General features: G+C 38.4%; 165 protein-coding genes, 2 tRNA genes and 1 other RNA gene. 73 read left to right on the plus strand and 95 right to left on the minus strand.

Features of this window, described 5'->3' with window-relative positions; all coding sequences use genetic code 11:
* Window positions 1–165: 165 nt before the first annotated feature.
* Window positions 166–1,407: an aspartate kinase gene (locus ACE01N_RS14420; protein WP_380590364.1), complete on the minus strand. Its 1,242-nt coding sequence runs from the start codon at window positions 1,405–1,407 to the stop codon at window positions 166–168.
* A 109-nt stretch (window positions 1,408–1,516) separates the two neighbouring features.
* On the opposite strand from ACE01N_RS14420, the gene ACE01N_RS14425 reads away from it, so the two are divergent.
* Together ACE01N_RS14425 and ACE01N_RS14430 are read left to right on the plus strand one after the other, a co-directional pair.
* Window positions 1,517–2,422: a DMT family transporter gene (locus ACE01N_RS14425; RefSeq protein WP_375730149.1), complete on the plus strand. Its 906-nt coding sequence runs from the start codon at window positions 1,517–1,519 to the stop codon at window positions 2,420–2,422.
* Window positions 2,397–2,885: a YkgJ family cysteine cluster protein gene (locus tag ACE01N_RS14430; protein WP_380590368.1), complete on the plus strand. Its 489-nt coding sequence runs from the start codon at window positions 2,397–2,399 to the stop codon at window positions 2,883–2,885. Before ACE01N_RS14425 ends, ACE01N_RS14430 begins: the two co-directional genes overlap by 26 nt.
* Window positions 2,886–2,894: 9 nt before the next feature.
* On the opposite strand, the gene pdxB is transcribed toward ACE01N_RS14430, so the two are convergent.
* Both pdxB and ACE01N_RS14440 read right to left on the minus strand, forming a co-directional pair.
* The gene (gene pdxB, locus ACE01N_RS14435) at window positions 2,895–3,995 is read right to left on the minus strand and encodes a 4-phosphoerythronate dehydrogenase PdxB (RefSeq protein ID WP_380590371.1); all 1,101 of its coding nucleotides are present in this window, start codon (window positions 3,993–3,995) and stop codon (window positions 2,895–2,897) included.
* 14 nt (window positions 3,996–4,009) lie between these two features.
* Window positions 4,010–4,546 (minus strand): GNAT family N-acetyltransferase, encoded by a 537-nt coding sequence (locus ACE01N_RS14440; RefSeq protein WP_375730152.1) that lies wholly within the window; start codon window positions 4,544–4,546, stop codon window positions 4,010–4,012.
* A 69-nt stretch (window positions 4,547–4,615) separates the two neighbouring features.
* Here ACE01N_RS14440 and ACE01N_RS14445 point away from each other — a divergent pair, with 69 nt between their 5' ends.
* Window positions 4,616–5,152 (plus strand): LOG family protein, encoded by a 537-nt coding sequence (locus tag ACE01N_RS14445; RefSeq protein WP_375730153.1) that lies wholly within the window; start codon window positions 4,616–4,618, stop codon window positions 5,150–5,152.
* Here ACE01N_RS14445 and ACE01N_RS14450 read toward each other — a convergent pair.
* The 3 genes from ACE01N_RS14450 to ACE01N_RS14460 are packed head-to-tail and all read right to left on the minus strand — an operon-like array spanning window position 5,132 to window position 10,136.
* Window positions 5,132–5,641, minus strand: coding sequence for a shikimate kinase (locus ACE01N_RS14450; protein WP_380590376.1), 510 nt, complete (start codon window positions 5,639–5,641; stop codon window positions 5,132–5,134). The two genes, ACE01N_RS14445 and ACE01N_RS14450, sit on opposite strands and share 21 nt — an antisense overlap.
* A 2-nt stretch (window positions 5,642–5,643) precedes the next feature.
* Window positions 5,644–8,280, minus strand: coding sequence for a DNA gyrase/topoisomerase IV subunit A (locus tag ACE01N_RS14455; RefSeq protein WP_380590379.1), 2,637 nt, complete (start codon window positions 8,278–8,280; stop codon window positions 5,644–5,646).
* Window positions 8,281–8,285: 5 nt separating this feature from the next.
* On the minus strand, window positions 8,286–10,136 hold the full coding sequence (locus ACE01N_RS14460) for a DNA topoisomerase IV subunit B (protein WP_380590382.1): 1,851 nt from the start codon (window positions 10,134–10,136) through the stop codon (window positions 8,286–8,288).
* 334 nt (window positions 10,137–10,470) lie between these two features.
* Here ACE01N_RS14460 and ACE01N_RS14465 point away from each other — a divergent pair, with 334 nt between their 5' ends.
* Window positions 10,471–10,647: a hypothetical protein gene (locus tag ACE01N_RS14465; RefSeq protein WP_380590385.1), complete on the plus strand. Its 177-nt coding sequence runs from the start codon at window positions 10,471–10,473 to the stop codon at window positions 10,645–10,647.
* A gap of 180 nt (window positions 10,648–10,827) precedes the next feature.
* On the opposite strand, the gene nqrF is transcribed toward ACE01N_RS14465, so the two are convergent.
* The 6 genes from nqrF to ACE01N_RS14495 are packed head-to-tail and all read right to left on the minus strand — an operon-like array spanning window position 10,828 to window position 16,652.
* Window positions 10,828–12,087, minus strand: a complete 1,260-nt coding sequence (gene nqrF / locus ACE01N_RS14470; RefSeq protein WP_375730158.1) for an NADH:ubiquinone reductase (Na(+)-transporting) subunit F — start codon at window positions 12,085–12,087, stop codon at window positions 10,828–10,830.
* A gap of 23 nt (window positions 12,088–12,110) precedes the next feature.
* Window positions 12,111–12,728 (minus strand): NADH:ubiquinone reductase (Na(+)-transporting) subunit E, encoded by a 618-nt coding sequence (gene nqrE, locus ACE01N_RS14475; RefSeq protein ID WP_375730159.1) that lies wholly within the window; start codon window positions 12,726–12,728, stop codon window positions 12,111–12,113.
* Between the two features lie 17 nt (window positions 12,729–12,745).
* Window positions 12,746–13,378 (minus strand): NADH:ubiquinone reductase (Na(+)-transporting) subunit D, encoded by a 633-nt coding sequence (locus ACE01N_RS14480; protein ID WP_380590389.1) that lies wholly within the window; start codon window positions 13,376–13,378, stop codon window positions 12,746–12,748.
* An 11-nt stretch (window positions 13,379–13,389) separates the two neighbouring features.
* Window positions 13,390–14,076 (minus strand): NADH:ubiquinone reductase (Na(+)-transporting) subunit C, encoded by a 687-nt coding sequence (nqrC, locus tag ACE01N_RS14485; RefSeq protein WP_380590392.1) that lies wholly within the window; start codon window positions 14,074–14,076, stop codon window positions 13,390–13,392.
* A gap of 12 nt (window positions 14,077–14,088) precedes the next feature.
* Complete coding sequence (locus ACE01N_RS14490) at window positions 14,089–15,282, minus strand: NADH:ubiquinone reductase (Na(+)-transporting) subunit B (protein ID WP_375730162.1); 1,194 nt, start codon at window positions 15,280–15,282, stop codon at window positions 14,089–14,091.
* Between the two features lie 29 nt (window positions 15,283–15,311).
* On the minus strand, window positions 15,312–16,652 hold the full coding sequence (locus ACE01N_RS14495; RefSeq protein ID WP_380590396.1) for a Na(+)-translocating NADH-quinone reductase subunit A: 1,341 nt from the start codon (window positions 16,650–16,652) through the stop codon (window positions 15,312–15,314).
* Window positions 16,653–16,807: 155 nt separating this feature from the next.
* Here ACE01N_RS14495 and ACE01N_RS14500 point away from each other — a divergent pair, with 155 nt between their 5' ends.
* Window positions 16,808–18,076 (plus strand): type IX secretion system plug protein, encoded by a 1,269-nt coding sequence (locus ACE01N_RS14500; RefSeq protein WP_380590399.1) that lies wholly within the window; start codon window positions 16,808–16,810, stop codon window positions 18,074–18,076.
* 591 nt (window positions 18,077–18,667) lie between these two features.
* On the opposite strand, the gene ACE01N_RS14505 is transcribed toward ACE01N_RS14500, so the two are convergent.
* A tRNA-Leu gene (locus ACE01N_RS14505) sits at window positions 18,668–18,751 on the minus strand.
* Between the two features lie 155 nt (window positions 18,752–18,906).
* Here ACE01N_RS14505 and meaB point away from each other — a divergent pair.
* Window positions 18,907–20,034 (plus strand): methylmalonyl Co-A mutase-associated GTPase MeaB, encoded by a 1,128-nt coding sequence (gene meaB, locus ACE01N_RS14510; protein WP_380590402.1) that lies wholly within the window; start codon window positions 18,907–18,909, stop codon window positions 20,032–20,034.
* 1 nt (window position 20,035) lies between these two features.
* Here the strand turns inward: meaB and ACE01N_RS14515 are convergent, their stop codons facing one another.
* Window positions 20,036–20,746: a class I SAM-dependent methyltransferase gene (locus ACE01N_RS14515; RefSeq protein ID WP_380590404.1), complete on the minus strand. Its 711-nt coding sequence runs from the start codon at window positions 20,744–20,746 to the stop codon at window positions 20,036–20,038.
* 97 nt (window positions 20,747–20,843) lie between these two features.
* Between ACE01N_RS14515 and ACE01N_RS14520 the strand changes: the two genes are divergently transcribed.
* Complete coding sequence (locus ACE01N_RS14520; RefSeq protein WP_375730167.1) at window positions 20,844–21,323, plus strand: cytidine deaminase; 480 nt, start codon at window positions 20,844–20,846, stop codon at window positions 21,321–21,323.
* Between the two features lie 116 nt (window positions 21,324–21,439).
* Here the strand turns inward: ACE01N_RS14520 and ACE01N_RS14525 are convergent, their stop codons facing one another.
* Together ACE01N_RS14525 and ACE01N_RS14530 are read right to left on the minus strand one after the other, a co-directional pair.
* Entirely contained in the window at window positions 21,440–22,600 is a 1,161-nt protein-coding gene (locus tag ACE01N_RS14525) for a 1-deoxy-D-xylulose-5-phosphate reductoisomerase (RefSeq protein ID WP_380590407.1), read from the minus strand.
* 3 nt (window positions 22,601–22,603) lie between these two features.
* On the minus strand, window positions 22,604–23,470 hold the full coding sequence (locus ACE01N_RS14530; protein ID WP_380590410.1) for a M23 family metallopeptidase: 867 nt from the start codon (window positions 23,468–23,470) through the stop codon (window positions 22,604–22,606).
* Between the two features lie 307 nt (window positions 23,471–23,777).
* On the opposite strand from ACE01N_RS14530, the gene metK reads away from it, so the two are divergent.
* Window positions 23,778–25,061 (plus strand): methionine adenosyltransferase, encoded by a 1,284-nt coding sequence (gene metK / locus ACE01N_RS14535; protein ID WP_380590413.1) that lies wholly within the window; start codon window positions 23,778–23,780, stop codon window positions 25,059–25,061.
* A gap of 64 nt (window positions 25,062–25,125) precedes the next feature.
* Here metK and ACE01N_RS14540 read toward each other — a convergent pair whose 3' ends face one another.
* Genes ACE01N_RS14540 through ACE01N_RS14550 form a run of 3 tightly spaced genes read right to left on the minus strand, consistent with a single transcriptional unit; the run spans window position 25,126 to window position 29,055 of the window.
* Window positions 25,126–25,695 (minus strand): hypothetical protein, encoded by a 570-nt coding sequence (locus ACE01N_RS14540; protein WP_380590416.1) that lies wholly within the window; start codon window positions 25,693–25,695, stop codon window positions 25,126–25,128.
* Window positions 25,685–28,093, minus strand: coding sequence for a TonB-dependent receptor (locus ACE01N_RS14545; RefSeq protein WP_380590419.1), 2,409 nt, complete (start codon window positions 28,091–28,093; stop codon window positions 25,685–25,687). Before ACE01N_RS14545 ends, ACE01N_RS14540 begins: the two co-directional genes overlap by 11 nt.
* Before the next feature lie 5 nt (window positions 28,094–28,098).
* Entirely contained in the window at window positions 28,099–29,055 is a 957-nt protein-coding gene (locus ACE01N_RS14550) for a DUF4249 family protein (protein ID WP_380590422.1), read from the minus strand.
* Window positions 29,056–29,230: 175 nt separating this feature from the next.
* Here ACE01N_RS14550 and ACE01N_RS14555 point away from each other — a divergent pair, with 175 nt between their 5' ends.
* On the plus strand, window positions 29,231–29,518 hold the full coding sequence (locus tag ACE01N_RS14555) for a nucleotidyltransferase family protein (RefSeq protein ID WP_380590425.1): 288 nt from the start codon (window positions 29,231–29,233) through the stop codon (window positions 29,516–29,518).
* A gap of 43 nt (window positions 29,519–29,561) precedes the next feature.
* Here the strand turns inward: ACE01N_RS14555 and ACE01N_RS14560 are convergent, their stop codons facing one another.
* From ACE01N_RS14560 to ACE01N_RS14580, 5 genes are all read right to left on the minus strand, one after another.
* On the minus strand, window positions 29,562–30,203 hold the full coding sequence (locus ACE01N_RS14560; protein ID WP_380590428.1) for an MBL fold metallo-hydrolase: 642 nt from the start codon (window positions 30,201–30,203) through the stop codon (window positions 29,562–29,564).
* A gap of 200 nt (window positions 30,204–30,403) precedes the next feature.
* Window positions 30,404–31,051: a protein-L-isoaspartate(D-aspartate) O-methyltransferase gene (locus ACE01N_RS14565; RefSeq protein ID WP_380590431.1), complete on the minus strand. Its 648-nt coding sequence runs from the start codon at window positions 31,049–31,051 to the stop codon at window positions 30,404–30,406.
* A gap of 28 nt (window positions 31,052–31,079) precedes the next feature.
* Window positions 31,080–32,090 carry an ABC transporter ATP-binding protein gene (locus tag ACE01N_RS14570; protein WP_380590434.1) on the minus strand — a complete coding sequence of 337 codons (1,011 nt, stop codon included), beginning with the start codon at window positions 32,088–32,090 and terminating at the stop codon, window positions 31,080–31,082.
* Window positions 32,090–33,124 carry an iron chelate uptake ABC transporter family permease subunit gene (locus ACE01N_RS14575; protein ID WP_380590437.1) on the minus strand — a complete coding sequence of 345 codons (1,035 nt, stop codon included), beginning with the start codon at window positions 33,122–33,124 and terminating at the stop codon, window positions 32,090–32,092. The genes ACE01N_RS14570 and ACE01N_RS14575 overlap by 1 nt, the downstream gene beginning before the upstream one ends.
* Window positions 33,121–34,248 carry an ABC transporter substrate-binding protein gene (locus tag ACE01N_RS14580; protein ID WP_380590440.1) on the minus strand — a complete coding sequence of 376 codons (1,128 nt, stop codon included), beginning with the start codon at window positions 34,246–34,248 and terminating at the stop codon, window positions 33,121–33,123. Before ACE01N_RS14580 ends, ACE01N_RS14575 begins: the two co-directional genes overlap by 4 nt.
* 233 nt (window positions 34,249–34,481) lie before the next feature.
* On the opposite strand from ACE01N_RS14580, the gene ACE01N_RS14585 reads away from it, so the two are divergent.
* From ACE01N_RS14585 to ACE01N_RS14595, 3 genes are all read left to right on the plus strand, one after another.
* Entirely contained in the window at window positions 34,482–37,241 is a 2,760-nt protein-coding gene (locus ACE01N_RS14585) for a glycosyl hydrolase (protein WP_380590443.1), read from the plus strand.
* 138 nt (window positions 37,242–37,379) lie between these two features.
* Window positions 37,380–41,402 carry a hypothetical protein gene (locus tag ACE01N_RS14590; protein ID WP_380590446.1) on the plus strand — a complete coding sequence of 1,341 codons (4,023 nt, stop codon included), beginning with the start codon at window positions 37,380–37,382 and terminating at the stop codon, window positions 41,400–41,402.
* A 4-nt stretch (window positions 41,403–41,406) separates the two neighbouring features.
* A complete protein-coding gene (locus tag ACE01N_RS14595; protein ID WP_380590449.1) occupies window positions 41,407–41,946 on the plus strand; it encodes a dihydrofolate reductase family protein in 540 nt (179 codons plus the stop codon).
* On the opposite strand, the gene ACE01N_RS14600 is transcribed toward ACE01N_RS14595, so the two are convergent.
* Both ACE01N_RS14600 and ACE01N_RS14605 read right to left on the minus strand, forming a co-directional pair.
* Complete coding sequence (locus tag ACE01N_RS14600; protein ID WP_380590452.1) at window positions 41,937–42,713, minus strand: LytR/AlgR family response regulator transcription factor; 777 nt, start codon at window positions 42,711–42,713, stop codon at window positions 41,937–41,939. The genes ACE01N_RS14595 and ACE01N_RS14600 overlap by 10 nt on opposite strands.
* Window positions 42,714–42,743: 30 nt before the next feature.
* The gene (locus ACE01N_RS14605; RefSeq protein WP_380590455.1) at window positions 42,744–43,205 is read right to left on the minus strand and encodes a hypothetical protein; all 462 of its coding nucleotides are present in this window, start codon (window positions 43,203–43,205) and stop codon (window positions 42,744–42,746) included.
* A 200-nt stretch (window positions 43,206–43,405) separates the two neighbouring features.
* On the opposite strand from ACE01N_RS14605, the gene ACE01N_RS14610 reads away from it, so the two are divergent.
* The 3 genes from ACE01N_RS14610 (at window position 43,406) to ACE01N_RS14620 (ending at window position 47,557) form a co-directional block, all read left to right on the plus strand.
* Window positions 43,406–43,789 (plus strand): MotA/TolQ/ExbB proton channel family protein, encoded by a 384-nt coding sequence (locus ACE01N_RS14610; protein WP_380590457.1) that lies wholly within the window; start codon window positions 43,406–43,408, stop codon window positions 43,787–43,789.
* Between the two features lie 126 nt (window positions 43,790–43,915).
* Window positions 43,916–44,320, plus strand: coding sequence for a hypothetical protein (locus ACE01N_RS14615; protein WP_380590460.1), 405 nt, complete (start codon window positions 43,916–43,918; stop codon window positions 44,318–44,320).
* 6 nt (window positions 44,321–44,326) lie between these two features.
* Window positions 44,327–47,557: a M4 family metallopeptidase gene (locus ACE01N_RS14620; RefSeq protein ID WP_380590467.1), complete on the plus strand. Its 3,231-nt coding sequence runs from the start codon at window positions 44,327–44,329 to the stop codon at window positions 47,555–47,557.
* A 227-nt stretch (window positions 47,558–47,784) separates the two neighbouring features.
* On the opposite strand, the gene ACE01N_RS14625 is transcribed toward ACE01N_RS14620, so the two are convergent.
* Together ACE01N_RS14625 and ACE01N_RS14630 are read right to left on the minus strand one after the other, a co-directional pair.
* Window positions 47,785–49,440: an AMP-binding protein gene (locus ACE01N_RS14625; protein WP_380590470.1), complete on the minus strand. Its 1,656-nt coding sequence runs from the start codon at window positions 49,438–49,440 to the stop codon at window positions 47,785–47,787.
* Between the two features lie 26 nt (window positions 49,441–49,466).
* On the minus strand, window positions 49,467–50,021 hold the full coding sequence (locus tag ACE01N_RS14630) for a helix-turn-helix domain-containing protein (RefSeq protein ID WP_380590473.1): 555 nt from the start codon (window positions 50,019–50,021) through the stop codon (window positions 49,467–49,469).
* A 378-nt stretch (window positions 50,022–50,399) separates the two neighbouring features.
* Between ACE01N_RS14630 and ACE01N_RS14635 the strand changes: the two genes are divergently transcribed.
* From ACE01N_RS14635 to ACE01N_RS14655, 5 genes are all read left to right on the plus strand, one after another.
* Window positions 50,400–51,932, plus strand: coding sequence for an alpha-N-arabinofuranosidase (locus ACE01N_RS14635; protein ID WP_380590476.1), 1,533 nt, complete (start codon window positions 50,400–50,402; stop codon window positions 51,930–51,932).
* Between the two features lie 84 nt (window positions 51,933–52,016).
* On the plus strand, window positions 52,017–52,979 hold the full coding sequence (locus tag ACE01N_RS14640) for a family 43 glycosylhydrolase (RefSeq protein WP_380590479.1): 963 nt from the start codon (window positions 52,017–52,019) through the stop codon (window positions 52,977–52,979).
* Between the two features lie 148 nt (window positions 52,980–53,127).
* Window positions 53,128–53,973 carry a hypothetical protein gene (locus ACE01N_RS14645; protein ID WP_380590482.1) on the plus strand — a complete coding sequence of 282 codons (846 nt, stop codon included), beginning with the start codon at window positions 53,128–53,130 and terminating at the stop codon, window positions 53,971–53,973.
* A gap of 104 nt (window positions 53,974–54,077) precedes the next feature.
* Entirely contained in the window at window positions 54,078–54,842 is a 765-nt protein-coding gene (locus ACE01N_RS14650; RefSeq protein WP_380590485.1) for a DUF5995 family protein, read from the plus strand.
* Window positions 54,843–55,036: 194 nt separating this feature from the next.
* Window positions 55,037–56,263 (plus strand): MFS transporter, encoded by a 1,227-nt coding sequence (locus ACE01N_RS14655; RefSeq protein ID WP_380590766.1) that lies wholly within the window; start codon window positions 55,037–55,039, stop codon window positions 56,261–56,263.
* On the opposite strand, the gene ACE01N_RS14660 is transcribed toward ACE01N_RS14655, so the two are convergent.
* Window positions 56,260–57,216 carry a family 43 glycosylhydrolase gene (locus tag ACE01N_RS14660; protein WP_380590488.1) on the minus strand — a complete coding sequence of 319 codons (957 nt, stop codon included), beginning with the start codon at window positions 57,214–57,216 and terminating at the stop codon, window positions 56,260–56,262. The genes ACE01N_RS14655 and ACE01N_RS14660 overlap by 4 nt on opposite strands.
* A gap of 280 nt (window positions 57,217–57,496) precedes the next feature.
* Between ACE01N_RS14660 and ACE01N_RS14665 the strand changes: the two genes are divergently transcribed.
* From ACE01N_RS14665 to ACE01N_RS14820, 32 genes are all read left to right on the plus strand, one after another.
* Window positions 57,497–61,585 (plus strand): hybrid sensor histidine kinase/response regulator transcription factor, encoded by a 4,089-nt coding sequence (locus tag ACE01N_RS14665; protein WP_380590491.1) that lies wholly within the window; start codon window positions 57,497–57,499, stop codon window positions 61,583–61,585.
* Between the two features lie 354 nt (window positions 61,586–61,939).
* Entirely contained in the window at window positions 61,940–63,565 is a 1,626-nt protein-coding gene (locus ACE01N_RS14670; protein WP_380590494.1) for a glycoside hydrolase family 43 protein, read from the plus strand.
* 7 nt (window positions 63,566–63,572) lie between these two features.
* The gene (locus tag ACE01N_RS14675) at window positions 63,573–64,538 is read left to right on the plus strand and encodes a pectinesterase family protein (protein WP_380590497.1); all 966 of its coding nucleotides are present in this window, start codon (window positions 63,573–63,575) and stop codon (window positions 64,536–64,538) included.
* Window positions 64,539–64,556: 18 nt separating this feature from the next.
* Window positions 64,557–66,242 (plus strand): glycoside hydrolase family 28 protein, encoded by a 1,686-nt coding sequence (locus tag ACE01N_RS14680; protein WP_380590500.1) that lies wholly within the window; start codon window positions 64,557–64,559, stop codon window positions 66,240–66,242.
* Between the two features lie 26 nt (window positions 66,243–66,268).
* Entirely contained in the window at window positions 66,269–67,015 is a 747-nt protein-coding gene (locus tag ACE01N_RS14685) for a rhamnogalacturonan acetylesterase (protein WP_380590503.1), read from the plus strand.
* A 60-nt stretch (window positions 67,016–67,075) separates the two neighbouring features.
* On the plus strand, window positions 67,076–68,011 hold the full coding sequence (locus ACE01N_RS14690; protein WP_380590505.1) for an alpha/beta hydrolase: 936 nt from the start codon (window positions 67,076–67,078) through the stop codon (window positions 68,009–68,011).
* Between the two features lie 17 nt (window positions 68,012–68,028).
* Window positions 68,029–70,536, plus strand: a complete 2,508-nt coding sequence (locus tag ACE01N_RS14695) for a glycoside hydrolase family 95 protein (RefSeq protein WP_380590508.1) — start codon at window positions 68,029–68,031, stop codon at window positions 70,534–70,536.
* 63 nt (window positions 70,537–70,599) lie between these two features.
* A complete protein-coding gene (locus tag ACE01N_RS14700; protein ID WP_380590511.1) occupies window positions 70,600–73,314 on the plus strand; it encodes a pectinesterase family protein in 2,715 nt (904 codons plus the stop codon).
* A gap of 362 nt (window positions 73,315–73,676) precedes the next feature.
* Entirely contained in the window at window positions 73,677–74,774 is a 1,098-nt protein-coding gene (locus ACE01N_RS14705; RefSeq protein WP_380590514.1) for a TlpA family protein disulfide reductase, read from the plus strand.
* A 205-nt stretch (window positions 74,775–74,979) separates the two neighbouring features.
* Window positions 74,980–75,363: a DUF6864 domain-containing function gene (locus ACE01N_RS14710; RefSeq protein WP_380590517.1), complete on the plus strand. Its 384-nt coding sequence runs from the start codon at window positions 74,980–74,982 to the stop codon at window positions 75,361–75,363.
* Entirely contained in the window at window positions 75,356–75,640 is a 285-nt protein-coding gene (locus tag ACE01N_RS14715; protein ID WP_380590519.1) for a hypothetical protein, read from the plus strand. Before ACE01N_RS14710 ends, ACE01N_RS14715 begins: the two co-directional genes overlap by 8 nt.
* Window positions 75,641–75,755: 115 nt before the next feature.
* A complete protein-coding gene (locus ACE01N_RS14720) occupies window positions 75,756–76,430 on the plus strand; it encodes a fibrobacter succinogenes major paralogous domain-containing protein (RefSeq protein ID WP_380590522.1) in 675 nt (224 codons plus the stop codon).
* 131 nt (window positions 76,431–76,561) lie between these two features.
* Window positions 76,562–77,476: an alpha/beta fold hydrolase gene (locus tag ACE01N_RS14725; RefSeq protein WP_380590525.1), complete on the plus strand. Its 915-nt coding sequence runs from the start codon at window positions 76,562–76,564 to the stop codon at window positions 77,474–77,476.
* Between the two features lie 191 nt (window positions 77,477–77,667).
* Window positions 77,668–78,540 carry an SMP-30/gluconolactonase/LRE family protein gene (locus ACE01N_RS14730; RefSeq protein ID WP_380590528.1) on the plus strand — a complete coding sequence of 291 codons (873 nt, stop codon included), beginning with the start codon at window positions 77,668–77,670 and terminating at the stop codon, window positions 78,538–78,540.
* Window positions 78,541–78,771: 231 nt separating this feature from the next.
* On the plus strand, window positions 78,772–79,920 hold the full coding sequence (locus ACE01N_RS14735; RefSeq protein ID WP_380590531.1) for an alpha/beta hydrolase: 1,149 nt from the start codon (window positions 78,772–78,774) through the stop codon (window positions 79,918–79,920).
* Between the two features lie 15 nt (window positions 79,921–79,935).
* Window positions 79,936–80,355, plus strand: coding sequence for a WD40 repeat domain-containing protein (locus ACE01N_RS14740; RefSeq protein WP_380590534.1), 420 nt, complete (start codon window positions 79,936–79,938; stop codon window positions 80,353–80,355).
* Between the two features lie 45 nt (window positions 80,356–80,400).
* Window positions 80,401–81,408, plus strand: a complete 1,008-nt coding sequence (locus ACE01N_RS14745; protein ID WP_380590536.1) for a DUF5700 domain-containing putative Zn-dependent protease — start codon at window positions 80,401–80,403, stop codon at window positions 81,406–81,408.
* A gap of 35 nt (window positions 81,409–81,443) precedes the next feature.
* A complete protein-coding gene (locus ACE01N_RS14750; protein WP_380590539.1) occupies window positions 81,444–81,911 on the plus strand; it encodes a GNAT family N-acetyltransferase in 468 nt (155 codons plus the stop codon).
* Window positions 81,912–82,094: 183 nt separating this feature from the next.
* Entirely contained in the window at window positions 82,095–82,454 is a 360-nt protein-coding gene (locus ACE01N_RS14755; protein ID WP_380590541.1) for a VOC family protein, read from the plus strand.
* Between the two features lie 246 nt (window positions 82,455–82,700).
* Window positions 82,701–83,510 carry an AraC family transcriptional regulator gene (locus ACE01N_RS14760; RefSeq protein ID WP_380590544.1) on the plus strand — a complete coding sequence of 270 codons (810 nt, stop codon included), beginning with the start codon at window positions 82,701–82,703 and terminating at the stop codon, window positions 83,508–83,510.
* A 294-nt stretch (window positions 83,511–83,804) separates the two neighbouring features.
* On the plus strand, window positions 83,805–84,362 hold the full coding sequence (locus tag ACE01N_RS14765) for a hypothetical protein (protein ID WP_380590547.1): 558 nt from the start codon (window positions 83,805–83,807) through the stop codon (window positions 84,360–84,362).
* Window positions 84,363–84,466: 104 nt separating this feature from the next.
* Entirely contained in the window at window positions 84,467–84,982 is a 516-nt protein-coding gene (locus ACE01N_RS14770) for a Crp/Fnr family transcriptional regulator (RefSeq protein ID WP_380590550.1), read from the plus strand.
* A 63-nt stretch (window positions 84,983–85,045) separates the two neighbouring features.
* Entirely contained in the window at window positions 85,046–85,531 is a 486-nt protein-coding gene (locus ACE01N_RS14775) for a hypothetical protein (protein WP_380590553.1), read from the plus strand.
* Between the two features lie 51 nt (window positions 85,532–85,582).
* Entirely contained in the window at window positions 85,583–86,149 is a 567-nt protein-coding gene (locus ACE01N_RS14780; RefSeq protein ID WP_380590556.1) for a Crp/Fnr family transcriptional regulator, read from the plus strand.
* Between the two features lie 75 nt (window positions 86,150–86,224).
* The gene (locus ACE01N_RS14785) at window positions 86,225–87,061 is read left to right on the plus strand and encodes a DUF6544 family protein (protein WP_380590559.1); all 837 of its coding nucleotides are present in this window, start codon (window positions 86,225–86,227) and stop codon (window positions 87,059–87,061) included.
* A 74-nt stretch (window positions 87,062–87,135) separates the two neighbouring features.
* Window positions 87,136–87,768 (plus strand): LysE family translocator, encoded by a 633-nt coding sequence (locus ACE01N_RS14790; protein ID WP_380590562.1) that lies wholly within the window; start codon window positions 87,136–87,138, stop codon window positions 87,766–87,768.
* Between the two features lie 262 nt (window positions 87,769–88,030).
* Window positions 88,031–88,876 carry a class I SAM-dependent methyltransferase gene (locus ACE01N_RS14795; protein WP_380590565.1) on the plus strand — a complete coding sequence of 282 codons (846 nt, stop codon included), beginning with the start codon at window positions 88,031–88,033 and terminating at the stop codon, window positions 88,874–88,876.
* A 10-nt stretch (window positions 88,877–88,886) separates the two neighbouring features.
* The gene (locus tag ACE01N_RS14800) at window positions 88,887–89,636 is read left to right on the plus strand and encodes an alpha/beta fold hydrolase (RefSeq protein ID WP_380590568.1); all 750 of its coding nucleotides are present in this window, start codon (window positions 88,887–88,889) and stop codon (window positions 89,634–89,636) included.
* 184 nt (window positions 89,637–89,820) lie between these two features.
* The gene (locus tag ACE01N_RS14805) at window positions 89,821–90,564 is read left to right on the plus strand and encodes a hypothetical protein (RefSeq protein ID WP_380590571.1); all 744 of its coding nucleotides are present in this window, start codon (window positions 89,821–89,823) and stop codon (window positions 90,562–90,564) included.
* 269 nt (window positions 90,565–90,833) lie between these two features.
* On the plus strand, window positions 90,834–91,328 hold the full coding sequence (locus ACE01N_RS14810; RefSeq protein ID WP_380590574.1) for an energy transducer TonB: 495 nt from the start codon (window positions 90,834–90,836) through the stop codon (window positions 91,326–91,328).
* A 54-nt stretch (window positions 91,329–91,382) separates the two neighbouring features.
* Window positions 91,383–91,736 carry a hypothetical protein gene (locus ACE01N_RS14815; protein WP_380590577.1) on the plus strand — a complete coding sequence of 118 codons (354 nt, stop codon included), beginning with the start codon at window positions 91,383–91,385 and terminating at the stop codon, window positions 91,734–91,736.
* Between the two features lie 164 nt (window positions 91,737–91,900).
* Window positions 91,901–92,467, plus strand: coding sequence for a methyltransferase family protein (locus ACE01N_RS14820; RefSeq protein ID WP_380590580.1), 567 nt, complete (start codon window positions 91,901–91,903; stop codon window positions 92,465–92,467).
* A gap of 424 nt (window positions 92,468–92,891) precedes the next feature.
* On the opposite strand, the gene ACE01N_RS14825 is transcribed toward ACE01N_RS14820, so the two are convergent.
* The 5 genes from ACE01N_RS14825 to ACE01N_RS14845 all read right to left on the minus strand — a co-directional run bounded on the left by ACE01N_RS14825 (window position 92,892) and on the right by ACE01N_RS14845 (window position 99,480).
* Window positions 92,892–93,884: an alpha/beta hydrolase fold domain-containing protein gene (locus ACE01N_RS14825; RefSeq protein WP_380590583.1), complete on the minus strand. Its 993-nt coding sequence runs from the start codon at window positions 93,882–93,884 to the stop codon at window positions 92,892–92,894.
* Window positions 93,871–95,064 (minus strand): glycoside hydrolase family 88/105 protein, encoded by a 1,194-nt coding sequence (locus ACE01N_RS14830; protein WP_380590586.1) that lies wholly within the window; start codon window positions 95,062–95,064, stop codon window positions 93,871–93,873. The genes ACE01N_RS14825 and ACE01N_RS14830 overlap by 14 nt, the downstream gene beginning before the upstream one ends.
* 176 nt (window positions 95,065–95,240) lie before the next feature.
* Complete coding sequence (locus ACE01N_RS14835; protein WP_380590589.1) at window positions 95,241–97,178, minus strand: OmpA family protein; 1,938 nt, start codon at window positions 97,176–97,178, stop codon at window positions 95,241–95,243.
* Window positions 97,171–97,902 carry a lysophospholipid acyltransferase family protein gene (locus tag ACE01N_RS14840; protein ID WP_380590592.1) on the minus strand — a complete coding sequence of 244 codons (732 nt, stop codon included), beginning with the start codon at window positions 97,900–97,902 and terminating at the stop codon, window positions 97,171–97,173. Before ACE01N_RS14840 ends, ACE01N_RS14835 begins: the two co-directional genes overlap by 8 nt.
* Before the next feature lie 135 nt (window positions 97,903–98,037).
* Complete coding sequence (locus ACE01N_RS14845; protein WP_380590595.1) at window positions 98,038–99,480, minus strand: ATP-dependent DNA helicase; 1,443 nt, start codon at window positions 99,478–99,480, stop codon at window positions 98,038–98,040.
* A gap of 105 nt (window positions 99,481–99,585) precedes the next feature.
* Here ACE01N_RS14845 and ACE01N_RS14850 point away from each other — a divergent pair, with 105 nt between their 5' ends.
* The 3 genes from ACE01N_RS14850 to ACE01N_RS14860 are packed head-to-tail and all read left to right on the plus strand — an operon-like array spanning window position 99,586 to window position 101,587.
* Window positions 99,586–100,215, plus strand: a complete 630-nt coding sequence (locus tag ACE01N_RS14850) for a hypothetical protein (protein ID WP_380590598.1) — start codon at window positions 99,586–99,588, stop codon at window positions 100,213–100,215.
* A 14-nt stretch (window positions 100,216–100,229) separates the two neighbouring features.
* On the plus strand, window positions 100,230–101,060 hold the full coding sequence (locus ACE01N_RS14855; protein WP_380590601.1) for a DUF3822 family protein: 831 nt from the start codon (window positions 100,230–100,232) through the stop codon (window positions 101,058–101,060).
* Window positions 101,051–101,587 carry an RsmD family RNA methyltransferase gene (locus ACE01N_RS14860; RefSeq protein ID WP_380590604.1) on the plus strand — a complete coding sequence of 179 codons (537 nt, stop codon included), beginning with the start codon at window positions 101,051–101,053 and terminating at the stop codon, window positions 101,585–101,587. Before ACE01N_RS14855 ends, ACE01N_RS14860 begins: the two co-directional genes overlap by 10 nt.
* On the opposite strand, the gene ACE01N_RS14865 is transcribed toward ACE01N_RS14860, so the two are convergent.
* Entirely contained in the window at window positions 101,559–102,479 is a 921-nt protein-coding gene (locus tag ACE01N_RS14865; RefSeq protein WP_380590607.1) for a DMT family transporter, read from the minus strand. The genes ACE01N_RS14860 and ACE01N_RS14865 overlap by 29 nt on opposite strands.
* A 133-nt stretch (window positions 102,480–102,612) precedes the next feature.
* Between ACE01N_RS14865 and ACE01N_RS14870 the strand changes: the two genes are divergently transcribed.
* Window positions 102,613–103,824, plus strand: coding sequence for an outer membrane protein assembly factor BamB family protein (locus ACE01N_RS14870; RefSeq protein ID WP_380590610.1), 1,212 nt, complete (start codon window positions 102,613–102,615; stop codon window positions 103,822–103,824).
* Window positions 103,825–104,091: 267 nt separating this feature from the next.
* A complete protein-coding gene (locus ACE01N_RS14875; protein ID WP_375729767.1) occupies window positions 104,092–104,694 on the plus strand; it encodes a superoxide dismutase in 603 nt (200 codons plus the stop codon).
* Between the two features lie 63 nt (window positions 104,695–104,757).
* On the opposite strand, the gene tamL is transcribed toward ACE01N_RS14875, so the two are convergent.
* The 5 genes from tamL to ACE01N_RS14900 form a co-directional block, all read right to left on the minus strand.
* On the minus strand, window positions 104,758–107,007 hold the full coding sequence (gene tamL, locus ACE01N_RS14880; protein WP_380590614.1) for a translocation and assembly module lipoprotein TamL: 2,250 nt from the start codon (window positions 107,005–107,007) through the stop codon (window positions 104,758–104,760).
* A 22-nt stretch (window positions 107,008–107,029) separates the two neighbouring features.
* Window positions 107,030–112,000 (minus strand): translocation/assembly module TamB domain-containing protein, encoded by a 4,971-nt coding sequence (locus tag ACE01N_RS14885; protein WP_380590617.1) that lies wholly within the window; start codon window positions 111,998–112,000, stop codon window positions 107,030–107,032.
* 89 nt (window positions 112,001–112,089) lie between these two features.
* Complete coding sequence (locus ACE01N_RS14890) at window positions 112,090–112,350, minus strand: hypothetical protein (protein WP_375729770.1); 261 nt, start codon at window positions 112,348–112,350, stop codon at window positions 112,090–112,092.
* Window positions 112,347–112,715, minus strand: a complete 369-nt coding sequence (locus ACE01N_RS14895; protein ID WP_380590621.1) for a phage holin family protein — start codon at window positions 112,713–112,715, stop codon at window positions 112,347–112,349. The genes ACE01N_RS14890 and ACE01N_RS14895 overlap by 4 nt, the downstream gene beginning before the upstream one ends.
* A 2-nt stretch (window positions 112,716–112,717) precedes the next feature.
* Window positions 112,718–113,026, minus strand: a complete 309-nt coding sequence (locus ACE01N_RS14900) for a YtxH domain-containing protein (RefSeq protein WP_380590624.1) — start codon at window positions 113,024–113,026, stop codon at window positions 112,718–112,720.
* 237 nt (window positions 113,027–113,263) lie between these two features.
* Here ACE01N_RS14900 and ACE01N_RS14905 point away from each other — a divergent pair, with 237 nt between their 5' ends.
* The gene (locus ACE01N_RS14905; protein ID WP_380590627.1) at window positions 113,264–114,319 is read left to right on the plus strand and encodes an AI-2E family transporter; all 1,056 of its coding nucleotides are present in this window, start codon (window positions 113,264–113,266) and stop codon (window positions 114,317–114,319) included.
* Window positions 114,320–114,325: 6 nt separating this feature from the next.
* On the opposite strand, the gene ACE01N_RS14910 is transcribed toward ACE01N_RS14905, so the two are convergent.
* The 4 genes from ACE01N_RS14910 to ACE01N_RS14925 form a co-directional block, all read right to left on the minus strand.
* Entirely contained in the window at window positions 114,326–115,756 is a 1,431-nt protein-coding gene (locus tag ACE01N_RS14910; RefSeq protein ID WP_380590630.1) for a B12-binding domain-containing radical SAM protein, read from the minus strand.
* Between the two features lie 212 nt (window positions 115,757–115,968).
* A complete protein-coding gene (locus tag ACE01N_RS14915; protein ID WP_380590633.1) occupies window positions 115,969–116,907 on the minus strand; it encodes a DUF6807 family protein in 939 nt (312 codons plus the stop codon).
* A 169-nt stretch (window positions 116,908–117,076) separates the two neighbouring features.
* On the minus strand, window positions 117,077–117,535 hold the full coding sequence (locus ACE01N_RS14920; protein WP_380590636.1) for a DUF6674 family protein: 459 nt from the start codon (window positions 117,533–117,535) through the stop codon (window positions 117,077–117,079).
* A 54-nt stretch (window positions 117,536–117,589) separates the two neighbouring features.
* The gene (locus ACE01N_RS14925; RefSeq protein ID WP_375729777.1) at window positions 117,590–117,775 is read right to left on the minus strand and encodes a CsbD family protein; all 186 of its coding nucleotides are present in this window, start codon (window positions 117,773–117,775) and stop codon (window positions 117,590–117,592) included.
* 407 nt (window positions 117,776–118,182) lie between these two features.
* On the opposite strand from ACE01N_RS14925, the gene ACE01N_RS14930 reads away from it, so the two are divergent.
* Window positions 118,183–120,177 carry an ATP-binding protein gene (locus ACE01N_RS14930; RefSeq protein ID WP_380590640.1) on the plus strand — a complete coding sequence of 665 codons (1,995 nt, stop codon included), beginning with the start codon at window positions 118,183–118,185 and terminating at the stop codon, window positions 120,175–120,177.
* Window positions 120,178–120,228: 51 nt separating this feature from the next.
* Here ACE01N_RS14930 and ACE01N_RS14935 read toward each other — a convergent pair whose 3' ends face one another.
* Entirely contained in the window at window positions 120,229–120,879 is a 651-nt protein-coding gene (locus tag ACE01N_RS14935; protein ID WP_380590643.1) for a porin family protein, read from the minus strand.
* 262 nt (window positions 120,880–121,141) lie between these two features.
* On the opposite strand from ACE01N_RS14935, the gene ACE01N_RS14940 reads away from it, so the two are divergent.
* Window positions 121,142–122,506, plus strand: a complete 1,365-nt coding sequence (locus ACE01N_RS14940; protein ID WP_380590646.1) for a sigma-54-dependent transcriptional regulator — start codon at window positions 121,142–121,144, stop codon at window positions 122,504–122,506.
* 2 nt (window positions 122,507–122,508) lie between these two features.
* Here the strand turns inward: ACE01N_RS14940 and ACE01N_RS14945 are convergent, their stop codons facing one another.
* From ACE01N_RS14945 to ACE01N_RS14965, 5 genes are all read right to left on the minus strand, one after another.
* Window positions 122,509–123,927, minus strand: a complete 1,419-nt coding sequence (locus tag ACE01N_RS14945; protein ID WP_380590649.1) for a YhjD/YihY/BrkB family envelope integrity protein — start codon at window positions 123,925–123,927, stop codon at window positions 122,509–122,511.
* A gap of 13 nt (window positions 123,928–123,940) precedes the next feature.
* An RNA gene (gene rnpB, locus ACE01N_RS14950) (RNase P RNA component class A) lies at window positions 123,941–124,286 on the minus strand.
* Between the two features lie 326 nt (window positions 124,287–124,612).
* Window positions 124,613–125,065 (minus strand): DUF302 domain-containing protein, encoded by a 453-nt coding sequence (locus ACE01N_RS14955; protein ID WP_380590652.1) that lies wholly within the window; start codon window positions 125,063–125,065, stop codon window positions 124,613–124,615.
* 361 nt (window positions 125,066–125,426) lie between these two features.
* Window positions 125,427–125,837, minus strand: coding sequence for a hypothetical protein (locus ACE01N_RS14960; protein ID WP_380590655.1), 411 nt, complete (start codon window positions 125,835–125,837; stop codon window positions 125,427–125,429).
* Between the two features lie 44 nt (window positions 125,838–125,881).
* Entirely contained in the window at window positions 125,882–126,880 is a 999-nt protein-coding gene (locus ACE01N_RS14965; protein WP_380590658.1) for a type I phosphomannose isomerase catalytic subunit, read from the minus strand.
* Window positions 126,881–127,010: 130 nt separating this feature from the next.
* Here ACE01N_RS14965 and ACE01N_RS14970 point away from each other — a divergent pair, with 130 nt between their 5' ends.
* From ACE01N_RS14970 to trpS, 3 genes are read left to right on the plus strand one after another with little or no spacing between them, the layout of a single operon-like run.
* Complete coding sequence (locus ACE01N_RS14970; protein WP_380590661.1) at window positions 127,011–128,630, plus strand: alkaline phosphatase family protein; 1,620 nt, start codon at window positions 127,011–127,013, stop codon at window positions 128,628–128,630.
* A 34-nt stretch (window positions 128,631–128,664) separates the two neighbouring features.
* On the plus strand, window positions 128,665–129,432 hold the full coding sequence (locus tag ACE01N_RS14975) for a TIGR00266 family protein (RefSeq protein ID WP_380590664.1): 768 nt from the start codon (window positions 128,665–128,667) through the stop codon (window positions 129,430–129,432).
* A 40-nt stretch (window positions 129,433–129,472) separates the two neighbouring features.
* Window positions 129,473–130,453 carry a tryptophan--tRNA ligase gene (trpS, locus tag ACE01N_RS14980; protein ID WP_380590666.1) on the plus strand — a complete coding sequence of 327 codons (981 nt, stop codon included), beginning with the start codon at window positions 129,473–129,475 and terminating at the stop codon, window positions 130,451–130,453.
* An 84-nt stretch (window positions 130,454–130,537) separates the two neighbouring features.
* Here trpS and ACE01N_RS14985 read toward each other — a convergent pair whose 3' ends face one another.
* Window positions 130,538–131,014, minus strand: coding sequence for a threonine/serine exporter family protein (locus tag ACE01N_RS14985; protein ID WP_380590669.1), 477 nt, complete (start codon window positions 131,012–131,014; stop codon window positions 130,538–130,540).
* Window positions 131,015–131,017: 3 nt separating this feature from the next.
* The gene (locus tag ACE01N_RS14990; protein WP_380590672.1) at window positions 131,018–131,806 is read right to left on the minus strand and encodes a threonine/serine exporter family protein; all 789 of its coding nucleotides are present in this window, start codon (window positions 131,804–131,806) and stop codon (window positions 131,018–131,020) included.
* Window positions 131,807–131,999: 193 nt separating this feature from the next.
* Between ACE01N_RS14990 and ACE01N_RS14995 the strand changes: the two genes are divergently transcribed.
* On the plus strand, window positions 132,000–132,527 hold the full coding sequence (locus ACE01N_RS14995; protein ID WP_375729791.1) for a gamma carbonic anhydrase family protein: 528 nt from the start codon (window positions 132,000–132,002) through the stop codon (window positions 132,525–132,527).
* 36 nt (window positions 132,528–132,563) lie between these two features.
* On the opposite strand, the gene murI is transcribed toward ACE01N_RS14995, so the two are convergent.
* The 8 genes from murI to ACE01N_RS15035 all read right to left on the minus strand — a co-directional run bounded on the left by murI (window position 132,564) and on the right by ACE01N_RS15035 (window position 140,516).
* On the minus strand, window positions 132,564–133,415 hold the full coding sequence (murI, locus tag ACE01N_RS15000) for a glutamate racemase (RefSeq protein WP_380590676.1): 852 nt from the start codon (window positions 133,413–133,415) through the stop codon (window positions 132,564–132,566).
* A complete protein-coding gene (locus tag ACE01N_RS15005; protein ID WP_380590679.1) occupies window positions 133,399–133,938 on the minus strand; it encodes an OmpH/Skp family outer membrane protein in 540 nt (179 codons plus the stop codon). Before ACE01N_RS15005 ends, murI begins: the two co-directional genes overlap by 17 nt.
* 91 nt (window positions 133,939–134,029) lie before the next feature.
* Complete coding sequence (gene serB, locus ACE01N_RS15010; RefSeq protein WP_380590682.1) at window positions 134,030–135,265, minus strand: phosphoserine phosphatase SerB; 1,236 nt, start codon at window positions 135,263–135,265, stop codon at window positions 134,030–134,032.
* Window positions 135,266–135,271: 6 nt separating this feature from the next.
* Window positions 135,272–136,972, minus strand: a complete 1,701-nt coding sequence (locus ACE01N_RS15015) for a glutamine--tRNA ligase/YqeY domain fusion protein (protein WP_380590685.1) — start codon at window positions 136,970–136,972, stop codon at window positions 135,272–135,274.
* 209 nt (window positions 136,973–137,181) lie between these two features.
* The gene (gene era, locus ACE01N_RS15020) at window positions 137,182–138,060 is read right to left on the minus strand and encodes a GTPase Era (protein ID WP_380590688.1); all 879 of its coding nucleotides are present in this window, start codon (window positions 138,058–138,060) and stop codon (window positions 137,182–137,184) included.
* Between the two features lie 103 nt (window positions 138,061–138,163).
* Entirely contained in the window at window positions 138,164–139,219 is a 1,056-nt protein-coding gene (locus ACE01N_RS15025; protein ID WP_380590691.1) for a glycosyltransferase, read from the minus strand.
* Window positions 139,219–139,995, minus strand: a complete 777-nt coding sequence (locus ACE01N_RS15030) for a radical SAM protein (protein WP_380590694.1) — start codon at window positions 139,993–139,995, stop codon at window positions 139,219–139,221. The genes ACE01N_RS15025 and ACE01N_RS15030 overlap by 1 nt, the downstream gene beginning before the upstream one ends.
* 62 nt (window positions 139,996–140,057) lie before the next feature.
* Window positions 140,058–140,516: an Lrp/AsnC family transcriptional regulator gene (locus tag ACE01N_RS15035; protein WP_375722100.1), complete on the minus strand. Its 459-nt coding sequence runs from the start codon at window positions 140,514–140,516 to the stop codon at window positions 140,058–140,060.
* Window positions 140,517–140,793: 277 nt separating this feature from the next.
* On the opposite strand from ACE01N_RS15035, the gene ACE01N_RS15040 reads away from it, so the two are divergent.
* The 9 genes from ACE01N_RS15040 (at window position 140,794) to porN (ending at window position 150,116) form a co-directional block, all read left to right on the plus strand.
* Window positions 140,794–142,131, plus strand: coding sequence for an ammonium transporter (locus tag ACE01N_RS15040; RefSeq protein WP_380590697.1), 1,338 nt, complete (start codon window positions 140,794–140,796; stop codon window positions 142,129–142,131).
* A gap of 61 nt (window positions 142,132–142,192) precedes the next feature.
* Window positions 142,193–142,543 carry an MmcQ/YjbR family DNA-binding protein gene (locus tag ACE01N_RS15045; protein ID WP_380590700.1) on the plus strand — a complete coding sequence of 117 codons (351 nt, stop codon included), beginning with the start codon at window positions 142,193–142,195 and terminating at the stop codon, window positions 142,541–142,543.
* Window positions 142,543–143,253 carry a DNA repair protein RecO gene (gene recO / locus ACE01N_RS15050; RefSeq protein ID WP_380590703.1) on the plus strand — a complete coding sequence of 237 codons (711 nt, stop codon included), beginning with the start codon at window positions 142,543–142,545 and terminating at the stop codon, window positions 143,251–143,253. The genes ACE01N_RS15045 and recO overlap by 1 nt, the downstream gene beginning before the upstream one ends.
* 138 nt (window positions 143,254–143,391) lie before the next feature.
* Window positions 143,392–143,463: transfer RNA gene (locus tag ACE01N_RS15055), tRNA-Arg, on the plus strand.
* 317 nt (window positions 143,464–143,780) lie between these two features.
* Window positions 143,781–144,818, plus strand: a complete 1,038-nt coding sequence (locus ACE01N_RS15060) for a PorP/SprF family type IX secretion system membrane protein (protein ID WP_380590706.1) — start codon at window positions 143,781–143,783, stop codon at window positions 144,816–144,818.
* Between the two features lie 26 nt (window positions 144,819–144,844).
* On the plus strand, window positions 144,845–146,542 hold the full coding sequence (gene porK / locus ACE01N_RS15065) for a T9SS ring complex lipoprotein PorK/GldK (RefSeq protein ID WP_380590710.1): 1,698 nt from the start codon (window positions 144,845–144,847) through the stop codon (window positions 146,540–146,542).
* A 36-nt stretch (window positions 146,543–146,578) separates the two neighbouring features.
* Window positions 146,579–147,496 carry a type IX secretion system motor protein PorL/GldL gene (gene porL, locus ACE01N_RS15070; protein WP_380590713.1) on the plus strand — a complete coding sequence of 306 codons (918 nt, stop codon included), beginning with the start codon at window positions 146,579–146,581 and terminating at the stop codon, window positions 147,494–147,496.
* A 37-nt stretch (window positions 147,497–147,533) separates the two neighbouring features.
* Window positions 147,534–149,159: a type IX secretion system motor protein PorM/GldM gene (porM, locus tag ACE01N_RS15075; RefSeq protein ID WP_380590716.1), complete on the plus strand. Its 1,626-nt coding sequence runs from the start codon at window positions 147,534–147,536 to the stop codon at window positions 149,157–149,159.
* Window positions 149,160–149,186: 27 nt separating this feature from the next.
* Window positions 149,187–150,116, plus strand: a complete 930-nt coding sequence (gene porN / locus ACE01N_RS15080; RefSeq protein WP_380590719.1) for a type IX secretion system ring subunit PorN/GldN — start codon at window positions 149,187–149,189, stop codon at window positions 150,114–150,116.
* A 73-nt stretch (window positions 150,117–150,189) separates the two neighbouring features.
* On the opposite strand, the gene ACE01N_RS15085 is transcribed toward porN, so the two are convergent.
* The 35 genes from ACE01N_RS15085 to rpsL all read right to left on the minus strand — a co-directional run bounded on the left by ACE01N_RS15085 (window position 150,190) and on the right by rpsL (window position 170,896).
* Complete coding sequence (locus ACE01N_RS15085) at window positions 150,190–151,293, minus strand: mannose-1-phosphate guanylyltransferase (RefSeq protein WP_380590722.1); 1,104 nt, start codon at window positions 151,291–151,293, stop codon at window positions 150,190–150,192.
* A 105-nt stretch (window positions 151,294–151,398) separates the two neighbouring features.
* Entirely contained in the window at window positions 151,399–152,685 is a 1,287-nt protein-coding gene (gene eno / locus ACE01N_RS15090) for a phosphopyruvate hydratase (protein WP_380590725.1), read from the minus strand.
* 173 nt (window positions 152,686–152,858) lie between these two features.
* Window positions 152,859–153,485 (minus strand): 50S ribosomal protein L17, encoded by a 627-nt coding sequence (rplQ, locus tag ACE01N_RS20705; protein WP_438826948.1) that lies wholly within the window; start codon window positions 153,483–153,485, stop codon window positions 152,859–152,861.
* A 5-nt stretch (window positions 153,486–153,490) separates the two neighbouring features.
* Window positions 153,491–154,483 carry a DNA-directed RNA polymerase subunit alpha gene (locus tag ACE01N_RS15100; protein ID WP_375729809.1) on the minus strand — a complete coding sequence of 331 codons (993 nt, stop codon included), beginning with the start codon at window positions 154,481–154,483 and terminating at the stop codon, window positions 153,491–153,493.
* Between the two features lie 11 nt (window positions 154,484–154,494).
* On the minus strand, window positions 154,495–155,100 hold the full coding sequence (gene rpsD / locus ACE01N_RS15105; protein ID WP_375729810.1) for a 30S ribosomal protein S4: 606 nt from the start codon (window positions 155,098–155,100) through the stop codon (window positions 154,495–154,497).
* A 133-nt stretch (window positions 155,101–155,233) separates the two neighbouring features.
* Window positions 155,234–155,623, minus strand: coding sequence for a 30S ribosomal protein S11 (gene rpsK, locus ACE01N_RS15110; protein ID WP_375722113.1), 390 nt, complete (start codon window positions 155,621–155,623; stop codon window positions 155,234–155,236).
* 22 nt (window positions 155,624–155,645) lie between these two features.
* Window positions 155,646–156,017, minus strand: a complete 372-nt coding sequence (gene rpsM / locus ACE01N_RS15115; RefSeq protein ID WP_375729811.1) for a 30S ribosomal protein S13 — start codon at window positions 156,015–156,017, stop codon at window positions 155,646–155,648.
* A gap of 28 nt (window positions 156,018–156,045) precedes the next feature.
* Window positions 156,046–156,162: a type B 50S ribosomal protein L36 gene (ykgO, locus tag ACE01N_RS15120; RefSeq protein WP_375722115.1), complete on the minus strand. Its 117-nt coding sequence runs from the start codon at window positions 156,160–156,162 to the stop codon at window positions 156,046–156,048.
* Between the two features lie 20 nt (window positions 156,163–156,182).
* Window positions 156,183–156,401: a translation initiation factor IF-1 gene (gene infA / locus ACE01N_RS15125; RefSeq protein WP_375722116.1), complete on the minus strand. Its 219-nt coding sequence runs from the start codon at window positions 156,399–156,401 to the stop codon at window positions 156,183–156,185.
* 4 nt (window positions 156,402–156,405) lie between these two features.
* Window positions 156,406–157,194, minus strand: a complete 789-nt coding sequence (map, locus tag ACE01N_RS15130; RefSeq protein WP_380590733.1) for a type I methionyl aminopeptidase — start codon at window positions 157,192–157,194, stop codon at window positions 156,406–156,408.
* 12 nt (window positions 157,195–157,206) lie between these two features.
* Window positions 157,207–158,550, minus strand: coding sequence for a preprotein translocase subunit SecY (secY, locus tag ACE01N_RS15135; protein ID WP_380590736.1), 1,344 nt, complete (start codon window positions 158,548–158,550; stop codon window positions 157,207–157,209).
* A 4-nt stretch (window positions 158,551–158,554) separates the two neighbouring features.
* Entirely contained in the window at window positions 158,555–159,001 is a 447-nt protein-coding gene (gene rplO, locus ACE01N_RS15140; protein ID WP_375729814.1) for a 50S ribosomal protein L15, read from the minus strand.
* 27 nt (window positions 159,002–159,028) lie between these two features.
* A complete protein-coding gene (gene rpmD, locus ACE01N_RS15145; protein WP_375729815.1) occupies window positions 159,029–159,214 on the minus strand; it encodes a 50S ribosomal protein L30 in 186 nt (61 codons plus the stop codon).
* 12 nt (window positions 159,215–159,226) lie between these two features.
* A complete protein-coding gene (gene rpsE / locus ACE01N_RS15150; RefSeq protein ID WP_375722121.1) occupies window positions 159,227–159,745 on the minus strand; it encodes a 30S ribosomal protein S5 in 519 nt (172 codons plus the stop codon).
* Between the two features lie 5 nt (window positions 159,746–159,750).
* On the minus strand, window positions 159,751–160,110 hold the full coding sequence (gene rplR / locus ACE01N_RS15155) for a 50S ribosomal protein L18 (RefSeq protein WP_375729816.1): 360 nt from the start codon (window positions 160,108–160,110) through the stop codon (window positions 159,751–159,753).
* 18 nt (window positions 160,111–160,128) lie between these two features.
* Window positions 160,129–160,680: a 50S ribosomal protein L6 gene (gene rplF / locus ACE01N_RS15160; protein ID WP_375729817.1), complete on the minus strand. Its 552-nt coding sequence runs from the start codon at window positions 160,678–160,680 to the stop codon at window positions 160,129–160,131.
* Between the two features lie 16 nt (window positions 160,681–160,696).
* On the minus strand, window positions 160,697–161,092 hold the full coding sequence (rpsH, locus tag ACE01N_RS15165) for a 30S ribosomal protein S8 (protein ID WP_375729818.1): 396 nt from the start codon (window positions 161,090–161,092) through the stop codon (window positions 160,697–160,699).
* Between the two features lie 63 nt (window positions 161,093–161,155).
* Window positions 161,156–161,425 carry a 30S ribosomal protein S14 gene (gene rpsN / locus ACE01N_RS15170; RefSeq protein ID WP_375729819.1) on the minus strand — a complete coding sequence of 90 codons (270 nt, stop codon included), beginning with the start codon at window positions 161,423–161,425 and terminating at the stop codon, window positions 161,156–161,158.
* A gap of 15 nt (window positions 161,426–161,440) precedes the next feature.
* Complete coding sequence (rplE, locus tag ACE01N_RS15175; RefSeq protein WP_380590745.1) at window positions 161,441–161,989, minus strand: 50S ribosomal protein L5; 549 nt, start codon at window positions 161,987–161,989, stop codon at window positions 161,441–161,443.
* Entirely contained in the window at window positions 161,989–162,309 is a 321-nt protein-coding gene (gene rplX, locus ACE01N_RS15180; protein WP_375722127.1) for a 50S ribosomal protein L24, read from the minus strand. The genes rplE and rplX overlap by 1 nt, the downstream gene beginning before the upstream one ends.
* 17 nt (window positions 162,310–162,326) lie before the next feature.
* Complete coding sequence (rplN, locus tag ACE01N_RS15185) at window positions 162,327–162,692, minus strand: 50S ribosomal protein L14 (RefSeq protein ID WP_375729821.1); 366 nt, start codon at window positions 162,690–162,692, stop codon at window positions 162,327–162,329.
* A 2-nt stretch (window positions 162,693–162,694) separates the two neighbouring features.
* Window positions 162,695–162,958, minus strand: coding sequence for a 30S ribosomal protein S17 (gene rpsQ, locus ACE01N_RS15190; protein WP_375729822.1), 264 nt, complete (start codon window positions 162,956–162,958; stop codon window positions 162,695–162,697).
* Window positions 162,959–162,966: 8 nt separating this feature from the next.
* Entirely contained in the window at window positions 162,967–163,167 is a 201-nt protein-coding gene (gene rpmC, locus ACE01N_RS15195) for a 50S ribosomal protein L29 (protein ID WP_375729823.1), read from the minus strand.
* A gap of 14 nt (window positions 163,168–163,181) precedes the next feature.
* The gene (rplP, locus tag ACE01N_RS15200) at window positions 163,182–163,604 is read right to left on the minus strand and encodes a 50S ribosomal protein L16 (RefSeq protein ID WP_375722131.1); all 423 of its coding nucleotides are present in this window, start codon (window positions 163,602–163,604) and stop codon (window positions 163,182–163,184) included.
* A 26-nt stretch (window positions 163,605–163,630) separates the two neighbouring features.
* Complete coding sequence (rpsC, locus tag ACE01N_RS15205) at window positions 163,631–164,332, minus strand: 30S ribosomal protein S3 (protein ID WP_375729824.1); 702 nt, start codon at window positions 164,330–164,332, stop codon at window positions 163,631–163,633.
* Window positions 164,333–164,339: 7 nt separating this feature from the next.
* On the minus strand, window positions 164,340–164,747 hold the full coding sequence (gene rplV / locus ACE01N_RS15210) for a 50S ribosomal protein L22 (protein ID WP_375729825.1): 408 nt from the start codon (window positions 164,745–164,747) through the stop codon (window positions 164,340–164,342).
* Window positions 164,748–164,775: 28 nt separating this feature from the next.
* A complete protein-coding gene (gene rpsS / locus ACE01N_RS15215; protein ID WP_375729826.1) occupies window positions 164,776–165,048 on the minus strand; it encodes a 30S ribosomal protein S19 in 273 nt (90 codons plus the stop codon).
* A gap of 18 nt (window positions 165,049–165,066) precedes the next feature.
* Entirely contained in the window at window positions 165,067–165,891 is an 825-nt protein-coding gene (gene rplB, locus ACE01N_RS15220; protein ID WP_375729827.1) for a 50S ribosomal protein L2, read from the minus strand.
* A 5-nt stretch (window positions 165,892–165,896) separates the two neighbouring features.
* Entirely contained in the window at window positions 165,897–166,187 is a 291-nt protein-coding gene (rplW, locus tag ACE01N_RS15225; protein ID WP_375729828.1) for a 50S ribosomal protein L23, read from the minus strand.
* Between the two features lie 11 nt (window positions 166,188–166,198).
* A complete protein-coding gene (gene rplD / locus ACE01N_RS15230) occupies window positions 166,199–166,828 on the minus strand; it encodes a 50S ribosomal protein L4 (protein WP_380590757.1) in 630 nt (209 codons plus the stop codon).
* Window positions 166,828–167,445 carry a 50S ribosomal protein L3 gene (gene rplC, locus ACE01N_RS15235; RefSeq protein WP_380590759.1) on the minus strand — a complete coding sequence of 206 codons (618 nt, stop codon included), beginning with the start codon at window positions 167,443–167,445 and terminating at the stop codon, window positions 166,828–166,830. Before rplC ends, rplD begins: the two co-directional genes overlap by 1 nt.
* 20 nt (window positions 167,446–167,465) lie before the next feature.
* Window positions 167,466–167,771: a 30S ribosomal protein S10 gene (rpsJ, locus tag ACE01N_RS15240; RefSeq protein ID WP_027472457.1), complete on the minus strand. Its 306-nt coding sequence runs from the start codon at window positions 167,769–167,771 to the stop codon at window positions 167,466–167,468.
* A gap of 12 nt (window positions 167,772–167,783) precedes the next feature.
* Window positions 167,784–169,904, minus strand: coding sequence for an elongation factor G (gene fusA, locus ACE01N_RS15245; protein WP_375729831.1), 2,121 nt, complete (start codon window positions 169,902–169,904; stop codon window positions 167,784–167,786).
* A gap of 38 nt (window positions 169,905–169,942) precedes the next feature.
* Window positions 169,943–170,419, minus strand: coding sequence for a 30S ribosomal protein S7 (rpsG, locus tag ACE01N_RS15250; protein WP_375729832.1), 477 nt, complete (start codon window positions 170,417–170,419; stop codon window positions 169,943–169,945).
* Window positions 170,420–170,521: 102 nt separating this feature from the next.
* Window positions 170,522–170,896 (minus strand): 30S ribosomal protein S12, encoded by a 375-nt coding sequence (rpsL, locus tag ACE01N_RS15255; RefSeq protein WP_375722142.1) that lies wholly within the window; start codon window positions 170,894–170,896, stop codon window positions 170,522–170,524.
* Window positions 170,897–171,311 lie beyond the last annotated feature (415 nt).

Here is a 171,311-nt window from a genome sequence, read left to right on the forward strand (position 1 = left end):
CAAAACTCAAGACTAACTCTCCAGGGCCTCTACCCCTTCCAAAAGCGGCTGCAAAGAAAATCATTATTATCCCATTTCTCCAAACTTTTTGTAAGAAATTTTCAAAATATTTTTAGATGAAAATATTAATCTGCTGAAAATCTATGAGATAATAAATAATTAAAATCAGGCCAAAACATAGCTTGCTGTATTTCTTGTTTTCTGTTCCACGTAAATTTTACGATTAACAGTAAAATCAATTGCTTTTGAAGAACTAAAATTTCTTACTGTTAAAAGTTCTACATTCATATTATAAACTACTTTAAACTCTTCTTTTAGTTCTTTAATCATGTCATCAAACCGTCTTTTATCGTAATTTATACAAACAGAAAAACTCAGGGCGGAATTTTGCATCAGGTTCACTTTAACCCTGAACCTAGTAAAAATATCAAACACGTCACGAATATTATCTTCAACAATGAATGAAAAGTCGGATGGATATATTGTTACCAATGCCTGATTTTCTTTACGAATATATATTGGCAGATCGAAAAACGCAGCATCATCAAAAACCTTTGTCCCTGGCAATTTGGGTTCATAAAATGACTTGACAAACATTGGAATCTGTTTATTCTGCAAGGGCTTCAGTGTTTTCGGATGAATAATCTGCGCCCCAAAGAACGTTAATTCTGTTGCTTCTTTATACGAAATCTCAGGAATTAATTCAGCTTCTGTAAACCATCTTGGATCAGCATTCAATACACCCGGTACATCTTTCCATATCGTTACAGATTTCGCATCTAAAAGATAAGCAAGTGTTGCTGCAGTAAAATCGGAACCCTCCCGTCCCAGTGTGGTGGTTTGATTATTGAGGGTTGAACCAATAAACCCCTGCGTGACATAACATTTTGTATCTGAGAAATTAAAGTGCTTAAGCGCTATATCCATGGAAGTATCCCACAATATTTTGGCTTCCCTGAAATTGTTCGATGTTCTTAAAATCTGACGGGCATCTATCCAGTAATTTTGCGTTCCGTTTGCATTCAGATATTCCGAAACAATTGCGGTGGAAAATAATTCACCAAACGATACAAGTCTGTCATAATCAAAATCATAATCGAGAGAAGGAACTTTTGCCAACTCATTCTCAAAATGACTCCATAACATCATAAACTGTTCGGGAAAATAATCTTCCTTAAACAATTGATTGATGATACTTTTATGAAAATCAAAAATTTGCTCTTTCATTTCTGCTGTGGATTCGCCGGAAAAAAAGGCATCTACTACGTGTTCGAATGCATTGGTCATTTTTCCCATTGCAGAAACAACAACAATCAGATTCTCACTGCAGGCATCAACAATAGATTTCAGGTTCTTAACGCCAGCTGCATCCTTTACCGATGCACCACCAAATTTATATACAATCATGCTTCATTTTTTTTCAAATGTAAATTTACCCAATTCACGGAAAAATGATAAATGTTAATGAAAAATTTCCATTTCAAAGTTGTTTAAATTCAGCTACATTTGCAGCCACATGAACGCACTAAAAAAATATTACCCGATTGTGCTGGCCGTTATTGGTTGGGCATTATCTTTTATTTGGGTAAAAATAGCATATGAAGAATTTCATCCCATTAATCTTATAACACTAAGGGTTGCCGGTGCTGCTATTGTTTTTTTTGTTATTGGATTTATTCTTAAAAAATTACAGCCTATTAAAGCAGCCGATCTGAAGTATTTTTTGCTTATGGCATTTTTTGAACCATTTCTGTATTTTATGGGCGAGAGTCATGGCATGCAAATTGTCTCATCAACTTACGGTTCGGTCATCATTTCAACCATACCACTTTTTACTCCATTTGCCAGCTATTATCTGCTTAAGGAAAAGTTTAAACTCTCCATATTTTTCGGAATAATTATATCACTTACCGGTATTTTTATCATGGAATACAGTAGCATTGCTGAAAGTTCGTTTTCGTTTAAAGGAACACTACTTATGATGGTAGCCGTTATTTCGGCAACCTTTTTCCCTATTTTCCTGCAAAAGCTTACTGCCAATTATACCAATACCACCATACTGGCATACCAGAACCTATTTGGCTTTTTCATGTTCCTTCCATTTTTTATGGTGATTGATTTTAAAGACACAATCCATACGACTTTTCACATCAGACCAATTCTAGCGCTTGCCGGCCTTATTGTTTTTTCATCTGTTCTTGCATTTATATTCTTCACAAATTCAGTAAAGAAAATAGGCGTAACCAAATCAAATACATTTATAAACCTAATTCCGGTTATCACCGCCTTCCTCGCATTTTTCATCTTAAATGAAGCCCTGTCATTTCAAAAAATTGCGGGTATACTCATCGTAATATCAGGATTGTTTTTGTCTCAAATTAAATTTCGCAAGAAGCATGGAAGAGAAACTGAAACAACTTAAAATTCTGGCTCAAAACGCAGAAAAAGAAAACAGGTCTCTTTTAAAAAGCTTTTCGAAAAAGCAGAAACGATTAGTAGACGACCTGTTTCACACGGCTCACGATGAGGTTTTTGCCTACACTGATTGTCTGAAATGTGCCAACTGTTGTAAAATACTTGGACCAAGAATTACTGACCGCGATGTGGATAAGATGGCTAAAGCTTTAAAATTAAAACCTGCCGAAGTGGTTGAGCAATACCTGAAGACGGACGAAGACGGCGACCTTGTGTTTAAAAGTATGCCCTGTCCCTTTCTAATGTCTGACAATTTCTGTATGATCTATGAATCGAGACCAAAAGCATGCAGGGAATACCCCCATACGGACAGAACGAATATTCTTCAGATAAAAAATATTACGCTTCAAAACAGCTATACCTGTCCTGCTGTTTTTGATATTCTTGAACTGGTAAAGACACGAATCTGACTTTTGTGATCAAACGTTAAACCCAAAATTCTTAATCCATGTCAACAGCTCTTCTGAATTATTTTTTGTTTTAACATTAAAAAATCCAAATTCTCTTCTTACCGGATAACTTCCCCTGAAAAATTCAAATTTCTCCGGTGCATACTTTAGTTTATCTGAATCAATTTCAACGTCGTACGTTTGAAGAAACACCTCAAAAATATTATTCCCCTTTAATTCGAGTTCATTGATCTCAACACCAGGCACCATATCGGGATACCAGCTTTTTAAGGGCAGGTTAAAAAAGTTACTTATGGCATGAACACTCATTGTTGTGCCATTCACTTTACCATCCACCGAATAGCCGGCAATATGAGGTGTGCCTATCAAAACTTCGTTCAAAAGATCATTGTCAATTTCGGGCTCATTTTCCCATACATCCAAAACAGCTTTTGAAATTAACTCATCCCTCAAAGCTTTTTTTATGGATTCTGTTTTAACAACCTCGCCCCGGCTTGAATTAATCACAACCGGTGCTTTTTTCAACTTTTTAAAGCTGACATCATTCAACATATGAAAAGTAGGGTAATCTGAATCGTAATCCAATGGGACGTGAAAGGTTATGATATCTGCATTTTCAAGAATTGTTTCGAAATCCACAAAATCGCCCACTTCCCTTTCCTGTCGTGGCGGATCACACAACAGCACATTCATTCCAATGTTGCGACATAGTTTTTCAACTTTGGATCCCACATTACCAACCCCTACAATGCCTATGGTTTGTTTCTTTACATCGATTCCATTTCTCAACTGCAAAACCGACAATACCGACGCAATATATTGCATAACCGAACCGGAATTACATCCCGGTGCATTTGTCCACTTAATTCCCTTTTCTGCACAGTAACTTTTATCAATATGGTCGTGCCCAATTGTGGCGGTTGCGATAAATCTCACTGAAGAACCATCGAGCAATGCAGCATTACATTTGGTTCTGGTTCTTATCACCAGCGCATCGGCATCACGCACCATTTCTGCATTAAATGCTGCACCGCCGACATAAACAACTTCTGCATAAGGTTCAAAAACGCCTTTAATAAAAGGGATTTTATCATCAATTACAATCTTCATATATGTATAATGGATTAAACATCGGGATTAATGCACTGGAGCACATAACTATCTACATATCCGTTAACGCCTTTCAACCATTCTTTTAGCTGACCACAAACTTCAAATCCGGCATTTTTAAAGAATGATACGCTTACAGGATTATCGGCTCCAACATGACAATACAACATTTTTAAGTGAAGATATGAAAAAGCATATTTTTTTATGACCTCCATTGCTTCTGAACCATAACCGTTGCGCTGATATGCTTTATCAACAAAAATTCCGATTGCAGCCCTGTTATGATATGGATCGTATTCAAATAAATCTATAGCACCAACCGACTCATTTTTCCCATCAGGTTCGGCCTCAATTACCAGACGTAACTGACGGTTCTCATAAATATCCTTAGGAGCAGATTCGATATATTCCTTCAATAAATATTTTGAATATGGCGTAACTGTATCGCTGACATGCCACAACTCGCTGTCATTTTCCCATTTATACAGATCATCAATATCTGTTGGTTCCAGCGCACGTAGTTTGATCCGATTCCCTTTGAGCCAATCCATATTTTACTTATAATTGTGTTGTAAAGGCTGGCATAAAGTTAGCCTTTTTGAATAAGACAAAAAAACATCATGAAAATTTGTGTTTACTGCTCATCCAGCAATCATATTCCGGAAAAATATTTCCAAGTGGCACGAGATCTTGGAAAATGGCTGGCAGAAAATGGTCATTCCGTTATTTACGGCGGTGCCAGTGTTGGCCTAATGGAAGAAGTAGCAAAATCATTTAAAGCAAATAATCCCTCCGGCGAGCTAATTGGCGTAATACCGCAAAAGATTATTGATATGGGATTAACCACTTCACTTGCCGATGAAATTATTAAAGTAGAGGACATGAAGGAGCGCAAGGAAGTAATGCGAAATACCGGGAATGGCTATATCGCACTACCCGGAAGTTTTGGAACACTTGATGAAATTATCGAAGAAATCGTATTACGGCAGCTTGGCTATCATAACAAACCTATCGTATTTTTTGATCCACACCAATTTTACTCAGATCTATACAGACAATTCGATCGTTTCTTTTCAGAAGATTTTATTCGTACTGATTTCAGTAATTTGTATGCAGTAACTGAAAATACGTCCGGTTTAAGACAATATTTTAATTAACTCAATAATCTCTTCAAGGGATTGGTCCAAAGGATTTATGATAGCTTTTGCCTGTGAATAATACGGCTCGCGTTCAGCAATTTTATGGCTGACAAAATCAATCAGTTCACCGCGCGATTTCCCGTCAGCTAAAGGCCGTTTATGTTTTGAATTGATCAACCGCTCTACAATAACTTCCTCAGGAACTTTAATATACAATGTTGCTCCGGTCTCATTCATCACATCCATATTGTTGAAAAAGCAAGGTGCTCCACCTCCAGTAGCAATTATTACATCTTCAATATTCGATAATTCCTCTAGTGCTTTTTGCTCCCTTTTTCTAAACTCATCTTCTCCATAAGTACTGAAAATCTCGGGAACAGACATAAAATTCTTTTCCTCAATGTACTTATCCATATCAATCAATGGCAACTTCATTTCAGCAGACAACACCCTGCTGAGATAAGATTTACCACTTGCCATAAATCCTATTAAATATACTCTTATCATTATTAAAACAGTGACATCTGCCCTTCGCCATCTTCACGAGAAAAATCATCGGGCTCAGGGTCATCTTTATCGTTATCTTCTTCTTCAGGATCCTTCTGCAATGACTCACCCTGTTTTATTTTGGAGACATTATTTGTGGTTGCTCGTTTACCTTTAGCCCTGAAACTTTTTACACCAATAAATTCATCCACGTCAATTATCAGATCTTCCTTGTCAGCATCCTTACCTCCAAAAGTGACTATAAACTGCGGATACTTATCATCGGTCAATAAGACCAGTCTCGAATCTACATGCTCACCAATGAACGATTGTTTTTTCATCGACTGCTCAAAGGTGAAGCGTTTAATGTAGTAAAATCCCTGTTCGGCATCCCAAAGAGCTACAGACCAAATCTTATCCTCGTTGAATTTTTCTACCAGAAGAATTTCATCATCGTAATGGTTCGACAAATCAAAATTGGTATTGTAATACTCTCCGTCTTTGGTCACAACCAAAATCAGATCCTCACCCTGAAATTCACCAAGATACTGTCCTCTTTTATCTGAGTTCAGGCGGCTTACATCGTGATCAAAATAAATATTACGGCCACCCAGTGTTGATACGCCTTTTTCCTTCAGTGATATTTTATGCACGTCGTTCTTAGTGAGAATATTTCCGGACGCATTACGACCTTTAATATCCAGCTCACTGAAATCCATCTCAAACACAAGACTCCGTAACCTGGGTTTTGGTTTCAGCATGACCTTAACTACTTCAGCCTCACCATTGGGGTTCGCGCTAAAATATAAAATCCTTGATCCTTTTGTACCACGCGTCAGATCATACTCCTTATCACGGGTAATGCTGGTTACGTTGAACCGCTTTTTCATGTAATTTCCGGATCTGCCATCCCGATAGATCACATTATAGGTTGTGCGTTTATCGTTACGCTTAAATACCGCAATGTGCAATATATCCTTTCCTACAAATTGTTTATCCTGAACCTTAGTCACAAAATAACGTCCATCTTTAAAGAAGACAATAATATCATCAATATCAGAACAATTACAAACAAATTCGTCCCTTTTGAGCGCCATACCAACAAAACCCTCTGCATAATTTACATAAAGTTTTTCGTTGGCGACCACAACTTTTGTAGCCTCAATATTCTCAAAACTTCTTATTTCTGTTTTACGAGGAAAGTTCTTTCCGTACTTATCTTTTATCTTCTTAAACCACCCAATGGTATAAGGTACAATATTCTTAATATCGTGTTCAACGGCTTTTATTTCTTCTTCAATAGCCAGCAAACGATCGGCAGCTTTATCCGCGTTAAATTTAAGGATACGCCCCATTTTAATTTCAAACAGCCTCTCGATATCCTCTGAAGTTATTTCTCTGATAAATTTTCCCTTAAACGGATCCAGCCGTTTATCAATATGTGCTATAGCAGCCTCTTTATCTTTTGCATTTTCATAGCCCTTATCTTTATAAATCCTCTCCTCTATAAAGATCTTCTCAAGCGATAACATATGCCAGGATTCTTCGAGCTCATGCTTTTTAACTTCCAGCTCCTGCAACAAAACTGCTTTGGTATGATCCACGTTGGATTTAAGTACCTCACTCACTCCCAGAAAGCGTGGTTTGTTATCTTCAATCACACAACAGTTGGGTGAAATACTTAATTCGCAATCGGAAAATGCATATAATGCGTCAATGGTTTTATCGGAAGATGTTCCTGAAGCCAGGTGCACCAGAATTTCGACATTCTCTGCAGTATTATCATCAACCTTCTTGATCTTGATCTTACCCTTTTCGTTGGCTTTAAGAATCGATTCAATCAGCGTAGATGTGTTCTTACCATAAGGAATATCCTGAATAAGAAGTGTACGGTTATCGAGTTTTGATATCTTAGCCCTGACTTTTACAGCACCACCTCTTAAACCATCGTTATATCGCGATACATCAATATAACCTCCGGTTTGAAAATCAGGATACAGTTCAAATTCTTCATCTTTAAGATAGGCAATTGCGCCATCAATCAACTCATTAAAATTGTGGGGCAAAATTTTTGATGCCAGACCAACAGCAATTCCTTCTACTCCCTGAGCCAGCAATAACGGGAATTTTACAGGTAGCGTAACCGGTTCCTTATTTCTGCCATCATAAGATGGTTTCCATTCGGTTACTTTCGGGCTAAAAGCAACATCCAGGGCAAACTTTGACAACCGAGCCTCAATATAACGTGGCGCCGCAGCATTATCACCGGTATATACATTTCCCCAGTTTCCCTGGGTGTCAATCAGCAATTCCTTTTGTCCCAATTGAACCAAAGCATCACCAATAGAAGCATCCCCATGCGGATGGAACTGCATGGTATGACCAATAATGTTTGCAACCTTATTATAACGACCATCATCCATGCGTTTCATGGAATGCAGAATGCGTCGCTGAACCGGTTTTAGTCCATCGTTAATATGAGGAACAGCACGTTCAAGAATTACATAACTGGCATAATCCAAAAACCATTCCTGGTACATGCCGGAGAGATGTGCAGGACCGTCTGTTGCAAGATGGATATGAGCTTCACCATTTCCATCCTGATTTTCATTTGGTTTTATGTCATCCTGATCCTCTATGTTATCAATATCGTCTGCCATAAATGCTATTCTATCTCGTCAAGATTTGTAATGAGGTTATCGATAATAAAATTCTGCCTTTCTGATGTATTTTTCCCCATGTAAAATGTGAGAAGATCGCCTACCTGATCCTCCTTTTTCATTCTGACCCGATCGAGACGCATGTTATCAATATTGATGAAATGCTTGAATTCATCGGGAGAGATTTCTCCAAGACCTTTAAACCTTGTTATTTCAGGATCAGGTCCCAGCTTTTTTATGGCTGCAACTTTCTCTTCATCCGAGTAACAATAAATGGTTTCCTTTTTATTCCTAACCCTGAAGAGCGGTGTCTGTAAAATATAAACATGGCCTTTCCTCACCAATTCAGGGAAGAACTGCAGAAAAAACGTAATTAGTAATAATCTGATGTGCATACCGTCCACATCGGCATCTGTTGCAATCACAACTTTATTGTAACGTAATCCTTCCAACCCGTCTTCAATATTAAGTGCCGACTGCAATAGATTAAACTCCTCGTTTTCGTATACGACCTTTTTGGTCAGCCCATATGAGTTTAAAGGTTTTCCCCTCAAACTAAACACCGCCTGCGTTTGTACATCCCTTGCTTTTGTTATTGAACCACTGGCTGAGTCACCCTCGGTTATAAAAATCATCGAGTTCAGATAGTTATCACCACTTTTTTCATCGTTCAAATGCAACCGGCAATCTCTGAGTTTCTTGTTGTGTAAATTTGCTTTTTTGGCCCTTTCTCGCGCAATCTTAGTCACTCCGGCTATCGCCTTACGCTCTTTTTCCGATTCCAGAATTTTTTTCAAAAGTCCGTCTGCTGTCGCTGAATTTTTGTGCAAAAAGTTATCCAGTTCCTTTTTAAGAAAATCATTTACAAACTGCCGTACAGTCGGGCCATCGGGTCCCATATCTTTAGAACCCAGTTTTGTTTTTGTCTGACTTTCAAAAACCGGCTCTTCTACCTTAATACTTATAGCTGCAATCAGTCCATTGCGCATATCAGCCAGATCAAAACTTTTATTATAGAATTCCCGTATTGTGCGTCCCACGGCTTCCCTGAAAGCAATCTGATGTGTACCACCCTGGGTAGTATGCTGTCCGTTTACAAACGTATAGTACTCTTCGCCATACTGATTACCATGCGTCATGGCAACTTCTATATCATCGCCTCTAAGATGAATAATTGGATAAAGTCCCGGCGATGTCATATTATCGTTCAGCAGATCTAACAGTCCGTTTTTAGAACTGTATTTCTGTCCATTAAAAACAACGGTAAGTCCGGTATTGAGGTAAACATAATTCTTAATCAGCGCTTCAATGTGCTCATACTGGTACCTGTACCCATTGAAGATTTTCTCATCCGGTTCAAAAATTACCAGTGTACCATTTTTTTCATCCGTTGGTTGAACCGGTATATCACTGTCCAGCTCACCTCTTAAAAATTCCGCAGGTTTTGACTGTCCGTCCCTGAATGACTGTATAAAGAAGTAACCCGAAAGCGCATTTACAGCTTTTATACCAACACCATTCAACCCTACCGATTTTTTAAACACTTTGGAATCGTACTTGGCACCGGTATTCATTTTAGAAGCTACATCAATTACCTTTCCCAGAGGTACACCACGGCCAAAGTCGCGAACAGATACTCTCCCTTCATCGGAGATATCAATTTCTATTACATTACCATTCCCCATCATAAATTCATCGATGGAGTTATCCATTACTTCCTTGAGCAGGACATATATTCCATCATCTGCATAATTCCCGTCGCCCAGCTTACCGATATACATACCGGGACGCAACCTGATATGCTCCTTCCAGTCCAGCGTCCGAATAGTATCTTCAGAATAATGTGCAGCACTCATAAAAACAATGTTTTAGCGAAAAATGAATAGAAATAGCCTATCTAAGCAAATAGAGTAAATTTATGCTGAAATTGCAAACAGTGGCATTTTTTGATATAAACAATATTTTAACAGGAACAAAGCTATTTTCGCATCAGACGACTCCACTTAAAAGATTACACATGGAATTAAATTGCCCAAGGCCAGAAAACTGGAAGTAAATATTAAAATCTATGGCCTTGCTGTCTTAAATCAAAGAGTTTAAAAAGTGTGTCAGAATATGTAAATACATGTTTAAATTTCAATATTTTGATAGTTTTAATCCCAAATAATTATATTATATACAAATTATTATATGCATATTTGCATCCTGAACGGAGATAATTCTAAAATGCTACGAAAAATTAAAGAATCTTTTTCTGCACTCGACAAAAAGAAGCAGTTAATGTGGCTTACTGTTTTTGAGTACGTATTAATTGTGATTCTTGCCGGCGCATCACTGGGGTTCTTTTATCTTCTTACCATGGCGTGAATACACTTTACTTTCCTTTTATTTAAGCAGCTTAAATTTAATTAATCGGTCCAGTTTGACCACAAACTTTTTTCAAGGTTTGTAGCTGCACCACAGGAATAAATCCAACTTAATACGAGATTGTATAAATAAAAAAAGGGAAACTTTCGTTTCCCCTATTTTTATCAATCAGACCAAGATTTATGATCCGAAATCGTCGAACGCTACCATTTCATCCGGTACTCCCAGATCGTATAACATTTTAGTTACAGCGCTATTCATTAGCGGAGGACCACACAGATAATATTCTATATCTTCAGGCTCCTCGTGCTTTTCAAGGTAATTATTTAAAATTACCTGGTGAATAAAACCAACCGGTCCCTTCCAGTCATCTTCAGGCTTCGGCTCAGAAAGTGCAAGATGCCATTCAAAATTCGGAAAGTCTTTCTGTATCTCATCAAACTCTTCTCTGTAGAAAACTTCTTTCAGAGAACGGGCACCATACCAGAATGTTACTTTTCTTCCTGTTTTTGCTGTTTTGAACAGATGGAACAAATGCGAACGCATCGGCGCCATACCGGCACCACCACCTATAAACATCATCTCCCTTTCTGTTTCTTTAATAAAGAATTCACCATAAGGTCCGGAAATCATTACTTTATCCCCTGGTTTACGAGAGAAAATAAATGAAGAGCACACACCCGGATTCACATCCATAAATGTTCCTTTTTCCCTGTCCCATGGCGGTGTAGCAATACGAATATTCAACATAACGATATTCCCTTCGGCAGGATGATTTGCCATGGAATAAGCCCTGTATGTTGGTTCCGGATTACGCATTTTCAGATTGAAAATCCCCAGATCTTCCCACTCACTTTTCCACTTATCCCCAATCTGAATATCTTTAAAGTCCACATCCATTTTAGGCACGTCAATCTGTATGTAGCCACCTGATTTGAATTCAAGTATTTCTCCTTCCGGTAATTTAACCACAAATTCTTTAATAAATGTTGCCACGTTATTATTGGAAACAACAGTACATTCCCATTTTTTAATACCCATAATTTCCTGCGGAATGCGCATTTCAATATTATCCTTAACCTTTATCTGACACGATAAACGCCAGTTTTCATTTTGTTCCTTACGGGTAAAGAAATCTACTTCAGTGGGCAAAATAGTACCGGCTCCCGAATCAACCTGAGCTCTGCACATACCGCATGTTCCTCCACCACCACAGGCAGAAGGAAGGAAAATATTACTATTGGTCATTGCAGATAATAAGGTCTGCCCCTGATCCACTTCCAATACAGTATCCCCATTGTTAATACTAATATTCACACTGCCCGAAGGAATCAACTTCTTTTTGGCATAAAGCAGGATCGATACCAGAATAAGAATGACCAGCAAAAACACTATCACACTTATTGTTATTGTAACTACCTGACCAGCTAAAAACACCATATCTTTAATTTTTATCGCTATTATTAAAGTTTAATACCCATGAATCCCATGAATGCCATACCCATCAAACCGGTAACGATAAACGTTATACCTAGTCCCTTGAGAGGAGCAGGAATATCAGAATACCTGATTTTCTCCCTAATTGCCGCAATACCTACTATAGCCAGCCACCATCCAACACCGCTACCTACACCAAATGTAGTCGCTTCGGCTATATTACTGTAATTTCTCTCCTGCATAAAAAGAGACCCACCAAGTATGGCACAGTTTACAGCAATTAATGGTAAAAAGATACCAAGCGATGAATACAGTGACGGAGCAAATTTCTCAACCACCATTTCCACCAGCTGAACCATTGAAGCAATTACAGCTATGAACATGATAAAGCTAAGGAAGCTCAGATCCAAACCTGCAAATGAATCACCCAGCCATGACAAAGCACCTTCTTTTAATACATAGTTTTCAAGCAAATAGTTTACAGGGACAGTAATAGCCATTACAAATATTACAGCGAGCCCTAAACCGTTTGCAGTTTTAACACTTTTTGAAACAGCCAGATATGAACACATACCAAGAAAGTATGCGAATATCATGTTGTTTATGAAAACCGATTCGACAAATATGTTTAATAACTTTTCCATAACTATTCTCCTTCAGATTAATGTGTTTCCTGCAAATCTTTTTTCCTACTTCTGTGAACCCAGATTATTAATCCCACCAGGAACAATGCCATAGGAGGTAAGATAAACAGTCCATTATTACTATAACCGTGTTCATACAGTGATTGTGGAATTACCTGAAAACCAAACAACTGTCCTGACCCGAATAATTCCCTGAAAAATGCAACAAGAATCAGAATCAAACCATATCCCATTCCGTTTCCTATACCATCAAGAAGCGACAACCACGGCTTGTTGCCAAGCGCAAAAGCTTCAAGACGTCCCATGATGATACAGTTGGTAATTATCAATCCAACAAATACCGAAAGCTGTTTACTCACGTCATATGCAAATGCCTTCAATAGCTGGTCTACCAGAATAACCAGAGCAGCTACAACTACCAGCTGAACAATAATACGAATCCTGGTCGGAATAGTATTTCGCATTAGTGAAATAATCACATTGGAAAAAGCTGTTACAACAGTAACAGATACTGCCATTACAATAGCAGGCTCCAGCTTCACTGTGATAGCCAGTGCCGAACAAATACCCAATACCTGTACAACGATAGGGTTATCGCTGCTTAAGGGATTAAATAATATCTTTTTTTCTTTTGCTGAAAATAAGCCCATAATGTCAAATTTTATTCATTTAAAAACTTATCGTAGGCTGACAAACAGTCGTTCATCATCGCCTGAACTCCTTTACTTGTAATAGTACCTCCCGAGATTCCATCAACAGCATGGATATTACCTTTGGATGCGCCACCCTTTAATACATAAAATGTAACCTTACCGTTTTCAAGGATGCTCTTTCCTGCAAACTCCGCCTGAAAATGCGGTTTTGCAATTTCTGCTCCTAGCCCCGGTGTCTCTCCCTTATGGTCAAATGTTGCACCGTAAATGGTCTTTTTATCACTGTTCAGTGAAACATATCCCCAAATCGGTCCCCAAAGTCCTTTCCCCCTTAAAGGAAGAATATATTTTGTTTCGCCATTATCAAGTGTACATTGATAGACCGGTAGTTTTCTTTCTGATGCTTTCAATGCAACCTGTTTGGTCATATCTACAGAGAACGCATCTCCCTGTACTTTTTCTCCCGCCAAATTAAGAATATAAGTACTTGTAATATATTTACTATACTTTGCTTCGGCATCATCTGCTGTACTAATAATGTTTACCGACTTTAAGATGTCTGATTTTTTTGCAATCTCTACATTCTTATTCTGCCTTGGTTTTAAACTCAATGAGGCAAAAGCAAGAATTGCAGCCACAACAACAACCATTATTGTAGCATAAATAAATGTATAAGCATTTCCTTCTCTGTTCATGACATCTGTCTTTTAAGCGTTTGCTTTAGCACGTTTCAAACGTCGTTTAATATTCTGATGGACCACAACATGATCGATGAGTGGCGCAAATATATTCATGAGCAGGATCGCCAGCATCACCCCTTCGGGATATGCCGGGTTAACAATTCTGATCAGAATGGCCAAAGCGCCAATCAAGAATCCATATATCCATTTTCCTGTTTCTGTTCTTGAGCCTGTTACCGGGTCTGTTGCCATGAAAACTGCACCGAATGCAAATCCACCCAATACCAACTGATAATGTGGCGGCATCAGCATAAATGCATTATCACTGGTTGCCAAATTAAGTAACAGTGCCATAAGATAACCTCCGGCAAACGTACTTACCATAATTTTCCAGCTGCCAACACCCGTAAAAATTAATATTGCTGCTCCAATCAGGATCGCAATAGTTGAAGTTTCTCCGATTGATCCGGGAATAAAACCTGCAAACATATCCCAAAGAGATACCGGATGTCCGAATCCATCCACAATCTTTGCAGCTTCACCTGAATGTGCCAGGGCAGCCTGGCTCAAAGCAGTAGCACCACTGAAACCATCCGGCAACGGTGCACCTTTGGTAATTCCTCTGATCCAAACATTATCACCAGACATAAAAGCAGGATATGCAAAGAACAGGAACGCACGCGTGATCAGTGCCACATTAAAAACGTTCATGCCGGTTCCACCAAAAGCTTCTTTTGCAAAGATTACAGCAAATGCAGTTGCCACTGCAACCATCCAAAGCGGTACATCAATTGGTACAATAAGTGGAATAAGCATCCCTGTTACAAGGAATCCTTCCTGTATTTCGTGTCCCTTTATCTGGGCAAAAGTAAATTCAATCCCTAAACCTACGCCATAAGATACAATGACAAGCGGGAGTACTCTGATCAAACCATAGAAAAATGTATCCCAAAATGCAGCCGTTTCTCCTAACGCGTGAAAATGCTGATAACCCACATTATACATTCCAAAAAGCAGAGCAGGTATCAATGCCACGACTACTGTAATCATGGTACGCTTCATATCATTATAATCATGAATATGAACCCCGCTTTTAGAAGTCTTGTCCGGTACAAAGAGAAAAGTTTCAAAACCATCGAATACGGAGTGGAACTTCTCAAGTTTTCCACCTTTTTCGAATTGAGGTTTAATGTTATCTAAAATTTTTCTTAATGCTTTCAAGGCTCTAAAATTTTATATTTTATTTCTTCTTATCCTAATTCCTGTATCATCAGATCCAAACCTTCACGAATTATCTTTTGTACTTCAGTTTTTGATGTACAAACAACTTCACAAAGTGCCATATCCTCAGGTGCAATTTCGTAAATCCCAAGCTGTTCCATTTTATCTATATCCTTAACAATAACAGCTTTTAATAAAAACTCAGGTAAAACATCCATTGGGAGTACCTTGTCATACTCACCTGACATTACCAGAGCACGGTGTCCTCCGTTAAGATTAGCATCTAAACGCCAAAGTTTTTTACCCAAAAATGATGAGAACACGTTGCCATGAATACTGAATTTATTAAATCCGGGATTAGCCCATCCCATGAATTCAAAATGATCGCCTTCCGGAATTACAGTTATCTGATGATGATAAGATCCGAGATAGCCGTCCTTACTTATCTTGGTTCCCGTTAAAACATTTCCACTGATTACACGGGGATTAGTTGACTTAAGATTGTCTGCCACAAAAGGAGTTACAGACATACCGATCACCATATTGTAATACCCTGTTTTCTTAAGTTCAGAACCCGTTACAGCAATTGTCCGTAAAGGATCATATTTCCCGTTCAGGAATAAGCTTCCTAATGCAGCAACATCCTGAGGGTTAATTACCCAGACAACTTCATCCTTATTAATCGCATCTATATGATGAATTTGAATACCCACGTTTCCTGCCGGATGTGGGCCAGACACTTCATGCAAATCAACACCCTTCAATGCTTTAAAAACCTTAGCTGAAGAATTTCCATCAACAGATAAATGTATTTTGCCTTTTGTGAGTTTTTTCAGGATGTTAATGCCTTCCTGCAATTCTTTTCCTTTATCCTGAAGGATGAAATTATAATTTGGAGCTAAAGGAGCTGTGTCAAGGCCTGAAATAAAAACAGCTTTGGGTTCCTTATCGGCTTTGGCAATAACATCATATGGTCTTTGTTTGATAAAAGGCCACATGCCTGCTTGTTGAATCTTCTCAACAACTTCTTCCCTTTTCATTTTTGACACATCAGATTTTCCAAAATCCTCTGCAGTCATTTTGCCATCGCTTTTAACAACAACTTCAAGGATGCGTCTGCGTTCTCCCCTGACAACATCAACCACTTCACCACTTACAGGTGAAACAAATAAAATATTGGGGTTGTACTTATCATAAAACACCGGGGTTCCAACTTTGACCTTCTCACCGGGTTTTAAAAGAAGTTTTGGCGTTAATCCATGGAAGTCTGTCGGTTTTAAAGCAAATAACTCTGCTTTCGGGGTTGATAAAATCTGCTCTTCGGCTTTACCTTCAAGCTTAATATCCAATCCCTTCCTGATTTTAATCATTTCCGCCATAATAAGAAGAAATATAATTTTTCCTAAAAATTTTGTGCAAAAGTATTAAATTTTATCGCTCAATCGTTATTGTTTAACATCTTTATAAAGATTTTTTTCTTCAATTTAAACATCTATATTTGTAAATTGTTTAAAATTAGCCTATTATGCTAAAGATCAATACATTATTATTTTTATTTATAATAACTCTATTTAATTCATACGGAATTGAGCCCTATTTTACTCATATTATGGCCTCTGATTTTAAGACTTTACAGGTATACAATTCCGACGATATAATGTCCTATCCGGCTATTGGTCTGAATAGCGATGATCAGATAGTCATAAGTTTTGATGAACTGGCCGATAGTGAACAAAGTCTGAAATACAATATCATACATTGCAACAGCGACTGGCTGCCTTCCGATTTAACGGATACCGAATTTCTGAGAGGGTTTAAAACATCTTTTATTGATAGTTATGAATACTCTATAAACACAAATGTTCCTTATGTACATTATTCTCTCTCACTTCCAAATGATTATACATCGTTTAAAGTTTCCGGAAATTATGTGGTTACAATAACAAATGATAACAGTAAAGAACCACTGCTAACAGCATGTTTTTATGTATATGAAAATGTTGTCACCATTGCACCTGAAGTAGCTTTTGTAACAGAAACTGATATCAGAAAAGAAAATCAACAGGTTAACTTTGTTATTAATCATCCTGATCTTCCCATTCAGGATCCGGCAACAGATTTAAAAGTTTTTATTCAACAAAATGACAGAAGAGATAATATTAAGTCCGGTATTCAGCCAACATTTATAAGATCTGGCCAACTGGTTTATGAACACAACACAGATCTTATCTTTAAAGGAGGGAATGAATTCAGATATTTTGAAGCTACATCAACAAGATACAACACACACGGAATTGAAAGCATTCAGTATTTTGCACCCTACTATCACATGGTTCTGGTTCCTGATGAACCTCAGAGCAAGATCAGCTACAGTTACAGGCACGATGTAGATGGAAAATTCTTTATCCGCAAGCAGGAAGCTGATCAGGATAATCTCGCACTGGAATCTGATTATGTTATTGTACATTTTACCATTCGCCGTGATGAACCTTATTTTAATGGGAAGATCTTTTTAAATGGTGATTTTACTTACGGAGAATTTAACGATCCGTATCAGATGAAATACGATTTTGATGAAAAAGCATATTATACAAATATCCTTCTGAAACAGGGAAGGTACGATTACCAGTACCTGTTTTTACCAACCGGAGAAAAAGTTGCAAGTTATTCCCCGTATGAAAATAATTTCTTTGAAACCGAAAACAATTACCGCATTTATGCTTACTACAGGTCGTTTAGCGACCGATATGACAGACTGGTCGGTTATACTTTGGTTACTGCAAATGCAAAATAAAATAATACAAGATGTAAACCACAAATCACTACCATTTTATTATCAAACTTGTTTGGATAAACTCAGCAACCTTACTTCGACTATACAAAGCAACCTGTACCCATGTAAAGCTATTACAAACTATGTTAAGGGGTTTAACACCCTCTCCTTCGGCAAGCTCAGGATTCACCCAGTTGATAGTTTTTGACGCATCAAAAACTATCGAAAAAATGCTTGCTGTAAAGAACCGCAATAATTTACCCGAAATTATCAATCTGTTGTCTTCCAACGCGCTAGTCCTCACCCTTTACAGCGGCCAGCGCACAATTTTTTTATATATTAATAATGCCTCTGGAAGGGTCAAACAATTATAGCCCCAGATCAGCAAACATGGTGAATGTAATTCTGATGCTTCTATCAGGATTTATAACCTGAGGTAATGAAGATTATGTAAATCAGGCCGGAGTTTATATCTTCAAATAAAGTTAAAAACGAATCAAGACCGCACGTTTTGACAGGTTATAGTTAGTTATTTTTCATTTAAAGGCAATCGGTTCGCTACACCACAACATAAAAAAAGCGAAAAACAATTTTCTGTTTTTCGCTTTTCTGTACCCGGAACCGGAATCGAACCGGTACGGTATTGCTACCACTGGTTTTTGAGACCAGCGCGTCTACCTATTCCGCCATCCGGGCGTTTGGGCAACGGTTAACCGTTTTGCGGATGCAAATGTAATAAAAAAATGAATTATGCAAAACCAACATCTTGTGGAAAACCAACTAACAATATTTTTCTCTATTCATGGGCATCCGCCATTGATTTCAGTAACTTTGCCTGAAATTTGAATTTTATGTCAGAAAAGGATACACATCACCATATTGAGCACCCCGAAAACGACGAATCATATAAAGGATTAACCGTTAATTCAGGCATAGACCAACCTCCTGCCGTTAATCCTAACCTGAAGAAATTCAGAAAAAAGAAGAAAGCTGTTTTGTCGGTAGATGAATTTGTAGACGGTATTCTTAAAAGTAATATCACCATTCTTAGTCAGGCTGTTACCATGGTGGAAAGCAATAAGCAGGAACATTATCAACTGGCTCAGGAAGTAATTGAAAAATGTCTGCCGCATACAGGACACTCTATCCGCCTTGGCATTACCGGTGTTCCGGGAGCTGGGAAAAGCACATTCATTGAGTCCCTGGGCATGCATATTATAAAAAATGGAGGCAAACTGGCCGTGCTGGCAATCGATCCATCGAGCGAAAAAACAAAAGGCAGCATTTTAGGTGATAAAACCCGGATGGAACAGCTGTCATCTGAACCCAAAGCATATATCCGACCAAGCCCGTCTGCGGGAACTTTAGGCGGTGTGGCACGAAAAACGCGCGAAAGTATTATTTTATGCGAGGCCGCGGGTTTTGATACCATATTTGTGGAAACAGTTGGTGTAGGGCAATCAGAAACGGCAGTACATTCCATGGTTGATTTTTTTCTCTTACTGATGATTGCCGGTGCCGGTGACGAGTTACAAGGCATTAAAAGAGGGATCATGGAAATGGCTGATGCGATCACTATCAACAAAGCTGACGGAGACAATATAAAAAAAGCGGAGATGGCAAAACGGGAGTACAGCAATGCACTACACCTCTTTCCGCCATCAGAATCAGGTTGGTCACCCCGGGTCATGACCTGTTCTGCATTACATCATACCGGCATCCGCGACATCTGGAATATGTTGCTGGAATACCTGAGTCATAGTAAAACCAACAATTACTTTTATGACCGCCGGAAACGTCAGTCCAAATACTGGATGTATGAGAGTATCAATGAACAACTCAAACAAAATTTCTATAATGAACCGGATATAAAAGCCGGTATCCCAACTCTGGAACAACAGGTCCTGAACGAGGAAAAAAGTTCATTCATCGCAGCAAGAGAGCTGCTTGACCTCTATTTTAAGAATCTTAAAAAATAGATTATTTTTTAATAAGCTGCGCCAGATAATCGTAATGGCTGCCTTCTTTAAGGACCCTAAAGCTGAAACCTGCCTGTTCTGCAATGAGAGCAAATGTATCCGGATCAACATACAACCAGGGGAACGCGTCCCCTTTAATTCCGTTGTACTCCATCTGAAAATCCATTTCCCCATAATAATCTCCATTCAGGTCTATGAGGAACGATCCGTCTTCTTCCTCGTACAAATATTTTAAATCGCTGCTGTCGGTAAGAATCTGACCTCCGCTGTTTATAAATGAACCCAACCTCTTTAGAAATGATCCCAGATTACGGATAGTTCCTGCCAGTCCGGTTCCGTTCATAAGTACCAGTACAGTATCATACTTCTCTGTTTCAATCCGTAAAAAATCACCCTGAATCACATTCTTTACACCGCGCTTCTTCATAACGTCGCAACACAGATCAGATATTTCAAGTGCTGTCACATCCATACCTTTTTCCTGAAGTATTAAGGCATGGGCACCCACACACGCCCCTATATCCAGCACTTTCCCTTTACAGTTGTCAATAGCGGATTTCTCAATTTCCGGAAGGTTACTATACTTTCTGAAAAGATAGTTTACCGGGATTTCATCGTCATCAAATTGTGATGAATGCACAATGAGCTTTTTTGCTTTACCGGTTTTATAATAGTCAGAAACGGCCAGACCAATAGGATCACTTTGTAACATAAAATAGGATTAATTGCACAAAAATAGCACAAACACCTTATATAATGTTGATGCAACAGAACATTATCGCTAATTTTGAAACGTTTAGAAAACTGCGATGAAAACAAAACAGATCACACTAACCACACTGGAATTCGAAAACAGTGATGAATTCTCAGCATTGGAGAAAGAAACCATCGAAGCCTGTAAAAAAGCTGCCGACACTGCATGGGCTCCATATTCAGGATTTCATGTTGGAGCAGCTGTTTTGCTTGATAATGGCGAAATAGTGACCGGAAGCAACCAGGAAAATGCCGCTTATCCATCCGGCCTGTGTGCAGAACGTGTGGCACTGTTTGCGGCACATTCCAAATATCCAAAAAGCAAAGCGTTATGTCTGGCAGTTTGCGCTCAAAAAGATGGCACTTTCCTGGATCAGCCTGTTTCTCCATGCGGCAGTTGCCGCCAGGTTATTACAGAATCCAACACCAGGTTTGGTTCACCTATGAAAGTAATACTTTACGGCAGTGAAAAGATTGTTGCCATAGAAAATTCCAATGATTTACTGCCTTTGAGGTTCGACAGCTCGAGTTTTTGAGACGTGAAATCGTTAATCGTAAAACCGTGAGTCGTGAGTCGTGAATCGTAGTCTTGTATCTTGATTCTTATGTCTCGCGTCTTGGTTCTTGTGTCTTTATTCTTTATTCTTATATCTTACTTAATCATCGACGCGGCAATTTTCCGGGCTTCAGCATCGGTAGCAACGTAATCTTCGTACGTTGGTTTTTTAACGTGGGCTGTTTTCTCCATGGTCTTTTCTATGATTTCTGCAATTTCAAGAAATCCGATTTTGTCCTGTAAAAATGCTTTCACAACCACCTCATTTGCTGCGTTCATAATACAGGGAATGTTGCCACCGCAATACATGGCCTGATATGCCAGTTCAAGACAGCGGAATTTTTCAGGATCGGGCTGTTCAAATGTCAGTTCAGGATAAGCTAAAAAGTTAAAACGAGGAAAAGTTGACCTTAATCTTTTCGGATATGATAATGCATACTGAATGGGCAGTTTCATATCGGGCAGCCCCATTTGTGCTTTCAGGGATCCATCAGTAAACTCCACCAATGAATGTATAATGGACTGCGGATGCACGATGACTTCAATCTGGTTATGTTTAAGACCGAAAAGCCACTTGGCCTCAATTACCTCAAACCCTTTATTCATCATTGTTGCAGAATCAATGGTTATCTTGACACCCATATCCCAGTTAGGATGCTTTAAAGCTTCTTTGCTGGTTACATTCTGCAGGTAGTCATAATTGCGGGTTCGGAATGGCCCACCGGAAGCCGTCAATATTATTTTTTCAACCTGATTTTGCCATTCACCTGCCATACACTGATATAAAGCCGAATGTTCGGAATCGACCGGCAAAATGGCAATCTTGTTTTCTGCAGCCATTCCCATGATGAGCTCACCAGCCACCACCAGTGTTTCTTTGTTGGCCAGGGCTATATTTTTACCAGCTTTAATGGCATTAATGGTTGGTTTTAAACCTGCATATCCCACCATAGCCGTCACCACCATGTCAACAACACCAAATTCAACCACCTGGGCAATAGCCTCCTCTCCAGCAAAAACTTTTATGGGTAAACCTGACAGTGCTTCCGAAACAGTCGGGTATTTATCCTTATTTCCGATAACGACCACTTCAGGTTTAAATTCCAGTGCCTGTTTTATCAACAAATCAGCATTGTTACCTGCCGTAAGAACATAAGCCTCGAATTTATCGCTGTGTCCACGAATCACATCCAGAGTTTGTGTTCCGATTGAACCCGTTGAACCTAATATCGCTAGTTTTTTTCTGGTCTTTTCCATGGATTAAAATACAATGTGTTTCTCCGGATCAATGGCTTTACCATCTTTCCATAGTTCCAGGTGCAGATGCGGTCCTGTGGTCAGTTCTCCCGAATTACCGATGATCGCTATGGCCTCTCCTGCTTTTACCTTATTCCCTTCATCCTTCAGCAAAGTACTGTTATGTTTGTACACACTAATAAGGTTATTGGCATGTTGAACCTGAATAACATAACCTGTTACCAGCGACCATTCTGCAAAAATTACTGTTCCGTCTGCCACCGCCATTACCTTTTCGTTCGGTGCTGCAGCAAGATCAACGCCCCAATGTTCCTCTTCCGGATCAAACGTGTTGGTTACCACACCATCCACCGGCTTATACAGCATTAACTCATCATCGTTATTTTCTTCTTCTTCGGTATTAAAAACCTGAAGGTTATATTTCTCACGTTGTTCAATATCTGATCTGAAAAGCGAATCTGCCAGACTTGGTTCAAGATCCATACGTTCCATGAATGTTGGATGAGTCTCCGACGAACCTGTGTCGGCAAACATTTCTTCCGGCAAATCACCTTCAAGAATAACACCAATACTGTTCAAATATCTTCCATACTGGTTCAGTTTGTTTTCAAGTGAATCAGCCAGAATTGTACTTCTTGCTATGTTTTCCTGCATTTCGGCAGTTGGAAAACCCGGGATATACTGTTTTAAAGGCGTGAACACAATCATAGCAGCGGTACCGCCTCCAACAATTGTAAACACAATAAACATAAAAATGAGAATATTGAACGGAGATAACCTCCACCACTGCACCTCATCATATGTTTCCTCGTTGATGATGGAAATACGGTACTTTTGACGTAAACTTTTTCTTTTCCTTTTTTTAGCCATAAAACCGGATAATCTTCACAAAAATAACGGAATTTCATGTTCTGATACTATCGGCTAACATAAATTATGAATCCTCCCAATATTAATTATTCCTTCAACGTATAGATTCCAGCCTGATATTGTGTATTAAAACTATTTAAAATGGTTAAAAATTACAGATGAGTCTGAAAAATATATATATTTGCAGCCGTAATCGTGGAAAGATTTGGCTGCTTGCAACCACATAAAAAAATGCTAAAAAGAATCTGCATTTATAAGCCTTGCCTGACAAATCATCCACAAATGTTTAAAGTTTAAATCTTAAATCATGGGATATTTATTTACATCAGAGTCCGTATCTGAAGGCCATCCTGATAAGGTTGCCGATCAGATTTCAGATGCTCTGCTCGACGAATTTCTGGCTTTCGACAAGAGGTCGAAAGTTGCTTGCGAAACATTGGTAACTACCGGACAGGTTGTTCTTGCCGGTGAGGTAAAATCTCAAACCTACGTGGATGTTCAGGAGATTGCACGAAAGGTGATTAATAAAATTGGCTACACAAAAGGGGAATACCGTTTTGAAGGAGACTCCTGTGGTGTTCTGAATGCCATCCATGAACAATCTGCTGATATAAACAGAGGTGTTGACCGCGAGGACCCCAAAACACAGGGTGCAGGTGACCAGGGAATGATGTTTGGATACGCCAGCAGAGAGACAGATAATTACATGCCAATATCGTTGGAATTATCACATTTGTTGCTCAAAGAACTGGCTGATATCCGCCGCGAAGGAAAAGAGATGACTTATCTTCGTCCGGATTCCAAATCACAGGTAACCATCCAGTATGATGACAATGGCGCTCCTGAACGTATTCATACTATTGTGGTATCAACACAGCATGATGAGTTTATTACGCCCTCATCGCCGGATGCTCAGCTGAAGGCTGACGAAGACATGGTGGCTAAAATAAAAAACGACGTGATCAATATTTTGATCCCAAGAGTGAAATCACACCTTCCTGAACGTGTTAAGGCATTGTTCGATGAAGCAATTATTTACCATGTGAACCCAACCGGGAAATTCGTTATTGGCGGACCTCACGGCGATACAGGTTTAACGGGACGTAAAATTATTGTGGATACTTACGGCGGTAAAGGTGCTCACGGTGGTGGTGCTTTTTCCGGTAAAGATCCTTCAAAAGTAGACCGTTCTGCAGCTTATGCAGCGCGCCATATTGCTAAAAATATTGTAGCAGCAGGAGTAGCAGATGAGGTTCTGGTTCAGTTGTCGTATGCCATCGGTGTGGCAGAGCCAATCAGTGTTTTTGTGGACACTTATGGTTCGTCCAACATTGATTTAGGTGATGCTGCCATTGCCAATAAAGTGTCTGAGATTTTCGACCTGACGCCAAACGGAATTGAAACAAGGCTTAAACTGCGTAACCCTATTTATCTGGAAACAGCAGCTTATGGTCACATGGGACGTAAACCGGAGATGGTTCGCAAAAAATTCAGCTCACCTTATTCAGGAGAACTGGAAACAGAAGTGGAACTGTTTACCTGGGAAAAACTTGACTATGTGGATGCCATAAAAGAGGCATTTAAGTTATAAAAACTATTGATCCGATGACGTTGAGTCATCGGATCAATCTCTTAGATCTCACTCCCACTAACTTTTAAAACATGATCTCAATACCGTATTCCCATCGGTGGTTATACGTAATGAATTTCCCATAATCATACTCAGCAAAAATTCCGAAGTGCTTTGACAGGTTGACTGAAAAACCAGCCCCGATGCTATATTCAGGATTGATTGCTTTAGAATATGATACATTTTGCTCTGCAACGTGAAATCCTCCTATTTTACCGGTTAAATACAGATCATACCGAAAGTTCCTCGTATTCATAAATAAAGGCAGAACATGAAAATTCCCATTAAGACCAAAGAATAATACCGGCGATAAAGTCCCAATTCCGTAACCCGTACCTGTTTCTTCGTCGAAGGTATATTCTGTCAAAACATTAATTCTGGTGTAATTAGCGTAGCATCCAACTTCCCACAATTCTGTCATCCTAAAATTCGGATTAATACCCCATAAATTATAATAAAAGTTTCTTCTTGGGTTTTTACCGTAAAGTATTGGGGAATAATACATTTTTAAATTCAATTTCTGAAAGTCTGTTTCCTGTGCTATTATATTTAAGCTTATACAGGACAGTATGATTAAAATGATTTTAGTCTTCATAATACAGCCACCGGTTAAGTTTTTTTCGATTTTCTTTTTTCTGTTCTCTGTTTTTCCTGAATCTAATTCTTATATCATTATCCCTGTCACCAAAATACACTTTATACGAAACGGAAGGGATAAACGGGAAATAACTTATTTTATACATTTTCAGGTTCTCATAATTATCCCAATATTCCGGATGATAAATCTCTCCCGAAGCATCATCGTTGTAATAGTAATAATATGCATTTTGACGTGCATAAGCATTATAAACAGAAAATGTCCAGACTGCTTTATTTCCCCTTTTAGTTACTGTTTTGTAGTTCAAACTTAAATCCAAACGATGGTAATCCTGCATTCGTGCAGAATTCCGTTCGCCGTAAATCAGCGCTTCATAATATGTTTTACCTTCATCCTGAGGATTTTGTACAAGCTGCCTGCCAATTACGGGTGTGTAGGGCAATCCGGTGTGATACACCCAAAGTGCATTCAAATCCAGCTTATCGGTCAGTTTATAATTCAATAAAACAGATACATTATGAGGCCGGTCATAGTCAAATACATACTCGTTCCCTTTGTTTATACCTGAAAATTTTCGGGTTGTTTTAGAATAGTCATATGAAACTGATCCGGTTAATCTACCCTGCTGCTTTTTCAAACTCACTTCTATTCCGTCAGATTTCCCCTCACCACCCGTTTCAACCTTTTTTCGCCAGTTTATATCACCGGGCATAAACGAATACCCTTCCCGGAACTCAACAAGGTCGCTCATTTTTTTATGATATACATCCATTTTGAATTCATAGGTGTTTTCTTGAAATAAATATTTCCAACCGGCAGAATACTGATCAGAAACAGATAATGGAATATCATTGTCTGCTGCCACCCATACTTCATTGTGCATAATATCACCTTGTGTACTTAGCAGGTGCGATCCCTGATGAACAGCCATGTACCCAAAATTAAACAAAAGTTTTGAGGCTGGTTTATAGTTCAGTTGTAAACGCGGCTCTATAAAAGTTTTCATGAATCCATTGGTTGTGTAATTCATTAACCTTCCGCCCAAATTAAATTCCAGACGTTTATGAACCGAAACTTTATTGTCAACATACACTGCCAAATCGTTTGACACCAAAGTTCTTTCATCAATTGTAGTTCCTTCGGTTGTAATATATTCATTGGGAATTTGAAACCATAAATCAGACTGTAACCCATAATTAATAGCCCAACCTTTAAATAAGGCTACGTTCCAGTCGGATACGAACATCATATTATTTATCTTACTCCGGTATTTTGTAAGCTGATCTTCTGCATCAAGTAAGGTTTGTTTTACTATGTTTCTGGTTCTGTAGTTATTGTACGACAGAATATTTGACACAGTCATCCCTGAATTAAAATTGTGTTTCCACCGCGACGATATTAACCAGTTGCCCCATGTATTGTTGTACTTGCTTCTTTCTGAACCATACGAAACAAACGACAGGTAGTCATCACCGTAATACAGGTTCAGATAAAATGAATTATTCGGGTCCTTTTTAAAAGTCACCTTTCCATTTAAATCATGAAAACCGTAAAACGTCAAATAATCTCCTCCACCGGACAAATAAGAAGCGAGCATCATAAGAGGTTCCGTCATAGTTTTTCGTCCTGTTAAGATGTAGCTTATATTCTTATTCCTGTTTAACGGCCCCTCTACCGCAAACGAGAGATCTGTTAACCCGATGCTTACATTTCCGCGCTGTTTATCCATATTCCCTTCTTTCTGCGAAATATTGATAATGGAAGATAATTTCCCGCCATACTTAGCCGGAAACCCGGATTTATACAATTCCAGTCCATTTATAATATCCGGATTAAACACCGACATAAAGCCCCCCAGATGATACACATAAATCAGAGGAACATTATCGAGCAAATAAAGGTTTTGTCCCGGGCTTCCTCCACGAACGAGTATAGATCCGGAACCTTCGTTCTGCGTGCTGATACCAGGCAAATTCTGAATGGATTTTAACACGTCAGGTTTGCTACCCAAAGAAGGCATCTGTTCTAACTGCCGCGATGAAAACCTTTCGGAGTTAAAATTTTGCCACCGTGTTGAAAATACATTAAAGGCATCCAGGCTGTAGCCTTTCTTTAATTTAATGGTTAGCACACCTGATAAGTTTTCTGATAAAATAACCGTTGTGTCCTGATAACCGATATAAGATATTTTTAAAGTATCACCCGAATTTGCAAAAAATGAAAAGTAACCTTCCAGATTTGTAATTGTACCGTTATTAGCAGAAATATCATACACATTGGCCCCAATCAACAGCTCTTTGGAAATGTTATCTCTTACATATCCTGAAACCCTTATCTGCGATAAACTTAAGATCGGAATAAGAACAATACTTATCGCAAACACTTTTCTAAGCATAGGAATTAATTATTAACAGATTCGGGTATAATTGTATCTGAAATGCAGGTGCTGTAAGCCGCAAAAATGCCATATCCGTTTTCAACATTGGAGTACAACCGAAAACTTCTTAGCACATCTCCAAAAACATTTGGGTAACGGCCTTGCTCGTATAAATATAACTGCTTTACAAACCGGTAATATTCATAACTAATGCTTCTAAGTTCTACTACTACGGGATAAAGATGGGTATGTTTGCCGGTATTATCCTCTGAATATGAACCTGTCGTGTAATTTAATGTCATGGTATAGGAACTGCCTTCAATTAATTCGTTGCTAAATACCGGCAAAGGTAAACCTTCGTTCAATATCAGCGGATCAGTAATATTAATCAGTGCAGGAATGTCAATTAACGTATCAGTTGATTTATCCAAATTTCCATTTTCTTCATTCCATACGTAATTATTGTACTCCCTGATAAGCTTAACAACAACCTCGAAATACAATAATTCCGAAGGATCGTTTGTAAACTCCAAATGTATGGCCGGATAACTGATCCCTTCCTTGTCAATCCCGGCATTATCAACCTGAGTGATACTAATAATCTCCTGTTTTACCGGCATACGGCATTCTGCAACTGCAACAGCCATATCCTTATAATTTGCCAAACACCGGTACCTGTTATTTGCTACAGGGATAAAATCAGATGTATAAATTCCATCTCCGAAACATGTAAGCGTATCTTTTATAGTTCCGTTTTCTTCAAGGTAAACAAGGGCACTATCAATCAATTTCAGTTCTTCATAGTTGAAACCGGAAGTTAAGGACAGTTGAATTTTTATCGGTTCGTCACTTCTAAAAAAAGAATTGATCACCGGCCGGGCTTCCATATCAGGGAGTTCATCGGTAACAAGTTTGCGGCAACTTGCTGATAAAAGTCCAAGTAGCATTAAAGCTATCAGATAATATTTTTTTAGGTTCATATAGTCAATAATTCTTTTCAGTATCAATTCAGGTATCTAAGTACAAATAGAACTAAATTTATATTCAAATTATTGTATTGCGAATTATATTTAATTTTCATTATTAATGCCCACGCTTTTCCCATATATTACTTCGTGCTTTAACATTTTTCAATAAAGTTATTATCTTTGTTTTATGCGGTTAAAACCTGAAATATTAACGTATATCCGGGAAACTTCACAGTCCCTCTTTCCCGGGTCTGACATCTATCTATTCGGTTCACGGGTTAATGATGAAGCAAAAGGTGGTGATATTGATTTGCTCATATTATCAGAACAGAAAATTGAAAAAAAACACTTGCGTCAGTTCAGAGTTGAGTTTTATAAACGCTTCGGCTGGCAAAAGATAGATCTTGTAAATTTTCTCAAAACAGAAGACTCAACTTTTAAAAATATTATTTTGCCCAAAGCAATACCTCTGTAAAATAGTAGGTCAGAAGTGGCTGCGACTTAAAGTTGCACTTCCACTAATTTATAAACGGATTATCTTGTTTCTCCTCTCCTATCGTGGTCTTCGGGCCGTGACCGGAATATACAACGGTTTCATCGGGTAAAGTCAGTAGCTCGGACTTAATTCTGCTAATCAACTGGTCGTGATCACCTCCCCAGAGATCTGTTCGTCCAATGCTGCCACTAAACAGGCAATCGCCGGCAAATACCACCTTATCATTTTCTGAATAAAAACAAAGCCCTCCGGGCGAATGTCCCGGCACCAGCAAGACTTTAAACGTCGTGTTTCCAAACCTTATCAAATCACCTTCATTCAGATAGTTTCCGATGGATGGAGGTTCTGCATTCATTACCAAACCAAACATCTGCGCCTGCCCCTGAACCATGTTGTAAAGGTCCTGTTCATTAAAATGAGCTTCAGGCTTTAAACCATATTTTTCGTAAAAAAAGGCATTCCCAAGTACGTGATCCACATGCAAATGTGTACACCATACCTTTTCAGGCTTAAGTTTGTTTTCTTCAATGTATGCACTAATGTCACTGTTTTCACGATCCGACGAACATCCCGGATCAATTATAACGCAGGCTCCGCTTTCATCCGACACCACATACGTGTTTTCCTGAAAGGGATTAAATATAAATGTTTTAATTGTTAGCATATTAGTTTTATTTAGAATTTAGAATCAAGAACCAAGAATCAAGACTTTGTAAGTTTTATACAATTTCTATCAGTCCCGATAGCTATCGGGACCGCAGATTGAAAAGCAGATTATCGCTGTACAATATAAAAACCATTCTTCATTTATCTATTCTTTAGTTATTTAATCTGTCTTATATCTTGATTCTTGGTTCTTGTGTCTTATTCAACCCCTTTCAGCATCGGCACGAATGTAAATACACCAAATTTTTCCATCTCAAAATCCGTATCACTGATCCGTGTAATCCGCATCATTATCTGCGGTTCACCTCCAACCGGCACAACCATCAGCCCACCCACATTCAGTTGTTTCAGCAATTTCTGAGGAACCTCAGGTGCTGCTGCCGTTATCAATATCCGGTCAAACGGTGCCTCTTCCGGAATCCCTTCAAACCCATCACCATAAACCAGCTTGGGATAGTATCCCAGTCTTTTCAGCAGAACAGGTGTAACCGAGTAGAGACTTTTCTGACGTTCAATGCTATATACGGTAGCGCCCATTTCACATAACACTGCCGCCTGATATCCGGAACCGGTTCCTATTTCCAGCACCTTTAAACCTTTGTCCACTTTGAGTAAGGCAGTCTGATAAGCTACAGTATAAGGCTGAGATATGGTTTGTCCCGCTCCAATCGGATAGGCATTATCGTAATAAGCAAATGAGAGTAAATCAGGTCTGAAAAATTTATGCCGGGGAACTTTATTTATGGCATTTAAAACAGAAACATCCGTTATTCCTTTCCGCTCCAGTTCACGCACCAACCGTTCCCGTTGTCCGGTAAACCTTATTTCATCGTTTGGATTCTGCATATACAACAAAGATAGCACAAATGTAAGATCAGGCAATCAGCGAATTCAAAACCTCCCAAATCGTATTGCATACTACTTTTTCCGTTCCGCGTTCTACCAGCCAGTCTTTCTCGTTGACAATGACTTCAAACGGTGCCTCATCAGAAATCCGGTATCCATGTCGCTCCAAAGCCCTGCGCGTCCAGAATACACGCACATTATCACCCTTTAGTTTTACAAATTTATTCTGTTCATAGACCACCTTAAATGTTCCTGATTTGATCTCAAAATCAAAGGACTGGTTATGGAATGCATGTTCGAACTCACCACTTAACACAAGGTCTTCCGGTGTTCCGGTAATTACACCGCGCTCTTCTGTCATGAGCCATACGCGGTCTGCTGTCTGTAGCGCCAGATCCAGTTCGTGCGTAGATATCAGAATGGATTTATTGGTCCTTCTGGCTAAAGAACGCAACAGTTTCATAATTTCCACCCTGTTGGGTAAATCAAGGTGTGCGGTTGGTTCATCCAGTAAAATCAACGGACAGTCCTGCGAAAGAGCCCTGGCGATCATAACCCGTTGCCGCTCGCCGTCACTCAGGTTTTCGAAGGGTTGACCCGAAAAGCTCAACATACCAACCTGCTTCAGAGAGGTTTCTATCGCTTCCATATCTTCAGGCCCCAGACTACCAAACCAGTTGGTGTGCGGGTGTCGTCCCATGGCAACCATATCAAACACGGTAAAATGTCCGGGATTGATCCGGTCCGTCAGCACTACGCTGATCATACGCGACAACTGTTTCAGATTTTCATCATTAAGCGGAATATTTTCGATGTATGTTTCACCTTCAATGGCAGGCTGCATGCCCGAAATAGTCCGGATCAGTGTCGATTTTCCAACACCATTCGGTCCGATCAGGCAAATCATTTCTCCTCTGAAAATACTCAGGTTCAGATCCGACATTACGATCTTATGAACTTTCCTCCGGCTTTTGTACCCGATGCTCAGATTCGTCGTCTGAAGAATGGTATCGAACGGTATGTTTTTAAATTCCACCATCAGAATGCGCTCTTTTTTGATTTACTTCTGAAGATGACCCAGATAACTACCGGCGCCCCAAACAAGGCGGTTACCGCATTAATAGGCAGAGTATTATGTAATCCCGGCAGCTGTGATATAATATCAAACAACAGCATTAAAGATGCTCCATACAAAGCAGTTAATGGCATCAGTTTTTTGTGATCCGAACTGTTGAGTCCGAAACGTGCCATATGCGGAACGGCGACTCCAATAAAACCAATGGGTCCCACAAAAGCCGTTAAAGTGCCGGCAATCAAACTTGTGATCAATATAATTATAATGCGTAATTGTTTATTATTTACACCTATGCTACGGGCATAATTTTCACCCAACAACATGGCATTCAAATTCTTGACCAGAGCAAATGCAAGTACAATTCCAATGGCAAAGCAGACCGTTATTATCCGCACTTCACTCCATGTGATTCCCGACAAGCTTCCGAATGTCCACACCAAAAAATTGTGTACTGTATTCGGATCACTGAAATATTGTAAAACTGTGACTATAGCCCCTGTGATGCTGCCAAACATAATACCCACAATAAGCAAAGAAACCGTATCGTTTACGCGTAACGAAACCAGGAGTGTCAGTGCCATAACAAGCGCAGCTCCAATTATAGCCGAAAAAACAATTCCCAGTGCTCCGGTCGTTAAAACAGTCGCCGTTCCAAACGCCAAACCAGCTGCCATGGTATACAAAGCAACTCCAAGGCTCGCGCCGGAACTGATACCTAATACAAATGGTCCTGCCAGTGGATTTCGAAACAACGTTTGCATCATTAATCCCGACACTGAGAGTCCTGCTCCTACATAAATGGCCACCAAAGCCTTAGGCAATCTGAAATCCAGAATAATGTATGTATGAGTTGAATCCATACCCGATCCGAACAGGATCTTAAGGGCATCCGTAAGAGGAATAGATACACTTCCCATTAATAAATCGGCAATAAAGAACACCACGGTCAGTAGCACTACAATTACCAATCGGAATGTAAACCGGGAAGTTTGTTTCATTTATCCAGCCGTTTGTAAAAGATTAAGGAATCCTGTCCTGTTTCGGGATGTAAAATATGAATTAAATCGCTTAAAACTAAATCCGGTCGCCAGGTTCCTGTTTCAAAATAATCGTTTCCCCGATTTAAAACGCCACGTCCCTGCCGATTATACACATTACCAATTTCAACCGGTCTAAATGAACCGTAGCGCTTATCATGAGACAACATCTCTGACATGGTTTTTTCCTGTACATTCAGCCAGTAATCTGCATTTTTTGCTTCGGAATAAACCACCTCAAAACTTACGGCCATGCTTCCGGATGTGGTATCTGTGTTAAAAATATAATTTCCACCAGCATCCTTAATCAGTCCCGACACATAGCTTTTACCACCTGGCAGATACCAGACTCCTTTGAAACTGTTTCCGCAAAATACCTCAGGCTTTGTATCAAGAGAATCCGCATAATTCACCAATGTTTTATAATGTTGTACCACAGCAGAAAAAACAGAATCTGCATATGCTTCTTTATCATACAATAATCCAAAAAACTTAATCCATTCGGCTCGAGCCAATGGTGTTTTTTCAGTCCAGGCCACAGTGTAAATAACCGGTACTCTGGCTTCTTTCAATATCCGGTTATTTTCTTTTGCGTTGGGAAACCCGGACATAAACACAGCATCGGGATGCATTGCGAGAATCTTTTCAGTATCCGGCACCATGCTTTCACCCAAATTCTGCACCTCTCCTTTTTCAATGCCATATTTAACGTCAGTATTATATACTCTAAAAGGATCTGTAACACCTTTTACACTTTTAATAGCATTTACAGCATTTATAAAACCGATATGTGTAACTGAAAGTGCCGCCACTTTTTGCAAAGGAATCTTTATCTGAAAATCCAGATCCTTAATGTCTTTAAGAGGTTCGTTCCGGAAAAATGCAAATTTCTGAAATACAACCGAATGATCATTGGGGTGTTTAATTGTTACAATATAACCATCTCCATTTTTTTCGATGCTAAAACCAGAAGCGTACAAATTAGGTAATTCATCAGCTCCTCCAGTTCTTTCAGACGCAGGTTTACGATTACATGTACAAGCAACCAACAAAATAATAAGACCGAACAGATATAAATATTTCATTAAAAAAGTATGATTGTATTACCTGTGCAAAAGTAAAACTTAAAATGCAACAAATGCAATTCCTGTCATTTTGTATAGCGTAATTTATGTGCCAAAGATGGCTGTCGAAAAATTTACACTCTATTTTGATTTTATAACCCCTGGTATGAAATTTGTTGCAGTATCTTGCACATCGGTTTGGGGGCCATACAGAATTAATAAATATTTTTGCATGAGAATTTTAAATCCGCAACATGAATAATTTAAACACTTTTAAAACTACTTTTTATTTTAAGTCGCTCAGAAAAAATCAGTTCTTTAGAAGAGCTTCTTTGATATCGGCAATCCTGATGATTTTCGTAATAACAAGTGCGCATGCTGTTGATGTACAGACCGTTGATTCTCTTCTGGAACAGGATATTGTATTGAGCGTGGCTGTAGAATATCATATAACAAATTCTAAGAATGCCTTAACCAATAGTACTGTTGATCTTACCAATGTAGACGCCTGGTTATTTTTTGACAATATGCGTCCTGCCGATGTGGTAGCCAAATACAGAACTTCCATAAAAATTAACGGAAGTACTCTAACTGATGGCACAAACGGACGTGTGGCTATTTATAAACTGGGCACCGTAATCATGCCTCACGGATCTGGATTTAAACCTTTAACCGTTTTTACAGAATCTGATTTTGGAGGAGAAGAAAATTCTTATGCTGTTCAAACGTATTATACAAATCTTGGAACTTTCGATAATGCCATTAGGTCTTTTAAACTTAAGAGGGGCTATATGGCCACCTTTGCCAACACCAACGATGGTTCAGGATACAGCCGTGTTTTCATTGCTGATAACCGCGATCTTGAAATTAACATGCCTGCACTGTTATCGGGCAAAGTTTCCTTTATCCGTGTGTTCAAACACCAGTGGGTAACCAAAAAGGGCAAAGCGGGCTGGAGTCCTGAAGACATTAATTCAACGGCATATTACGATTGGAATATCGGCGGTAATTCTTCGTATAACTATGAATATGCTGCGATACGCCAAAACGGAGGATGGCCATCATGGGATGCAATTAACAACAAACCAAACATAAGTCATCTGCTCGGATTCAATGAACCTGACAGACCGGATCAGGCCAATATTTCATTTGATGCCATGATTGATCAGTGGCCAAATTTTATGAAATCGGGATTAAGATTGGGGTCACCTGCATGGTCTTCCGAATGGAACGGAGCGCCGGATGGAGGCGGTAACCTGTTCGATTTTATTGCAAAATGTGATGAACTGAATTACAGGGTCGATTTTGTTGCACTGCATTGTTACTGGGCTAAATCCGCACAGCAGTGGTATAACGATCTTAAGTATATACATGACAGAACTGGTCGGCCTATATGGATCACAGAATGGAATAATGGTGCCAACTGGACCAATGAAAGCTGGCCGGCAGGAAACAGGGAATATAATCCTGCAAATGCTGCCAAACAGCTAAATGATATGAAAGCTATACTGCAGGTTCTGGATACTGCAAGTTTTGTGGAACGCTACTTTATTTACGACTGGGTTCAGGATTGCCGTGCAATGGTTTTAAACGGCGGACTGACACTGGCTGGACAATATTACTACGATAATCCTTCAGAAATTGCGTTCACTCATAAAAATGAAGTTATCCCACACTGGAATGCTCAGACTCCTTACATTAAATTAGTCACTTCTGTTCCCTCGGTTAAAAAACATTTAATTCAATGGGTTGATCCTAACAAGGAACTGACTAACAGAATTGTAGTGGAAAGAAGGGTGAATGATGGTGATTTCGAAGAAGTTTTCAGTACAACCAACACGACAATCACAGTGTATCAGGATCCCTACCAGGAAGGCGTTCAGGGAACAGTCCAGTACCGGATTAAAAGTACGCTTGCCGGCGGTACAACTGTATATTCACAAATTGGATCGGTTTCCGTAACATCCGGCGCTGATTCTATTCAGGTTGCTAAATTTATGGTTTCAAATTTTGATGATCAGGCCTGTGTATTTCCGCATTCGTTTACAAATGATCCGTCTATTATTCTGGGACCAATTTCATATAGAAACAGCAAACCACAGCTCACAAAAAGAATCAGCAAACTGGATGACAGTAAAGTAGATATGCGTGTCGAGACCTGGGCATTTCAGGCTGGAGATAATCTGGATATTCAAAACAAGCCGGAATCCATATCTTTCCTCGCTTTACCGGACGGAAACTACGATATGGACGGTATTACAGCCGAAGTAAAAAAGGTTTCATCTGTAAATGGATCATGGAAGCAAGTGAATTTTACCGTTCCGTTTGATACCAAACCGATTGTATTTGTCACACAGCTTACCGATGTTACATCTTTCCCTACAAAGGTCAGAATTAAAGATGTAACCACAACAGGATTCCAGGTATGTATTCAGAAAGAAGCATCGCAGACCGCTTCTGTTTCATCAGAAACAGTCGCATATTTTGCAGCAACAGAAGGTACCGGTGTTCTGGACCGGAAAAAGATAGCTGTTGGTAAAACTGCTTCAATGGTTGGTGATCTTTTGAAACAGGCACAGATCAATGTAGACGATTCCTATACCGATCCGGCTTTGTTTGCCGAATTGCAGACAGCCAATGATAACGTGACAACATCACTCCGCTACTTTGATGTTAACCTGAATAAACGTGTATTTAAACAGGCTGAAACGTCAACCGGTGCAAAATCAGTGGCACAGGATGAATTGGGCTACATGATTATTGATATGGCAGCAGGGCAGTTTCAACCGGTACAAAAGGTATCATCACAACCCGTCGCATTCTATCCGAATCCGGCCAGAGATGTCCTTTACTTTAAGATGAACTCCCCTGCAAAGGTTGAAATCTTTGACCTTACCGGATCAAAGGTTATCGAAGAAAATGTACATAATCAACTGAATATTGAAGCTTTAAATTCCGGTATTTACCTTGTTTTTGTTAATGGTAAGGCAACAGGGAAATTTATGAAGATGTAACCATAATTCATCGGTTTAAGAATTAAAAACAGGGCATCGCAATACCAGCGGTGCCTTTTTTTTGATTTTATTTGACCGACAGGGCATTTTTTAAAAAACTTTAGTAATTTAAGGCCTTTAATATAACCTTTTGGAAAAATGCTAAAGATTAAAAACCCTCTCGTTCCGGCAATCCTGCTAATTGCAGTTTTCTGCATATCCGCCACTACAGAAATTGCAGATTCAAACACTGCTTTTGTCAGAAAAATAATGGGCTACCAAACAGTTTACAGGCAGGAGAAAGCCTATCTGCACACAGATAAACCGGTATACTATACGGGCGAAACAATTTGGTTCAGTGGTTTTATTATGAATGTAAAAAATCAAAAGCTGAATGAAACGGAAGTTGTTATGTATGTTGATCTGCTCAAACCAACCGGAGGCGTCGTTCAAAAAAAAATACTGAAACTGGATAAAGGACGGGCCTTGGGGCAAATTGATATTCCTTCAGGATATAAAAGTGGCGAATATATACTTGTTGCCTATACTAACTGGATGCGAAATACCGGTGCTGATTTTTACTACCGGAAACCGGTGTATATTCTGAATGCTCAGCCTTCGAAAGAGAAAAATGAATATGCAATTGAAGATACTGTTTCAGATATTTTAAAGGATCTGGATATCCGGGATAATAAAAACGAGGCAATTGAAACACCTGATTATGATGAAGAACAGAACGAAGAGCCCGGACTACAACTTACTTTTTATCCTGAAGGTGGTGAAATATTATCCGGCATCAATTGCAAAGTGGCGTTTGAAGCCAAAGACAATACAGGGCTGAATATTGCAGTAACAGGTTATGTTAAAGACAATACAGGGAATATTGTTTCCACCATACAAACACTTTGGAAGGGACGTGGATTCTTTATGTTTACACCAGAAGCCGGTAAAACATATTTTGCAGAAATAAATGTAGACAATGAACCGGATCCCCTTAAATTTCCACTTCCTGAAATTCTGCCATCAGGATACAATCTGAAAGTTGAATCATCCCCGCAGGCTCCAAATATTCTGGTAACCATCACTAACAGCTCAGGCAGGTTTGAAAACTTATTTTTACTCGCCATGCAGAATACCTCGCCTGTATACGCACTTTCAGACAGCCTGAATCAGGAAACAAAAACGTATGCTATTCCAAAACAAGACCTGAATACCGGTATTATTCAGTTTACGGTTTTTGATCATATCAAACGTCCGGTGTGTGAACGTCTGTTTTTTCTCAGCAAGAATGACCAGCTCCAGTTCAGCATTGATAATCCACATTTTCAAGTAGATAAAAGAGGAAAAGTTTCCGTTGAACTAATAGCTAAAGACAAAGAAGGATATCCTGTAAAAGGAACTTTTTCACTTGCTGTTACCGATGCGGATCGATTAAGCGAGGAACTATATCGCGATCCCGATTTTGTATCCAATTTCTATTTGAGTTCCATGCTCCCCGGTTTACCTGAAGACCTGAAGGACATATTAAAACCAGGTTCCAAAAACTATCTTATGTCAGAACTACTGATGTTGACAAATGGATGGAGACGTTATACATGGGAAGAAGTACTAAAGGATACCATTCCAATGCCCGAATATCTTGAAGAACCCGGACTTTACTTTAAAGGTCAGTTATTTCGCAACAATAATAAAAAGAAAGAAGTTCCCTCAGGCATGGATGTTACATTGTTTTTTGCCAAGAGTTTTAACGTATACACACAATTTACAGATGACAATGGTGAATTTTCGTTTATATTGAAAGATTTTAATGACACAATGAGTGCTGTTTTACAGACAAAAAACAAAATGAACCTGAAGAAAGATTTTCTCCTGGAACTTGAGACCAATAATAAATCACAACCAGCTGACTTCTCTGTCTCAAATCCATTTGAACTGAGAGGCGAAAATCTTTCCGGAGTTTACAATACCGGCCTGTTAAAAAGAAATACCCTGGAAGAAGAACTGGCCGCTGCCGCCGATAATCAATTGTACATGGATACCACAGATGTAATTATTGACGAGGTAACTGTTACCGGAACTAAAGGCAAGGATTTTAAAAATGCCATGGTAAAGAAATATGGTGCTCCGGATCAAACCGTTGGGAAAAGACAACTTGAAGATCTCAACGAACAAAAACCCTGGAACTGGGGATTGATGAGTATCATAGAAGATGCAATACCCGGACTCGAAGTACTCATGACATCAGACACGTCTATCAGATTCACACCAAAGGACAGACGACGTCATCAGTTTTTTATTTTTGTTGACGGAGAACTTGTTGGATCTACAAATGCAAATGGTGTGCTTAACAAAATGCACAGACTCTATCAGGTTCAGGATTTAATTATTCTTGATCCTATAATTGTAAGTTCTATCGATCTTATTTACCCTCAGGAAGACCAACCCGGAAATGTTTTGAAAGGTCTTGCAGAGTTTTACAATACTCAGATCGGAGATGATCAATCTGCTATTTCAGACGTTAATTCGATGATCGAGCAATCTGAAAACCTGACTGCACCGGTAGGTATACTGTCTATCTATACCGTAAATGGTGGTGGACTTTACAGTCAGGTTCATTACAAGGGAATATTAAAACTAAAAGTAACAGGGTACAGTAAAACAAAAGAATTTTATTCACCGGATTATTCTGATCCTGATACAAAAATTAAATCTGATGAACGCACAACACTGTACTGGAATCCTAAAATAGAAACAGATGAATTCGGTAAGGCAGTCGTGGAATTTTACAATTCAGACAGCGGACACAGGTTTAGGGCTGATGTAGCCGGCCTGTCTGCAGATGGCATACCTGGTAACGGGCGACTGGAATTCGGATCAGACAAGCCGTTGGCTCCTCCAGTATTGGCAGAAAAAAAGCCTGCAGAAGAAAATGATATTATTTTTTACGAAAATCCTGATGACGTACCCGTAATAGAAGAAGAACCGGAACCCGTTTGGGTCAACCCTACAAAAATAAAGGTTCATGTGAGCCAACCGGACAACCAACCTGCCGTGTTTGCCGATGTAACAGTTTTGTCCAGAAAATGGGGAAACGTGACGGATGAAGATGGCAACTTCTATCTGGATATGGCGCTGGTGAGGGATTATGATACCGTAATTATTTCCTACAAGGGCGAAGCAGATAAAATGTTAATTGCTTCTGATATAAGCGAAAATGATACGCATGTTACGCTGGCCCCATTAAAACTGTCTCAAACAAATGAAGATGGGAATGATATTGCAAAACAGGCCATCAGGAATTTGTTAAAAACGCGATCGAAAAAAACTGAATACGGACTGGTTGCCTACCGTCAGCAAACTGGTTGGGGTAAAGAGATGCAGTCGTTGCTTGACATGAATGTTGTAATACGCGTTCCGGGTATTCTGGACAACTCTATTATTTACAGTTCAAGGATTTTAAAGGGGCAATGGTTCAAAACTGATAACTACGATAATCATATAGATTTTACACCCAAGGTTAACAGTATCTACGATATTCAGGACATGGATCCTGCATATAACGGAGCTACATTCCTGAAACAGCAGTATCTAAAAAGTTATGACTATGTACTTGAAGGTAAAACCCGGTACATGAATAAACCTGTATACAAAATCTCGTTCGATCAGACTGAATCTGCACCGTGGGCTCTGCAGAAAGGCTTTATGCTGGTTGAACCGGAAACCTACGCCATTTTGTACGTGGAATGGAAAGCCAGCCCGAAAGGTGCAAGATATATTGTTCCGGATCAGTATCTTATGGCTGGGACAAAATTCGATGATTTTGAGCTGCAGTCTGAATTGAATATGGCAACTTTTAACAATGATGCCAATGGATTTGTGCTGAAAAGTGCCCGTCAGGACGTAGCATTCAATTTAAATCATAAAAGTTGTTTCTATTCCCGTGAATTGGTGATCAATGAATATTTTGAAACCCTTCCGTTTAAATTCTTTCCCAATTCATTCAGCGATCTGGATAAGCGCTTTGTTCTAATCAAAAACCCGGTTTATAATCCACGAAAATGGAGAGTACCATGGTTCCTGCCTGTTAATGGCGACATTTCAGACAGGGTGCCATATATGCACGAAGTATTGATACTGACTGACCCGGATACAAAACTGGATCTTTTAAATATTGATTTTTAAACCGATGCGTAAGGTCGTTCTGTATATAGCCTGCAGTGTGAACGGCAAAATTGCACGTAAGGACGGAAGTGTGGATTGGCTGGAAAATCTTCCAAATCCCGATAAGGATGATTACGGGTATGCCGGTTTTTTGGAGACCATTGATACAACAATAATGGGTAACAAAACGTATCGGCAGATCATAGGCTGGGATATTGAATTTCCGTATAAAAATAAAACCAACTACGTTTTGACCCGAAACCGGGATAAGGCGGATGATCAGTATGCGAAATTTATTTCTGACGTTCCTGTTTCCTTTATAAAAATCCTGAAATCAGGCGAAGGTAAAAACATATGGTTAATAGGAGGTGGACAGGTCAATACGCTTTTCTGGAACAACAGATTAATAGATGAGATCAGAGTCTTCATAATGCCATATGTGCTTTCGGAAGGCATTGAACTGTTCGAAGGTCTGCCGCATGAAATGCAACTCAGACTTATCCGGCAGAATAAATTTACATCCGGAGTTGTTGAACTGGTGTACACACCGGATTATCAGGACTGATTTGCAGGCTTTAAGCTTTCAACTACATCCTTTTTGTAGCTGCGCCCAATGTTGAGGGTAAATTTATCAATCTCAATTTCATTATTGCTCAAACGGCTAATTTTATCCGTATTGATTAAAAACGAACGATGGATCCTGAGAAAATAATCCGGTAACCGTTCTTCCAGAGAACTGATTTTCTCTTTACTCGCTACCTCCTCTCCCTGCGTGTGTATTTTAACAAAATCTGATAAACTTTCAATAAACAGAATATCGTTCAACGGAATCCGGGTAAGTTTTCTGTTGGACATAACTTCAAGAACACCAGCTTCTCTTTTTGCCACCTCCTCTCTTAAAATGAGCAGCTCCTTGTGATTATCTGCCAGCTGTTTTACCATTAATGTAAATGAACCAATAAACACTATAACATATAAAATCACGCCAAGCGTAATACCATCAGAAGCATTAGGGCCTATCTCACTGTAATTAAATTTAGCCAGGTAAATAAAAGCCCACATCAGAACCATCAGCTCCAGATATAATGAAACAACCAGCGTATAAAAAAAGTAAAGTCCGAATTTGAAATATTTTTTTTGAAGCAGAAACTTAGGAACCAGTACATAGTTAAAAAAATACGACGTTCCCATGATAACAGGCAACAACGAAATGGTAAAGAAAAACGCATGCAGTTTATTCCCCCACGAAACCCCAAACACCAACGTTAAAAACAATACGACAATTATCCAGAAAATAATATGCCACACCGGTTTAGTAAATTTAACTGCCATTTGCTGACTTCTGAAATAAAACTTCTGTTACTATAAATTGTTGTTGAATTGCCGTAAGTCCTGAAAGTGATACTTCACATATAAGTCAAGCAACAAAAAACCTTCTGATGAGAGATTATAAACGGCACTAAAGTGTTCAACAATATGGTATTTAACAAAATAAAGCAACTTTGCATCAAATTCCGGGTTCATGCTTTCCCTTTCTCTCTTTTCAATCAGACTTCTCATTCTATGCAGTTCTTCATTTATCCGGTATTCAGCATATGTGTTATCTTTATCAATCACACTTTGGGTAGAAAAAAATACTTCCGTTATCTTATCTTCAATGGCCGATCGGAGTTCTTCTGTCAGTCTGATATCCGAAAAACTTTTTTTAATCAGCGCAAAAACATCACGACACAAATCATCATGAAATGATTTCAGGTTTTGATCGATCACATCAAATTCCTGATAAAGTTCCTTTATAAACTTTTCCCCGTCAAATAAATTCATTCTCACTAATTTTATATTTCTTTTGTTGTAACACTTAACTTATAACAAAGATTAAATATAGAAATTTTTTTACGGAATTTGACGTCACTTTTTAATGAAACAGCGCTAAGAATGCTGAACAACAGGTTTAGGACCGGATACGACATTGCCGTTTTTGGGGGTTCAACCTAATTTTGAAGTGAACTAAAAAAATTCAAATTATGAAGAAACTATTTTATGAAGGCGGCGCTTTTTTTATGGGAATTCTTACCCTTGTTTTAATTATCATTATAGCCTGGGCAATCTATCACTTTATTATTGGGACAAAATCCAAAGAAAGTAAAACTGATCTGATTACACACAGACTGTCTTACATTAAGTCATTTGGCTTTTTTGCCATGATAACAGGAATATTAGGGCAATTAATCGGAATGTATGTTGCGTTCAGTTATATTGCAAAAGTGGGTGACATATCAAAATCACTGTTTTTTGGTGGTTTAAAGGTATCTATGATCGCACCTATTTACGGCATAATCATATTTCTGTTTTCCTTATTGCTATGGTTTGTAATGGATTATATTTTACACCGTAATAAGGTTTCCTGAGCGAACCGAAAATTGTTATTTATTGCTTTTATTTCCTTAATTTTATAACTGGAAATTTTAAACCGGTACAGGATCAGTATGTGATCCTGTATACGGTTTTTCTGTTAATCTTTATAACTAAATATTATGAAAGCCCATCTTTTACTTGTATTGGTTCTGATAATGGCAAGCTGTTCATCGCTGAAAAAAACGGGATCCGTAAATAATTTTGAAGAGATTACATTTGGCAGCGGTGGCGGATTTACAGGCTTAACGAATACTTACATGCTGAATGCTGAAGGTTTCGTATATAAAATGAACGGCGAACAGCAGGAACAACTCAAACGTATTGATTATAAATCACTCAAAGGAATTTCAAAACACCTGAAAAAAATTGATTTTGAGCATATTCAAAATGATACCAAAGGTAACATGACATACTTTATTGAAGTGGTTACCAAAGACTACCAAAACAAGGCAACCTGGTCCGATGCTTCATCCGATCCTGTATTGAAAGAGTTTTATTCTGAACTTGTAAAAACGTTAAACTAGCTTATTATGAAGATTAAATTATACACTTTCCTGTTTCTGTTTTTCCCTTCTGTACTTATATCTGCCCAACAGACACATAGCTTTAAAACCGTCAACCGCAATACTTCAGGCACCACAGCAACAAACCTGAAATATACGACCATCAATGGCGGCACGCAAACTAAATCCACTCCACTGTCTTCAACATCAGCTTTCCCTGTTTCAAAAAATATGAAGCAACCCGGATTGTCACAGAATTCCAAGATTAAAAACCTGGTAAAGTCAAAGGGATTGCCAGTGTATTTTGAAGTAGATAAAAAGGAGCTTCAGACAAAAAGTGCAAGAACTCTGAAGCAGCAATTTTATGACTTTCACACGTCTGTTTCTTCAACAACACGGCTCCATGACCCTGAAAAGGATCTTGAAATAACATCCGTAATAACCGATGAACTTGGGATCACTCATATTAAGGCACAACAACTTTATAAAGGGATAGAAGTAGAGGGAGGTGAAAGCTTCCTTCATATAAAGTCGGACAAGGATTTATTTACCGGAAAGATATACCTGGTTGATCCGGATATCCAAACCACTTCTACCCTCACAGAAGAACAGGCTGTTCAAAAAGTGAAATCAGATATTTCTACCAAAACTATTTGCCGGGCCATAAGTGAACCCCAAAGGAAATTCCTGGGGTATGATCCGGTTCAGCCAAAGCTTGTTATTTACGATAACAAGTTGGTTTACAAAGTTGAGTACAGGCCAAATATTATTGAAGAATGGATATATTATATTGATGCCGGTAATGGTTCTGTGGTCAAAGCATATAATAATACCAAATCTGACGGTCCTGCAACCGCCACAGCTACTGATTTAAACAATGTGCAACGCACCGTAAATACCTATCTTGAAAACGGAACATATTACCTAATGGATATTGCCGAACCCATGTTTAATACTGAAACAGGCGAAGGTCAGATTGTGACTCTGAATGCACAAAATACATCGACACAAAACCTCGATTATACCCAGGTTACATCATCGAATAACACATGGAATAACCCAACAGCAATTTCGGCTCACTACAACGCAACCACGGCATACCGCCATTATAAAGATGCGTATGGAAGAAATTCTATCAATGGTCAGGGAGGAAATATTATTTCGCTTATTAACGTTACAAACGATGATGGCACATCCATGGAAAACGCATTCTGGAATGGTAAAGCAGCATTCTATGGCAATGGAGGAATCAATTTTAAACCATTGGCAGGCGCACTCGATGTTACAGCACATGAACTGGGGCATGGCATTGTTTCAAGTACAGCCAACCTGGAATACCAGGGACAGTCCGGAGCTATAAACGAAAGTTACGCGGATATTTTCGGCGCCATGGTTGACCGTGAAGACTGGCTGATTGGAGAAGATATTACCAAAACAACCTTTTCTCCATCCGGGGCGCTACGTAACATGGCTAATCCCCACAACATGGGAACAGGTCTTAACGACCCTTACTGGCAACCTGATCATTTAAAAGAAATGTATCTTGGCGATCAGGATAATGGTGGTGTACATATAAACAGCGGTATCGGAAATTATGCCTATTATCTTTTTGCCACAGCCGTTACAAAGGATAAAGCCGAACAGGTATATTACCGGGCACTAACGACTTACCTTACCAGCAAATCACAGTATATTGATTTAAGAATAGCAGTGATACAGTCTGCAAAAGATTTATATGGTGATGCTTCGAATGAAGTAACAAAGGCCGGTGAAGCTTTCGATGCTGTTGGTATTTACGAAGAAGAAGTAATTGATTATGAACAGGATTACAACACCAACCAGGGAGATGAATATCTTTTAACCTATAATACCGACACACAGTTTCCATATTTTTTATATAGAACCACAACAGCAGGAGAAGACTTTATTGGCCTCACAACAACTGATATGAAAGGGAAGCCCAGTGTAACAGACAACGGTGTGGATGCAGTTTTTGTAGATAAATTCGATTATATAAAATACTTAAGTATTGACCCGAACAGTCCGGCAGAGAACTATCTCTCACAGGAAGCTTTCTGGGATAACGTTGCCGTGTCAAAAGACGGCAATCGCGTTGCAGCTATTTCTACTGAAATAGACACAGCTATTTATATTTACGACTTTAATGCGGCACGGTGGGCAAAGTACCATCTGTATAATCCAACAACCAGTCACAGTGGCGAAGATGCCGGTGGGGTACTCTACGCCGATGCCATTGAATTTGATTTTACCGGAGAATATCTGATGTATGATTCCTACAACCAACTGAATTCATCAACAGGTGATGATATAAGTTACTGGGATATAGGATTTATAAAGGTCTGGGATAATGAAACCAACAATTTTGGAGACGGGACTATTACCAAACTGTATGGAGACCTGCCTGAAAACGTCAGCGTTGGCAATCCTGTATTTTCCAAAAACTCGCCATATATTATTGCATTTGATTATTTCGATAATGTAAACGAAGACTATGCCGTTCTGGGAGCAAATCTTTTGACCGGCGATCTGGATATGATTGTATCAAATGCAACACTTGGATACCCGTCATTTTCAACAAATGATGATAAGATTGCTTACTCTGCACTCACCACAGATGATATTGAAGTTGTAGCAGAAATAAATCTTGCCTCAAATAAAATTTCAGCATCCGGAAACGCCGGAATATTAGTATCCGATGCCAAATGGCCGGTGTATTACACTGTTGGAACCCGAAGCCTGCAACTGGCTCCTGTGGCTAATTTTACAGCTGATTTCATCTCAGGAGCAGCACCTCTACAGGTTCAGTTTATTGACCAGTCCATCAACAACCCGGAAACATGGCAGTGGTCATTCCAGGGAGGAACGCCGTCAACTTCTGCAGTACAAAACCCGGTAATTAATTACAATAATCCGGGTATTTACCAGGTTTCTTTGACGTGTATAAACGATGCGGGACAAAACACCATGACCAAATCAGGTTACATCAATGTGGTTGCCACCGGACTGGAGCAGGTAGCACAAGAGATTATCTCATTTTATCCAAATCCGGCTAAAGACAAGCTCTTCATTAATACCGACAAAAGCTATCAGATGAAAATTTTTGATACATCAGGGAAGTTGGTTTTAGAAGCATCCAACAGGAAAGATATTGACATAAATACTCTGAATTCAGGTATCTATATCCTTAAAATAAATATTGAGGAGACGGTATTAACCGAGAAACTGGTAAAAGAATAAGGATATAAAGAACAGAATTGAAGAGGCTGTCCAAAAAGTAAAATCTGTATAAGTTTTACTTACGGATTGTTAGTAGCTTTTTAAAAACTACCCCTAAATCCCCTAAAGGAGACTTAAAGCCTTCCGTCAGCTGACGGAGAGGTTTGGAGGGGTAATAGAAGGATCACTATCAATTTATAAGTTCCTTATATTCTTATTTGCCTTTTTGGACAGCCTCTTCTTTATTTTTACCTGTGATCCCTCTCCCTAATCTCTACACGGCGTATCTTGCCACTGATTGTTTTGGGCAGTTCATCGACAAATTCAATGATTCGGGGATATTTGTATGGTGCGGTCACCTGTTTTACATGATCCTGAAGTTCCTTAACAAGGTCCTCGCCTGCCTTATCTTTATACTCTTTTCCCAACACCACGGTTGCTTTTACCACCTGCCCACGAATATCATCCGGCACGCCGGTAATGGCACATTCCACCACAGCCGGATGCAGCATCAGTGCACTTTCCACTTCAAAAGGCCCGATACGATACCCCGAACTTTTGATGACATCATCTGCCCGGCCAACAAACCAAAAATATCCATCTTCATCCTTCCATGCCAGGTCACCGGTATAATAAATACCTTCCGACATGGCCTCATCCGTAAGTCTGGTATTTCTGTAATATCCCTTAAACAATCCTGCCGGATAATTTTTATCATACCTGATCACTATCTGACCCTGTTCACCAGCTTCAGCAGATCTTCCGTCAGGTGTAAGCAGATCCATATCGTAATGCGGATTTGGCAGCCCCATGGATCCCGGTTTGGGTTCTATCCATGGCGATGTAAACACTGTGAGCGTTGTCTCGCTTTGTCCGTAACCCTCACGCAATTTAATGCCCGTTAGCTCCTGAAACCTGTTATAAACTTCCGGATTAAGAGCTTCACCGGCAATGGTGCACCACTCCAGTGCTGACAGGTCATACCGGCTCATATCTTCGCGAATTAAAAAGCGGAAAATGGTAGGTGGGGCACAAAGCGATGTTACCTTGTATTTTGACAGGACGTCCAGAATATCGGACGGTGTAAATTTTTCGTGGTCATACACAAAAACAGTTGCCCCAACCAGCCACTGTCCGTACAGTTTACCCCACACCGCCTTTAACCAGCCTGTATCCGCTATGGTAAGGTGCAGGCTTTTTTCATGAAGGTTCTGCCAGTATTTAGCCGTAACTATATGTGCCAGCGGATATACACTGTCGAGCACCACCATTTTAGGATCGCCGGTAGTTCCGGATGTAAAACTTACAATTAACGGATCCTCATTTTTTGTGGGCTCAGCAGGACGCTGAAAAGGTTGTGCATTCTCAATGCCTTTGTGAAAATCTTCCCAGCCATCAGGAATTACCGGCCCGATTGAAATCCGTTTTTCTACAGATGGTGATTCCGGCAGGGCCTCATTCACATGATCTGTAATAAGTTCATCACCATCGCATATAACAGCCTTTATGGTTGCCGCATTAGCACGGTAAATAATATCTTTCTTAGTCAGCAAATGCGTGGCAGGAATAATGACAGCACCTATTTTGTGCAGTGCAATAATAGTAAACCAGAATTCTGCACGGCGCTTTAATATAGCCATCACCATATCGCCTTTACCAATACCCAGTGACGAAAGATAACCTGCTGTCCGATCTGTAATATCCTTTAATTCACCAAAGGTAAATGTTCGGCTTTCACCCTTATCATTGGTCCACAGCAGTGCCCTTTTATCGGGATCTGACTTTGCCCATCCGTCAACTACATCGTATGCAAAATTGAAATCTCCGGGAATAATCAGTTCATAGTTTGTTGTAAAATCTTCTAAGTCTTTAAAGCTTGTCTGTTTTAAATATTTATCAATCATGGAGCTTATATTTCGTTCAGAATTTGTTATATTATCACTGCAAGAAAGCGTACAGTCCTGCCTTCAAGAGCCTTCATACCATGAGGAAGCGTAGCGTCAAAATATAGACTGTCCCCGGTGTTCAGTGTGAGCTCATGTCCTCCAACACTTAACAGCATTTTACCTTCCAGTACATAGTTGAATTCCTGGCCGTTATGGCTGTTAAGATTCATTGCCTTCTCCTCTGCTTCCGGCTCAACCGTAACAACAAAAGGATCAGCCTTCCTTCCCGTAAAACGAGATGCAAGCGACTGGTAATTATAAGCCCGTGTGCGTTCAACAGTGTCCCCCTTCCCGGCACGGGTCAGAAAAAAAGATTTCATATTCGGCTCATTTCCGAATAACAAAGCTGAGAGTTCAAAATTGTACTTTTTTGAAATACTTTGAAGCGCTCCGATCGGGATATCGCATTCCCCACTTTCATAACCCAGATAATCCTGTTCTGAGACATGACAGGTTGCTGCCATATCTGAAACAGAAATATCAAACAAATCCCTTAATCCGCGTAATCTTTCAGCTATATCACGAATTTGCTGATTCATATTTATATTTTTTAGTAAGAATTAATTTATGAACAAAGGTAGCGCTTTTCAGATACCAACAATGGCTGCAGATCGATACATCAAAAAATACAGACAACGGAATGAAGATGCATGTTTTCTTGTCTAATCTGTAAAATAAATAAAATCATCTCTACTTGTGTAGATTTATATTAGCCAGCAGAAATGTACTATCAGAAAAACGATGGCATAATCTGTTTAATAATGAAAGGGTTAAAAGGAAGGAAGTAAAACGATATAATAGTATTATTCCATAATGGTTGATCCTGCTTCGTTGGGAAAATTTAACAGAGTAACGTATATTTACAGTACCAAATTGATGGCAATAAATAATTTCAAAACTTAATTAACATAATCAGAATGAAAAAAGCTTTTTTATTATTGGGAGTAGTATGTATGGCATTATTTGCCGGACAGGCGCAGAACAGCCTAGTCCTGCATCCTGACAATGCCGGAACAAAGATTAACAAAGAGATTTATGGTCACTTTGCCGAGCATCTGGGGCGCTGTATTTATGGTGGCATTTACGTGGGTGACACATCCGGGATTCCGAATATTAATGGATACCGAATGGATGTAGTGGATGCACTAAAGGATATGCAGATACCTGTTTTACGCTGGCCGGGCGGCTGTTTTGCGGATACCTACCACTGGAAGGACGGCATTGGTCCTAAAGAGGACAGACCATCCATTGTAAATGTGTTCTGGGGTGGTGTAACCGAAGACAACAGCTTTGGTACGCATGAGTTCCTGAACCTGTGTGAATTGCTGGGCACAGAACCTTACATCAGTTTAAATGTAGGATCCGGAACGGTTCAGGAAGCTGCCGAGTGGGTGGAATATGTCACTTCTGACAATATCAGTCCAATGACAGACCTGCGTAAAAAGAACGGTCGTGACAAACCCTGGCATGTGAAATACTGGGGTATCGGCAACGAAAGCTGGGGCTGCGGCGGTGACATGCGCCCTGAGTATTATGCGGATCTGTTCAGGCGCTATGCATCCTATTCCAAAGGGGCACCATTTAAAATTGCCTGCGGCGCCAACTCTTTCGACTACAACTGGACCGAAACTGTAATGGAAAGAACCCGCAATAAGCAAAACTTAATGCAGGGCATTTCGTTGCATTATTACACCCTTCCGTACAATTGGAGACATAAGGGAAGTGCCACTGATTTTAATGAAAAGGAATGGTTCACCACCCTGAATAAAACACTTAAAATGCAGGAACTGATCGATAAGCATGGTGCTATAATGGACAAGTATGATCCCAGAGGACGTGTTGGACTAATGGTGGATGAATGGGGTTCATGGTATGATGTGGAACCTGGAACTAATCCGGGATTCCTTTATCAGCAGAATACATTACGCGATGCGCTTATAGCCGGTATCAACCTGAATATATTCAATAACAATGCTCAGCGTGTTAAGATGGCCAACATTGCTCAGGTAGTTAATGTTTTACAGGCAGTGATCCTGACACAGGGCGATGAAATGGTTCTGACCCCAACCTATTATGTATTTAAAATGTATAAGGTGCACCAGGATGCGATGCTTATTCCGACAGATCTGACCTGCGAAAACTATGAACTGGAAGGTGAATCCATGCCTGCTGTAAATTCATCAGCTTCAGTTAAAGATGGCGTAATGTCTATTACTCTGTGTAACCTGAACCCCAATAAGGAAGAGCCCATTGAGTTGAATCTGGGAACCGAAGAATATAAAAAAGTAAGTGCGCAGATTGTGACCGGTAAAAAAATGGCTGCTTATAACGACTTTGGTAAAGCAGAAGAAGTTACGCTTACAGAATGGGACATTAAAAAACCAAAGAATGGTAAAATGAATGTCACTTTACCTTCTAAATCTGTTGTGCTTATTCAGCTAAGCAAATAAACTATTCCTTTAGTCACCGGGTGAAACTTAAGTAACCGTTTATATTCACCCGGTGACTATTATTATTTTTCAAGAAATATACCCATGAAGTTATCCTCATTTTTAACGGTTTTTATCGCCCTGTTAACAATTAGTATGAGTTATGCCCAGAATCCACTTGATTTTGGCAGCAACATTAAAACAGCTGATCCTTCAGCCCACGTATGGAAGGACGGCAGAATATATATCTATGCATCGCATGACGAAGAGTGCCAGCCCGATTTTTTCATGAAGGACTGGCACGTATTTTCATCCGATGACCTTATAAACTGGGTGGATCATGGCGCTTGTTTGTCTGTGGATGATCTGACCTGGGCTGATAATTATGCCTGGGCACCGGACTGTGCCTACAAAAACGGAAAGTATTATTTCTGTTACCCCGCCGGAACCGGAATAAAAGACCGGATCAATCCCAAAAACAGCACCAAATGGATGGGGGTTGGAATAGCGGAAAGTGATTCTCCAACCGGCCCTTTTAAAGATGTTATTGGTGCACCTTTATGGCGTAAACCGTATGCCAATGACCCCTGCCTTTTCGTTGATGACAACGACAGCGCTTACATTTATTTTCGCGGAAGCGGCATGAATTATCATGTGGTAAGAATGGCCGATGACATGCGAAGCATCAAAGGAGATTTTATTAAAATGGATATGGGTGGCTATGAACCCCCTATGGAAGGTCCCTGGGTGTTTAAACGCAAGGATAAATACTATTTTACCATGCCCGAAGGAAACCGTGTACTAACCTACTATATGGCTGATTCACCACTTGGACCATGGACGTATAAAGGCGTTATCATGGAACAGGAACACCAAAGTAACAACCACCACTCTATTGTTGAATATAAGGGACAATGGATCCTGTTCTATCACCGCTGGCTGGATACAGATTCATCCTGTGGCCGGCAGCGCCATATATGTGCGGAATACCTGTATTTTAACGACGACGGTACCATACAAAAAGTAAAACGGACGGATAAAGGACTGGCAGCTAAACCAGAACACTAGTCAGTTTTTTAATTCGTTGCCAGTTAAATATCACCATAAGGGAACATAATTCTTACTTAATGTATTTATTATGTATATTTGACATACTATTTACCAGAAAACCAAAATATTACCGAATACCATATACTCATTTATAAACTCTGCAACGATGAAAAAAATTTTAATTATCCTGTTCATTCCTTTTATCCTGGTTTTACTTGGCTCCTATTTTTTAAAAACAAGGGCTGTAAATAAATATGATATAGAACTTGCATTGAATATTAACCCTGATTCATCCCGGGTTGAAGAATTTATCCTCAAACATAAAATTGAATTTACGGGATCTGGCAATTCAGTATCTCATTCAGAAAAAATTAATACAGAAGATGGCAACTATGTTCGTGCTTCTAAAATAAGTTTTGAGGAATCAAAGAAATCTGTTCTTGACTTATATAAACTTGGAATATTTGAACGGATTACCTACCCTGAAGAACTGAACCATATTGCAAAACATTCCTTTTATAACTACTATATAAATTTTTCAGGACTGGATATAAACGGGGATATTTATAACACATATACGGATTATCTGAATGCTGCATTTGGATTCTCAACAGTACCGGTCAAAAAGATGACAAATGTGTATATCATCAAAATTATAAATATCAGTGATACCTCTGTTAACGAAAATTTTATTAAAGTGTCCGGCAACAGATCTAAAGACCAGTATATGAACTATTATTCCGGTCCCGATAAAATAACACTTTCAGGACGTGGTTTAAACTGCAGCGAACTTTCCGAATCAATTGAAAATCTTTTGGAAATGCCGGTTTTATTTGAAGGAAGTGATTCGGTATTCTTCGATATTAACCTTACCTTTAATACCAAAGATGTTGATGATGATTTCATTATTAAATTCATTAATCAGTTTGGCATTTCTCTGGAAAAACAAAAGCGCCTGGTTGATTATATTGAAATCCGTAAAAATCCGGAACAATCAGAATCCCTAATTTGATGCATTTTGAATGAATTCGCATCATTTCTGCATTATCAAATTAGTAATTCAAAACATATCTCCCCTTCCATCTGTTTGTTTGTATAATCTGTTAACTCGCAAATATGGTGGCAAATACACTTGATGAAGTCATAGAGCAACTGGAGCATATTATTGAAGATTGTATCTCTACCGGTAATAGTCTGGGCTACTTTGCTGTGCTTTACCAAAAAGTCACCATAAGAGTAAAGGAAAAACTGGGGACCGGCTATTTTGATGATGATTCACAGATGGAGCAACTGGATATAGCATTTGCCAACCGCTACCTTGAGGCATATAACCAATATAAAAATAAGCAGTTGTGTAGCAAATCCTGGCAATCGACTTTTGTCTCTTCTGAACAGGATAAACTGATTGTGTTGCAACACTTGTTGCTGGGAATGAATGCACATATAAATTTTGACCTCGGAATTGCGGCTCAGATTACCGGTAAAAATAATTTACTGGCACTAAAAAACGATTTTATTAAGATAAATGAACTGCTTGGCGAACTTCTAGATGAAGTTCAACAGGACCTTACAAAGGTTTGGCGCTGGCTGAGATATCCTTTGAAGTTAGCAGGTAACCTGGATAATCTTTTTGTTAACTTCAGCATGAAGATTGCCCGAAACGGTGCCTGGGCTTTTGCACTTGAACTGGCACTTTCAAGTACAAACAAAAGTGACATCATAGCTATTAGAGACCAGAAAATAGCAGATATTACACCCATGATCACAAAAAGCAGAGGAATGATCAACCTCCTGCTGCGTGTAATCCGGTTCAGTGAAAAGGGAGACGTAGCGACTAAAATCAAACGGATCAGAAACAAGAAATTTAATCCGGCCAATTAAGAGATATAGGCTTACCTTAAGCTAAAAATGTTTGGGGTTTCAGCACATGCATACAATGGTCTGATCCGAACCAATCCACAAACGACGTGTTCTTTTTATATGCTATTTCCAACAAACAGCTTTCTTACTTAATGAAACACTCAGAAACATTCCGGCACTGGATAATCATTTTCTGCCTTATATTTGGCGGAGAAATGATATTTGGCCTCCCCTTTCATCTCCCACGGTTTTTTCGCCCGACTTTACTGCACGCATTAAATATGAACAACACGGAGTTAGGAGATGCCATGAGTGTTTACGGCATCATGGCCATGTTATCCTATTTCCCGGGCGGCATCCTGGCCGACCGGTTCTCTGCACGAAAGCTGATGTCGCTTTCACAGTTTGCCACCGGACTTGGAGGTGTTTATATGATGACCCTGCCGGGAAAAACCGGACTCACAATTCTCTATGGTTACTGGGGTATCACAACTATTTTCCTTTTCTGGGCAGGAATGCTGAAGGTAACCCGGATATGGGGTGGTAAATTCAGACAGGGACAGGCTTTTGGTATTCTGGAAGCCGGACGTGGCATGATGGCTGCAGGTGCTGCCAGCCTGGGTGTTGTTGTACTTGGTTTTATACTCCCTGCAACAGTTACCAATGCAACATTTTCTGACCGCCAGTCCGCTATGCGTTGGGTTACAGGCCTGTATACATTGCTGGCTATGCTGGCAGCAGTATTTACGTGGTTCACCGTTCCCGACACAAAAGCAAAGCAGTCAGAAAAAAAGAAATATAACTTTAGTGAACTTATTCAGGTGCTTAAAAGCCGTGTGGTGTGGTTACAGGCACTGATTGTTATTTTTGCCTACTGTGGCTTTAAGGCTATCGACTTTTATACCCTGTATTGTGCAGGGCCTCTTGGCATGAATGAGGTTGCTGCAGCAGCCTTTGTTTCACGGATGGCTTACATCAGGATTGGAGCGGCTGTTCTTGCAGGACTGCTTGCTGACCGGTTCAGTGGCTCCCGGGTTATTGTATGGTTATTCAGTTTACTATTGATAGTGTTTACCATTCTTCAGCTGGCTAGTCCGGAAGTGAACACCGGAATTTTAATTTTCAGCAGCCTCATCATATCTATGATTGCCGTATATGCACTTCGGGGTGTTTACTTTGCCATGATGGAAGAAACAGGCATAAGGCGTCATCTTACCGGTACTGCTATTGGCATTATTTCTGTCATTGGATTCACACCTGATGTATTTTTCTATCCCCTTGCGGGCCGGATTATTGATAAAGACCCCGGCCTGCCGGGTTTTCAGAATATGTTTTTACTGCTGTCTCTAATCACCCTTGCCGGCATGGCCACAGCAATACTCCTTACCTGGTTGAAGAAACGGACAAATAAATCTGATGTAGAAAAAACAACAGAGCACTAAAGTTTTTCTTCCACAACAGGCCATTTCTTTTTATCCCACGTCAATTCCGTTACGATCAGTTTTGATTTTCCCTTATCATTGGCATCATATCCGTGGCAAATGAGATAATCTTTTCCATCGGCCGAATAAACTGCATTGTGACCTATCCCGTACCAGTTATCATCACCTTTTAACACAATTGATCCGCCACCATACTTCAATTCATTTCCATCCTTGTCTTTATAGGGGCCCGCCAGGTCTTTGGATCGGCCCACAATAATTTTATATGTACTGCGGGGACCTTTACAGCAATAATCTATAGATGCAAACAGATAGTAATATTTCCCTTTCTTGAAAACAAACGGCGCCTCAATGGCATTCCCGCCTGCATCTTTTGGATTATCATCTATGGCCGGTGGATTCGGTTCACCGGGTTTTTGTTTACGTGAAGCAATGGTAGGTATCTGATCCAAATCATCATCCACACTCTTTCCATCCCAGGCGAGTTTTACCAGTTTTAAACCATCCCAGAAAGAGCCAAAAGTAAGATAAGGCGTTCCATCCTTATCCACGATAAAATTCGGATCAATAGCATTCCAGTTTGTCTTCCCCGGATAGGACTGAATAATCTTACCCTGATCCACCCACTCAAATTCCGGATCATCCGGGTCAAGCGTTTTATTTGTGGCTAAACCAATGCACGATGTGTTTTTACCGAAAGCCGATACAGAATAAAACAGGTAATACTGACCGTTAAAATATGCAATATCTGGAGCCCACATATGTCCTCTGAAACCCTCTACAGCTTCTTTGGTCCATTCCGGTGCCTGTTCGAAAACCCTTTTCTCCCTTTCCCATGTTTTTAAGTCTTTTGATGACTGAACCGATATTCCCCATCCCGTACTGAATACATAATAGGTATCTCCCTGTTTCATCATTACAGGATCATGAACCGGCGGTCTTTCTTGTGCCATTAAGGCTACACCTGACAGCAGAAAGAAAAAAATTAACACAGTTACTGAAGCATTGGATCTTTTATACATAATATACATCTTGGTTGTGAAACGTAACAAAATAAGGGTAAATTTAATCTAATAATTTGATTTATCATATACTGATTATCAAGAATCAGGTACTCAGTTTTTAATCTGCGGACAGAAAAAAAGGATTCCTGCATGCCTTATATTATTAGGATGAACATAGGGTTTTATGAAAATTTAGTTTTATTTTGGGGATAATTATGTATTGCCAATCATGAGAGCTAAGACTATAAAATCCTATCATATCTATCTTGTTTTCCTGCTTTCTGCTCTGAATATATTTATATCCGGAGGAACAACCGGATCAACAGAACTGAGCTTCGATATTTATTCGCAGGAAAACGGACTCCCAAACAATCAGATTCAGTGCATTTACCAGGACAAACAGGGCTGGATATGGATTGGAACGAGCCAGGGATTAAGTCGCTTTGATGGCTATACATTTAAAAATTTTCTGCCAAATTCTTCGGTAAATAACAGTTTGTCAGGAAACCTTGTCCGCGTTATCAGGGAAGATCGCAAAGGAAATCTTTACATAGGTACCGAGGCAGGTGGTTTGAATATTTTCAACCACGACAAGGAAACATTTTCTCATCCATTTAAAAGTCATCCGGATTTAAAATATAAAGAGATCTCTGTAAACGATATAGAAGTTGACCAGGCAGGCGGCTTATGGATAGGTACCAATTATAACCTTATACACCTTGATACGTCCGGCCAGTTGAAAATAATAAACCCAAAGATGTTTGATAACGATATCACATTTACCGGAAATTATATCAGGAATCTGGAACTGGATCAAAACGGATCATTGTGGATCGGGACCTCGAATGGTGTATTTATTTATAATCCTGTCTCTAACGAAATGGAAGCGTTTGATCTTCCATACAGAGATGGACAGAACCATGAAATATGGGAATTATACGGTGACGACACCGGGTTATTATGGATTGGGACGTACTCATCAGGATTATTTATTGTCGATCCAGCTACCCGCTCCATCAAACCTGTCATCCTGCCTCCGGGAATTAATCGGTCAGAAACTGTAAAAACTGTATCAAAAGGAACATTTGGAGAATACTGGATCGGTACCAGAGGTGGCCTTTTCACGTATTCCACTGAAAAAGGAATTACCGGTTATTATAAGCATAACACCTACAATGTCAGGAGTTTGTCCAATACTTCAGTTTTATGTGTCTATCACGACCGGAATGGAGAGACCTGGATAGGAACACGTGGTGGATTAAATTTACTTGCCCGGAGTAAGCAGGTATTCATGAATTTCGGGTCTTTACCAGGAGATAACAGATTTCTGAACAGCAGCATAGTTTATGCATTCTGGATAGATGATAACGGTAAAATATGGATAGGGACAGAAGATGGTGGTATAAATATTTATAATCCTCAAACAGGGAGATACAGCTATCTGATGGCAGATTCCCGTTCAGGGAACAATATAAGTCAGAATTGTATTAAGGCATTTATGGATGATAAGAAAGGGAATCTTTGGGTCGCAACTTTTCTGGGAGGCGTTGATGTCATTAATCTAAAAACAGGACGTATTGTAAACTACAAATCCGTTCCTGAACAAAAAGGGTCCTTGTCTGATAACCGGGTCTGGGATTTATGCATGGATAAAAAAGGAAATATCTGGATTGTCACAACCAAGGGATTAGACAGATATATGCCAAAAACCAACTCTTTTCAACATTATCCTCAGGTTAACGGATTTGAGCAAATATCGTGGATAGATATGGATTCAAACGGGAATCTCTGGATGGGAAGCATCGATGAAATTATCATTTTAAATCCTCAAAGCAAAAAAATAACCCGATATTTTGAGCATGCCCGCAGCATGTTTGAGGATTCAGAACATAGAATCTGGATAGCTACCAATGACAAAGGTATTGCTGTCTATTCCTCCCAAAACGGTCCGATTAAATACTATACCGAAACCGACGGACTTACCAACAATCAGGCGCTTTGTATTTTAGAAGACAATCACAAAAACCTTTGGATCAGTACAACAAATGGTTTATCCAAGTTTAATCCGGAAACAGAGATTTTCCGGAATTTTTCAAACAAGGATGGCCTTAGCAACAATCAGTTTTGTTACGGTGCCGCCTGTAAAAACAAAGATGGAGAACTGCTGTTTGGTTCTATATCAGGTTTTAACATGTTTAATCCGGAAAAAATAATTCTGGAAAAAGATGACTACCCAATCGTTCTGACAGATTTAAAAATCTTCAATAAATCCATTCCTGTCTCGGACAATAAAAATGCAATTTTATCAAAAAGTATTTCTGAAACCAATCACATCACACTGAATTACGATCAAAATTTTTTCACCATTGAATTTGCCGCACTGAATTACATAAACAGTGAAAAAAACCTGTATACTTACAAACTTGAGAATTTCAACAAGGAATGGGTAGAGCCAAGCACCACACGTTCTGCCACCTATACCAACCTTAATCCAGGTGATTATGTGTTACACATCAAAAAATTTATCCGAGGTTCGCAATCAAATATGAATGAACGGCTTCTTAACATAACTGTTTTACCTCCTTTTTGGAAAACAAGGTGGTTTCTGGGGCTCATTTTTCTCTTCATTGCGGGGATGATGTATTTGCTGTTCCGGTTTTTTATAAACCGTGAAAAAATTAAAAATCAGCTCGTAATGGAACGCGTTAATGCCAGAAAACTGCATGAGCTGGACATGATGAAACTGAAGTTCTTTACCAACATTTCCCATGAAATACGAACACCGCTTACACTCATTTTAGGTCCGGTTGAAAAAATAATGCATAACAAACTGTCAGAAACCGAGGTAAGTGATAATATAAAGCTTGTACACAGGAATGCAAAAAATCTTGACCGCCTGATAAACCAGCTTCTGGATTTCAGAAAATTGCAAACCGGAAACCTGAAATTAAATTTAACAGAAGGTGATATCGTACGTTTTGTAGAAAACATAGTAGAATCGTTTAATTCTCTGGCAGAAGAAAAGCAGATCAGGCTAAAGTTCACAACATTAAAGAAAAGTCTGTTCACTGCTTTTGATCCTGACAAAATTGAAAAGATCCTTAACAATCTTTTATCCAATGCATTTAAATTTACGGATCAGGGAGGAACAATTTCGGTAAACCTTTCTTTAATATTTGATTCCGAAGATGATTTTAATTCAGATGAAAAAGAAAAAAAATTCATAGAAATTTCTGTAAAAGATACCGGTAAGGGCATCTCCAATAAAAACATCAATAAAATCTTTATGCGCTTTTTCCAGTCAGTTGATGGTGAAGACAGCAATTCTGGAACTGGAATAGGTTTGGCGCTGGTTAAAGAGCTTGTAAGTCTGCACAAAGGAAAAGTCTTTGTCTCCAGTAAAACCGGCAGAGGAACAAAATTCACAGTCAGAATACCTTACAAACAGAATCTTAACTATAAACCGACTGAGGTCGTTGAGGTGAATGATGAAGCTGAAGAAGAAAACATTAAAATGTCAACCGAAAACGATGATTTATCAGATAACATCTTATCAAAAATCATGTTGGTTGTGGAAGACAATGCAGATGTCAGAAAATTCATATCAGGTCATTTTAATTCACAATATAAGATTATAGAAGCCCGGAATGGCAAAGAAGGTTATGAAAAAGCTCTGGATAATATACCAAACATCATAATCAGCGATATCATTATGCCTTTAATGGATGGGTATGAACTTTGTAAAAAAATAAAAACCGACGAACGTACGTCCCACATTCCCATGTTACTGCTTACAGCCATGCATTCAAAAGAACATGAGTTAAAAGGATTGACTATAGGAGCTGATGATTATATCACGAAGCCTTTCGACATAAATGTGCTGCAGGCTAAAGTAGAAAATATATTATCCATAAGGGATTCACTGAAAGAAAAATATACCGAAACCATAGTGCTTGAACCAACAAATGTTGAGCTGTCATCTCCCGACGAAAGATTCCTTCAGAAAGCTATCAAGATTATTGAGGAAAATATTTCCGATAGTGAACTTGACATTGAAAAGTTTTCCGAAGAAGTTGGAGTTAGCAGAATGCAGTTATACCGAAAACTGAATGCGCTTACCAATATGACTGTTAAAGAATTCATAAGGCACATCCGGTTAAAAAGGGCATCCCAATTACTCGTTCAGCAAAAATTAAATGTATCGGAAATTGCTTATGAAGTTGGTTTCAAAGATTTATCCCACTTCAGAAAATGCTTTAAACGGGAATTTGGAATGAGTGCCACAGAGTTTATCTCAAAAAACAAGCCACAAATTTAAAAGTCTGATAATAAACAGCATACAAACCAGCTTCATTTTTCATTTAACATCAGCGATATATATAACCCGCATTTTGGGAAATATAGCAACGGATTTTAATGGAGTTAATTCCTTTATATTCTCATGAAATTATAATTTCGTAAATGCTGATAATAGTGCTTTATGAAAAACATCTCACCTTTCCAAACGTCCAGAAGTTCAAGGCTTCAAAAATCAGATATTTATTCTTAATGGGGATCAGGAATTGTGCCATCCATGCTTAAAGCATCGAATCAGTTTTAACCAATTTTTCATGCATAATGTATTGATTTTGGTAATCAATGTATCATAATAATATAACAAAACATATATCAAATGAACGTTAGAAAATTCATCACGAAAACAGTTTTTACAGTTATGTTGTGCATGCCGGCCTTGCTGATGGCGCAACAAAGTGTTTCCAAAGTTTGGGTGGCCGATAACGGCGATGGAACCTATAGTAATCCGATATTACATGCCGATTATTCTGATCCTGACGTGGTAAGAGTTGGTGATGATTTCTACATGACCTCCTCCTCATTTAATTGCGTTCCGGGATTGCCGATTCTGCACTCAAATGACCTGGTTAACTGGGAACTGATTGGTTACGGATTGAACCGGCTGGAATATGCTGACGGATTCGAAAAGCCACAGCATGGAAATGGCATTTGGGCCCCATGCATACGGTACCATAACGATGAATTCTACATTTATTTCCCTGATCCGGATCACGGAATTTACATGATAAAAGCGAAAAATGCCAAAGGGCCATGGTCTGATCCTGTCTGTGTTAAGTCAGGTAAAGGATTAATTGATCCGACACCTCTTTGGGACGATGACGGAAAAGTCTATCTCGCTTATGCCTTTGCCGGCAGCCGCGCTACCATCAAAAGTGTGATTATGGTAACGGAACTAAACAGTGAAGGAACTGCTGCAACAGGTCAGGATGTGATGGTTTTTGACGGACATAAAGACAACCCGACGGTGGAAGGCCCTAAATTTTACAAACGGAACGGGTATTACTATATTTTTGCTCCTGCAGGTGGTGTGTCAACCGGATGGCAACTCGCTATGCGTTCAAAAAATATTTATGGCCCTTACGACTACAAGGTTGTAATGGATCAGGGCAAAACAAACATTAACGGGCCACATCAGGGTGCATGGATTGATACACCAGGCGGTGAAAACTGGTTCATCCATTTTCAGGATAAAGAAGCATCCGGACGAATTGTATTTTTAGAACCGATGGTATGGAAAAACGACTGGCCGGTAATTGGTTATGATCCGGACGGAAATGGCATTGGTGAACCGGTATCGACATATAAAAAACCTGATGTTGGTAAATCCTATCCCATTACTACACCTCCCGAAAGTGATGAATTTAACACCAGTACCTTCGGTCTCCAATGGCAATGGCACGCTAATCCGTCAGTTTATTGGGGATTTCCTTCAGGTAATCTGGGATATTTCAGACTAAATTGTATGACTCGCCCTGAAAATTCTCACGGTTTATGGGAAGTACCGGATCTGCTTTTACAAAAATTTCCTGCTGAGGAATTTACAGCAACAACTAAAATAACTTTTAATTCTTACAAAGGTATTGAAGAGACCGGTTTTGTAATAATGGGGGAAGACTATCAATATATATCCCTAAAATCAGAAGATGGTAAAATGCTGGTTAGGGTTGTACAGTGTAAACGTGCCAGAACCGGAGGGAAAGAAACAGAACTGTATTCTGAAGAATTTGACGGCAATGAAATTTATTTCCGTATCAAGGTTAAGGAAGGCGCTAAATGCACATTTGCCTATAGCAAAAACGGAAAGAAATATACCGAAGCCGGTTCTGAGTTTGAAGCAAAACCCGGACGATGGATTGGAGCTAAAGTAGGATACTTTGCATTGAGAAATGATATAACCAATGACTCCGGAACAGTCGATATCGATTGGTTCAGAATCAATTAAACTGAATATGAAATATATATTTTCCATACTGTCACTTTTTTTTCTGATCCGGATAGTATCGGCTGTGGATTATGATTTTACGGTGGATAAAAACGGCAGCGGGGACTTTGTGTCTGTACAGGAGGCGATTAATGCGGTTCCGGATTTCAGAAAAAACAGAACACTAATTTTAATTAAAAAAGGAATCTATAAAGAGAAGCTTGTGCTTCCAGCAAGTAAGGCAAACATTACATTTATTGGCGAAGACAGAGATAATACCATTTTGACTTACGATGATTTTGCACAAAAGAAAAACCGTTTTGGTGAAGAAGTCGGCACAACAGGATCCACATCCTTTTACATTTTTGGAGATGGATTCAGAGCAGAGAATATTACGTTTCAGAATTCTGCCGGTCAGGTTGGTCAGGCGGTGGCTGTAAGAATTGATGGTGATAAAGTGGCATTTAAAAACTGTCGTTTTCTGGGTAATCAGGATACGCTTTATCCACACGGTGATCGCAGTCATCAGTACTACAAAGATTGCTACATTGAGGGAACTGTAGATTTTATATTCGGATGGTCAACGGCACTTTTCGAAAACTGCACCATTTATTGCAAGAAGAAGGGATACATTACTGCACCATCTACGAATGAAGCTACCGAATTTGGATTTGTGTTCAAACACTGTACAATAACAGGAAACGCTGAAAAAGGATCGTTTTATCTGGGACGTCCGTGGAGGCCTTACGGAAAATCGGTTTTTATAGAATGTGAACTAAGCGATATCATCAAACCGGAAGGTTGGAATAACTGGGGAAGCAAGGAAAAAGAAAAGACTGCATATTTTGCAGAATATAATAACACAGGGAAGGGTGCTAATCCTAAAGAAAGGGTTGGATGGTCCCACCAGTTGAGTAACGATGAAGCTTTAAATTATACAAATGAAAACATACTTGGAGACTGGATCAAAGACGAGCTATTTTATACAGAATAATAAATAAAAACACATAAAATGAATAAAAAACCGATTCTTTACTTAGGAGCAGCTATGATGCTGCTTTCTACCGGGTGCAAAGCTTCTCCTGAATCCGGAACCGAAAATTCTGAGGGAATTAAAACTGAGGTGGAGTTCAAAATGCCGGAAGTTAAAACACCTGTAATACCGGATTATGAAGTTAATATCACAGATTTTGGTGCAGTAAGTGGCGGACAGGTTATGAATACCAAAGCATTTGCCGATGCCATAAATTCCGTGACTGAAAAAGGTGGGGGAAAAGTAATTATCCCTTCGGGAATATGGCTTACCGGACCAGTAATTCTGAAAAGTAACCTGGAACTGTATACTGAACCGGGAGCTTTAATCATTTTTTCAAAGAATAAGGACGATTATCCGTTGGTTAAAACAAGCTTCGAGGGATTGGATACGTGGCGTTGCATCTCTCCTATTTACGGAAAAGATCTGGAAAATGTGGCACTTACGGGTTCAGGTGTTTGGGACGGATCCGGTGATGTATGGCGATTTGTTAAACGGAGTAAACTTACAGCCGGTCAATGGAGAGATCTGGTAGCTTCAGGCGGAGTCGTGAATAAAGAAGGAGATGGCTGGTATCCTTCAGAACAATTTATGAGAGCGGCAGAAAATGCAGACATGAATGTTCCTGCCAACCTGAAAACAAAAGAAGATTACATGGCAATAAGGGACTTTCTCAGACCGGTTATGGTTGGGATCCAAAACAGTAAGAGAGTCATGCTAAACGGCCCCACATTTCAGAATTCACCTGCCTGGTGTATTCATCCGCTTATTATAGAAGATTTGATTGTAAAAAATGTTACGGTTCGGAATCCATGGTATTCGCAAAATGGCGACGGCCTTGATGTTGAATCGTGTAAAAATGTGATCGTAGACAACTGTAATTTTGATGTGGGTGATGATGCCATCTGTATCAAATCAGGGAAAGATGAAGATGGACGTAAACGTGGCATTCCAAGTGAGAATCTGGTCATCACCAATAACATAGTATATCACGGACATGGTGGTGTTACCGTGGGAAGTGAAATGTCAGGAGGTGTAAAAAATATGCATGTTTCAAATTGTACGTTTATCGGTACAGATGTGGGCCTGCGTTTTAAAAGTAACCGTGGTCGCGGCGGTGTGGTAGAAAATATCTACATATCTGACATAAAAATGGCAGACATACCAACCAATGCGATCTCATTCAACCTGTATTATGGAGGAAAATCAGTATCTGAGATGCTGGAAGATGGCGGCCCGCAAACAGCTGCAGAAACTTACCCTGTTACAGAAGAAACACCACAGTTTAAAAACATTTTTATGAAAGATATAACTGTAAAAGGTGCACAGCAGGCAGTATATGTACAGGGACTTCCTGAGATGAACGTGGAAAATGTTTCATTTACAGATATGATCCTTGAAGCTGAAAAAGGAATCTTACTTATTGATTCCAAAGACATCAGTTTTGACAATGTAGACCTGTATACACCGGCAAAAAATGCGGTGGAAATATACAACTGTAAAAATGTTAATGCCGACGGACTGAAGTATGATTTCGGGCCAAAAAATAATATTACAATCATGGGTGAAGGTTGCGAAAACATTCAATTATTATCGTCAGCAAAAAAATTCACTTCCATTGGAAAGAAAGTACCTGAAAATGCGGTAATCTTTAACAACAACTAATTTTAAAACAGACAATTTTTTAACCAATGAACAAATTATTTATTTTCATATTTTCTATTGCAGTATTATTCGGATGCCAAAAATCCGATAAAAATTATGTCATTCATACCATCGGCGATTCGACCATGGCAAATAAAGCTGAAAAAGTATATCCTGAAACAGGCTGGGGACAGGTGCTTGGCAACTATTTTGACGATAATGTAACAGTGGCAAACTATGCAGTAAACGGCAGAAGTTCCAAAAGCTTTAAGGACGAAGGGCGTTGGCAAACCGTACTTGACAGTATTAAACCTGGTGACTGGGTATTGATCCAGTTTGGACACAACGATGAAAAGTATAAAGACTCTACACGCTATACAACACCGTATGGCACTTATACTGCAAACCTGGAAATGTATGTGAACGAAGCACGGGAAAAAGGTGCAACACCGGTGTTGCTGACCCCAATCGTAAGACGTAAATTCGGGGAAGATGGTAAACTGGAACCCACACACGGTGACTATCCTGATGCCGTTAGAAAAGTGGCAGAGAAAATGAATGTGCCTCTTATCGACATGCAGGTATTAACAAGAGAATGGGTAAACAACCTTGGTGATTCTGCATCAAAAAAGATGTATTTATGGGTAGGTCCAACCGAAAAATATCCAAAGGAACGCAAAGATGATACACATCTTCAGGTTGAAGGAGCAAATAATGTAGCAAAGATTGCATTGCGTGAAGCCGAAAAACAGAACCTGGGATTTGTAAAAGATATAAAAAAGGACGAGTTGTAATTATGGTAAGCGTTGATAAACAATCAATGAATATAATGCCTTAACTGATAAAAATGCTGCATGTTTAAACCGCAATTTTTACTTAGTCTGTTTTTTTTATTTGCCCTGCATATATCAACGAATCTTAACGCGCAGGAGTATATTCCCCTGTGGCCTGAAGGCAAGATGCCAAACTCTCAGGGCTTGACACTGGAGAGAGTTGAGGCACGCGAACGGGTCACACAGGTTGATGTTCCCGGCATGTATGTCTTTCTCACTGCCAGGGATGCCAACACCCGTGGAGCTGTACTGATATGCCCATCGGGAGGTTACCAGAAGTTAACGTATAAAACGTCGGGCATACAGATTGCTAAATGGCTGAATACACTTGGCTTTAATGCTTTTGTTCTGATGTACCGTCTCCCAAATTCTCCTGATTTGAGAGTGAGTTATGAGGGTCCGGTTCAGGATGCACAACGTGCCATGAAACTCATCAGGGCCAATGCTCCGGAATGGGGAATTGATGCTAATAATGTTGGCGTGTACGGCAGTTCTGCAGGCGGACACCTGGCTACAACTATCAGCACCATTCAGGATGATTTTTCAAACATCGGTGACAGCCTGGATCAGAGGAATTTCAGACCAGATTTCCAGATACTGGTATCTCCCGTAGTCAGTTTGGTTTCGGATTACCACAAAGGAAGCCGGAACACTTTTTTAGGCAGGAATGACTCCGAAGTTCTGGCTGAAAGATTTTCAAATGAGCTGAATGTAACCGATGAAACACCACCCTGTTTTATGGTTCATGCCGATAATGACCATGGGGTGAGTTCGATGAATAGTGTCAGGTATTATACGGCATTAAAAGCACATGGTGTACCGGCCAGTCTCCATATCTTTCCTTTTGGTGGACATAGCATTGGCATCCGTAATAATCCGGGATCTACCCGGCAGTGGCCACAGCTTTGTGAGGCATGGTTGAAAGAAATGGGATTTTTGAAACCCATTGATAAATAAAATATTTAACGTCATAAATGATACAGGTTAACAAAATATTCAAACTATCGTTTCTGGTTGCTATTGGTTTTGGCCTTTGGAGTTGCTCGGTAAGGGACAGGAATGAAGAGAATGAGATGAATCCAATGAAACTGTGGTATGAAAACCCAGCTCAGGTTTGGGAAGAAGCGCTACCTCTTGGAAATGGTAGACTGGGGGCCATGGTATTCGGATCAACCGGGACAGAACAGATACAACTGAATGAAGAAACGGTTTGGGCTGGTGAACCGGGGAATAATCTGCCAAAAGGGTTTAAAGAAATCCTTCCTGAAGTCAGAAAACTTATCTTTCAGGGTAAGTATAAAGAAGCTGAAGCGCTTACAATGACAAGAATACCCCGGCATGCGCCTGAATGGAATAACTACGGGATGCCATACCAGACGGTTGGTGATTTACTCATTCATTTTCCGGGCCATGAACATTACACTAGTTATTACCGGGAGCTCAATATTGAGAATGCCACAAGTTCAACTACCTATGAAGTTGACGGGGTGACGTACAAACGGGAATATTTTATTTCAGCTCCTGATCAGATCATGCTGATCCGCTTATCTGCAAGTGAACCGGGAAAAATCAGCTGCGATATTGACGCAACAACACCTCATACAGTTTTTTCTAAAAAGGTTGAAGGGAAAAAACTTATTCTGTCCGGGAAAAGCGAGGATGCAGATGATAAAACAGGTAAAGTTGATTTCGCCACAGAGGTTCAACCAGTTCTCGTGGGCGGAACTCTTACTGATGACGGTGAAAAACTGACGATACAAGATGCCGATACCTTAACACTATTTGTATCCATAGGCACAAATTTTATAAATTATAAAGATATCAGTGGTGATGCATTTGCAAAGGCCGAATCATATCTTAAACCAGCCATTAAGAAGGACTATTCTTCTGTGAAATCAGATCATATTAAAGATTTTCGCTCTTACTTTGATCGCGTAACTCTTGATCTTGGGGCAACAGATTCGATTAAGAATCCTACGGATCAAAGAATAAAAGATTTCAACAGCGGCAACGATCCGCAGCTGGTTGCACTTTATTTCCAGTTTGGACGTTACCTGCTCATTTCTTCATCCCGTCCGGGAACGCAACCGGCAAACCTTCAGGGCATCTGGAATGACAAACTTAGTCCGCCCTGGGACAGCAAATACACCATCAACATTAATACTGAGATGAACTACTGGCCGTCTGAAATTACAAATCTGCCGGAAATGAGCGAACCCTTGTTTGCAATGGTTGAAGATCTATCGGTTACCGGGCATGAAGCGGCTGAAAAAATGTATGGAGCCCGTGGTTGGGTTACACATCATAACACAGATATCTGGCGAATCACAGGTCCTGTTGATGGTGCCTTTTACGGCATGTGGCCGATGGGCGGTGCCTGGCTGAGTCAGCATTTATGGCAGCATTTTCTGTTTAATGGAGATACGGCTTTCCTGAAAAAGGTATATCCGGTACTCAAGGGTTCTGCCATGTATTACGTGGATGTCCTTCAAAAGGAACCGACTCATGGATGGATGGTAGTAGCACCATGTATGTCTCCTGAAAACAGGCATCCCGGGGGCGCATCAATGGCAGCAGGAAATACAATGGACAACCAGCTCGTATTTGATGTATTTTCGAACCTGATGCATGCTGCTAAAATACTGAACGTTGATAAAAGTTTTGCAGATACAGTTAATACCCTTTTCAAACAATTACCACCAATGCAAATCGGACAATTCGACCAGCTACAGGAATGGTTGCAGGACTGGGACAGGAAAGATGACCATCACAGGCATGTTTCTCACCTTTATGGATTATTCCCGGGCAGTCAGATTTCTCCGTTCAGGACACCGGAACTGTTCCGTGCAGCAGAAAATTCATTGATTTACAGAGGGGACAAATCCACAGGCTGGTCTATGGGTTGGAAGGTAAATCTGTGGGCAAGATTACTGGATGGAAACAGGGCATATAAACTCATTCAGGATCAACTCACTCCTGCCCCCGAGGAAAAAAGCGGGCAAAACGGAGGAACCTATCCTAATCTGTTTGATGCACATCCTCCGTTCCAGATTGACGGAAACTTTGGGTGTACTTCGGGTATAGCCGAAATGCTGGTTCAATCGTATGACGGTGATATTTTCGTGTTACCGGCTTTGCCCGATGCATGGCCCGAAGGCTCTGTAAAAGGATTAAGAACCAGAGGCGGTTATACAATTGATTTGGTATGGAAAAATAAAAAAATCAGTAAACTGACCATCTATTCTGCCCTCGGTGGAAACTGCAGGATAAGAGTTGCAAATGCGCTTAAAGGTAATGTTGAATTGAAACCGGTGGAACCGGGAACTCCGAATCCAAACCCTTTATTTTATACGGAGAATGTTAAACAGCCTTTGATCAGTGAAAAAGCAGATTTGCAGGGCTTACAAATTCCACAAACATCTCTGTTTGATTTTGAAACGGCGAAAAACGGGGTATATAATTTTACGTCAATCATAAATTAGAGCAGGAAAAACAGGATGAAGCATTCTCCACATAAGAATTATAAATAACAAAAATAGAATATTATGAAACTTAAATTTACACTTTTATGGGCATTTCTGATCTTATGTTCTGCCCAGTCTTTGTTTGCCATTGATGCAGATATGGTAGTCGCTCAGGACGGTAGTGGCGACTTCACAACAATTCAGGCTGCAATTGATGCCGTTCCATCCAACCAGACTGATCGCAGAACGGTGATATTCATAAAAAATGGGCTGTATAACACCGAAAAACTAATCATCCCTTCAAATAAGTTAAACGTAACGTTTATCGGGGAAAGCCGTGATCAGACCATTATTTCCTATCACATTTACGATTGCACCAGCCCAACATCGGGTAATAAATGCCCGGCAGAAGATGCACTGTTATGGACCGGTGAGGTGATAAGGACCTCTGCAACACTAACCATCATGGGAGAAGGATTCAGGGCAGAGAATCTGACTATTCAAAATACAGCGGGCCCTGTAGGTCAGGCTCAGGCAATTACAGTTCGGGCAGACAAATGTGTTTTTATAAACTGTGATTTAACCGGATACCAGGATACCATATATTTCTGGAATGACGGGATCAGATGTTATTTCAAAGAATGTCTTGTACTTGGACGTACAGATTATATTTATGGTGATGGTATCGCATTTTTTGATGCATGCGAAATAAGAAGTTATGGCGGTGGATATATTACAGCACCTTCAACACCTCAAAGTCAGGCTTACGGATTTGTGTTCAGCCATTGTGATATAACGTATACGGACGGAAGTCCACAGCCAACCAATGATGGTCAAAGTTTCAGACTGGGCCGTCCCTGGCACGAATATCCGAAAGTGGCCTGGCTCTACTGTGATATGACTGGAATGATCAACCCTCAGGGATGGGGTGACACCTGGAATATGGATTATGCCGCTACCAGCCCTGATCTGCATTTATACGAATATATGAATACCGGTGCCGGCGCCGATATGAGCGGACGTGCCAGCTGGGTAGGCTTAAGAGCTCTTACAGAAACTGAAGCTGCCGACTATACCGCGGCAAAGGTATTAAACGGCAACGATGGCTGGGCACCTTACGAAGATGCTCCTCTCGTTACATCTTACCAGTGGGACAACGGAGGTTCTGATAACGGATGGCTGACTGCAGAAAACTGGGATCCTGACGGATCACCGGCTTCAGCCGAAGTGGCTAATGTATCCGGCCAGGTTACTGTGGATGCCAACGGAGGAACTTTTGCTGCTGATATGAACCTTACAGGCGGAGCAGAGCTGAATATTACCGCCAACAGTACAGCCGCATATATTGCCGGTGAGGATGCCACAATTTCATCGTCTTCAGATGTAACACTGAGTGGTAAAATTGCGACAAAGGATACCATCATCATTGCCACCACTGCAAACCTGACAATTGATGCCAAACTAAGTGGCATACATAAAATAATAAAGCGGGGAAGCGGAACAGTTATTCTGACCGCAGATAATACAGACTTCTCAGGTCTTTTTATTGTAGAAGAAGGAACACTGGATGCACAAACAGAAAATTCCCTGGGCAAAGCAGGCGTGGAAGTTAAAAACGGGGCATCCCTGAAAGTTGAGAATGATGCGGCTTTCTTCCCTGAGTCATCTTTAAGTGTTGTAACAGGTGGGACACTTGATCTTTCAGCAACTGTTACCCTCAGCGAGTTTTACATTGACGGAACATTGCAGACCGTTGGCAGTTATAGCGCCACAACCAATCCCTCCATTATTACAGGAACAGGATCCGTTGTTGTGGGAAGACCAAGCACTTTTTTGTTTTCAAGCGGAACGTGGGACAATGTCAGCAGTTACACTCCGGCTATTTTACCGGAACAGGGTGAAACAGTTTTATGTGAAGGTGAAATGGAAACCGCATCAACCACGAATGTTGCCAACGTAATATTTGTAAAAAACAAAGGGAAATTAAGATTGAGGGGACAGCACAAGTCTACCGGTACGTTGACCTTTGAAGGCAACCAGAGAATATCGTATGCCACCAGCGGAACAGGCTTTTCTCTGGAGGCCCCTATTATCATTCAGGATGACATCAGTTTTGAAATGAGCAGCGCTAATTTAGGCGGGAGTACAATGGAATTAACCGGAACTATTGTAGGATCAGCAACCGTTAGTGTAAAGAACACGCGCTCTGATGTAAGCAACAATTCCAAAGTCTGGCTGGGCGGAGATAATTCAGGATTCAGTGGAACCTGGGATGTAACAGCTCATGCGAGCAATGCGTCGGGTCTTGTTGGTATTATTGGTGCAAGTGCGAATGCCATGGGAACAGGAAGTATCCTGATCGGACAGGATAATTATGTACAGTTCGATCACGCTGAATGTACCTCATCCGCCAATAACCTTGTGTTAAACCCTGGGGCTAAAGCCACCGTTACTGCCGATATCGTTGTAGGATCACTGACACTTGGCACCACAACCTATTCTACAGGTGTTTTTACAGCGGCATCCAATCCCGAATATATTGAAGGAAACGGCAGTATAACACTGGAGCCTAATGCATTGCATCAGCCATCGATATCAGAGTTCAGCGCATATTACAAAAACGGACAGATAATACTAAACGGAAATGCCGAAGAGCTTAGGATCATTACCATGGACGGTAAAGTGGTTCATGAACAACATGTAACAAATAACCAGGTAAATATTAATCTGAACACCGGTGTTTACCTCTTAATAAACGAAAACAACAGTTTGTACAAACTGGCTGTGACTAACTAGCATATTTATTCTTTATTAAAAAACCCAATTAAGAGAGGCATCCCGATTACGGGTGCCTCTTATTTTTTAATTAAATTTTGTTTGGTATCACCACTAAAAGTGCCATTAAACAGGAATTACAGTCCATTAAAATTAAACCCGAAAACTCTGTCTGAATTAACCATAACAGCCTCTTGTATATATCTGTTTTATTAGCTATTTTTAATGACCTGAATTTTAAAAAGTTATCTCTATGCAACTCACACAAAACAGACCAAAGTTCAGCATTATCGACTTTCTGGGTAGGATAAACGTAATAAAGTTCAGTATATATACTAGTTGTACCACATTTTGAGATGAAAATATTACAAAAATTAAACGAAGTGAAAACTAAATTGCCTATCATTTTACTTCAATATCTTTTGATTTCAATGTCCAGCAATGCAAAAGTTCATACAATCTACATGAATATTGAAGGGATAAAGTTTGATTCGATTCATTTGAATATGAATGTACCTGGGAATTTGGTATTGTATAACGGGGAAACCTCCAATCAAATAAACTGGACTTTTGAAATACCGGATTCAACATTCATCGAATATTATGTAAACACTTTTACATGCTTTGAAACAAATCAGAGTGGAAAACCTTATAAATCAGTATTAATTTTCAACTCAGATACATTAAAAAGCAATGCGATATTTATGAATAATAGCGATAGCATACCTGTAAATCTAATGTTTTCAAATAAAATTCCCGAAGGAGATTTTATAGTTTCCAATTTCTCCGTTGAAAGTGGTACTGATCCTGAAGTCCCTTTATCTCTGTTGTTTTACAGAAAGTATTTTGATTGGGCAGAAGGTTCTCTCTCATACGACGAAATAATTAATAACTACTTGAATCTGGTAAAAAAGTACCCAGATTCTTATGCTCTGGCTAAAACAGTAAAAATGATGATTGATTGGCCACAAGCAGAAGATGCAAAAAGAATTTATGATCTTTTCTCTGAAAGGATAAAAGCTACAGATCAGGGACAATATTTAAAAAATTATATCGAACGTAAATTACATTTTAAAGTATTTGAAAATATTAAGTTGCCGAACTGGGAAACTGAAAAACCTGAATACATTATACAAGATACTTCAAAATACTGTTTGGTAGTGTTTTCTGCGTCATGGTGTGGGCCTTGCCATGAACAAATACCAGTACTGAAAGAAATATATAACGAACTTGGTTCAAAATTAGACATCGTATATGTTTCAACTGACAGAAAAAAAACAATGGCTGCATGGAAAGACTTGATGATTAAAGAGAAAATACCTTGGAGAAGCGTACTAAGCGGATATGAAAACGGACAAGTAAGCATTAAATATTTTGTCACTACTATTCCATGTACATATCTTGTACATCCCGATAGTTCTTTTGAAGAATTGGATGTCCGTGACAAAAAAATTAGGGAGAAATTAAGAAATGAATTATGAATTAATAAAAACGTGGTACAACACGCAGTCATACTGCATGGCAGTACTTTTAAATAAAATATTTCAACATTCGCAGTCGGGCTATTTCGTCCTGACAGTTCCTTTCCCGTCGGAAAGAAACTGCCACGACAGCATACTGCGGGAACGTTGGGCGTAATGAAAAGCCCTGAATCGTACCATAAACATTAAAAAACACTATATTATTATGAAATTAGGTATTGAAATCAAAAGTGGAAATTTAGAACTTAGTCTAAGTGGGTCTTTAGTTACAACCTCCTTAGAAAGAGTTCAATTAACATTGCTTGATAATGGAGCTCCTCTTGATCTCTTTCTAGATTTCAAGAATGATAGTTCAAATCCAGAAAAATTTCAAAAAACAGCTAAAAAGATTGAGGGTAAAAATGCTATTAACATAGTATTTACTAACTATAATAATCCTCTTGGAACTTATACTGCTCAACCATGGCAAATTGGTCACGCTTTTAATAGAGAATTATTTTTTTGTTTTGTTATTTATGGATTTGATAATTCTAATGTAAAAAAAATTGACTACTCTTTTTATTTAGGAAAGGAGGTAAAAAATGGCTAGTGTAGATATTAAAACAGATATTCAAGTACCAGATGAGATTAAAATTAATCTTATTCGTGAGGATTACCTTGATACTAGCAATATTTTTAGAATTGTTTTTGAAATTTGCTTAGCCATTGCTGGAACAATTTTAGGTAGTATAATTTCAATTTTAAATAGTAAAGGAAGTGTGCCCTTTATGGATTGGTTTTTTTTAATTGTAATGATAATCGGTTGTATTTCATTTTTGACACTTTCGATTAAACATTATAATAATTCAAAATGTAAACCAAAATAATTTTCACTACGCCCAACAGCCGGTCATAGTGCATCCCGATGTACATCGGGACGACAGCATACCGTGGGACCGTTGGGACACATTAACGAACTCAAACATTAATAACTGACTATCTATGAAGAAAATTTTGATGATAATATTGATAGGGTTTTTTATTGTTTCGTGTGAAAAGGATAATGATAATAACATAGTAACAGATCCTGATGGGAATGTGTACAAAACTGTAACAATAGGAGCCCAAATATGGATGACTGAAAACCTTCGCACTACAACATATAATGATGGCACAAGCATTCCATTAGTAACTTATGCTAATGAATGGTCATTATTATCAACACCCGCCTATTGCTGGTACGACAACGATCGGTCCTCTGCTGCTAGTGGTTATGGTGCTTTATATAATTGGTATACCGTTGAAACCGGGAAACTGTGCCCTTCCGGTTGGCATGTTCCGAGTGATGAAGAGTGGAGAGTTTTAGAAGACTATATTACAGAGCAGGGATACGATGGTACTGAAGGAGCTGTTCTTAAAGCCACCTCAGGTTGGAAAAGAGACGAAAATGGAACCGATAATTATGGTTTTTCTGCCCTTCCTGCTGGAGGCCGCAGCTACGACGGTGGAGCATTCCACCCGTTGGGCTACTTCAGCTTTTGGTGGAGTAGTACGGAGGACGATAATAACGCTAACTACTATCGTCTCGGCTACGACTACATCTACAACTACGACGGCATGAAACAGGAAAGTGGAAATAAGGCCTACGGTTTCTCTGTACGTTGCCTCAGAGATTAAATGATGAGAATAAAAGCCCTGTTACAACACGCTTTCATAGTTGCATCCCAATGTATATCGGGACGACACCATACCGCGGAAACGTTAGCAGTTATTGACTGAAGATAAACACTTAATATATTAAAGAAAAAATGAAAAAAATTCTAATGTTGATTTTACCAAGCTTGATGATATCATTGACAGTATTTTGTCAAGAGGATGGATTTATAGAAACTGACAATGGAGTTATCCATTATAAAAAGTTTGGAACTGGAGAACCTTTACTGATAATTAATGGGGGGCCTGGTTTGGATTGTGAAGGTTTTACTCCACTTGCCGAGTTATTGTCCGATAAATATATGACCATTCTCTATGACCAACGAGGAACAGGAAAATCAGAATTAAAACAAATTGACAGTACTACAGTTACAATGTCCCTTATGGCAAAGGATATGGAAACAATCCGCAATTATTTTAAGATTGATAAATGGATTGTGTTGGGACATTCTTTTGGAGGATTTATGGCTGAATATTACGCCACTTATTATCCTGAATCTATAAAAGCAATGATTCTGTCAAGTACGGGAGGGATTGATTTGAAGATATTGGACTATTTTAAAGCTAATATTCAAATTCGATTAAGCCAGACTGAAAGAGATTCCTTAAAATATTGGAGTAATGAAATAAAACAAGGTGACACCAGTTACATTGCGAAATATAACAAGGCACGGTATTTAGCATCTGCATATTTATATAATAAAGAGTACATACCAAAACTTGCACAGAGATTAGCTTTTGGTGGTTATCCACAAATAACTTCATTGGTTTATAAAGACCTATTTAAAATAAACTTCGATTGTAAAGAATCATTAAAAGATTTTGCAAAACCTGTTTTAATTATTCAAGGAAGACAGGATTTAACTGGTGACGGTGTTGCTTATGAAGCTCATTTGATTCTAAAAAATTCATCGCTTGTTTTTATCAATAAAAGCGGACATTATAGTTGGTGGGAACAGGAAGAACAATATAAATCTGAAGTTAGAAAATTTATAGCGTCACTTGATTGATAGAATGAATAACCAACAACTGCTAATACGGTATATACAAAATGGGCGGAATTGTTCTAAAATCAAGGGCAGTAGCCCGCTTTAAATTTTTACGGTTTGATAAGTTTGAAGCCCGCAATCGCCCACATTTGCATACACTTGTCCGTTGTGTTTCATGCAAAGAAAATAACTACTAATACATTAGGACAATAATGAAAAAACTAAGATTCAATAAAAAGATTGTGTTAGGATTTGCATCTTTTCTTATTATCATGCAGTCATATTTAAATGCTTACTGTCAAGTAACCAAAGTTTGGGAAACAACCCCACTATTTATGGCATCCGAATCGGCTGTTTTTGATGCAAAGCACAATTGCATATACGTAAGCAATTTCAACGATCAGGGAGGTTTTATTAAACAACAAGACACGTTACACAATGAATTTATTTCAAAACTCGATTTAGATGGTAATATTCTCGATTTCAAATGGATTGAAAATCTGCATAACCCAACCGGATTATATATTTTCAAAAACAGACTCTACATTGTTGAGCGTGAAGGTTTAGTGATTGCAAACCTCAAAAAAGCTAAAATTGAAAACCGTATTTCTGTTCCTGAAGCGAAATTTCTCAATGACATTGCAGTTGACAAAGATGGTACAGTTTATATTGCCGATACCTTTAAACCATGTATTTTCAGGATTAAAGATGGACGCAGCGAAATTTGGTATTCTGACTCTTTGATGAATTCATCCAACGGATTATTGATTGACAACGGTTGTTTGTTGGTAGGGAATAGAGGTGCTGAGAATTTATTATCCATTTCATTAAAAGATAAAAAAGCGAGGGTAATATCAACAGGTTTATCAGATAATATTGATGGCATTAAAAAATTCAAAAATGGTTACTTGCTATCGTGGAAATCGGAACTATATTCTTACGTCAATGGAAACAAAACCATATTACTTAAACTTGAAGACAAAAATGATTTCGTCGCTGATTTTGATTTTATTGAAGAAAAGAATTTGATTATCGTTCCATTGTTAATGTCGAATAAAGTTATTGCTTTGAAACTTGATGATTGATAAAAAGCACGAAAACACAACAAAGATGTGTATAGTGCATGATGGTTTAAGAGGTTTGCGAGCATTTGTTCTCGCATCAACTTTTTCCACAGTGGATATGAACGCACTCCGAAAACCCGACCGTTTCATACCGCAAAACCGTTAGCAACATACAAAAACGGCATTCCAGATAATTTTTTGTTAACTAAAGAATTAGTTGTATTTTTGAACTAAATACTTAGTTGAATGGTTATGAAAAAGCAAATAATTCTTTCATTCATTTTTTTTACTCTATTAAACTATGCACAAGCTCAAGAGACCGGAGTTGTCAAAGAAATCTATTTGAAATCACCAAGCGTTGATTTAAATATTTTGGGAGATACAACATCAAAGAAGGTTCTTATTTATTTACCACCTTCATATAAAGATTCAAATAAAAAATATCCGGTAGTTTACTTTTTAACCGGATATGGGACAGAAGTGGATATAATATTTGACCAAGGATTAAAACTGAATAAATTTCTGGATAAAAAAGCAAAATCAGGAGAAATTAATGAAATGATTATGGTGGTTGCAACATCTAAAATCAGATTAAATTATAGCAAGTTAGAACATTCTCCATATACATGGGGAGCATTTTATGTTAATTCTGAGGTGACAGGAAACTGGGATACATTCCTGGCAGATGAGTTGGTAAACTATATCGATTCAAATTACAGAACCATACCAAATAGAGAATCCAGAGCAATTACAGGTCATTCAATGGGGGGATTGGGCGCCATAACCATTGGATTCAATCATCCTGATATATATGGAACAATCTATTCGATAAGTGCAGGGATAATTGGTGTTGATGACTTGGAAACAAGCTGGATGTTTGCTACTGACGATGAAAAAAACAAATCTATTGATTTAATAAATAAACTTTCGTTACCAAATGCTGACTTAAATGATTACAAAAAATCACTAACTGAATTCATCGAAGACGATACTATTTTTAATGGTAATGTTATTCTTTCGTTTGCCTATGGTTCTGCTTTTATGGATAATACTAAATTGAATCCCCCTTATTTTAATTATCCATTTGAACGTAAAAATGGTAAGATTGTTAAAAACAACAAGGTTTGGAACGAATGGAACAATAGACTTACCAATTATAAGACTTTGATAGATAATTACAAATCAAAGAATATTCAGATTGATAATATTGTTTTGGAATTTGGAACAAATGACAATAATAAACTTACTCAAGGAAATCCGGCATTTTCAATCTTGTTAAATAACAACAAGATACCTTATGAATTCAAATACTTTGCAGGTGGGCATGGAGATTTGCTTCCAAGGTTACAAGATAATATGTTTCCATATTTGTCGAAAAAAATATGTGTTTTTGGTAACTAAAGCATTACACCCAATATGAAAAATCCAAAGTTATCTTTGGTTTTAATATCTATATTTCTGGTATTAAACAGCTTCAAATATTCTGATGAAATTGTCCGGGTACCAGAAGGACATGAATGGAGCATTACCGATGTTGATATCAACGAAAAAGGTAATTTGCTTTTATCGGGTTCCTGGGATAAAACAATGAAATTATGGGACGTATCAGTAGATAGTGCAATATATACATTTTCAAATCATGAAGAAATGATTTGGGATGTAGCATTCATCCACGATGAAAAATATGTTGCCAGTTGTTCATGGGATGGAAGCATCAATATTTGGGATTTAGATTCAAAAAAGCTACTTCGGGTATTTTGGCATTCACCGAAAATAGAAAAAATACAATACGAACCTTTTTATCAAAAACGAACAGTTCCCAATATGTGTAATTGAATTGATTTTAATCACGAGACATCCAATACTAAATAAAAACAAAAAATGAGAAGCATACTAATAATTTCGATTTTTCTGAGTTGTTTAGATTATCTCCCTTTGAAATCTCAGCAAGTCAATGATGATAAGAAAAGTACTTGTTCTTGCCTCCAGTCAAAAATTCACTTTGATATTTCTTCTATTGAGAAGATAGTAATTCATCCTGATGAAATAATTTCTAATCCTGATTCTTTTTGGGCCAAGGATTCAGCCTATCGAATGGTGAAGCAATGGCATAAAAATATTTCATTTCCTGTACCCATGGATCAATGGAATAAATGGATGCTGGACTTAAAAGCTGTTCCTGTAAATGAAAGAGTGATGAATCCTCAGCTTATTGCTGCTCAAACAACAATGGGGAAAGAAAAGGAATTTAATGAAAAGGCAATTCCATATATTTGTTCGTTTTTACCTGAAGATTGTCCGAAAATCACCACAACATTCTATTTTACTACAGCTATTATGGCTTCTGGTTTTCAAATGGATAACAATATAGTCATTTATGGAGCAAATGCTGATAAGGATAATTTGTTTATTCACGAATTGTTTCATCGTGGGTTCAACCAATATGACCATTTGAGATTTTGTTCCAACCATAAGGATTCATTAATTTCTAAGATTTATGTTGACATCCAGAATGAAGGGATGGCTACATATGTCGGATACAAAGCACTTAAGGATTTTCCACATTGCCGTACCGATATGTTAAAAGATGATTATAAAATGTTTGAGAACATCGAAGATGTAAAATTGTTGCTTAATACCATGAACGACGTTTTAAAAAAGGTTTTTACGTTACCTGAAAAAGAAATAAATGATTCTCTTTGGCAGGTAGGTTCTACGGATAGAGCATACTACGTTGTAGGGTGTTTCATGGCTAAAACAATAGATGATAACCTGGGAAGACAAGTTTTGATAGAAACTATTTCTTTAGCACCTCAGTCATTTCTTGAAAGATATAATTCATTGGTTGATGAAAATTTTAAAGTTTTTGATATTTACACTCAAAAATGATTAGTAATTATTAGACTGGAATATAAATAATAATTATGATGGATTCAGTTTCAATTATTGAATATTCTGATAAATATAAAATAGATTTCAAGTTGTTGAACCTTGAATGGATTGAGAAAGATTATATTGTAGAGCCTACAGACGAAGAGGTATTATTACACCCTGATGAAAGTATAATTGATAAAGGAGGATTTATTTATTTTGCGAAGATGGGTGATAAGATTATTGGAACCTGTGCACTTTTAAAGATTAACGAAAAAACTTTTGAAATAGCAAAAATGGCTGTAACTGAAAATTATCAAAGACACGGGATAGGGAAAATACTAATGAATAAAATATTAGATAAATCAAAAGAACTCAAATTAGACAAACTAATACTTTACACTCATACAAAACTAGAAAAAGCCTTAAAAATGTATAATAAATATGGCTTTCATGAGATACCTAAAGAAGATTTCCATAATAATCGTGCTAATATTAAAATGGAATTAGAATTAACTTAATTAAAAATGCACATCCCACCAACACAAGGTCACTGTCCATCATAATGTATATCGGGACGACGCCATACTGCAGGAATCTTGTGGGTAATACTCGTCAAGATATGTCGCAATTTTACAATTTTAGCAAGTCGATAGAAAATATTTTTGCATTGTAACTTGATTTTAAACTAAAAGGAAAAAACAATGACAAAACTAATTTCATGGGTAGAAATCCCAACGACTAATTTTGAAAGAGCTGTGAACTTTTATAGTTCAGTATTGAAAATTGACTTGCAAGCGATTGATTACGGTCAGGAAAAGATGGCTTGTTTCCCGAATGGAGAGGGCGCAATTTCCTATGCGCCTAACTTTAAACCTGGCAAAGATGGAATATTAGTAAGTTTCAATGTTGAAAAGGATATGGATGGAGCAATCGATAGGATTAAAGAAAACAAAGGGACGATTATTCATCCCAAAACGAAGATTGAGGCGGAAGGCAGAGGTTACTTTGCATTATTTATTGATTGTGAAGGGAACAAAGTAGGGTTATACGGAGATGAATAATTAAAGGACTAAGAAGAGGCTGTCCCAAAAGACAAACGAAAATATTTTGAACTTATAAATTGTAAGCAATCTTTATTTTACCCCTCCAAACCTCCCCTAAAGTGGGAGGCTTTAAGTCCCCTTCAGGGGATTTAGGGGTAATTTTGTTAACACTACTTACAATCCGTAAGGAAAGAAAATTCTGTTATCACTTTTTGGACAGCCTCTTCTTGATTTCATTAAATTTGTATTACTGATCGATATTAAATGGAATATATTATTACCAAACCATCATTACCGTTATCAAAATTCATAAAATATTATTGGACGATTGAGAATTGTATTCCTACCAATCAACTACATACTCAAAGGATTGTACCAAACGGATTGTTAGAGCTGATGTTTTATCTGGGTGACAGACCAGTTTCTATTGATAATACTAAATCAATTAACGAAAATGCCATAATAACGGGACACTTAAAAGAATTTTATGATATTAACGTTTCCGGAAGATTATCATTATTTTCAATATCTTTTAAACCTCATGGTTTGAGTATGTTTTTCGATATCCCTCTAACTGAAATTTACAATCAAAATGTTCCTTTCAAGTACCTATTCAAACACGATACTTTTGAACTTGAGATAAAACTTTTTGAAGCAAATTCATTCATCGAGAGAATAAAGATTATTGAAAACTATCTTCTTAAAATCTTAAATAAAACAGCCAACAAATATGATTATAAGAGAATTGAGCATAGCATTAATTTAATTAATCAAAAAAGAGGAATAGTCAATGTAGATTTTCTTGCTTCAGAAACTTGTCTCAGCCGTAAACAATTTGAAAGAATTTTTTCGTATTACGTTGGAACTTCTCCAAAACAATTTTTGAAAACTATTCGATTTCAGAATTCACTTGACAATAAATCTAAAAATAAGTCCGCAAATTTAACAGACCTAACATATAGTTGTGGATACTATGACCAAGCACATATGATAAATGATTTTCAAAAACTGACTGGATTGACACCCAGGCAATATTTTAATGAATGTGAACCATATTCAGACTATTTTCAGTGATTATTAATAAAACATATGCACACAACATGTGACCATTGTGTATGTGGTTTTGTTTTAACCTCTAAATCCATATCTCTTATAACTACGCTGTAGGTTATTTATATATTATAAATACCTGTTAGTTCTATATTTTGGAGAATAACCAAAGGAGCTACAGGAGCGAAAAAAAGATTATCTTTAAAAACCAATAAAATTTGATAGCAATCAATATTAAAACTTGAACTATAACTAATGTTTTGTCATAATTGCGGATTTAAAACTGAGAATACCTTTTGCCCGGAATGTGGCACAAAAATGGTTGAACCTGATTCTAAAATCATTAAATCGTGGAGAAAAGAAAATGATTTTGAGAAAGTTGCGAAACACCCGGATGTTCTGGAATTAATCTCCAATCACGCAGGATTTTCAAATAGTAAAATAAATTCCGGGTATTTAATAGATAAGTTTGATTTGGTTTTTGGAACTTTTACCGGAATATCTCCAAATTTTATTATGGAGATTGCTTTGCCAATATACCGTAAGCTAGGGCTAAGAACAGGGAAAAAAGATAAAATCATCTTTGATGAGTCTGTTAATGACGTCTTTGTAAAAGTGCTCTGTGCAGTTTCAGCGAATAAAAAATTAGAATTTAAAGAATTTCATCAGGCACAAGACGGTTTATTAATTATTAGCAAGATAAAATCAGACTTTTTATCCAGTGAGGGAAATTTAACTATTGAACTACAACAAACTGATAATGGTGTTATTGTGAATATTAATGCGATGGTTAAAGGACAACTTTATGATTATGGCAAATGCAAAAGAATAGTTTCAAAAGTATTAACTGATTTGAAAACTATTGAACTGAAATAAAAACTGGTGGTAACAAACCGTCGTAGTGCATCCTGATGCACATATGGACGACAGCATACAGAGAGGACGTTAGCAGATATTGTACAACGATACAGAAACAAAGCATGTTAAATGAATCTTTACATATAAAAATTGAATTAAAGAAAGGTGAATTCTTTGTAAGAAATGGTCAGCAAAATTATAAAATTGGACAGTGTTTAAAAGGAGTATTAAGAGGATTTACTCAAAATAATGAAGGAGAAGAGGTGACGACGCACTTCTTCATTGAGAACGATCTGATTTCAGGAAATTATATTCCAAATATTCCAGCAACAATAAATATTCAGGCTTTAGAAGATTGCCTGATTTCTGTAGCGAGTTATAAAGAGATTTTTTCTTATGTGAATACTGACAAGGAACTAACAAATATTATCCTTGATAATTTTCAGAAACTTAGCAAACAGAATAATTCAAGAATAGAAGCTTTAATCACTGGTGATGCTATGACTAAATATAAATGGTTTCTTTGTGAGTATCCAAATCTCTTGAATAGAGTTCCGCATTATTACATTGCAAGTTTTCTTGGAATAACACCAACTCAATTAAGTAGAACAAGAAAAACCTTTTCTCAACAAATGTAAATGAAATGCACAAAGAACACTTTTAATTTTGCGTCAGAATTTATTAATGCAAAATAAAGTATCATGAGAATTGAAAAGCCAAACAGAGTAACTCATTCCTATGAACAAACGATAAATGGGAAAATAGAAGAAATTATGCCATTATATTGTCCTGTTCGGGAATTGGATTGGTGTGAGAACTGGAATCCCAAACTAATCTACAGCACCTCTGGATTAGTAGAGAAAGACTGTATTTTTATTACACCACAAGGAGAAACTGACATCGTTTGGATAGTGACTGATTACGACACAAGAAACGGACATGTAGAAATGTTTTACCATATACCGGATGTCCTTGTCACTAAGTTAGAATTTCAGGTGACAGCCATAACAGAAAATAAGTCAAAAGCTGTTCTGAATTATAGTAAAACCTCTTTAAGTAATTTGGGCGATAAGATTTTAGATGAGTTTACCAGGAAAGAGTATGATATAATGATGGATTCCTGGGAGAAAGCAATGAATCATTATCTAAAAACGGGGAAATTATTAACCGGATTACCTAATTTCTAATATCTTTAAAATAGTGTAAAATAAAATACAACAAACCACTAACAAAATAGAATGATACAAGAAATCATTAATTCTGTATGCCCAATTTCAACAAGTTCCATCACGAAACTTGAAGAATTGGCTCATTTTGAAGACATTAAAAAAGGGGAAACCTTTATCAAAAGAAACAAAAAGGATAAAAAAGAATACTTTGTGCTTGAAGGTGTGTGTCGTAGCTACCTGGTAAACCCTGAAGGAGATGAAATAACCCTATCCTTTTTTATCTCAAATTCAATATTATCACCTAATACTATCAGAACTAAAAATGAACTTTCTGTATTTAACTTTCAAGCATTAACAGAAGTAAAAATAGTTTCTATTGACACCTGCGAATTTGAAGAATTGATGATTAGCAATCTTGAAATAAGACAATTCGGCAATTTTGTATTGCGTAATGAGTTAGCTGTTAAAATAGAAAAAGAAATAGGATTAGCTACTCTAACAGCAAAAGAACGGCTCATCAATTTTCGCAAACAGTTCCCTAATCTTGAAAACCTTATTCCACATTCAGATATTGCATCTTACCTTGGTATAACAAATATTTCACTAAGTAGACTACGAAAAGATTTGGTTAAATAAATACTTCTTATCATTTGTTAATGGAAATAGCATTTTTATTCAAGAGTTTTGTAATCGAACTGAATACAAAACATTATGAAGCAGATTGCTTTAGGTATAATTTTAATAACTACAAATTTATATTCACAGAATATGGAAAAAGTATTTAATCAAGCCGTAGCAGCAGAAATAAATAAAATTGAAAAGATTGAGACCAGTATACTTACCGAACAGGATATGACACATCTGCCTGATATTGTTAAGAAATACCTTAAATATGTTGGTGCAGTTGGGAAAGAAAAGGTGTTAACTTTAAGGGCAGAATGCTCCGGGGGGATTCGTAATGATCCCAGGGCCCCATTTATGAAAATTAAAGCGGTTCAATACAATTTTTATAATGATAATCCTGCAAGGTTATTTTACATTGTAGCAAAAAAGATCGGTCTTTCTGCAAAAGTTGCTCATATATATAGAAATGAAACAGCTTCAATGAAAGGGAAGCTATTAGGTATTTTTACTATCGTTGATGCAAAAGGTGAAGAAGCAAATAAAGCTGAAACTGTCACAGTTTTTAACGATATATGTCTTTTAGCTCCGGCATTATTAATCAGTAAAAACATCGAATGGAGTGTTATAGACAGTTTAACTGTTAAAGCAAAATACACGAACAGAAAAATATCAATTGAAGCAAAATTATTTTTTGATAATAATGGAAGATTAATAAACTTTACGAGCAAGGACAGATACGAAACAAAAGATGGAAAGGTTTTTTATAATTATCCATGGCAAACTCCGGTAATCGAATATAAGATTATTAACGAACTCTACTTACCGTCCAAAATAAAAACCATTTTTATACACCCCGATATCGAGTTTTGTTATGGCGAATTCGAAGTTGATAAAATTGAATACAATTGTCTTGAGCTTAAATAAGTAAAAGCACATTGTTATATCACGCGGTGTAGACATAAGAAAAACCTGAAATACAAGCTAAGGAAATTTATAATATGGCAGACATACAAAATTTATTACTGTTTATTGGATTATCCTGGGTATTAATTGCTACACCAGGTCCCGATTTGATATATGTGCTTACCAAAGGTATCGCAATAGGAAAAAAAGCGGGACTAATTTCTGCTACAGGAGTTACTCTTGGGATTATTGTTCATACAATTTTTGCAGCACTTGGTCTTTCTGTGATTCTTAAGACATCAGCACTTGCTTTTATGATTGTTAAAATAATTGGCGCTGGATATTTAATTTATTTAGGTATAAAAACTTTGATCAATAAAGAAAACCTAAATCTGAATAATAAAGAGCATAAGCCCTCAGATAGAGAAATTTTTACACAAGGACTCCTTTCAAATACTTTGAATCCCAAAGTTGCCCTTTTTTTTATGGCTTTTTTACCCCAGTTTATAAAAACAAACGGAACAGAAATAACCCCGATTCCCTTTCTTATTCTTGGAACCATATTTGCACTATTCACATTGATTTTTTTAGCAACATTGGGATATTTCTCCGGTGCTGTTGGACACTACTTAAAGGCAAAAGATTCGGTTTCAAAATGGATAAAAAGATTTTCAGGCAGTGTGATGATATTACTAGGAATAAGACTTGCTTTTATAAATCAGAAATAAATGATAATAATAAATGCGAAAGAAAATACCATTTGTGGCTGTTAAGCATGATACTAATAATTGGTAGATATTCATACTATTCAACAGAAAAATATTCTTACTTTTGTAGTGCTTTGAAAACTTTATAATATATATCCGAATCCCTGTTCAGGGATAATACGCAAAGACATTGATAGTATATCATCGTCAATTTAAAAGTGCGTATACTTTTAGCATTTTTTTATTTAATTACATCTCAAAGAGATACTTAACATTTATTAAAATGAGAATATCAGATATTATTTCAAAGTCTGAAAAGCCCGCTATTTATGAAAAGGGGAACTCCTTTATGTGGACAGACCAACATATTTCAAAGCAATTATTAGAAATTCATCTTAATCCGGAAATAGACCTTGCCAGTCGTAAAATGTCAACCATACAAGAAACAGCAAACTGGATTTTAAATACACAAAAAGAAAAAGGGAAGCTGAACATTCTTGATTTGGGTTGTGGACCTGGCCTTTATTCAGAAATTTTTGCCCGAAAAGGGCATTGTGTTACAGGAGTCGATATTTCGAAGAATTCTATTGTTTATGCCCAAAAATCTGCAAAAGATAAAAACCTTGATATTGAATATATCAATGACAGTTATCTTGAAATTGAACCCGAAAGCGATAAATTCGATTTGGTATTATTAATTTATACTGATTTAGGAGTATTACTGCCTGAGGATAGAGACATGCTGTTAAAAATGATCTATAGGATCCTAAAAAATGAAGGTGCATTTATTTTTGATGTTATTAGCGATAATTTACTTGAGCAAAAAGCTACACCTAAAAGCTGGGAGGTGAATAAAATTGGCTTTTGGAAAAACAGTCCTTATGTAGCACTATCTGAATCATTTTTATACAAGGAACAAAAAGTGATTCTATACCAACACCTTATTATTGATTCTGAAGATAGAATAAAAACCTATCGTTTCTGGACTCACTTTTTTAATACGGAAGAATTAAAACTTATGCTTAAGAAGCATGGGTTTGTAAATATTTACCACAGAAATGACATTCTACCGCAGGAAGATATTTTTAGTGGAGAAAATGTGATTTTTACTATAACAACAAAACAGTAAGGAGGTTAAAATGGCATATTTCAATTTCGAAAATTTAAAGGTCTATTACAAAATTAAGGGGCATGGCATGCCCCTTTTATTGCTTCATGGCAATACGGCATCATCAAAAATGTTTAGTTCTTTGGTTAAGCAATACGCCCGGGAATTTCAGGTTATACTTTTAGACTTCCCTGGTCATGGAAAATCTGACAGGCTTAATGAATTTGAAACTGATTTTTGGTTTTACAATTCAAAAGTTGCTTATGCCCTGATAAATGAATTGAAGTTAGAAACTATTTCCGTAATTGGGACAAGTGGAGGTGCTTTGGTTGCAATTAACTTAGCATTGGAACATCCGGAGAAAATAAAATACCTGGTAGCAGATAGTTTTGAAGGAGAGCATCCCTTATCTTCATTCATCAGCTCAATTGAGTCGGATAGAAAACGAGATAAGAAAAAGATTTTAGCAAAATTATTTTGGTTTTATTGTCATGGTGTTGGCTGGAAAAAAATAGTTGATTTAGATACAAAAATGAATATTGAATTTTCAAAAACAGGAAAATCATTTTTTCACAAATCAATCCGTGATTTAAATGTTCCGACATTAATAACAGGAAGTATGGAGGATGAATATTGTGATCATCTTGATAAAATTTACGGTGAGTTAAAAGAAAAAAACAAGGATCTGGAGATTCATTTATTTGATAAAGGGAACCATCCTGCGATAATTTCAAGTAGAGACAAATTTCTATATTTAATAAAAGAAAGATTATTTACCTAACAGTAAAAATAATTTTTCTTTTATCATAGCGAAGAATATTTGTTTTGCTATATGCCAAGTTTTCATTTTAGAATCAGGCAAAAACAATAATTATTGGTGTTTTTTTTATTCAAAATTTTCTTTCAATGAACTTAAATATTAAATTTGAAGTATTACACTATTAAACAATTTAAAATCAACGTTTATGAAAAAAACTTTACTACTTAGTACTTTATTGATTTTTTCTGCAGTTATAACAACAAACGCGCAAAAAATCTGGAATTTCACCCAATGGAGCCAGGCAACAATTGACAATTGTAATGCTGATGCAGCAACCTGGGAATGGGTAAGTGAAACCCGTTTTCAAAATGCTATTGTTATCGATGCTGAGACACCATTAACTGCAAATGGTGTTGAAATTGAAGAACTGCAAGGATTAACTTTTGGTAACCTGAATGCCGGTAAGTTTAGAATTGATCATCCGGTTGATGGTGTAAGTATAGGTCGTTTTATCTTAAATGGATCCAGTCTTTCTATTAATGTCCCTGATTGTAAAGCTGGTGATGTAATCAGGTTGCTTGCGATCTCGGCCAATTCATCTGATGAGCGTGGTTTTACAGCAACCAATGCAACACGAACCGGCGGATTGGAGCTTACAACTGAATTAAATGAAAATGTTTTTTCAGTTGATGCTGATGGAACTGTTGTTTTTACAACTACCGGAGGTATGCAGGTTAGGTATTTAACTATTAATGCAGAAATTCCTACTTCTGTTAAAACAATTACTCCTGCAAATTTAGAAGTTGTTCGAAACGTTTTTTATAATTTGAACGGACAGTACGTTGCAGATGATTTTGAATCACTTCCCGGAGGGATTTTTATCAAGAAAACTTTCTTTGATAACGGAACATCTAAAGTAACAAAAATTGCAAAAGTTCAGGCCCAATAGTGGGTTTGATTTCCCGTATTCTAGTGCAGTAAAGATAATTATGCACTATACCCGGGTGAAAAAGATAAACATAATGTGATCTGAGAACATTGCTGAAACATAATAATATTTAGCGCTATGTTGTAAGTAATGGCTCATTCTAGCATAATGTTTGAGGTGTCGGCTCTCGGCAGATTCCCTCGTTCTTCAGGAACGGAATCTATCGAAACCCGGCACTTCTCATTCACAAACTGTTAGTATCCGTTTTACTGAAATGAACACCTGCTAATATGAAAAAAATTAGAATTATCCTCTTTTCATATTTACTGATAGCATGTACAAATCTATTAGGTCAGATTAATTCTATTGATTCATGCAACTGTGAATATGATAAAGATATTGTTTTCGGAGGGTTTGAAAGGATGGCTTCTTTCCCTTGTGGCCAGGATTCAATGTTTAAATTCATAGAAAGAAATATAACATATCCGGAAATAGCAAAAACGAAGTTAATTCAAGGCACGGTCTATATTCAATTTTGTATAAATAGAGACGGAGAACTAAAGAAAATTAAAGTAGTAAAAGGCACATATGATATCTTGAATAATGAAGCTTTGAGAATAGTAAAGAAGATGCCAAATTGGAATCCAGCTATAAAACGAGGAAAACCTGTTTGCTCAAACTTTATGCTTCCTATCAACTTTAAGCTTGACAGTCCTTCAAAACGACAAATCAGAAAAGAAAAAAGACGAAGAAAAGATAAACTAAGTGCTAACTGTCAGTCATAGTGCATGAACATCTATTATCTATACAACCATACTTTTTATAAGTAGTCAACTGAAATGAGTAAATTCAGGCCTGAAGGCAGAAAATATTATAAAACAGGTGTTTCCGGATATATCGGAGCGGGCAATAACCCCCTGGTATATAGCAGAAGTTCTGTTCCTTCCTTTGCAAAACTAAAACAACTGTATGGCGATCATCTTGAAAATTATCATCATGAGCAACTAACCTCAAACGATAAAGAGGAAATCTCAGTAGAACTTAAAGAAAAGATTAGAAACCAGATAAAAAAAGAAATCAGAGCAACTTATCGAAGGCGAATTGCAGCTTTGACCATAAGTTTAACTTTTGTGTTATTAGTCATTTTTGTTCTCTATAAAGTTGTAGTACATTTCTTTCCATCCCTGGTATAATATGCAGATATCCTGGTGATTATTAAAATCTACTTTCAATATAATTTTACTTTTATCCCATTACCAGGCTAAAGGACCAGAACATAATACCCTTAAATTAATTTTGTCCGTTAATCAGAAAAAAATGTACTGGCGAATTTAATCGAAATACCTACATTTGTTAAATGAATTACATATTTCTTGTTATATGGAGCCTTTGGTTCTTATCCGAAATTTTGCTGAACCGCATGATGGGTTCGAAGCAAAGCCAATCAGTGTCAAAAAGTCATGATCAAAACTCTTTGCGTTTCATCTGGATAACTATTTTTATTTCCATTACCGCTGGAATAATGTGTAATATATATTTCTATTTCCCTCTTATAGAGTCACCATGGGTTAACTATGCCGGATTATTTCTAATTATCGCAGGTATGATTTTCAGGTTCATAGCCATTTATACACTTGGAAAGTTTTTTACTGTTGATGTTGCTTTTAAAGAATCTCAAAAGTTGATTGATACAGGATTATACAAATACATCCGGCATCCATCCTATACAGGGTCTTTACTATCCTTTTTTGGATTTGGCATATCCTTAAACAATTGGCTGAGTGTAATTCTAATATTCATACCTGTTTTGGTTGTCTTTATGTATAGAATAAAAATAGAGGAAAAACTGTTATCAGAGAAACTTGGTTCAAGTTATACCGAATATATTAAACATACTAAACGACTCATCCCCTTTGTCTATTGATAACTGTTCCACACATTTGGGGATCAGCCTGAATACCGAAAACATTTAAACCTCACATCAGATTCTGTCAATTTTCGAAAGGATGATAAAAAAAGCTGACCCTTACCTGGCCAGCCTTTCAATTTTAAGTAGAAAACTAATATTACCTAACATTCAGTTTTGTAACAAAGGAGTTGTTACGAAGTGATTTCAGGATGTAGATACCCTTATTTAAATCACTTACATCTATATGGTCGTTCAGATTATTCACAAATTGTTCTTAATATTATTAAATCTCTAAAAAAACAAAACTTACTTCAACAGAAATATCTGGTATTGTTTACACCTCTAAAATTAAGAATAAATCATTATATCAGAGCACTTCAGATAATTGGCGCATGTACCAAAATGCGGGATTTATTTCCCATTTCTTTGCTAATCCGTCTTAGTTGCCTTTGTATTGAAATGTGTCGTTCAAAAAACTAATTACTTTGGGGTATACCTCTTCAAACCATGGATGGAATAACCAAAAGGTATGTGGCGTATCCGGAATAGTAAATATCCGGTATTCAATCCCGTTTTCTTTCAATATTTCAACATACTGATCCCTGCCGGCATGAAACCGGGGCTGTGTACTATTAATAAAAATTGTTGGTGGTGTTTCCGGACCTGCATAGTATAAAGCTGAAGCCTGTTTCCATAAATCCGGACGTTGCTTATAGGTGGCACCGAACCAACGTGTTCCTGCAGAAGGTTTTGCCGGATTTTCATCTTTGGCACTTTCACCTGGAGCTGTAAAATCTACCACACCGTCAATATTAACAATAGCCTGAACTTTGTCCGACACCTTTTTCCCAAAATCATAAGATTTAAAAACCGGACTCTGACCAGTTGCACCCAATAAAGAGGCAAGCGTAGCACCGGCAGAGGCTCCGAGCGTTGCTATTTTTGTAGTGTCAATTCCAAATTCATCACTGTGAACTTTTACCCATTTAACAAAAGTCTTCAGATCAGATACACCTGCCGGGTAAATGGCTTCAGGTGATAGTCTGTATTCAACCGAGGCAGCAAAATAGCCATTCTCGGCAAGTTTCTGAGCCAGGGGTACCATGTGAGCTTTTGTTCCTGAAGCCCATCCTCCACCGTGTATCAGAATAACTGCCGGAATCTTTTTGTGCGACTTTTTCTTAGGATAAAAAAGGTCTGCATGCAGATCCCGTGTTCCTGTATTGTAATACACAACATTTCTTTCCTCCTGAACCGACGGATAAGACGTTTCCTTTACCAGCGTTACATCGGGATAGTATTTTTTTATTTTTATATACGCACTATTAAGGTTGTAAGACGTATCTCTTGGAAAATCAACCTGTTGTCCGCTTGCCGACAATATGATGGCAAACCACATTATTATTCCCAAACCCAGTTTACTTTTGATCATAACTGCTGCTTAATTCAATGGCACTTAATATAACAGGGGCTATTCCTTTCTGATCGTTATCCACCTGTCTTTCAGAGATGTAATACTCATAGTCAGCCATACGGTAAGGATTTCCTCCCAATCCGCAACCGCCAACTGTTTGTATCAGAACAGGAAGTCCCTGTTCATCTGTTTTAACCAGGTTTTTACGAATACTTTCCAATGATGCTTTAGCTATATCAAAATATTCCTTATCCAAATATCCATTTTTAGCACCTTTTGCATATGCATAAGTAATCATTGCACTTCCCGATGCTTCAATGTAATTTCCTTCACGGCCCCCCATGTCCATAACCTGGTACCACAAACCGGTCTGTTCATCACGCACTTTTAATAATGCATCGCTTAATTCACGAATAATTGCAATCAGTTTCTCCCGTCCCGGATGATCCTGAGGCAAATAATCCAGTACGTCTACAATGGCCATAACATACCATCCTGTTCCCCGACTCCAGAAATGCTTCGACTGACCAGTTTCAGGATTACACCATTTTTGCTGTTTACTTTCATCCCAGGCATGGTAAACCAGTCCTGTTTTTTCATCCTTCACATGCCTGTATATTTCTGTGATCTGGAAAACAACCTCATCGTACCATTCCGGTTTATCAAAATCGTGCGCATAGCGTGCTAAAAATGGTGATGCCATATATATTCCATCAAGCCACATCTGATATGGATATCTTTTTTTATGCCAAAAACCTCCGGAATTTGTCCGTGGCTGTCCCTTCATCTGTTCTACCAGGGTTTTTATGGCAATCTGATATTTTTTATCGCCGGTTTTACTATAGAGTTCCAGCATATTTAATCCAGGTCTTACCCTGTCTATATTATAATCCGACATTTTATATCCGTCAATATGACCATCGTCGTGAACAAAATAGTCGATATAATCCTTCATGTACTTCGAATACTTCTTATCATACTTACCAAGTTTATTCATGGCTGATCCTAAAAAAGCATAATCGTACTCATACTTTGGTCTGTTTCCGTTGTAATGAATCAGACTATCGTTACGGGCCATAACTGCATCTGCAAATTCAAGTGCAAAATTTATGGTATCGTCACTTTTAGCAGTCGCTTTGGGGTTGCTCTTGCAACTCACAGCAAATAATAAGATTGTAAAAAGATAGAAGATTTTCATGTTAGCATTTTTTATAATGCAACAAAAATACAATGTAAAGCCCATTTTTATCGGGTTATATTTACCAGTTTGCGGGTAAGTTTTTCTTTTTGTGGATATCCGGGTACACTTTTGTAACAATAACTACGATTAAATAAACTATTCTTTTAAAGGTTAAATCCGGACAGCAATAGTTTTTACATGGAGATAATCTTCAATTCTGTCCTTCTGTTTACGCCATTGTACGGATCATCGGCGTCCAGAGGTTGGGTGAATCCATACCCTTTGGTTTCCATTCTATCCGGGGCAATTCCATTTTCAACAAGATAGTTTTTAACGGATTCAGCCCTGTTTTGCGAAAGTTCCTTATTATATTCGTTGGTTCCTTTACCATCAGTGTGGCCACCAATCTCAACCCGGATCGTCGGATTGTTTTTCAAAAGGGTCACAAGCTTATTCAATTCTATAAAAGATTCCTTCTTTAGCGCATAGGAATCAAACTCAAAATAAATATTTTTCAGTTCAATTGTTGTTCCAGCCTTCATAGGTTGTAAAGGAATATTCTTATTAACAGGCTGGGTTATATCATCCTGCTCGCGTAAGGTGAACCGGTCAGAATAAAACATGTAACCATCCTTACTGACATTCAGCGCATAGTCACGTCCGGCAGGCAAACACAAAAGAAATGTACCGTTTTCTGCTGAATGTGATTTTGAAACCTGTTTCGCTTCTTCAAGATCTGTCAATTCAAAATCAGCAACCAAAGGATTTTGATTCTCAGCATTAAAAATGTTTCCCTTTAGATATGTTACCGGTATGGGTTGAATTTCATGCGGTAAGGGAATGGCAAAAATATCCTTGTCCTTGCGATCTCCGGCAAATGCTTCTGAGGCATAATATGCCTTTGTACCAAGGGCATTCACAGTAAACCCAATCTCATCACGATGTGTATTTATCGGATAACCGATATTTTCCGGCTCCTGCCACTCTCCTGCACTATCTTTCCGGCTCATAAATATATCATGTCTTCCAAGTCCCATATGACCATCGGAAGAAAAATACAATGTCTGATCATCAAAATGAATATAGGGTGAAACTTCATCCTCTTCCGTATTTATAACCGGCCCTGCATTTTTCACCTCCAGAATCTTTACCTGCCCGTTTGGTGTAATTTCGAGTTCTGCAATCCATATATCCCTTTTACCATAACCTCCGGGACGGTTGCTGCAAAAATAAAGCGTATGGCCATTGGACGACATCGACGGGTGTGCTTCCCAATATGCCGTATTCAGAGGACTTCCAGGATTTATTGGATCACTCCAACCTTTTGATGTATGGAATGAGATAAAAATATCACATTTGCCGGAACCTTCAGCCCGGTTGCAGGCAGAGAAAAACAATATTTCCCCGTCAGGAGAAAGCGATTGTGCACCTTCATTATTTGGCGAATTTAAAGGCGGTGCCAATGGTTCGGATTTGCTCCAACCGGAATCAGTTCTGTAACTTTCGTAAAAATCTTCCTGGTAATCTGTCGTGCCACCTTTCTTTGTTTCTACCAGTACCGTGGTAATCAAGCGGTTTTCATCAGCGCTGATAACCGGCCAGTAATCATCATAAAGAGTATTCAGGTTTTTCCCAAGATTTTCAGGCTGAAATGGCACCGGATGCGCCACGAGGTTCAAAGCAAAATCACACTGCTTTTGTTTATACCTTGCAAAATGAACAAGATTAGCATTCCGCTTGCCGAATTTTTCCAACTTAGCATAAACACCCTTCGCTTCACTGTATTTCCCTTCGTTAAACAACGCTTCACCCAGTTTTATCAGGGTCTGATCATAAAAATAATAACCCGGATTATCTGCAGCCTTAAGCGCATTTATTTGTTGATCGTACTGCCTGTTTATCTCGTAGATTGTTGCCTTGAACCAATAGGCCTCACTAAAAGCTTTATCCTTCTGTATTGCTTTATCGAGTAAAGCGATGGCTTCGTCATACTGATGCGTAAAATATTTATCACGGGCATCGGCATAAGCTTTCCGTGCCGATTTTTTCGATGTCGACAATAACTGAGCAGAACTGTCAAAACCTGACAAAACACATATTACAATAATAATATAAACTCCCAGCCTATTCATTTAGTGGCGCAGCAATTATTTCTTTTGTATGATCAATAAGTTTTTTCATTTCATTCCTGTCGTGGCTGTCAATTTTTACCGGATCATGAATGAATATTTCTATTTTTCCTTTTGAACCCAGTAATTTTCCCGGTGTTTTCACCTTATAAGCACCTTTTATCGTAATGGGTACTAAATCCAAACACATATCAAAGGCAAAATGGTATGCCCCTTTCTTAAAAACTTTTAACTTACCGTCGCGGCTCCTTGTACCTTCAGGGAAGAACATGATGCTGACACCCGGTTTCATTGTTTCCCGGGCTTCATTAATGGAATCAATGGCTGCCTGCGAATTGGAACGATCCACCGCAATCTGTCCGGACGCCCGGGTTGCCCATCCAAACAACGGAATTTTCGTCAACTCCTTTTTCATCACCCAGCGAATATTACGTCCAATCCATCCAAAAATGGCATAAATATCAAACGAACTGGCATGATTGGCAATCAGGATGTATGATTTATCGGGATCCAGTTTCTCCCTTCCATAGACCTTTACAGGTGTAAGAGAAGAATATACGATACTTCTGCCCCAGAATAAACCGATATGATGACTGACTTTATCCGGCCCTATGAGTGGAAATAAAACAATGCATAATAATGCGCTGATAACGGTAAATACAATCTGCAGCGGAACAAAAATTATAATGAAATATATTTTATATAAAAAATCACCTATTGCCTTCATAATCATTATCTGTAGTTTATGTCATACAGCTTCGTCACCTGTAATTATCCTGCAAACATACTTTATATTCAGAACAGAATAAAAAAACACGTTTAAAAACACTGAACAGTTTAATCATTTTCTAAAACCAAATTACTAACTATCTGCATTTTCCAGAATGGATTCAGGAAAGTTTATAAGATATAATTTTTCTGTTGCCCGCGTTACGGCTGTATATAACCACCGTAAAAACTCAAGATCCACCATTTCGTCAGTCACATAGCCCAAATCCAGATACACATGTTTCCACTGTCCACCCTGCGATTTATGGCAGGTAACCGCATACCCGTATTTAACCTGTAGTGCATTATAATAAGGATCGTTGCGCATGGTTTTAACGGTGTCCTTTTTGTTTTTGACATCCGGATAATCCTCCAGAATTTTAAAATATAAATCCTGCATTTCAGAAGACGATAATGAAGGTCCGTCATGCATTATGCTTGCTGTATTTATCGTGACATCCAGTTCAAAATCGTTATAATCCGGAAACCGCAATGTGACATCGGCAAACTTATGACCATACAAATCATTAAAGCTGCGTATACTGACAATTTCAGCCATATCACCATTAGCAATAAAATCAAGTTCCTTAATTTTCTCCGTCCAGTGATAGCTATTTTTTACAATCATCAGATAATCTCCCGTCACAATTTCTTCATCGCGGTACAATACCGTGCTCCGTATACCCTGATTAAACTGGTTAGCACGTTTATTCGAACGTGTAATCACAATTACATTCTCTACTCCCACCGCATCATACGAAGCACTGATCTGATCACTCAGATATTCACCTTGCAGTGCAATAACATCTTTACTGTTGACCCGAAATTTTGGAATAGAAGTAAAATTTCTGTCCGCCAGTTGTTTTCTTATCCGGGTTGCCATGCTCAGAATACCGGAATCTGAGGTTTGTCTCAGAACTTCACGTAATGTGAACTCAACAACATCCAGACCATAACCTTTTAATACATTCGGATCCAGTGCGGGACTTACTACAGTACCCACAGGAGGCAACTGTGCCAGATCGCCGATAAAAATTATACGGCATCTTGCACCTTCGTACACATACTTAATTAATTCATCCAGTACATCCCCGGATCCAAACAGATTTAATTCATCACTTCGGTTCGTGATCATCGAAGCCTCATCGACAATAAATACGGTATCTTTATTTTTATTAAAATCCAGACTGAAAGAACCCGCACCCAATGACTCCGGATCAACACCGGGATTTTTCTGCCTGTATATCTGTTTATGAATTGTATATGCAGGGAAACCGCTCATCTGCGATAATACTTTAGCAGCCCTGCCAGTAGGAGCCAACAATACAAACGACTGCTGCATCAGTGAAAGCGTCTTTATAAAAGCACTGATTACGGTTGTTTTACCGGTTCCTGCATAACCTTTCAATAAAAACAAAGAAAATACGTTATCAGATAAGTAAAAGTCGGTTAACATACTTATAAGCTCATGCTGCTCTCCGGTTGCCTCAAAGCGTAATGTACTTGTAAATATGTCTTTAAAGTGGTTCTCTAACATTTTTTAGTTTAAATTTCCAAAAACCAAAGTAAGAAACATTTTTTTTTTAAATTTGCACGGTAAGATGAAAATCTCTTCTAATTAACATAAAACGAAATAAAAAAGATGAAACAAGCATTACAGGTTATCCTTCTCATTCTCATCGTTGTTATGGCATATCTTGTTATTGACAGCCCGATGAAAAAAATCAATTTCGACAAGGAAAAAGCAAAAAGAGAAGAAGCTGTTAAACTACGTTTGATGGATATCAGAACCGCACAGATTGCTTATAAGGAAAAGTATAAACACCACACTGCAAGTTTTGATACCTTGATTAATTTCATTGAAAAAGACTCACTCCCAATTGTACTTAAAGAGGGAATTCTTACTGACTCAATGGTTAATGCAGGTATGACTGAAGCTAAAGCCATTAAACTGGGTCTCATCGTTCGTGATACATCTTACATTCCTGTTGCACAGGACTTGTATGGCAAAGGATATGCCGCAGATTCCCTGCGCTTCGTACCTTATGGTGACACTACTCAGTTTATTATGGGTGCAGGCAGTGTGACTACCGCTTCCAACGTGACTATTCAGGTATTTGAAGCCAAAACTCCTTATGAAGTTTATCTGCATGGATTAGATCCACAGGAAATTATCAACCTGAAACTTGAAGCCGAGAAGTACGAACGTTATCCGGGGATGAAAGTGGGTGACCTGGAAGAGGCTAATAACTATGCAGGTAACTGGGAATAATTTATGTTATTTCCATGCATGATATTTTAGTTCTATCACCGGTTTTTAATCAGGAAAATTCCAAACAATATATACTATCCATCCAGCTCTGTCTGGATGGATTTTCTTTTTTAATATGTGACTCCATAAGTAATAAGTTCATTTATCTAAAACACAAACCTTATGGATCAGATTCAGAAATAACAGATCAGACGCTTAAATACCTAAAAACAGAAAAACTTCTTAGTTTAAATTATAAAAAGGTCATTGTTCTTTATGACCTTACACCTGCTACCTGTATACCTCAGGTACTTTTTGAGGATGAAGAGAAAGAAGTGTTTTACACCAAAAACTATCGAAAAGGGAAAAACAGCATCGTCCGTTCAGACAAACAGGATCCTCTGGATTATGTTTCGGTATATGCCATTAACGAAATGATTCTGAATGCTATGCATCAGCAGTTTGGCACTCCGGTGATAGTACATAACAATACAGTAAAGAACTGCCATCTGCTTAGCACATCTGAAAGTTTTATTAAGCTCACAATCAGGCAGAACAGGTTTTCAATCAGTGCATATAAAAACAACACATTGATTCTTGCAAACAGTTATTCATACCAGAACGATGATGAATTCCTGTATTTCTTTCTGTACTGCTTCAATCAGTTGAAACTGGATCAGATGAAAACAGTGGTTGAAATTGACGGGATAATACCAAAACATGCCAGTCTGGTTAAACAACTGGAGCGCTTTATCAAAAACGTAACTTTTGCCGGATGGCCTGAGGCATATAATTTTGCCAACGACTTTTACGATCTGCCGGCACATTATTTTACAAATCTTTATTCCAGCCTGTTGTGCGAATAATATCCGGAAAATATAAAATCAGAACCTTACCGGGACCAAAAGGTTTTACAGCACGGCCAACAACAGATTTTGCCAAGGAAAACCTTTTTAACGTACTTAAAAACAATTATGTGCTGGATGGAACTGATGCGTTGGATTTATTTTCAGGAACTGGCAGCATAAGCCTTGAACTGGCGTCCAATGGTTGCCGGAATGTTTTATCCCTGGAAAAGAATCCAAAACATCTGACATACATAAAGTCAATAATTGATCGTCTTAAGATTACGGAAATTGAAATAATGCGGGGTGACGCTTTTAAATATATTGAGCGTACAATTCAAAAATTTGATTTAATTTTTGCAGATCCACCTTATCAGCTGAAAGATATTGCTAAAATTCCGGATATTATTTTTGAGCGAAATTTATTGAATCCGGATGGATTGTTCATCCTGGAACATTCAAGGGATTATAACTTTTCGGATCACCCGAATTATAAGCAAAAAAAGGTTTACGGCAGCGTCAACTTTTCGTTTTTCCAACCAGCTTAGTTCTTTTCCTGTCTACTCTTGAAATAAGCACAAGCGCAACAGCTGTCAGCAACATACCTGAAAGTGTAATTACATCCGGCTTTTCCGATGATATTATGATCCAGCTTAAGATGACACCTGAAACCGGCACAAGAAATTTCCACATGTTCAAACTTGAAACTTTAATTCCCGGTCTCCTCAACAAACTGAACCAAATGCTTATGGCCACTGCACTCAACATACTCAGCCACGACAGGGACAGCCAATATTCCAGGGGAAACGGACCGGTCTGAAGACCTTCAATGGGCAAAGAAAGTACAAACAAACCAATCCCACCAATCACAAGCGTAGTGGAACTAAGCACCAGTGCCGGAACCTTACCTTTTGATTTTGCGATCACAATATTTGCAAATCCGCCCAGCGTATTGCTGACTAATAAAAACAATACACCAATCAGTTGAAAATCTGCTGACCCGGTGGCTTTCTTGCCAAGACTTACCAGCACAATTCCTGAAAAGCCCAGCAACATAACCAGCGCCTTTTTGAGCCCCATCTTATCGTTGTCCATCATAAAATGCGACATGAATGCGATGAAAAGCGGACCACTTCCTACAATGATCGCTCCTATAGCTCCCGGAACACGGCTCATGCCATTATAGAAAAAGGCATATAGCCCAAATACATGCAAAAAGCTTACTAATAAAATAAAAGGCAGATTCTTAAAAATAATGTTCCAGTAACCTTTATTTCGCATAGCCAGTGGAACCAGCATAAGTCCGGAAAGTGTAAATCTTATTCCTGCAAATTGTAGCGGTTGCGTGTATTGCAAGCCTACTTTAATAACAGCAAATGCGGATGACCAAAGCAGACAGGCAATAATGGCCAGTACTATTGTATTTGTTTCGCGTTTCATTCAGGCCACAAAAGTAGATCATTTTAGGCTTTCAAACTATATTCGAATAAGAAATATCATTAGCATTAACATATCTGCTTGCAATTCAGGAAAATATAACTTAATTTGGTGCCTTTATCAAAACTAACCTCACATGAAACCACTAATCTTTCTTAGCTTAATAATGCTTTTTGCATGTACGCCAAAAGCAGACTGGACCAAATGGCGGGGGCCGGAAGCCAACGGCAAAATCGCAAGTCAAAAACCCTGGACCACACAACTGGATTCGTCCCTGATTATCTGGCAGAAAAACATTGGAAAAGGACATTCCTCCATCACAGTACAGGATAATCGCGCTTATGTCAATGGCTGGTCGCAAAACATCGAAGGTACCGATACTGTAAACATGTCCTCTGTGCTTTGTCTTGATACCGAATCTGGAAATGAAATCTGGAAATTCCCTTATCCCTCGGATGAGCGCAGTTATCCCGGCCCACGTGCAACTCCGGTTCTGGATGGAAAAAATTTGTATGTACTAAGCTGGGAAGGCTCCTTATTTTGTTTAAATGCTGAAGATGGAAGCGAATTGTGGAAGCGGGATATATACAGCGATTCACTTATTGTTAGAGATAGCTGGGGTGTTTGTTCCTCTCCGGTTATTTACCAAAATCTGTTACTCCTGAACCTGAATCATCATGGTATTGCATTTGACAAAACCAACGGACAACTTATATGGAATAGTCCGAAAGGAAGCGGAGCCTTTTCATCCACTACTCTGTTCGATTACAATGGTACTCCGGCAGGAACGTTCATGAGCGATTCGTCACTTTATATCGTTGATATTTCAAACGGGACTATACTAAACAGCTATATGCCGGACGATAATTTCAGAAAAGAGAATGATATCATTCTTACCAATGATCCGAACAGGCTGTTTTTGTCCAATGAACTGATAGAATTAAAAGACTCCATTTACAAGTCAGTATGGAGAAATGATACTATCGCATCATTCTTCAGGACAGGAGTTATTGTTGATGGTTACGTTTACCAGTTCAATAATTTCAGAAACAAAATGCATTTGTACTGCATTGAACTGGCTTCCGGTAAAGAAATGTGGAAGCATAAATATGATATCTTCGGTGCGTTATCCGCAGTAGATAATAAGTTGGTAGTATTAACCGGATTAGGCAAAGTTGTTATCGTTGAGGCTAATCCCGATGCTTACACTGAACTTTCAGAATTGCAGGTTCTTCCGTCGGTTAACAAAAATACGCATTGGTGCTGGACTGCTCCCACTTTCGCCAACGGAAATATTTATGTCAGAAATTCCAACGGAGATATGGCTTGCATCAGGGTCGAAATATAGTCTTTGAATGCCCCTACAGAATGTCGAAAGCATTATATTATTTCAGTAAAATATAACATCTAACTGTTAAAAAGTATTAAGCTATAATCAGCTGTAATACTGGAACTTACCGCCCAATACCATTAGTAGTGCCCACCCTCTCTATTTTTATTCAATCTAAAATTAAACAACAACCGGTTTAGTATTGTTAATTGAGTACATTCCCGGAAGGGAGTGATAAAACAGGGAATAAAACAAAGAAATATTAATAATTAAAACTGAAATATTATGGCTTACAAATTACCGGAACTTGGGTATGATTATGCAGCCCTTGAACCACACATCGACGCACGGACAATGGAAATCCATCACACAAAACACCATGCTGGTTATACAAATAATTTAAATGCGGCAGTTGAAAATACAGATCTTGCAAATAAATCAATTGAAGAAATTTTTGCCGGTGTTTCTAAATTATCTCCTGCGGTAAGAAATAATGGTGGCGGATTTTACAATCACAAATTATTCTGGGAATGGATTGCTCCCGGATCAGGAAAAGAGATGGATGCCAATCTTAAAGCAGCTATCGAAAAGGCTTTTGGATCATTGGATAAATTTAAGGATGAATTCTCAAAAGCTGCAGCTACGCGCTTCGGATCAGGTTGGGCATGGCTTGTAAAGCTTGACAATGGTGACCTGGTTGTTACATCAACACCTAATCAGGATAACCCGTTAATGGATGTTGCTGACGTTAAAGGTAAACCAATTCTGGGAATTGATGTATGGGAACATGCATATTACCTGAATTATCAGAACAGACGTCCTGACTACATCAGTGCATTCTGGAATGTGGTTAACTGGGATAAGGTTGCTGAGCTTTATAACGAATAAAGAAACGAAATATACCTAAATTAAAACTGTGTTACACAAGTTGTAATGCAGTTTTTTTATGCCCTAAAACGGGTATCCTAAAGCAAGATTGAAAACCAGGTTATTTTTATACCAGTTCCAGGATGAAAGATTTGCAGAACGTGTCAACCAACGTTCACCTGAAGACAAAGACGGATTTCTGAGCGGCATACCAATATCAAGCCGGAGAATTATAATTGATGCATCCAGACGGAGACCGAGACCTGCATCTACGGCGAGTTGAGATGGCACATTCCCTGCTTTAAACAGTCCACCGGGTTTATTGGTATTTTCGTGCAACAGCCACACATTACCTGCATCCATAAATACAGCACCTTTAAAAAAGCCTGCAATCGGGAAACGGTATTCCAGGCTGGTTTCTAGCTTCAAATCTCCGGATTGATCCGACAAAATATTGTTTACGGTAGTATCCCTGTATGATCCCGGACCAATGGAATGGTAGCGAAATCCTCTGAGGCTATTGGCGCCTCCTGCGAAAAACTGTCTGCTGTAAGGCAAAACACCGGAATTATTATAGGCATATCCCATACCACCATAAAGTCTGTAAACCAGTGATCCGTAACGCTTAAAATCGTAATAAAACCGTGTATCCAGTGTGGTTCTTGCAAACTGGGCATAATAAACACCAAAAAATGTGTTGCCGGTTGTCCTTTTTCCATCCAGAAGATTTAAAAGATTACCTGCAGTTTCCACATGTCCGCTAAAATATGTTGCAATTCGGCGTTTCGTAAACTGCTGATTATTATAAGTGAACGTATACTGCCAGCTCAGGATAAATTGCTCTGCATAACTTTGCGTTACCAGCGGATCTGTTTCATATAACTTAATAAACGCATCTGATCGTTGGTAAATATTGGCATAATCCAGTGACAAAATTTTCAGACTGTGATGTTTTTCTGCGGTCTCCTGCCAGTTGTATGCCCAACCGGCATCAAGTGAATACATGGTAAAAAACTGTTCACGCCTCAAAAAGGAATTATCGAGACTAAATGTTGTAGACGAAGTATATTTATCAGCCAGGAACCTGTTGATATCTACAAAAGGGAAAACAAGTTTAGGGATCTCCAGCGATGACTTAAGTGAAAGATTAAGTGAGTTAACTCCTTTCTGCTTACTAAACAACTGTGTTTCAAATCCCGCATTCAAACCAATACCAAGCTTTTGTGCCCGGTGTATAAAATTCCTATCCTTATAATCCAGACTTAATCCGGGGCCGCTCAGATCATTGGATTTTGTAGCAGCTTCCAGCGTAAGATCAAATGTTCTCGGCACATCCGTTGTCAATCTGATTTCAGGAATCAGAACCGGTGTTTTTGATGAAGAATCTTCCCTGTAATTAATATTTATGTAACGGTAAACGTCTAATCCAACAAGTTTTCCGATTGTAGCATTATGCCTGTCTAAGCGAAACTGTTCTCCGGGACGTAATAATATACTTCTTTTAAGTACAGCAGGTTTTAACGCCGGCTCCTTTGCAATATAATGAATCCCTTCAAAATTCAGTGTATCTGAATCAGCTTGAGCGTTTTCATCTTCAACCGCATAAATATCACCAAGCGTAAAAATCCGGGTGGCTTTATCCGGCATAGAAGGCTTAAGATACATTATCAGATCGATGGTATGGTTCACTCTGCTGCTGTCCAGCTTATATCCAATATAATCCGGAATAAAGGCGTAATATCCTCTATTATTCAGATATGAACCAATCCGTGCCCGCTCCTCCTTTAGTAGATCCAGATCGTAATATTCTCCCTTCTTCAGCACCGTGTTAACACGTGAATTCCGGATCTGGTGCGTGATCATATTGGTAGTATCCGGAAAGGTGACCGTATTGATCCGGTATCTAAACCCAGGATGTACTTCATATTCGACAGTGGTTTGCTGCTTAACCGTGACTGGATCGAATGAAGTCCTTGCATCAAAATATCCCTGTCGCTTAAGTTCGTACTGCAGATTGTTTCTGGAACGTTCAGCCATATATGTTTTATAGACCACAGGTTCCTCTCCAATTTTATATTTGAGCCAATGTCTTATCCCCTTCGCCGGGACCGAATCACCTGCCACATGATAAAACCACATCCTTAAAGGAAATAATCCAAGTAATTTTCTGTTGGGCTCAGGAATGATCACTTCATCAAGATCATTCTTCAGGGAAAGATCCTCATAAAATTTGTCGTCCATCTTAAGTTTGGCACCGGTATACAGTGTTTCATCTTTACTGATATAGCGTGTCGGTTTACATCCCACCAATAAAAGAAGTGTGAGTGAAATCATAAATAGTCTGTTCACTATGTCTCTATTCCTGTTCATCACTTTTTTTCTGCACCATTTTCTTATTATCCCGTTTAAATAATTCGCTGAAATGGGTAAATGCCTTGCTTAACTTCAGGGCAACTCCGGTTTTGGTAACATCGCCAACCAGAACGTCTTCGTATTCTGATGATCGAAATGCCTGAACACTTACACTTCCATCTTTGGATATTTTATAATCTATTTTAAAATCACCAGCCAAACCACCCGATCCCGGAGGCCTGTTATTTTCATTTTCAACATTGATGCTGCTTCCTACTTCGATGGTCAGTCTGTCGCTGAACAGGGACTTTGATGCACCGAATATCAGATCTGTATTTCCTGAACCGGAACCGTTTAGGCCCGCACGGGATTCCACATCCAAAGTAAGATTTATACCTTTAATATAGTTCTGTGCAAACTGGTTGAAACTGTTGCTCAGAATATTACTCAAACCGTTTCTGGCAGTATTGTTTAACTGATACGCCACATCCGGACCGCCTACATTCTGATTCATGAACGATTTAAAGATCAGTAAAGATAACACCTGCTTGTTCACAGCAGATTCGTCATTATTGAGCCTGCTGAGTTTTTCTGAAACCAGCGCATCGGCTTTCCCCGGTGGAGTTTCAATATCGAAATTTATATCAGGAGATAATAAATCGCCCTTAAGGTTCATGACAACACTAAAAGGTATGGGGTTTCTGTACTGCGACAAACTCTGACTTCCGGCATTCAGTTCTGTTGCAACCAGACCGATCGGACTTGTATTCACATCGTAGGATGCAACCATGTTTACCGTTGGTTTATATACATTTCCAGTCCATAATAAATAACTCCCCTGCCGAATATTAAATGTTCTTTTGAAAACGCTGTACAGCAAAAGTGTATATTTCCCACTATTAATAGTGTATCTGCCACTTAACGATGGTTCCAGGTTGTCTCTGAGCCGCAATGAAAAATCTCCTTTCCCGCTTACCTGCAACTGCTCCTTTGATACCGGATCAATAACAATGGTCAACGGAATATTATCCTGAAACGAAATATTGGCTGTTACATCAGGCATGATACCGGAATAATTCAGGCTCTGATCCGATACTTTTGTTACCATAGACGTATCTCTGTTGATAAACTCTGCAATATCCTGGTCTTCCTCCGGGTTAACCGACGATTCAGGGACTGTAAAATGAAGGTCCGAGCCGTTTTTTATGATTGTATTCAATTTCAATACCGGATGATCCAGATTACCGGTAAGGTCAGCATCCATATCCGTGATAAGTGTACCGTGATACAAATCCTGTTCATTTTCTGCCACATTTACAAACATAAAATCAGATGCCTTAAACTTAAGATTAAAGGTTGTTTGATTATCAGGACGATATGCAACCGTTCCATTCAGCACAGCCTTGTGATTATTTTTGTCCAGCAGAGTTGTTTCTTTAAACTGTAATGTATTGTTCTGAACCGAAACCGCAGCATTATTCATGGTTAACGGAGAATTTAACATCACAGGATTAACCAGCAGGCTGTCAAATGTAAGCTTGCCGTTCAGCAAGGGTTCATCTGTTGATCCGGATAATTTCAGCTGACCTGACAGTTCTCCTTTTAACGTGTGAAACTGATTTTTGAGTAAAGGAGCAAAAGGAGACAATGTAAACCTGTTCAGATCTATGTCCATATCAAGATTAGTCTGTTCGCCAACATTATACTGCCCTTTTAAGGTTGAGGTTAATCCGTTATTCTGTAAATCAATTTTAAAACTATACAGGTTCTCAGATTTCTGCTCAGCCTTTAAATCGAGTAAGCTGAAAACGGTATTCCCGAATAATGTAAGATCAGAAATGAGCAAATCTGAAGTAAAGGTGTTTTTATCGTCTTTCCTGCCGAATGTTGCATCTCCGTTTATCAATGCTGAAGGAGCCGTTCCATCGTATTTAGCCAGAGACGCCAGTGTTTTGAGATTAAAGTTGGCAAAATGGATATTGGTGCTTTCTCTGCTTTCATCGGCATAACTGGCTATTTCGAGCGTATCGGAGCCGTGTGTGAGATTAAAATTCCGAAAATCTATCCTGTTATTACTGAAAAGAATTGCATTATCCGGCCTAATTCCCCATGCATTCCGGTTCAAAATAAGGCTGTCACTTAAAATACTAAGGCGCATACCATCATCCTTTTCCGGTTTTGATATAACAGCCTGAATATAATAGTTAGAACCTTTCTTATCCCAAGGCAGGTCAAATGTGTTAAATAGCTGCATCCCTTTTCTAGAACCGGATAGTCTGGTTGTAGGTAAAGTAACAGCTTCAGAATGTATTTCCCTGAATCCGGTTCTGTAGTCAAAATTATCGTCATCAGCGCTTAAAGACAGATAAAATGAATCAACCGCAACTGATCCGTATTCCATATATGGCATCAAAAGTTTCGCATCCAAACCATCTTCCTGATTGTAAGACGCAATAAAGGATGAGGGGTTCAACTGTTTTAAATCTGGGACCAGAAGCTGAGTATAAACAGGATCTTCTTTCAGTGTCAGTTTAAAGTTAAATGTTTTTGCGTATGTTTTCTGAATCGTAGAAGTATCACCTGAAGCGGATAAAAATGTAACAACATTTTTAAATAATCCCGGTAAATCCAGAGGATTTAATGTTCCGTTATATTCAGCTGCGGCGAATGGAGAAATCAACACGATATGGTTCGTATCCCCAACCTGGGCATTCAACAAAAGTGAATCGGGATAATAAACTGTATTATTGCGGTTTACAATTAACTTATTCACGGACAAAGAACCAGTGAAATCATCCGGCAATTTTCCTGACATATCAGCACTGAGTTGACCGCCCAACCTCATATCTTCATCATATAGTTTTAAAGCCTGAAGATCAACGTAATCTACATTCAGTACAACTTTAATGCTGTTCATACTATCTTTTGCAAAGTACGACGCATTTGAACTGAGTCGTAATTCAGGATCATCCGAATTCAGGACTGCCAAAATGGTATCATTTTTTTGTTCAGCATTAATGGTAATATCTCTGTACGAATGTCCCGAATAAGCCAATGAGTTGATCCTGACCTGCCCGTTAAGTTGTTTAACCTCGTCCTGCGAAAATACGGTATGCAAATCCGCGTTAGCTGATAAGGCTCCAATTGTATCAGGATTATTTAAAAGTTCTCCCAGCCGATAGCCTGGAATATCAAGAATTACATCAACAGTGGCGGTATTTTGCAATGTGTCGCCTTTATACGACGCTTTCGCTAAAAACTCTCCCTGAACAGACTTAACTGATAAATCAGCCTTTAAATCTAGCAATGTCCCTTTTGCCTTTCCTGAAATCAAAATTGTATCCGGTAAAACAAGGTTTTCAGGCAACTCCATGCCTGCCAGATAGGATTTAAGGGCAGGATAATTCATCCACAGTTTTTTTATATCTATATCTGTTTCTATTTTATCCGCATCGGGTAATCCTTTAACCAATCCTTTCAGTTTTAAGTCCGCCTTGTCTTTTACAAACAAATCGAACTGACTAATATCCAATGCTCCTGGGTTTCCCTTAACTACAGTATGCAAATTCAGCACGGTGTTACCTTCTGTTAGTTTTGGGAAGGAATCTGAAAGTTCGGGTATGAAATAAGCTACATCATTAAGATTAATTCCGGCATTCTGATTAAAGCTTTCAATTTTTATGCTTTGCGGTTGATCCAATAATTCCTGAAGCGAATTATAGCTAAGCGCCAGTTTCCCTGAATATGAACTTGCAGGAGTACTTATTTCCAGCGGATCAATCTTCAGTGACGTCTCCTGAACCGAAAGTCCTGCAGTTAGGTTCTTTATTTGAAACCGCTTGTCTGAATGTAACGAAAGTTTGTTTAGATTTCCCTTAATACCTTTTTTATCCAGCTTAAAATTTTCAAGCGAGCCGGTGAAATCTGAAATGTGAATATGCTTCGGATCAAAGCCTGACGTAGTTATATCCTGGTTCGGATCCAGTGAAAAGACGTTATTTTCAAAATTCAGTTCATCAACCGTAATATTCCAGTCAGGAAAACTGAATATATATTGCGAATCAGGTTCTGATCCCTCAACAATTACACTATCTCCCGGTGAGCCTGAATAAATCAACAATATACTGTTGGCTAATTCCAATGATTTTAATGCAATGATCTGACGACCTAAATCGAAGGTATTGTCCTTTGTTTCCAAATTTATCTTTTGCGCATCAATAACGGAACCTGAAGCATCTTCGTATTTAAAGGCGCAGTTTTTCAGCACACCTTTCCTCCGTAAATTCACGATCAGGCTCATTGGCCCGCTACTTTCGTCAGTCTCTGAACCTGAAATCCCGGCGTGAAGAAAAGCAGTGGTATTAGTCAACTCAAAATCTTTAATGGTGAAGGCATTCTGTTGCAGATCAATTTCGTCCATATCTACCTTAAAGTGTCCAAGATTTACCTGCATTTTATTCTTCGAGACGGCGTCATCCATTAAAAAATGAATGTGATCCAATACAACCGTTCCCACCGAAATCTTCATAGGTTTTGTTGTTGAACTATCCGTTTCAGAACCAGTAGCGGTATTAAATGCAAAATTAAACAGCGAATCTTTTTCGTCCCGGATCAACCGTAAGCCTGAATTTTGAAGTTTTGCATTTTCAATAACGAGATGTTTTTTCAATAGCGGCAACAACTTTACCGACACTGAAAGATAGTCCCCATAAGCCAGTGTGTCCTTATCGGTTCCCTGTATATAAAAATTCCTGACGGCTATTTGGGCGGGCGGCGTATAACGTATGGACCCAATGGAAATATCGGTATCCAACTCTTTTTCTGCCTTGGCAACAACTTTTTGCTTAATGTAATTTCCGGTTGGAGGAATAATAAGAAGAGTGGTTATCAATAACAATAAAAACACCACCGTACTGATCAAAACAAGCAAGGTTTTGAACGCAATTTTTAAAATACGGTGTCTCTTTTTAGCCATAGCATAAACTTAAACTACCAATTAACACACAAAAACGGTGCTGATTGGCAGTTTATCAAAGGTAGATAAATTAAAGAAAATCGGAGTGTCTATTCTTCGGTTTCTGATTCTTCCTTTCTGCTGTTCCTTACTTTATTAAATATCGTTATCAAAGCCATTTGTATAAGCTTCTTTCCATATTCCATCACGCTCTGTCGTGCAGATTCCACCAGGGTATATCTGATTCCTTTCAGAGAAGTTACAAACGCTTTCTCCTTCATTGTCACATCGTATTCCAGCATATACTTTACATACGACAGTTCCTGAAGTGAACGTATTCTGTGCAGCTTATGTTTCTCTAAGGTTTTCATTTCTCATCGTGGTCTTTAGAATTAAAAATTATGGAAGATAAATGCTTTACCAATGGATTGGAAAAAATCTGTCTGCGGAATACATAACCCAGAATTATAATCAGCAAATAAACACCACCGGAAATAAGGAAACCCACAGAGATGCTTCCGTGTACTTCGCCGTACCAGAACGAGAAGGCAAACGAAATCAACATAAAAAACATTAACAGGGAGACCAGAACCAGGATAGTGGTAATGAAGTAAGTTCCGATACGGGTAAACTTTTCAAGCATTTCCACCTTCCACAAATTAATGCGGGCCTGAAGGTATCCCTGAATAATATCATTTAACTCCGAAATATTCTCTTTAAATGATTCCTTTTGCATGACTATTTCTTTTGAGCCGATGTTGCCTTTGCCTCAACTTCTTCTACTTTCTCCTCCGCTTTCTTTTTTACGTTTTTCTCAAGGTCGTTAAACCTGGTTTTTACCTCATCCACAAATTCAGAGACGTATGACTTTAAATCATCCATACTGTCACTCATGGTATCTTTCAGATCATCGGAAGCTTTTTTTGCTTTTTTAGAAATTTTCTTCCGGGTTTTTTTCCCTTTGTCCGGAGCGAATAATATTCCGGCCAATGCACCGGATGCAGCTCCGGCTAAGAATCCTAATACTGCATTTGATGTTTTTGACATAACTTTATTTTTTTAATGGTTAAACATATTTTTACTGATTAATACTACCAAAAGCCTGCCATAATGATGTTTCCCGCATTTTCAGCCATTTTCACATATTGCTTTGGGGTTTTATTACCCAAACTTCCATAAAATCTGTGGAATTATGTCACATCAGTTCCAACCTCTTGTCGTTACAGCAAAGGGTTAAGGCATTAAGGCTCAGTTTTTGATTCTGAATTTTATAAACTAGATTTTATGAATATAAGTTCCGTTCAGGTATCAAATACCGCAAACATACTGATTGTATTTCTGGCGTCTGTTGCCATAATGTATTTAGGAAGAACCATACTTATTCCCCTTTTTCTGGGATTAATACTTGCTTTGCTGCTCTTACCAATCAATGATTTCTTCGAAAAAAAGCTACCACGATTAATATCCATCATTCTCACATTTCTTTCAATAGCTTTAGTTCTGACCGGGATAATGTATTTTTTCGGATCCCAGTTTGTAAAACTTTATGATAATGTAAAGGATTTCGGTGCCAGCATAGACAAACTGCTGACCAGTTTCTTTCATCTGATTAACGACAATCTGTTCAGTGGTGAAATTAAGATAGAAGATTTGCTAAGTCAGGAAAATGGCAGCGTATTGCCAACATCCACCATAATACAAAAGACCATTAGTGTATCAAGTGGTTTTTTATCTGCAATTGCGTTAACGGTCGTCTTTTCCTTTCTTTATCTTTTGTATCGTTCTTCATTCAGGATTTTTCTGGTCGAAAAAACCAGGTTCAGTGATAAAAAAGAAATTGCGAACATTATTATAAGGATCAAAAAAGTGATCCAGAAATACTTTTACGGAGTCTTCTTTGTTATGCTTATACTGGGCATTCTTAATGGATTCGGTTTATGGATCATTGGACTGGATTACCCGTTCCTGTTCGGATTCTTCGCAGCTTTTCTGGCAATCATTCCTTATATAGGATCATTTATTGGTGGAGCACTGCCTTTCTTGTATGCTGTCCTCAATTTTGATTCTATCTGGCCTGCGGTGTGGGTCGTTGCATGGTACACCCTGGTTCAGGCATTCGAAGGAAACTTCCTTACGCCTAAGGTTGTTGGATCACAGGTAAGCCTGAATCCTCTTTTTGCCTTAATAGCTCTTATTCTGGGCGGAATTATATGGGGAATTGCCGGAATGATCTTATTCATCCCCTTATTTGCCATTCTTAAAATAGTATTGGAGAACATTGAAGAATTAAAACCCTATAGTTTTATGCTGGGTAAAAAGTTTGGACATAACCAAAGTTAATATCTGTCACAAATTCTCATTTAACAAAATATCCTTCTCCTTTTCTACTACAGATGAAACACCCATTGCATTATTGGAGCTTACTTTTGTCAACAGCAATTCTAAAATTGGCAACATCCGTTTTAAACCACCGGTGTTGATGATAAATGTCCACAATCCTTCGAACTTCTTCCAACCGCCTGTATAAAAAAGATGCTTTAATTGATGTACTAATTCATCATGCGAAAAAGAGGCTTTGAAAATACTGTTCCATTTATAGAACTCTTTATATGCCCATCTGTAGCCCTGTTCCAATTCTTCGGCAGATAATGACTTTGATTGATATACTACATGGCGTGTATCATAAAGATCCCAGTCTTTGGTTATTATTCTGCCGGAATTCAGCATCGATTCATATAGTCTGGTCCCGGGATAAGGCGTAAGAATATGATATGTTGATGTGGTTATAGCATGTTCAACACCCCAATCCACCGTTCGCCTGAATACATCTTTATCATCACCGTCCAGACCAAAAACAAAACTCCCATTGATCATAATCCCCAGTTCATGTAATCTTGCCACAGCTCTTTCATAATCCATTTTCAGGTTATGACTTTTATTGCTTTGTTTTAAGTTCTCGGGTGAAAAAGTCTCAAATCCAACAAACAAACTTCGGAGCCCTGCTTCTGCAGCTTTTTCAATCAGATTGCCTTCCAGAATTGATTTGACGGTGGCTGCTCCCTGGAACACCCTGTTCATACCGCGCATTCCCTCAAAGAGCTCAGAGGCCAGCCTGGGGTTTCCAAATAAATGATCGTCGAGAAAGTATAAATGACGCCCTTTTAGACGAGATATTTCTGTAAGTATTTCATCTACCCTTTGGGTATAAAATGATTTACCGCCTTTAAAAAATGCATCTTTATAACAAAAATCACAATGGTGTGGACAACCTCTCGAAATAACCAACGAGTTGGGCACCAGGTATTTTCCCCGTTTTATCAGGTCTCTTCTTACCGGCGGCTGATTTTGAATGGTTCTTCCCTCTGTGGATGTATATCTTTTCCGGGCTCTTTTCAGTCTGAAATCGCGCAAAAATTCAGGAAAGGTTTGTTCTGCAGGGCCAAGAAAAATAGTGTCGGCAAATTGTGAGGCTTCATCCGGCAAAGATGTTACATGTAAACCACCTAAAGCAACATATACACCTTTTGTTCTGTAATGTTGTGCAATCGCATATGCACGTTTTGCATTCGTAATATAAACCTGTATCAAAACCAAATCCGGTAAATCATCCTGATACAGTTCTTCCACATGCTGATCCTGAAGCTCAACATCATCACTTTCATCAAAATACGCGGCTAAAGTTGCTAATCCTAAAGGGGGAAATAACGAATACTTAATGGGTCTCCAAAACGCACTTCCGGCTTCTGTAAGAGAAGGTAAAATAAGTTTAACTTTCATACTAAAAGAAAATTCAGGCCAGAATGCTTACGCGTGTTTAAGTAACCTGCAAATTATCAATTTAGTATAAACAGGGTCAAACTATTAACATTTATTACTTTTTTTACATATGTATTTGTATGTGCTTAGAGTGTAAAATATTTCACACACTAACAGGCGAATGTCCTTAAGTGTGCATTCAAGAAAATAGGCGAAATGTTTTTCAAATTTTGTTAATCTTTTCGATCCGTTTTTTCCATTTCGTTCAGGATCTCATCCACATCTGCTTCACCTGTATAAAGCACAAGGGAATATTTCAACACCAAAGGTTTTCTTTTTTGCAATAACACAGGTTTTCTTCCCGGAAATACTGCATTCTGCATGCTCCTTTTATCACGCAGGATCCATGTTTGAGGTCCGGGTTGATTTTCAGGGTTAGCATAAATCAAAATACCGCCCGGTGCTGTTCCGTCTTTTGCAAATGAACCTGTTATATTCATATAATATCCGGCTTCTATGGCTTCATTTTCCGGTTCAACTTTACTATTTGAAGAATAAAACTGCACATCGTCAGGCAATACAATCCGTGTTGAAAATCCACCATAACCTTTTACATCGTCGGAACCTCCAAGTTGTAAACTATCGACCAGTGGTGTCAGATGAATGATAAAATCAATTATCCTGTAATTCTCTTTTTGTGGATGAAATACGTAGCTTACCTTTTCTCTCAGGTATGGCCTTTTAGAATTTTTATAGTTAGGAGAGAGCCAGAATGCTTTCGTTCTCAACAGTCCGTCACCATCCTTTAACGACCTGAACTTCACACGTTTTATATCCGTCTTAAAATACTTAAGATCCCACGAATCGCTTACAGATTCTGAACCAATTAATATCTGATGCCATGCCCAGAATATTCCCCGATGGTGCAAATGATCTTCCGGTGCATTTTCAGTCATAACTGTTTCATCGGGCAAATAAACCGGATGAAGAAAGTCATTCCGCATCAGTTCAGGTGTTGGTCCGGTAAGATCGTACTGAAAAAAGGCCACATTCTTTTCTCCTTCCTTTACCAGGTATCCGCCATCCACCTTCTGCATTGCCATTTGCGAGTAACCTGGCTTCAACACAAGAAACAGGAGTACTGTTACCGTAACGATATATTTTTGAACCATGATTATCAGTATCTAATGTTATCCTAAAATAAAAATATCTCTTCAAATAATGTATTTATTACAGATGCTATCCGGCAGGTTTCCTTCCATTTCATTAAAAAAGAAACAGGGCTGACAAAACGAGCGTTTTATCAACCCTGCAAGCATCATCAAATGTTTATATGAAGGATTAGATGTTATCCAATTTATCTCCGAACTCTTTCAGTTTGGTTTTCACATCAGCCATGAAATCCTTGAGTTCATCACCGGTCTTATCACCAAAATCTGAAATTTTTGATCGGATATCTTTACTTTGTTTCTGAAGATCTTCCAGTGCTTCTTCAGTTTTTTCATTTATTTTCTCACCGGACTCTTCAGCCTTATCCCTGAATTTATCGACTTTATCATCGAAGTTATCCAGCGCCTCATTAACAGTCCGCTTCATATCATCCGGTTTATCTTTTATCGCTTCTGCAATTTCTTCCTTTACGTCTTTTAATTCATCACGTAAATTAGCTATTGCATCCTGAGCTTCATCCTGCATCTGAGTCTGCTCTTTCTCCGAATCCTTTTTCTTGTTTTGCATATTACACCCGGCTATAAAAAACAGTGCCAGGGTTGAAAATAATATTACTCGTAAATTTTTCATAATTATAATTTTGTGATTAATACTTGTTATAAATCTCACTCTCAACTTTAATTTTTATAAATTATTGATTTCTTCAATCAGTTCTTCTTTCGATTTACCAATACGTTTTTGTAAACGACCAAGAAGCTGATCTTCCTTACCTTCAACATAGGCAAGATCGTCATTGGTTAAATCTCCATACTTTTCTTTCAAATAACCTTTTACCTGGTTCCAGTTTCCTTTTATTTCAAACTTATTCATAACTATCTTTTTATGTGTTTTATATTTTATAATGAAAATCCTGTGCCACAAAATTCATTACAGACCTCAAGCCTTTATTTATACGTACACGCACACGTTCGGACTAAATATAAATCTTTATCATCACGTATTATTCGGGCATAAATTCCACAAAAAAGTGTGGAACATAGTTACAAAATCAGATACTCAAAACAGGATCTGTGAAACTGACTTTGTTTAATTGAACCAAAACATTTAGTTAATTCACTCATTCAAAACTTCCGTATTCAAAAATATATCAGCTTGTTACCATCAAAACCTTCCCTTTAATAATTGTAATGCCCTGAAACATATACAGGAAATTAAACAATGGTATGCACCTTGTTGTATAAGTATTAAATCAATTTTCATGGTGAAAAATAGTTAAGATGAAAATTCCGCTTGATGATGTAATACTGGAGAAGTTATTGACGACAGAGTCGCACAACGAGGAATATAATAATATCGCAAATTTGCTGAATTTAATTCCTTCTGTCATTCTTATTGTTGATCCTGAAGGTAAAATCGTTTTTGTCAATGATGCTGCATGTAAGGTTCTTGGATCAGACTGCAAAGTCCTTGCCGGTAAGAGTTTTGAAAAATTTATTGTACCAGGTGACAAGAACACTTATAACCAGCTACTTAAAACCATAGAGAATTCGGGTACCATTCCTGAAACATTTATCCTGAAAATTTATTCTTCCGAAGAGGACATCGTTACTCTTAGCTGTAATAACACCTTAATAAAATCAGAAAATGACGATTATGGATTGCTGATTTCAGCCACCGATATTTCCCAGCTGATGCATCATTATCAGGTGCTTGAACTCAAGCTTCGAAAAACAATTGATGAAGCTGAAAATGCCAATAAAATAAAAAGTGAATTTCTGGCCAATATCAGCCATGAGATAAGAACACCATTAAATGCAATAATTGGCTTCTCTGAACAATTGAGCCAGACCGAATTACAGGATCAACAGGAAGAATTTGTCAAGGTCATATCCAAATCATCAGAACATTTGCTCTACCTGGTAAACGACATACTTATCTTATCAAAGATTGAGGCTAATGCTATAAAATTCGACGTATCTCCATTTAAAGTTGAATCGGTAATAACATACATTTACAACACTCTTAAAATAAAAGCAGAACAAAAGGATCTGATCTTCACTTACGACATTGACCCCCGACTGAATATGGTTATAAAAGGCGATCCCTTCCGCTTGCGGCAAATCATTATTAACCTGGTAAATAATGCTATAAAATTTACGCACAATGGTTATGTGGAAATGAAATGCTTTATGATTTCGGATCAGGATGATGAAGTAAAAATCAGGTTCGATGTTATGGATACAGGTATTGGTATCAGCACCGATAAAATGGCTACAATTTTTGATCAGTTTAGTCAGGCTGACTCACGGATCACCAAACGTTACGGAGGGACAGGACTTGGGCTTACTATTTGCAAAAACCTGATCGAAAAACAAAACGGCAGCCTGACCGTAAAAAGTGAAGAAGGAATGGGAACCCGGTTCAGCTTTGTATTACCTTTCAAAAAGGGTAAGGAACATGAATTATCGGACGACACCATAGAGAATTTTGATTTTATGGAATTGTCTGACAAACATATTTTATTGGTGGATGATGACAGTGTCAACAGGTTACTGGGGAAAACGATTCTTGAAAAATTAAAATGTAGCTACGAACTGGCGGGCAATGGACAAGAAGCCATAAAAATACTAAACGAAAATAGCTTTGATGTGGTGTTGCTCGACATCCATATGCCGGATATCAGTGGCCTGGATGTGGCAAAATATGTACGTAAAGAACTTAATAATAAGAACATTAAACTCATTGCGGTTACTGCTGATGTATTTAATGAGGACATTAAAAATTATTATTCTGCCGGTATTGACGGTTACTTAATAAAACCTTACCGTGAACTTGAGTTGTACAATGTGCTACGTAAAGTATTAAAACTTAAACCGGTTAAGAATTCTAAAAGTGCTGAAAAAGTAATCGTTACATCTGCAAAGACCCAATTGTATAACCTAAGGCAACTGAAAGATATTGCCGAAGGTAATAACGAATTTATTGTAAATATGATCCTAACCTTTATCACGAATTCAGAGACTGCCATTAAGGAGTTCCGAGAATATCTGGAACGTGATAAATGGAATTCCATCAAAGAAACGGCCCATCGGCTGCTTCCTTCCTACCGCCATCTTGAAGCATATGCTATAATTGACATGCTGACTGACATTAAAAACCTCACATCCAGTCAGTTTGGAAAAGACAAATCCTCTGAACTTGTGGAAAGTGTGACTTCAAAAATGAGAGAAGTTATCGAGAAATTAAGAAAAGAAGCAGACTCAATAAAATAAAAGCATATTATGGTATTTGCTTCTGTTGATACGATATCAGAAATATCTCTTTTAAAACTGTATACCAACATATACCTGAATTACACGGTTTTTTGAATCTTTTAATAACGTTTCAGCCAAATCGTCGTCCTGCTTTGCCACAGGATTAATACCGATTTTGTAATCTACACCGGCAAATACCGGAGCAAAGTTCAATTCCAGTCCGGCAACCACACCGTAGTCTACTTTGTTAAAATACTTCTCATCCAGATCGTCACTACTGGTTATATTAATAGAATTAAGAATTTCGGCTGTTGTTTCCGATTTGGCATTCAGTAAAATTGCAGCATAGGGGCCCAAATTAAAATGCAGGTTATCGGTAACAGAATAAGACAGTAATACCGGAATATCAATATAATCAAGTCTGAAGTCGGTCTGTCCATTCGAAAGTTCCAAACCCGCAAACGTATTTTTGAATTCAGCCTTAGAACCAAAGGTTGAAAACAAGACTTCCGGCTGAACCGAAAAGTTACTGACAAGAGGAATTAAGTAAGAAAAACCTGCCATATATCCGGCTTTATAGCTGTTATCTGAATTATCAGTATTTAATGTGGATAAATTCAGACCTCCCTTTATTCTGAATGATTCATTTTGTGCGCTAACAATAGAGCAGGTTAATGGTAACAACACTACAAGTGTTAAAAGTTTGAAATATTTTCGCATAATTTTATCGTTTAAAATTTACTTTTAACTTACATGCCAATTGTGTACCATAACACAATATCTTCTGCAAATGTCTTCCAACGTGCTTATATATAGCACTTCAGAAATTTTCAATATTATTTCACCTGTTTATTAAATCCACAATAAGTGGGAAATATCTACAGTATTAACCCCCATTAACACATTGAACCAATGTATTTCGTGCATGTTTTATAAGTAAGTTAAGAACATCATCGTTCCCTCAATACATCAAATATTTTATATGAAAAACCCGATATTAATCATAGACGACGACACATATATCAGTGATCTTCTGGTAAGGTATTTAAATCAGAAAGGTTATGCCGCCACAGGAACATATTCAGGTGAACAGGGGAAAAAACTGATTCTTCAAAACACGTATGATGTTATTTTATGCGATTATCGTCTTCCTGATACGAACGGAGAGGAAATGCTTGCTTTCGTCAAACAGAACAAAGCAAGCACTCCTATTATTATAATGACCGCCTATCAGGAAATTAAAACCGCTGTAAAACTTATTAAGAACGGTGCATATGATTATGTGACCAAGCCGGTTCTTCCTGATCAGATACTCCATTTGGTTTCAGGTGCCTGTGCAACTGTTAAACATGATCCTTCTGTGGAATTTTCATCAGGATTTATAACAGGACAAAGCAATAAAATTAAAAAAGTTTTATCCTATTGCGAGATCGTTGCTCCAACAGATGTGATGGTTATACTGCAGGGCGAAACCGGTTCAGGAAAGGAGTACATTGCAAGAGCCATACATAATTTAAGTGAACGAAAGGATAAACCGTTTGTAGCAGTAGACTGTGGAGCGCTGCCTAAAGAGCTTGCAAACAGTGAACTTTTTGGCCATTTAAAAGGATCATTTACCGGAGCAATTAATGACAAAAAGGGGTACTTTGAACAGGCTAAAGGTGGAACCTTATTTCTGGACGAGGTAGGAAACCTGACCTATGAAAATCAGGTGAAATTATTAAGAGCCCTTCAGGAAAAAGTTATATACCGCGTAGGAGGAAATAAACCCATAAAAACAGATGTTCGTATAATTACAGCCACAAATGAGGACCTGGCTGAAATGGTAAAACGCAATGAATTCCGCGAAGATCTTTATCATCGGTTAAATGGCTTTAAAATCAAGATTCCACCATTGCGCAAACGCATCGAAGACATTCCCGAATTTGTTAATTATTTTATCCATAAAGCCAATAAATCTTTCAATAAATCTGTAAAGAAGCTAAGTGATGAAGTAAATGACATTTTTATGAATTACAGGTGGGACGGAAATATCAGGGAGTTACGCAATGTGATTAACCGGTCCGTTTTACTAACCAGTGGCGACGAGATTACAACGGATGTATTACCTGAAGAGTTTACTGTAAAAGAAGAAAATAAAGGCCTTGATATTCAATCCGCAATACTAACTCAGGATGGCATACCAGACCTTCGCGAAGTAACTTCTCTAACCGAAAAAGAATTAATATTAAATGCTCTGGATGAGGCTAAATACAATAAATCAAAGGCCGCTAAAATGCTGAATATTGACCGTAAAACGCTGTACAATAAATTAAAAACCTACAACATTGATGTAGCACGGCAATAAACTTATTTCAGCGTAAGATCTTTGATACAGATATTTTCATCCGAAAGAATAAATTTTTCCTCTGCATTCAGGATGGTTTGTCTGAGTTTTTTATAAGCTGACTGTCTTAGCGGTAGAAAATTACTGCTCCCCAGATTATCCATCTTAAACCGGACATATTGAATAGTTATAATATCGATATCAACCGCCGGTTGGTATGCAGTATCATCAATCGTATTAACTTCAGAAATGATCCCTGCCCTTTGCAGGTCACTCATAATTTTACGCACCAGCCTTACCGGAATATTTTCGGCATCAGCAATTTCACTGGCTTTCAGAGGTTGCTCTCCCTCTTTAAACCGCTCTATGATAAGATAGAGAATATAAAACAATATCGTATTTCTGTATGCTATACTAATATCCTTAATATCACTGTCGTATAAGAAGTTTTTATTATTCTGGATCGCAAAAGAAAATTCCGCACCGTATAATACCAGAACCCAACCCAACTGCAGAAACATCAGGAATAGCGGTAGTGCGGCAAACGTTCCGTAAACCGCATTGATCCGCGAAAGATAAACCTGCCCGTTAATATAACCATACTGCAGAAACTGGAATAAAATACCAACCAGAATTCCTGCGATCAAAGCCGGAACTACTTTAACCTTGGTATTTGGGATCACGATATAAAAAAGGAAAAATACCAGACTGTAAAGCACATAAGGTGCAACGGTTGCAAAGACTAAAGTTACTGGTCCAATTGCAAAATCAAGTCCCAAAATACTGAACAGCTCCTCTATTCTGGTTGTAACAAACACATTGGCTCCCGCCGAAAATATAATGATTACCGGCGCCAGGATCATAAAGCCAAAATAGTCTGTGTATTTTCGCAAAATCGATCGCGGCTTTCGGATCTGCCAGATATCATTAAAGGTATTTTCAATATGGCTCAGCATATTTATAACTGACCAAAACAGTATAATCAGCCCAATTCCAAGAATAAAGCCCTCCTGTGTTTTATCTAGATATTTATACGCAAATCCAAGTATTTTTTCGGCCACATTGGTCTTCCGGGTTTGCTGAACAGAATCCGGGTACATAGCTGTATCAGCTGCATTCTGAACAACCGACAGAGAATCGGATGTGATAACAATGGTCTGATCACTAAAATTTTTAATGATTTGTTCCTCAATATAATTCTGAAAGCCAAACCCCCTGGCAATTCCAAGCAATAACGCCAGAATCGGCACTACAGCCCACAACGAATAATAGGTAAGTGCAGATGCTCGAAGTTGCACCTTGTCTTCAAGAAACCCTCGTATGGACAAGGCCAAAACTCTGAACGGCTTCATCAGATAACGTTTCCATGTGGAAAGTTCCTTTTCAGGTATCCTCCAGATGTCCTGAGTGACAAACCTTATCAGGTCATTTAATTTGCTCATAACAGATAGATTAAAAAGCAGCAGGCCTGTAAGCCGGGTTCTGTATCACGAAATACATCGGGATGCCTGTCATTTATCTGAGCGACCTACCCCTCCCGTCTTCCGAAGAATAAAGCGGGCAGCTTTACGCGGGATATACATGGTCTTGCAACCCGTAAGATGTACAGCTATCTGTGTCGCCACAAATACTGGTGGGCTCTTACCCCACCTTTTCACCCTTATCCCGATGTACATCGGGACGGTTATTTTCTGTTACATTACTATGCCTTCACAAACATCTTCGCTTTCCGAAGTACGGCGCCCTGTGTTGCCCGGACTTTCCTCCCCGCCAAAGGTGGAGCGACAGACCGGCCTGCTGGTGCTGCAAAGGTACAAAAATATATATTCGAAGAGTTTACCGGCTAAAATGAATTAAATTAAACACTTATATGCTATTTTATGCTGATCCAAAACAAAAAACCGCCCATGGTTTGGCGTTGCCTCCAGGCTATGTCATAATTAATCAAAGCTTTAATTTTTTGACGTGGAGAAAAACGCTATACCGAACACTTTCATGATAAATTATGACCCTGTAAGGGGCAAATTAAATGAACCAAGGTTCAATGAGCCAAGCGAATACCACCCTGGGACAAAAAAAACCGTCCAGTGTAACTGAACGGTTTTCCGAATAAATAAAAAACGGGTATTAAAGATTGCTTAACGCCTCCTTAAATCGTTTGGTGACTTCTGCCGCTACTTTGTCCAGTTCAGGATTATTAATATTTTTCATTACTTCTGAAGGATTGATCATAACCACCTCGACTTTTGAATCATCAACCTGTTTTACCACGACTTTACAGGGAAGAAACAAACCAATATTCGGTTCTGCCCGTAAGGTCTTATACGCAAAACCCGGATTGCAGACACCCAGAATCAGGTAGGGCTTCATATCTACATTATCAAGTTTTTCTTTTAAAACTTTATCCATTTGCGTTTCTGTGGTTACTCCAAATCCCTGTTCTTTCAGTACATCTTTGGTTTTCTGTACCACTTCTTTATAATTTCCATTTATGGTTTTACTCAGGTAATAATCCTGAGCATTTGCCGCAAATACTGCCATAAAACTCAGTAAAACCATAGCATACAAACTCTTTCTCATAATATTTCAATTAATGTTTCATATTAAACATATAGAATATTATATATGTTTTCAGCAAAAAACATTTGTTAGGAATTTTTAGGAAATATGAGCGTTGATTTACGTGCAATCACAAGATTTTAAGATCATCTGATGATAGCTAATACCAGGCCAGGAATAATATTATCCTATAAATCTTTATGAAAGTATGTTATTTTAAACGACATTTCTTATATTTGTCTCCACGATACTCAACCTGAATCAAAATTTCCAATCATTTTACCAGAAATTTCAGGTTGTGTTTAATCGAATCAAAATCACCTCAACAGGCTGAGGGTTTTAAAATAGTTAAGGATCGATGAGAGCTTTCGCCCGAAAGCTCTCATTTTTTATGCTGTATGATTAAATCAAAAATACGCGAAAAATTAGTGATGGTCTTTTCGGCATAGTAAACCAGTCCATCGTACAACGCCAGTTTTTCCGGCATATGATTACCACGGCGGATATCTTCCTCATCGTGCGACAGCAACAAAATGATCAGGGTATCATTTTTTTCTGTTATGGTATCGTCAACATCAAGCCACTTTATTTTCAGGTTTTCTTCATCCAGTATCTCAATATTAATCTCAAAAAAATCACGCTGAAAAACTTCCACCAATAACTTTGAGTTTGAAAATTTATTTTCAAACAGGAACCTGAAATATAAGTCGATGCTTTCGCTTTTTACCCACTTGTGCCCTTTTGATTTTATATGCTCTTTGATGTCAGCAATCGTTTCTTCTATATTTTCCATAATGCTTATTTGTACATATGAAACCAAAACACAGACAAAATGTTTTAAGCCTGTTCAAAATCCGCTTCGTAGTAAATCTCCAACAGCTTTGCCTCTCCTTTGGGTATAAAGCTAATTTCTCTCAATTCGGCAGGGATAAGTACCGTTTCGCCGGCTTTAACCGTAACAGGTTCATTCTCTGATTCAATGACAGCCTCACCTTCCACACACATAATAATCTCGAATGAATCCAACAGGTAATAGTCGCGTTTTATGGTTTGATCCAAATGTAACATATTAACTGTAAAATATTTATTGCGTTGCAAATTAACCGCTTTATTAAGCTCAGGTTCATATTTTGTAACAAACGCTTCCGGTTTACTGTAATCAATTACATTCAGCGAATCTTCAATATGCAGATCCCTTAAATTTCCATTATCATCTTTGCGGTTATAATCGTACAAGCGGTAGGTCACATCAGAGGTTTGCTGAATTTCGGCCACTACAACACCGGCACACAATGCGTGAACCCGTCCGACGGGAATCATAAACACATCACCTTTTTTCACCGGAAATTTGGTAAGGATATCTTCAAAGTTACCATCATCGATGCATTTTTGCACTTCTTCACTGGTCACCTCTTTCGAAAATCCCGGAATAATATAAGCACCCGGCTTGGCATCCATTACATACCACATCTCGTTCTTCCCCAGTTTGCCGTGGTGTTCTGCCGCATATTCATCATTAGGATGAACCTGAATACTTAAATCCGCGTTGGCATCAATAAATTTTATCAGCAAGGGAATAACGGTTCCGAATTTTTCGAATACCGCATCACCCACCAGGTCACCCATGTAAACCTCAATCAATTCATCCAAAGGATTGCCAGCCAGAAAACCGTTGGATACAACCGAAACGCTTCCTTCCACCGAACTTATTTCCAGCGATTCACCAACCTTTGAATTTTCCTTTGCGTTTTTATTCAGTTTCTCTTTCAGATAACTTCCTCCCCAGATTTTTTCATGAAGTACCGGCTCAAATTTTATGGGATATAATAGACTCATATTTTCTGTTTTTTTGCAAATGTAGGTTTTATCGTCATTTAAAGCTAAAGGAATTATAAAAAGTGGAAAATTTCTGAATCCTGAATGCGTTAGGTTAAAATGGAGTACTATTTTTGTTTAAAATACGATTATGAAGTCAAAACTAATATATTCACTTATTGCATGCTTGCTGATTTTTAGCACTGGAGCCAACAGTCAGATTCCGGTTCCACCTGAAAAGCCCAAATTAATCATCGGTATTGTCATCGACCAGATGCACCCGGATTATCTTAACCGTTACTACAACAATTTTACCGAAAAAGGGTTTCGGATCTTTATCGATAACGGATATACCTTCAGCAATGCTTCATACAGCTATGCATTCTCACATAAGGGACCGGATCAGGCCACGCTGGTTACCGGAACAACACCACGTTATCATGGCATTACCGGCATAGAATGGTATAACCGTAAATCACTTAAAACGGAACCTATCACAGCCGATGAACGTGCCATAACCATTGGGTTAACACCTTCTCAAAGCGCCTATAATGCAGCTAACATGAATGCCTCCACCATTGGCGATGAACTGAAACTCAGCACGTACGGAAATTCAAAAGTTGTTTCGGTGGCACTGGAACCGACACAGGCTGTTTTGCTGGCCGGGCATGCTGCAGATGGCGCATACTGGCTGGATGAGAAAACCGGTAAAATTATTTCCAGTGATGCATATATGGCCTGGCTTCCTGACTGGGTGGATGCCTTTAATCTGAAAAATTTTCCGGCCTTTTACATGAAAGCGAAGTGGGATCTTTTACTTCCGGAAAATAAATATCTGTACGATGCAAAAAAGCGGATTTACAAAGATTATTCGCTACCGCAGTCGTTTGAATCCAATGCATCAAAGCCAAACCCGTATGCCTTTCTTAAGGCAACACCTTTCGGCAATATGATTCTGAAGGATTTTGTCATTGACGCTATAGAAGGAGAAAAACTGGGAGAAGACGATTTTACAGACCTGCTGTTTGTCAACTTTTCATCGTTGGGACAGAAAGCACTGGAATACGGCCCCTACTCCATTGAAATGGAAGATAATTACATCCGGCTCGACCGCGAAATTGAAGACCTGATTAAAACCGTTGAAAAAGAAGTTGGTCGCAATAATGTATTGTTCTTTTTAACCGGATCGCAAAGGGCTCCGATCAACCCTGAATATCTTGAGGAATATAATATTCCGTCCGGTTATTTTAAAACGGATCGGGCCATGGCACTGCTCAACACTTATCTGATGGCCTTTTACGGGCAAGGCCGATGGGTTGAACATTATTATGGCCAGCAGATCTATCTGAACAAAGAGCTGATAGAATCTTCTAAAATTTCGTTTAAAGAAGTTCAGGATAAAACGGCAGCCTTTATGAAGGAATTTACCGGCGTTGCGTTTGCAGCGCCAACACATCTGTTCAGTGAAAATGAGTACCAGTCGGGAGTTCTGAAAAAAATGCAGGAATCCTATAACAAGGAACATTGCGGTGACGTATTCCTGATGCTGGAACCGGGTTGGATTGAAGAACCCGGGGACGATTACAACAATGAAGTTTACGGATTATCAGACACCCGTGTTCCTCTGAGTTTTTATGGTTGGAAAGTGGGACGCGGCGAAAGTCCCCAACCTGTAAAGATCAGTGATATCATACCAACAATATGCAGTATGACAGGGATTCCTATGCCAAACAGTGCCACAGGAACACCGATAAAGTCACTTAATCCCTGAAATAATTAACATAAACTCTATAAACAAATACGCTATGCAATCACACGAAATTGACTATCAGATTAAAGGTCACGATGTACAACTTGTTGAAATTGAACTCGATCCGATGGAAACAGTTATAGCCGAAGCCGGCGCCATGTTGTACATGGACGAAGGAATTAATTATACCGCCCGCATGGGAGACGGATCAACGCCCAACGAGGGACTGTTTGGTAAACTTCTGAAAGGTGCCGGCAGGCTTATCACCGGTGAAAGCCTTTTTGTAACCCATTTTACCAATCAGGGATACGGAAAAAAGCGTGTGGCTTTTTCGGCACCATATCCGGGAACTATTATTCCGCTTCATCTGCAAAATCTGGGCTACAGGGTTACGGTTCAACGCGATGCCTTTTTATGTGCTGCCTTAGGAACCAAAATTTCGGTTACGTTCAGTAAACGACTTGGATCAGGATTATTTGGCGGCGAAGGTTTTATTCTTCAGAAACTGGAAGGAGACGGACTGGCATTTGTTCATGCAGGCGGAACCGTAATTGAAAAGGAACTGAACGGCGAATCACTGTTTGTGGATACGGGTTGTCTGGTCGGGTTCACCGATGGCATTGATTACAATATCAGTCAGGCCGGCGGACTGCGTTCCATGGTATTTGGTGGAGAAGGTCTGTTCCTGGCACATTTAAGAGGAACAGGGAAAGTATGGTTGCAGTCTATGCCAATCAGCAAACTGATTGCAGCTATTGCTCCGGCAGGAAAAAACAGCGGAAAAGAAACCGGCGGTTTGCTGGGAAATTTACTTCAGGACTAAGCAGTATTTTTATTACTTTTGCAGCCGTTAATTTAAAGACATGGAAACAGTAGTAAGCGGAATAAGACCAACAGGAAACCTGCATCTTGGCAATTATTTTGGTGCAGTAAGGAACTTTATAAAAATGCAAAACGAGTATAACTGCTTTTTTTTCATTGCAGACTGGCACTCGCTTACTACACATCCAAAACCAGGCGATCTTAAAAAGAATGTTCGTCAGGTTCTGGCAGAATATCTTGCCTGCGGCATTGATCCAGAGAAGGCAACCATCTATGTTCAGAGCGATGTAAAGGAGATCCTCGAACTCTACCTGCTTCTGAACATGAACGCTTATCTTGGCGAACTGGAACGAACCACATCGTTTAAGGAAAAGGCTCGCAAACAGCCAAATAACGTAAATGCAGGCCTGCTCACCTATCCTATTCTTATGGCCAGTGATATTATTATTCACAAAGCACATAAAGTACCGGTTGGAAAAGATCAGGAACAGAACCTGGAAATGACCCGCAAATTTGCCAAGCGGTTTAACGGTATGTATGGCGAACTTTTCCCCCTACCGCAACCTTTTACGTTTTACGGAACAGATCTGATTAAAGTTCCGGGACTTGACGGAAGCGGGAAAATGGGAAAATCTGAAGGAAACGGAATATTTCTGGTGGATTCCGATAAAGAGATCCGTAAAAAAGTGATGCGTGCTGTAACAGACAACGGCCCGACTAAGGAAAACTCAGAAAAACCGGAACCGGTTCAGAACCTGTTCACCTTGCTGGACATTGTTTCCACACCGGATACTGTTGCTCATTTCGATGCTTTATATAATAAATGTGAGATCCGTTATGGTGATATGAAAAAACAACTGGCAGAAGATATCATCAGGTTTATTGCACCGATCCGGGAAAAAATTGAAGACATTTACAACGATGAAGCATTCCTTGATAAAGTCACAAAAACGGGTGCAGAAAAAGCCCGTGAAAGTGCTTCAAAAACTTTGGCTGAAGCTAAGAAATTAATGGGTTTATAAATAAAAACTGATTTTACCATATATAAAAAAACCGCAAACATCTGCGGTTTTTTTATTGTTATAATATTTGCATGTTATTTAATACTAAGCTCTCTTTTTTACCGATTCTTTTCTACTCAGTAAAATAGGTAATCCAACACCTAAAGCCAGCGCCAATAGAATAAACGATGCCTTTAAACCATTATTGACTGTCTCGGCCATGATCCTGTTATAATCTCCGGCACCAACATCTTCTGTCAATTGCATTAAGCCCAACATCATACGGTAAGTGAATACCCCCGGAACCATTGGTATTACAGCAGGTATTGCAAACACCATTGGAGGCGCATGTTTGTAATGTGCTGCATAACTGCTCACAAAACCAACTGTTACCGCACCACCAAAAGAAGCAATGGTTATGTTGATACCAAATTTTAATAACAGAAATTTGACCAGACCGCCTAACGCCCCAATAACGAAGATGACTTTCAATGTTCTTAATGGCACATTGAACAAGATGGCAAAACCAATGGCTGCAAATCCAAGCCATATCCCTTTCTCTAAAAAAGCTAACCATTCCATATGCTACAACTGACAAATTTGTATTGCAAGCAATAAACCAAAGGCAATTGCAAATGCAATGATTAAACCATTCACACTCCTCACAATACCATTCATGATATTACCGTGGATCAAATCAGAGAAAGAATTAATCAGGGGCACTCCGGGAATAAGGTATAACACTGAAGCAGACAGGGCATATTCCTGAACAGATCCTCCGAATTTAACAAACAATCCGGCAATCAGCGAAGAGACGAAGGATGCAAAAAAGATGCATAAGTAAGGATTAAATTTTCTCTTAACTGCTTCCTGACGCACATAAAGTCCTGCAAATGTTGCAATAAAAGCAACCAGCATCTCCTCCCATCCTCCTCCAAACAGTCTGCAAAATGCTGCATCTGCAATACCAACCATTAACAGTATAACCAACCTGGGATAATGAGGCAACTCCAACAACCGGTCAAGCTCAGTATTTATCTGGTCTATATTCCAGCCTTCCTGTACAACTTTCCAGCTCATAATGCTTATGCCGGAAACCACACTGAAATTCACACCGTGCGGAGAAGTTCTTTTCAGGCTGCTGTGAAAATGGTCTTCATTCTCATCGCTTACCGTAAGCATCAATGCCCTGTGTGTAATCAACAACTCTGTTGTACAATTAAAAGCACCTGAAATGCGCTCCACCGTCATCCTTATTCTCCTGGTATTAGCACCACAACTCATAAGGTTGGATCCAACCCGCAAAAGCGCTTTCCCCAGTTCCTTTATATCTACCTTGTCCGCAGCATTTGCGGATATTACCTGTGCATCCATAAATCTCAAGTCTCGCCGCAAAATTACGAAATGCCTCAGATCCGAAGTAATAACATACACGGGCAATTATCGATTTAACATATTTTCACATTCCTCATCTAACGCATTCAGCAGTCATAAAATGTGTCATAATATCAAATCCTTCATCCTGCACTTTCCCCATTTTTCCATATTTTTGCAAAAAATAAATACAATGGCATTGATAAAGAAAGTTCGCGGTTTTATTCCAAAAATAGGAGATAACTGTTACCTGGCAGAAACTGCAGTGGTAATTGGTGATGTGGTGATGGGCGACAATTGCAGCATTTGGTACAATGCTGTTCTCAGGGGCGATGTAAATTCCATCAGAATTGGGAACAACGTCAATATTCAGGATGGATCTGTACTGCATACACTTTATGAAAAATCAACAGTTGATATTGGCAACAACGTTTCAGTTGGCCACAACGTAACCATTCACGGAGCCAAAATATGCGACAATGTTTTGATCGGTATCGGCGCAACGGTTTTGGATCATGCCGAAATTGGAGAAAACTCAATTATTGCTGCCAACTCTCTGGTTTTAACAGGCACCAAAGTTGAGCCCAACAGTGTTTATGCCGGTGTTCCTGCTAAAAAAGTGAAAGACATTGAACCGGAACAAAGCAAGGAAATGATCCACAAAATTGCCAACAATTATGCCATGTATGCAAGCTGGTATAAAGAAGGGGACAGTTGGTAAGGTTAAGTTTATAAGTTACGAGTTTAGAGTTACAAGTTATAATGTAATGTGTTGGGCTTCGATGGGCTCGTTGTAAAACAGGTTTGCAAGCTCGTTAAACTTCTCCGGATTTTCTGTTGTGAAAAATTCAACATTTCCTGTTTTTCGTATTTTTTCATCCATCTCAGGATGCCGTTTCAGGTAATCCTTCAAACTTTCCGCAATAACAGGTCCCTGCGAAATAACCTGAATACCTTCGTGCATAAAAGACTTTATCTTATGCATCAGCAGTGGATAATGCGTGCAGCCCAAAATAATGGTATCAACCTTCGGATCATTTTGCAAAAGATTATCAATATGTTGCTTTATAAAATAATCTGCACCGTCAGAATCTGCCTCACCATTTTCAACGAGCGGAACCCACATGGGACATGCCTCTCCCGAGACAATTAACTCATGATGTAATTTATTGATTTCAATAGGATAAGACCCGGACTGAATGGTTCCGGTTGTTCCGAAAACACCAACATGTTTTGATGTGGTTATATCACCAACAATCTCGACACTGGGGCGTATAACACCCAAAACTCTTCTGTTGGGATCAATAAAAGGAAGATGTTTTTGCTGAATGGTTCGTAAAGCTTTAGCTGAAGCTGTATTACAGGCCAGGATAATCAGGTGGCACCCCATTTCAAACAGCCGGGTTACTGCTTCCAGGGTATATTCCAGAACCACATCGTACGAACGGGTTCCGTAAGGTGTGCGGGCATTATCGCCAAGGTAAATAAAATCGTGATTTGGTAGTGCAGTTACCAGATCCCTGAGGATAGTCAGACCACCGTAACCGGAATCGAACACTCCTATGGGACCTGGCAAATCAAACAATATTTTTCTATTGTGCTGTTGCATTATCTTCTGTTATACCAAGCTTTTTAAGCACAAGCGGCATAATATCGACACTCTGATCTCCCATGTAAAGAACTTCGCCTTTAGACAGATCAAAAATATAGGTGAAACCGTTTTCCTTACCAACTTCTTCAACAGCTTTCCGGGCTTTATCCAGAATAGGCTGAGTCAGCTCTGACTGCTTTTGCTGCATGCCTTGCTGTGCAGACTGGTAAAAATCCTGAATATTCTGGCTCATCATCTGCAATTCCTTCTCCCGTGACTGACGAGCAATGGCATCAAGTGTCTTACTTTCGCTTACATATTTGCTGTTAAGTTTCTGTAATTCACCCTGCATCATCTTCAGCTTTTCATTATTACTTGTCTGAAGATCTTCGAGTGTCCCCATTGCCTTATCCATTTCGGGCATCTTCTGTAAAAGAGCCTGACTATCAATATGTCCGAATTTGTACTTTGTCTGTCCCTGGATATTCATTACTGCAAATGGCAGTACTACTAGCAGAAATAAAATTGCTGTTTTTTTCATTTTTTGAAATTTTCAATTTGTTATAATATCATTCGACCCGATATTTAAACCCAAAACAATCGTATGTCTTGTGTCTGATATCTTATGTCTTCTATTTATTCCCGTGATCAATCATTAAATCATTAAAACCCAGAAGGTATAGTATTCCATCCAATCCTACAGATGATATAGCATGCTGTGCATTCTCCTTTACTTTTGGTTTGGCGTGATATGCAATACCCAGACCAGCCAGATTTAACATCGGAAGATCATTTGCTCCATCGCCCACTGCAATAACCTGTTCCAGATTAAGCTTTTCAACCTGGGCTAAAAGCTTTAGCAACTCAGCCTTGCGTTTACCATCAACTATTTCACTAACATACCCGCCGGTAAGCTTGTCATTCTCTATTTCAAATTCATTGGCGTAAACATAATCTATATCAAGCTTACGTTTTAAAAATTCTCCAAAAAAGGTGAATCCACCCGACAAAATAGCAATTTTGAAGCCAAACTTTTTAAGCGTTGAAATAAGCCTTGCTGCACCTTCAGTAACGGGAAGGTTTTCAGCTATCTCATTAAGAACCGATACCTCAAGCCCCCGGAGCAATGACAAACGCTTTTTAAAGCTTTCACTAAAATCAATCTCGCCCCTCATAGCTGATTCTGTTATAGCCCTGACCTGTTCTCCCACGCCATGACGTTCAGCCATTTCATCTATCACTTCCGTCTGGATCAATGTTGAATCCATATCGAAGCACACCAGCCTTCGGTTCCTGCGATAAATGTTATCTTCCTGAAAAGCAACATCAATACCCTGCTCCTTAGATAAATCCATGAAGCTTTTCTGCATCAGTGCTTTATCGCTTAAAAATCCTCTTACCGACAACTGTACGCACGATCTGGACTGATTATTCGCTGCATCTAACGGAATTCTTCCCGTTAAGCGCGTAATATTATCAATATTCAGTCCCTGTGATGCAATTAGTCCGGTGACTGAAGAAATCTGCTTAGCACTTAACTTGCGCCCCAGAAGCGTGACAATATACCGGTTTTTACCCTGCATCCCAACCCAGTGGGAATAATCTTCATACGAAACCGGACTAAAGCTGGCATTCAATTCCAGTTCATAAGCTTTAAAAAGCAAATCCTTTAACACCGGAGCCGATTCATTATTGGATGGCACTTCAAACAAAATCCCTAGTGAAAGCGTGTTGTGAATATCTGCCTGACCAATATCCAGAATATTACAATCGTATCTGGCTAAAATGCCGGTTAAAGCCGATGTGAGTCCCGGTTTATCTTCACCGGTAATCTTTAATAATAGCAGCTCGTTTTTTAATTCACTCATAAAAGCCTATTTGCCGGCCTGTTTCGCCCAACTGTCCCTTAACGGAACTGTTCTGTTAAAAATCAGCGCGCCCTTTTTTGAATCCGGATCAACATTAAAATACCCGATGCGCTGGAACTGGAAGTTTTGTAAAGGCTCAGCATTTTCTAACGATGGTTCAACTTTGCAACCTTTAAGAATTTTCAGGGAATCTTTGTTCAGGAACTCCAGAAAATCCTTATCCTTATGCCCTAATGGTGCTTCATCAAGAAAAAGTCTGTCGTATAACCTTACTTCAGCATCCACACAATGCTTCACACTTACCCAATGTAACGTTCCTTTCACCTTTCGGTTACTATCAGGCATGCCACTTTTTGTTAACGGATCATACGTACAATACAATTCCTCGATTTCCCCGGTATCGCTATTCTTCTTAAAACCAGTACATTTAACAATGTATGCACCTTTTAAACGCACTTCGCGGTCAGGACCCAAACGGAAGAATTTTTTTGGAGGATCTTCCATAAAATCGTTCCTCTCAATATAAATTTCTTTTGAGAAAGGAATCGTTCTGCTTCCCATGGATTCATCCTCAGGATTATTAATGATCTCCATATCCTCAACCAGATCATCGGGATAATTGGTAATCACCAGTTTCAAAGGATCCAGAACTGCATTTACACGAGGAGCACGCTTATTCAGATCATCGCGCACACTATGCTCTAAAAGTGCAAAATCGTTGAGTGCCTCAAACTTGGTGTAACCAATCCTGTCCACAAAATTACGGATGGATTCCGGTGTATAACCACGGCGTCGTAATCCGCTTAAAGTCGGCATACGCGGATCATCCCAGCCACTCACATAACCTTCCTGGACTAACTGCAACAGTTTACGTTTACTCATCACAGTATAATTCAGGTTCAATCGGTTAAATTCAATCTGGCGCGGACGGTAATCGCTATCCATTAGCTGATCGACAAACCAGTTGTATAAGGGTCTGTGAACCTCAAATTCCAGTGTACACAAAGAATGTGTAATCCCTTCGAAATAGTCGCTTTGCCCATGTGCAAAATCGTACATCGGGTAAACATGCCATGTATCGCCGGTACGGTGATGCGATCGGTTTAATATTCTGTACATGATAGGATCACGCATGTGCATATTAGGCGATGCCATATCAATCTTTGCACGTAATACCTTGGCTCCTTCTGCAAACTCTCCTGCATTCATGCGCTGGAACAAATCGAGGTTTTCCTCAACCGACCTGCTTCTGTAAGGGCTTTCTTTTCCGGGCGATGTTGGCGTACCTTTTTGACCGGCTATTTCTTCCGAACTCTGATCATCCACGTAAGCCAGTCCTCTTTTTATAAGATCGACAGCAAAATCGTACAGTTTGCCGAAATAATCAGAGGCGTAAAATTCCCTGTCCTCCCAGTCGAACCCAAGCCATTTAATATCCTCTTTTATGGAATCTACATATTCCACATCTTCTTTTACCGGGTTGGTGTCGTCGAACCGAAGGTTACACTTTCCACCAAACCGTTCTGCAACTCCAAAGTCGAGACATATCGCTTTGGCATGACCAATGTGCAGATATCCGTTAGGCTCGGGCGGGAAACGGGTGTGTACCCTTTTATTATTTTTTCCTGCTTCGATATCCTGAACCACAAATTCCTCAATAAAATTCAGTGGCTTCCTTTCGATGTCCTTTTCGTTTACTTCGCCCATATATCACAAAAATTTTGACCGCAAATTTACTAATTTCAATAGAAGTATAACAGGTTTTATTGTATTTGTTGGTTTGATCCAAATTATACCGATTACGAAACACATTAAGCCATTGGTTCAGCCATACCCAATGTCTTTGTTTTTCAGTACCGGCTTTTAACCAATTCAAAAATATTTTTTATTTATCCTAATCATTTTCGAAATTGGTATCATTCGTAACCAAACTGTTTCAATTGGTTATCATTATTTCGCCAATCTTTCTGAACTTTTACAAAAATTTGCAGAAATACCTGCTTGCCCAGAAACTTCTCAATATCCTTACGCGCCTCTGTACCAACACCCTTCAAAGCCTTTCCCTGATTGCCGATGATGATTCCTTTTTGCGAATCGCGTTCAACCAGAATTACGGCATTAATATGAATAATTTTTTTATCCTCCTTGAATTGCTCTATGTTCACCTCTGTTGAATATGGAACCTCCTCTTTGTACCGCTCGAAAATTTTTTCACGGATGATCTCGGAAATAAAAAACCGCTCCGGACGATCAGTCAAGGCATCTTTTTCAAAATACGGAGGTGAATCCGGCAATAAAGACACAATACGCTTAAATAAAAGGTCGGCATTGAACTTATGCAAAGCCGATATAGGATAAATCTCTGCCTTAGGCAACTGCTGCTTCCAGTAATCAACTAATTCTTCCAGCTTTTTCTGGTCCGTCAAATCGATTTTATTGATGACCACAATCTGGTGTGCATCCGTCTTGTTTACTTTCTCGATGAATTCAATATTTTTCTCCTTAGTTTCCACAACATCAGTGACATACAACAGAACATCTGCATCTTCCAATGCAGAATTTGAGAATTTAAGCATCGACTCCTGCAATTTGTAATGCGGCTTAACAACTCCCGGTGTATCTGAAAATATAATCTGAAAATCTTCCCCGTTAATGATGCCAAGAATCCGGTGCCGTGTTGTCTGAGATTTATTAGTTATAATGGACAACCTCTCTCCCACAAACAAATTCATCAGGGTTGACTTTCCTACGTTGGGGTTACCTACAATATTTACAAATCCTGCTTTATGTGCCATCAACTTTGTTTTGAATTTAACTCGCCAAAAGTACTATAAATTTCAATTCATGCTCAAATTGCATAGTTATGACTGAGTTATGTTTGAATTTATTCTGATTATTTTACACAATTTCAGATATAACTACATCCAGATAGTTATTTTTAATATCCGGAAGCTTACATTCCGTTTTCACCACCTCCGGTTTCAGAAAAACAAAATTATATTGATCCTGAACCATAAACCAACTGTTTTCATCAGCCGTTTCAGCAATGTATTCCTGCTCGCTTTGTCCTGGTGTCGGTACAATAATTGCCGGTGTTTCCGAAATAATAAGGTCCATCACCGATGAATATCCCGACCGACAAACCACGTAACTGCAATCCTGTAAAAGTTTTTTAAGAACAATTGTCTCCGCAATATTATAAACCATCACATTATCAGTCAACGCCTTTCCCAAAAGTTTTTCAGTTCCCCGAACCAGAATAATTTTCTCGTCGGTATGATACGCTGCAGAAATTATTATGTTCTCGAAAATTGAACGCTGAGGTTCCGGCCCGGAAAGAATGACAAGTATATGTTTGTGACTTCTGTTATGTTCAATATTATTGAACCGACTCATAAAACCGATGTATTTCAACTTCTTGGAAAGTCCGTCATGGTTAGTAAGCCCCTTAAATAATTTATCAGGATTATCAGGGACAAGACATGCATCATATTTACCCATCCAGTATCGGTGAACAGCCGATGGCAAAAGCCATGGGCCAAGATTAGCAGGCTTGAGAATATTTACCTGATGTGTGAGATAAACTGACCGCACCTTTCTACACCTGCAACTGAACCTGTTATCCGAAAAAATAAACTGAACAGAGTTTTGTTGAATAAACTTCCGTATCCGTATTTTGTCGCTCACAAATACTCTCATAAAATGTGGTATTTGGAGCAGCAATCTCCTTACCTGTTTTTTACGTTTCGAATATTTGGGTTCATACGGCATTAGTTCCAGAAACTGAACATCACGGAGTTCCTTAATTATGAAAGAATTGTATAAGTATCCGCTTGTTGCTATGGTGATTTTAAACCCTCGTTCCTGCAGATTTTGAATAAGTGGAACTGAACGTGTGGCATGGCCCAGTCCCCAATCGAGAATACAATATATTATGTGTTTCTCATCAGGCATCAGGCAATTTCGAAAGCAATATTATTTTCTTTAAGCCTTTCGGCAATGGCAGTTAATTCTTCGCGACTGATTTTTTCAATGGAATTAACGGGTGTATCCCGCGAAATTGAATAGATCATGACATATTGAGGATGTATTTCTTTCAGCGCTTCTATCCAGGCATCGACTTCTATATTTGTTGTATTATCAAAATGATTCCCGTTAACCTCTCCACGGCAGAACAAAGTTTGAATTATCAGCTTCCCGTTAAAAACCTTCAATTGTTGAATACATTCTTTAATGCTAAAATTTCCATTAGGATTATTAACCAGTTTCACTGTTTCTTCAATAACAGAATCCAGCTTTAGGATATTCATATCTACAAGATTCAACGCTTCAATCACATTCTCATTCCATATTCTTGTTGAATTTGACAGCACCGAAACTTTAGCTTCCGGGCAAAATTCATCCCGTGAAGCTATGGTATTTTTAATGATCTGAAGAAAATTGGGGTGTAATGTAGGCTCACCATTACCAGCAAAGGTTATAACATCAGGTGGTTGATTCGTATCCGAAAGCTCTTTAAGCTTTGCCCTTAATTCAACATCAATCTCATCTGCATCGGGTAACCCTTTTCTCTGTGGTATTCGTTCGTCGTTTAATCCACACTCACAATAAATGCAGTCAAAGGAACAAATTTTACCACTTGTCGGTAACAAATTTATTCCTAATGATGCACCCAACCGCCTGCTCTTAACAGGTCCAAAGACAATAGAATCGAATAGAAAAGTTGCCATCTTACATTAAATTACTGCAAAAGTAAAAAAGTAATTGATTGAAGACAGCAAATTAAAATACATTAACCGATAGGGATTTCCCTTTTAAATCTTTGCTCCAGAGAAATAAAAGTCTCCGTAGCAGAAATTCCCTTAATCGCCTGTAACTTTTCGTTCAGTACATGTTTAAGGTCTTCGTTATCTTTAGCAAATACTTTAGCAAATATTCCGTACTGCCCGGTAGTGTAATGACACTCAACAATTTCAGGAATCTTGCTCAGCTCCTCAGCAACTTCTTCATACATCCAACCCTTTTCAAGAAAAATACCGATATAGGTACAGGTTCTGTAATTTAGTTTTTTTGCATCCACGTTATATCCTGAACCGGTTATAACACCCATATCTATCAGCCGCTGTACTCTTTGATGAATAGCAGCTCTTGAAACGCCACACTGAGCGGCAACATCCTTGAACGGAATTCTTGCATTTTTTGTAATAATGCTAAGTATCTTTTTATCAAGAGAATCTATTTTTCCTTCCATGATTCAAATGTAATAATAAATAAAATACCAATTTGTAAACAAAAGTAGAATTTATTATCCAAAATGACAAAACCATGCTTGTAAAATAAGAATCAATTTGATATATTTGCATCGACATTTCAAGACATTTGGATACTAATTTGACATTTTAAAATCAGATTGTGCTATTTTATTCAAAATGTCACTATTTTTTGAAATTTTTCAACGATTCTAAGGCCAGTGTCTTGCAAAATGTCAAAACTGGGAAAACAAACATTAATATTAATTAAATTTTATCATGAGCAAAATTAAACAACGTTGGCTTGTAATATTCCTATTGCTTGTTGTTTCAGCGGTTTTAGGGGTAGTTTTCAACTTTGATTTTTCGCACACAGAAGGTGCAAATCTCGACACTGGAGATATTGCCTGGATGCTTACATCCACAGCACTCGTTCTTTTAATGACTCCGGGACTGGCATTTTTTTATGGAGGTATGATTCATGCCAAACACATTATCTCAACCATGTTGCAAAGTTTTATTGCAATGGGTATTGTAAGTGTCATCTGGGTCATCTTCGGATTTAGTCTGGCATTTGGTGACAGCATTGGATGGGAAGGATTCGGATTATTCGGCAACCCTGCAACATTTTTCATGTTTCGTAATGTAGGAGGTAATCCCGACGGAGTCCTGACCACTACAATTCCTCTGGCCTTATTTGCAATGTTCCAGCTCAAGTTTGCGATCATTACACCTGCCCTAATTACCGGTTCATTCGCCGGAAGAGTGAGATTTGCTGCATACATGTTGTTTCTTACCTTATTTACAATATTTATTTATGCACCACTGGCGCACTGGACATGGCACCCGAATGGATTTCTCCGTAACTGGGGAGTGCTTGACTTTGCAGGAGGAACGGTAGTTCATATGTCGGCCGGTTTTGCCGCCCTGGCAGGCGCGATTTTCCTTGGCAGAAGAAAAGACGCCAATAAGCCCATCCAACCCTCTAACATTCCGTTTGTTCTGCTGGGAGCCGGCATGCTTTGGTTTGGCTGGTTTGGATTCAACGCAGGTTCTGCTCTTGGAGCAAATTCCGATGCCGTACTTGCACTGGTTAATACCAACACGGCTTCTGCTGCGGCTATGTTGACGTATATTTTCTATGACGGTATTATGGGCAGAAAACCATCTGCAATGGGTGCTGCTGTTGGACTTGTTGTTGGACTTGTTGCAATAACCCCGGCTGCCGGATTCGTAAATGTAGGATCAAGTATTGCCATTGGTGTTATTGCTTCCATTGTTAGCAACTATGCTATTCACAGAAAAGAAAGAACCAACGTGGACGACACGCTGGATGTTTTCCCTGCTCACGGAATGGGTGGTATTTCAGGAATGATTCTGACAGCCGTATTTGCAAGAAATGTTGGCTTGATTTATGGCGAATTCACAACTTTCCTTTATCATCTTCTGGCATTGGTTATTGTAGGTATATTTACATTTGGGGGCTCATACCTTCTGTACTGGATCACCGATAAAATTGTACCGATGCGTGTGGATGAATACAGTGAAAAACTGGGTCTGGATATTAGCCAGCACGATGAACAATATGCATTTGAATACAAAAAATTGAACGATTAAACTTTATACGATCAATGAAAGGCCCGGCAGAAATGTCGGGCTTTTTTATACATTTGTATGTATGAACACTGAGGAAATAAGATTATTTTGCCTTTCAATTCATCCATCCGTTACGGAAGATTTTCCGTTTGATGAATCTACACTGACATTCAGAATAGGGAATAAGATATTTGCATTGCTGTCGCTGGATGCTGTTCCTCCAACAATTAATCTTAAGTGTGATCCGGAAAGGGCTATCAGGTTACGCGAAGAGAATAACCTTATTATTCCGGGTTATCATATGAATAAAACACACTGGAACTCGATAACTGATACAACCGAAACAGATGCGTCTCTGTTAAAAGAAATGATTTCAGATTCCTATACTTTGATCAAAAACTCTCTCCCCAAAAAAATTAAAGATAGCCTGTAATGCTTTATACATCGAAAGCAATAGTATTAAAGAAAATCAGGTATTCTGACAATTCCTTTATCACCCATATGTTTACAGATGCACACGGGCATCAGACCTTCTTAATATCCAAAGGAAGCGGCAAAAATAAAAAGGCATCAGCACTGCTTTTCCCACTTACAATTCTTGAGATATCAGCCTATCTTAATCCTAAAAGAGAAATCCAGAGAATAAAATCATTGCATATTGATACCCCTTTTCAATCAATTCCTTTTGATCACAGAAAAAGTGCCATAGCACAATTTCTCTCTGAGGTATACTTTGAATGCGTAAAGAAAGACATAGAAAACCACCAACTTTTTAATTTTCTACAAACATCCATCGAAATTCTGGATATTATTGAACACAACATCAGCCTTTTTCATTTAAAAAATCTACTGGAATTATCGCGCCAAATGGGATTCTTTCCAACGAATAATTATTCAGACTTACATCCATACTTTAATATACTAAAAGGAAATTTCACAAACACAAAAGATAACGAATCCATAGACAAAAAAATCTCATTTCAGCTTTCGCAGTTGAATACATTCACGGATATAGAGAATTTCAGAACTAATATAAAATTCGATATCGGAGCTATTCTGAATTTACTGGTTACCTATTTTGAGATCCACTTAGAAGGATTTAAAAAACCCAAATCCATGGATGTTTTCAGAATGCTGATCTAGAATAAGCAAAAATGTCATCCGGTTTAATAGCAGATCTTTTTAATTTCACTTACCCAAAATGCTTTTAAAAGACAGGTATTTGTTTTTACATTCAAATAGATTACTTTTGCCGGCAGGTTTAATAAACCTGAAATACAGGGCCTCGTAGTTCAATGGATAGAATAGCGGTTTCCTAAACCGTAGATCCAGGTTCGATTCCTGGCGGGGCTACAAACAAATCATCAAATCTGCAAATTACTATTCCAATTTTAATACTTTGTTAACTAATTTGTGACAATCAAAGAAACAACCAAGCTTTTTTATGCGGACAAGCTGCAAAAAGGCTGAATTAAATGTTAAAAAACAGGTTTTGTATAATTTTTATGCCCCATCATTGTTTATATAACAAATAATTTACGTAATTTTAACACCTGAAAAATAAAAAATTTTTAGCGTAAAGAATATTTTAAAACTAAAATCGTTTCATTTGTAGTCACAAAAAATAAGTAGCATAAAATATGTAATGCAATTTAAACAGGACTACTATAGTGATACAAAATTATACAGGTAAGCAAATATTAAACAAACGAGAAAATGGTATTTTATACCATATATTGAGAGGCATCACAATTACAGCATTTTTGTTCTTTTTTAACCATCAGAACACAATGGCGCAAATGGATCCTCAGTTCAGCTCAAATATGTTTAATATCTTATCTTCAAATCCTGCAGCGGCAGGTAGAAATGGTCAAATGAATGTATTCGGTCTCACAAGGCAACAATGGGTTGGTTTTATTAATAATCCACAGACATCAGTCTTTAATTTTGACACCAATCTCAAACTTTTTAAACAGGAAAGCGGTGTGGGACTCTCTATAATTAGTGATAATTTAGGTTTGTTTAACAATTTATCAATTAATTTTATATATTCGTACCGTAAAAGAATTTGGAATGGTGTTCTAGGAGCGGGAATTAACACTGGCTTTATAAATCTTACCTGGAGTGGTGAAATTTATATACCCGACAAGGGTACGGAAACAGATTATATGACGGCGATAGAGAGCAGCACGAACGATTTAAAACAAAAATCGTCAGACACCAAATTCGATATGGGTTTTGGAGCGTTCTTTGATCATGAAAAATTTTATGCCGGTATATCAGTCAGCAGACTAACCAGGCCCGAGCTTAAACTTTCGAGTACCTCAAATGGAGTGTATTTCTTTTTCAACAGAGTTTATTATGCTACGGCCGGTTATAACTTTACATTAACTGATAAACCTAAATATGAAATTAAACCATCCGTGTTTCTAAAATCAGACGGCATAATTTCTCAGGCAGACATCAACTGTAATGTATGGTATGACAAGAAGTATTATGGAGGGTTGAGTTACAGGTTACAGGAAGGTTTTGTTGTTTTAGCCGGTATAAAACTTAAAAACGGACTTAACATTGGTTATGCGTTCGACCTTACAACATCCCGTATGAAATACGGAACATATGGCTCACAGGAAGTGTATGTAAGCTATTCATTCGAGGTTGATATGAATAAACAATTAAGTAAACATAAAAGCGTTAGATTTTTATAATGATGACAAATAAGCCACATTTAGATATGAAAAGACTATTTGGTTTTACAGTTGCGGCAATTTTAATTTTACATCTCTCCGGTTGTAAAAACAACGGAAACGGCGAATTAATTGGTATTAATCAAAAATACTGGAGTGAACCGAATCCTTACGGTATGTTGTTCATTGAAAAAGGTTCCTTCGTTATGGGCCCGAATGATCAGGATGCGTTTTGGGGATTCAATTCACAGAATAAAAATACCACAGTAGAATCATTCTGGATGGATGAAACTGAAATTACAAACAGTGAATACAAACAGTTTGTTTATTGGGTAAAAGATTCTGTTATCAAAAATTTCATTTTTGACAGAATTAAAGATCCGGCAACTGCATCATCCTATACCCAGTTAAAAAGTACACTGAATATAAATGGGATGTCCGGTGGTGGTGTCATGTCTAATGATGATATTAAGATTATCGAAGATATCCTTGATTTATATGGTGTGGTTAGTACAAAGAGCAGAAATGTATTTTTAAAAACCAGGGGTATGAAAAGAATTCCGGTGATTAACTGGACGAAATCATTTAGTGAAAGTAGATTCCGGACATATCTTACCAAACATATTCTTGACAGTCTGGATCAGATGGCAGGAGCCGGCTCTGGAAATCCGCCGTCGACAGTAATACACGAAGTAATTATCCCCTATTATAAGAAATTTTACAGAGAAGATCCTCTGACAGGTTTAGAGATTCAACCCAATTTTTTTATTGGTTCTGAGTTTAAAAGTGAATTATTAACCTATAGTTACAACTGGCTTGATTATAGTCAGGCATCACTTGAAATTAATAAATTCAATCCTCTTACAGGTAAATTTAATGATCCTGCCAAAGAATTTGAAAAGAAATTTGGAAGACCTCTTACTGATAGAGATACTGTAGATTTCCCAGAATATTTTATTCGTCAGCAGGTATCGGTTGTCGATCAGAATACCGGAGAAATAAAAAATATCTCCAAATTTAAACGTCTCTCTGAAAGAAATGATTTTCAAATGAGCAAAACCATTCAGATATATCCTGATACACTTGCGATCATGAGTGACTTTTCGTACTATTCGTATAATGAACCAATTGCTAAAATGTATTTCTCTCATCCGGGTTATCAGAACTATCCGGTAGTAGGAGTTACCTGGGAGCAGGCAAATGCGTTTTGTAACTGGAGAACAAACCTTAAAAATACTTTCCAGGCGAATACCGGAGAACCAAAGGTACAGGATTACAGACTTCCAACAGAGGCTGAATGGGAATATGCAGCAAGAGGAGGTAAAAGAGCAGCCATGTATCCGTGGGGTGGTTACTACACCAGAAAGGCAAATGGTTGTTTTATGGCCAACTTCAAAACCGGAAGAGGAGAATATGTAGATGACAACTTCATTTATCCTGCAGAAGTAATGAGTTATCCTCCAAACGACTTTGGATTATTTGACATGGCAGGTAACGTTGCTGAGTGGACACGTTCCGCATATAAAGAAAATGCACTTTCATTTGTACATGATTTAAATCCGGATTACAATTTCAATGCAACAGCATCTGATCCGGCCACATTAAGACGCAAAGTTGTTAAAGGTGGATCATGGAAAGATATTGGATTCTTCCTGCAGTGCGGACAACGCACATTTGAACTTCAGGATCAGGCCAGATCCTATATCGGATTTCGTTGTGTAAGACAATTTATTGGTCCTTATTAATCTTTATAATTCAGAAAAAATTAATGCAGAAATATCATGGGAATATTTAGTAAAATTTATAGTGGCGTTCAGAATGCAATCTCAACCGATCAGGGTAAGGTAATTACGGGATTTGCATATGGTATTGGAGCATCTATTGTAATTATTGGTGCATTATTTAAGATTCTCCACCTTCAGGGTGCTGAAGAAATGCTAATGCTGGGTATGGGTACTGAAGCTTTCCTATTTGCGCTTGGAGCTTTTGAAGCACCGCATAAGGAACATGACTGGTCAGTCGTATATCCTGAGCTTGCATATGGTCATGGAAATGAGCATACTCCTGTTGAAAGCACAGCAGCCCAGGGTAAAAAGGGTAATAACGGGGCACCGATGGGTTCTCTTGGCGATATTAGTGGTCTTTCTTCTGAGGATATCGAAAAGCTTAAAGATGGATTGAGTAAGTTAAGTAAAACAGCCTCGCAAATGAATGACATTTCTGGAGCAAGCATTGCAACAGAGAATTACATAAAAAATATTGAAAAAGCTGCAACTTCTGCCGATCATTTTGCAGATGTTCAGAACAAAGGTATTGAATCTATTTCTACGGCTTCAAACCAGTTGATGACTGCCTACTCCAACTCTGCACAATCACTGGAGAAAAGTATTTCGGATCTGGGAAAAGATTCCGCACAGATATCATCAACTTTATCAACAGTTAGCGGAAATCTTACAAAAATAAATTCAGTGTATGAGTTACAGCTTCAGACAATCAACCAACAATTAGAAGAAGCGAAAGCAGAACTTGCCGAAGCTAAGAAGATCAACACCAATCTTGGAACGATATCTAAAAACTATTCTGATTCGGTTGCAGATGTTGAAGCTTACAAGAACGAAGCTGCTAAACTGAAAAAACAAATATCAGACTTAAATGCCGTGTACGGCAATATGCTTAATGCTTTGAATATTGAATCATAAATTTTAATACCTCTTAGTTAAAGAAAAGAATTAGATTATGGGTTCTAAGAATTGTGCCGAAACGCCGCGACAGAAAATGATAGGTATGATGTACCTGTTTTTGACTGCTATGCTTGCGCTGAACGTTTCAAGTGAGGTATTGAGTGGTTTTACCAGGGTGGATGAAAGCCTCCGCAGTAGTGCTCAAAATATTGGTGACAGGAATACTGCTATAATGCAGGACTTCAAAAATAAAGAGGAAATGAATCCTTTGAAAGTCGCTCAGTGGCGTGAAAAAGCACAACTGGTAAATACTTTAAGTGATTCTCTTTATGAAAAAATTGATGAATACAAGCTTGAGATTGTAAGAGATGTTGATGGCCCTACAGGAAATCCAGACAGCATTAATGCCAAAGACAACCTTGATGCTCCTGAACGGGTGATGTTATTAGGAGGTAAAAACAGTAAAGGTGCCCAGTTGAAAGATGGCATCAATAATTATCGGGCTTCTCTGATTGATATCATGGAAGAGGCTGTAGCTATTAATAATGGCTCGTTAGATACTTCCATTATTAATTCCCTTAATGCATCATTAACAACACCCATGATGAAAGATAGAGACGGAGAAGAAAAACCCTGGGAACAGGTATATTTTTCATGGATGCCGGTTGCCGCTTCTGTTGCTTTGCTTTCAAAATTGCAGAATGATGTAAGAGATGCTGAATCTCAGGTGATCCAGTTTCTGTTAAGGCAAATAGATGCAAAAGACTTTAAAGTCAATAAAGTTGAAGCGCATATAATCCCTACATCAACTTCGGTAATTCGTGGTGGAACTTTCTCAGCACAAATTCTTCTTGCGGGGCGTGACACTACAAAATCACCTGTATATAGGATCAGTGAAAATGGTAATGTAGTCAATGTTAGAAATGGACTATATGAAAAAACCTGTAATCAATTAGGAGTATATAATATTGGTGGTTCTGTAGTTCTTAAGGATGACGACAATAATGACGTTTATTACCAGATACCTGAAATGAAGTATGAAGTAGTAGATCCTTTTGCCACGGTTTCAGCCTTAAAAATGAACGTACTGTATGCTGGTGTGGAAAATCCTGTAGGTATTTCTGCTCCAGGTATTGCCGCAAGCGATTTGAGGCCGTCAATTTCAAACGGATCCTTAAAAACAGCGGCTGACGGTCAAAGTTATATCGCTATTCCGAGCGACTATAACAGAAATGCGGTGATAAAGGTTAATGCTATAGTTGAAGGAAAAGAAACTCACATTGCAGATTACCCATTCCGTGTTAAACTTTTACCTGACCCATTGCCGTTTATTGCATATCAGGAAGTAGCTGCTGATGCAAATGGTGATATTAAACGAATTGACAAAACAACGAATGATACAAAGATTGATTTTAGATTGCTAAAATTCTTTAAGGGAATTAAAGCGATGCTTCCCGAATCTGATTTCGAGGTCAATTACACGGTTGAAAGTTTCAGGATCGTTCTTTTAAATGAAAACGGCAACAATTTAGCTAAAACTGTAAAAGGTTCCGCTTTTGATAGTGATATAATGGATTTTTTACGTGAATTCCGTGGTACAATAACTATAACAGAAGTTGTTGCAAAAGGGCCGGACAATGTTCCAAGGAACTTACCGGCTATTGTAACTGACGTCAAATAATTAAGTTAGATTTTAAATGTATTCTTTATGACTAAGAAAATAATTATAGCTCTATTAATTTCTACATCTGGTTTATCTCTTACATTTGCCCAGGAAGACAATTCTTCTCCCCTTAAAGGAGACAAACCGATAGAATATATGTCAACAAAGGAAGGTGACATCGACCTCTATTATGAGTATAAAATTTGGCGTACACTGAATTTGGAAGAAACTCCAAATCAGCCTTTGGCTTTGCCCAAAACACCAATTAAAAGCAGGAAAAATCTGGGTACTGTAATAATTGAAAGTATCGGTAATGAAAATTTTCCTATTCCTGTGCATCAGCCAAGTGATCAGGAAATGGCTCAGGAACCGTTAACACCAACGGAGATCTATAATAAATTTAACCTTCAAAAGGAAATAAGGGATAGATGTATTTTATTTCAGTTGACCGGTGACAATTATACTATCATGGTTAAGGACGGGGATCCTAAGATTACAGTACCTCAAGACAGTTTATTTGCCTACCTTCCTAAGTTCTTAACCGAAGAAAGTGTCAATAACATTCTCACTTCAATAAGTGGTCAAATATATAAATATGACTTATATGAAGTATGGTTCTTTAATAAAAGATATTCAACGTTTAAGTCAGAGATCAGAGCCATTTGTCCCTATATTAAAGATCCAACCTCTGGTCAGCCTCAATCTATAGGATGGATTCCATTTGATCAGTTAAGACGTTATCTTGTACAAGTTCCGATAAAACTTTCGGATTTCAATGCAACTGTTGGAATGAACCAGTACAGCATGGATGCATATTTTACATCAAGATTATACTCTGGCGAAATCGTACAGGCAGAGAATTTACAGGGGAAAAGATTTATTGACTACAATTTAACGCCTGACCAGATTGCAAAACAACGCCAGGAAATTGAAACCAGGCTTATAAATTTAGAAGAAGACATCTGGGCTTACTAAAAAAGTACAGTCTATACAATACAATAAAAAAGCCGGTTATACCGGCTTTTTTATTGTATAATAACTTTAAATATCAATCTGTCCCTAACTCAAGTTTTACATCATTCACAAAATGCTTTATTCTTTGTTCTTCCGACATTTTACATATCAGAAGTGTATCGTCTGATTCAACAACAATGAAATCTTCCAACCCCTGTAGTACCACAATTTTATCCTCTGGTACATTGATCAGGTTATTTTTTGAATCGTACATAAAAACTTTTTTATTTGATGCATTTGCATCGTCATCCTTAGGTAACTGATCATACAAAGATCCCCAGGTACCCAAATCAGACCAACCAAAGTCTGCACACAATACATAAACATTATCGGCCTTTTCCATAATCCCATAATCTATGGAAATATTTTTACAGCTTGGATAGGCCTCTTCGATAAATGCCTGCTCCTTTGGGGTGTAATACAAACTTTCTCCTTCAGCAAATTTTTGTGCCACATCAGTCAGGTATTTGTTAAACGCGTTAAGAATTGTATTACCTTTCCAGAGAAAGATGCCCGAATTCCAGTAAAAGTCCCCACTTTCAAGAAAAACTTTCGCCAACTCCAGATCAGGCTTTTCTGTAAATGTTTTTACTTCATTAAAGATCGAGTCAGAACCTTCCTCATTTACTTTAATCTGAATATACCCGTAGCCTGTCTCCGGTCTGGAAGGTTTAATTCCCAAGGTTAAAAGATTACCACTTTCCTCAGTAAACTTCAAACCGTCCGAGATATTCCTGATAAATTCATCCTCCTTTAAAATCAAGTGATCCGATGGAGCAACAACAAAATTTGCATCCGGATCCTTTGACAGAATTTTATATGTTGCATATGCAATACATGGTGCCGTATTACGCATTGCAGGTTCCAGAAGTACCTGTTCCTCGGTCAGCTCCGGTAATTGTTCCAGTATAATATCCTTATATATTTTATTGGAAACAACATATATATTTTCAGATGGCATTAACTTATGAAATCTGTCGAAAGTTTGCTGGATCAGAGTTCTTCCGGTTCCTAATATATCAAGGAATTGCTTAGGTTTCTGAGTTTTACTTAGAGGCCAGAAGCGACTTCCAATACCTCCGGCCATAATCACACAATAAGCATTTTTCATGTTATATACACTTTTGATGTTTCCCAAATTAACACTTTTTTATTGGGATATCAAATGGATTATACTAAAGAAACGTTAATAAAAAAGCCATCCGTCGGATGGCGGATGGCTTTCAAATATAGTGTTGAATAATTACTTCACTCTTTTATACCCATAAACGGCACTATCACCCAATTCTTCTTCAATACGAAGTAACTGGTTGTATTTAGCCATCCTGTCGGAACGACTCATTGAACCTGTTTTAATCTGCCCGCTGTTCGTAGCAACTGCAATATCAGCAATTGTTGCATCTTCAGTTTCACCTGAACGGTGTGAAGTTACAGATGTATAACCATGTCTGTGTGCCATTTCAATTGCATCCAGTGTTTCGGTTAATGTACCAATCTGATTTACTTTAATTAAAATAGAGTTCGCACAACCTAATTCAATTCCTTTTTTCAGGAATTCAACGTTGGTCACAAACAAGTCATCGCCTACAAGCTGAACTTTATCCCCCAATTTATCTGTAAGAATTTTCCAACCATCCCAGTCACCTTCATCACAACCATCTTCTACTGAATCAATTGGATATTTTGAGATCAATTCAGCAAGATAATCAGCCTGTTCTGTAGAATTTCTTTTGGCACCGTTAGGACCTTCAAATTTAGAATAATCATAGATACCTTCTTTGAAGAATTCTGATGAAGCACAGTCAAGCGCTATTGTTACATCTTTACCAGGCTCATAACCGGCTTTTTTAATTGCTTCAATCACACTGTCAAGAGCTTCTTCGGTACCACCTGAAAAGTTAGGAGCAAATCCTCCTTCATCACCAACTGCAGTACTTAATCCTTTACCCTTAATAATTGATTTAAGAGCATGGAAAACTTCCGCACCCATTCTTAAACCTTCTTTAAAAGATGGTGCGCCTACGGGACGAATCATGAATTCCTGGAACGCAATAGGTGCATCTGAGTGTGAACCTCCATTGATGATATTCATCATCGGAACAGGAAGAACAGTTGTATTAGTTCCTCCGATATAACGGTATAAAGGCATTCCTAAAAGATCAGCAGCAGCCTTAGCCACAGCAAGAGAAACCCCTAACATAGCATTTGCACCAAGATTGCTTTTGGTTTTGGTACCGTCCAGTGCAAGCATTGCTTTGTCAATACCTACCTGATCAGTTACATCCATACCAATAATTTCTTCTGCAATTTTTGAATTTACATTCTCAACGGCTTTTAAAACACCTTTCCCAAGGTAACGGCTTTTATCACCATCACGTAATTCCAGGGCTTCATTTTCACCTGTTGATGCTCCTGATGGAACAGCTGCACGACCTGTTGCACCACTGGCTGTTAATACTTCTACTTCTAGAGTCGGATTACCACGTGAGTCCAGAATTTCACGTGCATGAATACTTACAATCTCTGACATAATCTAATGATTTATATTAAAACAATTAATAATTTCAGATTCTTCGGGCTCAATTTTTGAGCACCCCAAAGTTACTTATTTAGAAATTATTACTCAACTTAAAAAATGAAAAAACATTAAAAAAGGGATGCAAAAATTGCACCCCTTTATAGGTTCTTAACGTAGCTTTAAAACTACTCTTCTTTTTTCTCTTCTTCGTTTTCTGAAGCATCCTCAGAAGTACCATCGGCTTGTGCTTCCGGCTCCTTAACTTCCTCTTTAGATTTAACTTCCGGTTCTGCGGCAGCAACTTCTTTTTCTTCTACTACATCTTCCTTAACTTCTTCTTTTACTTCTGCCTTTGCTTTTACATCTGCAGCAGGAGCAGCTTCAGCCTTTTTCTTGGATGAAGACCTTCTTCTTCTTGAAGACTTTTTAGTTGAAGTAGATTCCAGCATATTCTCATTGAAGTCTACCAGCTCGATAAAACACATTTCAGCATTATCACCAATACGGTTTCCTGTTTTTAGAATACGCGTGTAACCACCTGGTCTCTGAGCTACTTTTTCAGATACTTCTCTGAATAAAATTGCAACAGCCTCTTTATCTTTCAGATAGCTGAATGCAGTTCTTCTTGAGTGAGTGGTATCATTTTTACTTTTAGTAATGATCGGCTCAATAAAAACCTTAAGTGCTTTAGCTTTTGCTAAAGTTGTATGAATTCTTTTATGTTTTATCAAAGAAACAGCCATGTTTGATAGCATCGCCTTTCTGTGAGATGTTGTTCTTCCTAAATGATTGAACTTCTTCCTGTGTCTCATTTTAATTACTCTTTGTCAAGTTTGTACTTACTGATATCCATGCCGAATGTCAAACTTAAGGATACAAGTAATTCTTCCAATTCGGTCAATGATTTCTTACCAAAGTTTCTGAATTTCAATAAGTCGTTTTTATTGAAAACAACTAAGTCTCCAAGTGTTTCTACATCGGCAGCTTTAAGACAATTAAGTGCTCTGACAGAAAGATCCATGTCAGTCAGTTTTGTCTTCAGAAGCTGACGCATATGCAATACTTCTTCATCAAATTCTTCAGCGCCGTTTTTCTCATCTGTATCGAGCGTAATACGTTCATCAGAAAACAACATGAAATGATAAATAAGAATTTTTGCGGCTTCCTTTAAAGCTTCCTTCGGATGAATTGATCCGTCTGAAGTAATTTCAAGAACCAGCTTTTCATAGTCAGTCTTCTGCTCTACTCTGTAGTTCTCAATATAATACTTCACATTTTTGATTGGCGTATAAATAGAATCAATTGGAATTAAACCGAATTCTTCTGTAGCAGGAGTATTCTCCACGGCAGGAACATAACCACGTCCCTTGTTGATAGTGATATCAACTGAAAGATTTACACCTTCATCCATTCTGCAAATTACCAATTCTGGATTCAGCACTTCAAAACCGGTAAGAAACTTACTGATATCACCAGCTTTAAACTCTTTTGAACCGGTTACATTTACAGTAACTTTTTCACTTTCTACTTCATCTACCAAGCGACGAAGGCGAACCTGTTTGAAGTTAAGTACTATTTCCACAACATCTTCCATTACACCAGGAATTGTTGAGAATTCGTGTTCAACACCTTCAATTTTTATAGAGGTAATAGCAAATCCTTCGAGTGATGAAAGCAAAATACGCCTTAACGCGTTACCTATGGTAATTCCATATCCTGGTTCCAATGGACGAAATTCGAATTTACCGAATCTGTCATCTGATTCCAGCATGATTACCTTATCGGGTTTTTGAAATGCTAATATAGCCATATACTAAATTTTTATTTAGAGTACAATTCAACGATCAATTGTTCCTTAATATTTTCGGGTATGTCTTCTCTTGCAGGTACGTTCAAATATTTACCGCTAACAGAATTTTCATCCCACTCTAACCATGAATATTTAGAGTGATTTTCACCACTTAATGATTCAGTGACTACTAAAAGAGATTTAGATCTTTCGCGAACACCGATGATCTGACCCGGTTTTACAGAGTAAGACGGAATATTCACAATTTTACCATCCACAATAATGTGACGATGTCCAACCAGCTGTCTTGCTGCTGCTCTTGTAGGTGCAATACCTAAACGGTAAACCACATTATCAAGTCTGCTTTCAAGCAACTGAAGCAAAATTTCACCGGTAATACCTTTTTTGCGATGAGCCTTCTGAAAGGTGTTACGGAATTGTTTTTCCAGCACACCATAAGTGTATTTTGCTTTTTGTTTTTCTTTCAACTGATCACCATATTCAGTTGTTTTCCTTCTCCTGTTGTTACCATGCTGTCCAGGAGGATAGTTTCTTTTATTTAAAACTTTGTCTGGTCCGAAGATTGGTTCTCCAAACTTCCTTGCAATTTTAGACTTTGGTCCGATATACTTTGCCATTGTATTACTTTTTTGCTTTGATTTTAAATTTTGATTTTACGCTATGAATATGGATTGCAGCCGCGATTACAGAGAGGAAGAATCATGCAATCAATTCACTATTCAAAAGATAAAATCTAAAACAATTTATTAATTATACTCTCCTTCTTTTAGGAGGACGACATCCATTGTGCGGAATTGGTGTAACGTCAACAATTTCTGATACCTCAATACCACTGCTGTGGATAGTACGAATTGCAGATTCTCTTCCGTTACCAGGTCCTTTTACAAAAACTCTTACTTTTCTAAGACCCAGATCGTATGCTACTTTTGAACAATCCTGAGCTGCAACCTGCGCTGCATAAGGCGTGTTCTTTTTTGAACCTCTGAATCCCATTTTCCCGGCTGATGACCATGAAATAACCTGCCCATCACTGTTTGTTAAGGAAACAATGATATTGTTAAAGGAAGAATGGATGTGAGCCTGACCCGTAGCCTCAACTTTAACTTTTCTCTTTCTTTGAGTTCCTGACTTTTTTGCCATAACCTTATATAAATGTTACTGTTTACTTTTTCTTATTTGCTACAGTCTTACGTTTACCTTTACGGGTACGCGCATTATTTTTTGTTGACTGCCCACGAACAGGAAGTCCGATACGGTGACGAATTCCCCTGTAGCAACCAATATCCATTAAACGTTTAATGTTTAACTGTATTTCTGATCTCAATTCACCTTCAACCTTTGTGGTTTCAGCGATAGCTTTCCTTACGCCGGCAATCTGATCATCTGTCCAGTCTTCTACTTTAATGTTACGATCAACACCAGCTAATTCCAGAATCTGCTGAGCTTTGCTCTTTCCAATTCCGAATATGTAAGTGAGAGCAATCTCACCTCTTTTGTTTTGCGGAAGGTCAACACCAACTATACGTATAGCCATTTCTTAAAATTTTTGCAAAATTAGTTAATTATCCCTGACGTTGTTTAAACTTGGGATTCTTTTTATTAATTACATACAAACGCCCTTTTCTCCTTACGATCTTACATTCGGGTGAGCGTTTCTTAACTGATGCTCTAACTTTCATCTTCCTCTATCTTTTAAAAATTATTTATATCTGAATGTTATCCTCCCCTTTGTTAAATCGTAGGGAGACATTTCAACCTTAACTTTATCTCCAGGCAGTATTCTGATGTAGTGCATGCGCATTTTACCAGAAATATGGGCTGTGATCACATGACCATTTTCCAGCTCAACCCGGAACATTGCGTTAGACAATGCTTCAATTATTGTACCATCTTGCTCTATAGAAGCCTGTTTGGACATACATTTAAAATTTTATATTTCGTTCGTTTAATACTTCTTCAATATAATCAAAGGTTGATAAGATATCGGCTTTACCTTTTCTTATGGCAATGGTATGTTCAAAATGAGCCGAAGGCTGGTGATCTTTTGTGCGAATCGTCCAGTTATCACTTTCCAGGAAAATCTCTTTCTTTCCCATGTTGATCATCGGTTCAATTGCAATCACCATACCCGATTTAAGAAGTACCCCACGCCCTTTCTGACCATAATTTGGTACTTCAGGTTTTTCGTGAAGATTTCTACCGACACCGTGTCCTACCATTTCCCGAACTACAGAATAGCCATTTTTTTCACAATGCTTCTGAATTGTATAACCTACATCTCCAAGCCTGTTTCCTGAAACTGCCATTTCAATGCCTTTATACAAGGCTTCTTTTGTTGTTCTTAGCAGTTTTTTAACTGATTCATCAACTTCTCCAACTGTAAAGGTATAAGCAGAATCGCCATAAAAACCGTTTTTAACAACACCGCAGTCCACCGAAACAATATCTCCCTCTTTTAATCTGTATTCGGAAGGTATGCCGTGCACAACCATATCATTAACGGACATACATAAGGTATTAGGAAATCCGCCATAACCTAAAAAAGCAGGTTCAGCGTGGTGATCCCTGATGAATTCTTCAGCGATCCTGTCAAGCTCAAGAGTTGAAATACCCGGTTCAATACGCTTTGCAACTTCTGCGTGTGTTCTTGAAACCAAAAGGTTACTCTCCCTCAGGAGTTCTATTTCCTCGTCCGTTTTTAAATAAATCATTAAAAGAACGTTTTAGAAGGCAGCAGCACCACCGGTACGGCCTTTAATCCTTCCTGTCTTCATCAAACCATCGTAATGCCTCATCAACAAATGACTTTCAATCTGCTGAAGAGTATCTAAAACAACACCAACCATGATGAGTAGTGAGGTTCCTCCATAAAAATATGCAAATTGCTGCGTAACACCAGCCATCATTGCAAATGCGGGAAGAATAGCAACACCCGCCAGGAAGAATGATCCGGGCAATGTAATTTTCGACATTACCGAATCCAGAAAATCTGCAGTCTTTTTACCTGGTTTAACGCCAGGAATAAAACCACCGTTTCTCTTCATATCCTCAGCCATCTGGTTTGGATTGATCGTAATAGCTGTATAAAAATAGGTAAATGCAATAATCAGGATTGCCTGAGTTAAGTTATATACCCATCCTAAAGGATTTGCAAATGCAGTTGCAAAAGCAGTCATACTTTCACTCTGTGAAAAACCTGCAATTGTTACCGGAAGGAACATAATTGCCTGAGCAAAAATGATCGGCATTACACCGGCAGCATTTACCTTTAAAGGAATATACTGTCTTACACCACCATATTGTTTATTTCCAACAATTCGCTTTGCATACTGTACAGGTACTTTTCTGGTCCCTTGAACCAAAAGAATAGAAGCACCAATTACGGCAAGCAGAACAACAAGCTCAATCAGTAACATAACCAAACCACCACCGGCTGTCTCTGTAAACCTTGAACCAACTTCACCAACAAATGCAAATGGAAGACGGGCAATGATACCAATCATAATGATCAGCGAAATACCGTTTCCAATCCCTTTGTCAGTTATCTTTTCTCCCAGCCACATAATAAACATAGTACCGGCAGTAAGAATTATGGTTGATGATACCTTGAACCATATACCGGTCATCGCAAACGCTTCAGCTGGTAACTGGCTGTACAAATTCACAAGATATGAAGGAGCCTGTACAACAAGAATAAGGACAGTTAGATAACGTGTGATCTGATTAATTTTTCTTCTTCCACTTTCTCCTTCACGCTGCAATCTCTGGAAATAAGGTACAGCAATACCTAATAACTGGATTACAATTGAAGCCGAGATATAAGGCATGATACCTAATGCAAAGACTGATGCATTGGAGAAGGCACCTCCTGAAAACATATCAAGGATACCTAACACACCACTCGCAGTCTGACTTTTTAATGCTTCAAGATGGGCCGGATCAATACCTGGTAATACCACGTACGAACCAAACCTGTAAATGAGTAAGAAACCTAAAGTGGAAATAATTCGAGCTCTCAGATCCTCGATACTCCAGATATTCTTTAATGTCTGAATTAGCTTCTTCATGAAATTAAAGTTTTACAACAGTTCCGCCTGCAGCCTCTATAAGTTCTACAGCCTTTTTAGAAAATGCATGTGCAGTTACTTCTACCTTTAATGAAATAGCACCGTTTCCAAGAATTTTAACAAGATCATTCTTCGAAACCAGTCCGGCTTCCTGCAATGCCTGAATATCAATTTTATCCAGTTTTTTTGCCTCAGCCAAGGCCTGAAGTGTATTTACATTAATACTTTTGTATTCTACACGATTGATGTTTTTGAATCCAAATTTAGGAACACGGCGTTGCAAAGGCATCTGTCCACCTTCAAAACCGATCTTTTTAGAATAACCGGAACGTGATTTAGCTCCTTTGTGACCACGTGTTGAAGTACCTCCATGTCCGGAACCCTGTCCGCGACCGATACGCTTACGTGATTTGGTTGAGCCATTAGCCGGTTTTAAATTACTTAAATCCATTTTTATATTCTGTTAAAGGATTATCAATTACTTTACTACTTCAACCAGGTGTTTCACTTTATCTACCATCCCAAGAATTTCCGGTGTGGCATCTTTCTCAACAACCTGGTGCAATTTACGAATTCCTAAAGCCCTTAAAGTTCTGATTTGCTTTTCAGGACAATCAATTCCACTTTTGACTTGCTTGATTTTGATTTTTGCTTTTTTAGCCATCGTACCAGGTTATTATCCGTTAAACACTTTATCGAGCGAAACACTGCGCAATTTTGCAACAGTTTCAGCATCTCTTAACTCCTTTAATGCCTCAATGGTAGCTTTTACAAGGTTGTGCGGGTTTGATGAACCTTTTGACTTAGCCAAAACGTCTTTTACACCTACACTTTCAAGTACAGCACGCATCGCACCTCCTGCTTTAACACCGGTACCGTGAGACGCTGGCTTCATAAATACCGTTGCACCACCATATTTAGCAATCTGTTCGTGAGGAATGGTTCCGTTTTTAACCGGTACTTTAATCAGGTTTTTCTTTGCAGCTTCAACACCTTTTGAAATAGCTGTTGTAACCTCATTAGCTTTACCTAATCCCCATCCTACGATTCCGTTTTCATCTCCTACAACAACAATGGCAGAAAAACTAAAGGTACGTCCACCTTTTGTTACTTTGGTAACCCTGTTGATTGCTACAAGCCTGTCTTTTAAATCAAGATCGCTTGTTGTTTTAACTTTTTGTACTAATCCTGCCATAGTTATTAGAAATTAAGTCCTCCTTTACGTGCACCATCCGCCAGGCTCTTAACCCTTCCGTGATACAAATATCCGTTTCTGTCGAACACACATGAATCAATACCGGCCTTTGTTGCACGTTGAGCGATTAATTCACCCACAGCCGCTGCCTCTTCAATTTTAGTTTTAAACTCTTTACCAGCCAGCTCTTTGTCAACAGACGATGCAGCAAACAATGTTTTACCTGCCAAATCATCTATTACCTGTACATAGATCTGCTTGTTACTTCTAAAGACTGTAAGACGTGGCCTTTCAGCTGTACCGGAAACAATCTTCCTAACACGTCTTTTTATTCTTTCTCTTCTTTTAACTTTATCAAATGCCATAGTTTCCTTGTTTAACGGTTACACTTTAGCAGATTTACCAGCCTTACGACGAATATGTTCACCTTTAAACCTGATACCTTTTCCTTTATAAGGTTCCGGTTTACGGAATGAACGAATCTTGGCTGCTACCTGTCCAATAAGTTGTTTATCACAGCTTTCAAGTGTTATCAAAGGATTTTGGTTCCTTTCACTTTTAGTTTCTAACTTAACTTCTCCCGGAAGTTCGAGATAGATGTTGTGAGAATAACCTAATGATAATTCAAGAATCTGACCCTGATTTGAGGCTCTGTAACCTACACCAACCAGTTCAAGTTCTTTTTTATAACCTTCAGAAACTCCAACGATCATATTATTAATGAGAGATCTTGATAAACCATGTAATGCTTTATCCTGTTTCTCTTCTGTTGCTCTATCTAACACAACCTGGTTACCATCAACCTGTACGCTGATACTTGGTTTTAAAGTTTGCGTCAATTCTCCTTTGGGCCCTTTAACAGTAATATCGCTATCTTTAACGGTTACTGTTACGCCTGCTGGTATATCTATTGGTGCTTTTCCTATTCGTGACATTGAAAATCCTCCTTAATTAATAAACAAAGCATAAGACTTCACCACCAATGCGCTTAGCACGGGCTTCTTTGTCAGTTAATACACCCTGCGAAGTAGATAAAATCGCAATACCCAAACCATTTAAAACCCGTGGTACTTCACGGTAACTAGTATACTTACGTAAACCCGGACGGCTGACACGCTTAATTGCTTTAATTGCGTTAACCTTAGTTTCCGGATCGTACTTGAGGGCGATTTTAATTATACCCTGTAATCCATCATCTATAAACTTGTAGTTTAAGATGTAACCTTTGTCGTATAAAATCTTGGTCATCTCCCTTTTCAGGTTCGATCCCGGGATTTCTACAACCCTGTGTTTTGCCATAATTGCGTTCCTGATTCTTGTCAGGAAATCTGCTATTGAATCTGTCATACTACATTAAATTAAATTGATCCCGATTATCGGGACAATATTTAACTAACTCTCATTTCTTTTTTACCAGCTTGCTTTTTTAACACCCGGAATAAGTCCTGCAGCAGCCATTTCGCGGAACTGAATCCTTGAAATACCAAACTGACGCATATACCCTTTTGGACGGCCTGTTAATTTGCATCTGTTATGTAATCTTACGGGCGATGAATTTTTAGGTAATTTTTGTAACCCTACGAAATCGCCTTCGGCTTTAAGTCTTTCACGTTTTGCGGCGTACTTTGCATTCATTTTTGCGCGTTTCACCTCACGTGCTTTCATTGATTCCTTAGCCATTGATCTTTCTCTTTATTATTTTTTCTTAAATGGTAAACCAAACTCTTTCAGTAAAGCAAATGCTTCCTCATCTGTTGCGGCGGAAGTCACAAAAGTAATATTCATACCGAGAATTTTGCTTATACCGTCGATATTAATTTCCGGAAAGATAATCTGTTCCTCAATTCCGAGTGTATAGTTACCTTTTCCGTCAAGTTTACTTTTAATACCCTGAAAGTCGCGGATACGAGGCAAAGCCACACGAATCAGTCTTTCAAGGAATTCGTACATCTTTTCGCGACGCAATGTTACCCGTACACCAATCGGCATCTTCTTCCTTAATTTAAAGTTTGAGATGTCTTTTGTTGAATAGGTAGCCACAGCTTTCTGACCTGTAATGTTGGTTAATTCAGCTATAGCAACATCAATGAGTTTTTTGTCAGCAATCGCTGCTCCCATACCCATGTTGATCACGATTTTTTCTAATTTAGGCACCTGCATCACGCTTTTGTACCCAAACTCTTTTTTCAATGCCGGAGTAATTCGTTCGGCATAATCCTTTTTAAGTGCTACAGTATAGCTCATTACTTAATTTCCTCCCCAGATTTTTTAGAATAACGCACTAGTTTACCTTTGTCATTCAGACGGCGACCGATTCTGGTTGGATTACCTGAAGGATCTACGACATTAAGCTTGGAAATATTGACGGGGGCTTCTTTCTTAATGATTCCACCCTGAGGACTTTCTGCGTTTGGTTTTGTATGCTTTGAAACCATGTTCACACCTTCAACGATGGCACGGCCTTCTTTTACGTTAACCTCAAGCACACGTCCTTTTTTTCCTTTATCTTCTCCAGAATTTACAAAAACTGTGTCGCCTTTTTTGATATGTAATTTCTTAGACATTGTCTTGCATTTAAATATTAAAGTACTTCAGGTGCCAGAGAAACAATTTTCATGTTTTTAGCTCTCACTTCACGAGCCACAGGACCGAATATACGGCTACCTCTCATTTCACCTACATTATTAAGCAATACACATGCATTATCATCGAAGCGAATGTATGAACCATCCTGACGGCGCACTTCCTTTTTTGTTCTTACAATAATGGCCTTACTTACTGTACCTTTTTTAAGGTCGCTTGAAGGAATAGCGCTTTTTACTGTAACAACAATTGTATCACCTACCGATGCATATCGTTTTCCGGTTCCACCGAGTACGCGGATACAAAGAGCTTCTTTTGCACCACTGTTATCGGCTACTGTAAGTCTGCTTTCTTGCTGTATCATGATTACTTAGCTCTTTCGATTATTTCTACTAATCTCCATTTTTTTGTCTTACTCAATGGCCTGGTTTCCATAATTTTTACGGTATCACCAATACCACAGGTATTCTCTTCGTCGTGTGCATGGTATTTCTTTGTCTTGTTCACAAATTTACCATAGATGGGGTGTTTTTCTTTCCATTTTACAGCTACAACAACGGTCTTATCCATCTTGTCGCTAACAACAACACCTACACGCTCTTTACGGATATTTCTTTTAACTTCTTCCATCAGTCAAACTATTTTACTTCGTTAATTTCACGCAGACGGAGCTCTGTTTTAATACGGGCTATTGTCTTGCGACTTTCTTTAATTTTTGATGGATTATCTAAAGGAGAAATGCTGTGGTTAATCTTCATCTTGGCAAGATTGTCCACTTCAGTTTCCAAACGTTCCTGTAACTCCTTTGATTCTAAATCTTTTAATTCCCTCGCTTTCATTTCTAATTAGTCATTTAATTTTGAACATAATCGCGGCGAACCACAAACTTTGTTGTAACAGGAAGCTTCTGAGCTGCAAGACGCAATGCCTCTTTAGCTACATCAAAAGGTACACCTTCAACTTCAATGATAATTCTACCTGGAGTAACAGGTGCAACAAAACCTTCCGGAGAACCTTTACCTTTACCCATCCTTACCTCTGCAGGCTTCTTAGTAATGGGCTTATCGGGAAATACACGAATCCATATCTGACCTTGTCTTTGCATGTAACGTGTAACAGCTACCCTTGCTGCTTCTATCTGACGACCAGTAAGCCATTTTGATTGTAATGATTTGATTCCGAAAGAACCAAAGGCCAGCTGGTTTCCCCGCTGTGCATTACCTTTCATTTTGCCTTTCTGCTGTCTTCTAAACTTTGTCTTTTTTGGTTGTAACATCGTTTTCTGATTTCAATAGTTAACGATTACTTTCTCTTTTTACGGAACTTACGTCCTCCGGCATTCTCTTTAGCCACAGTGAAGTTTGGAGAAAGGTCTCTCTTACCATAAACTTCACCTTTGCAAATCCATACCTTAATACCTATTAATCCCGTTTTAGTTAACGCTTCTGCCTGAGCAAAATCGACGTCAGCCCTGAAAGTATGCAAAGGTATACGGCCCTCCTTGTATGTTTCAGAGCGTGCCATCTCTGCACCATTCAAACGTCCTGAGATCTGAACCTTAATTCCTTCAGCACCCATACGCATTGCCGATGCAATAGCCATTTTAATGGCACGACGATAAGCTATCCTTCCTTCGAGCTGGCGAGCTATGTTGTTTCCAACGATAATAGCATCTAATTCAGGACGCTTAACTTCAAAAATATTTATCTGAACTTCTTTATCAGTAATCTTTTTAAGCTCTTCTTTCAGTTTGTCAACTTCCTGACCACCTTTACCAATAATAATACCCGGACGGGCAGTACATACAGTAATGGTAATGAGCTTAAGAGTTCTTTCAATTACAATCTTAGAAACACTTGCCTTTGCCAGACGAGCATTGAGGTATTTACGAAGCTTTGTATCCTCTACAATCTTATCTCCGTAGTCATTACCTCCGAACCAGTTCGAGTCCCAGCCTCTAATGATTCCTAACCTGTTACTTATCGGATTTACTTTCTGTCCCATTTGGCAATTAATTTTGTGTTTCTTCTTTACTGTCAACTACTAAGGTTACGTGGTTTGAACGCTTCCTGATACGGTAAGCTCTTCCCTGAGGAGCAGGACGGAGTCTTTTCAGTACTCTTCCTGAATCAACCATAACCTCTTTTACAAAAAGGTTACTGTCCTCAACACGCACACCTTCATTTTTTTGTTCCCAGTTTGCGATAGCTGAACGGAGTAACTTCTCCATTCTGTTGGAAGCTTCCTTAGATGAAAACCGCAGGACATCCAAAGCTTTGTTCACTTCCATGCCACGGATCATATCGGCAACCAGCCTCATTTTCCTTGGAGAAGTAGGAACATTATTAAGCTTGGCAAAACTTACCTGCTTTTTTGCTTCCTTTATTTTTTCGGCTCTTATTCTTTTTCGTGCACCCATTTTCTCTGATTTTTACTAGTTATTGCGCTTATCTCTTTTTCTTATCAGCGCCATGACCTCTAAATGTACGAGTTGGAGCAAATTCTCCAAGTTTATGACCTACCATGTTTTCTGTAACATAAACCGGAATGAACTTATTACCATTGTGTACGGCAATTGTATGTCCTACAAAATCAGGAGAGATCATTGAAGCACGTGCCCATGTTTTAATCACGGATTTTTTTCCGCTTTCATTCATTGCCAGTACTTTTTTCTCCAGCTTATAGTTAATATATGGTCCTTTTTTTAACGATCGGCTCATAACAAATTAATTAACTCTTTATTTTTTCCTTCTTTCAACAATATATTTCTCAGATGCCTTTTTCTTGTCACGGGTTTTGTAACCTTTAGCAAGTACACCTTTTCTGGAGCGTGGATGTCCTCCTGATGAACGTCCTTCACCACCACCCATCGGGTGATCTACAGGGTTCATTACAACACCTCGTACTCTTGGTCTTCTTCCCAGCCAACGTGAACGACCAGCTTTACCGGATCTTTCAAGTGCATGGTCAGAGTTTCCAACGCTACCAATTGTTGCTTTACAAGTTGTAAGGATCATTCTGGATTCTCCTGACGGCAGTTTAACAATCGCATAGTCACCATCCCTGGAGGTAAGCTGAGCAAATGTTCCTGCAGAGCGAACTAATGCAGCTCCCTGGCCCGGACGCAACTCGATGTTATGAACTACGGTTCCCAAAGGAATTTTGGCAAGTGGTAATGCATTTCCGATTTCCGGAGCCGCATTTTCACCTGAGTTAAGAACCTGACCAACTTCAAGGCCATTGGGTGCAACAATATATCTTTTTTCACCATCGGCATAAAACAGCAATGCAATACGTGCAGATCTGTTTGGATCGTACTCGATTGATTTTACTGTTGCCGGAACACCGTCTTTTTCTCTTTTAAAATCGATTACACGATATTTTCTCTTGTGTCCTCCACCGATATATCGCATAGTCATTTTGCCAGTAGCATTACGACCACCCGATTTTGAAGAACCGGTTACAAGAGATTTTTCTGGAGCACTCGCTGTAATCGAATCGAATGCACCAATAATCTTATGTCTTTGCCCCGGTGTTATGGGCTTTAATTTACGTACAGCCATTTTAATTAAATATTGCTATAAAAATCAATTGTATCTCCTTCTTTCAATGTAACCACTGCCTTTTTAAATGCATTGGTCTTACCAGATATAACGCCCGACTTTGTATAACGGCTTTTAAATTTACCGTTATAGTTCATTGTATTAACGTCAGTAACGGTAACGTCATACAATTCTTCAACAGCATCTTTTATCTGTAGCTTGTTAGCTTTTTTATCTACCATGAACGCAAACCTGTTGAGTTTTTCACCAAGTTGTGTCATTTTTTCTGTAACGATAGGTTTTACTATAATTCCCATTTTTCTTTCTCCTATTCGTTAAACATTTTACCAATTTCTTCTACTGCTGAAGTAGTCAACATTAAACATTTGCAATTCATAATTCTGTAAGTATTTAACCCTGAAAGAGTTGCAACTTTAGAATCCTGCAAATTGCGAGCCGACAAATATACATTTTTATTTACTTCAGGCAAAACCAGAAGTGACTTTTTATCAGCTACTTTAAGGTTTTCTTTTAATTCAATAAAGCTTTTTGTTTTAGGCGCTTCAAAAGCGAAATCTTCCAAAACAATAATTTCATTGTTTTTAGCTTTATATGACAATGCCGATTTACGGGCTAACCTTTTAAGTTTTTTGTTTAACTTGAACGAGTAATCACGTGGCTGAGGACCGAAAACTCTACCTCCACCAACAAACACAGGAGATTTAATGCTACCTGCACGCGCTGTACCGGTACCCTTCTGACGTTTGATTTTACGTGTACTTCCGCTTATTTCACCTCTCTCTTTCGATTTGTGTGTTCCCTGACGCTGGTTTGCCAAATACTGTTTAACATCCAGATAAATGGCATGATCGTTTGGTTCAACACCAAAAACCGAATCAGCAAGTTCTATCTTCTTGCCAGTATCTTCACCATTAATATTATATACTGCGAGTTTCATTACTGATCAATTATTACAAATGAACCTTTAGCACCCGGCAAAGAACCTTTCACTACAAGAAGATTCTTTTCAGGGATTACCTTTAACACTCTCAGGTTTTGAATGGTTACTGTTTCATTACCATTCTGACCAGCCATGCGCATACCTTTAAAAACACGTGACGGGTAAGATGATGCACCAATTGAACCCGGGGCTCTCAGCCTGTTATGCTGACCATGAGTAGACTGACCCACACCGCCAAATCCGTGACGCTTAACAACTCCCTGGAAACCTTTTCCTTTAGAGGTTCCGGTAACATCAACCCAACTGTTTTCCTGAAATAATTCAACAGTAACTACATCACCCAGATTAATCTCACCATTGAATGTTTTAAATTCATGGTAAGCTTTTTTTGGTGATGTTTTGGCTTTTTTCACATGTCCAATCTCAGGTTTTGTAGCCGACTTTTCCTTTTTGTCGGCAAAACCCAGCTGAACAGCTTTATAGCCATCGTTCTCAACTGTCTTTACTTGTGTAACCACACAAGGGCCAGCTTCGATAACAGTGCATGGAACATTCTTTCCCTCGGCACTGAAAACGGAAGTCATTCCGATTTTTTTTCCAATAATTCCTGGCATTGTAAAAACTTTTTAATTTATCACACTTTAATTTCAACCTCAACACCACTTGGCAACTCAAGTTTCATGAGTGCGTCAATTGTTTTGGCAGTTGAGCTGTAAATATCAATAAGCCTTTTGTAAGAGCTTAATTGAAACTGTTCACGCGACTTTTTATTAACGAAAGTCGAGCGCAAAACTGTAAATACTCTTTTGTGAGTTGGAAGTGGAATTGGACCGCTCACAACCGCACCGGTTGTTTTTACAGTTTTAACGATCTTTTCAGCAGACTTGTCTACCAGATTATGATCGTAAGATTTCAGTTTGATCCTGATTTTCTGACTCATGGTTATGCTTTATTATAATAACTCTACTTTTCCTTTTGCTTCAGCAACAACTTCTTTTGCAATAGAAGCTGATACTGTTTCGTAATGTGAGAACTCCATGGTTGATGTGGCTCTACCAGATGAAATTGTACGCAGTGCTGTTACGTATCCAAACATTTCTGCCAACGGCACTTTAGCTTTAACTACACGTGCACCTGATCTGTTGGATTCCATACCTTCAACCTGCCCCCTTCTTTTGTTAAGGTCGGCAATGATGTCTCCCATATAATCTTCCGGCGTAACTACCTCTATTTTCATGATTGGCTCAAGCAGTACCGGTTTTGCTTTTGCACTGGCATGTTTGAATGCCTGAACGCCACAAATTTCAAACGATAACTGATCTGAATCCACAGGATGAAACGAACCATCATAAAGTACAACCTTTATTCTTTCTACAGGGAAGCCGGCCAGTACACCATTTGACATGGCAGTTTTAAAGCCTTTTTCCACAGAAGGAATAAATTCTTTTGGAATGTTACCACCTTTAATTTCATCCACAAACTGTAAAGAACCTTCAAAATCAGGATCAGCTGGACCAACTTTTACCAGAATATCGGCAAATTTACCACGACCACCTGACTGCTTTTTAAATACTTCTCTGATATCAACAGTCTGCGAAATATTTTCTTTATAGGCAACCTGAGGTTTACCCTGGTTACACTCAACTTTAAATTCTCTTCTTAAACGGTCAATAATAATTTCAAGGTGCAACTCACCCATTCCTGAAATTACTGTCTGACCAGAATCTTCATCAGTCTTCACGCGGAAAGTAGGATCCTCCTCTGCCAGTTTTGCCAAACCACCAGATAACTTATCAAGATCTTTCTGCGATTTTGGTTCAACCGCTATACCGATAACCGGTTCCGGGAATTCCATAGATTCCAGTGCTATTTTATGTTTCTCATCACACAAGGTATCACCAGTTCTGATATCCTTGAACCCTACACCTGCTCCAATATCTCCGGCTGCGATTTCTTCGCGTGCATTTTGTTTATTGGAATGCATCTGGTAAAGACGTGATATACGTTCCTTTTTACCTGAACGTGAATTGTAAATGTAAGAACCTGCTTTGATTGATCCTGAATAAACACGGAAGAAACAAAGACGTCCCACATATGGATCTGTTGCAATTTTAAATGCCAGAGCAGCAGTAGGTTCTGTTACATCCGGTTTTCTTACAATCTCCTTTTCAGGATCATCAGGATCAGTACCGGTTGCACTACCATTGTCAAGCGGACTTGGCAGATATGCAATAACAGCATCCAGCAAACGCTGAACACCTTTATTTTTAAATGCGGATCCACAAAGCATAGGAACGATGGTCATATCAATAGTTGCCTTACGAATAACCACCAACATCTCTTCTTTGGTAATAGAATCCGGATCTTCAAAGAATCTTTCCAGTAATGCATCATCATATTCAGCAACTGATTCAATCAGCTTTTCACGCCATTCAGCTGCTTCATCAACCATGTCGGCCGGAATATCCTGCAACTCATATCTTGCACCCAAAGCTTCGTCATCGAACCAAACGATCGCTTTGTTTTCAATCAGGTCAATTACACCCTTAAAGTTTTCTTCAGCTCCGATAGGAATCTGCAAAGGCACCGGATTAGCGCCCAATACCTCGCGTACCTGAGTTACAACTTCGTAAAAATCAGCTCCTGAACGGTCCATTTTGTTTACGAAACCAATTCTTGGAACATGGTATTTATCAGCCTGACGCCAAACGGTTTCAGACTGAGGCTCAACACCACCAACAGCACAGAACAATGCTACAGCACCATCCAATACCCTTAAAGAACGTTCAACCTCAACTGTGAAGTCAACGTGTCCGGGGGTGTCAATAATATTAATTTTATATTCTTCGTTATCGTACTTCCAGAAACAGGTAGTTGCGGCAGAAGTAATTGTAATACCTCTTTCCTGCTCCTGCTCCATCCAGTCCATGGTAGCGGCACCATCATGCACCTCTCCAATCTTATGCGTAATACCTGTATAAAAAAGGATACGTTCGGTAGTGGTTGTTTTACCAGCGTCGATATGCGCCATGATACCGATGTTCCTTCTGTATTTCAAATCTCCTTGTGCCATTTCTTTTTAATTGTTAACCGTTTCTTATACTTTAAAAATTAAAATCTAAAGAATGCAAATGCACGGTTAGCTTCTGCCATTTTATGAGTATCCTCTTTCTTCTTGAATGCTCCACCCTCTTCGTTGTATGCCGCAATGATTTCTGCAGCCATTTTTTCGGCCATAGATCTCCCGCTCCTTTTTTGTGAAAAAAGGATCAGATTTTTCATTGCTATAGAAAGTTTTCTGTCTGGACGAATTTCGGTTGGAACCTGGAATGTTGCACCACCAACACGGCGGCTTTTCACCTCTACCTGAGGCGTAATGTTTTCGAGGGCTTGTTTCCAGATATCGAGAGGAGATTTCTCTTCGTTGGGAAGTTTTTCTTTTACTGTATCAAGTGCTCCATAGAAAATTTTATAGGCTACACTTTTTTTACCATCCTTCATGAGGTTGTTAACAAAGCGGGTTACCATAACATCGCCGTATACCGGATCAGGTAACAGCACCCTTTTTTTAGGTTTTGCTTTTCTCATTTTCCTCTAAATTAATTTCAATTTGAATTGGGTTGCCTTGTGAGTTAGTCTTCAACAGTTTCGTTAAACTATTTACTCAACCAAGCTAAAATTTACTAAATCCTATTTTTTAGGTTTTTTAGTACCATATTTTGAACGTCTCTGATTACGGCCTTCTACACCAGCTGTATCAAGAGCACCCCTGATAAGATGATACCTAACACCAGGTAAGTCTTTCACCCTACCACCACGTACAAGAACAATTGAGTGTTCCTGCAGGTTGTGTCCTTCTCCCGGAATATATGCGTTAACCTCTTTTCCGTTTGTCAACCTTACCCTTGCAACTTTACGCATTGCTGAGTTTGGTTTCTTAGGAGTAGTGGTATATACCCTAACGCAAACACCCCTTCTTTGAGGACAGGAATCAAGTGCACGCGACTTGCTTTTCTCCTCAATCTGAGTACGTCCTTTTCTTACTAATTGTTGAATTGTAGGCATTTATACACTAATTTTAATATTATACGTTTATAAAACGGGCTGCAAAGATAGAGTTTTTTTAGAAAAAACAATAATCTCTTTCAGCTTTTTTACTCAATTAATATTGAGCCGCGCAAAAGTAATAATAAAACTGTGTTCTGCAAGCAATCTTTTATAAAAGATTTAAGATATAAGACACAAGATTAAAGACGTAAGATAAAAGATGTAAGATCTGAATATTAATGGCTGATAATGTGAAAAAACGACCAGAAAAATGAAGTCTGTTAATAGGTTTCAAAAAATCCTCCGCCCCGATAAATCGGGACACCTCCTTTTAAAAAACCTTAGATTTGTGGATATATTCTTAAATGATCTGGAAAGGCTTAAATTTGAGATAATAACATAAATTCAAAAAGAAAGGAAAACCAGTAAGTAA

Source organism: Quyinboa ferrireducens (genome assembly GCF_042436675.1).
In the GTDB taxonomy this organism is placed as follows: Bacteria; Bacteroidota; Bacteroidia; order Bacteroidales; family UBA5342; genus JBHJHP01.

What these genes read in the sequence shown, in the direction of transcription:
- ACE01N_RS14420 (WP_380590364.1), bottom strand. Translation starts at nt 1,407, where the DNA reads ATGATTGTATATAAATTTGGTGGTGCATCGGTAAAGGATGCAGCTGGC.
- ACE01N_RS14425 (WP_375730149.1), top strand. Translation starts at nt 1,517, where the DNA reads ATGAACGCACTAAAAAAATATTACCCGATTGTGCTGGCCGTTATTGGT.
- ACE01N_RS14430 (WP_380590368.1), top strand. Translation starts at nt 2,397, where the DNA reads ATGGAAGAGAAACTGAAACAACTTAAAATTCTGGCTCAAAACGCAGAA.
- pdxB (WP_380590371.1), bottom strand. Translation starts at nt 3,995, where the DNA reads ATGAAGATTGTAATTGATGATAAAATCCCTTTTATTAAAGGCGTTTTT.
- ACE01N_RS14440 (WP_375730152.1), bottom strand. Translation starts at nt 4,546, where the DNA reads ATGGATTGGCTCAAAGGGAATCGGATCAAACTACGTGCGCTGGAACCA.
- ACE01N_RS14445 (WP_375730153.1), top strand. Translation starts at nt 4,616, where the DNA reads ATGAAAATTTGTGTTTACTGCTCATCCAGCAATCATATTCCGGAAAAA.
- ACE01N_RS14450 (WP_380590376.1), bottom strand. Translation starts at nt 5,641, where the DNA reads ATGATAAGAGTATATTTAATAGGATTTATGGCAAGTGGTAAATCTTAT.
- ACE01N_RS14455 (WP_380590379.1), bottom strand. Translation starts at nt 8,280, where the DNA reads ATGGCAGACGATATTGATAACATAGAGGATCAGGATGACATAAAACCA.
- ACE01N_RS14460 (WP_380590382.1), bottom strand. Translation starts at nt 10,136, where the DNA reads ATGAGTGCTGCACATTATTCTGAAGATACTATTCGGACGCTGGACTGG.
- ACE01N_RS14465 (WP_380590385.1), top strand. Translation starts at nt 10,471, where the DNA reads ATGCATATTTGCATCCTGAACGGAGATAATTCTAAAATGCTACGAAAA.
- nqrF (WP_375730158.1), bottom strand. Translation starts at nt 12,087, where the DNA reads ATGGTGTTTTTAGCTGGTCAGGTAGTTACAATAACAATAAGTGTGATA.
- nqrE (WP_375730159.1), bottom strand. Translation starts at nt 12,728, where the DNA reads ATGGAAAAGTTATTAAACATATTTGTCGAATCGGTTTTCATAAACAAC.
- ACE01N_RS14480 (WP_380590389.1), bottom strand. Translation starts at nt 13,378, where the DNA reads ATGGGCTTATTTTCAGCAAAAGAAAAAAAGATATTATTTAATCCCTTA.
- nqrC (WP_380590392.1), bottom strand. Translation starts at nt 14,076, where the DNA reads ATGAACAGAGAAGGAAATGCTTATACATTTATTTATGCTACAATAATG.
- ACE01N_RS14495 (WP_380590396.1), bottom strand. Translation starts at nt 16,652, where the DNA reads ATGATTAAAATCAGGAAGGGATTGGATATTAAGCTTGAAGGTAAAGCC.
- ACE01N_RS14500 (WP_380590399.1), top strand. Translation starts at nt 16,808, where the DNA reads ATGCTAAAGATCAATACATTATTATTTTTATTTATAATAACTCTATTT.
- meaB (WP_380590402.1), top strand. Translation starts at nt 18,907, where the DNA reads ATGTCAGAAAAGGATACACATCACCATATTGAGCACCCCGAAAACGAC.
- ACE01N_RS14515 (WP_380590404.1), bottom strand. Translation starts at nt 20,746, where the DNA reads ATGTTACAAAGTGATCCTATTGGTCTGGCCGTTTCTGACTATTATAAA.
- ACE01N_RS14520 (WP_375730167.1), top strand. Translation starts at nt 20,844, where the DNA reads ATGAAAACAAAACAGATCACACTAACCACACTGGAATTCGAAAACAGT.
- ACE01N_RS14525 (WP_380590407.1), bottom strand. Translation starts at nt 22,600, where the DNA reads ATGGAAAAGACCAGAAAAAAACTAGCGATATTAGGTTCAACGGGTTCA.
- ACE01N_RS14530 (WP_380590410.1), bottom strand. Translation starts at nt 23,470, where the DNA reads ATGGCTAAAAAAAGGAAAAGAAAAAGTTTACGTCAAAAGTACCGTATT.
- metK (WP_380590413.1), top strand. Translation starts at nt 23,778, where the DNA reads ATGGGATATTTATTTACATCAGAGTCCGTATCTGAAGGCCATCCTGAT.
- ACE01N_RS14540 (WP_380590416.1), bottom strand. Translation starts at nt 25,695, where the DNA reads ATGAAGACTAAAATCATTTTAATCATACTGTCCTGTATAAGCTTAAAT.
- ACE01N_RS14545 (WP_380590419.1), bottom strand. Translation starts at nt 28,093, where the DNA reads ATGCTTAGAAAAGTGTTTGCGATAAGTATTGTTCTTATTCCGATCTTA.
- ACE01N_RS14550 (WP_380590422.1), bottom strand. Translation starts at nt 29,055, where the DNA reads ATGAACCTAAAAAAATATTATCTGATAGCTTTAATGCTACTTGGACTT.
- ACE01N_RS14555 (WP_380590425.1), top strand. Translation starts at nt 29,231, where the DNA reads ATGCGGTTAAAACCTGAAATATTAACGTATATCCGGGAAACTTCACAG.
- ACE01N_RS14560 (WP_380590428.1), bottom strand. Translation starts at nt 30,203, where the DNA reads ATGCTAACAATTAAAACATTTATATTTAATCCCTTTCAGGAAAACACG.
- ACE01N_RS14565 (WP_380590431.1), bottom strand. Translation starts at nt 31,051, where the DNA reads ATGCAGAATCCAAACGATGAAATAAGGTTTACCGGACAACGGGAACGG.
- ACE01N_RS14570 (WP_380590434.1), bottom strand. Translation starts at nt 32,090, where the DNA reads ATGGTGGAATTTAAAAACATACCGTTCGATACCATTCTTCAGACGACG.
- ACE01N_RS14575 (WP_380590437.1), bottom strand. Translation starts at nt 33,124, where the DNA reads ATGAAACAAACTTCCCGGTTTACATTCCGATTGGTAATTGTAGTGCTA.
- ACE01N_RS14580 (WP_380590440.1), bottom strand. Translation starts at nt 34,248, where the DNA reads ATGAAATATTTATATCTGTTCGGTCTTATTATTTTGTTGGTTGCTTGT.
- ACE01N_RS14585 (WP_380590443.1), top strand. Translation starts at nt 34,482, where the DNA reads ATGAATAATTTAAACACTTTTAAAACTACTTTTTATTTTAAGTCGCTC.
- ACE01N_RS14590 (WP_380590446.1), top strand. Translation starts at nt 37,380, where the DNA reads ATGCTAAAGATTAAAAACCCTCTCGTTCCGGCAATCCTGCTAATTGCA.
- ACE01N_RS14595 (WP_380590449.1), top strand. Translation starts at nt 41,407, where the DNA reads ATGCGTAAGGTCGTTCTGTATATAGCCTGCAGTGTGAACGGCAAAATT.
- ACE01N_RS14600 (WP_380590452.1), bottom strand. Translation starts at nt 42,713, where the DNA reads ATGGCAGTTAAATTTACTAAACCGGTGTGGCATATTATTTTCTGGATA.
- ACE01N_RS14605 (WP_380590455.1), bottom strand. Translation starts at nt 43,205, where the DNA reads ATGAATTTATTTGACGGGGAAAAGTTTATAAAGGAACTTTATCAGGAA.
- ACE01N_RS14610 (WP_380590457.1), top strand. Translation starts at nt 43,406, where the DNA reads ATGAAGAAACTATTTTATGAAGGCGGCGCTTTTTTTATGGGAATTCTT.
- ACE01N_RS14615 (WP_380590460.1), top strand. Translation starts at nt 43,916, where the DNA reads ATGAAAGCCCATCTTTTACTTGTATTGGTTCTGATAATGGCAAGCTGT.
- ACE01N_RS14620 (WP_380590467.1), top strand. Translation starts at nt 44,327, where the DNA reads ATGAAGATTAAATTATACACTTTCCTGTTTCTGTTTTTCCCTTCTGTA.
- ACE01N_RS14625 (WP_380590470.1), bottom strand. Translation starts at nt 49,440, where the DNA reads ATGATTGATAAATATTTAAAACAGACAAGCTTTAAAGACTTAGAAGAT.
- ACE01N_RS14630 (WP_380590473.1), bottom strand. Translation starts at nt 50,021, where the DNA reads ATGAATCAGCAAATTCGTGATATAGCTGAAAGATTACGCGGATTAAGG.
- ACE01N_RS14635 (WP_380590476.1), top strand. Translation starts at nt 50,400, where the DNA reads ATGAAAAAAGCTTTTTTATTATTGGGAGTAGTATGTATGGCATTATTT.
- ACE01N_RS14640 (WP_380590479.1), top strand. Translation starts at nt 52,017, where the DNA reads ATGAAGTTATCCTCATTTTTAACGGTTTTTATCGCCCTGTTAACAATT.
- ACE01N_RS14645 (WP_380590482.1), top strand. Translation starts at nt 53,128, where the DNA reads ATGAAAAAAATTTTAATTATCCTGTTCATTCCTTTTATCCTGGTTTTA.
- ACE01N_RS14650 (WP_380590485.1), top strand. Translation starts at nt 54,078, where the DNA reads ATGGTGGCAAATACACTTGATGAAGTCATAGAGCAACTGGAGCATATT.
- ACE01N_RS14655 (WP_380590766.1), top strand. Translation starts at nt 55,037, where the DNA reads ATGATATTTGGCCTCCCCTTTCATCTCCCACGGTTTTTTCGCCCGACT.
- ACE01N_RS14660 (WP_380590488.1), bottom strand. Translation starts at nt 57,216, where the DNA reads ATGGCACAAGAAAGACCGCCGGTTCATGATCCTGTAATGATGAAACAG.
- ACE01N_RS14665 (WP_380590491.1), top strand. Translation starts at nt 57,497, where the DNA reads ATGAGAGCTAAGACTATAAAATCCTATCATATCTATCTTGTTTTCCTG.
- ACE01N_RS14670 (WP_380590494.1), top strand. Translation starts at nt 61,940, where the DNA reads ATGAACGTTAGAAAATTCATCACGAAAACAGTTTTTACAGTTATGTTG.
- ACE01N_RS14675 (WP_380590497.1), top strand. Translation starts at nt 63,573, where the DNA reads ATGAAATATATATTTTCCATACTGTCACTTTTTTTTCTGATCCGGATA.
- ACE01N_RS14680 (WP_380590500.1), top strand. Translation starts at nt 64,557, where the DNA reads ATGAATAAAAAACCGATTCTTTACTTAGGAGCAGCTATGATGCTGCTT.
- ACE01N_RS14685 (WP_380590503.1), top strand. Translation starts at nt 66,269, where the DNA reads ATGAACAAATTATTTATTTTCATATTTTCTATTGCAGTATTATTCGGA.
- ACE01N_RS14690 (WP_380590505.1), top strand. Translation starts at nt 67,076, where the DNA reads ATGTTTAAACCGCAATTTTTACTTAGTCTGTTTTTTTTATTTGCCCTG.
- ACE01N_RS14695 (WP_380590508.1), top strand. Translation starts at nt 68,029, where the DNA reads ATGATACAGGTTAACAAAATATTCAAACTATCGTTTCTGGTTGCTATT.
- ACE01N_RS14700 (WP_380590511.1), top strand. Translation starts at nt 70,600, where the DNA reads ATGAAACTTAAATTTACACTTTTATGGGCATTTCTGATCTTATGTTCT.
- ACE01N_RS14710 (WP_380590517.1), top strand. Translation starts at nt 74,980, where the DNA reads ATGAAATTAGGTATTGAAATCAAAAGTGGAAATTTAGAACTTAGTCTA.
- ACE01N_RS14715 (WP_380590519.1), top strand. Translation starts at nt 75,356, where the DNA reads ATGGCTAGTGTAGATATTAAAACAGATATTCAAGTACCAGATGAGATT.
- ACE01N_RS14720 (WP_380590522.1), top strand. Translation starts at nt 75,756, where the DNA reads ATGAAGAAAATTTTGATGATAATATTGATAGGGTTTTTTATTGTTTCG.
- ACE01N_RS14725 (WP_380590525.1), top strand. Translation starts at nt 76,562, where the DNA reads ATGAAAAAAATTCTAATGTTGATTTTACCAAGCTTGATGATATCATTG.
- ACE01N_RS14730 (WP_380590528.1), top strand. Translation starts at nt 77,668, where the DNA reads ATGAAAAAACTAAGATTCAATAAAAAGATTGTGTTAGGATTTGCATCT.
- ACE01N_RS14735 (WP_380590531.1), top strand. Translation starts at nt 78,772, where the DNA reads ATGAAAAAGCAAATAATTCTTTCATTCATTTTTTTTACTCTATTAAAC.
- ACE01N_RS14740 (WP_380590534.1), top strand. Translation starts at nt 79,936, where the DNA reads ATGAAAAATCCAAAGTTATCTTTGGTTTTAATATCTATATTTCTGGTA.
- ACE01N_RS14745 (WP_380590536.1), top strand. Translation starts at nt 80,401, where the DNA reads ATGAGAAGCATACTAATAATTTCGATTTTTCTGAGTTGTTTAGATTAT.
- ACE01N_RS14750 (WP_380590539.1), top strand. Translation starts at nt 81,444, where the DNA reads ATGATGGATTCAGTTTCAATTATTGAATATTCTGATAAATATAAAATA.
- ACE01N_RS14755 (WP_380590541.1), top strand. Translation starts at nt 82,095, where the DNA reads ATGACAAAACTAATTTCATGGGTAGAAATCCCAACGACTAATTTTGAA.
- ACE01N_RS14760 (WP_380590544.1), top strand. Translation starts at nt 82,701, where the DNA reads ATGGAATATATTATTACCAAACCATCATTACCGTTATCAAAATTCATA.
- ACE01N_RS14765 (WP_380590547.1), top strand. Translation starts at nt 83,805, where the DNA reads ATGGTTGAACCTGATTCTAAAATCATTAAATCGTGGAGAAAAGAAAAT.
- ACE01N_RS14770 (WP_380590550.1), top strand. Translation starts at nt 84,467, where the DNA reads ATGTTAAATGAATCTTTACATATAAAAATTGAATTAAAGAAAGGTGAA.
- ACE01N_RS14775 (WP_380590553.1), top strand. Translation starts at nt 85,046, where the DNA reads ATGAGAATTGAAAAGCCAAACAGAGTAACTCATTCCTATGAACAAACG.
- ACE01N_RS14780 (WP_380590556.1), top strand. Translation starts at nt 85,583, where the DNA reads ATGATACAAGAAATCATTAATTCTGTATGCCCAATTTCAACAAGTTCC.
- ACE01N_RS14785 (WP_380590559.1), top strand. Translation starts at nt 86,225, where the DNA reads ATGAAGCAGATTGCTTTAGGTATAATTTTAATAACTACAAATTTATAT.
- ACE01N_RS14790 (WP_380590562.1), top strand. Translation starts at nt 87,136, where the DNA reads ATGGCAGACATACAAAATTTATTACTGTTTATTGGATTATCCTGGGTA.
- ACE01N_RS14795 (WP_380590565.1), top strand. Translation starts at nt 88,031, where the DNA reads ATGAGAATATCAGATATTATTTCAAAGTCTGAAAAGCCCGCTATTTAT.
- ACE01N_RS14800 (WP_380590568.1), top strand. Translation starts at nt 88,887, where the DNA reads ATGGCATATTTCAATTTCGAAAATTTAAAGGTCTATTACAAAATTAAG.
- ACE01N_RS14805 (WP_380590571.1), top strand. Translation starts at nt 89,821, where the DNA reads ATGAAAAAAACTTTACTACTTAGTACTTTATTGATTTTTTCTGCAGTT.
- ACE01N_RS14810 (WP_380590574.1), top strand. Translation starts at nt 90,834, where the DNA reads ATGAAAAAAATTAGAATTATCCTCTTTTCATATTTACTGATAGCATGT.
- ACE01N_RS14815 (WP_380590577.1), top strand. Translation starts at nt 91,383, where the DNA reads ATGAGTAAATTCAGGCCTGAAGGCAGAAAATATTATAAAACAGGTGTT.
- ACE01N_RS14820 (WP_380590580.1), top strand. Translation starts at nt 91,901, where the DNA reads ATGAATTACATATTTCTTGTTATATGGAGCCTTTGGTTCTTATCCGAA.
- ACE01N_RS14825 (WP_380590583.1), bottom strand. Translation starts at nt 93,884, where the DNA reads ATGATCAAAAGTAAACTGGGTTTGGGAATAATAATGTGGTTTGCCATC.
- ACE01N_RS14830 (WP_380590586.1), bottom strand. Translation starts at nt 95,064, where the DNA reads ATGAAAATCTTCTATCTTTTTACAATCTTATTATTTGCTGTGAGTTGC.
- ACE01N_RS14835 (WP_380590589.1), bottom strand. Translation starts at nt 97,178, where the DNA reads ATGAATAGGCTGGGAGTTTATATTATTATTGTAATATGTGTTTTGTCA.
- ACE01N_RS14840 (WP_380590592.1), bottom strand. Translation starts at nt 97,902, where the DNA reads ATGAAGGCAATAGGTGATTTTTTATATAAAATATATTTCATTATAATT.
- ACE01N_RS14845 (WP_380590595.1), bottom strand. Translation starts at nt 99,480, where the DNA reads ATGTTAGAGAACCACTTTAAAGACATATTTACAAGTACATTACGCTTT.
- ACE01N_RS14850 (WP_380590598.1), top strand. Translation starts at nt 99,586, where the DNA reads ATGAAACAAGCATTACAGGTTATCCTTCTCATTCTCATCGTTGTTATG.
- ACE01N_RS14855 (WP_380590601.1), top strand. Translation starts at nt 100,230, where the DNA reads ATGCATGATATTTTAGTTCTATCACCGGTTTTTAATCAGGAAAATTCC.
- ACE01N_RS14865 (WP_380590607.1), bottom strand. Translation starts at nt 102,479, where the DNA reads ATGAAACGCGAAACAAATACAATAGTACTGGCCATTATTGCCTGTCTG.
- ACE01N_RS14870 (WP_380590610.1), top strand. Translation starts at nt 102,613, where the DNA reads ATGAAACCACTAATCTTTCTTAGCTTAATAATGCTTTTTGCATGTACG.
- ACE01N_RS14875 (WP_375729767.1), top strand. Translation starts at nt 104,092, where the DNA reads ATGGCTTACAAATTACCGGAACTTGGGTATGATTATGCAGCCCTTGAA.
- tamL (WP_380590614.1), bottom strand. Translation starts at nt 107,007, where the DNA reads ATGATTTCACTCACACTTCTTTTATTGGTGGGATGTAAACCGACACGC.
- ACE01N_RS14885 (WP_380590617.1), bottom strand. Translation starts at nt 112,000, where the DNA reads ATGGCTAAAAAGAGACACCGTATTTTAAAAATTGCGTTCAAAACCTTG.
- ACE01N_RS14890 (WP_375729770.1), bottom strand. Translation starts at nt 112,350, where the DNA reads ATGAAAACCTTAGAGAAACATAAGCTGCACAGAATACGTTCACTTCAG.
- ACE01N_RS14895 (WP_380590621.1), bottom strand. Translation starts at nt 112,715, where the DNA reads ATGCAAAAGGAATCATTTAAAGAGAATATTTCGGAGTTAAATGATATT.
- ACE01N_RS14900 (WP_380590624.1), bottom strand. Translation starts at nt 113,026, where the DNA reads ATGTCAAAAACATCAAATGCAGTATTAGGATTCTTAGCCGGAGCTGCA.
- ACE01N_RS14905 (WP_380590627.1), top strand. Translation starts at nt 113,264, where the DNA reads ATGAATATAAGTTCCGTTCAGGTATCAAATACCGCAAACATACTGATT.
- ACE01N_RS14910 (WP_380590630.1), bottom strand. Translation starts at nt 115,756, where the DNA reads ATGAAAGTTAAACTTATTTTACCTTCTCTTACAGAAGCCGGAAGTGCG.
- ACE01N_RS14915 (WP_380590633.1), bottom strand. Translation starts at nt 116,907, where the DNA reads ATGGTTCAAAAATATATCGTTACGGTAACAGTACTCCTGTTTCTTGTG.
- ACE01N_RS14920 (WP_380590636.1), bottom strand. Translation starts at nt 117,535, where the DNA reads ATGAAAAATTTACGAGTAATATTATTTTCAACCCTGGCACTGTTTTTT.
- ACE01N_RS14925 (WP_375729777.1), bottom strand. Translation starts at nt 117,775, where the DNA reads ATGAATAAGTTTGAAATAAAAGGAAACTGGAACCAGGTAAAAGGTTAT.
- ACE01N_RS14930 (WP_380590640.1), top strand. Translation starts at nt 118,183, where the DNA reads ATGAAAATTCCGCTTGATGATGTAATACTGGAGAAGTTATTGACGACA.
- ACE01N_RS14935 (WP_380590643.1), bottom strand. Translation starts at nt 120,879, where the DNA reads ATGCGAAAATATTTCAAACTTTTAACACTTGTAGTGTTGTTACCATTA.
- ACE01N_RS14940 (WP_380590646.1), top strand. Translation starts at nt 121,142, where the DNA reads ATGAAAAACCCGATATTAATCATAGACGACGACACATATATCAGTGAT.
- ACE01N_RS14945 (WP_380590649.1), bottom strand. Translation starts at nt 123,927, where the DNA reads ATGAGCAAATTAAATGACCTGATAAGGTTTGTCACTCAGGACATCTGG.
- ACE01N_RS14955 (WP_380590652.1), bottom strand. Translation starts at nt 125,065, where the DNA reads ATGAGAAAGAGTTTGTATGCTATGGTTTTACTGAGTTTTATGGCAGTA.
- ACE01N_RS14960 (WP_380590655.1), bottom strand. Translation starts at nt 125,837, where the DNA reads ATGGAAAATATAGAAGAAACGATTGCTGACATCAAAGAGCATATAAAA.
- ACE01N_RS14965 (WP_380590658.1), bottom strand. Translation starts at nt 126,880, where the DNA reads ATGAGTCTATTATATCCCATAAAATTTGAGCCGGTACTTCATGAAAAA.
- ACE01N_RS14970 (WP_380590661.1), top strand. Translation starts at nt 127,011, where the DNA reads ATGAAGTCAAAACTAATATATTCACTTATTGCATGCTTGCTGATTTTT.
- ACE01N_RS14975 (WP_380590664.1), top strand. Translation starts at nt 128,665, where the DNA reads ATGCAATCACACGAAATTGACTATCAGATTAAAGGTCACGATGTACAA.
- trpS (WP_380590666.1), top strand. Translation starts at nt 129,473, where the DNA reads ATGGAAACAGTAGTAAGCGGAATAAGACCAACAGGAAACCTGCATCTT.
- ACE01N_RS14985 (WP_380590669.1), bottom strand. Translation starts at nt 131,014, where the DNA reads ATGGAATGGTTAGCTTTTTTAGAGAAAGGGATATGGCTTGGATTTGCA.
- ACE01N_RS14990 (WP_380590672.1), bottom strand. Translation starts at nt 131,806, where the DNA reads ATGGATGCACAGGTAATATCCGCAAATGCTGCGGACAAGGTAGATATA.
- ACE01N_RS14995 (WP_375729791.1), top strand. Translation starts at nt 132,000, where the DNA reads ATGGCATTGATAAAGAAAGTTCGCGGTTTTATTCCAAAAATAGGAGAT.
- murI (WP_380590676.1), bottom strand. Translation starts at nt 133,415, where the DNA reads ATGCAACAGCACAATAGAAAAATATTGTTTGATTTGCCAGGTCCCATA.
- ACE01N_RS15005 (WP_380590679.1), bottom strand. Translation starts at nt 133,938, where the DNA reads ATGAAAAAAACAGCAATTTTATTTCTGCTAGTAGTACTGCCATTTGCA.
- serB (WP_380590682.1), bottom strand. Translation starts at nt 135,265, where the DNA reads ATGAGTGAATTAAAAAACGAGCTGCTATTATTAAAGATTACCGGTGAA.
- ACE01N_RS15015 (WP_380590685.1), bottom strand. Translation starts at nt 136,972, where the DNA reads ATGGGCGAAGTAAACGAAAAGGACATCGAAAGGAAGCCACTGAATTTT.
- era (WP_380590688.1), bottom strand. Translation starts at nt 138,060, where the DNA reads ATGGCACATAAAGCAGGATTTGTAAATATTGTAGGTAACCCCAACGTA.
- ACE01N_RS15025 (WP_380590691.1), bottom strand. Translation starts at nt 139,219, where the DNA reads ATGCCTGATGAGAAACACATAATATATTGTATTCTCGATTGGGGACTG.
- ACE01N_RS15030 (WP_380590694.1), bottom strand. Translation starts at nt 139,995, where the DNA reads ATGGCAACTTTTCTATTCGATTCTATTGTCTTTGGACCTGTTAAGAGC.
- ACE01N_RS15035 (WP_375722100.1), bottom strand. Translation starts at nt 140,516, where the DNA reads ATGGAAGGAAAAATAGATTCTCTTGATAAAAAGATACTTAGCATTATT.
- ACE01N_RS15040 (WP_380590697.1), top strand. Translation starts at nt 140,794, where the DNA reads ATGAGCAAAATTAAACAACGTTGGCTTGTAATATTCCTATTGCTTGTT.
- ACE01N_RS15045 (WP_380590700.1), top strand. Translation starts at nt 142,193, where the DNA reads ATGAACACTGAGGAAATAAGATTATTTTGCCTTTCAATTCATCCATCC.
- recO (WP_380590703.1), top strand. Translation starts at nt 142,543, where the DNA reads ATGCTTTATACATCGAAAGCAATAGTATTAAAGAAAATCAGGTATTCT.
- porK (WP_380590710.1), top strand. Translation starts at nt 144,845, where the DNA reads ATGAAAAGACTATTTGGTTTTACAGTTGCGGCAATTTTAATTTTACAT.
- porL (WP_380590713.1), top strand. Translation starts at nt 146,579, where the DNA reads ATGGGAATATTTAGTAAAATTTATAGTGGCGTTCAGAATGCAATCTCA.
- porM (WP_380590716.1), top strand. Translation starts at nt 147,534, where the DNA reads ATGGGTTCTAAGAATTGTGCCGAAACGCCGCGACAGAAAATGATAGGT.
- porN (WP_380590719.1), top strand. Translation starts at nt 149,187, where the DNA reads ATGACTAAGAAAATAATTATAGCTCTATTAATTTCTACATCTGGTTTA.
- eno (WP_380590725.1), bottom strand. Translation starts at nt 152,685, where the DNA reads ATGTCAGAGATTGTAAGTATTCATGCACGTGAAATTCTGGACTCACGT.
- rplQ (WP_438826948.1), bottom strand. Translation starts at nt 153,485, where the DNA reads ATGAGACACAGGAAGAAGTTCAATCATTTAGGAAGAACAACATCTCAC.
- ACE01N_RS15100 (WP_375729809.1), bottom strand. Translation starts at nt 154,483, where the DNA reads ATGGCTATATTAGCATTTCAAAAACCCGATAAGGTAATCATGCTGGAA.
- rpsD (WP_375729810.1), bottom strand. Translation starts at nt 155,100, where the DNA reads ATGGCAAAGTATATCGGACCAAAGTCTAAAATTGCAAGGAAGTTTGGA.
- rpsK (WP_375722113.1), bottom strand. Translation starts at nt 155,623, where the DNA reads ATGGCAAAAAAGTCAGGAACTCAAAGAAAGAGAAAAGTTAAAGTTGAG.
- rpsM (WP_375729811.1), bottom strand. Translation starts at nt 156,017, where the DNA reads ATGGCTATACGTATAGTTGGTGTTGACCTTCCGCAAAACAAAAGAGGT.
- ykgO (WP_375722115.1), bottom strand. Translation starts at nt 156,162, where the DNA reads ATGAAAGTTAGAGCATCAGTTAAGAAACGCTCACCCGAATGTAAGATC.
- infA (WP_375722116.1), bottom strand. Translation starts at nt 156,401, where the DNA reads ATGTCCAAACAGGCTTCTATAGAGCAAGATGGTACAATAATTGAAGCA.
- map (WP_380590733.1), bottom strand. Translation starts at nt 157,194, where the DNA reads ATGATTTATTTAAAAACGGACGAGGAAATAGAACTCCTGAGGGAGAGT.
- secY (WP_380590736.1), bottom strand. Translation starts at nt 158,550, where the DNA reads ATGAAGAAGCTAATTCAGACATTAAAGAATATCTGGAGTATCGAGGAT.
- rplO (WP_375729814.1), bottom strand. Translation starts at nt 159,001, where the DNA reads ATGGATTTAAGTAATTTAAAACCGGCTAATGGCTCAACCAAATCACGT.
- rpmD (WP_375729815.1), bottom strand. Translation starts at nt 159,214, where the DNA reads ATGGCTAAAAAAGCAAAAATCAAAATCAAGCAAGTCAAAAGTGGAATT.
- rpsE (WP_375722121.1), bottom strand. Translation starts at nt 159,745, where the DNA reads ATGGCAGGATTAGTACAAAAAGTTAAAACAACAAGCGATCTTGATTTA.
- rplR (WP_375729816.1), bottom strand. Translation starts at nt 160,110, where the DNA reads ATGGCATTTGATAAAGTTAAAAGAAGAGAAAGAATAAAAAGACGTGTT.
- rplF (WP_375729817.1), bottom strand. Translation starts at nt 160,680, where the DNA reads ATGTCACGAATAGGAAAAGCACCAATAGATATACCAGCAGGCGTAACA.
- rpsH (WP_375729818.1), bottom strand. Translation starts at nt 161,092, where the DNA reads ATGACAGATTCAATAGCAGATTTCCTGACAAGAATCAGGAACGCAATT.
- rpsN (WP_375729819.1), bottom strand. Translation starts at nt 161,425, where the DNA reads ATGGCTAAGGAATCAATGAAAGCACGTGAGGTGAAACGCGCAAAAATG.
- rplE (WP_380590745.1), bottom strand. Translation starts at nt 161,989, where the DNA reads ATGAGCTATACTGTAGCACTTAAAAAGGATTATGCCGAACGAATTACT.
- rplX (WP_375722127.1), bottom strand. Translation starts at nt 162,309, where the DNA reads ATGTCTAAGAAATTACATATCAAAAAAGGCGACACAGTTTTTGTAAAT.
- rplN (WP_375729821.1), bottom strand. Translation starts at nt 162,692, where the DNA reads ATGATACAGCAAGAAAGCAGACTTACAGTAGCCGATAACAGTGGTGCA.
- rpsQ (WP_375729822.1), bottom strand. Translation starts at nt 162,958, where the DNA reads ATGGAAGAAGTTAAAAGAAATATCCGTAAAGAGCGTGTAGGTGTTGTT.
- rpmC (WP_375729823.1), bottom strand. Translation starts at nt 163,167, where the DNA reads ATGAAAGCGAGGGAATTAAAAGATTTAGAATCAAAGGAGTTACAGGAA.
- rplP (WP_375722131.1), bottom strand. Translation starts at nt 163,604, where the DNA reads ATGTTACAACCAAAAAAGACAAAGTTTAGAAGACAGCAGAAAGGCAAA.
- rpsC (WP_375729824.1), bottom strand. Translation starts at nt 164,332, where the DNA reads ATGGGACAGAAAGTAAATCCGATAAGTAACAGGTTAGGAATCATTAGA.
- rplV (WP_375729825.1), bottom strand. Translation starts at nt 164,747, where the DNA reads ATGGGTGCACGAAAAAGAATAAGAGCCGAAAAAATAAAGGAAGCAAAA.
- rpsS (WP_375729826.1), bottom strand. Translation starts at nt 165,048, where the DNA reads ATGAGCCGATCGTTAAAAAAAGGACCATATATTAACTATAAGCTGGAG.
- rplB (WP_375729827.1), bottom strand. Translation starts at nt 165,891, where the DNA reads ATGGCTGTACGTAAATTAAAGCCCATAACACCGGGGCAAAGACATAAG.
- rplW (WP_375729828.1), bottom strand. Translation starts at nt 166,187, where the DNA reads ATGGGAATTATAGTAAAACCTATCGTTACAGAAAAAATGACACAACTT.
- rplD (WP_380590757.1), bottom strand. Translation starts at nt 166,828, where the DNA reads ATGAAACTCGCAGTATATAATATTAATGGTGAAGATACTGGCAAGAAG.
- rplC (WP_380590759.1), bottom strand. Translation starts at nt 167,445, where the DNA reads ATGCCAGGAATTATTGGAAAAAAAATCGGAATGACTTCCGTTTTCAGT.
- rpsJ (WP_027472457.1), bottom strand. Translation starts at nt 167,771, where the DNA reads ATGAGTCAGAAAATCAGGATCAAACTGAAATCTTACGATCATAATCTG.
- fusA (WP_375729831.1), bottom strand. Translation starts at nt 169,904, where the DNA reads ATGGCACAAGGAGATTTGAAATACAGAAGGAACATCGGTATCATGGCG.
- rpsG (WP_375729832.1), bottom strand. Translation starts at nt 170,419, where the DNA reads ATGAGAAAAGCAAAACCTAAAAAAAGGGTGCTGTTACCTGATCCGGTA.
- rpsL (WP_375722142.1), bottom strand. Translation starts at nt 170,896, where the DNA reads ATGCCTACAATTCAACAATTAGTAAGAAAAGGACGTACTCAGATTGAG.